215 protein-coding genes, 5 tRNA genes and 2 pseudogenes (2 of these 222 only partly in view) are annotated in these 224,673 nt (G+C 59.7%); 105 read left to right on the forward strand and 117 right to left on the reverse strand.

All coding sequences use genetic code 11. The features are described from left to right. The 4 genes in view from ACFWXH_RS04320 to ACFWXH_RS04335 are tightly spaced (at most 8 nt apart) and all read right to left on the reverse strand, a layout consistent with a single transcriptional unit that may run on beyond the window. Positions 1–599: the 5' portion of a histone deacetylase family protein gene (locus ACFWXH_RS04320; RefSeq protein ID WP_379117818.1), read on the reverse strand. 439 nt of this gene lie to the left of the window's left edge; only the first 599 of its 1,038 coding nucleotides appear in the window; it begins with the start codon at positions 597–599; its stop codon lies beyond the left edge, outside the window. Next, positions 596–1,114, reverse strand: coding sequence for a GNAT family N-acetyltransferase (locus ACFWXH_RS04325; protein ID WP_379117820.1), 519 nt, complete (start codon positions 1,112–1,114; stop codon positions 596–598). The genes ACFWXH_RS04320 and ACFWXH_RS04325 overlap by 4 nt, the downstream gene beginning before the upstream one ends. Further along, on the reverse strand, positions 1,114–2,043 hold the full coding sequence (locus ACFWXH_RS04330; protein ID WP_379117822.1) for a 3-keto-5-aminohexanoate cleavage protein: 930 nt from the start codon (positions 2,041–2,043) through the stop codon (positions 1,114–1,116). The genes ACFWXH_RS04325 and ACFWXH_RS04330 overlap by 1 nt, the downstream gene beginning before the upstream one ends. Before the next feature lie 8 nt (positions 2,044–2,051). Then, complete coding sequence (locus tag ACFWXH_RS04335) at positions 2,052–3,392, reverse strand: aspartate aminotransferase family protein (protein ID WP_379117824.1); 1,341 nt, start codon at positions 3,390–3,392, stop codon at positions 2,052–2,054. A gap of 141 nt (positions 3,393–3,533) precedes the next feature. On the opposite strand from ACFWXH_RS04335, the gene ACFWXH_RS04340 reads away from it, so the two are divergent. The 4 genes from ACFWXH_RS04340 to ACFWXH_RS04355 all read left to right on the forward strand — a co-directional run bounded on the left by ACFWXH_RS04340 (position 3,534) and on the right by ACFWXH_RS04355 (position 5,378). Then, complete coding sequence (locus ACFWXH_RS04340) at positions 3,534–3,782, forward strand: ParB N-terminal domain-containing protein (protein ID WP_379117826.1); 249 nt, start codon at positions 3,534–3,536, stop codon at positions 3,780–3,782. Between the two features lie 147 nt (positions 3,783–3,929). Further along, positions 3,930–4,427: an SRPBCC family protein gene (locus tag ACFWXH_RS04345; RefSeq protein WP_054314060.1), complete on the forward strand. Its 498-nt coding sequence runs from the start codon at positions 3,930–3,932 to the stop codon at positions 4,425–4,427. Between the two features lie 189 nt (positions 4,428–4,616). Further along, entirely contained in the window at positions 4,617–5,012 is a 396-nt protein-coding gene (locus ACFWXH_RS04350) for a GFA family protein (protein WP_379117828.1), read from the forward strand. Between the two features lie 168 nt (positions 5,013–5,180). Further along, positions 5,181–5,378 carry a hypothetical protein gene (locus tag ACFWXH_RS04355; protein WP_054314062.1) on the forward strand — a complete coding sequence of 66 codons (198 nt, stop codon included), beginning with the start codon at positions 5,181–5,183 and terminating at the stop codon, positions 5,376–5,378. Between the two features lie 204 nt (positions 5,379–5,582). Here ACFWXH_RS04355 and ACFWXH_RS04360 read toward each other — a convergent pair whose 3' ends face one another. Further along, positions 5,583–5,807 (reverse strand): heavy-metal-associated domain-containing protein, encoded by a 225-nt coding sequence (locus tag ACFWXH_RS04360; protein ID WP_379117830.1) that lies wholly within the window; start codon positions 5,805–5,807, stop codon positions 5,583–5,585. Between the two features lie 267 nt (positions 5,808–6,074). On the opposite strand from ACFWXH_RS04360, the gene cueR reads away from it, so the two are divergent. From cueR to ACFWXH_RS04375, 3 genes are read left to right on the forward strand one after another with little or no spacing between them, the layout of a single operon-like run. Continuing rightward, positions 6,075–6,521, forward strand: coding sequence for a Cu(I)-responsive transcriptional regulator (gene cueR / locus ACFWXH_RS04365; protein WP_379117832.1), 447 nt, complete (start codon positions 6,075–6,077; stop codon positions 6,519–6,521). Positions 6,522–6,560: 39 nt separating this feature from the next. Further along, on the forward strand, positions 6,561–8,078 hold the full coding sequence (locus ACFWXH_RS04370) for a multicopper oxidase family protein (RefSeq protein WP_379117834.1): 1,518 nt from the start codon (positions 6,561–6,563) through the stop codon (positions 8,076–8,078). A 35-nt stretch (positions 8,079–8,113) separates the two neighbouring features. After that, complete coding sequence (locus ACFWXH_RS04375) at positions 8,114–8,554, forward strand: YqaA family protein (RefSeq protein ID WP_379117836.1); 441 nt, start codon at positions 8,114–8,116, stop codon at positions 8,552–8,554. Between the two features lie 34 nt (positions 8,555–8,588). Here ACFWXH_RS04375 and ACFWXH_RS04380 read toward each other — a convergent pair whose 3' ends face one another. Further along, complete coding sequence (locus ACFWXH_RS04380) at positions 8,589–9,359, reverse strand: helix-turn-helix domain-containing protein (RefSeq protein WP_379117838.1); 771 nt, start codon at positions 9,357–9,359, stop codon at positions 8,589–8,591. Positions 9,360–9,566: 207 nt separating this feature from the next. On the opposite strand from ACFWXH_RS04380, the gene ACFWXH_RS04385 reads away from it, so the two are divergent. After that, positions 9,567–9,989, forward strand: a complete 423-nt coding sequence (locus ACFWXH_RS04385; RefSeq protein ID WP_379117840.1) for a VOC family protein — start codon at positions 9,567–9,569, stop codon at positions 9,987–9,989. 122 nt (positions 9,990–10,111) lie between these two features. Here the strand turns inward: ACFWXH_RS04385 and ACFWXH_RS04390 are convergent, their stop codons facing one another. From ACFWXH_RS04390 to ACFWXH_RS04400, 3 genes are all read right to left on the reverse strand, one after another. Further along, positions 10,112–11,182, reverse strand: coding sequence for a DUF2218 domain-containing protein (locus ACFWXH_RS04390; RefSeq protein ID WP_379117842.1), 1,071 nt, complete (start codon positions 11,180–11,182; stop codon positions 10,112–10,114). An 82-nt stretch (positions 11,183–11,264) separates the two neighbouring features. Then, a complete protein-coding gene (locus ACFWXH_RS04395; RefSeq protein WP_379117844.1) occupies positions 11,265–12,371 on the reverse strand; it encodes an ABC transporter substrate-binding protein in 1,107 nt (368 codons plus the stop codon). A 173-nt stretch (positions 12,372–12,544) separates the two neighbouring features. Further along, positions 12,545–14,776, reverse strand: a complete 2,232-nt coding sequence (locus ACFWXH_RS04400) for a TonB-dependent siderophore receptor (RefSeq protein WP_379117846.1) — start codon at positions 14,774–14,776, stop codon at positions 12,545–12,547. A 232-nt stretch (positions 14,777–15,008) separates the two neighbouring features. Between ACFWXH_RS04400 and ACFWXH_RS04405 the strand changes: the two genes are divergently transcribed. Together ACFWXH_RS04405 and ACFWXH_RS04410 are read left to right on the forward strand one after the other, a co-directional pair. After that, positions 15,009–15,971 carry a helix-turn-helix transcriptional regulator gene (locus ACFWXH_RS04405; RefSeq protein ID WP_379117848.1) on the forward strand — a complete coding sequence of 321 codons (963 nt, stop codon included), beginning with the start codon at positions 15,009–15,011 and terminating at the stop codon, positions 15,969–15,971. 97 nt (positions 15,972–16,068) lie between these two features. Then, positions 16,069–17,238 (forward strand): ROK family protein, encoded by a 1,170-nt coding sequence (locus ACFWXH_RS04410; RefSeq protein ID WP_379117850.1) that lies wholly within the window; start codon positions 16,069–16,071, stop codon positions 17,236–17,238. A gap of 30 nt (positions 17,239–17,268) precedes the next feature. Here the strand turns inward: ACFWXH_RS04410 and ACFWXH_RS04415 are convergent, their stop codons facing one another. Both ACFWXH_RS04415 and ACFWXH_RS04420 read right to left on the reverse strand, forming a co-directional pair. Continuing rightward, the gene (locus ACFWXH_RS04415; protein ID WP_379117852.1) at positions 17,269–17,820 is read right to left on the reverse strand and encodes an NADPH-dependent FMN reductase; all 552 of its coding nucleotides are present in this window, start codon (positions 17,818–17,820) and stop codon (positions 17,269–17,271) included. 65 nt (positions 17,821–17,885) lie between these two features. Continuing rightward, a complete protein-coding gene (locus ACFWXH_RS04420; protein WP_379117854.1) occupies positions 17,886–18,380 on the reverse strand; it encodes a DUF2938 domain-containing protein in 495 nt (164 codons plus the stop codon). Between the two features lie 96 nt (positions 18,381–18,476). Between ACFWXH_RS04420 and ACFWXH_RS04425 the strand changes: the two genes are divergently transcribed. After that, positions 18,477–19,157, forward strand: coding sequence for an ArsR/SmtB family transcription factor (locus ACFWXH_RS04425; protein WP_379117856.1), 681 nt, complete (start codon positions 18,477–18,479; stop codon positions 19,155–19,157). 211 nt (positions 19,158–19,368) lie between these two features. Here ACFWXH_RS04425 and ACFWXH_RS04430 read toward each other — a convergent pair whose 3' ends face one another. The 7 genes from ACFWXH_RS04430 to ACFWXH_RS04460 all read right to left on the reverse strand — a co-directional run bounded on the left by ACFWXH_RS04430 (position 19,369) and on the right by ACFWXH_RS04460 (position 26,635). Beyond that, positions 19,369–19,596 (reverse strand): hypothetical protein, encoded by a 228-nt coding sequence (locus ACFWXH_RS04430; RefSeq protein ID WP_379117858.1) that lies wholly within the window; start codon positions 19,594–19,596, stop codon positions 19,369–19,371. Between the two features lie 52 nt (positions 19,597–19,648). After that, on the reverse strand, positions 19,649–21,280 hold the full coding sequence (locus ACFWXH_RS04435; RefSeq protein WP_379117860.1) for a trehalose-6-phosphate synthase: 1,632 nt from the start codon (positions 21,278–21,280) through the stop codon (positions 19,649–19,651). Between the two features lie 265 nt (positions 21,281–21,545). Next, positions 21,546–23,711, reverse strand: coding sequence for a glycogen debranching N-terminal domain-containing protein (locus ACFWXH_RS04440; RefSeq protein ID WP_379117862.1), 2,166 nt, complete (start codon positions 23,709–23,711; stop codon positions 21,546–21,548). Next, positions 23,708–24,805 carry a glycosyltransferase family 4 protein gene (locus ACFWXH_RS04445; RefSeq protein ID WP_379117864.1) on the reverse strand — a complete coding sequence of 366 codons (1,098 nt, stop codon included), beginning with the start codon at positions 24,803–24,805 and terminating at the stop codon, positions 23,708–23,710. The genes ACFWXH_RS04440 and ACFWXH_RS04445 overlap by 4 nt, the downstream gene beginning before the upstream one ends. A gap of 156 nt (positions 24,806–24,961) precedes the next feature. Continuing rightward, positions 24,962–25,684, reverse strand: a complete 723-nt coding sequence (locus ACFWXH_RS04450) for an HAD family hydrolase (protein ID WP_379118962.1) — start codon at positions 25,682–25,684, stop codon at positions 24,962–24,964. A gap of 109 nt (positions 25,685–25,793) precedes the next feature. Next, complete coding sequence (locus ACFWXH_RS04455; protein WP_379117866.1) at positions 25,794–26,171, reverse strand: phospholipid-binding protein; 378 nt, start codon at positions 26,169–26,171, stop codon at positions 25,794–25,796. 116 nt (positions 26,172–26,287) lie between these two features. Then, on the reverse strand, positions 26,288–26,635 hold the full coding sequence (locus ACFWXH_RS04460) for a hypothetical protein (RefSeq protein WP_379117868.1): 348 nt from the start codon (positions 26,633–26,635) through the stop codon (positions 26,288–26,290). Between the two features lie 298 nt (positions 26,636–26,933). Here ACFWXH_RS04460 and yghU point away from each other — a divergent pair, with 298 nt between their 5' ends. Further along, entirely contained in the window at positions 26,934–27,803 is an 870-nt protein-coding gene (gene yghU, locus ACFWXH_RS04465; RefSeq protein WP_379117869.1) for a glutathione-dependent disulfide-bond oxidoreductase, read from the forward strand. A gap of 83 nt (positions 27,804–27,886) precedes the next feature. Here yghU and ACFWXH_RS04470 read toward each other — a convergent pair whose 3' ends face one another. Further along, positions 27,887–28,684, reverse strand: a complete 798-nt coding sequence (locus tag ACFWXH_RS04470) for an AraC family transcriptional regulator (RefSeq protein WP_379117871.1) — start codon at positions 28,682–28,684, stop codon at positions 27,887–27,889. Positions 28,685–28,854: 170 nt separating this feature from the next. Between ACFWXH_RS04470 and ACFWXH_RS04475 the strand changes: the two genes are divergently transcribed. Continuing rightward, on the forward strand, positions 28,855–29,124 hold the full coding sequence (locus tag ACFWXH_RS04475) for a DUF1127 domain-containing protein (protein WP_379117873.1): 270 nt from the start codon (positions 28,855–28,857) through the stop codon (positions 29,122–29,124). A gap of 63 nt (positions 29,125–29,187) precedes the next feature. On the opposite strand, the gene ACFWXH_RS04480 is transcribed toward ACFWXH_RS04475, so the two are convergent. Beyond that, on the reverse strand, positions 29,188–29,631 hold the full coding sequence (locus ACFWXH_RS04480) for a hypothetical protein (RefSeq protein ID WP_379117875.1): 444 nt from the start codon (positions 29,629–29,631) through the stop codon (positions 29,188–29,190). Between the two features lie 583 nt (positions 29,632–30,214). Next, positions 30,215–31,102, reverse strand: a complete 888-nt coding sequence (locus ACFWXH_RS04485) for a LysR substrate-binding domain-containing protein (RefSeq protein ID WP_379117877.1) — start codon at positions 31,100–31,102, stop codon at positions 30,215–30,217. A gap of 108 nt (positions 31,103–31,210) precedes the next feature. Here ACFWXH_RS04485 and metC point away from each other — a divergent pair, with 108 nt between their 5' ends. From metC to ACFWXH_RS04510, 5 genes are all read left to right on the forward strand, one after another. Further along, positions 31,211–32,407: a cystathionine beta-lyase gene (gene metC, locus ACFWXH_RS04490; RefSeq protein WP_379117879.1), complete on the forward strand. Its 1,197-nt coding sequence runs from the start codon at positions 31,211–31,213 to the stop codon at positions 32,405–32,407. A 161-nt stretch (positions 32,408–32,568) separates the two neighbouring features. Then, a complete protein-coding gene (locus ACFWXH_RS04495) occupies positions 32,569–33,474 on the forward strand; it encodes an ABC transporter substrate-binding protein (protein WP_379117881.1) in 906 nt (301 codons plus the stop codon). A gap of 1 nt (position 33,475) precedes the next feature. Beyond that, the gene (locus ACFWXH_RS04500) at positions 33,476–34,402 is read left to right on the forward strand and encodes an amino acid ABC transporter permease (protein WP_379117883.1); all 927 of its coding nucleotides are present in this window, start codon (positions 33,476–33,478) and stop codon (positions 34,400–34,402) included. Beyond that, on the forward strand, positions 34,402–35,178 hold the full coding sequence (locus ACFWXH_RS04505; protein WP_379117885.1) for an amino acid ABC transporter ATP-binding protein: 777 nt from the start codon (positions 34,402–34,404) through the stop codon (positions 35,176–35,178). Before ACFWXH_RS04500 ends, ACFWXH_RS04505 begins: the two co-directional genes overlap by 1 nt. 47 nt (positions 35,179–35,225) lie before the next feature. Beyond that, entirely contained in the window at positions 35,226–36,623 is a 1,398-nt protein-coding gene (locus tag ACFWXH_RS04510) for a M20/M25/M40 family metallo-hydrolase (RefSeq protein WP_379117887.1), read from the forward strand. A 319-nt stretch (positions 36,624–36,942) separates the two neighbouring features. Here ACFWXH_RS04510 and ACFWXH_RS04515 read toward each other — a convergent pair whose 3' ends face one another. The 10 genes and pseudogenes from ACFWXH_RS04515 to ACFWXH_RS04560 all read right to left on the reverse strand — a co-directional run. After that, positions 36,943–38,772: a TniQ family protein gene (locus ACFWXH_RS04515; protein ID WP_379117889.1), complete on the reverse strand. Its 1,830-nt coding sequence runs from the start codon at positions 38,770–38,772 to the stop codon at positions 36,943–36,945. Beyond that, the gene (locus ACFWXH_RS04520; protein ID WP_379117891.1) at positions 38,769–39,842 is read right to left on the reverse strand and encodes a TniB family NTP-binding protein; all 1,074 of its coding nucleotides are present in this window, start codon (positions 39,840–39,842) and stop codon (positions 38,769–38,771) included. Before ACFWXH_RS04520 ends, ACFWXH_RS04515 begins: the two co-directional genes overlap by 4 nt. A 10-nt stretch (positions 39,843–39,852) precedes the next feature. Continuing rightward, the gene (locus tag ACFWXH_RS04525; RefSeq protein ID WP_379117893.1) at positions 39,853–42,090 is read right to left on the reverse strand and encodes a Mu transposase C-terminal domain-containing protein; all 2,238 of its coding nucleotides are present in this window, start codon (positions 42,088–42,090) and stop codon (positions 39,853–39,855) included. Between the two features lie 11 nt (positions 42,091–42,101). After that, positions 42,102–42,704 carry a TnsA endonuclease N-terminal domain-containing protein gene (locus tag ACFWXH_RS04530; protein WP_379117895.1) on the reverse strand — a complete coding sequence of 201 codons (603 nt, stop codon included), beginning with the start codon at positions 42,702–42,704 and terminating at the stop codon, positions 42,102–42,104. An 83-nt stretch (positions 42,705–42,787) separates the two neighbouring features. After that, a complete protein-coding gene (locus ACFWXH_RS04535) occupies positions 42,788–42,949 on the reverse strand; it encodes a hypothetical protein (protein ID WP_379117897.1) in 162 nt (53 codons plus the stop codon). A 1,311-nt stretch (positions 42,950–44,260) separates the two neighbouring features. Then, positions 44,261–44,602 (reverse strand): hypothetical protein, encoded by a 342-nt coding sequence (locus ACFWXH_RS04540; protein WP_379117899.1) that lies wholly within the window; start codon positions 44,600–44,602, stop codon positions 44,261–44,263. A gap of 154 nt (positions 44,603–44,756) precedes the next feature. Then, positions 44,757–46,679 (reverse strand): AAA family ATPase, encoded by a 1,923-nt coding sequence (locus tag ACFWXH_RS04545; protein ID WP_379117901.1) that lies wholly within the window; start codon positions 46,677–46,679, stop codon positions 44,757–44,759. Between the two features lie 50 nt (positions 46,680–46,729). Then, positions 46,730–47,347: a hypothetical protein gene (locus tag ACFWXH_RS04550; protein ID WP_379117903.1), complete on the reverse strand. Its 618-nt coding sequence runs from the start codon at positions 47,345–47,347 to the stop codon at positions 46,730–46,732. A gap of 271 nt (positions 47,348–47,618) precedes the next feature. After that, complete coding sequence (locus ACFWXH_RS04555) at positions 47,619–48,986, reverse strand: SH3 domain-containing protein (RefSeq protein WP_379118964.1); 1,368 nt, start codon at positions 48,984–48,986, stop codon at positions 47,619–47,621. Positions 48,987–49,094: 108 nt separating this feature from the next. Further along, a pseudogene (locus ACFWXH_RS04560) lies at positions 49,095–49,313 on the reverse strand (DUF4236 domain-containing protein); the annotation flags it as partial. Between the two features lie 104 nt (positions 49,314–49,417). On the opposite strand from ACFWXH_RS04560, the gene ACFWXH_RS04565 reads away from it, so the two are divergent. Continuing rightward, positions 49,418–49,651, forward strand: coding sequence for a hypothetical protein (locus ACFWXH_RS04565; RefSeq protein WP_379117905.1), 234 nt, complete (start codon positions 49,418–49,420; stop codon positions 49,649–49,651). A 40-nt stretch (positions 49,652–49,691) separates the two neighbouring features. Here ACFWXH_RS04565 and ACFWXH_RS04570 read toward each other — a convergent pair whose 3' ends face one another. Next, positions 49,692–50,291: a PIN domain-containing protein gene (locus ACFWXH_RS04570; RefSeq protein WP_379117907.1), complete on the reverse strand. Its 600-nt coding sequence runs from the start codon at positions 50,289–50,291 to the stop codon at positions 49,692–49,694. Between the two features lie 77 nt (positions 50,292–50,368). Here ACFWXH_RS04570 and ACFWXH_RS04575 point away from each other — a divergent pair, with 77 nt between their 5' ends. Then, the gene (locus tag ACFWXH_RS04575) at positions 50,369–50,626 is read left to right on the forward strand and encodes a hypothetical protein (RefSeq protein ID WP_379117910.1); all 258 of its coding nucleotides are present in this window, start codon (positions 50,369–50,371) and stop codon (positions 50,624–50,626) included. A gap of 234 nt (positions 50,627–50,860) precedes the next feature. Here ACFWXH_RS04575 and ACFWXH_RS04580 read toward each other — a convergent pair whose 3' ends face one another. From ACFWXH_RS04580 to ACFWXH_RS04600, 5 genes are all read right to left on the reverse strand, one after another. Continuing rightward, the gene (locus ACFWXH_RS04580) at positions 50,861–52,114 is read right to left on the reverse strand and encodes an LGFP repeat-containing protein (RefSeq protein WP_379117912.1); all 1,254 of its coding nucleotides are present in this window, start codon (positions 52,112–52,114) and stop codon (positions 50,861–50,863) included. A gap of 437 nt (positions 52,115–52,551) precedes the next feature. After that, positions 52,552–52,740 (reverse strand): hypothetical protein, encoded by a 189-nt coding sequence (locus ACFWXH_RS04585; protein ID WP_379117914.1) that lies wholly within the window; start codon positions 52,738–52,740, stop codon positions 52,552–52,554. 206 nt (positions 52,741–52,946) lie between these two features. Beyond that, positions 52,947–53,306, reverse strand: coding sequence for a c-type cytochrome (locus ACFWXH_RS04590; RefSeq protein ID WP_379117916.1), 360 nt, complete (start codon positions 53,304–53,306; stop codon positions 52,947–52,949). Beyond that, a complete protein-coding gene (locus tag ACFWXH_RS04595) occupies positions 53,303–55,531 on the reverse strand; it encodes a molybdopterin cofactor-binding domain-containing protein (protein ID WP_379117918.1) in 2,229 nt (742 codons plus the stop codon). The genes ACFWXH_RS04590 and ACFWXH_RS04595 overlap by 4 nt, the downstream gene beginning before the upstream one ends. Positions 55,532–55,542: 11 nt before the next feature. After that, entirely contained in the window at positions 55,543–55,989 is a 447-nt protein-coding gene (locus tag ACFWXH_RS04600) for a (2Fe-2S)-binding protein (RefSeq protein WP_379117920.1), read from the reverse strand. Between the two features lie 164 nt (positions 55,990–56,153). Between ACFWXH_RS04600 and ACFWXH_RS04605 the strand changes: the two genes are divergently transcribed. Continuing rightward, positions 56,154–57,041 (forward strand): LysR family transcriptional regulator, encoded by an 888-nt coding sequence (locus ACFWXH_RS04605; protein WP_379117922.1) that lies wholly within the window; start codon positions 56,154–56,156, stop codon positions 57,039–57,041. Positions 57,042–57,080: 39 nt separating this feature from the next. On the opposite strand, the gene ACFWXH_RS04610 is transcribed toward ACFWXH_RS04605, so the two are convergent. The 4 genes from ACFWXH_RS04610 to ACFWXH_RS04625 form a co-directional block, all read right to left on the reverse strand. Further along, positions 57,081–58,097, reverse strand: coding sequence for a zinc-dependent alcohol dehydrogenase family protein (locus ACFWXH_RS04610; RefSeq protein ID WP_379117927.1), 1,017 nt, complete (start codon positions 58,095–58,097; stop codon positions 57,081–57,083). A 23-nt stretch (positions 58,098–58,120) separates the two neighbouring features. Continuing rightward, a complete protein-coding gene (locus ACFWXH_RS04615; RefSeq protein ID WP_379117929.1) occupies positions 58,121–58,588 on the reverse strand; it encodes a cyclophilin-like fold protein in 468 nt (155 codons plus the stop codon). Continuing rightward, positions 58,585–59,775: an MFS transporter gene (locus tag ACFWXH_RS04620; RefSeq protein ID WP_379117931.1), complete on the reverse strand. Its 1,191-nt coding sequence runs from the start codon at positions 59,773–59,775 to the stop codon at positions 58,585–58,587. Before ACFWXH_RS04620 ends, ACFWXH_RS04615 begins: the two co-directional genes overlap by 4 nt. 183 nt (positions 59,776–59,958) lie before the next feature. Next, positions 59,959–60,864, reverse strand: a complete 906-nt coding sequence (locus tag ACFWXH_RS04625; RefSeq protein ID WP_379117933.1) for a LysR family transcriptional regulator — start codon at positions 60,862–60,864, stop codon at positions 59,959–59,961. Between the two features lie 99 nt (positions 60,865–60,963). Between ACFWXH_RS04625 and ACFWXH_RS04630 the strand changes: the two genes are divergently transcribed. From ACFWXH_RS04630 to ACFWXH_RS04645, 4 genes are all read left to right on the forward strand, one after another. Continuing rightward, positions 60,964–61,962 carry a sterol desaturase family protein gene (locus ACFWXH_RS04630; protein ID WP_379117935.1) on the forward strand — a complete coding sequence of 333 codons (999 nt, stop codon included), beginning with the start codon at positions 60,964–60,966 and terminating at the stop codon, positions 61,960–61,962. 57 nt (positions 61,963–62,019) lie between these two features. Next, on the forward strand, positions 62,020–62,850 hold the full coding sequence (locus ACFWXH_RS04635) for a 3-methyl-2-oxobutanoate hydroxymethyltransferase (RefSeq protein WP_379117937.1): 831 nt from the start codon (positions 62,020–62,022) through the stop codon (positions 62,848–62,850). Positions 62,851–62,967: 117 nt separating this feature from the next. Next, entirely contained in the window at positions 62,968–63,291 is a 324-nt protein-coding gene (locus tag ACFWXH_RS04640) for a 2Fe-2S iron-sulfur cluster-binding protein (RefSeq protein ID WP_379117939.1), read from the forward strand. A gap of 52 nt (positions 63,292–63,343) precedes the next feature. Continuing rightward, positions 63,344–64,600 carry an NAD(P)/FAD-dependent oxidoreductase gene (locus tag ACFWXH_RS04645; protein ID WP_379117941.1) on the forward strand — a complete coding sequence of 419 codons (1,257 nt, stop codon included), beginning with the start codon at positions 63,344–63,346 and terminating at the stop codon, positions 64,598–64,600. A gap of 29 nt (positions 64,601–64,629) precedes the next feature. Here the strand turns inward: ACFWXH_RS04645 and ACFWXH_RS04650 are convergent, their stop codons facing one another. Beyond that, positions 64,630–65,361 carry an SDR family NAD(P)-dependent oxidoreductase gene (locus ACFWXH_RS04650; RefSeq protein WP_379117943.1) on the reverse strand — a complete coding sequence of 244 codons (732 nt, stop codon included), beginning with the start codon at positions 65,359–65,361 and terminating at the stop codon, positions 64,630–64,632. A gap of 140 nt (positions 65,362–65,501) precedes the next feature. On the opposite strand from ACFWXH_RS04650, the gene ACFWXH_RS04655 reads away from it, so the two are divergent. Together ACFWXH_RS04655 and dddP are read left to right on the forward strand one after the other, a co-directional pair. Then, complete coding sequence (locus tag ACFWXH_RS04655) at positions 65,502–66,473, forward strand: LysR family transcriptional regulator (RefSeq protein ID WP_379117945.1); 972 nt, start codon at positions 65,502–65,504, stop codon at positions 66,471–66,473. Positions 66,474–66,741: 268 nt separating this feature from the next. Beyond that, on the forward strand, positions 66,742–68,082 hold the full coding sequence (dddP, locus tag ACFWXH_RS04660; RefSeq protein WP_379117947.1) for a dimethylsulfonioproprionate lyase DddP: 1,341 nt from the start codon (positions 66,742–66,744) through the stop codon (positions 68,080–68,082). Between the two features lie 67 nt (positions 68,083–68,149). Here the strand turns inward: dddP and ACFWXH_RS04665 are convergent, their stop codons facing one another. Both ACFWXH_RS04665 and ACFWXH_RS04670 read right to left on the reverse strand, forming a co-directional pair. Continuing rightward, positions 68,150–69,805, reverse strand: coding sequence for an ABC transporter substrate-binding protein (locus tag ACFWXH_RS04665; protein ID WP_379117949.1), 1,656 nt, complete (start codon positions 69,803–69,805; stop codon positions 68,150–68,152). Positions 69,806–70,035: 230 nt separating this feature from the next. Then, a complete protein-coding gene (locus tag ACFWXH_RS04670; RefSeq protein ID WP_379117951.1) occupies positions 70,036–71,013 on the reverse strand; it encodes a LysR family transcriptional regulator in 978 nt (325 codons plus the stop codon). A 96-nt stretch (positions 71,014–71,109) separates the two neighbouring features. Here ACFWXH_RS04670 and ACFWXH_RS04675 point away from each other — a divergent pair, with 96 nt between their 5' ends. The 4 genes from ACFWXH_RS04675 to ACFWXH_RS04690 all read left to right on the forward strand — a co-directional run bounded on the left by ACFWXH_RS04675 (position 71,110) and on the right by ACFWXH_RS04690 (position 74,667). Beyond that, on the forward strand, positions 71,110–72,366 hold the full coding sequence (locus ACFWXH_RS04675; RefSeq protein ID WP_379117953.1) for a M24 family metallopeptidase: 1,257 nt from the start codon (positions 71,110–71,112) through the stop codon (positions 72,364–72,366). A gap of 51 nt (positions 72,367–72,417) precedes the next feature. Continuing rightward, a complete protein-coding gene (locus ACFWXH_RS04680) occupies positions 72,418–73,338 on the forward strand; it encodes an NAD(P)-dependent oxidoreductase (RefSeq protein WP_379117955.1) in 921 nt (306 codons plus the stop codon). Positions 73,339–73,384: 46 nt separating this feature from the next. Then, positions 73,385–74,311 (forward strand): NAD(P)-dependent oxidoreductase, encoded by a 927-nt coding sequence (locus ACFWXH_RS04685; protein ID WP_379117957.1) that lies wholly within the window; start codon positions 73,385–73,387, stop codon positions 74,309–74,311. 101 nt (positions 74,312–74,412) lie between these two features. Beyond that, a complete protein-coding gene (locus ACFWXH_RS04690) occupies positions 74,413–74,667 on the forward strand; it encodes a DUF2218 domain-containing protein (RefSeq protein WP_379117959.1) in 255 nt (84 codons plus the stop codon). A 23-nt stretch (positions 74,668–74,690) separates the two neighbouring features. On the opposite strand, the gene ACFWXH_RS04695 is transcribed toward ACFWXH_RS04690, so the two are convergent. After that, positions 74,691–75,584 carry a LysR family transcriptional regulator gene (locus ACFWXH_RS04695; protein WP_379117961.1) on the reverse strand — a complete coding sequence of 298 codons (894 nt, stop codon included), beginning with the start codon at positions 75,582–75,584 and terminating at the stop codon, positions 74,691–74,693. 124 nt (positions 75,585–75,708) lie between these two features. Here ACFWXH_RS04695 and ACFWXH_RS04700 point away from each other — a divergent pair, with 124 nt between their 5' ends. The 7 genes from ACFWXH_RS04700 (at position 75,709) to ACFWXH_RS04730 (ending at position 82,394) form a co-directional block, all read left to right on the forward strand. Next, entirely contained in the window at positions 75,709–76,167 is a 459-nt protein-coding gene (locus ACFWXH_RS04700) for a cupin domain-containing protein (protein ID WP_379117963.1), read from the forward strand. 26 nt (positions 76,168–76,193) lie between these two features. Continuing rightward, entirely contained in the window at positions 76,194–76,970 is a 777-nt protein-coding gene (locus ACFWXH_RS04705) for a carboxymuconolactone decarboxylase family protein (protein ID WP_379117965.1), read from the forward strand. Next, positions 76,970–78,172 carry an arabinose transporter gene (locus tag ACFWXH_RS04710; RefSeq protein WP_379117967.1) on the forward strand — a complete coding sequence of 401 codons (1,203 nt, stop codon included), beginning with the start codon at positions 76,970–76,972 and terminating at the stop codon, positions 78,170–78,172. The genes ACFWXH_RS04705 and ACFWXH_RS04710 overlap by 1 nt, the downstream gene beginning before the upstream one ends. 149 nt (positions 78,173–78,321) lie before the next feature. After that, positions 78,322–78,792 (forward strand): hypothetical protein, encoded by a 471-nt coding sequence (locus ACFWXH_RS04715; RefSeq protein WP_379117969.1) that lies wholly within the window; start codon positions 78,322–78,324, stop codon positions 78,790–78,792. Positions 78,793–78,829: 37 nt separating this feature from the next. Beyond that, complete coding sequence (locus ACFWXH_RS04720) at positions 78,830–79,528, forward strand: hypothetical protein (protein ID WP_379117970.1); 699 nt, start codon at positions 78,830–78,832, stop codon at positions 79,526–79,528. A 384-nt stretch (positions 79,529–79,912) separates the two neighbouring features. After that, positions 79,913–80,824, forward strand: coding sequence for a hypothetical protein (locus ACFWXH_RS04725; RefSeq protein ID WP_379117972.1), 912 nt, complete (start codon positions 79,913–79,915; stop codon positions 80,822–80,824). A gap of 283 nt (positions 80,825–81,107) precedes the next feature. Next, positions 81,108–82,394, forward strand: coding sequence for a CHAT domain-containing protein (locus ACFWXH_RS04730; protein WP_379117974.1), 1,287 nt, complete (start codon positions 81,108–81,110; stop codon positions 82,392–82,394). A 52-nt stretch (positions 82,395–82,446) separates the two neighbouring features. Here the strand turns inward: ACFWXH_RS04730 and ACFWXH_RS04735 are convergent, their stop codons facing one another. Continuing rightward, positions 82,447–82,785 carry a hypothetical protein gene (locus ACFWXH_RS04735; RefSeq protein ID WP_379117976.1) on the reverse strand — a complete coding sequence of 113 codons (339 nt, stop codon included), beginning with the start codon at positions 82,783–82,785 and terminating at the stop codon, positions 82,447–82,449. A gap of 447 nt (positions 82,786–83,232) precedes the next feature. Between ACFWXH_RS04735 and hxsB the strand changes: the two genes are divergently transcribed. The 4 genes from hxsB (at position 83,233) to ACFWXH_RS04755 (ending at position 88,217) form a co-directional block, all read left to right on the forward strand. Then, positions 83,233–84,642: a His-Xaa-Ser system radical SAM maturase HxsB gene (gene hxsB / locus ACFWXH_RS04740; RefSeq protein WP_379117978.1), complete on the forward strand. Its 1,410-nt coding sequence runs from the start codon at positions 83,233–83,235 to the stop codon at positions 84,640–84,642. Continuing rightward, a complete protein-coding gene (hxsC, locus tag ACFWXH_RS04745) occupies positions 84,639–85,745 on the forward strand; it encodes a His-Xaa-Ser system radical SAM maturase HxsC (RefSeq protein WP_379117980.1) in 1,107 nt (368 codons plus the stop codon). The genes hxsB and hxsC overlap by 4 nt, the downstream gene beginning before the upstream one ends. Then, positions 85,745–86,305: a His-Xaa-Ser repeat protein HxsA gene (gene hxsA, locus ACFWXH_RS04750; RefSeq protein ID WP_379117982.1), complete on the forward strand. Its 561-nt coding sequence runs from the start codon at positions 85,745–85,747 to the stop codon at positions 86,303–86,305. Before hxsC ends, hxsA begins: the two co-directional genes overlap by 1 nt. Positions 86,306–86,378: 73 nt before the next feature. After that, positions 86,379–88,217: a hypothetical protein gene (locus ACFWXH_RS04755; RefSeq protein WP_379117984.1), complete on the forward strand. Its 1,839-nt coding sequence runs from the start codon at positions 86,379–86,381 to the stop codon at positions 88,215–88,217. 67 nt (positions 88,218–88,284) lie between these two features. Here ACFWXH_RS04755 and ACFWXH_RS04760 read toward each other — a convergent pair whose 3' ends face one another. The 7 genes from ACFWXH_RS04760 to ACFWXH_RS04790 form a co-directional block, all read right to left on the reverse strand. Further along, positions 88,285–89,592 carry a hypothetical protein gene (locus tag ACFWXH_RS04760; protein WP_379117986.1) on the reverse strand — a complete coding sequence of 436 codons (1,308 nt, stop codon included), beginning with the start codon at positions 89,590–89,592 and terminating at the stop codon, positions 88,285–88,287. Positions 89,593–89,820: 228 nt separating this feature from the next. Further along, positions 89,821–90,684 carry a hypothetical protein gene (locus ACFWXH_RS04765; protein ID WP_379117988.1) on the reverse strand — a complete coding sequence of 288 codons (864 nt, stop codon included), beginning with the start codon at positions 90,682–90,684 and terminating at the stop codon, positions 89,821–89,823. A 229-nt stretch (positions 90,685–90,913) separates the two neighbouring features. Continuing rightward, positions 90,914–91,969, reverse strand: coding sequence for a hypothetical protein (locus tag ACFWXH_RS04770; RefSeq protein WP_379117990.1), 1,056 nt, complete (start codon positions 91,967–91,969; stop codon positions 90,914–90,916). A 14-nt stretch (positions 91,970–91,983) separates the two neighbouring features. Continuing rightward, positions 91,984–93,117, reverse strand: a complete 1,134-nt coding sequence (locus ACFWXH_RS04775) for a patatin-like phospholipase family protein (protein ID WP_379117992.1) — start codon at positions 93,115–93,117, stop codon at positions 91,984–91,986. Positions 93,118–93,143: 26 nt separating this feature from the next. Then, positions 93,144–95,372 carry a ThiF family adenylyltransferase gene (locus tag ACFWXH_RS04780; protein WP_379117994.1) on the reverse strand — a complete coding sequence of 743 codons (2,229 nt, stop codon included), beginning with the start codon at positions 95,370–95,372 and terminating at the stop codon, positions 93,144–93,146. Positions 95,373–95,375: 3 nt separating this feature from the next. Beyond that, on the reverse strand, positions 95,376–96,506 hold the full coding sequence (locus ACFWXH_RS04785; protein WP_379117996.1) for a hypothetical protein: 1,131 nt from the start codon (positions 96,504–96,506) through the stop codon (positions 95,376–95,378). A 510-nt stretch (positions 96,507–97,016) separates the two neighbouring features. Continuing rightward, positions 97,017–100,793: a vitamin B12-dependent ribonucleotide reductase gene (locus ACFWXH_RS04790; RefSeq protein WP_379117998.1), complete on the reverse strand. Its 3,777-nt coding sequence runs from the start codon at positions 100,791–100,793 to the stop codon at positions 97,017–97,019. A 690-nt stretch (positions 100,794–101,483) separates the two neighbouring features. On the opposite strand from ACFWXH_RS04790, the gene ACFWXH_RS04795 reads away from it, so the two are divergent. Continuing rightward, positions 101,484–101,891: a hypothetical protein gene (locus ACFWXH_RS04795; RefSeq protein WP_379118001.1), complete on the forward strand. Its 408-nt coding sequence runs from the start codon at positions 101,484–101,486 to the stop codon at positions 101,889–101,891. A gap of 29 nt (positions 101,892–101,920) precedes the next feature. Here the strand turns inward: ACFWXH_RS04795 and ACFWXH_RS04800 are convergent, their stop codons facing one another. From ACFWXH_RS04800 to ACFWXH_RS04820, 5 genes are all read right to left on the reverse strand, one after another. Next, on the reverse strand, positions 101,921–102,604 hold the full coding sequence (locus tag ACFWXH_RS04800) for an aspartyl/asparaginyl beta-hydroxylase domain-containing protein (RefSeq protein WP_379118003.1): 684 nt from the start codon (positions 102,602–102,604) through the stop codon (positions 101,921–101,923). A 112-nt stretch (positions 102,605–102,716) separates the two neighbouring features. Next, entirely contained in the window at positions 102,717–103,208 is a 492-nt protein-coding gene (locus ACFWXH_RS04805; protein WP_054313140.1) for an NUDIX hydrolase, read from the reverse strand. 264 nt (positions 103,209–103,472) lie between these two features. Beyond that, positions 103,473–103,970 carry a xanthine phosphoribosyltransferase gene (gene gpt / locus ACFWXH_RS04810; protein WP_379118005.1) on the reverse strand — a complete coding sequence of 166 codons (498 nt, stop codon included), beginning with the start codon at positions 103,968–103,970 and terminating at the stop codon, positions 103,473–103,475. Between the two features lie 191 nt (positions 103,971–104,161). Further along, positions 104,162–105,046: a universal stress protein gene (locus tag ACFWXH_RS04815; RefSeq protein ID WP_379118007.1), complete on the reverse strand. Its 885-nt coding sequence runs from the start codon at positions 105,044–105,046 to the stop codon at positions 104,162–104,164. 68 nt (positions 105,047–105,114) lie between these two features. Next, on the reverse strand, positions 105,115–105,855 hold the full coding sequence (locus tag ACFWXH_RS04820; protein ID WP_379118009.1) for a competence/damage-inducible protein A: 741 nt from the start codon (positions 105,853–105,855) through the stop codon (positions 105,115–105,117). 278 nt (positions 105,856–106,133) lie between these two features. On the opposite strand from ACFWXH_RS04820, the gene wrbA reads away from it, so the two are divergent. The 3 genes from wrbA to ACFWXH_RS04835 all read left to right on the forward strand — a co-directional run bounded on the left by wrbA (position 106,134) and on the right by ACFWXH_RS04835 (position 108,800). Further along, complete coding sequence (gene wrbA / locus ACFWXH_RS04825; RefSeq protein WP_379118011.1) at positions 106,134–106,733, forward strand: NAD(P)H:quinone oxidoreductase type IV; 600 nt, start codon at positions 106,134–106,136, stop codon at positions 106,731–106,733. 233 nt (positions 106,734–106,966) lie between these two features. Next, positions 106,967–107,458 carry a hypothetical protein gene (locus ACFWXH_RS04830; RefSeq protein WP_379118013.1) on the forward strand — a complete coding sequence of 164 codons (492 nt, stop codon included), beginning with the start codon at positions 106,967–106,969 and terminating at the stop codon, positions 107,456–107,458. A 361-nt stretch (positions 107,459–107,819) separates the two neighbouring features. Continuing rightward, positions 107,820–108,800 (forward strand): alpha/beta fold hydrolase, encoded by a 981-nt coding sequence (locus tag ACFWXH_RS04835; RefSeq protein ID WP_379118015.1) that lies wholly within the window; start codon positions 107,820–107,822, stop codon positions 108,798–108,800. A gap of 25 nt (positions 108,801–108,825) precedes the next feature. Here ACFWXH_RS04835 and ACFWXH_RS04840 read toward each other — a convergent pair whose 3' ends face one another. Further along, positions 108,826–109,077 (reverse strand): DUF2188 domain-containing protein, encoded by a 252-nt coding sequence (locus ACFWXH_RS04840; RefSeq protein WP_054313134.1) that lies wholly within the window; start codon positions 109,075–109,077, stop codon positions 108,826–108,828. Between the two features lie 102 nt (positions 109,078–109,179). After that, positions 109,180–110,283, reverse strand: a complete 1,104-nt coding sequence (locus ACFWXH_RS04845) for an NADH:flavin oxidoreductase/NADH oxidase (protein WP_379118017.1) — start codon at positions 110,281–110,283, stop codon at positions 109,180–109,182. Between the two features lie 149 nt (positions 110,284–110,432). On the opposite strand from ACFWXH_RS04845, the gene ACFWXH_RS04850 reads away from it, so the two are divergent. Beyond that, positions 110,433–111,014 (forward strand): NUDIX domain-containing protein, encoded by a 582-nt coding sequence (locus ACFWXH_RS04850; RefSeq protein WP_379118019.1) that lies wholly within the window; start codon positions 110,433–110,435, stop codon positions 111,012–111,014. Between the two features lie 26 nt (positions 111,015–111,040). Here the strand turns inward: ACFWXH_RS04850 and ACFWXH_RS04855 are convergent, their stop codons facing one another. The 19 genes from ACFWXH_RS04855 to ACFWXH_RS04945 form a co-directional block, all read right to left on the reverse strand. Then, positions 111,041–111,355, reverse strand: coding sequence for a hypothetical protein (locus ACFWXH_RS04855; protein ID WP_379118021.1), 315 nt, complete (start codon positions 111,353–111,355; stop codon positions 111,041–111,043). A gap of 90 nt (positions 111,356–111,445) precedes the next feature. Next, positions 111,446–111,531: transfer RNA gene (locus ACFWXH_RS04860), tRNA-Leu, on the reverse strand. A gap of 123 nt (positions 111,532–111,654) precedes the next feature. Then, complete coding sequence (locus ACFWXH_RS04865) at positions 111,655–111,957, reverse strand: DUF982 domain-containing protein (protein ID WP_379118023.1); 303 nt, start codon at positions 111,955–111,957, stop codon at positions 111,655–111,657. Positions 111,958–112,095: 138 nt separating this feature from the next. Next, entirely contained in the window at positions 112,096–112,719 is a 624-nt protein-coding gene (bioD, locus tag ACFWXH_RS04870; RefSeq protein WP_379118025.1) for a dethiobiotin synthase, read from the reverse strand. Next, positions 112,716–113,789 carry a biotin synthase BioB gene (gene bioB, locus ACFWXH_RS04875; RefSeq protein ID WP_379118027.1) on the reverse strand — a complete coding sequence of 358 codons (1,074 nt, stop codon included), beginning with the start codon at positions 113,787–113,789 and terminating at the stop codon, positions 112,716–112,718. Before bioB ends, bioD begins: the two co-directional genes overlap by 4 nt. Beyond that, positions 113,786–114,352 (reverse strand): biotin transporter BioY, encoded by a 567-nt coding sequence (locus tag ACFWXH_RS04880; RefSeq protein WP_379118029.1) that lies wholly within the window; start codon positions 114,350–114,352, stop codon positions 113,786–113,788. Before ACFWXH_RS04880 ends, bioB begins: the two co-directional genes overlap by 4 nt. Positions 114,353–114,444: 92 nt before the next feature. After that, a complete protein-coding gene (locus ACFWXH_RS04885; RefSeq protein ID WP_379118031.1) occupies positions 114,445–115,113 on the reverse strand; it encodes a GntR family transcriptional regulator in 669 nt (222 codons plus the stop codon). Between the two features lie 152 nt (positions 115,114–115,265). After that, positions 115,266–116,504: a Gfo/Idh/MocA family protein gene (locus tag ACFWXH_RS04890; protein ID WP_379118033.1), complete on the reverse strand. Its 1,239-nt coding sequence runs from the start codon at positions 116,502–116,504 to the stop codon at positions 115,266–115,268. Positions 116,505–116,530: 26 nt separating this feature from the next. Then, complete coding sequence (locus ACFWXH_RS04895; RefSeq protein ID WP_379118035.1) at positions 116,531–117,550, reverse strand: LacI family DNA-binding transcriptional regulator; 1,020 nt, start codon at positions 117,548–117,550, stop codon at positions 116,531–116,533. A gap of 5 nt (positions 117,551–117,555) precedes the next feature. Then, the gene (locus ACFWXH_RS04900; protein WP_379118037.1) at positions 117,556–118,545 is read right to left on the reverse strand and encodes an ABC transporter permease; all 990 of its coding nucleotides are present in this window, start codon (positions 118,543–118,545) and stop codon (positions 117,556–117,558) included. Beyond that, positions 118,542–119,525, reverse strand: coding sequence for an ABC transporter permease (locus ACFWXH_RS04905; protein ID WP_054313123.1), 984 nt, complete (start codon positions 119,523–119,525; stop codon positions 118,542–118,544). Before ACFWXH_RS04905 ends, ACFWXH_RS04900 begins: the two co-directional genes overlap by 4 nt. Continuing rightward, positions 119,525–121,024 carry a sugar ABC transporter ATP-binding protein gene (locus ACFWXH_RS04910; RefSeq protein WP_379118039.1) on the reverse strand — a complete coding sequence of 500 codons (1,500 nt, stop codon included), beginning with the start codon at positions 121,022–121,024 and terminating at the stop codon, positions 119,525–119,527. Before ACFWXH_RS04910 ends, ACFWXH_RS04905 begins: the two co-directional genes overlap by 1 nt. A 110-nt stretch (positions 121,025–121,134) precedes the next feature. Next, positions 121,135–122,160: an ABC transporter substrate-binding protein gene (locus ACFWXH_RS04915; protein ID WP_379118041.1), complete on the reverse strand. Its 1,026-nt coding sequence runs from the start codon at positions 122,158–122,160 to the stop codon at positions 121,135–121,137. A gap of 160 nt (positions 122,161–122,320) precedes the next feature. Further along, positions 122,321–123,169, reverse strand: a complete 849-nt coding sequence (locus ACFWXH_RS04920) for an alpha/beta fold hydrolase (protein ID WP_379118043.1) — start codon at positions 123,167–123,169, stop codon at positions 122,321–122,323. A gap of 93 nt (positions 123,170–123,262) precedes the next feature. Beyond that, positions 123,263–124,774 (reverse strand): tripartite tricarboxylate transporter permease, encoded by a 1,512-nt coding sequence (locus ACFWXH_RS04925; RefSeq protein WP_054313119.1) that lies wholly within the window; start codon positions 124,772–124,774, stop codon positions 123,263–123,265. A gap of 3 nt (positions 124,775–124,777) precedes the next feature. After that, a complete protein-coding gene (locus tag ACFWXH_RS04930; protein ID WP_244483500.1) occupies positions 124,778–125,248 on the reverse strand; it encodes a tripartite tricarboxylate transporter TctB family protein in 471 nt (156 codons plus the stop codon). Positions 125,249–125,380: 132 nt separating this feature from the next. Then, positions 125,381–126,358 carry a tripartite tricarboxylate transporter substrate-binding protein gene (locus ACFWXH_RS04935; RefSeq protein ID WP_054313152.1) on the reverse strand — a complete coding sequence of 326 codons (978 nt, stop codon included), beginning with the start codon at positions 126,356–126,358 and terminating at the stop codon, positions 125,381–125,383. 203 nt (positions 126,359–126,561) lie between these two features. Beyond that, on the reverse strand, positions 126,562–127,920 hold the full coding sequence (locus ACFWXH_RS04940) for a sigma-54-dependent transcriptional regulator (protein ID WP_379118045.1): 1,359 nt from the start codon (positions 127,918–127,920) through the stop codon (positions 126,562–126,564). Beyond that, positions 127,917–129,758, reverse strand: coding sequence for an ATP-binding protein (locus tag ACFWXH_RS04945; protein WP_379118047.1), 1,842 nt, complete (start codon positions 129,756–129,758; stop codon positions 127,917–127,919). The genes ACFWXH_RS04940 and ACFWXH_RS04945 overlap by 4 nt, the downstream gene beginning before the upstream one ends. A gap of 204 nt (positions 129,759–129,962) precedes the next feature. Here ACFWXH_RS04945 and ACFWXH_RS04950 point away from each other — a divergent pair. The 3 genes and pseudogenes from ACFWXH_RS04950 to ACFWXH_RS04960 all read left to right on the forward strand — a co-directional run bounded on the left by ACFWXH_RS04950 (position 129,963) and on the right by ACFWXH_RS04960 (position 133,763). Continuing rightward, a pseudogene (locus ACFWXH_RS04950) lies at positions 129,963–130,756 on the forward strand (MBL fold metallo-hydrolase). 214 nt (positions 130,757–130,970) lie between these two features. Then, the gene (gene ade / locus ACFWXH_RS04955; protein WP_379118966.1) at positions 130,971–132,737 is read left to right on the forward strand and encodes an adenine deaminase; all 1,767 of its coding nucleotides are present in this window, start codon (positions 130,971–130,973) and stop codon (positions 132,735–132,737) included. A 24-nt stretch (positions 132,738–132,761) separates the two neighbouring features. Further along, positions 132,762–133,763 carry a bestrophin family protein gene (locus ACFWXH_RS04960; protein ID WP_379118049.1) on the forward strand — a complete coding sequence of 334 codons (1,002 nt, stop codon included), beginning with the start codon at positions 132,762–132,764 and terminating at the stop codon, positions 133,761–133,763. A 153-nt stretch (positions 133,764–133,916) separates the two neighbouring features. On the opposite strand, the gene ACFWXH_RS04965 is transcribed toward ACFWXH_RS04960, so the two are convergent. Then, on the reverse strand, positions 133,917–135,038 hold the full coding sequence (locus ACFWXH_RS04965) for a Gfo/Idh/MocA family protein (RefSeq protein WP_379118051.1): 1,122 nt from the start codon (positions 135,036–135,038) through the stop codon (positions 133,917–133,919). A 100-nt stretch (positions 135,039–135,138) separates the two neighbouring features. Here ACFWXH_RS04965 and ACFWXH_RS04970 point away from each other — a divergent pair, with 100 nt between their 5' ends. Next, positions 135,139–136,008, forward strand: coding sequence for a LysR family transcriptional regulator (locus ACFWXH_RS04970; protein ID WP_379118054.1), 870 nt, complete (start codon positions 135,139–135,141; stop codon positions 136,006–136,008). 19 nt (positions 136,009–136,027) lie between these two features. On the opposite strand, the gene ACFWXH_RS04975 is transcribed toward ACFWXH_RS04970, so the two are convergent. Both ACFWXH_RS04975 and ACFWXH_RS04980 read right to left on the reverse strand, forming a co-directional pair. Next, positions 136,028–137,191, reverse strand: a complete 1,164-nt coding sequence (locus ACFWXH_RS04975; RefSeq protein ID WP_054313111.1) for an alpha/beta hydrolase — start codon at positions 137,189–137,191, stop codon at positions 136,028–136,030. A 94-nt stretch (positions 137,192–137,285) separates the two neighbouring features. Then, complete coding sequence (locus tag ACFWXH_RS04980) at positions 137,286–138,332, reverse strand: alpha/beta hydrolase (protein ID WP_082407576.1); 1,047 nt, start codon at positions 138,330–138,332, stop codon at positions 137,286–137,288. A gap of 228 nt (positions 138,333–138,560) precedes the next feature. Here ACFWXH_RS04980 and ilvA point away from each other — a divergent pair, with 228 nt between their 5' ends. Then, entirely contained in the window at positions 138,561–139,817 is a 1,257-nt protein-coding gene (gene ilvA, locus ACFWXH_RS04985; protein ID WP_054313109.1) for a threonine ammonia-lyase IlvA, read from the forward strand. Next, complete coding sequence (locus ACFWXH_RS04990; protein ID WP_379118056.1) at positions 139,814–140,359, forward strand: DUF1697 domain-containing protein; 546 nt, start codon at positions 139,814–139,816, stop codon at positions 140,357–140,359. Before ilvA ends, ACFWXH_RS04990 begins: the two co-directional genes overlap by 4 nt. 1 nt (position 140,360) lies before the next feature. On the opposite strand, the gene ACFWXH_RS04995 is transcribed toward ACFWXH_RS04990, so the two are convergent. Continuing rightward, positions 140,361–140,651 carry a DUF2218 domain-containing protein gene (locus tag ACFWXH_RS04995; RefSeq protein ID WP_379118058.1) on the reverse strand — a complete coding sequence of 97 codons (291 nt, stop codon included), beginning with the start codon at positions 140,649–140,651 and terminating at the stop codon, positions 140,361–140,363. Positions 140,652–140,766: 115 nt separating this feature from the next. Then, on the reverse strand, positions 140,767–141,207 hold the full coding sequence (gene gloA, locus ACFWXH_RS05000; RefSeq protein WP_379118060.1) for a lactoylglutathione lyase: 441 nt from the start codon (positions 141,205–141,207) through the stop codon (positions 140,767–140,769). Between the two features lie 338 nt (positions 141,208–141,545). On the opposite strand from gloA, the gene ACFWXH_RS05005 reads away from it, so the two are divergent. The 4 genes from ACFWXH_RS05005 (at position 141,546) to ACFWXH_RS05020 (ending at position 144,251) form a co-directional block, all read left to right on the forward strand. After that, positions 141,546–142,142, forward strand: a complete 597-nt coding sequence (locus ACFWXH_RS05005) for a cold-shock protein (RefSeq protein ID WP_054313105.1) — start codon at positions 141,546–141,548, stop codon at positions 142,140–142,142. Positions 142,143–142,449: 307 nt separating this feature from the next. After that, positions 142,450–142,959, forward strand: coding sequence for a DUF192 domain-containing protein (locus ACFWXH_RS05010; RefSeq protein ID WP_054313104.1), 510 nt, complete (start codon positions 142,450–142,452; stop codon positions 142,957–142,959). A 15-nt stretch (positions 142,960–142,974) separates the two neighbouring features. After that, positions 142,975–143,742: an alpha/beta fold hydrolase gene (locus ACFWXH_RS05015; protein ID WP_379118063.1), complete on the forward strand. Its 768-nt coding sequence runs from the start codon at positions 142,975–142,977 to the stop codon at positions 143,740–143,742. An 8-nt stretch (positions 143,743–143,750) separates the two neighbouring features. Then, positions 143,751–144,251 carry a GNAT family N-acetyltransferase gene (locus ACFWXH_RS05020; protein ID WP_379118065.1) on the forward strand — a complete coding sequence of 167 codons (501 nt, stop codon included), beginning with the start codon at positions 143,751–143,753 and terminating at the stop codon, positions 144,249–144,251. Here ACFWXH_RS05020 and ACFWXH_RS05025 read toward each other — a convergent pair. Together ACFWXH_RS05025 and ACFWXH_RS05030 are read right to left on the reverse strand one after the other, a co-directional pair. Next, the gene (locus tag ACFWXH_RS05025; protein WP_379118067.1) at positions 144,248–144,856 is read right to left on the reverse strand and encodes a hypothetical protein; all 609 of its coding nucleotides are present in this window, start codon (positions 144,854–144,856) and stop codon (positions 144,248–144,250) included. The two genes, ACFWXH_RS05020 and ACFWXH_RS05025, sit on opposite strands and share 4 nt — an antisense overlap. Beyond that, a complete protein-coding gene (locus tag ACFWXH_RS05030) occupies positions 144,853–145,632 on the reverse strand; it encodes an enoyl-CoA hydratase-related protein (RefSeq protein ID WP_379118069.1) in 780 nt (259 codons plus the stop codon). The genes ACFWXH_RS05025 and ACFWXH_RS05030 overlap by 4 nt, the downstream gene beginning before the upstream one ends. Before the next feature lie 124 nt (positions 145,633–145,756). Between ACFWXH_RS05030 and cysE the strand changes: the two genes are divergently transcribed. Next, positions 145,757–146,605: a serine O-acetyltransferase gene (cysE, locus tag ACFWXH_RS05035; RefSeq protein WP_379118071.1), complete on the forward strand. Its 849-nt coding sequence runs from the start codon at positions 145,757–145,759 to the stop codon at positions 146,603–146,605. A 161-nt stretch (positions 146,606–146,766) separates the two neighbouring features. Next, positions 146,767–146,970 (forward strand): DUF3126 family protein, encoded by a 204-nt coding sequence (locus ACFWXH_RS05040; RefSeq protein WP_054313098.1) that lies wholly within the window; start codon positions 146,767–146,769, stop codon positions 146,968–146,970. A 30-nt stretch (positions 146,971–147,000) separates the two neighbouring features. On the opposite strand, the gene ACFWXH_RS05045 is transcribed toward ACFWXH_RS05040, so the two are convergent. Beyond that, entirely contained in the window at positions 147,001–147,741 is a 741-nt protein-coding gene (locus tag ACFWXH_RS05045) for a hypothetical protein (protein WP_379118073.1), read from the reverse strand. Between the two features lie 183 nt (positions 147,742–147,924). Between ACFWXH_RS05045 and ACFWXH_RS05050 the strand changes: the two genes are divergently transcribed. Continuing rightward, positions 147,925–148,452, forward strand: coding sequence for a gamma carbonic anhydrase family protein (locus ACFWXH_RS05050; RefSeq protein WP_379118075.1), 528 nt, complete (start codon positions 147,925–147,927; stop codon positions 148,450–148,452). Between the two features lie 174 nt (positions 148,453–148,626). Here ACFWXH_RS05050 and ACFWXH_RS05055 read toward each other — a convergent pair whose 3' ends face one another. Then, complete coding sequence (locus tag ACFWXH_RS05055; protein WP_379118077.1) at positions 148,627–149,229, reverse strand: transglutaminase-like cysteine peptidase; 603 nt, start codon at positions 149,227–149,229, stop codon at positions 148,627–148,629. A gap of 365 nt (positions 149,230–149,594) precedes the next feature. Here ACFWXH_RS05055 and ACFWXH_RS05060 point away from each other — a divergent pair, with 365 nt between their 5' ends. Further along, positions 149,595–154,010, forward strand: coding sequence for a PAS domain-containing protein (locus ACFWXH_RS05060; protein WP_379118079.1), 4,416 nt, complete (start codon positions 149,595–149,597; stop codon positions 154,008–154,010). 56 nt (positions 154,011–154,066) lie between these two features. Here ACFWXH_RS05060 and ACFWXH_RS05065 read toward each other — a convergent pair whose 3' ends face one another. Together ACFWXH_RS05065 and ACFWXH_RS05070 are read right to left on the reverse strand one after the other, a co-directional pair. Next, positions 154,067–154,684, reverse strand: a complete 618-nt coding sequence (locus ACFWXH_RS05065; RefSeq protein WP_054313093.1) for a PilZ domain-containing protein — start codon at positions 154,682–154,684, stop codon at positions 154,067–154,069. Positions 154,685–154,794: 110 nt separating this feature from the next. Next, positions 154,795–155,436, reverse strand: a complete 642-nt coding sequence (locus ACFWXH_RS05070) for a PAS domain-containing protein (protein WP_379118081.1) — start codon at positions 155,434–155,436, stop codon at positions 154,795–154,797. Positions 155,437–155,944: 508 nt separating this feature from the next. On the opposite strand from ACFWXH_RS05070, the gene ACFWXH_RS05075 reads away from it, so the two are divergent. After that, a complete protein-coding gene (locus ACFWXH_RS05075; RefSeq protein WP_379118083.1) occupies positions 155,945–156,670 on the forward strand; it encodes a rhomboid family intramembrane serine protease in 726 nt (241 codons plus the stop codon). A gap of 101 nt (positions 156,671–156,771) precedes the next feature. Next, positions 156,772–157,203 carry a CBS domain-containing protein gene (locus ACFWXH_RS05080; protein ID WP_054313090.1) on the forward strand — a complete coding sequence of 144 codons (432 nt, stop codon included), beginning with the start codon at positions 156,772–156,774 and terminating at the stop codon, positions 157,201–157,203. Positions 157,204–157,300: 97 nt separating this feature from the next. On the opposite strand, the gene ACFWXH_RS05085 is transcribed toward ACFWXH_RS05080, so the two are convergent. The 4 genes from ACFWXH_RS05085 to ACFWXH_RS05100 form a co-directional block, all read right to left on the reverse strand. Then, entirely contained in the window at positions 157,301–157,558 is a 258-nt protein-coding gene (locus ACFWXH_RS05085; protein ID WP_054313089.1) for a YjhX family toxin, read from the reverse strand. Positions 157,559–157,773: 215 nt separating this feature from the next. Next, positions 157,774–158,430, reverse strand: a complete 657-nt coding sequence (locus ACFWXH_RS05090; RefSeq protein ID WP_379118086.1) for a methionine ABC transporter permease — start codon at positions 158,428–158,430, stop codon at positions 157,774–157,776. Then, on the reverse strand, positions 158,423–159,490 hold the full coding sequence (locus tag ACFWXH_RS05095; protein WP_379118968.1) for a methionine ABC transporter ATP-binding protein: 1,068 nt from the start codon (positions 159,488–159,490) through the stop codon (positions 158,423–158,425). The genes ACFWXH_RS05090 and ACFWXH_RS05095 overlap by 8 nt, the downstream gene beginning before the upstream one ends. Positions 159,491–159,651: 161 nt before the next feature. Next, positions 159,652–160,485 (reverse strand): MetQ/NlpA family lipoprotein, encoded by an 834-nt coding sequence (locus ACFWXH_RS05100; RefSeq protein ID WP_379118088.1) that lies wholly within the window; start codon positions 160,483–160,485, stop codon positions 159,652–159,654. 321 nt (positions 160,486–160,806) lie between these two features. Between ACFWXH_RS05100 and gatB the strand changes: the two genes are divergently transcribed. Both gatB and ACFWXH_RS05110 read left to right on the forward strand, forming a co-directional pair. Next, a complete protein-coding gene (gene gatB / locus ACFWXH_RS05105; protein ID WP_379118090.1) occupies positions 160,807–162,309 on the forward strand; it encodes an Asp-tRNA(Asn)/Glu-tRNA(Gln) amidotransferase subunit GatB in 1,503 nt (500 codons plus the stop codon). Between the two features lie 5 nt (positions 162,310–162,314). Continuing rightward, the gene (locus ACFWXH_RS05110; protein ID WP_379118092.1) at positions 162,315–162,806 is read left to right on the forward strand and encodes a GNAT family N-acetyltransferase; all 492 of its coding nucleotides are present in this window, start codon (positions 162,315–162,317) and stop codon (positions 162,804–162,806) included. Positions 162,807–162,829: 23 nt separating this feature from the next. Here ACFWXH_RS05110 and ACFWXH_RS05115 read toward each other — a convergent pair whose 3' ends face one another. Further along, complete coding sequence (locus tag ACFWXH_RS05115) at positions 162,830–163,432, reverse strand: TetR/AcrR family transcriptional regulator (protein WP_379118094.1); 603 nt, start codon at positions 163,430–163,432, stop codon at positions 162,830–162,832. A 139-nt stretch (positions 163,433–163,571) separates the two neighbouring features. On the opposite strand from ACFWXH_RS05115, the gene ACFWXH_RS05120 reads away from it, so the two are divergent. After that, a complete protein-coding gene (locus tag ACFWXH_RS05120; protein WP_379118970.1) occupies positions 163,572–164,093 on the forward strand; it encodes a hypothetical protein in 522 nt (173 codons plus the stop codon). A 22-nt stretch (positions 164,094–164,115) separates the two neighbouring features. Here ACFWXH_RS05120 and panC read toward each other — a convergent pair whose 3' ends face one another. Both panC and panB read right to left on the reverse strand, forming a co-directional pair. Continuing rightward, positions 164,116–164,967, reverse strand: coding sequence for a pantoate--beta-alanine ligase (gene panC, locus ACFWXH_RS05125; RefSeq protein ID WP_379118096.1), 852 nt, complete (start codon positions 164,965–164,967; stop codon positions 164,116–164,118). After that, on the reverse strand, positions 164,964–165,803 hold the full coding sequence (gene panB / locus ACFWXH_RS05130) for a 3-methyl-2-oxobutanoate hydroxymethyltransferase (RefSeq protein WP_379118097.1): 840 nt from the start codon (positions 165,801–165,803) through the stop codon (positions 164,964–164,966). Before panB ends, panC begins: the two co-directional genes overlap by 4 nt. A gap of 253 nt (positions 165,804–166,056) precedes the next feature. Here panB and ACFWXH_RS05135 point away from each other — a divergent pair, with 253 nt between their 5' ends. Together ACFWXH_RS05135 and ACFWXH_RS05140 are read left to right on the forward strand one after the other, a co-directional pair. Then, a complete protein-coding gene (locus ACFWXH_RS05135; protein WP_054313081.1) occupies positions 166,057–166,455 on the forward strand; it encodes an NADH:ubiquinone oxidoreductase subunit NDUFA12 in 399 nt (132 codons plus the stop codon). A 233-nt stretch (positions 166,456–166,688) separates the two neighbouring features. After that, complete coding sequence (locus ACFWXH_RS05140) at positions 166,689–167,258, forward strand: DUF2155 domain-containing protein (protein WP_379118099.1); 570 nt, start codon at positions 166,689–166,691, stop codon at positions 167,256–167,258. 16 nt (positions 167,259–167,274) lie between these two features. Here the strand turns inward: ACFWXH_RS05140 and aat are convergent, their stop codons facing one another. The 6 genes from aat to ACFWXH_RS05170 form a co-directional block, all read right to left on the reverse strand. Continuing rightward, positions 167,275–167,901, reverse strand: a complete 627-nt coding sequence (gene aat / locus ACFWXH_RS05145; RefSeq protein WP_379118101.1) for a leucyl/phenylalanyl-tRNA--protein transferase — start codon at positions 167,899–167,901, stop codon at positions 167,275–167,277. A 152-nt stretch (positions 167,902–168,053) separates the two neighbouring features. Continuing rightward, a complete protein-coding gene (accC, locus tag ACFWXH_RS05150) occupies positions 168,054–169,397 on the reverse strand; it encodes an acetyl-CoA carboxylase biotin carboxylase subunit (protein WP_054313079.1) in 1,344 nt (447 codons plus the stop codon). Positions 169,398–169,415: 18 nt separating this feature from the next. Beyond that, positions 169,416–169,880, reverse strand: coding sequence for an acetyl-CoA carboxylase biotin carboxyl carrier protein (gene accB / locus ACFWXH_RS05155; protein ID WP_379118104.1), 465 nt, complete (start codon positions 169,878–169,880; stop codon positions 169,416–169,418). A 28-nt stretch (positions 169,881–169,908) separates the two neighbouring features. Further along, positions 169,909–170,343, reverse strand: coding sequence for a type II 3-dehydroquinate dehydratase (gene aroQ, locus ACFWXH_RS05160; protein ID WP_379118106.1), 435 nt, complete (start codon positions 170,341–170,343; stop codon positions 169,909–169,911). Positions 170,344–170,505: 162 nt separating this feature from the next. Beyond that, positions 170,506–171,276, reverse strand: a complete 771-nt coding sequence (locus ACFWXH_RS05165) for a DsbA family protein (RefSeq protein ID WP_379118108.1) — start codon at positions 171,274–171,276, stop codon at positions 170,506–170,508. Between the two features lie 61 nt (positions 171,277–171,337). Beyond that, positions 171,338–172,741: a M48 family metalloprotease gene (locus ACFWXH_RS05170; protein ID WP_379118111.1), complete on the reverse strand. Its 1,404-nt coding sequence runs from the start codon at positions 172,739–172,741 to the stop codon at positions 171,338–171,340. A gap of 153 nt (positions 172,742–172,894) precedes the next feature. Between ACFWXH_RS05170 and ACFWXH_RS05175 the strand changes: the two genes are divergently transcribed. Further along, positions 172,895–174,043 carry a pyridoxal phosphate-dependent aminotransferase gene (locus ACFWXH_RS05175; protein ID WP_379118113.1) on the forward strand — a complete coding sequence of 383 codons (1,149 nt, stop codon included), beginning with the start codon at positions 172,895–172,897 and terminating at the stop codon, positions 174,041–174,043. Positions 174,044–174,146: 103 nt separating this feature from the next. Continuing rightward, the gene (locus ACFWXH_RS05180) at positions 174,147–174,383 is read left to right on the forward strand and encodes a DUF378 domain-containing protein (RefSeq protein ID WP_054313073.1); all 237 of its coding nucleotides are present in this window, start codon (positions 174,147–174,149) and stop codon (positions 174,381–174,383) included. 98 nt (positions 174,384–174,481) lie between these two features. Here the strand turns inward: ACFWXH_RS05180 and ACFWXH_RS05185 are convergent, their stop codons facing one another. Next, positions 174,482–177,316: a ribonuclease E/G gene (locus ACFWXH_RS05185; RefSeq protein ID WP_379118115.1), complete on the reverse strand. Its 2,835-nt coding sequence runs from the start codon at positions 177,314–177,316 to the stop codon at positions 174,482–174,484. Between the two features lie 641 nt (positions 177,317–177,957). On the opposite strand from ACFWXH_RS05185, the gene ACFWXH_RS05190 reads away from it, so the two are divergent. The 5 genes from ACFWXH_RS05190 to ACFWXH_RS05210 all read left to right on the forward strand — a co-directional run bounded on the left by ACFWXH_RS05190 (position 177,958) and on the right by ACFWXH_RS05210 (position 184,608). Beyond that, the gene (locus ACFWXH_RS05190; RefSeq protein WP_379118117.1) at positions 177,958–179,208 is read left to right on the forward strand and encodes an N-acetylmuramoyl-L-alanine amidase; all 1,251 of its coding nucleotides are present in this window, start codon (positions 177,958–177,960) and stop codon (positions 179,206–179,208) included. Between the two features lie 326 nt (positions 179,209–179,534). After that, positions 179,535–181,988 carry a penicillin-binding protein 1A gene (locus ACFWXH_RS05195; protein ID WP_379118119.1) on the forward strand — a complete coding sequence of 818 codons (2,454 nt, stop codon included), beginning with the start codon at positions 179,535–179,537 and terminating at the stop codon, positions 181,986–181,988. 204 nt (positions 181,989–182,192) lie between these two features. Continuing rightward, positions 182,193–183,324, forward strand: a protein-coding gene (gene prfB / locus ACFWXH_RS05200; protein WP_379118121.1) for a peptide chain release factor 2 whose coding sequence is annotated in 2 segments (ribosomal slippage) — positions 182,193–182,258 and positions 182,260–183,324 — 1,131 coding nt in all. Because the reading frame shifts where the segments join, the coding sequence is not laid out codon by codon here. 100 nt (positions 183,325–183,424) lie between these two features. Next, positions 183,425–183,793, forward strand: a complete 369-nt coding sequence (locus ACFWXH_RS05205) for a GFA family protein (RefSeq protein ID WP_379118123.1) — start codon at positions 183,425–183,427, stop codon at positions 183,791–183,793. A 167-nt stretch (positions 183,794–183,960) separates the two neighbouring features. Beyond that, the gene (locus ACFWXH_RS05210; RefSeq protein WP_054313067.1) at positions 183,961–184,608 is read left to right on the forward strand and encodes an OmpA family protein; all 648 of its coding nucleotides are present in this window, start codon (positions 183,961–183,963) and stop codon (positions 184,606–184,608) included. 109 nt (positions 184,609–184,717) lie between these two features. Here the strand turns inward: ACFWXH_RS05210 and ACFWXH_RS05215 are convergent, their stop codons facing one another. Both ACFWXH_RS05215 and ACFWXH_RS05220 read right to left on the reverse strand, forming a co-directional pair. Continuing rightward, the gene (locus ACFWXH_RS05215; RefSeq protein WP_379118125.1) at positions 184,718–186,226 is read right to left on the reverse strand and encodes a DEAD/DEAH box helicase; all 1,509 of its coding nucleotides are present in this window, start codon (positions 186,224–186,226) and stop codon (positions 184,718–184,720) included. A gap of 193 nt (positions 186,227–186,419) precedes the next feature. Next, positions 186,420–187,193 (reverse strand): NAD kinase, encoded by a 774-nt coding sequence (locus ACFWXH_RS05220; RefSeq protein ID WP_379118127.1) that lies wholly within the window; start codon positions 187,191–187,193, stop codon positions 186,420–186,422. A gap of 163 nt (positions 187,194–187,356) precedes the next feature. Between ACFWXH_RS05220 and ACFWXH_RS05225 the strand changes: the two genes are divergently transcribed. Beyond that, positions 187,357–187,602: a hypothetical protein gene (locus tag ACFWXH_RS05225; RefSeq protein ID WP_379118128.1), complete on the forward strand. Its 246-nt coding sequence runs from the start codon at positions 187,357–187,359 to the stop codon at positions 187,600–187,602. Positions 187,603–187,677: 75 nt separating this feature from the next. Here the strand turns inward: ACFWXH_RS05225 and ACFWXH_RS05230 are convergent. Next, positions 187,678–187,752 (reverse strand) — tRNA-Thr (locus tag ACFWXH_RS05230). A gap of 239 nt (positions 187,753–187,991) precedes the next feature. Between ACFWXH_RS05230 and ACFWXH_RS05235 the strand changes: the two genes are divergently transcribed. Further along, positions 187,992–188,159, forward strand: coding sequence for a hypothetical protein (locus ACFWXH_RS05235; RefSeq protein ID WP_379118130.1), 168 nt, complete (start codon positions 187,992–187,994; stop codon positions 188,157–188,159). Positions 188,160–188,168: 9 nt separating this feature from the next. Here ACFWXH_RS05235 and bhcR read toward each other — a convergent pair whose 3' ends face one another. Further along, a complete protein-coding gene (bhcR, locus tag ACFWXH_RS05240) occupies positions 188,169–188,990 on the reverse strand; it encodes an HTH-type transcriptional regulator BhcR (RefSeq protein ID WP_379118132.1) in 822 nt (273 codons plus the stop codon). A 210-nt stretch (positions 188,991–189,200) separates the two neighbouring features. Here bhcR and gcl point away from each other — a divergent pair, with 210 nt between their 5' ends. The 3 genes from gcl to ACFWXH_RS05255 all read left to right on the forward strand — a co-directional run bounded on the left by gcl (position 189,201) and on the right by ACFWXH_RS05255 (position 192,882). Continuing rightward, positions 189,201–190,982, forward strand: coding sequence for a glyoxylate carboligase (gene gcl / locus ACFWXH_RS05245; protein ID WP_379118134.1), 1,782 nt, complete (start codon positions 189,201–189,203; stop codon positions 190,980–190,982). Between the two features lie 133 nt (positions 190,983–191,115). Beyond that, positions 191,116–191,913: a 2-oxo-tetronate isomerase gene (gene otnI, locus ACFWXH_RS05250; protein ID WP_379118136.1), complete on the forward strand. Its 798-nt coding sequence runs from the start codon at positions 191,116–191,118 to the stop codon at positions 191,911–191,913. Between the two features lie 84 nt (positions 191,914–191,997). Next, positions 191,998–192,882, forward strand: a complete 885-nt coding sequence (locus ACFWXH_RS05255; protein ID WP_379118138.1) for a 2-hydroxy-3-oxopropionate reductase — start codon at positions 191,998–192,000, stop codon at positions 192,880–192,882. A 332-nt stretch (positions 192,883–193,214) separates the two neighbouring features. Here ACFWXH_RS05255 and ACFWXH_RS05260 read toward each other — a convergent pair whose 3' ends face one another. Beyond that, a complete protein-coding gene (locus ACFWXH_RS05260) occupies positions 193,215–194,063 on the reverse strand; it encodes a TrmH family RNA methyltransferase (RefSeq protein WP_379118140.1) in 849 nt (282 codons plus the stop codon). A gap of 224 nt (positions 194,064–194,287) precedes the next feature. Here ACFWXH_RS05260 and ACFWXH_RS05265 point away from each other — a divergent pair, with 224 nt between their 5' ends. The 3 genes from ACFWXH_RS05265 to ACFWXH_RS05275 all read left to right on the forward strand — a co-directional run bounded on the left by ACFWXH_RS05265 (position 194,288) and on the right by ACFWXH_RS05275 (position 196,098). Next, positions 194,288–195,601: an amidohydrolase family protein gene (locus tag ACFWXH_RS05265; RefSeq protein WP_379118142.1), complete on the forward strand. Its 1,314-nt coding sequence runs from the start codon at positions 194,288–194,290 to the stop codon at positions 195,599–195,601. Between the two features lie 222 nt (positions 195,602–195,823). After that, positions 195,824–195,908: transfer RNA gene (locus ACFWXH_RS05270), tRNA-Tyr, on the forward strand. Between the two features lie 116 nt (positions 195,909–196,024). After that, positions 196,025–196,098: transfer RNA gene (locus ACFWXH_RS05275), tRNA-Gly, on the forward strand. Positions 196,099–196,210: 112 nt separating this feature from the next. On the opposite strand, the gene ACFWXH_RS05280 is transcribed toward ACFWXH_RS05275, so the two are convergent. From ACFWXH_RS05280 to ACFWXH_RS05295, 4 genes are all read right to left on the reverse strand, one after another. Continuing rightward, on the reverse strand, positions 196,211–196,378 hold the full coding sequence (locus tag ACFWXH_RS05280) for a Thivi_2564 family membrane protein (protein WP_239363757.1): 168 nt from the start codon (positions 196,376–196,378) through the stop codon (positions 196,211–196,213). Between the two features lie 44 nt (positions 196,379–196,422). After that, positions 196,423–196,776 (reverse strand): hypothetical protein, encoded by a 354-nt coding sequence (locus tag ACFWXH_RS05285; protein WP_379118145.1) that lies wholly within the window; start codon positions 196,774–196,776, stop codon positions 196,423–196,425. A 212-nt stretch (positions 196,777–196,988) separates the two neighbouring features. Continuing rightward, positions 196,989–197,285, reverse strand: coding sequence for a DUF982 domain-containing protein (locus tag ACFWXH_RS05290; protein WP_054313059.1), 297 nt, complete (start codon positions 197,283–197,285; stop codon positions 196,989–196,991). Between the two features lie 237 nt (positions 197,286–197,522). After that, entirely contained in the window at positions 197,523–197,972 is a 450-nt protein-coding gene (locus ACFWXH_RS05295) for a YidB family protein (protein ID WP_054313058.1), read from the reverse strand. Between the two features lie 147 nt (positions 197,973–198,119). Here ACFWXH_RS05295 and ACFWXH_RS05300 point away from each other — a divergent pair, with 147 nt between their 5' ends. Beyond that, positions 198,120–198,374, forward strand: coding sequence for a GlsB/YeaQ/YmgE family stress response membrane protein (locus tag ACFWXH_RS05300; protein WP_054313057.1), 255 nt, complete (start codon positions 198,120–198,122; stop codon positions 198,372–198,374). A gap of 91 nt (positions 198,375–198,465) precedes the next feature. Here the strand turns inward: ACFWXH_RS05300 and ACFWXH_RS05305 are convergent, their stop codons facing one another. Next, the gene (locus ACFWXH_RS05305) at positions 198,466–198,699 is read right to left on the reverse strand and encodes a DUF680 domain-containing protein (RefSeq protein WP_152979978.1); all 234 of its coding nucleotides are present in this window, start codon (positions 198,697–198,699) and stop codon (positions 198,466–198,468) included. 338 nt (positions 198,700–199,037) lie between these two features. Here ACFWXH_RS05305 and tuf (ACFWXH_RS05310) point away from each other — a divergent pair, with 338 nt between their 5' ends. The 14 genes from tuf (ACFWXH_RS05310) (at position 199,038) to ACFWXH_RS05375 (ending at position 214,829) form a co-directional block, all read left to right on the forward strand. Further along, positions 199,038–200,213 carry an elongation factor Tu gene (tuf, locus tag ACFWXH_RS05310; protein WP_054311475.1) on the forward strand — a complete coding sequence of 392 codons (1,176 nt, stop codon included), beginning with the start codon at positions 199,038–199,040 and terminating at the stop codon, positions 200,211–200,213. 266 nt (positions 200,214–200,479) lie between these two features. Beyond that, a complete protein-coding gene (locus ACFWXH_RS05315; protein WP_379118148.1) occupies positions 200,480–200,959 on the forward strand; it encodes a group II truncated hemoglobin in 480 nt (159 codons plus the stop codon). A gap of 42 nt (positions 200,960–201,001) precedes the next feature. Then, a complete protein-coding gene (locus ACFWXH_RS05320) occupies positions 201,002–201,553 on the forward strand; it encodes a putative glycolipid-binding domain-containing protein (protein ID WP_379118150.1) in 552 nt (183 codons plus the stop codon). Between the two features lie 109 nt (positions 201,554–201,662). Beyond that, positions 201,663–201,738, forward strand: a tRNA-Trp gene (locus tag ACFWXH_RS05325). 359 nt (positions 201,739–202,097) lie between these two features. Beyond that, a complete protein-coding gene (gene secE / locus ACFWXH_RS05330; protein ID WP_054314107.1) occupies positions 202,098–202,301 on the forward strand; it encodes a preprotein translocase subunit SecE in 204 nt (67 codons plus the stop codon). Positions 202,302–202,328: 27 nt separating this feature from the next. Further along, positions 202,329–202,868 (forward strand): transcription termination/antitermination protein NusG, encoded by a 540-nt coding sequence (gene nusG, locus ACFWXH_RS05335; RefSeq protein ID WP_054314106.1) that lies wholly within the window; start codon positions 202,329–202,331, stop codon positions 202,866–202,868. Between the two features lie 171 nt (positions 202,869–203,039). Further along, positions 203,040–203,468, forward strand: a complete 429-nt coding sequence (rplK, locus tag ACFWXH_RS05340) for a 50S ribosomal protein L11 (protein WP_024927083.1) — start codon at positions 203,040–203,042, stop codon at positions 203,466–203,468. 4 nt (positions 203,469–203,472) lie between these two features. Further along, entirely contained in the window at positions 203,473–204,171 is a 699-nt protein-coding gene (rplA, locus tag ACFWXH_RS05345) for a 50S ribosomal protein L1 (protein WP_054314105.1), read from the forward strand. Between the two features lie 391 nt (positions 204,172–204,562). Next, the gene (rplJ, locus tag ACFWXH_RS05350) at positions 204,563–205,081 is read left to right on the forward strand and encodes a 50S ribosomal protein L10 (protein WP_379118153.1); all 519 of its coding nucleotides are present in this window, start codon (positions 204,563–204,565) and stop codon (positions 205,079–205,081) included. Positions 205,082–205,132: 51 nt separating this feature from the next. Continuing rightward, positions 205,133–205,510, forward strand: coding sequence for a 50S ribosomal protein L7/L12 (gene rplL / locus ACFWXH_RS05355; RefSeq protein ID WP_379118155.1), 378 nt, complete (start codon positions 205,133–205,135; stop codon positions 205,508–205,510). A gap of 228 nt (positions 205,511–205,738) precedes the next feature. Then, complete coding sequence (gene rpoB, locus ACFWXH_RS05360) at positions 205,739–209,875, forward strand: DNA-directed RNA polymerase subunit beta (protein ID WP_379118157.1); 4,137 nt, start codon at positions 205,739–205,741, stop codon at positions 209,873–209,875. Between the two features lie 127 nt (positions 209,876–210,002). Next, on the forward strand, positions 210,003–214,199 hold the full coding sequence (rpoC, locus tag ACFWXH_RS05365; protein ID WP_054314101.1) for a DNA-directed RNA polymerase subunit beta': 4,197 nt from the start codon (positions 210,003–210,005) through the stop codon (positions 214,197–214,199). A gap of 154 nt (positions 214,200–214,353) precedes the next feature. Beyond that, on the forward strand, positions 214,354–214,593 hold the full coding sequence (locus ACFWXH_RS05370; protein ID WP_379118159.1) for a hypothetical protein: 240 nt from the start codon (positions 214,354–214,356) through the stop codon (positions 214,591–214,593). Continuing rightward, entirely contained in the window at positions 214,590–214,829 is a 240-nt protein-coding gene (locus tag ACFWXH_RS05375) for a hypothetical protein (protein ID WP_379118161.1), read from the forward strand. The genes ACFWXH_RS05370 and ACFWXH_RS05375 overlap by 4 nt, the downstream gene beginning before the upstream one ends. Here the strand turns inward: ACFWXH_RS05375 and ACFWXH_RS05380 are convergent. Next, the gene (locus tag ACFWXH_RS05380) at positions 214,826–215,875 is read right to left on the reverse strand and encodes a glycosyltransferase family 2 protein (RefSeq protein WP_379118163.1); all 1,050 of its coding nucleotides are present in this window, start codon (positions 215,873–215,875) and stop codon (positions 214,826–214,828) included. The two genes, ACFWXH_RS05375 and ACFWXH_RS05380, sit on opposite strands and share 4 nt — an antisense overlap. A gap of 301 nt (positions 215,876–216,176) precedes the next feature. Here ACFWXH_RS05380 and ACFWXH_RS05385 point away from each other — a divergent pair, with 301 nt between their 5' ends. The 3 genes from ACFWXH_RS05385 (at position 216,177) to ACFWXH_RS05395 (ending at position 219,227) form a co-directional block, all read left to right on the forward strand. After that, complete coding sequence (locus ACFWXH_RS05385; protein ID WP_379118165.1) at positions 216,177–216,920, forward strand: 2OG-Fe(II) oxygenase; 744 nt, start codon at positions 216,177–216,179, stop codon at positions 216,918–216,920. A gap of 118 nt (positions 216,921–217,038) precedes the next feature. After that, the gene (locus ACFWXH_RS05390; RefSeq protein WP_379118167.1) at positions 217,039–217,578 is read left to right on the forward strand and encodes a methylated-DNA--[protein]-cysteine S-methyltransferase; all 540 of its coding nucleotides are present in this window, start codon (positions 217,039–217,041) and stop codon (positions 217,576–217,578) included. A 230-nt stretch (positions 217,579–217,808) separates the two neighbouring features. After that, on the forward strand, positions 217,809–219,227 hold the full coding sequence (locus tag ACFWXH_RS05395; RefSeq protein WP_379118169.1) for an APC family permease: 1,419 nt from the start codon (positions 217,809–217,811) through the stop codon (positions 219,225–219,227). Between the two features lie 82 nt (positions 219,228–219,309). Here the strand turns inward: ACFWXH_RS05395 and ACFWXH_RS05400 are convergent, their stop codons facing one another. After that, positions 219,310–220,236, reverse strand: a complete 927-nt coding sequence (locus ACFWXH_RS05400) for a Gfo/Idh/MocA family protein (RefSeq protein ID WP_379118170.1) — start codon at positions 220,234–220,236, stop codon at positions 219,310–219,312. A gap of 83 nt (positions 220,237–220,319) precedes the next feature. Then, a complete protein-coding gene (locus ACFWXH_RS05405; protein ID WP_054310844.1) occupies positions 220,320–220,604 on the reverse strand; it encodes a hypothetical protein in 285 nt (94 codons plus the stop codon). 476 nt (positions 220,605–221,080) lie between these two features. Between ACFWXH_RS05405 and rpsL the strand changes: the two genes are divergently transcribed. From rpsL to tuf (ACFWXH_RS05425), 4 genes are all read left to right on the forward strand, one after another. After that, on the forward strand, positions 221,081–221,452 hold the full coding sequence (gene rpsL, locus ACFWXH_RS05410; protein ID WP_024927095.1) for a 30S ribosomal protein S12: 372 nt from the start codon (positions 221,081–221,083) through the stop codon (positions 221,450–221,452). A gap of 64 nt (positions 221,453–221,516) precedes the next feature. After that, on the forward strand, positions 221,517–221,987 hold the full coding sequence (rpsG, locus tag ACFWXH_RS05415) for a 30S ribosomal protein S7 (protein WP_054310841.1): 471 nt from the start codon (positions 221,517–221,519) through the stop codon (positions 221,985–221,987). A gap of 29 nt (positions 221,988–222,016) precedes the next feature. Then, positions 222,017–224,107, forward strand: coding sequence for an elongation factor G (gene fusA, locus ACFWXH_RS05420; protein ID WP_054310842.1), 2,091 nt, complete (start codon positions 222,017–222,019; stop codon positions 224,105–224,107). Between the two features lie 67 nt (positions 224,108–224,174). Next, positions 224,175–224,673 carry the start of an elongation factor Tu gene (tuf, locus tag ACFWXH_RS05425; RefSeq protein WP_054311475.1) on the forward strand. 677 nt of this gene lie beyond the right edge of the window, so 499 of the gene's 1,176 nt are visible here — the first part of the coding sequence; its start codon is at positions 224,175–224,177; the stop codon falls past the right edge of the window.

Below are 224,673 nucleotides of genomic sequence, written 5' to 3' on the forward strand. Positions count from 1 at the left end.
GTGCCGTTGCCGTGATGCAGGTCGACATCGAGGATCGCCACGCGCGCCGCTCGGCCGCGGAGCACTTGCGCGGCGACGGCAGAATTGTTGATGAAGCAGAAACCGCCGGCCACATCGGCGAAGGCGTGGTGGCCGGGCGGACGGCAGAGCGCATAGGCGGCAGGTTCGGCTGAAAGCACGGCTTCAGCTGCGTCCACGGCGCTCCAGGCGCTCCACAATGCGCTGTTCCAGGTGTCCGCTGAGATCGGGCAGGCGGTGTCGGCCATATGGTAACCGGCCTGGCCGACGGCGGATGCAGGGTAGGAGCCGGTGCGCGCAAGCGGGTGGATGTTCGGAATGACTTCCTTGGAGGCGCCTTCGATGCGTTGCCAGCGTTCGAAGATATGTTCGAGGAAATCGAGATATTCCGGCGTGTGCACGGCAGCTATCGGTCCAAGCCCAAGGTCGCGCGGCCGCTCGATCGAACAGCCGGCGGCAAGCGCGCCAGCCTTCAGCCGTTCGACACGTTCCGGCTGCTCCGGATTGGGCTGCGGCGCGCCGCTGGAAAGAAAAGCCTTGGGATCGTGGCGCTTCTGTTCGTCGGCATAATAAGCTTTCACGTGTCGTCCCCGAAATCCTTGGCCGCAGCGAAGGCGAAGAGCGCATCGCCGATGATCCTGTGGACCTGGTCGTCGGCCTGATGGGCGATGCCGATGCGTTCGTAGAAACGTTGCGCACCGATATTGCCGGTGTCGACCGCGAGTTCCAGGTAAACACCGCCTTCGCCGCTGACCTGCCGCGCCAGATGCCGCAGCAGCTTTTCACCGATTTTCCTGCCGCGGAAATTTTCCGCGACAAAAAGGTCCTGAACAAAGGCGCCAGGCCGTCCTCTCCAGGTGGAATAGATAGGGAAATACAGGCACATGCCGGCAAACTCTGAATCGATTTCTGCGATCAGGACCTGGAAATGCGGCTTGTCGCTGAAACCGTCGCGGCGGATGTCTTCGGGCGTGGACTGCATCTTGTGGAGCTCGCCGACCGTCTCGGCGATGCCCAGCAATGCCACGTGGATGTTCGCCACGTCTTCCACCCCCGCCGGGCGGATATGAACAGTCGCCTGTTTCAGGCCGGTCATCAGAATGCCACCCGGTCGCCACCCTTGAGCGCCAGCATCTGGCGCGCTTCGGCGGGCGTTGCGACCTCCAGTGACAGGCCTTCGAGTATTCCGCGGATGCGCTTGACCTGATCGGCATTGGACTTCGCCAGCGCGCGACCGTCATAGAGACTGTCTTCCAATCCGACCCGGACATTGCCGCCCATGGCCGCCGCCATCGAGATCAGCGGCATCTGCTGGCGGCCGGCGGCGAGTACGGAGAACCTGTAGTCGCTACCGAACAGCTTGTCGGCGATCCGCCTCATGTGGAGGAGGTTTTCCGGATCGGCACCGATGCCGCCCAGAATGCCCAGAACGAACTGGATGAAGAGGGGGCCTTGCACAAGTCCGCGGTCGCGGAAATGCGCGAGCGAATAGAGGTGGCCGACATCGTAGCATTCGAACTCGAAACGCGTACCGCAACCCTTGCCGAGCTTGTCCAGGATGGTCTCCATGTCGGCGAAGGTGTTCTTGAAGATGGTGTGGCGCGTTGCTTCCAGGAGCTTCGGCTCCCATTCGTGTTGCCAGTCGCGAGGCTTATCCAGCATCGGGAACAGCGCAAAATTCATCGACCCCATGTTGAGCGAGCACATTTCCGGTTCGGCCTGCAAAGGTGCGGCCAGGCGCTCTTCTAAAGTCATCAGCGAAGAGCCGCCCGTGGTGATGTTCACCACGGCGTCGGTTGCCTGCTTGATGCGTGGCAGGAACTGCATGAACACGGTGGGATCTGCTGTCGGTCGGCCATCCTGCGGATCGCGCGCATGCAGATGCAGGATCGAGGCGCCGGCCTCGGCGGCTGCTATGGCATCCGCGGCGATCTGGTCGGGCGTGACCGGCAGATGGGGCGACATCGACGGTGTATGCACCGAACCGGTGATTGCGCAGGTGATGATGACTTTATTCGGCGCCATGGCGATCCTCAGGAATTGACCGGCAGGCCGAGTTCGTCGGCCAGAGCTTGCAGGCTGTCGCCCAGCACGTCGATGATTTCGCCTATCTGTCCGCGCGTGACGATCAGCGGTGGGCAGACCATGAAATTGTCGCTCTCCGGGCCGCCGCGCACACGCCTTGAATAGATGATCAGTCCACGCTCGAAGGCAAGATCGATGAGTCGCACATTGGCATCGCGGTCGCGCGGTAAAGGCGTTTTGGCGACCGGGTCGGCATAAAGCTCGGCACCGAGCAGCAGTCCCCTGCCGCGTATATCGGCCACGAAAGGAAACCGCCCCGTCAAGGCCTGCAGTTCTGCTTTCAGCACTTCGCCCATGGCAGCGGCGTTCTCGATGAGTCCAAGCCTGTCGATCTCGCCAAGCACGGCAAGGCCCGCAGCCGTGGCGACGGGATTGCCACCATAGGTGTGGCCATGCAGGAAGCCGCCCATGGCAAGCACCGGGCCGACGACCGCCTCGGTCGCCGCAATCGCTCCCAGCGGCGCGTATCCGGAGGACAGCCCCTTGGAGAGCACGACGATGTCCGGCCGGCAGTTCCAGTGATCGCCGCCCAGGAACCTGCCGGTTCGGCCGACGCCGGTCATGACCTCGTCGTGGATGAGTAGGATGCCGTAGCGGTCGCAGATTTCGCGGACGCGGGTGAAATAGCTGTCAGGCGGTACCAGGGCCGCGGTCGCGGCGCCCCCGATCGGTTCCATGATGAAGGCGAGCACGCTATCGGCGCCTTCCTCGACGATCTTGTCGTCGAGCATGTCGGCATAGCGCAGCCCCCGTTCTTCGAGGGAGAGATTGTCCCTGTCTCGATACACGAAGGGTGCCGGAACCAGGGGCATCGGTTTACCGATGGGCATGAAGGCGGGGGTCAGGACTTCGTCACCAGTTACGCCGAGCGAGCCGACCGTGATGCCGTGATAGGACGGCATGCGCCCGATGATTTTCCAGCGCTTGGGCTGGTCTGTGGCGACGGCCCATTGCCGTGCGAGCTTCAGGCTGGCCTCGACCGCCTCAGAACCGCCGGAGACGAAATAGACGCGATCCAGCCCCGCCGGCAGGCGCTCCGCCAGTTCGCGCCCGAGTGCCAGCGCCGGCTCGCTCTCGAAATGAATGGTGTAGGCAAAGCTGACACGGTCCATCTGCCGCTTCATCGCGTCGATCACAGCATGGTTGCCATGGCCGATGTTGACGTTCACCGCCCCGCTGGAGCCGTCGATGTAACGGCGGCCTTCCTTGTCCCAAAGGTAGATGCCGTCGGCGCGGTCGACCGTGGGGCGCGGCAAGCGGGTGAAATGAAAGAGATTGGATTTTGTCACAGGATTGATGGCGCTGGATGACTACTCCCGCTCATTTCGGTCATCGGCTTGCCGGGCGTCAAATGGAAAGCATCGGGCCAGCTTGGTGCCGGCGCGTAAGTCGACTATCTAGGATGCACGGATGCTTTCCTGGGAGCGGCTATGCTGAGAGTGCACAGGGTCAAGATCGACGACATCTACGTGCCGACGGCACGGCGCAAGACTTTGCATCCCGAAACCGTTCGCCACCTTGCCGAGGATATCCTGGAAAACGGCATGAAGATGCCGATCCAGGTTCGGCATGACGGCAAACGCCATGTGCTGGTCGAAGGGCTGCATCGGCTGGAAGCCGCGAAATGGCTGGGTGAGGAGACCATCGACGCCTATCTGGTCCAGGCGAGAAAGCATTGAAGCTTTCGCTTTCGCTCGCAAATGCCTGAAATGAATCCTGTTTTCACATCGCCCGCTGAAAATTTTCGAGGAGGATGTCGGGTCGCTGCAACATGATCCGTCCTTGGTGCGAAGACCGCAAATCAACGTATCAAGGAGAGGATTACCATGCCAACCAAGCTCGACATCGCACCTTCGTCGGAGAACGAACTGGTTCTTGCCCGCATCATCGATGCACCGCGTGAAGCCGTTTATCGCTGCTGGACCGACCCCAAGCTGATGACGCAGTGGTTCGCGCCGAAACCGTGGACGACACCGCGTGCCGAAGTGGATCTGCGCGCCGGCGGCGCGTCCTTGGTCGTAATGGCGGGGCCGGACGGCAGCGAATTCCCCAACGCTGGCCAATATCTGGAAGTGGTTCCCGGTCGAAAGCTGGTTTTCACTGATGCCTATGTCGGTGACTGGCAGCCTTCTCAGAAACCCTTCATGACCGTCGTGCTGACCTTCGAGGACGAAGGCACCGACAAGACCCGCTACATTGCCCGCGTGCGGCACTGGACAGCCGCCGACCGCGAGCAGCACGAACAGATGGGTTTCCACGAGGGTTGGGGTATCTGTGCCGATCAGCTCGAGGCGTTGGCTAGCGCATCGGCCCGAAAATCGTAATCGATTTTCGGAAAGCACGATGCGTAGATTCAAAAGTGTTAGAGCGTCCTTTGCGTGTCCGAACGGACACGCGGCGCTCTAAGACACTTTGATCGACGGCTCGAATGAGCCGCATCACGGCTTTTGATTTGACGGCATGGAGCGGCAAGCTACCGTGCCGTTTCCCTTTTCGAGGATGCTGGAACGACGATGAAATACCAAGGTGGTTGCCTGTGCGGCGCGGTGCGCTATTCCGCCGAGGGCGAGCCGATCAACCAGCGCATATGCCATTGCCGCCTTTGCCAGAAGGCGATCGGCGCGGCATTCAATGCGCGGCTCCTGTTTCGTATTGATGCGGTGGCTGTCGAAGGGCCGCTGGCCATGGTCAATTCTTCGACGGAAATCAGACGCGGCTTCTGTCCGCATTGCGGCACGACCATGCTATCGCAGCGCGATAAAGCCGGCATCGTGGGCGTGACTTCGGGGTCGCTCGACGATCCGACAACCTTCGCGCCCGAGATGCACATATTTGTATCTTCGAAGCAGCCCTGGCTCGCCATCAACGACGGTTTGCCGCAATTCGAGGGTGCACCGCCTCCGGCATGAACAGCTGCCGTGCTACGGCGTGCCGCCCGTCGAGCGTGTGTGAAATACATCACTGACGCTGCCGCATTTTTTTCTTCAAATTCCTCGAAATAGCCGACGAACCATCATTGGGCTGCCATGTTTGGGGCCCTATCTATGCATCGCGGGTGGCTTTCGAAGAGGCGAGACATGAGTGAGCGCAGAGAGACCCTGGAAGAGCTGTTAGGCGACCAGATCGTGCAACTCGTGATGGAGCGCGACGGTTGGCGGCCGGAACACGTACGCCTGCTTCTCGAAAGGGCCCGAATGCGTTCCGGCATCGAGCCGACGATCCCACCGGCGCATATCATCGCCAAGGCTTGCCTGCCGCAATGGATGGGCGGCTGAGAGTGAGATTTGCTGGCTAGCCATTTCCGAATGGCGTGACGACGCGGTCTCTTCGCAGGAACCTCGTCAGAAGTTTTAAACGGCCCCGTCAAAAAGCGGGGCCGTTTTCGTAGGAGCGTTTCCGTTTTTTCACAGAAACGCTCCAACTGTTTGTTTTACGCAATTCCGGACGGAAAACCGCTACACACTTTTCCTGGAATTGCTCTAGTGACAGCTGCCGCAGCAGGTGACGACAAGCTTTTCGTTGGCGTAGCCTGCCTCCAGGATCGCAGCTGAAATCGCCTCGTCGTCCGTGGCGCCTTCAACCGATACGGTCGATGTGCCGAGATCGACGGTGACCTTGGCTTTGGGATCAATACCCTTCACCGCTTTCTCGACTGTGCTGGCGCAATGGCCGCAGGTCATCTCCGGTATTTTCAGGTTCAGCATCGCAACACTCCTTTCGTGGCTGATGAGGGGGGTGTGGGGCTTGCCACGCTGGGAAGGTCAAGCGCTTCGATGCGACATGCTTGCGACGCCCGGCGAGCGATCCAGGCGGCGATGAAATTCTTGAAAACAGTCGCTTGACCTTCCAGTCACTGGAAACTCTATCTGTTTTGGCAACAACCGGAAGGGAGTTGCGAAAACCATGAAAAACTCTGCCTCGTCTGTCCGCAGCAGGGATGCGGCCCGATCCTGCCAAAAGGAGGCGGGTCGATGAACATCGGACAAGCATCCAACGCCTCGGGCGTGTCGGCCAAGATGATTCGCTACTACGAGCAGGTCGGTTTGATCGCCAGCCCGGCGCGCACTGAAGCCGGCTACAGGGACTATTCACCCGATGAGGTGCACATGCTGCGCTTTATCCGCCGGGCGCGCGATCTCGGCTTTTCGGTTGAACAGATGACGAACCTGCTGGCGCTGTGGAGCGACCGCTCGCGCGCCAGCGGCGACGTCAAGCGTTTTGCGATGGCACATGTCGTGGAGCTCGAGCGCAAGATGCGTGAGCTGCATGCCATGGCGGAAACGCTGCGGCATTTGGCCAAGACCTGCCACGGTGATGAGCGGCCGAACTGCCCCATCATAGAGGAACTTTCGAGCGGCCATGAAGCAGCTCCGCCGAAGCCCCGGCGTTCCGCCTCGAGACGTTACGGCGCCCACTGAACCACAATTGATCAAGACCATCGCACGAGGAGTTCTCCAATGCATCGGCGCACCTTTCTGACGGCAAGTCTCGCCACGCTCGCCACCGGCGGCCACGCGCTGGCACAAATGAAAATGGACGACATGAAGGCGATGCCGGGCATGGACCATTCCGGCCATGGCATGGCAACCGAACCAGCCAAGCCGGCAGCATCACTCGTCCTGAAGGAAGGCGAGGCGTTGCGTGAAGTGTCCAGATTGGCCAACCAATCCGACAAGGCTGGCCTTTTCCGCGCCAAGCTGACGGCCGCGCCGGCGACGGTCCGTTTCGCCGAAGGCGTCGAAACGCCGGTGCTTGCCTATAACGGCATGACGCCTGGTCCGCTGATAGAAGTCTTCGAAGACGATCGCGTCGAGATCGACTTCACCAACGATATCCCCGGCGAGGATAGCACCATCCACTGGCACGGCATGCCGGTACCGGCCGATCAGGATGGCAATCCGATGGATCCCGTCGCTTCGGGCACCAACCGCCGCTATGCATTCGATCTGCCGGCGGGGAGTGCTGCCTCCTACTGGTTCCACCCGCATCCGCACGGCAAGACGGCCGAACAGGTCTACCGTGGGCTGGCTGGTGTCTTCGTGGTCAAGACGAGAGCCGATCCGGTTCCGGCGGTCTATGGCGATACCGTGCTCGTCTTCACCGATCTCCGTCTTGGTGCGGACGGCACCATCCCCGAAAATTCGATGGTCGACCTGATGAATGGCCGCGTCGGCGATCATGTCCTGGTCAACGGCCAGAAGAACCCGACGCTCGACGTGCCGCTTGGCGCCAAACGCCGCTTCCGCCTCTACAACGCCACCAATGCGCGCTTCCTGAAGCTCTCCTTCGGCGCGGCGGTCATGACGGTGATTGGAACGGATGGCGGTTTGCTGGAGGCCCCGGTCGTGGTGGACGATGTGTTGCTGGCGCCGGCGGAGCGCCTCGAACTGGTGGTGTCATTCGACAAGCCGGGCGCGGCACGGCTGGAAACGCTCGCTTACGAGCGCGGCTGGATGGGGCCGGGCAAGCCGGATGATGCCGGGCTTGCGCTGCTGACCGTCAACGTCTCCGAGACGGCAAGGGAGCCGATGCCGCCGCTGCCCGAGAAGCTGCGCACCATCGCAACCCTTGGTTCCCCCAAAATCAACCGCCGCTTTGTCTTCACCGAAAAGATGGGCATGGGTGCTGGTGGCATGGAGATGGGTTTCTTCATCAACGACGTGGCCTTTGACATGCAACGCGTCGACGTCACTGCCAAGGTCGGCGAAATCGAACTCTGGGAAGTGATCAACAAGGCCGACATGGACCATCCGTTCCATGTCCATGGCACGCAGTTCCAGGTTGTCGAGCACGAACGCGACGGCAAGGTGACGCCGCCTGCCTATCGAGCGTGGAAGGACACCGTCAACGTTGCGCAGGGCGAAACCGTGCGGCTGTTGTTGAAGCAGGACCAGCCGGGACAACGCATGTACCATTGCCATATTCTCGAGCACGAGCAGCTTGGCATGATGGGCATTGTCGACGTAACGGTCTGACTGGCACCAAAGACGGAAGATGGGGTGTGGTTCTGGTGGAAGTACTCGCACCCTATGGCGCGTTGTTCGCAAGCGCCTTTCTAGCCGCAACGCTGCTGCCGGCGTCATCCGAGCTGGTTCTGCTCGGATTGCTCGCCGCCGGCCGTGGCGATCCCGTTCTTCTGATCATCGCGGCGACCGTCGGCAATACGGCTGGGTCCCTGGTGAACTGGGCGATCGGCCGTGGCGTCGAAGTGTTGCACGGCCGTCGCTGGTTCCCGGTTTCGCGCGAGCGCTATGAGCAGGCGGTGAGCCTGTTCAGGCGCTATGGTGTTTGGACATTGCTTTTCGCCTGGTTGCCGATCATCGGCGATGCACTGACCGTTGCAGCAGGGGCGGCCCGCGTCGGCTTGTGGTGGTTCGTTGCGCTGGTCGGGCTTGGCAAAGCTGCTCGCTACGTGGCTATCGCGGCTGGCCAGGCATGGGCGACGGGCTGAGAGACGCACGCAAGTAGAGACGGAAAGGTTCGACTTACCGTTCGCCGGCCAGGATGCGCTCCAGCTGTGCCGGTGTGCTGCCGGTCAGGCGGCGGCTCTCCCGCACCAGATGCGCCTGATCCGCATAGCCGGCCTCAGCCGCCAGCATTGCTGTGGTTGTTTCCGAGTTTCGTGACAAGCGCCTGAAGCGCTGATAGCGCAGGATCCGGTCGAGCGTTTTCGGACCATAGCCGAAACTTTCATCGAAACGGCGCCTGAGCGTACGCTCGCTCATCGCCAGCGCTCGTCCCAGCCAGGGAATGAGCGGCGCAGCCGCAGGTGGGCCGCCTCCGATCAGCCGGAACGCGGCCTGCATGGTGTGGTCTGCAGCATCGCAGTGGGCATGATCCGCGATGCTCTTCTCGAGGGAGGCGATGAGTTCGGCGAGATTGGGCCGATGCCGGATATCGGCGTCCAGCAACCGACCTTTTCGGCCGAGCACGGTCTCGATCGTCAGCCGCTGTCCAAGCAGCTCATTCGCAGGAACGCCGAGCCAAGCAGCGGCAGCGGCTGGCTGGAAGCGAAAACCGATGACGGCCGTGCCGGCTGTGATCATTTCGGTTTGCGGATCTTTGTCGGGGCCGGCGACACGGAAGTGACCGTCGATCCATTGCAAATCGATTGTTCCGTCTGGCGCCACCACCACAGGCGGCGCCGCGGCTTCCGGCAACTGGTGGACCCACACGGCAGAGAACCAGTCGCGCAGGAAAGGCGCGACCGGACGCTCATGATAATGGCCGGTTGCCTGTGCCGGCACCGCCTGCATGATAATCTCCCTGACCCTCGAATGTTTGGCCGGTTTCGTCTTCAACAGGTACGTCCGATAGGGCCGGGGTTCAACCGGCCAGCCATTCCAGCCGGCGAGATTGGCCGAAATGTTCAAGCAACGCCCTTCGTTTGGGTGCAGAGAGGACAAAGAGCCGGTGTTGCTCTCGCTGGCGACAACCGACGTCCTTTAGGAAAGGCCATCATTATGAAACCCAGGATCAGCGTTATCACGCTTGGTGTCGACGATCTCGAGGCGTCGCTGAAATTCTACCGCGACGGTCTGGGGCTGCAGACGGAAGGCATCATCGGAACCGAGTTCGAGCATGGCGCCGTCGTCTTCTTCGATCTGCCAGGCGGGTTGAAGTTCGCCCTTTTCCCGCGTTCAAGCATCGCCCATGATGCGGGGATCGGGAAGACCGGTCGCAGCCCGACCGAGCTCACGCTCGGCCATAATGTGGCAACGGAGGCGGAAGTCGATGCCGTCATGGAAAAGGCAATCGCGGCCGGGGCACGGCTGGTGAAGCCGGCACAGAAAACGTTCTGGGGCGGTTATGCCGGCTATTTCCAGGATCCGGACGACCATCTTTGGGAAGTCGTCTACAATTCGGCGTTCATCCCTGAGGAATGACCTTGTCTATCATCCCTAGAGCGTTTCCGTTTTTCACGGAAACGCTCTAACTCTTTGTTTTTACGCAATTCCGGACGGAAAACCGTTACACACTTTTCCTGGAATTGCTTTTGCGTATGTGCTTATTCCGCACTGTTGCAGCGATTCCAATAGGATACCACCAGATGCTCGTCTTTCTTGAGACCGAGTTCGGTACGGCAATAGCTGCGGATCTGACGGAATGCAGCGAATTCGCAGCCGGCCCAGACATAGACGGATGATCCGTCGCGCGGCAGCACGCTGCTTCGCACGGCGTCGGCCAGCAGCGACGTCGTGCCCGCGGCCGCACCATTGCGACAGAGCCATGTCACTTCGATGTCGGCCTGAAAGGTGAGGTGCTGGACTTCGTCCTTGTCAGCAACTTCGATGAATGCTTTGCCGCGTGCCTGCGCGGGAAGGTGCTCCAGCATGCGAGCAATCGCGGGCAGGGCCGTTTCGTCTCCGGCGAAGAGATACCAATCAGCTTCGACGAGGCCACCACCACCCGGACCGATGACGCCGACCTCGGCTCCGACTTGCGCAATCTCGGCCACCGCCGATCCCGGTCCGGCGTCGGCATGAAGCACGAAATCGATGTCGAGCCTGCCAGCGGCGACATCGAGTGAGCGTACCGTGTATTTCCGCAAGGTCGGGCGTCTTGCCGGATCTTCCCATTGGGCGAGCCCGTTGCTGCCGACTGTCGGCCATTGCGGCGCCGCGAGATCGGGATGCTGGCACAGGACATTGAGATGCAGCGCGTTCATTCCCGCGAAGCGGGCAACATTGTCGCCACGAAATGAGATGCGGCGCATGTGGGGTGTGATGTCTTGTACATCGACGATGTGCAAGATCTGGAAATTTGGCGGACGCGCCAGTTCCCCTCCGTCGCCACTCCAGACGATGGTGGGGGCGGCAGGCTCGGAGAATTCCAGGATGTGCGAGGCAACGGCAACCCGCACGAAATAGAGGTTTTCCAGGCTGTTGGCCTCGACATCCACCAATGTGCCGTCGTCGGTCAGGCGAAACCGCGCACGGGCACCGGAAAATTCGAGGATGCGGACGCCACCTTCCATGCGTGCGACGCCGCCATGTTCGAGCATATGTTCGCAGACCGGTGCGATGATCGCCTCGGGATCGGACAGCGCCACACGGGTCCGGGCAGAAAATGTCATCATGATCAAAGCCTTGCGTTCAAGCTTGGATTCTGTCGCACACTAGAAATGTCGTACTGCTGGATGCTTTCGAAAGCTGGACATCTCATTGCGGAGTTGCCGCAGCATCGTCCTTCAAACTGATCCAGAACGTGCCTTCGAGCGGTACGGCCATGAAGCGTTCGTTGATCTCGGCCAGGGTATGGTTGGGATCGAGGTCGCTGAAAAGCTCCGGATGCAGCCATTTGGCGAAGCATTCGAAAACGAGGAAATTCAGGGCAGAGATTGAGAGCTGGTGTGACACGGCATAGGCGCGACCGCTGCGTATCGCGGTCAGTTCGCCGCGGAAATCACGACCGATCGCCGCCTGCAACGAAGCGCGGGCCGATTGCGCGCTCACGCCGCCTCCCACCACCAGGCCACCTTGCGCGGCAAGGTGCGGGCCGCCAGTCGCGATATAGACCTTGGGATCGACGCCGAGGACAAACTCCGCGCTGAGCTGCCCATCATAGCCGGGGATATCGGCGCCAATGCTGTGTCCACCGGCCATCTCTATGGCCTCGGTCATGCGGTTGCTCGCGCCCGGCGATGCGCAGCAGACGGCGCCGGCGTGGGCGTCGATCAGCACGTTCGGCCGATCCTTTGCGCCTTTGAGCCGTTCTTCGATCTGACGGTAGCGCTCCTTGACGAAGCCGGCGTATTCACTGGCCTTCGCATCCCGGCCGATCGCCTTGCCGAGCAATTTCATGGAGAAGGCGGTCACTTCAGCGGGGCTGAGCGTGCTGTTCTTGGGGCTGTCCAGGAAGATCGTCTGGACACCGGCGGACTTCAGAATCTCGACAATGTCGTTCCAGCCGGGGTCCCAGATGCTGACGACGAAGATATCGGGACGCGCGCTCAGGATCGCTTCGGCGGAGCTCTTGCTGGGCAGCACGCCGCCGACCTCTGGAATATCCATCGCCTTCGGGAACTGTTTGCGGAACGCGGTATGGACACCGCTATCGAGGCGTCTGGGCGCGGCCCATCCGACGATTTTCGTCGCAGGGTCGGGATCGATCAGCGCCAGCGAAAGCAGGAGCAGGCTTTCGTTCGTCACGATCCTTGTTGCCGGTTTTTCCAGCCGGATCTCACGGCCGGCCGCGTCGGTCAAAAGGATCTCGGCACGTGCCGGCTGCCAGCCGACGTTGCTGAACAGAAAAGCCAGGCCAAGCACCAGAGCAATTCCAGCAAAAGTGCGCAGCGGTTTTGCGTCCGGAATTGCGTAGAAACAAAGGGCTGGAGCGTTTCCGCGTTTCCGTGAAAAACGGAAACGCTCTGCGAGCGTCGACCGCAGCAAGAACGGCGCCAGGGCGGCGCGTGGTCTTGCGGTCCAGCAGCTCGACACCGTCACCATGTGTAATTGATGCCTGCGGTGATCGTGCGCCCTGCGCCGTAGTTGCAGCTGCCGCCGGTCAGGTTCAGGCAGTGCGAGACGTATTTCTTGTCGAACAGATTGCTCACATTGACCTGCAGTTTGGTGCCTTCGAACGTCTTGTCGACAGCCCCGAAGTCATATTCTGCACCGATATCCACGAGTGTGCGTGCCGGAATACGCAGTTGCGCCAGATAGGTGCTGTCAGTCTGGTAAGACGACATGGCGCGCACGCCGGCGCTGAGGGCGAGGCCAGGCATATAGCTCGGCCGGTAGATTGCCCAAAGGCTGGCCTGATGCTCGGGCAGCCTGAGCATCTCGCGACCCAGTTCCACGGCCCTGTTCGACCGCAGCACTTCCGAATGCGAGTAGGCATAGGCGCCGAGCACGTCGAGTTCAGGGGTGAGCTCTACCTTGGCTTCCAGTTCGACGCCGCGGACGCGCTGCTTGCCTGCCTGGACGGAGAAGCGCGTGTCGGTAGGGTCGGGGGTCAGCGCATTTTCGAGCGTCAGGTCGAACACTGAAAGGCCAACCATGCCGCGCGCGCCGACCGGTTCATATTTGACGCCCACTTCGAATTGCTGCGCGGTCTGGGCACGGAAGGGATTGTTCGATTTATCCGTTCCCAGGGTCGGCAGGAACGAAGTCGTGTAGCTGGCATAAGGCGCGAGGCCGTTGTCGAAAAGATAGGTGACGCCCGCGCGCCAGGTCAGTCGGCTATCGTCTGTTTCCACAGGCCGCGCGCCTGCCAGCATGCGGTTCGTGCTTTCGATGTTGGACCGATCGTATCGCAATCCAAACGTGCCGACCCATCGGTCGTAGCGGATCTGGTCCTGCGCGTAGAAGCCGATCTGATCCTGTTTCTGAAGGCCGGAACGCTGTATCGGCGCGTTCGGAATCGGTAGCCCATAGATAGGATTGAGGAAATCGAGCGGCGGCACGCTCACGCCCGCACCGGTATTGCCGAAGTTGGTATCCGTGACGCTGTGAATGTAGTCGAGGCCGAAAAGGACTGTGTGGTTGAGGGCGCCGGTGTCGAACACCGCCTCGGCCTGGGTGTCGACCGCAAAAGTAGACAGCTTGTCGTTCGAAACGCCGGTAACCCTGTTCAACTGGCTGGACGGCGCGCCGGGTGTGTAGGCGAAAGCTGGATTGACGAGGGCCAGGAACATGTCCTGCTCAGCGCGGGCGTAGCGGAGGTTCTGGCGCACCGTCCAGGTTTCGCTGAAGCGATGTGAAAACTCGTAACCGGCGGCAAAGAAGTCGCGGTTGAACTGGTTCGCGTTGGGGTCGGCCAGGAAGACGTCGCGCGGGATCTGCCCTGCGGGATTGGGCAGCAGCGTTCCGATTGCCGGGTAGAAACGCGGGCTGAAGATGTCGCGGTCACGCTGGTAATAGCCATAGAGCGTGAGCGAGGTATCGGTGGAAGGGTTCCAGGTCAGGCTGGGCGCCAGCAGGATCTTGCGATCGCGCTCCATGTCGATCTGCGTGTGCATATTCTTGGCCAGGCCGGTGAAGCGATAGAGCCATTCTCCATCCGGCGTGAGCGGTCCGGTCGCATCGATGGCACCTTCGATGCCGCCGAAGGCGCTCGTCTTGATCGAGGCTTCGCGGTGCGCCGTTTCCTGCGGCCGCTTGCTCACCAGATTGACAAGCCCGCCCGGCACCGTGCGCCCGTAGAGCACGGATGCCGGCCCCTTGATCACTTCAACGCGCTCGAGCGCAAAGGGATGGATGGTCGGTGTTGCATAGCCTGTCGGATCACCCGGCAGGATCAGGCCATCCAGCCAGCTCGTGCCGAACGTGTTGAAGCCGCGAATGTAGAGCCAGTCGTAGCGCACATCCATGCCGTTCGGGTCGGGCAGGACGCCAGGCGTGTAACGCAGGGCGTCGGCAACGCTGTCTACGCCCTGAGCCTTCATCTGATCGCGCGTGACGATGCTGATGGCTTGCGGCGTCTCCTTGAGAGGCGTGTTGGTCTTTGACGCGCTGACGCTTTGTTTGACGACGATACCCTTGTCGGGACCGCGAGCGCTTTCCCCTTCGAGAGTGATCTTTTCGAGTTGGGTGGGCTCTGTCGCATCCTGGGCGTTTGCCGGCAGAGGCAGTGCCAACATGGCACCAAAGGCGAGAATCGAGTCGCGCAACAGACGACTGCGATAGGTGCCCCACCATGCTCTGCCAACCGGATACGCCGTGACGCCCATTCGAACCATTCCAAGCCCCAAATAAATTTGACTACATTTGTCAAGTTAAAGTAGTGGATAGGGCAGCAAAGCATATGTGACAACGCCGGGACCTTTGCCGGACGTTCAGACACCTTTGCGCGGGAATGATTCTTCAGCCTTGCAGCACCGCTGAATGGAATGCGGGCGGAAAGAGATGTCGACGGTGGCGCAAACCGATAGGGAAACAAGCTCTTCAGCGCTGGGCAAGCGGATGCGCGTTCGCGATTTCATGGCCAGGGACGGGGTCGTGCTCGACAGTCCCGACGATCGCCTTGCTGCCGAAGACACGCTGATCGAGGGCAGGCTGCTGCATCAGGAGCTGAGAAGCGGCCTTTTTCTCCATGGCGGCGATGTCGTGGAAGAGCGCATGTTCACAGTAACGTCCCATCTCAAGGAAGGCTTGTCCTGCATCATCTTCCTCGACGGGCAGGTCGATCTCGACATTGGTGACCGGCATTTCGAGTTCAAGGGAGATCCAAAAAGCGCCATGCGGGGTAGCGCCATCATGAGCGTCAATTCCGAAAGTTTCCGGCGTGTCTCTCGTGGCCGCCAGCATGTGCGTCATCTTGTTGTTTCGGCTACCCCTGAATGGTTCGACCGCGACGGGCTTGAGGAGATGCAGGACGCCCGGCTGGCGGGCCGGTTCCTGAAGGATCATCTGGCGCATCACGCCTGGACATTGACGCCGCGTGTCATCGATCTCGTTCAGCAGGTCATGGCGCCTTCGGGTCTCTCGCCCGCGCTGCATAAGTTGTATCTGGAGGGGCGTGCGATCGAGATCATCCTCGAGACGCTCGCTGCTGTTACACAGTCGGGACGCAAGCTCTCGTCCGGCGACGGTATGGCTCGCCAGGATATTGTTCGGCTGCAGCGTGCAAAGGAGCTTATCGACAGCCGCCCGGGCGGTTCACTGAGTGTGGAGGTGATCGCCCGGGCCGCCGGCATCAGCGCCAGCGGCCTGCAGCGCCTTTTCCGCCTGGCGGAGGGAGCCAGTGTGTTCGAATACATCCGCGACCGCCGCCTGGAACGTGCCTTCCTCGCCTTGCAGGCTGGCGAGGTGACCGTACAAGGGGCAAGCGACATTGCCGGTTACACAAGTCCCGCCAATTTCGCGACGGCGTTCAAGCGCCGTTTCGGTGTGACGCCTCGTGGGATTGTGCCATCGCGGCAATAATCGTCTCTGACAGACTGCGATGGGACTTGATCTGGTTTGTCGGCATGCGCATCATGCGCCAACTTCAGATTAAGTAATTGAATTAAAGAAGCTGGCCGTGACTCTCAAGGGCGATCAAAGCACGACACGGGCATTGAACCGGCGGCTGATTCTCAATTGCCTGCGCCGCGAGGGTGGGCTCAGCCGCGTTGAAATCTCCGCCATGACTGGGCTCAGCCCTGCGGCGGTGACCGGAGTCACCGCAGAACTCATCAACGAAGGTATGCTCGTTGAGGGGAAGGGGATGCAAAGCACCGGCGGGCGCAAGCCGATCCCCCTCAATATCGATTATCGGCAACACTGGTCAGTCGGCTTCAAGCTTACGCCCGACGGGGTAGAAGGTACACTGACGGATCTATCCACTCAGCCGATCGGCACATGCAAGGTGCCGTTATCCAGCTACGATCCCGCAACCGTCGCTGCTGCGGTGGAGAACGGCGTGGCAGCGCTGCTGCAAAAGCAGAACAGCAATTCGAATAAGCTTGTCGGCATCGGTGTCGCGATGCCGGGGCTGATCGATGTGAACCAGGGGCTTTGCCTTGAATTTCATGACTTCGGCTGGGACCATGTGCCGATTGCTGAACTGATAGCGGCACGCACCAGCGTCCCGGTGTGGGTGGACAATGACGTCAACGCTTTTGCGATCGCCCAGCAACTGTTCGGGTACGGGCGCACGCGTGGATCAGCACTGGTGCTTGTCATAAGCTCTGGTGTCGGGGCTGCGCTGATCTTCAATGGTCAGATTCATCGCGGCGCCCGCTTTGCGGCGGGTGAGATCGGCTTCCTGCGCCACGACAAGGGTAATTGGGTGACGAACGATCGGCTGAGCTGGAATCAGCGCCTTTCGGAGCCCGGGATCATAAGGGGATGGCAGGAGCTGCGAGGCAAAGGGCCGGGCAACGATTTGCAGGAAGCGGCCGCCAATGGCGATCCGCTGGCGGTAGTCTATCTCGGCAAGGTCGGACACGAAATCGGCGAGCGGCTGGTGAGTATGATCGACCTTGTCGATCCAGAAGTCGTCATCGTGGGTGGTGAAGCGGTCCGTTTCGGCAAGGCGCTGATCGATCCTCTCGCCAGGGCGATAAAGGAGAACTCCTTCGGAACGCCGCCGCCATTGGAAGTGGATTGGGACAATGATGTCTGGTTGCGTGGAGCGTCCGCGCTTGCCATCCAGAAGTTCTTCGATTTTGAAAGCGCCGCTGGGTATCAGCGAAAACTGGTCGGTTGATTGCCCGAGTGCCGACAAACCCACGCGGCTTCATTCCGACCGCAGCTCGTCGGCTGAGCGGATGACGAAGCGCTCCATATGGTGAAGCGCCATTCGCAGTTGAGATGAAAGCTCCGGATCTTGGGCAATTCCGGCCGCATCGAGACCACGCCCCAGCAAGGCCAAGGTGATCGACGCTTCTTCGATCAGGCGTGCCGACATCGTCTCCAGCGTTAGCCGCAAGGCCGCGTCAGCATGCGTCGACCTCTGCGAGGCGTTGATGACGGCAACGGGCTTGTCCGGAAATTCGAAGCAGCTGACCAGCCAGTCCAGCGCATTCTTCATGACGCCGGCGACGCCGCGCGCATATTCGGGGCTGCATATGAGCAGACCGTCGGCGCTGCCCACCGCTTCACGCAGCTTCAGCACTGGCGGAGGAGGCGTTTCCGTATCCAGGTCCGGATTGAAATACGGCAGCGCCTCCAGTCCGTCGAAGAGAATGATCTCCGTCATTTGCGGCGCGAGCAGTTTTGCTGCCTGGAGGACGGCAAGGTTGGAAGAGTTTGCGCGCAGGCTGCCGCAGATTGCCAGAATTTTCATCATTCCTCTCGCCCGCACGTGACATCCGCCCAGCGGATCGCCGGCGGGGGAATCGACGCAGCTTAGGCTTAAACCGAAGCCAGCAGCAGAGCAGAAAGGTAAAGCCCGACCCCGAAGGAGAAATGCGCCATCAGGCTGCGCAGGCGCGCGACGGCCGGCTTGGGCGTGCGCGAAGCCGCGATGCCAAAGCCGAAGGCCGGTTGCATCACGAAGAAAGGTGCGACGACTGTGACAAGACCGACTGCCAATGCCGGCAAGGGCGTCGGGTTTTGAATCCAGCCGGTTCCCGAAAGCGTCATCAGCAGGGCGGCGAAGACAATGCCGATGGCATAGTGCGCGCCCCATCCCACGACAGCTTCACCCCGAACAGTGGCAGCCTGTCCAATGTTCGCATGCACAAAGCGCCCCTGCTGGAAATATCCGATCCAACGCCCGACCCAGGCATAGTCAAGGGAAGGAATGCCGAAGACACGTTTCAGGAACAGCGCCCACAAATCCATCACCGCTGTCGCGCCCACGCCGATCGCGATGGCTCGCATGGCAAAATCCAAACCACTGCTCATTGTCCGCTCCCGGTACCGTGCTGTCGGCTACATAAAGCAGGATGGATTACCATTCAATAGATTGATTGAATGATTGAGCGATGGTAAGAGGTAATCATGACAGATAGTGACACCCATCATCCCATCTTCGACCTGTCGGCCGACATCGCCCGTACACTCGGGCATGCTCATCGCCTCATCCTGCTCAATCACATTGCCGAGGGCGAGAAAGCGGTCGAGCGGCTGACGGAATTGACCGGACTTGGCGTTGCCAATACCTCCCAGCATTTGCAGCACTTGAAACGCGCCGGACTTGTGCAGACCAGGCGGGACGGCAAGCGGGTGCTCTACCGCCTGGCAAGCGGACCGATCGAGATGGTGCTGGCCGCCTTGCGTAGCGTCGCGGAACACAACAACGCACAGCTGCGTGACTTGATTGAGGGCGGTTCAGCCAGTTCGTCCGATCGGCTGGAGAAAATTTCGCGCGAAGAACTCCTGCGCCGCATGCGCGAAGATTCCATTGTGCTGCTCGATGTGCGGCCGGTGGATGAGTTCGCAGCGGGTCGCCTGCCAGGTGCGATCAACATTCCGGTCGAGGAACTCGAACCGCGACTTGCCGAGCTACCGCGTGACAAGCTTGTCGTTGCCTATTGTGGAGGTGCCCGCTGCGTACTGTCGGCCGACGCACTGGCGATCCTGCACGCCCATGGCTGGGTTGCACGCCGTTTGGAGCATGGTTTTCCTGATTGGCTCGATGCCGGATTGGACGTTGAAGATGGGCACCACAGCTGTGCCTGACGATCGGCCTGCCTGAGCGATCGAACCGCCTTTTCCAGGAGATGGACTGCAGGTTCGCGAACGGACCTGAGGACTTTTGCATGGTTATGGCTAGGCTTTCGGTGTCTGTCGTCCTTGCCCGATCCAGCAGGCAGGGCGCATGTGCTGCCATGGCGGCGCAGACGGCTCGCGGTTGATTGGCTGTCACCTGGCAATCAACCCCGCAACGCGGCTATTGGCTCGGCTTCGGGCTGACGGGATGATCGCTCCGCGCGCTTTCCTTGGGTACGTGGGTATAGTCCGGCGTATTCGCGCCGTAGAGGTCGTTTTCGGCCATCTCGCGCCATTGGGCATCGGCGTCTTCCGGCGTCGATGCTTTTCGTCGTTGTCTCCTGTAACGCGTTTTGAGATGTCGTACCCAACGGGTCATCTGTGCGAACCGGCTGGCTGTATGTGACATTGGATCGCTCCTTTGATCTGCAGCATCTCTCCTGATGGATCACGCGGGAAGGTCATGTCATTGCCCGCCATCGCTCCGGCAGGCTGACGACATTGCTGGTTTCGATCGAGCTGGTTTCGACGGGTTCGGCGATTCCGCCGAGTTCGACTTCGGCGCGCTTGCGCAGCCGTGCAGCGTCCAGGAGCATGCTGCCGGCCCAGCGGTAGACATTGTTGTCGCGCACGATCTCGCGCATGCGTTGCATCCGATATTGCTGTTCGTCGGAACCCATCGTCAGCGCATAGAGCAGCGTTTCTCCCATCGTCGCAGCGTCGAACGGGTTGACGATCAGTGCCTCCAGCAATTCCTTTGAGGCGCCAGCGAACATGGAAAGTATCAACACGCCCTGTTCGTCGTCGCGTGCCGCGACGAACTCCTTGGCGACAAGGTTCATGCCATCGTGGAGACTCGTGACCATGCAGACATCGGCCGCGCGGTAGATTTCATAGACCTGCCGCTGCGTATGATGTTCCGCCACGAACAGCACGGGTGTGTAGCCGTCGTGACCGTAGCGCTGATTGATTTCTTCGGCGCAACGCTCGCATTCGCGATGCAGCCTTTCATAGTCCGGCAAGGTGCCGCGGCTCGGCGCCGCGATCTGCAGGAAGGTTACCTTGCCGATCCATTCGGGATGCCGGCTGAACAGCTCGCCCAATGCGCGGAAGCGATCGATGATCCCCTTCGTGTAGTCGAGCCTCTCCACGCCCACGCACAGCTTTACCCCGTCGGCAATGCCAAGCTGTCCACGGATGCGGTCGCGGCACTGCGCGACGGCCGGGACCTTACCCAATTGCGCCGGTGGCCATTCGATCGAAATCGGATAGGCGTGAACCAGGCTGGTTTGTCCCTGGTAGGAAATTGCGGCGTCCTCGCGTTCGATGCGGGTTTCCAGGAAACGGTCGACGCTCTCTATGAAATTGTTGCAGTGGAACTGGGTGTGGAAGCCGATGATGGAGCTGCCGAGCAACCCGTCCAGAATGCGTTCACGCCAGGGACAGATGCTGAAGACCTCGGAGTTCGGCCACGGAATGTGCCAGAAGGTGATGATGATCGCCTCCGGCAGTTGTTCCCGCAGCATGCGGGGCAGGAGCGCGAAATGGTAATCCTGGACAAGCACGATCGGCCGTTCGTTGCGGGCTTCGGCAACGACGGCATCGGCGAACTTACGGTTGACGGTCTCGTAGGTCTCCCAGTCCGCCGTCCGGAAGTTCGGACGTGTGAAGGCGATGTGGCAGAGCGGCCAGAGTCCCTCATTGGCAAAGCCCAGATAATAGCCCGCATGTTCTTCTTCGCTCAGCCAGACACGGCGAAGCGTGTAGGTTGGGTCATCAGGCGGTACCGCCACACGATCGTGTTCGTCCACGGTGAGGTGGTCTGCCGAGCCGCCGCCATAGGCGATCCAGGTGCCCGTGCAGGCGCGCGTGATCGGCTCAAGCGCCGAGACCAGCCCGCTGGCCGGGACAACCAACTCGACCTCATCGTCCTTGAGGTTGTGGATGTAAGGCTCGCGGTTGGAAACGACGATCACTTGTGCGTCAGGTAACTCGGTGGCGAGAATTTTGCGCAGCGTGTCCGGTGACCATTTGACCAGGGCCGCATCGGCCGAATGGCCGTTTTTTTCGAACTCCCGCAGCAGCGTTCGCATCGCGTCGGGGTTTGTTTCAGGGACAGGAGAGGCCGGTCTGGACCTCCAGGGTCGTATCAAGGCCGCCGCAAGGGCCACTCCCGCCAGACAAAAGGTCGCTAGAACCGCAAGCCACAGGGCTGGAAGCGAATGAACAAAATCGCTTGGTGTCATCAATGGTTCAGCTTCCGACCCGTCAGTCGGTTGCACCTCCAATGCTTCGAGAAAAAATTGCCTGCCTGGCAGGTACGGTGCCAACGCGGCTCTGGCACGTTGGTTCCGATTTTCAACTGCGCACGACCAGTGGCACGAGCCCTTCATGCTGATCGGCGAGGAATGCGCCAATGCGGTCGCCGACGCGTTGAAAGGTCAAATCCACCGCGACTGTTCCAACCTGGATATGACGAACCATCAGGTTGTCGATGCCGATGGGCAGGCGAGGACTGGTCACTTCGATTGAACCCGTCCATCCATCCACACGCAGGCCGAGACAGGCCTGCATCAGCATGAAAGCCGCTCCCGCCGACCACGCCTGCGGCAGGCAGGCAACCGGATAGGCGATCGGGGCTTCGCCAGGGGCGCGCGTAAAGCCGCAGAAAAGCTCGGGCAGCCGCATGTTGAAATGCACCGCTGCCTCGAACGTGCCGCTGGTGAGCCGCACCACGTCATCCCGGACGCCGTAGCGGGCAAGCCCCGCGGTGCAGATCGCGGTATCATGCGGCCAGATCGATCCGTTATGATAGGACATCGGATTGAAAAACACCGCATCGTCGGCCAGCGTTCGCAGACCCCAACCGGAATGGAAGGAAGCCGACAGCAGTTGGTCGGCCACCTTTGCAGCTCGTTCCGCACTCGGAAGCCCGACATAGAGCAGGTGTCCTGCGTTGGACGTGCGCACCCGGCATGGCTCGCCATCGCCATCCAGGGCAAGGGCATAGTAATCGAGGTCGTCCATCCAGAACCGCTCCTCCACCCGTTCGCGGAGGGCCTGTGCGAGATGGTTCCATTCCGCCGCCTGTTCCTGTTCATCGCGACGCTCGGCAAGCCCCGCCAATCCTTGCAGCGCCGCAAAGACGTATCCTTGCACCTCCACCAAGGCGATCGGGCCCTTGGGAATACGCCCGTCCGCATGGAAGACCGAATCGAAACTGTCCTTCCACCCCTGATTGGCGAGGCCGGAGGCGGCGGCCCGCTGATAGGTCACGAAACCCGAGGTCTGGGACGCTTCGATCATCCAGTCGGCGGCGGCGCGCAGCGAGGGCCACAGCCGGTCTATGAAGTCCATGTCGCCGGTTCTGTCGGCATATGAGCAGGCGAGCAGGATATAGAGCGGTGTCGTGTCGACGCCGCCATAGTAGCGGCCGAAGGGCAACTCGCTGAGTGCCACCATTTCGCCCTTGCGGGTCTCGTGCATGATCTTGCCCGGCTGGGCATCGCTGAATGGCGATGTCTCCGTGGCCTGGTGCTGAGCAAGAAAGGCCAGCACACCGCGGGCCAAGCCAGGATTGAGCCAAAGCATCTGCAATGCCGACACCACGCCGTCGCGGCCGAAGGCCGTCGAGAACCACGGGATGCCGGCATAAGGATAGGGCCCGGTTTCGAGTTCCGTGGTCAGAAGCGCGACGTCGGCGCGCGCACGGCTGGTCCAGTCGTTGAACACCCGGCCTGAACTGTGAACCGTCGCGCCATGGCGGCGTTTGGCGCGCATGGCGAAACGGGCGCGGGCAGCGGCCGCCCGAAACCGTTCGCGGTCCGGTGCCGCAACATCGGTCCCGACTTCCACGTACAGTGTCTGCTTGCCGCGCTTCGCGATCGTCAGGAAGAAATCTGCCTGATCCGGCATCAACTGGTCCGGCATCTGCGAGAACGAGATCGCCGAGACGCGCTCGACATCGTCGAGACCCTGATAGCGCAGAACGATGGAATTCTGCCCGGCCTCAGCGAGATGCGCGGTGCCGCGCTTTTGCCGGATCGATCCCCGAACTTCGAACATGTCGCGAAAATCGGCGGCAAACCTGAGCGACAACATGACAGCGGACTGTTCCTGACCATAGTTGGAAAGCGTCAGTCGCTCGTAGAGCCTGTCTTCCCAGATCAGCCGTACCCGTTCGATATGGATCGCTCCTTGACGGATCTCCTTGCCGTCAATGGCTTTCATCGGCAGATTCGTCAGGTTGGTGGAAAAGAGCACGTTATCCTGGCTGAGCGAGGCTCCAAGCAGGGAGGTCGAGCGTCCGCCCACTGTCAGGCGAAACTCCGACAGCATGCGCATGTCGTCGCGGAAGAACCCGTCACCGACACCACGTATGTCGCCATAGGCGTCGGCAACGGCAAAACTGTCGCCATGCTTCAAGGCGTACAGGCGGTGCGGCTCTCTCGGCGCCGCCTCATCCAGCGAAGCCAGGGCAATGGCCGGATCGAGCTTGTGCTCGTCGAGCGGTACTGTGTTCAATGGAACGCTCCGAGGAGGTTTTCTTGATTGGAAGCGCGGCGTGCGGTCGCTGCCGGAGAGCCGAGCAACCGCCGATAGGCGGCCACGTAGTCTCGCGCCATGCGTGATGCTGAAAAGCGCTCCTCGAAGGTGGCGCGGACGCGACGCCGGTCAAGCGACAACAAATCCGGCATGGTGGTGATCGCATCCTCCATGCTCTCCACCAGAATCCCGGTGACGCCATAATCGATGACTTCCGGCATGGCACCGCAGCTCCACGCCATCACCGGCGTGCCACAGGCCATTGCTTCGATGACCGCCAGCCCGAACGGCTCGGGCCAATCGATGGGAAACAGCAAGCCTGCTGCATTGCCGAGAAATTCGTTTTTGCTGCGCTCCGGGATTTCACCGACATATTCGATCTGATCGCCGTCGATCAGCGGCTCGACAACTTCATGGAAGTAGGCACGATCGCCGTCGCCGATCTTGGCCGCCAGCTTCAGCTTGAGCCCGGTGCGGCGGGCGATCTCGATGGCCCGATCCGGTCGTTTGTCCCGCGAGAGCCTGCCGAGGAAAGCCAGATAGGTCCCATTCGCGCCGGCCTCTGAATCGAGCGTATAGAGTTGCGGCGGGATGCCGTGATGGATGGTGGCGAGCCAGTTGGCATCGGGCAGGGCGGTTTTCTGGCTTTGCGAGATCGAGATCATCGGGAACTGCGAAAAACGCGCATAGGCGGGAGCCAGATCCGCATAGTCCAGCCTGCCGTGCGGCGTCGTCACGGTGCGCTCCGGCATGTCGTTGAAGAACGGAAAATGCTGGAAGTGGCTGATGTGGAAATGGATGACGTCGAACTCGTCGGCTCGCGCCCTGACATCGTGCAGCATGGACAGATGGGCGGCGATTTCCGATTTGAGCGGCTGAGGATCGAGCCTCAGTGCCCGCTCACGTCCCGGCACGAGTGTTGCCGAGGTTTTCGCATCGCCGGCCGCAAACAGGGTCACCTCGTGGCCGAGTTCGACAAGCGCTTCGGTGAGGTAGGAAATGATGCGCTCGGTACCGCCGTAGAGCTGTGGGGGAACGGACTCGAAAAGCGGTGCGACATGGGCAATTTTCATGGCCCGGCAGTCCTCCTATGGGTCGGTGATGAAAATCCAAATGCATCAGCGCGGGGATCGTTCCGACAGAAATGCAGCGCCGGGATGCCAGGATTTGCGCCGCAGGCGCTGATGCCGGCTTGTTGGACGTCGCAAAGCGGCCCCGCCGAGTGGCAATCAGCCTCTGGCTATTTTTCCAATCGCGACATCGTTTTTCGATGCATCCGCGATCGCGATATCGCCACGCAGGATATCGTCGATGATTTCCGCGACACCGTCCCCCGCGGGGGCGAGGGTTACTCGATCCGCTGTTTTCTTGAGGCTGGGCAGTGCGTTGGCAACTGCAGCACCGAAGCCTGCCCTGCGCAGGAAATCATGGTCGTTTTCGGCATCGCCGATCGCCACGACGCCGTCGACCGGCAGACCGAGCTCGTCCAACGCTGCCATCAGGCCGGTCGCCTTGTTGATGCCACTTGGCAGCACCATGACCGCACCCTTGTTGAAGATGATTTCGAGTTCGAGGCCTTGGCGCCGGATTTCATCGAGGACGATCATTTCGTTCGGAACCAGCGTGCCGATCACGGATCGGCCGACAAGCAGCGGATCGACGCCGCGCTTCCGCAAGCTTTCGACGAAGGCCGGCGGAGGAGCGGGAGCAAGCAGCCGCTGCTCTTCTGTCGCCGGATCATGCAGGACAGCGCCGTTCTCCGCCACGACCCTGTCGAAAATGCCGAGCTTGGGGAAAACCTGCTTGAGATCGGGCAATTGCCGGCCGGACACCAGGATGAGTTTGCGGTGGCTTTCTTTCAGTTTCTGCAGCGAGGCAAAAGTTGTCGCCGAGACCAGGCCTTCTTCTGCAAGGGTTTCATCATAGTCAGTGGCAAGCGCCGTCACATCCATCAAGAGACCTCTCCTTTCGGTTCGGTTTCTCAACTATGCCGGCGCGGTATTGTTCCCTGTGTCGTGAGAGAACGGGGACGGGCCGGCAGCGCCCCGGCGAATTGCGGCTTCAGGGAAAGCTTCTTTCGGCCTTGGCAGTGCTCAGAAGCGTGCCGCTGGCATCGAGCGCCTGCAACGAGAGCTGATAGTGATGCGGTTGAGACGGATCGGGCGGGCAGGGGCCTTTATAGGTGAAGGCGCCATAAGGCAGCGTTTCCTGACCGTTGAACGCGACATCGCCGCCACCGTGGTTGAAATCGGCCGCATCGAGGTCCGTCAGCTTGAAGCGCAGCGTCACTGTCCCCTGGGGGACGTCGGCAACGGTTATCGGCGGCGAGTTGGGGTCGAAGCATTGCTTCGTCGGTCCCCAGCCAAATCCAAGTCCCATATTCGCGAATGCAGGCGAGACCGTCGTCAGCAGCAATCCGAATACCAACGCAGCACGCATCCTGGCCTCCCGCGCGTCACCAGCCCTTGTCGAGCCAAGGCGGCGACGATCATCGGCAAAACTGCTGGGGGCGTGCGCAGGTTCCCCCCTGTTCGTGCACATAAGCGTGAGTGGATTCAGGCGCGGAGGGCCAGCGGTTCTTCCAGTGTGTAGATCAAACCTGGTTGGACGATCCATTCGCCGGGGCGAAGATTTTCCACGGCGAATCTGCCGGCGCGGGTGCGTGGCATGACACCGGTGAATCGATAGCGTTTTCCATCCTGATCGATGACGGCCTCGCGGATCGGCTTGCCCGCAAGATGCCCAACCACCGGACCGTCCGACCGCAGATTGGCGAGGATGAAATACTCGGTCGGTATGGCGTTTGTTCTGGTCAGAAACCGGAACTGGGAGACGGGTTTGAGCATGGGCAAGGTCACGGCATTCTGGCCGGGGCCGCAGCGATCCAATGCTGCGTCGGCCATCTGGAGATCTTTGCTCAATAGGCCTCGCCGGCATCAAAATTCGATTGGGGATTTGTCCGGTGCAGGTCAAGAAAACATCAGGGTCGGTGGTTCGACTGTCCCTGACAGGAGAAGCCAGGCGATGTAACCGAAACGCTGCAACTGCATAGGCTGCCCAATGAAGAAAACCGTTGCGCAGACCGGCTTGGTTTTGGAACAAAGTCTGCCTGTCAAAGGTCTTCTTCGGCGCTTATGTAACTGATCCGCGAGGATGGCTGCTCATCGGTCTGCCATCCGCCGATCCGATGGGAGCCCGACGATGTCAGAACAATCCGCATACACGCCGCCGAAAGTCTGGACCTGGAACAAGGCCAATGGCGGTGCCTTCGCAAGCACCAACCGGCCGATCGCCGGACCGACGCACGACAAGGAACTGCCCATCGGCAAGCATCCGCTGCAGCTTTATTCGCTAGGCACCCCCAACGGGGTAAAAGTAACGGTGATGCTCGAGGAGTTGCTGGCAGCCGGCCACGGCGGCGCCGAGTACGATGCCTGGCTGATCAAGATCGACGGCGAACAGTTCGGTTCCGGTTTCGTCGACGTCAATCCCAATTCAAAGATCCCGGCGCTGGTGGACCGCAGCGGCAAGGAGCCGATTCGGGTGTTCGAGTCCGGCGCCATCCTCGTCTACCTGGCCGAGAAGTTCGGCGCGTTCCTGCCGACCGAACAGCCCGCGCGCGCCGAGACATTGTCCTGGCTGTTCTGGCAGATGGGGGCAACGCCTTTCGTCGGTGGCGGTTTCGGTCATTTCTACGCCTATGCGCCGGAGAAGATCGAATATGCGATCGACCGCTACGCCATGGAGACGAAGCGGCAACTGCACGTGCTCGAACGACAACTGGCTGAAACCGAATATGTGGCGGGCAGCGAATACACTATCGCCGACATGGCGATCTGGCCGTGGTACGGCGGCATGGTGAAGGGCTGGAACTATGGCGCAGCCGAATTCCTTGCCGTGCATGAATACAAGAATGTGCTGCGCTGGGCCGACCAGCTCTATGCGCGACCGGCTGTGAAGCGGGGGCGCATGGTCAACCGCGTTTCCGGCGATCCGGCCGGCCAACTGCGCGAGCGCCACGATGCCAGCGACTTCGAGACGAACACGCAGGACAAGGTGGCGGCGGAATAAGGGCATCGTATTTTGGCCGCCCAGAACCGATTTCCTGATGCCGCGCGGCGGAGAGGCCGGAATCTGGGTGCATGAATCTCGATTTATGACCCGTCATCGAAATAGCGTCCGGGCGTAACGCCGAAGGCCTTGCGGAAACCAGCGACAAAAGCGCTCGGCTGCTCATAACCCAACCGCTCCGCGATCTCGCCGACAGGCAGGCCGAGCGACAGCCATTCCACGGCTTTCATGAGCCTGGCCTGCTGTCGCCAGGCGCGAAAGCTCATGTCTGTTTCGGCGCGGAAATGGCGTTCGAAAGACCGCTCGGAGAGTGCGGCCTTCCTCGCGATCTCGGTGAGGCTCTCTGTCAATGATGGGTCGGCGGCAAGCGCGCCGACAGCGCGGCGCAGGCGGGTGGAAACAGGCATCGGCAAATGCAGTGGTGCCGCAGGCTCCGTTGCCAGCTGGTCGAGGATGACGGCGCCGATGCGCGCCGCCGGGCCTTTAATTGCTGCCTCTCGGTCATATCCCAGGAAGGCCACGATCAACTCACGCAGCAATGGCGACAGGCGGATGACCGCGGGCACGATTGGCAGATGTTCCACCGCTTCCGGGCGGAAGAACAAGAAACGCTGCGCGGTGTCCTGCAGGTAGGTCACAGCGTGGTCGACATCGCATGGTATCCAGACCGCCCGCTCCGGCGGCGCCACGAAGGTGCCACGCTCGGTTTCCACGGTGACCGCACCCGAGACGATGTGGAAGAGCTGCGCGCGGCGATGATGATGCCGGTCGTAATGCGTGCCTTTCTGGATCGCGCCGTCATAGCCGACGATTGCTGCCGGATAGTCCTGATCTGCCGTCAGGCTGAGATCGGGATGGATGTGGTTGTCCGGATGGATCATCTGGCGGTTCGCAAACATAAGTCGGCGATATGACGATAACACGAAAATGCCGATCGCGGTAACATCGGTATGAAATCGATCACGCGCGGCAAGAAACCAGCCGCCGAACCCTGGTTCGGCGGAAAGGTCGGCCTTTGCGCAACGATCGATGCTCTACAAAAGAGGCGATCATGAATTTCGCGAGCACACAGAACAGGGGCCTGTTCAGATGGACCCTTCGAGCGCAGGGCAGACTGAAAGGACAAGGCGCCTGGGCTGCCGGGCTGGTCGCTGTTGGCGCCGGCTTCGCAGCCTCGATACGGCGCTGGCGCGCGGTGCACCGCACCCGCAAGAGCCTTTCCGGACTTGACGACAAGGCGCTGGCCGATCTTGGCCTCTATCGCGACCAGATCGGGCTGGTGGCGCGCCGCGGGCGCTTACCGCAATGGGATGAGATGTAGCGCAGTTTTAGATCGACTATGCGGACCGGCCGCAAGGCCGGTCCGCTGGTCTTGTCGTCACGTTCAGATATTCGCGGTCTCGATCACGCCCAGGGATCGGTCGATCGCCTTGTTGAGGGATTGGCCAAGGGATGTGTCACCGAATTCCGAAACACTGACCGCGATCCGGGCAGCAAAGCCGAGGTGGAACTCGACGAGCCATTCGGGATGCGGTTCCGGCTCCGGGACAGGGCCCAGCCACGGAGGAAGCTTGATCTTTTTCGGCCGCGTCGGGCACCAGTCGTCGAGATCATCGAAAACCTGTTTCAGATCGAGGGCCCCTCTGTCGGCCAGCCAGGCAGACCGGATGAACTCGGCTGCCACGGCTGCGCCCAGATGCCCCGGCGGTAATGGTTGCGGGTTGAGCGCGACATGCGACAGCCAGCCCTGCGGTCCTCGCGGGATGACGTCATAAATGGCGGGAAAGCGTTTGCCGATAATGGCGAGCAGTTTGGCATTCAGTTTCATCGGAACCTCCTACCGCGAGCGGCATACGCGCTGACTTGGTGTTGGGGGCGGGGACCGTGGTCCACGTCTGGCCGCGCGGGGGACAATGCAGGGCAGCAAAAGCGTCATCTATGAACGGCATTACACAGCGCGGATGAAATTCGGCGCTGACCTTGCCGGCGGATCGACGCCTGTCAGGGGAGGGCGATCAGGAAATTGAGGTCGAGGGTGCGCCGGTTGTTCGCCACACCCTTGAAACGAAAACCCCGCCGATGGCGGGGTTCCGATTGAGACGGGCTCTTATTGCACCGGTGCCGGTTGTGGCGTCGCCGTTGGTGCTGGCGTAGTCATCGTGCTCGGCGGAGGTGCGACTGTGGCGGATGGCGTCTGCGTGGTTTGCGAATCCGTCTGGCTGCATGCGGCAAGCGCAAATGTCACGATTCCTAGCGCTGCAAGAAGGCGGGGTTTGGAGGTCATTATCATCCCTTCGACTACGCCCCCACGGGTGCGCATCATCGGGACTGAGCCCCCGAGGTCAACATTTGCGCGATCAAAGGTTCTTACGGAGTGTAAGACGGGAGCTTCGACAGGGGCAACTCTCTCGCTAATTTCGACGCGCGTCGGCGAGTTTTGACCGTTCTTTCGTCAACGCGTCGGCCATTTCGGCGACGATTCTCGACCTTTTCTGGTTGGGAAACAGCATAAGTGTTCGAAAGCTGACGGATGGCACCAAAGGCCGCAACGTGACGCCACGTTCGATGTAACCCGTGGCCGTCACGGGATCGACGATGCCGCAGCCCAGCCCAGCCAGAACCAATGCACAGACGGTGGACGAATAAGCGGTCTCCACGACCACCTGGGGTGCCACGCCATACTTCGCGAATATGGCTTCGGCTTCGTGGCGGGTCGTGTCCTCGGGTGCCAGTGCGACAAAGGGCAGGCGATCAAGATCGGCGGGATGCACGACGTCCTTCTGTGCCAGCGGATGCCCAGGAGGAATGGCCAGAGTCGCAGGGATTTCCGCAAACGGGATCGCTTCCAGGCCGTTGGTGTCGATCTCGTCCGCGGTGATCGCGATGTCGAGCTGATTCGCAGCGATCATGTCACGGATGGAGGACGACCCGCTCACATAGAACGAGACCGCAACCTTGGGATTCCGCTGGCGGAACCTGGCTATGGCGCTCGGCAGCAAATTCGTGCTGAAGGCCGACAGGCAAGCCACACGGATGTCGCCCGAGCCATAGTCGCGAATGCGGGCCGCGGCACTTCGCAGCTTGGCCAGGCCTGCCAGCGATATCTGAACCTCGCGGAAGAAAAGCTGGCCCTCGGCCGAAGGGATCATTCGCCCTTTTTCCCTGTCGAAAAGCCTGAACCCGATGGAGCGCTCCAGCGCCATGATCGCCTTGCTGACCGCAGGTTGGGACATGCCGAGAATCTCAGCGGCCCGAGAGGTGGTGCCGTAGGTCATGACGGCCTGATAGGTTTCGATCAACCGAACATCCATGGAGTCTATAACCAAACAGAATTGAATACCGATACTTTGATATTGGACAGAATACACCCATGCGTGTCAACTCTGGCTCAACAGGAGACGAGTGGCATGCATGATGAGACAAGGTCGGTATCGAAGGTCTCTGTCAGCCTGACTGGCTATGACAGCCTGACCGTGCCGATTCACCGTGCCTCGACGATCCGCTATCCGAACGCGGCATCCTTTGCCGCTCGCTTCGAGCGCGACGCGGACGGATATGTCTATGGGCTCTATGGCACGCCCACGCACCGCTATCTCGAGAAGAAGATCACGGAACTCGAAGAAGGCGCCCGCACCGTGCTGGCACCTTCCGGGCAGGCCGCGGTCACCTGTGCCATGCTCGCTCTCGTAGAGTCGGGCGAAAGGATCCTGATACCCGATACCGTCTATGGCCCCGTACGCGATTTTGCCACGCATGAGCTCTCGGCGCTTGGGATAGAGGCGGTCTTCTATGATCCCCTCGACCTGCAGGAGCTTGAGGGACTCATCAATTCCCGGACGCGGCTGGTCTGGACCGAGTCTCCAGGCTCCGTCACCCTGGAAATGCAGGACATCCCGGCGATCGTCAGAATGGCGCATGCCAGGGGAGCTCTCGTTGGCTGCGACAACACCTGGGCTTCGCCGCTCAACTTCAAGCCATTGCGCCATGGCGTGGATGTCGTGGTGGAAGCCCTCAGCAAACATTTTTCGGGCCACTCCGATCTCATCCTGGGTTCGGTGACGGCCAGGGACGATACCCTGGGCTTGAAGCTCAAGGCTGCCTTCGGACGGTTGGGGGTCGGCACTTCACCCGACGACTGCGCGCTCGCTGCTCGCGGCATCGAAACGCTGGCGCTTCGTCTCCAGCGTTCCAGCGTTTCCGGGCTGCAGATCGCTGCGTGGCTCGCGGAACATCCCTGCGTGGAGACCGTGATCCATCCGGCGCTGCCCGACAATCCTGGCCACGGGATCTGGAAACGCGATTTCAGCGGCGCTTGCGGCGTGTTCACGTTCACGCTCAGGGAGCAACATGCGGATCGGGCCTTTTCTGCGCTCGATGCCCTGGAATTGATCTCCATCGGAGCCTCGTGGGGAGGAACCAAAAGCCTGATTGCTCCGACCTCGGTGAAGGCATTGCGCACCGTGCGACCCTGGATAGGACCGGACTACCTGTTCCGCCTGAATATCGGCGTCGAACATCCGGCCGATCTCAAGGCTGATCTCGAACGCTTCTTCACAGCGTTGACCTTGGAACCTGCGGCTGTCCCGCACAAGGCCGCCGGCTGACGTGCTCGATAACTTCGACGAATAGAATCGATGAAAGGCAATATTGGACGGAATGCAAGATGCCTTCTTATATGGCGCTGCCGGATGGAGAGCGGGCCGTCCTCGGTAATCTTCAAGGTCACGGAAAAGAGTGACCGGGATAGAACAATGGGAGAGTTTACATGTTTGGAAAGTCTAGCTGGACTGTAGCGACGCCGGGGACAACGCTTCTCGCCCTGTTGGCGCTGGGTTGCGCCGCTTCGGCGCAGGCGTTCGATGTATCGCGTATCGAGGTCGACAAGGAACTCGCGGCAAGAGTGCCTGACAAGGTCCGTCAGGCCGGCGTGCTCGTCGGCGGATCGGACAACGACTATGCGCCATGGGAGTACCTGGCGGGTGCCGACGGTCAGACCCCGGAAGGCATCGACATCGACATCGGCAACGCCATCGCCGCCAGGCTGGGCCTGAAGTACGAATCCCGGACCGCGCAGTTCACCACCATCCTGCCGGCGCTGGGCACCAACTACGACATCGGCATGTCGGCTTTCTCGATCACCGAAGAACGCAAGAAGGTCGTCAATTTCGTTTCCTATGCCGAGACGGGCAATGAGTGGGTGATCAAGGCGGGCAACCCGACCGGTTTCGATCCGAAGAACGTCTGCGGTCGCCAGATCGCGGTACAAAGCGGCAGCCGACACGAGGAGAAACTCATGGAGGTCAACAAGGCATGCACCGACGGGGGCGGCAAGGAGATGGCCATTCTGCCTTTCAAGACGCAGACAGAAGCCGTCACCCGTGTGGCCACCGGCGGTGCCGACGCGACGATCACAGGCAGTGCCACGGCGCTTTATGCGGCATTCAAATCCAACAAGACGCTGGAAACCATCCGGCCGGTCGGCGACGAGCTCAATGTGCGCGGTCTCAATGGCATCGCGATAGCCAAGAAGGACACGGCGCTGACCGAAGTCATATCCGACACGTTGACGACCTTGATCAAGGACGGCACCTACAACGCCATCCTGGACTCCTGGGGCATGGGCGCGGTCGGTGTTCAGAAAGCCGAGATCAATCCGGCATCGGATCACTGAGGTGGGTGGCAACGACGTCAAACTGGTGGCGGACCGCCGCCAGTCGGATCCGGCCAGCGGTCGGAAGGAAGACGTGGTTCGCAACCAGGTGGTGCCAAGGCGCCATCCGGGGCGCTGGGTGGCCGTCATTCTTATCCTGATCTTCGCGGTGCAGGCTGCGCATGGCGTGGCAACGAATCCCAATTTCCATTGGGGTACCTATTACGAGTACATCTTCTCGCCCTTCGTGATGCGCGGCGTCGGCTGGACGCTGCTGCTGACCGTCGTCGCCATGGCGGTCGCGATACCGCTGGCCCTGGCTCTTGTTGTGATGCGCGAGAGCGGAAATCCCATCCTCAGAAGCGCTGCCTGGTGTTGGGTGTGGTTCTTTCGGGGAACGCCGGTCTACACGCAGCTCGCATTCTGGGGCCTGTTCGCGGTGCTGTTTCCGCGCATTACGCTTTCCGTGCCCTTCGGCCCGGAACTGATCAGTGTCGACAGCCGCTGGATCGTCACTCCGGCGGTCGCCGCCATTGTCGGACTGGGCTTCAACGAGAGCGCATATCTCGCCGAGATATTCAGGGCCGGCTTCCGCGCCATAGACCGCGGGCAGACGGAGGCAGCGCAGGCCATCGGCATGTCGCAGGCCAAGATCTGGACCCGGATCCTGATCCCTCAGGCCATGCGGACCATCATCCCCCCGACGGGCAACGAAACCATCGGCATGCTGAAGATGACGTCGCTGGTGCTGGCCGTGCCATTCACCCTTGACCTGATGTTCGCGACCAACGCCATCGCCAACCGCACCTATCTGCCGGTGCCGCTGCTTCTGGTCGCCGCCTCGTGGTATCTGGTCATTACCTCTGTGCTGATGGTCGGGCAGTATTATCTCGAGCGCTATTATGGCCGCGGCCACGACGTGGTCGTCGTCAAGGGAGGGCCGAACTGATGCATGGGATATCAGTCGCACCCGCCGTTGAACTTCTTGGCATCCACAAGTTCTACGGAGATTTTCACGCCTTGCGTGGCGTGGACCTCAGCATCGCCAGAGGCGAGGTCTGCGTCGCCATCGGCCCGTCCGGATCGGGGAAATCCACCTTGCTGCGTTGCATAAACCAGCTCGAGATGATTTCGGCCGGTCAGGTCCGCCTGAGTGGTGTTCTTCAGGGATACCGGGAGCTCGATGGCAGGTTGCATGAACTGTCGCAGCGCCAGATTTCCGAACAGCGCCGTCGTACAGGCATGGTCTTCCAGCGCTTCAATCTGTTTCCGCACATGACCGCGCTTCAGAACGTGATCGAGGGACCGGTGCAAGTGAGACGTCAGCCCGGAAGGCAGGCGAGGGAGCGCGGGATGGCCCTGCTGGAGCGCGTGGGCCTGGCTGGCCTCGGAGATCGTTATCCAAACCAGCTTTCCGGTGGCCAGCAGCAGCGCGTGGCCATCGCCCGCGCCCTGGCAATGGACCCGGAGGTCATGCTGTTCGACGAGCCCACCTCCGCGCTCGATCCGGAACTGGTTGGCGAGGTGCTCGACGTCATCAAAGATCTGGCGCGCGCCGGCATGACGATGATGCTGGTGACGCATGAGATCGGGTTCGCCAGGGAAGTCGCCGATCATCTCATCTTCATGGACAACGGCGTGGTGGTCGAGAGCGGCAAGCCGCAGGACATCCTCACCAACGCGCGGGAGGCCCGCACTCAAGCCTTCCTCTCCAAGGTCCTCTAATCGGCACGCCGTCCATTTCCGTCATGCCCGTCAATCGGGGAGCCACAATGAAAAGCATCGACGCGGTCCTCGATCAGGTGGACGCCAACCTCTCTGCCTCTGTCGACAAATTCGTGCGGTTCCTTGCCTTCCCGTCCGTCTCCAGCCAGCCGGACGGCAAGGACGGAATTGAAGCATGCGCAGAGTGGCTCAGGTTCGAGTTGGAGGGCCTGGGCCTCGAGGCGCGGATTGTCAGGACAAGCGGCCATCCGGTGGTCATGGGGACGTCGCGGCCGGCAAGCGGGAGCCTTAGGGTCCTGCTCTACGGTCACTACGATGTGCAGCCGGCGGAGCCGCTCGATGCCTGGACAACACCGCCTTTCGAGCCGGAGTTCACGGACGAGGATGGCTTGAAGCGAATCTATGCGCGCGGCGCGTCAGACAGCAAAAGCCAGGTCTGGTCTGTCATCGAAGCCCTTCGTGCGTGGAAGGAGACGGAGGGCGCGATACCGGTCGATGTGACCGTCCTGTTGGAGGGAGAGGAGGAGACCGGTTCGCCGAGCCTTCCCGCCTTTGTCGACGCATATCGCGACGAACTTGCATGTGACGTGGCCTATATCAGTGACAGCGACATGTGGTCCCCGACCAGGCCCGCCATAACGACGCGCCTCAAGGGACTGCTGCACGAAAAGATCACCATCGTTGCGCCGAACAGCGACCTCCATTCCGGCCAGTTCGGCAACGTGGCAGTCAATCCCTTGCGTGTTCTCGCCAAGGTTCTCGCCTCCATCCATGACGATCAGGGCCGGGTGACCATCGATGGCTTCTACGATGGCGTCAGCCCTTTGCCGACGACATTGCGAGAGCAATGGGGAGCCCTTGATCTCGGCGAGGCCCTTGCCGGCGTTTCAGTCGCAGGTGGTCCCGACGAGGGTGGACATGGCACAGTCGAGTTGATGTGGGGGCGTCCGGGTATAGACTTCAATGGCATTGTGGCCGGCAATACGGGCCCTGGGGAACGGTCCGTTCTCCCGTCATCTGCTTCGGCGCGCCTGTCGTTTCGCCTCGTCGGTGAGCAAAGGCCGGAACACATCCGAACGATCTTCAGGAAATTCGTCGAGAACCGCCTGCCACCCGGTTGCAGCGTCGAGTTCGAGGGAATCGGCGGCAACGCGGCCGTGTCCGTGAACGAGGCCAGTCCCTACCTGATGGCCACCGCGCGGGCGCTTGACGCCGAATGGACGGAGCGGACCCTGATCAAGGGGACCGGCGGGACCGTTCCGCTGGTCGGACTGCTCACCGATCGTCTTGGCGTCGATTGCATCGTCACCGGCTTCATCCTGGCCGACGACGCCATTCATGCTCCCAACGAGCGCTACGACGTGGAGCGCCTCCGCAAAGGGATACGCAGCTGGGCGCGCATCCTGTCGGAACTGAGGGACGAGAAACCATCGCCGTTACGGTGACCGGATCGGCGGCCGGCCGATATGTTGGCGTCGTTTCTGACATCGCACTTTCCTTCAGCGGCCGAGCCAAATTGTCCGTAGTCAAACACAAACGGCCCGATCTTGCGACCGGGCCGTTTTCTAACATTATTGTCACGAGTAATCTTATTTGTCCCAAAAATCGTATAACTAGTTGATTTTATTGAAATGATTGAGAATCTAAGAAAACGAGTTGTCGGCAAAGCGTAGATCGGTTTGGCCAGGATTATTGATTTCAGACAACGCAACAAAAAGCCCCCGGTTTTTAACCGAGGGCCGAACGTTGTGCGGTAGGGAGGAACTAATTTGGTGGCAATTCGGAGCGACGGAAAAATCGAGCCCGGACCTTTTCCGGATTGAACGCGGGCTTTACTCCGAAGGTACTCAACCACCTTGTGGTTCGTGTGAAATGTTCGCCACGTTCTTTTGCCAGGTTGGTCAAGGATACGAATTCCAACATGAACGCGTTGAGATCGTCCGGCATAACGACAGTTTGTGGGCACCGGTTAGTTGGATTCGCCACTGTACTGGCTCGGAGATAGCCACATTCGATCAGATTGGTCAGCACGTAGGTCGTGGTGCTGAGCTTTTTCATCACGAGCTGCAACGAGAGCCCTCCATGATCGGCAAGCCTGGTCTTCTCTTTGCATTCATCTAGGTCTACCCGAACAGCCATAAAGCCTCGTTCGGTTGGATCCCAAGCAACGCGCTTCAGCTTCGCGTTCAGAAGAAGGTCAAGAATCTCTATCGCTTTGCAGTTCGCCCGCCGGGTGGCGATTGGGATCGAAACCATTGTCGCCGAAATGTCCATCTGATAGGTGACGGCATCTCTCAATCTTTTCAGAAAATGATCGAGTTCGGACTTCGCGAATTGGACGTAGAAGCCAGCGTCCTGGGCCCCTGAACAGTGTCCTTTCACGTATCCATTTTCGACGAGGATCGCAAACTGGATTCGGGGTGCATTCACGTAATCCTGGGCATCCTTGGCTGGAATCGTTTCACGGGTCGTTTTGATAAAGTCGGCGATCGTATCTGCGGGCAGCAGGATCCGATTGTCGCTGGCATCTGCCGATTTAACTGTAGCTAGTCCAGCGTCGAGAACGAGTTTCCGAAGTCGTCTAGGATGAAGCTTGTATTCGACCGAAGCCGATTGGACTGAATGCCAGCGACGATGAGTGATCGGTCCGAACATATCATCACCCGGGCCGAGCGGCAGATTGTTGATGGCGTGATCGCGGATCAGGGCACGTACAGGATCGTAGACGGCGTCAGCTGTCTCATACGCAAGCCATTGATAAATCCGTCCATAGGTAGCGTTCCCTTTCATGGCGCAACGTCTTTTAAAGAAGTTGCAATGAAGCGATGACAGGAACTCGCGAATTTCGTCCTCTCCGCGTGAGGTGACAGCAAAACCTGCTTCGGCATTCGCCCACCATTGCCCGTCGGTATACGTCTTGGATGCGAAATTAATACCGTGGTTAGCCGTCGCGCCGATCATCTCCGTGATACGCAAGGCTGCATAGAGCGGCAATCCATCCAACCAGGAATACTCTGTTTCGATCCCGGCCAAGCGATCGCTGACGTAGCGCTCAAACTGCGAAAATGGCCGTTCAACACTGCGTTCCGACAACTCACGCAAATTAGGTTCTTCGTTGCGCAGCATAGCTGAAAAGTCATGGTACAAACCCGCTGATGACTGATCGGATTCAACCAGTGAGCTTTGATGCTTCTCGCAAGTGCGGATGAACGATACGAGCCAGTTCCTCCGTCCATATCTTCGGGCTTCCGGTCGCCCTTCGTTGCGGGCGTAGTCTTCCTCAATGCAATGAGGACAGAACCGCAAACGATTCCGAACCAGAGACTGGTTGGTGAGAACCTGACTATTGATATCGTGGCCCTCAGCAGTTTTCTTGATCACACCTGGAGCCAAGACTGCTTCATCAAGCTCAACGAGAGCGGACAGTTGCGAAATCTCTCGGTCCGAGCCATCCACAATCTTCTGGAAGCTAAAGCCCATGTGTCTGGAGAATTCGCGGGCGGTCGCGATACCGTTGACTGCAGCAAGACACGAACAAAAGCTGGTAACCGATTGGTCGGCGTGGAATGGGACGGTCAGGGAGAGCGTACTCATGGACGCTCTCCATATCTGAATGCAGACTTCCTAGGCGGTCGTGCTTTCAACGTTGTTGGCTGAGATCCGCGCATGATTGCCGTAGCTGGGTCCAGGAGCTCCCAATCGGCTTTGGTAAAGATGTTTTCGCTAGCGACGCATCCAGAAAATGCCTGATATGCCTTAGCAAAGTCGCCGAGTTTTAGGCGCTTACGCCCGTTCCCTTCTACGAAGACCATTTCCACCGCCGCGCGGATCGTTTGAATAATCGATCCGAAGCTGCCGTTGCAGGAATGAACGAGGCGACGCACGAAATCGGAATCGACGAAATCATCGAGATCAAGCTGCGCGTGCGTCTTCGTGATGGTTTCAACGATCGTCTTAACTAACTCCAGATCCCGGGTGGCTTCAATGCTTGCTAAAGTGATGGGCATTGATCTGGAACGGATTTGCTTATCATCTAAAACTGTCCGCTCGAGCGGAGAAACGCCGGAAAGAATGAGGCGCACTGGCCATTCCGGCATCTGCACAAGATCCTTAAATGAATCGGAGACCTTCTGGACGACAGATAGGTCATTGTTCATCACGGCATGCTGGGCTTCATCGATGTGTACGAAAATCACTTTGCGTAGCCGCAATTGGTGGCGAAACAGGTCCCAGGCTTTGGTTTCCTTGATTTCCGACGCGATAGGATACCCAAGCGTTTGTAGGCCCCTAATCGCGATCATCTTCGGCGTGCAGGGAGAGGGCGCGTTAAATTGAATCAGAGGTTTGGTGAGGATACCGTGACCGTCGAGATATGGCTGGAATTCGGTCCTTCTTTTGCAATTGTGCTCGATCATCGTGGTCTTACCCGCTCCGGATTCACCGATAACGACAACAATGCGACGTTTCTCTCGCGAGTCCTGCTCGGCAACACTTTTGACAAGTTTATCCAGCCGATCGTTCAGGATGGCGTCACGCGCTGTTTCCACGTACTTTCTGTTGATTTCAGCCATGACGCTGGCACGCGTCAGTGATTGCGCAGACATGGAAGTGCGGATGCGATTGATCGCCTCCAGCAGGTTTTCGTTTGTGTGGTTGGTTTCCATCAGTACTCCTTCAGTTGTTGAACTTGAGATTCGCTACGTCGCCGAATCCTTCATCGATGTCAGGCAGGTCATCGCCTGTGTCCTCGACGGGATTCTTTGCCTCCAGAGACGTGGTTTCCTTCGTCCCGGAGTGTGCGTTCGAAGCTAATGAAGATCCTGTTCCCGCGAGTTCGGTGAACTCATCGGAGGGCATCCATGTGCCGAGGGCATCGAAATCGACTTCGTCGCCCACTTCTTCCAGATTGATGTCGAGGTGGCGGGTAAGTCGCTTTTCGACTCTTCGGAAATGTTCATCCGTGAGGACAGGTGATGCGAGTTCCGCTTCCGCCTGAGCAATTTCCGCTTGATCGCCCAACCAGCGGACAGCGCTTAAGACAGTCCGTTCTGACAGCTTTGCATTGGCGTTGTGAATCGAGCGCAATTTTTCGGCGGCAGCCATCCATTTCCAAACACTGACTCCCTCCAGCCCAGTCCAACGCGCTGGGACATCAAGCCAATTTCCACCCTGCCAGACTGAGATCCTGGAGAGGTCAAAACGGTCGACGCGAATGAGTACGCTCCGGTTGTGCACCTTGCGCCGGAGTTGTTGGAGTTCCGGGGACTGGTAGAAGATCCCAAGAAGCCGGACACCTTCGGCCGTGATGGTCCGTTCAACATTCGTCCCGAAGATGTTTCGGCGCAGAAATCCGGTTGGCTCCGGAGCAACACCATATTTCCCAGAAAGTCGAAGCCACGCATTCCTAGGGGTCTCCCCGCCAAGGCCGCTATGGGGCGTGTTGTGGTAAACGTCGACGATGAGCCGGACGAGCACCTTGTTGAGGGTGTCCATGCAAAGCGATGCATTGGCCTCTGCGTCATAGTCGCCCTTCTTGGCAATCGAACCGAACGTTCGGCCGGAGAAAAAGGCCATTCCCATAGAGTCGAGAGTTTGGAAGAAACGTTCGATATTTCCGCGCAGATAGGCTTCGCCAGAGGGCGGCAATAAAGGAGCGCTGCTCAGATCGTTGACTGTGACCTGAAACGCATTCGAAGCGTAGGCCGCACCGGAGTCGGTGACGACAGTCTCGGGCGTGCCTTTCATGTCCCAAGGAGTTTCGCAACCGGCAGCCGCTGCAATTCTCGACTTGTCGGTAACAGCCATTTCCAGCGCAACAATCGAAGATTCGCTCGAGGGTTCCTTGGCGGTCAATCGAAAACCCAGAATACATTTACTGGCGACATCCATCACAGCTGAGAGCCATAGGCGGCTACGTTCGACTGCAGCCTTTTCTTCGGTTGAAAGCGTCGACCAAATCCTGGCTTGGGCCAACAGTGCTTGAAGGTTTACCCGCCATTCGTCCGCTTCTACGCGTTCAAGCGGGTACACCGCCTCGACACCTTGGGTGACGATGGCAAATTTCGCCCGGGCTGCCTTCTCACCTTCGCGGCCGGCACAGACATAGAATGCGGGCAGGCTGTTGATCCTGTTTTGGAACGTCTTGAGCGTGGGCGCGCGCAATTGCGGCTGTCCATGCTTGACCCGCTCTTCATTGCGTGTCGCAATCTGCTCTCTCAGCCTGTTATAGACGGCCACCATCGATGGCTGGGTCCTGCTCGCATATTGCAAGGCGAATTGCTGCTGCAGTTCCCATTCTTCCGGCGTGAAATGATCCCGCCTACGAACCTTGCCGTACTTGTCCTTGAGGGCCACTGGATTGTATCCGGCATTTTCGTAGAGTTTCAGCCAGCGTCTGAAATTACGAGGCGAGGGAAGAGCAATAGATGGGGAGCTGACGGTCCAGCGCTTCTTGCGATCAAAGCCCAGTTCTCGATCCGCAATGATATCGTTTCGGATGCGCATAAGCCCCGCCGCCATGCTTTTATCCGAGCGGCGGAGTGTTGGGTCTTCGGCCTCAAGTTTGATCCAGCGACGGCAAAACTCCTGCTTCACCAGAACTTTGATTTGCTGGACTTCTGGAAGTTGGGAGACGAGCCCACTGCCTCCGTTCCGGGCCGCAGCATCGCTCGGTGCGAAGAAATTCCGCTGGACGACCATGGGTTTGCGTTCGTCGCTCAAGAGTTCATCGACTTGAGCATCGGTGAACCCTTCAGCAATATTGGAGCCGTCCATTCGACGGAAAACGTGGCCGTTTCCGTCAGTGGCGACGAACGAATAGTCAACAGAGCCAATCATGATCTTGTCTAATGACCCGAACCGATATCGGGTCACGACCTTTCGTCTCTCAAGATCACTAACAGTTCTCAACATCACGCTCCCCTTCAGTCTCTCGGCACGATCAGCATGGACGTGTCCGTGATGCGCTTTCCCTCGTCGAGCGCCCTAAGTGCGCCCTCGTAGATCAGGCACCACATTGCGTTGTAACCGTAGGCAGGCGCGGTGAATCCGGAGATAATGTCGGCCACTGTGACCGCCCCCCGGAATTCCGCCGCAAACTGCCTAAGCTGATCGCAATGCCCATCATTTCTCATTCGCAACGCACGTAGGATGCGCATTGCGTTCCACGCCCGGTCAGGCGTGATCACTCGCTCCGTCAGGACCAGCGCTTCATCCGCGAAAGCGTGCAAACTGTGCTTGCGGATGCGTTCCACGACATCACGGATGCCGCTTTTGATGACTTGCCCGGATGGCTTAACAGCGATGGCCCACCTCACGTCGTTCGCAAACGTCACGCGAAAATCGAACGTGTGCTGACGAGTCTTGCCTTCCGCATCGATGTAACTGAGCGATTCCGGCTGATCCTCGAGACGGCGAACATCACGGCGTGCCCTGAGGATCGCCGCCAAGTTGCGCTCAAGAATGCTCTCGAACACGATTTCCCGATTTGAGACCGGATCGACAATCGAGCCCCGGAACGAGCGCATGGTTCGTTTCGGCGGACGGCGTGATGCAGTCGATCGGGTTGGCGGTTCCCATGCGAGAGGACCAGATTTGTCCCCTACCGAATTCAGATCGCCGTTATGTCACAACCCCCGCCTTCGGCATTCACCACACGCCCCGTGAAGATACGGGTCGGAACAAGGAATGTGGTTGCCGCGGGAACAGCATAGTTGCGGTCGATACCGGTATCGGAATCGCGGAGAAATTGCAGGATATGTCTTGCGTTCATGTAAACCCCTTCATCAATTTTGATCTGTTTGAAGGGGACAACCGGAGCCGATGCCAAGCATCGGTGGACTCGTACCGATGCCTGTCAGACGGCTGCGCGGATGTCCCGCTCGGATATCGATACAAGCTTCGTCATTTCGGTCCTTTCCTGCCGACGCAGGTGCATCGGGGAGGCGGCTTATGTCAGGAGAGGGCGGGCGGATCAAGATCTTTAATTCGTAGCTTACTAAGATGGTTAATTCAGCGGGCTTGGCCATTGCGCCGGCCGTCCTGACACGTGAACATCGTAAGAAACGCGAGAGAACAATAATGTCGGATGTGGGCTCCGTGCGTGACGACCTGACTTCTATGCAGCCGTCGTTTACGAATTTCGATTTCGAAGAGATGTTGGAGACCATCTCAACGTTGCGCGAAATCGGAATTGTAAGCTCTGTGAACCACTACGTAGTGCGGGCGCAGGAGCAGTTGTCCAGTATAGGAAACTGTGATCTTGCGCGCGTACTTAAAGAACACCAAACTTGGCTAACTTGGGCTGTAGAATATGAAAGGCAGAATGGCCTCGGAAGCCTCATCAACCGCGACCACCCAGTCTATGCAAAAGCTTTGAAGATGGAAAAGGAAGCTGAAAAAACTTTGGCTAAGGTGTGCGGGGACTTTCTAGTCCGATATCCGTGTGTGCTATAGGTTTTTCTGATGAACCTGTGCGTGCGAGACGACCGGTCCCTGGATTACTAGCCACTAAGACAGATTGGCCGTTCAATTCGAAATGAAGGATGGCCCGATCGTTTAGATCTTGTATCGTTTCCAATTCGGCAAGTTTTTCATTGTCGGCTTCTGCCGCACTGAGAGCCTCATTTTCGGTCGTGAAGAGTCCTCTCAAAATTCCGCGTCGCGATCTTGCAATCCAGTAAACCCGACCATCCACGACTAACGGGCCCGCATATGGGCCAGGAACACGATAATCAATGAACGTCGACATGAAACTTCCTTCTGTTGTTCGGAGGTCACGAAAGGGTTTTGATAGCAGTCGCAATGTCATCGAGAATTGGGAGACATCTTCTTTCGATAGTGACTGACTCAAAACCAACGGGATTTGAACAATAGCAAATCGCCAAATCTGCTTTCCAACAAATGGCTGTCACGCTGAATCAGCACGCCTTACACACCCAAATCCTACTAGCCTAATTTGCGGTTAGGAAAGCGTAATGCCTTGTCGAAAATCGACGCTATGCAACGGTATCAGGTTGCGCTTTGCTATCGATACCGTTGCAATGCAATAGATCTCTTACGTTTGCCATTCACGAGGCAGGACTTACTGAGCCAAGTCCGAAGAACCGCCCTCGGGCTGACCAAGTTTGTAGAACCGAGTGACAGTCCGCGCGTATCCGAGGGTCGGTGCAAATGCCATCATCTCGGTCGTGACGCCGAGATCGCCTTCTTCGATTCCCGGATGGCCGAAAAACAGTCCGGTCAGACAAGGCACTGGTCTCACAACGATTTTCCAGCCTTCGATGCATGGTGCGCTCGAAAGCATGGATTTGTCAGGATGATTGCCTTTGGAAATCCGTTCGAGATCATTGGCAAGCCGACGTAGGCGATCGACTTCAAAGTTGCAGTCGTGAAGGGGAATGTCGTGTCTGGATACTGTGATCATAAAAAGCTCCATCCAGCACCGCGTGGATGCCGCGGCGCAGTGATATGTTGAGGCGAATTGTTCGGGTGTCGAATGCGCGGATCAGCGTATGAGAGGTCCGAACAGCGAAAGGCGACCGATTGCGGGCGGGAGGATATCTCGCATGGGAATCCCCCTAGGCGGTCGTCGTTTCTTGAGGGGCAGACAATGCCAATCCGCTCAAGACCTCCTGGACCTCGCTTCCAGAAAGCTTCCGCCTTCGCAGTAGCTCCCTCGCGATGTTGTCGAGCGCCCGTTGATGGTTGGAGATGATGCCTTTGGCGCGGTAGAATTGTTCTCGTAATACGGCGTCTACACGGCGGCGGAGTTCAGAGTTCAGATGAAGCAACGACAGCGTGTCTTGGTCTGCTCCCGAGAGATACGCCAGGCTTTCACCCAGGCCGAGTGAAGCTTCCATTTGCAAGGCTCTGGCCGTTGCTTGATGGATGTCGCTACCCAGTGTTCCGCCACCCCCTGCCGACCGCTCGCCCAAGACCAACTCCTCTGCCGCCATGCCGCCGAGGTTCAATGCGATCCGATCAAGAAAGTATGATTTCGTCCGTTCCGGAATGCTGACACTTTTGAAGGAAACGCCCCCTGCGTTTTGAAGCGTTTCCCGGTCGACCTCCGTCATGTCGGTGATGGACACCTCCCTAATCTGATCGACCGCGAGCACGTGACTGACAATTACGTGTCCGGCCTCATGAACAGCGATCCGCCAACGCATGGGTTCGGGTAAGGGGACCCGTTGTGGGAGACAGTCCGTCAGGTCCGCTGCTGCCACTGGACGTCGGGCGCGGCGTGCACGCCTGCGCGCGTCCCTTACGAGCTGTTCAAGCTTTGCCCCTGTCCATCCAGCGCTTCGTTCAGCCACTTCAACGAGATCAGAGTCCTCAAAAGCGCCATTCAGATGATGCTTCAGGATGCCAATGCGGCTTTCCCGGTCTGGTGGCAGCATGCGGATGTGGCGGTCGAGCCTCCCAGGCCTTGTAAGTGCGGGATCGAGATCTTCAGGAAGGTTGGTCGCTCCCACAACTACGACGCCGTCACGCCCGCCAGCGCCATCAAGACATTCCAGTAGTCCGTTGACCACTTCGGTGGCGTAATGCGCGGAGGTTCCGGTAAACTTCGCTCGGTTGCCCACGGCGTCAATTTCGTCAATGAACAGGATGGAAGGCGCGCTTCGCTTGGCCTTGTCGAAAGCTGTCCGCATTGCTTTCAGAAGATCGCCCAAGTGGCCCATGGCCTGCCACTGCGCCAGAGATTCTGCGAAAAAAGGGACACTGCATGTTCGGGCTAAGGCTTGAGCGAACATGGTCTTGCCGCATCCCGGGGGGCCACTGACCAAAACGCCGCGATCAACGTCGTTCCATGAAATTCTGTCGTGTCGCCAGTCTGCCAAGTCTCGGGCGAGTTCTTTTCCCCAGATGGCCGCTTCACCGAGACCGGAAAGATCATCAAGCGTCGGACCGGAAGGTGGATTTTTTTTGGGACGCTCGGTGCTCGTCATGAGCTCGATGGCTTTGGTTGGGCTTCTCCCTTTCCGCCATCCAGCGGCGATGACACTAAGCGGAAACGTGGTAATGCGTGCCGCTTGTTCATCCGAAATCTGCTGCTTGAAGAGAAAGCGGGCCGTGGCCCGAACATGCCTCATGCTGGGCGGTTCGAGCTCGATGATCGCATCCGCCATGTGCTCGATGCCTACCGGCAAGGAATCTCGAGACGCTGCAAGAACAACGACCTTTTCGTATTGGGCGGCCGCTCCCAGCAGATCAAACTGCCGCTTGCTCTTGCTCGGTTGGACTTGGACGGTTTCGATGCGGATATCATCGAGCGTCATCGAAGGATCCGGATCGGGGCTCCGGTGGCGGACCTTCATAACTGCTTCAGAGTAGAATTCGATGTCCTGAGGTTCTGGAACAACCACGCCTAGAATGAAGGGACCGTTGTTCCAGAACGCATAGTGATACCTCACTCCACGCATCATGGAGCAATAGGCTAGGAAATCCACAGGCTGGATGGCACGCCTCGGCGTGCGCCGGGTGACGAAAGTTTTCATGGAAATACCTCTGGTCCGTAAGGTTCGGACTTGGTCTCGGGAGGAATTAGTCAGCCGGCGACGCGTCTGACGGTGGTGTCTGGACCGATGATCGCATCGAGGTCGACCTCAACGAAACGGTGCAGAAGGAGCGAAGAAAGCCCGGCTATAGGTGGCGTCTCGCGGAAGGCGCTCATGGCTTCGGCGACCGTCATCGACCCGTGTTCATCCAACCCGGCGAGCAGACGGATTCTGTCACCGAGGGGACAGCGCCAATGCGCATATCGCAGAAGATCCTGCGAGTTCTGGAGACGAATGGTGTATTCTGGCGCAGCAGGCGATACGGCGAGATACGGGTGCCCCGATGCCAGGGCCTGCACGCTGATCCATTCGGGTACAACGTCGCCGGGTGTTTCAAGTGCGTCCATAAGCACTTTGCAATCGGCACGCTCAACGAGAAAATCGGGCACGTGAGTTTGGTCGCCGTCGTTGAGTGCGAATGGCATGCATCGCCAAGAAGTTACTTCATGATCCACATCCAGCAGGCATGCAAGGTCACGGGCTGATTGGCTCCGGAAAACGGGGATGCCGTCGCAGCGAACGGTACCAGACGGATAATAGACCTGTCGAACCGCATCGACTTGAGACAACACGAGGGTAGTTTGGTTTTGGGTGGAGACGAGGGACACTGAACACTCCCGCACGCATAGCTGACACTGAACGCCCTTGGGTAGGCGTCGGCAAAGAGGTCAGCGTATGAGGTGCGCGAAGGTTCTAGTCATGATCGGAACGAATAGGGAACATCGGCAACGATGTCAACTCGAAACAAGGATCTTTGTGGAAATTGTCCCCTATGCACAAAAGATGCGTGAAATGGAGTTGGTGGACGGCGGAATGCCAGCCATTTTAGCGCGAGGCTGCGAAGCTGTTTGGAACGAAGCCAAATCTCAGAATGGCGGTTCAACGTTCGGCGATCGTGGAATTCGCCATCCATCCAGTCGTATTCTCGTCCACCTTGACGCGACACCATACCCCCTTGGATTCCAAAACCGCGACATTGACGCCTTTCGGTACGACGGTGATCACGGCGAATTTGGTCCCAGGTCCTTCACGTAGATTCACCATGGTCTTCGTGTAGCGGATAGCGGGTTCTCCGACCTCTCTCTTAGCGACTGGCTCGGTTTGAGCCGGATCGGTTGCAGCTACCGCCGTTACTTGGTGCGCGGGAGCGGGGTCGATTTCTTCGGTGGGGGCAGCACGGTTCTCTGCTGCGGATGCAGTGTCGGATCTCTCCACGCTTAAAGGCGGTGGCAATCCTGTGTCCGCCTCTTTTCTGCCAGATCCAAAGACGACGGCAAGCACAGGAATGCCCACAAGGACGCCAAGAACTGTCAATAGCGCCACTTTGAGGGGGCTGCGCTTCCTCTCCGTCGTGGTGATGGGAACAACGTCAACGGCATTGTTCGCAGGTTCCAATGGCAACGCAACCGTACGTTCCCGCGGCAGCGCTGCCAGCTTCCGGCAACCGTCTACAAAAGCGGCCACCAATCCGGTCCTGGAAAACTCCACGAGCTCGTTCACGCCGCTGTTGCTTGTGAGGTGCATCGTCTCATACAGGCAGATCGGAATTTGTCTGTTGTCCCTGAAGCGTCGGTCCGGCCCGCCGTTCTTGTTGGGATGTTTCCAAGTATGGTCCACGATCTGAGCGTCGCGTGGTACACGTTCGGTCTCGATGAACCTAGAATTCTGCCACCGCACATTTAGGTCGATGTAGTTCACCGCTCCTACGCGGCTGCCGTCCTGCATGAGCACAATGTCGGGCATAAAGAACATTACCTGCCTGCCCACATGCAGGGCAGGAGGGGTCACATTGCTCTTGATTATCGCCGGGAGATTATAAGCAAGGGTGGTCCCCTTTCTGTTTACGAGGTGCGAAGCTCCCGCATTACGTTTCCATGCCGTTAGGCTCTGGACTGCACCTCCAGCTTCGATATGCCACTTGGCGGCACATCCAACGAGACCGTCGAATCCCTCGACGAGGCGGGCATAAGCTGTCTCTGCATCCCCTTCGAGGTCGTAATACAGCACCGTTGTCCTGCGATAGGAGTCCAGCCAACTACCGATCGCCCCCGCTGGGAGCGCTGCGACGCAGAGAAATAACCCAGGTCCGCCTGTCGCGAGGCCCGCAATCACGCCAACTACGAGTGCAATCCAGAAAAATGCCGCAGACATGCGCGTCTGTCTGGCTTTGGAGTTTATTTCGTCGAGCAGCTCCGAAAACGACGCGTCGCGCATATGCATGACGTCGCCGGATTCGATCTCGGTCATCGTGACATCATCGTTGTCGAACGTTGTTCGCGGAATTGGTGATTGTTGCAGTGAAGCTGCCGACTGCCGACTTCGCCCCGCATTGCCAAGTGTCGCTCGATAGTAAAGGCCTCCATGCCCCGCATGGATGTAGTGTCCACGAGGGCCAGTCCCTATTCGCAGGCCTTTCACACCAACGGAAACCCCGACTCCAGATTTTGAAAAATTGAATCGGAACGGGCCCGCCGAGACCGACTTCTTAAGATATAGTGGCAAACGCGCCCCCCGGCACCACGCCCTTTTCTTACTCCCTGAGCACCTGCGTCTCTTTTGGCGACAAGGATGCACTGGAATATTGGATAGGATGCTAGGGTAAGCAAGTGTATTCGTGCGCTGTGCCTGATGGTTACTGAAACATAATCACCTTCACCGGTGCGCTACGCCTGAAAGGCATGAATTCCGCCTTCGTCTACGACGGAGCAATGATTGAAAATCTGGTCCTGGCGCTGGTTCCAGCACTGGTAGCAGGCGACATCGTCGTGGTGGAAATCTTGCCTTTGCACGGCCTCGCAGTTGCCTGTCTGCTTCCTGCTGTCGTGGATGGAAAGGACGTCAAGTTTCAGGCGATGCGTGGACCTGCCGAAACGGCGAGAATGAGGTCGTTTCCGGCCGCTAGCCTTACATGACCCTTGAAACTCAGGAAGCTTCCCCAGTGGTAGGAACCTCCTATGCGAAAACCAGCGAGGTCTTGCGAGACGTCAAGGTCATAAATGCTTCAATAGGGCCTGCGTTCTTGGAGCCGGCCCCGCCACATTTATCCGGTCGTCCTGCAAGTTCTTGCTCCCTGTGGGGCACGATTATCCAGGAGGACGTGACAGGATTGAACAGTCCGGGAAGCGGAAAATGACGGTCGATCCTGACAAAATCGCGAACGTTTATGGTTACAACCACTGCACCGCAAGCGATTGCGGTTGCGGCGATGAGAAGATCTTGGCCCGGAGCCTGCTTCTTGCTGTCTTTTCGCGGCATCCAAAGGTCCGATAGTGACGGCACGGAGGTCATAGCAGCGTATAGGCGTGCTGTCCGTGCGTCGGCATCTACGTAGTGAATATCTGTTTCCAGCAATTCATCGAGCCACTGAGACAATTCTGACGCACGGCACGAATCTCGCTGTGCCAGGGATTCAATGCCGCGTTGAACTTCGAAAACGGCGCTGAACGAAATGGCTAAGCTTCTTGCAGGAGCTGCCGCAAGCCAAGACAGCACTTGAGGATTCGGCTTCTGCCTTTGGAATTCACTGACAATATTGGTGTCAAGAATGTACATGTTCGGGGTGGGCTCCGTCCCCCCGAGCCTCTATAATGGGCGGTAAACGAGAATGACCGGCAAAAGGTAAATGGCAGATGCCGAAACCTGACAGCGGCAGATCACAAAGAGGTAAAAGACTGAAACCTAGCAGTTCCTTCGGGATGAAGCCTTGGAGTGTGGAGGAGGCGCAACTGCGTTTCCGTGACCTGCTGCAAGCCGCGAGGTCAAAGCCGCAGGAGATTCGTGACGGTGCTGTCGTCTATCGGATCGAAGAGATTGCCCGGAAGAAGCCTGTACAGGAATTCTTGGTCCAGGGCGGCCCTCTTACGGACGATGACCTGAGCGAACGTTGACGCCGTTCCGGGCTAGGCGGCATATATTATGCTGCCCGATCGGCGGCGACTTGGCTAAGGGCGCTCACGGCGACGTTCATGTCGTCGTCGACGACAAGGGCTCAAGCCGGCCGTAGATACATTCTCGCCACATAGTGCCGTTACGCGCGCGCCGCGCCTGTCTGTTGGCTGGCGTATCTCGGGTGACGCCCGCTCAGCTTCGGCTGGGCGGGTTCGACACGATCATTTGAGTGCTTATCTGGACGGGAGGACGACACCACCACCGGACCCGTCTGGTTCGACGTACGGCTCAGCCTTTACACCTTTCTCAGATGCTTTGGCGGCAAATATTGCTCCCACCACCACACCAAAGGCGACAATCGCAGCTTCAAAGATACCGGAAATAACATCTGCAGGTGCAACCGAGGCTCGTAGTTTAAAGTAGCCCTCGGCATTTCGAATTTGCTTCCAGTTGGCCGCGATCCGATCATCCTTGCCACCTATGGAAAAGTCCTCGTCGCGGCTGTCGGGCGAGGTAGTACCGCCAACGTGCCCCTCGGTCTTGAAGTAGATGATATCGGCTTTGTTGGGGCCCTCTTTGGACGGTAACGTTATCCAGGCAAGGTTCGTGAAATTGTCACCGAAGAAGCCGGACGTATGGGTATGGGTTTTGAAACTCCAGTATCCATCGGCCTGTATTATGAGCTCCATGTTCGAACCGACATGGCCAGCGATCAACCGCTTTCCCATCGTATGATTTTGATACAGAATCTTGGTCGAGTTTCCTTGTCCGACTATGGTCCCGTTTTCAAAGTCCTGAGACGAATTTAGCGTCTCGGACAGTTCGACTTGGGTGGTCGGATAGCCCAAAGGTCCGCGCTCGTAATTCTGTTCGCCCCAGGCAGTGAATTGGCGTCCATGAACAGAAAATGCCTGTTGCGACGAACCATCAAGCACGATGGCAGCACCATCGCCACATTGGAGCCACCAGCCATCATTGCCAGCGGTACTACCGATATCGGAGGTCGGGTAGCCGATGAATTTCCCCGCCGCTTGATTCTTTAGAAGATCTACCCATCGATAGAGTATGGGCCCGTGTAGCGCACGCGCTTCCGTAAGCTTTTGCCAGACGATAACGTTTTTCTGAAATTCAACGTATCTACCTTCATAAAAGTCGTTGAAGCCCTTCTCGTCCGTGACAGGGATATCCCATTCCCTTCCACCAAGAGACTTCCACTTTTCGAGTATCGCGCCATAGAGAAGGCACACGCGCTTCCCGACGATTATAGTTCCTGCAGGACGCGGATTCATGATGTCGTAAACTGGCGATCCGTAGCCCAGCACCAGCGAACCACCCTCATAGTCTTGCTGCACCGGGCCATGATCGTCTCTCAGTTCTCGAACAAGAGAGCCGAGCCCGAACCCCGCTGCGAGGACCTCATCGCGTTTTCCCGCGAAGGCTTTGGTTTGGTCAAAGCGCTTTACTACGATACGCGGCTTCCTTGTCATCGAAGTCTCCCATCGATCGATGTTTGCGGTGCTGTGGCTCAATCTCCTTTTGCGCCATTGCTGTCTGTGAAGGGCGTCACAGACGTGGACGACCAGCGCACTGCGTTGAAGATTTTCGGGTGGGATCGATAGGCGCGTCTTGCGCCCGGTTTGCCGGGCTGGGCCTTTTGCATTTGTGGAAAGGAAAAGCGGCCGGCGTGATGAGGAGGTGACACAACGCGCCGGCCTAGACGCTGTCCGGAATCTTCAGCGCTGGGTACACGCTACGCTCTTCTTGGCCGGGCGAGCATCCCCGTTTGGGTGTACGCCTTTCGGCGATAGGCAGAAACGAAAACCTCGGCCGGAGCCGGGGGCGGTGTTGAGTTCCGGACATATACAAAAAACATGGAGGGGCGTCGGAGGTGGCTAACCTGAGCGTCACTGCTCGGCTTGGTGCATCAATGCACGTTCTCTCCCATGCAAACACGAAACACCATCATGGCGACATCCGGATCGGCTGCTATGCGTTCTTCGACCTCAACGCACATCGCCTGGCGAACGCGATCGGTGGCAGCTTCCCATCTTAGGCCCGACTGCTCGTAAAATGTCTGAGCCAGATGTTCGACCAATGCATCAAATTCGACCACAGGGAACTCCTCGGCCTTGCTGGTGCCAGGAATGAAAGCGGTCGGCTGGGTGTATTACTCACCCAGGAGGGGAAGAACCAGCCGACCGCCGCGCGCGAGGTGCGAACCCACGATAGCAGTTTTGGTCAACGCGAAAAGATGCACTCCAAGCATCGTGCTGTGGTGCTTACCCCGATTTGACCGATTACGCAGCCAGGCAAAACACCCTACCGAGTGAGGAGAAATTCGATAATGGCTGCGCGCTCTTCGGAATTTGCGAAGCGTTGGGCCATTTTTGTTCCCCGGACCATGGCAGTCGGATTAGTTAGGAAGGTGTCGAGCGTCTCTCTCGACCATACGATTCCAGATGACTTCAACGCTGGAGAATAATTGTAACCTTGAACAGCTCCTGCAGTGCGTCCTTGAAATTTCTGTAGGTGGGGACCCATGCCATTACGCGTCGTATCAAGCTGATGACAGATCCCACACCGTTGCTTGAAGAGGCGCTCGCCGTTTTCCTGGCCAAGAGCGGGGGCACTTGGCCAGGCTATGACAGCCAAGAGGATAGACAGACCGAGCCGTTTCATCCCTCAATGCCCTTCAGATCGTGCTTTGAGAGCGGCAAACTGCGGATACGCTTGCCCGTCAGAACCGAGACGGCGTTGACGACCGCAGGTGGCACGCCTGGTACCCCTGGCTCGCCGATTCCGCCCATTGGAGCGCCGCTTTCAACGATCCGAACATGGACGCGTGGCATGCGGTCCGGTGGCAAGATTGGATAGCCATCGAAGTTCCGAGCCTGTGGAATTCCGTCGACATAAACGACTTCTTCGAGCAGTGCCGAGGAGAGGCCGAGCGCTACCGCCGAATTCACCTGAGCCTCGATGATGCCCGGATTGACAATGCTGCCGGGATCTATTGCGACCCAAACGTCATGCACTACGACAGCGCCATCCGCGAGCGACACCTCGGCGATAGTCGCCACCTCACTGCCGAAGGGGGACGCCATGGCGACACCCCGCGCACGACGGCCACCGTCGGCTGTAAAGGGCCCCCGCTTCCAGCCACCAGATAGATCGGCAACCGCTTGCAATAGGTTCGAATGGCGGGAGCTATCTTCGAGAAGTTTCAACCGGAGTTCGTATGGGTCCCGCTTGCCAGCATCCGCTAGCTCGTCGAGGAAGGTTTCATAGAAGAAGTCGTTCATCGAATGACCGACCGAACGCCAATAGCCGATTATAGCCGGGTCATCGACTGGAAGGTGTGCCACCCGACGATTAGGAATGGCGTAGACTTTTCCGGCCATACCCTCGACGGCGGAACTGTCGGCCTGATCCGGGGTCCGACCATACCATCGCCCGGTCGGTCCTTCTCCAACCGCGAGCGCCTCAAGTGCGACTGGCAGTCCATCCTGGCCGATGCCGCCGCGCAGCCGAGCTACACCGAGTGGCCGTACCGTATCGCGCAGGAACTCCTCTTCGCGGCTCCAGATCAGCTTGATGGGTCGCCCCACTGCCTTGGCCAGCAGGATAGCCTGCGGATAGGGATTGGCAGATTGGTATAGGAAATGGCGACCGAAGAAGCCGCCCAGCATTGGCGAATGGAGAGTGATTTTGCTCTGGTCTATGCCCGCGACCTTGGCGGCATCGGCCAGGAACATCTCAGGAGCCTGATTAGGTGCCCAAAGGTCGAGCGTCCCGTCAGCGTTCCAGCGCGCAGTGGCTGAAGGTGGTTCCAACTGGCCGTGCAGCAGATAGGGGGCGTCGTAGGTTGCCTCGATGACCGATGCAGCAGTGGAGAAAGCGGCAGTTACGTCGCCCTCGTTCTCCGCCGCAAAACTATTTCCTTGAGCCGACATAAGAGCCTGCCGACGAGCTTCTGAAGAGAAATCAGCAGGCATCGCGTGCGGCGTATCCTGGTTCGCCTTGACCCAATTCACCTGCAGTGTCTCGACCGCGCGACGTGCGCGCCACCAACTGTCAGCTACGACTGCGACTGCCCCAGGGAGCCGATGGATCGAGTGAACGCCAGGCATTCCTTTAACTTCGGCCTCGTTGGTAAGGCCCGATGGCTCCTCGCCGAAACGTGGACTGTGTTGAACTGCCGCGTGCAGCATCCCCTCGACCTTAACGTCGATGGAATACGCTGCCTTGCCCGTTGATTTTGCTCGTACGTCGAGCCTTGGTATGGCCTTGCCGATCCAACGGAAGTCTGTCGACGAACGGAGTGTCACGTTCTCGGGAACAGCTAACCCAGCTGCTTCGGCAGCGAGTTCACCATAGGCGATCGAACGTCCGGAAGCCTTGTGTAGAACCCCCCCTGGTTCGGTCACAAGTTCGGATGCCGGAACATTGAGCCGCGTTGCCGCAGCCGCAAGCAACATCTGCCTTGCACTGGCACCAAGTCGACGCATGGTCTCGAAACTGGAGCGCACAGACATGCTACCGCCAGTAAAACGACCACCACCGATCAGACCGTAGTCAGGTCCGGGCGGAGCGCCCTCAACGAAAAACTTGGCTGGATCTACGTCGAGCTCCTCGCCGACAATCTGCGCCATCGCCGTGAACACCCCCTGGCCACCTTCAATGAAGGGACTGCGAAGGTGAACGGTCGAGTCCTGCTGGATTTCCAGGAATGCCGACACGCGGGTGCCGGGAACGATCTCTGCATCGTTTGCGCGGACGCGTCCGTTTGGCAAAGACACCGAAAGCACCAGCGCACCGACACCGGCGAGGAAGGTTCGGCGTGAGACGTTAAGAGGCCTATCAGCAAGCTGCTCTTGCGATGGTTTGAGAGAAACGATCTGGTTCATCTTTGCACCTTTCACGCTTGCGTAGCTTGCTTCACTGCAGCGGAGATCGCGTTGTAGGTGCCGCAACGGCAAAGATTGACCATGGCGGCTGCGATATCATCTTCGGAAGGCGCAGAGTTTTGTTTGATGAGTGCTGTTGCCGCCATCACCTGACCTGATTGGCAATAGCCACATTGCGGCACCTGATTTGCCACCCAGGCCTCGACGACCTTGCGGCCTACCGGATCATTCTCGATTGCTTCAATCGTTGTGATGGCCATGCCCGCGACACTGTCGACCGGAGTCACGCATGAGCGGGTCGCCTGGCCGTCAACCAGCACTGTGCATGCGCCACATTGCGCAACGCCGCAGCCATATTTCGTCCCGGTCATGCCGAGAGTGTCACGTATGACCCACAACAAAGGTGTTTCGGGTTCCACGTCGACGTCATGCTTGGTGCCGTTAATGGTGACTTGCATGGCCTACTCCTCGTTTCGAGAGAGCCAAAGCGACTGGCTTGACTGGCTTCTGGCTCGTCCAGCCAAATAGTAGTCCGCATTCGGCATCACGATAAGGGCAGTCAATGCACTTGCGTTTATCGATGGGAGCCATAAATCTCTGTGAATTCCTGAAGAGGGCGGTCATGGCGAGAGAAGATTTCAACGACCTGCTCTGGTTCCTTGCCGTGGCGGAGGAAAGGAGCTTCACGCGGGCTGCGGCAAAGATCGGTATCACCCAATCGACGCTTTCTCACACGATCAAACGGCTCGAAACTCGTATGGGCATCAGGTTGCTCACGCGGACGACACGAAGCGTGTCTACAACCGAAGCGGGTGAACGCCTTAGGAAATCTCTCGGTCCACGCGTGGCGGAGATCGAGGCGGAAATCGATGCGTTGATGGAGCTAAGAGACAAGCCAGCTGGAACGATCCGGTTGACCTTGTCGGATCATGCTTATCACACCGTGGTATGGCCGAAGTTGAGCACCGTTCTTAGCGATTTCCCCGACATAAAGGTCGAATTCAGTCTGGATAATGGCTTTCGTAACATCGTCGAAGAAGGGTTCGATGCCGGAATCCGCCTCGGTGAGAGTGTCGAAAAGGATATGATTGCGGTCCGTATCGGGCCGGATTGGCGGCAGGTGGCTGTCGCCTCACCAGCATACCTCGAAAAGCAACCGCTGCCTGGCCACCCCCAGAACCTCATCGGCTACAACTGCCTCAACATGCGTCAGGAACGCAGCGGTGGTTTGTATGCCTGGGAGTTCGAAAAAGGCGGTCAGGAGATACGCGTGCGCGTCGACGGCCAACTCACCTACGGCTCAAGCTTCCCGATGATCGATGCGGCGATCAAGGGGTACGGCATCGCCTACGTGCCCGAAGACCTGGCTGAGAAACACCTCGCTTCAGGTGAGTTGGTGCAGATACTCGATGACTGGTGTCAGCCATTTCCGGGGTACTACATTTACTACCCTAGCCGCAGGCAAAGTTTGCCCTCGTTTAAAGTCATCGTTGATGCTCTGAGGCATTGAGGAACAGCCAAGTTCCCGTCGTGCTGATGGCAACCGCATTCACACCCTAAGCATCACTTTAACAGCCCGACGCTCGTCCATTGCCTTGTATCCCTCGGCCACCTGGGCGAGTGGAAGCTCCAGATCAAACACCTTTCCCGGCTGAATGAGGCCTTTCAGGACACGATCCATCAGGTCGGGCAGGAAGCGGCGAACTGGTGCAGGTCCGCCAAGCATTCGCCGTTGACCGAAGAACAGCCGCTGTCCCTCGAATGACACGTCATGAGGAACGCCGACGTAGCCAATAGTCCCACCTGGTCGCGACACGGCAAGCGCCTGGTCCATCGATTCCATGGTCCCCACGCATTCGAGCACGGAATCCGCTCCGACGCCGTCAGTCATGTCAAGAATTCGCCTCACGCCTTCTTCGGCACGCTCTGAGACGATGTCAGTTGCGCCAAATTCCCTCGCGAGTTTCTGCCTGGTCTCGTGACGGCTCATCGCGATGATGCGGCCTGCGCCCATTTCCCTCGCCGCGAGCACTCCCATGAGACCGACCGCGCCGTCTCCCACCACAACCACGGTTGATCCAGGCTTCACCTGAGCTGCATCGGCGGCATACCATCCGGTTCCGAGTACGTCTGAAACCGCCAGCATATGCGGCACAAGGTCATCGGACGGCATCTCCTCCGTTGCGACCAGTGTGCCATCGGCAAGTGGAACGCGCGCATAAGGTGCCTGTGCACCGAGCATGAATTCGCGTTGCACGCAGGATGACTGGAAACCGTATCGGCAGTGCGGGCAGGTGTTGTCAGACAAGCAGAACGATCCGACAACGAATTGGCCGGGGCGTATTGTTCGAACCTCGCTGCCGACTTCTACAACGACACCGCAATATTCGTGGCCCATATGCGTCGGTTCGCCCAGGGGCTGCAGACCACGATAGGGCCATAGATCCGACCCGCAAATACAGCTCGCTGACAGCTTGATGATGGCGTCTGTCGGTTTCAGTATCTTCGGGTCATCCACCTGTTCACAGCGGATATCGCCAGCCTTGTGAAGGACTGCTCCGAGCATTGGTTTGTTCCTTTTGTTCAGGGCTAGGAGATACGTTCGATGCGCAGGGGGAACTCTCCCTGCAGGTGTAGGGCCTCGTAGCCTTCATCGAAGCGACCGAGCCGAATTAGACCGGGATATCGATAATCGTCATAGAACATCGCGAGGTTGCCCCAAGGGACGTAATAACAAAGGTCATAAGGGCGTTCATTGCCGAAACGGCCGCTTCCCTCTTCGGTGAGCTTGCGCGGCAGGTAGGCTATCTTTTCGTTGCTGCTGAAATCCTCGATCTTCAAGTCGAGTGGCAGCATTGCGTAAAAGTCGCGCGCAGACGGGTTGTCATAGAGCGTGGCTGTCATCTTCCGACCGTCAAATGTCATCTGGATGCGCATATCCGTTGGATCCTGATTGTTCGGGTCGCGCTCTTGCTGGGTGAAGGCAACGCGCGGCATCAAAGCTGCCGCAATCGCTGAACTCAGGAGAAGGCGACGGTTCATGGTGCTGACGCTCATGACGACGTACCCTGCGCGTTACGCCAGGCCGCTATCGCGACGACTGACGAGGCCAACAGAAGGGCAGCACCCAGCCACAGCGGAGCCCACCATCCGACCGTATCGAAAAGTGTACCTCCAAGAGCGGCTCCCCCTGTAATTGCGAGTTGGATAACGGCGACCTGCAAGCCACCCCCGCCTTCGGCGTCTTCGGGCAGCGTTCGACTTAGCCAGGTTCCCCAACCGACGGGAGCAGCGGTTCCGAAGAAACCCCAAGCAAGTAGCAGCATTGAGACTGGTATCGGCTTTGTGCCGCATGCGACCAAGGCAACGGCAACGATTGCCATTATCAGTGGGATGCCAACGAGGATGCTGAACGATCGCCCATTGAGTAGCTGTCCGATGCACCATGTTCCGGCGACACCAGCCAGCCCCATGGCCAGCAAGACAAGCGAGAGCGTCTCCACTGCAAGTCCTGTGACACCTTCCAGGAATGGACGCAGGTAAGTGAAAAGTGCGAACTGCCCCATAAAGAAGAACAGGATTGCTCCCATGCCGAGCGTCACCTGCTTCCGGCCAAGCAACTGCAATGCACTGGCGCGCTGTCTGTTACGAGAGGGAAGCGCAGGCAGGCTGATCCATTGCCAAATGAACGCGAGCAATCCCAGCGGCACTACGACGAAAAAGGCCCCTCGCCAGCCAACATAGGCTCCGAGAAAACTGCCAAGAGGGGCTGCGATGGTGGCAGCGACAGCATTTCCCGCATTCAACATGGCCAATCCATTGGGCACGTCGTTTTCGGGTACAAGGCGCATTATGATCGAAGTCGACATCGACCAAAAACCGCCGATTGCCACGCCGAGCAATGATCTGCCCACCATCAGGAATGCGTAGTTCGGTGCAAATGTAACGGCGAGTCCCGAAGTGATCAGGAGTAATGTGAATCCCAGCACAACTCGCTTGCGGTCGATGAGACGAGTTAGGTCTACAACGAAGAGGCTGGTGATCACGGCGAATATGCCCGAAATGGAAATCGCCTGACCTGTCTGTCCTGCCGTTATGGCGAGATCCGCGGCAATCGGCGACAGCAGACTGACAGGCATAAACTCCGACGCAATGAGCACCGCTACACACAGCGCCAGGGAGACAACGGCACCCCACTGGGCACGTTCGTTCAAGGCAGTCCTGTCGTAGGTTAGCGTGTCCATCGTCAAACATCCTGATGCGTCGCCGACAGCGAAGTCAGCGCTCGATTTCGCAGTAAGTTATCGAGAAAGGAGTTTTTCGATTAGTCGGCCCAATGCTCTTGGACTTATCGACTGAGGACATAAATCGAATAGGGGCTGAACGGGTCGTCCGCCATTTAATCAGGAGTGCGACAGAAGCTACTGTCACGGCAGCCTAAGGAACTCAAACAACGCTAGTGCAGACGGCGACAGTTCCTTGCTCGATTTGTAGCACAGGTAGTAGGATTCTTTGGGGCTCAGCTGCATTTGACCGATCCGCACCAATCTTCCGCTCGCCAGTTCGGGTTTTTGTAATTCTAGATTGGCAAGCAGAATGCCATGGCCAGCGAGCCCCCGTCCAACTGACTGCGCATATCCCGCGCATTTCGTGACCTTAAGCAATCCTATTTCTGGAAGTTTCATTCGCTTAAGCCACACCGCCCAGTTGATCCAATCCGGTGTGAGATTGGAATATTCAAGAATGGGGGGACTATTCTTAGTATCCCAGCCATCGGTGAAGGCTCCGGCAGCATCTGCTTGCCGCGCGACTTCTGGCGTAGCCGCAGGCGCTAGTTCGCCAGCAACGATTTTAACGCCAGTCCAGCCCGGCATGGGGTTTTCATTGTAGATGATGGTTAGGTCATGGCTGTCGTCCGTCAATTTTGCCAATTCATCGGACGTCGTTACACTTACGTGGCAGGCATTTTCGCTCAAGGAGAACTGCTTAAGCCGTTCGTAGAGCCAAAACATCGAAATGGATCCGCTGGCAGCTATGTGAACTGTTGGCTGCTCGGGCGTTTTTGCCATGGCAACTGATCGCTCAAGGAAATCAAGAGCAAGCTCGACATCCCTAGCGAGCGTGCGCCCTGAACTATTTAGGCTAATGCCACGTCCGACTCTGTCGAAAAGCGGCGTTCCAAGCCATTCCTCCAAGCGCTGAACCCGCTTGCTTGCAGCTGCCTGTGTGACGAAAAGCGCGCTGGCGGCTGCGGTAAAACTTCCGTGCTTGGCCACGCTCAAGAAAAAGATCAGCGAATCCAAGGGCGGCAGATTCTTGCGAATACTTTTCATTCCAAAAAGTTATCGTCGATGTGGACATTTAACAAGGTTTTCTGAGCGCTCAATCTCCGTACTGTTTCCTTCATGTCATATCCTGAACGAGAGCGAGCCGTGTCCGACCAAGATAATCCCCTTAAGGCTGGCAGTAGCCGGGAATGGAACTGGCACCCCGATCTTCCGGTCGCAGTTACGCCAGTCTTTTCCTGGCCGCCTCGACCGATTGCGACCGTGAAATGGTTCGTGGGTAACTGGCTGCCAGTCACCGAATATCTGGTTTATGCGCTCATGGCCGTCGCCACTTGGTACTGGCTACAGCCCTCGCTGGAGGAGACGCAGACCCTTCATTGGGGATGGGTTCTGCAGGTCTGGCTTCGCAATCTCGTTCTCATGACCCTGTTTGCGCAGGGACTGCATGTCTGGCTCTACGGCTGGAAGAAACAGGGCGAAGACTACAAATACGACCGCCGGGGAATAGCGACGAACAATCGTAACTTCAAGTTCAATGACCAGTATTGGGATAACGTGTTCCATTCACTGGTTTCTGGTGTAACCATTTGGACTGGCTACGAAGTTCTGATGTGGGCGGCCTTCGCAAATGGCTGGACCCCGATGATCACGTTCGAAGGCAGCCCCATCTGGTTTGTGGCCCTCTTCCTGCTGATACCAGTAATACAGTCTTTCCATTTTTACTGGCTACACAGGGCACTCCATATTCCGTTTATTTATAGGCGCGTTCATTCCGTGCACCACCGCAGTGTGTCGATTGCGCCCTGGTCCGGCTTTTCGATGCACCCCATTGAGCATCTGGGGTACATGAGCCTCCTTTTGATGTTCTTCATTGTACCCGCCCATCCGGTACATCTGATCTTCATGGGGTATTGGTTGGCGCTCGCTACCGCGACATCTCATGCAGGATTCGAAAACCTGGTGTTAGGCGAGTCGTCGAAACTCAAGATCGGTTCGTTTCACCACCAGCTGCATCATCGCTATTTCGAGTGCAACTACGGCAATCCCGAAATGCCCTGGGACAATTGGTTCGGCTCCTATCACGATGGCAGTCCGGAAGCGACGGCTGCTACGCGAGAACGCAAGAAGAAAATGTACTCCTGAACGGATCGTCCACGTCGTGCCTTCAGCCACAGTGACCACCCGTCTGGGATCAATGCCTTGAGAAACATTTACACTTATGGACGCCAGCCTGCGCAGCGGAACTACACCATCCCCGATTTGAGAGCACTGAAATATGCAGACGCACCCCTGACTATGTGTTTCCCTGGGGACGCCACCGAATTGGCCGCCTGCGTAGAAGCGGGTATCGAAACCTTGACCGTCTTAGATAGCAATCTGGTTGAGTTTCGCCGCTTGGCACCGACCACTTTCATGGCAACTTCAATGGCATGGGGTCAGAACAAAACCCCGGATGATATCCTTCGGCACGCAATCGGATGCATGGAGTTGGGTGCCGATATGTACCTGACCAATCGTAGCTTCGGTGTTGTTGAGATGCTGGCCAAAGAGAAGATTCCGGTTCAGGTCCATGTCGGCCTGGTACCCTCGTTCAGCGTCTTGGGTGGCGGTTTAAGGGCCTACGGCCGAACAGCCGATGAGGCCATGGAAATATATCGCACGTTCAAGCGCTACGAAGATGCCGGTGCGGTCGCTGCCGAAGTCGAGTGTGTCGCGGAGGAAGCCATGAAGCACCTGAATGCCAACACGTCGCTGGTTACAATTTCCCTGGGGTCGGGAAGAGCAGGTGATATCATCTTTCAGTTCATGAGCGATCTGTGCGGCGAAACCGAAGCTCCCCCAAAGCATGCGTATGCGTTTTGCGATTTAAAGCCTCTGCACGCTGAAATTTACAAGCAACGCGTGACCGCCCTGACCGAATTCCGCAAATCATCGATCAGGCGTCAATTCCCGTTTGAAGGTCAGAATGTCCGGATGCACGCGAACGAGGAGCAAGCGCTCATCGAGGTGCTGTCTCAAATGAAAAAGTGACTATTCAGCGCCGCGATTTGTGGCGCGGCTGGCTGGGGTCTCATCCGACCTAACACGACCCGCACCTAGAAGATAGCTTGAGCGGCTGATGCGCAAGCAAAAGCAAGGACATGGAGCATGGCGAAAATTACCTACATTGAACACGGCGGCATGGTCCACGTGGTGGACGTTCCGGTCGACAAGACAGTGATGGAAGGTGCACGTGATAATAGTATTCCTGGCATAGAAGCCGATTGCGGGGGCGCTTGCGCGTGCGCCACCTGCCATGTCTACGTCGATCCCAACTGGGTTGAGAGGCTTCCCCCCAAGGATCCAATGGAGGAAGACATGCTCGATTTCGCCTACGAGCCCGACCCGATACGCTCGCGACTGACTTGTCAGATCCGGATTGATGACAGACTGGACGGCTTAGTCGTGAAGATGCCGGAAAAACAGATCTGAGAACTCCGGCCATCCCGAGGCCATCCTGTCTACCGGAAATCGAGCACGGACGATGTCGGCTTCTTCAGGCAATGGAATAATCGTCGTTGGAGGCGGTCAGGCGAGCGTATCCCTCGTGGCCAAGCTCAGAGGGCTTGGATACTGCGGCCCTCTCACACTCATCGGCGCGGAACCGATACTGCCCTATCAGCGCCCACCGCTGTCCAAAGCCTATCTTCTCGGCGAGATGGGTGTCGAACGTTTACTTCTGAAACCTGCGAGCTTCTACGCTGACCACGATATCGATCTTCGCCTTGGCCAATTCGCAACTAGGATCGATCGCGGAGCCAGAACGCTTCAAGTCGGCGATGAGACGTTTGTGTATAGTCAACTCGCGCTCGCAACCGGGTCGACTGCCAGACGCTTGCCCCTATCGATTGGCGGTGGTTTGCGGGGCGTCCATACCATCCGCAATTTCGCGGATGTCGATGCGATGGCAGAGGACCTCGTACCCGGCAAACGGCTGATAATCGTCGGCGGAGGCTATATCGGCCTGGAGGCGGCTGCCGTAGCAGCAAAGCTCAAGCTCGACGTCACGGTTATAGAAACGGCAACGCGTATCCTGCAACGCGTCGCCTCGACGGATACGGCGACTTACTTTCGTAACCTCCATGCCGCTCATGGGGTGAAGATAATAGAAGGCATCGGAGTGGATCGCCTGACAGGTAACCGTAGAGTCCGTAGTGCGGTCTTGACCGATGGACGTGAACTGCCTGCTGATCTTGTCATCGTTGGCGTTGGGATTGTGCCGGCGATTGCCTTGGCTGAAACTGCAGGTCTCCACATCGATAATGGGATATCGACGGATGAATTCGGTCGTACAACCGACCCTTCGATTTGGGCCGCTGGCGATTGTGCTTCGTTCCCCTCATCAAGGCGTCAGGTAAGGCTGGAAAGCGTCGGTCATGCGATCGACCATGCAGAATGTGTCGCTGCCAACATGCTTGGCGCTGAGAAGCGCTATGTAGCCAAGCCGTGGTTCTGGTCCGATCAATACGATGTGAAGCTGCAGATCGCTGGATTGAACTCCAGCCACGACCGGGTCGTCGCGCGCGGCAGCGAAGGCGTTTCCCGGTCGTTTTGGTACTATAGAGGTGACAAACTACTCGCGCTCGACGCGATCAACGATCCACGCGCTTATATGGTTGGCAAACGGCTCATTGAAACAGGACAGACTGTCGCTGCCGATTCCGTTGCCGACACATCGAGAGACATTAAGTCGATTTTGGCTGAAGCCACTGAGTTTCATCACCCCCAAGGGGGGCCCTGAGCTTGCTGCTATCGACCCGAAGCGCAGTGTCAATAAAACCCGGGGATGGCGTACAGACGGTCGATGTCACCGATAATGACTTCGCTATCGCGTCGTTCCGCATGCAGACGCCAGTGAAGGTCAGCAATTTCTTCGGATTTGATCCGGGGAACTTCCGACGGGAAGAATTGCGCGTTTTCGGCGTCGTCTTTGCCCGTTGGCACAACGATGCCTGCGATCGCCACAAACCCTGCAAAGACCCCGTCGACCGACACGTCGCGATTTAGGATGCGCACGTAGTTCAAAAGGGCACCCGCGGCCACACCAAAGGGAGCGGTCATGATAAGCGGCCGTTGTGCCGAAGCGGCACCGGTGAAAAGGATGCTTCCGGATTTTCTCGCCAGCATATCCGGGAGAACGGCCTGGACCGCTGCGATCGGCCCCAACACATTCAATTCCAGATGATATTCCTGCTCATCGACGCTTAACACGCGCGGTGGGGGCATCTGGCCACTCGGCAGTGGGCTGTATTCGAGAACGTCGATCGGGCCGAGGCTCTGTTTGACGTCGCCGAGTGCAGCCGCCAGTCCCGGTCGATCCAGAACGTTCGCCTTGAAGGCTTGCGCCTTAATTCCGTGTCCAGCCAGGCGATTTGCAAGGGACTTCGTCTTCTCAGCGTCGCGAGCAAGCAGTGCGACCTGGAAACCTTCTCGTCCGAAACGCTCGGCAACTGCAAGGCCCACGCCTTCTCCTGCACCCACGATGGCAATCGTTTTACCCACTTCAAGCTCCATAGATTACTGTGTCAGATGAACGTGACCTTTCATGGGAGGCGTCCATCCAATGCTGGCAACTTATGTTGCTGAAAGTGAGCTGCTAGAGCATCATATTGCGACTTCATGTTGCAGAAATGGAAACGCCCATGCTCGACTTGGACGATCTTATCGTCTTCGCGGAAGTTAGCGATGCAGGTGGTCTCACGCGGGCAGGTCGACGGCTCGGGATGTCGAAATCGATCCTAAGCCGTCGCCTGTCGCGCCTTGAGCAGGCACTTGGCGTCACACTCCTCGTGCGGACCCCGCGGGGGGTGCATCTCACGGAGGAGGGGGCAAACTTCAAACCGTTCGCGGACAGGATGATCGGTGAGATCTCAGCCGCACGCGACGCTCTGTCACGGAAGGAAGAACCTTCAGGGACATTGAGAGTGGCGGCACCACTCTCGTTTGGTCAATCGCACATCGCGCCACTCTTGACGGAACTTGGTCAACGGTATCCTCAATTGCGGATACACGCATTCTATAGCGACCGACTGATTGATCTGGTGGGCGAACGTTTCGATGCAGGCATCCGAATCGGGGCGATGCCGGATTCAACGCTGTTGGCCACACGGATTGCGCCTGTCAGGAGCGGGGTCGTCGCCAGTCCGGATTATGTCGCCAGGTGTGGCGCTCCGCAAACGTTGGATGATATCGGTCAGCACTACACGCTTGTGCATGCAGATCATCCATGGCGATTTCAGGTTGGGCCAGAAATCGTCACTTTTCGTCCAAAGAGCCATTTCATGGCCGATAACAGCCATGCGCTCCTGACTGCCGCGAAGGCGGGGCTCGGAATTGCAATGCTGCCGTCTTTCCTGATCGGCCCTGGGCTCCTATCGGGCGACTTGCTTCCGCTTCTTGAGGAATATCCCTGCCCAGTGACTGGCCTCTTCCTCGTCAGACCGCCAGCAACCGGCGCGATGACCACCAAGGTCAAGGTGCTGTTCGATCTGCTGAGGGAACGTTTTGGGGAAAGTCTCGAATGGGATGTCTGTCAGCGATACATGAAATCCGTAGATGGAGAGTTTCATCTGCCAGCGATAGAAGGGGCCGGGTCGCCAAGCAGCGGCCAATGAGGCAAGCAGCTAGGCAGTCGCGTGGTAAGATATTGCAGAGTTGGTCGTCGATCTCCGGGCCCGCCTTCCAAGTGAGGTAGGTAGCCAAGATCATTGTGTCCAGCTTCCGCACGCTCGCTGAACGCGTGTCAGCGCGTAAACTGCAGCGCTTCGCGCCGCTGAAGCTACACAACTCGTAGTTATCAAAATCCCAGAAAATTTCAGATGTGTGAGGCTTTTGCGCTTTCTGCAACTATCGGAACTTGGCTTGGGAGGAGACGAATTTCGAATGGATCTGCACTATCGCGATGTTCGCAAAATAGACCCAACCCGCGGCGAAGCGCTGGCGGACGGTTCTCGTAACGACATGAACAGAATGGAGATCGGGCCAACTGTACTGGCCTACGACGAGTGGGCCGCAGTTGGTCTGCAATTGCCGGACCTGGTCCGTATGCGGGAGCACCGCTGGAGGCGTCTTGTGCAGTTTCTTCAAGAACGAGACTACGGCGGACTGCTGCTTTTCGATCCACTCAACATCCGATACGCAACTGACAGCACCAATATGCAGCTATGGAATACCCATAACCCGTTTCGTGCCGTCCTGATCTGCGCCGACGGCTATATGGTGATTTGGGATTATAAGAACGCGATTTTCCTCAGCGAGACCAATCCGCTGATAAAGGAAAGAAGAAGCGGTGCCAGCATGTTCTACTTCGATCGTGGCGACAAGCTCGACGAAGCGGCGGATACGTTCGCTGGTGAGATCCGTGAGCTAATGACGAGCCATTCAGGTGCGAACAAGCGCTTGGCGGTCGATAAGATCATGATCCACGGGTTGAGAAGTCTTGAAGTCCAGGGTTTCGAGGTATTTCCGGGGGAAGAGCTCACCGAAAAGGCTCGTGCCGTAAAAGGCCCAGATGAAATATTGGCCATGCGATGCGCTGTGCATGCTTGTGAGCGCGCGGTTGGCGAAATGGAAATTGCTGCTCGAAGCGGAATTCCGTTCGGGCGCATGTCCGAAGACGATATCTGGGCGGTTCTACATGCCGAAAATATAAGGCGGGGCGGTGAATGGATCGAAACCCGTCTCCTGGCATCGGGTCCCCGCACCAATCCGTGGTTCCAGGAATGTGGGCCTCGAATCGTGCAGGAAAACGAGATCGTTGCCTTCGACACTGACTTGATCGGATCCTACGGCATGTGTGTCGATATTTCTCGCACATGGTGGATCGGCCCTGACAAACCCTCAAACGAAATGGTCTATGCAATGCGCCATGCGCATGAGCACATCATGACGAACATGGAACTGTTAGCGCCGGGGGTGAGCTTCAAGGACCTGGCATTCGGTGGGCACCATCTGGACGCGCCGTTCCAGAAGCAAAAATACGGTGCGAAAATGCATGGCGCAGGTTTGTGTGACGAATGGCCCCTTATCACGTATCCCGACCGATTTGAGGACGGTGCATTTGACTATGTTCTCGAGCCCGGCATGATCATTTGCGTGGAGGCTCTGGTCTCGGCAGAGAGAGGCAACTTTTCGATCAAACTCGAGGATCAGGTTCTTATTACCGAAACCGGTTATGAAAACCTGACGTCTTATCCATTCGATACCGCTTTGATGGGCGGGTGAGACGGCTCCTCTGGGGCGGCCCGGTCTTGGTGGGCCGCCCCAGTCGTCTTGGGAGATTGTCGGAACATCAGGCGTCGTTGTTGAGCCAGACCTTGCCGTAGTCGCGCTCGAAGGTGGGGTGCATCCGGTCGTTCTGCACGGCCTTCGAGAAGTGGCAATAGAGCTTGCGCCAGTATGGCTGGATGATGATTCCGGAATCCTGCAGGATATGCTCGATATCCTTCATCAGTTCCTTGCGCTTGGCGGGATCAAGAACAGCTAGCGCCGCGTTGATTTTGTCATCCCATTCCGGATTCGACCAAGCAGCCTCGTTCCATGCCTCGCCGGTGCGATAGGCCACAGCCAACACCTGAACGCCGAGTGGTCTCATGTTCCAGTTTGTCATGGACAGTGGATACTTGGTCCAGTCGTTCCAGAAGGTTGAGCCCGGCAGAACCGTGCGTTTGACCTTGATGCCAGCATCGCGCCACTGAGCGGCAATGGCATCACCGGTGTTCTTGTGCCAATCCTCATCTACCGTGATCAGCTCGTGCTCGAAATCGGCCTGTCCGGCTTCCTGAAGCAAAGCCTTAGCTTTTGCCGGGTCGCGCTGAACCTTGGCCAGTTCGTAGTATTCGGGATGAATCGGTGAAACGTGGTGATTGTCGGCAACCGTGCCTGCACCGCCGTATCCCAGCTGCAAAACCGCGGTGTTGTCGCAAGCCAGTTGAAGAGCCTGTCGGACCTTCTGGTCATCGTAAGGTTTGTTGGTGACGTGTGTCCGGCATACGATCGTGGAAGCCGTGACAATCTCCGACTTCACCAGATCCATGCCGTCCAAGATGGCGACATAGTCGGCAGTCGTCTCGAAATTGACGTGCACCTCACCAGCTTCGAATGCGCTGACCATCGCCGAAGGGTCGGTGCCATAATCGATGAATTCGATGCCGTCGAGAAACACCTCGCCGTCCCACCACTTGTTGTCGGTACGACGCTTGAAGACCACCTTTTCTCCTACATCATAAGAGACAAGTTCGAATGGTCCCGTACCGATAGGGCACGATTTGAAATTCGCGCCCTTCTCGTCGAAGGTCCTGTGTACGACGAGACCCGGATAGTCGCAGAGGTTTGGAATTAGAGCGATATCCGGCTTCGCGAGCTTAAGCTTCACTGTCAGGTCATCGACCTTGGTAATTGCGCTTTCGTCTAGCTTGTCATCCTTGACCAACGAGCCGAGCCGTCCTGGCATCGAATTGCCGCTCGCTTTCTTATCGGCCCATCGTCCGAAATTGAAAATCACGTCGTCAGCCGTGAACGGGTCCCCATTTGACCAAGTGACACCCTTGCGGACATGCAGCGTATATTCGGTCGCGTCTTCATTCACGTCCCAGCTTTCCAAAAGGTACGGACGAAACGTGTAATCCGAGGTGTATTTCACCAGTGGTTCCAGTGCCTGGCGTTCGGCATTTGAAATTTCATTCCAGTCCGCCGTTCTCGGATCCTTGGGATCTTTGATGGACATGGCGACTTTCAGGACGCCCCCTGCCTTCGCCTGAGTGTCCTCTGCGTGCGCCGCCACCGGAGCCGCTAGGCCGAGCAGGCCGTATGCCATTGCCGTTGACGCGCCAAACACGCTGGCTAAGGCCAAAAACTCGCGCCGATCTACTTTGCCCGCCCGTACGTCAGCCGCCGAGGCGAGAATGTGATCCGGAACCCTATCCCCATTGCTGCTATAGACGCTCATCCATAACTCCTCCCTTTTTTAGACAGCCTCGCTCCATCAGCCGCTGTTGCGGATGATCAGATGATTTTTGAAAGTCTGTTCTGGCTAAAGCGCACGTTTTCGTGCTCTGCCGGGCACGTTAGCACTCGTGGCGGCAGGTCTAAACGCTATAAAACTTCGGTTTATCCAATAACCGTCGGTTATATTAATCCGTGTCGGATGCACGGTTTACGCTGGTCCTTGTCAGTCCCTCAGACCTTTTGGGCAGCTTTGTCGAACATGATATCCCGAAGGTGTCCTGTCCCAGTCCTTTGTGCATTGGCCGCAACGACAAGGAATTCCGCGAGCCGTTGAGCGTCACCGGAAAGAGGTAAGTTTTCATTGTGGCAGAGGTAATAGCCTTTTTGGGTTCGCAGGACGTCTCTCGATAGAGGCACCAGCCGATGCGCTTCCAGTTCTGAATGGAGAAGTGCGACGCTCCCCAAGGCAATGCCGTTACCACGGATCGCTTCGCCAATGGTTTGAGAGTAGGTGCTCATCGTCTTTACAGGCCAGCCATCTGGTCCTTTCATGGCCAGAGCCTTGAACCACACGCGCCAGTCTACCCAGTCTGGGGCAGACCGCAGGTAGTTAAGCAAAGGTGGACAATCGGCGTTGCGGTACTGAGAGAATGAACCTTCTGGGTCGCCCGCCAGCATCGCAGCCAGGGAAGGCGAAGCCATTGGCACCATCTCTTCATCGAGCAGGCGAGCAGCATGCCAACCAGGGATCGATCCATCGCTATAAATTACCAGCAAGTCGTTCTGGGTATCTAGCAGCCCGTTGGTATTGTCCGAGGTCGTAAGCCGGGTTGGGCATGCATCTCCCGATAAACCAAAGGATTGTAGCTGCGAGGTGAGCCAAAACATTCCAACGACGGTGTTTGCTGCAATCGAGAGTGGTCTTGCCGCGTTCTCTCGTAGATTGCCCAGACCCTGCCGGAGAAACTCCAGAGCCATCCCAACTGTCTGGTAAAGCCTATCACCGCTTTCGGTGACCAGAAGCCGTTTTCCGTTGCGGACGAACAGTGGCTCTCCCACCCACTCTTCCAGCTGTCGTATGCGTTTGCTGACGGCTGCCTGCGAGACATGCAATTCGCTCGCGCAACCTGTGAAGCTGCCCACGCGATGCGCTGCTTCGAAAAAGATAAGCAAGTCCAGCGGAGGCAGCGAGGCTCGATATTTTCTCATAACTCGTGGTTATTATAATCCCAGAGTTTTTTCAACGTTTTCAACGGAAGCGATGGTGGGCATCCTGCTGAAGAACCAGCACTGAGGAGCACGCCCGTGGCAGATTTCGATTGGCACGCTGAACGCAGCGACCTTTCTGGAATTGCGCTGCTTGACCGCGCGCCGGAGAGTGAGGGCATCGATCTTAGACAAGTCCGCCTGTACCGCCAGGGACGCGTGCGACAGCAGATGGCTCAATACGGCGTCGATGCCGTGATCCTGTCTGACCCCGTGAACATACGTTATGCAACTGGCACCCGAAACATGCAGGTGTTTTCGCAACGGAATGCTCCTTCGCGTTACTTGCTTTTGACGGCTGAGCGTTCAATCCTCTTCGAGTTCACCGGTTGTCTCCACCTGGCTGACGGATACGAAACGATTGATGAGGTTAGGCCGTCCAGGACTGCTAGCTTCGTCGCAGCCGGACCTCGCATCGACGAGCGCGAGCGCGCCTGGGCCGCCGAGATGAACGACCTGATTACCGAATTAGTCGGGAAAAATGCCACGCTCGGGCTAGAGCGTCTTAATGCGGGTACCTCAATCGCCTTGAGAGAGCTCGGCTTGAAGATCGTCGATGCCCAGCAGCCAGTTGAAATGGCGCGTGCCATAAAGTCAGCCGAGGAAATGAAGTGCATCAACGCTTCGCTTCGTGCCACCGAAATCGCGGTTGGCAAGCTGCGTGACGCAATCCGCCCGGGCATAACCGAAAACGAACTGTGGTCGGTTCTTCACAAGTCGGTCATCGAGCAGAACGGAGACTATTGCGAAACCAGGCTGTTGAGCGCGGGGCAGCGCACCAACCCTTGGTTCCAGGAAACTGCCACCTATGAGATCGGCGAGGACGAATTGATCGCCCTCGATACCGACGTCGTAGGTTGTCACGGCTACTATTCAGACTTCTCGCGGACGTTCCATTCCGGCCCAGGAAAGCCGAGTGAAACACAAAGGGAACTCTACAAAGTTGCCCATGAGCAGGTCCATCACAATATGGATATCCTCAAACCCGGCATGACTTTCCGCGATTATGCGGAGCAGGCATGGGACATTCCCGAAAGATATTATGCCAACCGCTATTATCTGTCCGCGCACGGCTGCGGCATGACGGGCGAGTATCCATACCTTTACCACCGTGGTGACTTTCCTGACGCAGGCTACGACGGGCTCATCGAGCCAGGCATGACCATCTGTGTCGAAAGTTACATTGGTGAAAAAAACGGTGCGGAGGGGGTCAAGCTTGAGCAGCAGATTTTGATAACCGAAACGGGGAATGAGTTGCTGTCGCGATTTCCATTCGAGGAAGCGCTTCTTCGATAAATCGATGAATACCACGCAGATCTGTCACGCACGCGGCATCGGAGAAACAAAATGACAGCCCTTCCTCAAATCGGCTTTGTTGGTCTCGGCAACATGGGAGGCCCCATGTGCCAAAGACTGGTGAAGGCCGGTTACCCAGTCGTTGCTTTCGACCTCAATCCGGCTGCTCTTGAGAAAGCCATAGCTGCCGGGGCCAAGCCTGGCAGAACCGCCCAGGATGCTGCAGCTCAGGCCGACATCTTCATGACCTCACTTCCGCGACCAGATCACGTCGAGCAGGTCATGGTCGGCGAGAATGGAGCATTGAAGAGCTTAAGGAGAGGCAGCCTCTGGATCGACTTGACGACTAACCGAAACGAACTGGTCTTTCGGCTCGCTGCTGAGGCACCTGAAGGCGTGGCCGTAGTAGACTCTCCGGTCACGGGAGCCGTCGATGGTGCGCGGAACGGTAAACTGACGCTGTTTGCAGGAGGGGATAAGGCTTCTTTCGAACGGGCGGCACATGTGCTCGGTCATCTTGGAATGGTCATCCACTGCGGTGCGCTCGGCACTGGCAACGTGGTAAAGCTGGTGACCAACCAGCTATGGTTTATCGCAGCGGCGGCGATTGGCGAAGGTTTTGCCACTGGCATCGCGAACGGTGTCGAACTCGGTACATTGTGGAATGCGATCCGCAATAGCGTCGGTGACAGTTTCGTCGCGCAGCACGACGCGCCCTCGATCTTTGCCGGGCACTACGATCCGTCGTTTTCACTTGATCTCTGCCTCAAGGACCTGGGTCTGATCCAGGAACTGAACCGCAACGTTCGGGCGGCCCTTCCTATGACCACAGCCGCTGAGGGCGCGTTCGCTGTCGCCGCCAGCCGCTACGGTCGAGGCTCGGCCGAGCTCCATGTGGCGAAACGCATTGAGGATGACGCGGGCATCTCCATGCGTCTCGAAGGTGATTGGGTGCCTCATTGGGAAGCGTGACCGGGCAAGTCCGGCTGCGGCGTTAGCGTTGGAAGGAAACGCCAGAATGAAAGTAGGATTCATAGGCCTGGGGATGATGGGGCGCAACGCGGCGCTCAACATACTTCGTAAGGGTTTCGACATGGTCGTCTACGACGTTCGGTCGGATGCTATGAAGCCATTGGCGGACCGTGGCGCTAACACGGCAGGCAGCCCAGCCGAGGTGCTGGATCGTGTCGACGTCGTTGTGACCATGGTGTTCGGACCCAACGAAATCGAAGCAGTCGTTCGCGGTCAGAACGGGTTCCTTTCAACAAGCTGCCAGGGCAAATACTGGATCGATCTCACCACGAGCAGTCCACACCTGATGCGATCTCTTGGTGCGGAGTTCGCGGCAGCGGGCGGCCATCCTGTTGATGCGCCAGTCACCGGGTCAGTGGATTCGGCGATCCGTGGTGACATGATCATGTTCGTGGGTGGGGAAGATCACGACATTGAACATGTTCGCCAAGTGATCGAGGCCATGGGCGAGGTGCGTAAGGTTGGGAGGCATGGAAATGGCTACGTCGCGAAATTGGTGAACAACCAACTCTGGAAAATCCATGCCGCCGCGATTGGCGAAGCCATGGTCGCAGCCAAACTGGCTGGACTGGATCCCGAAGTGTGGTGGACTGCCATGAAGGGTGGTGCCGCCGACAGCTTTGTCATGCAGCACGACGTGCCCTCCATCTTCGCGGGCCACTACGATCCCTCTTTTCCGTTGGCTCTTTGTCTCAAGGATCTCGGCCTCATTGAGCAATTGATGAACGAGACCGGTACTCGCAACGAACTTACCCGCGCGACACACGACCGCTTCAAAGAGGCGGCCGCGCGATACGGCAAGGAGGCGGGCGAGATGACCGTGTGCAAGGTCATCGAGGACGATGCGGGCGTGGAACTTCGGGTGTCGGGAGATTGGATTGCACCGTGGGAAGTCGAGGCTCCGGGCGAGTAGACTGAAAGGAGTGCGCGCCTTTGAACGATTGCTCTGCCGCATCAGTCAGCACTCTGGAATTGACCTTCCGGTCCCACACTCGCATAGGCGGCCCTGATGATGTGATCCAGAAGCTGTGCTCATCGTTTGTTGAATACGCCAGCACGTTTGGCGGCCAGCGCGGCCAGATTCGTCTCCCGTTTGGATGGTGCCAATTGCAAGCCAAGGGAGCGAAGCTGCATATCACGCTAGGAGCCGAAAACCCGGCGGATCTGGCACGCGTGGACGCCATTGTTGTTGGTCGACTAAAGCGGGTTTCGCACCGCCATGGACGCGACCTGATTTGGGCTCACGTGGAGCGTAGGCATTATACCTGACCGTTGCTCTATGTCCGAACTTCCTAGTTACGATACCGAAGCCTTTCAACCAAAAGCGCGAAAGCTGGGGTCGGCTGACGGCGGCTCGGATAGTAAAGGTGATAACCTGAGAACGGCTCGCACCACTCCGAAAGAACTCGGACAAGCCGACCATCGGCAAGGTAGGTCGCGACCTGACCCTCTGTCAGGTAGACCAGCCCGTGTCCATCCAGCGCCGCTTTCAACATCAGACTCGATGTGTTGAATATCAGTTGGCCGTCTACCCGGACGTTGAGTGCGCGACCCTTCCGTTCGAACTCCCATGCATAGAGGCCGCCATGAACTGGCAGCCGTAAGTTGATGCAGTTGTGAGTGGTGAGATCTTGCGGTGTCTTAGGCCCAGGCCGTCGTTCAAAATAGGACGGCGCGCCTGTGACAGCCATTCGCAGATCCGGTCCGATGGGTACGGCGATCATGTCTTTGGCAATCGTCTCTCCCGGCCGTACGCCTGCATCGAAGCGTTCCTCGACGATGTCGGTTAGACCATAGTCGATCACGATCTCCACCTTGATGTCGGGGTAAGCGCTTACAAGTTCTGCGACCGCAGGCCAAAGGATGGCTTCTGCGGCATGTTCCGAAGCTGTCAGGCGGATCGTGCCCGAGGGTTTCTCGCGAAGATCGCTCAAGCCGTCTAACTCTCTTCGGATTTCGGCGATGCGCGGACCGATGGATTGAACAAGCCTTTCACCAGCCTCCGTTGGTGCTACCCGCCGTGTCGTGCGTGTGAGCAGGCGCAACCCAAGGCGCGCTTCCAAAGTTCGGATGGTCTGGCTCAACGCTGACTGCGAAACGCCGAGGCGCTTGGCTGCCCTGGTAAAATTCCGCTCCTGAGCCACCACGAGGAAAGCGGCCAGATCGTTCAGATTGTCGCCGGACATTCAGAAGTTTTCCTTATTGGTGCATGCGCAACTTAGCATCTAATCGCACATTGTGCCGCGTTCTACATTGGGCCGGAGACGAACTGCCTCGTCTTGGGACGTGTAGAAACGCAAGGAGATCACGGTGAAAAAGTTGCTCGCAGCCGCTGCAATTGGCACCGCAGGCATCATGCCAGCACAAGCTGAAGGTATCGAAATCCGCGCGAATGGAAGTACTCCGGCAGCCATTGGGACAGCTGAAAACTTCACCGGGCAGGCGGTTATCAGCGCGCTTTATCCCCCGACAGAGATCACGCGTGCCAGCACGGGGCTGGTCAACTTCGCACCGGGTGCGCGCACCGTTTGGCACAGCCATCCCGCGGGTCAGTTGCTCATCGTCACCGCTGGCCAAGGTTGGGTTCAGGAGGAAGGCAAGGACAAACGCACGATCAATCCGGGCGACGTCGTCTGGATTCCGGTCGGCATCAAGCATTGGCACGGAGCAACCGATACCAGCCCGATGGCGCACATCGCACTCAGCTACATGCAGGACGGCAAGAACGTGGACTGGCTGGAACCTGTTTCGGACGAGCAATACCGCTAAGCGAGCGGACGCTGAAAGGACAAATCATGAAAACCTCGACCGTTCTGGCCCTCGCGCTTTCCCTGGGAACCGTCGATGCCGAAGCGCAAACGGGTTCGCAGACCGGAAGCCTGTCCCGTGAAGACATCCGGGCCGTCTCTCCTGCGCTTGAACACTATGCGACGGACAAGCTCGCCAACGACTTGTGGAAGCGTTCTGGCCTGTCGCCACGCGACAGGAGCATCATCACCGTCGCCGCGGTTGTTACGCGTAACCAGGGTATTCTCCTGCCGGAGCAATTGGCGTTAGCCCTCGACAATGGTGTGAAGCCTGCCGAGATATCTGAGATCATCACGCATCTCGCGTTCTATGCTGGATGGGGCAATGCCATGTCTGCAACGGCGATTGCCAAGGATGTGTTCGAAGCACGCGGCATCGGCGCAGATCAGCTCCCTAAGGCCTCCGTCGACCGTTTGCCGTTGGATGAAAAGGTCGAGGCGGATCGCGCGACTCGGGTCGAACAGGGAACGGGACCTGCGTCGCCAGGCCTTGTGCGAGACACAGCCGAGGTACTTTTCCGTGATCTTTGGCTACGTCCCGATCTGGCACCGCGCGACCGGAGTCTGGTGACGGTCAGCGCGCTTATTGCCGCCGGACAGGTCGAGCAGATTCCCTATCACCTCAACAGGGCCATGGATAGTGGACTGACACGTTCGGAAGCTTCCGAGGTCATCAGCCATCTCGCCTACTACGCTGGCTGGCCAAATGCGTTCTCCGCTGCGCCCATCGCCCGCGCCGTCTTCGAGAAGCGATCTGGCAATTGATGACTGACATGGGCGTCTCGGCACCACCGCACCGTAAGACCCAATCGGTCGTCCTCGCGTTGCTGCCGATCATTGCAGCGGTGCTGGCTGGATTTCTCGTTATCGGTGCCGCGCTACCGGTTCTGCCCTTGCACGTCAGTGGGGACCTCGGGTTTGGAACGTTGATGGTGGGGTTGGTTGCGGGCGCGCAATTCGCTGCGTCACTGATCTCGCGCGTCTGGTCCGGTTCCTATTCGGACGCGAAGGGTGGCAAGCGCGCGGTCGTCGTTGGCCTGATCACTGCAGCGATTGCCGGGCTGCTCTATCTCGTGTCACTGGCTTTCGAACTCTCTCCAGTGGTTGCCGTCACGATCCTTTTGCTCGGACGAGCGGTTCTTGGGGGAGCGGAAAGCTTCATCATCACCGGTGGCGTGAGCTGGGGGCTTGCTCTGGTCGATCCCGAACACGCTGGAAAGGTCATAGCCTGGGTTGGAACTGCAATGTTCGCTTCGCTCGCCCTTGGTGGCCCCTTGGGATCAATGCTGTTTGCTTCATTCGGATTTGCCGCAATCGGTCTCGTGACGGCAGTTCTGCCGCTTATGGTCCTCATGCTCTTCCCGAGGGCACGAGGTCCAGTTCCACAGCCGCCCATGAGAAGATCGAACACGGCAAGTGTTATCCGATCAGTTTGGCTTCCTGGCCTAGGGGCAGCATTTGCCAGCGTCGGATATTGTGCGATCCTTGCCTTCAGCTCGCTCCTCTATGCAGACCGTAACTGGCAACCAATCTGGCTGGCGTTCACGGCCTTCGGCGCTGCCTTGATCGTGGCGCGCATCTTCGTTGGTCATCTGCCCGATAGGCACGGTGGGGCCAAGGTCGCCCTGCTGTTCGTGCTGATGCAGTCGGCTGGATTAGCGTTCATGGGATTGGCGAAAGATGTCACGACCGCATCGGCCGGGGCGGCATTCGCAGGACTAGGCTATTCCCTCGTTTACCCCGGCCTCGGCGTGGAAGCGGTTCGCGGTGCCTCACCGGAAAACCGTGGCCTTGCGATGGGGATCTTCACGGCGTTCTTGGATGTCGCGATGGCTGCGGGAAGCCCTGCGTTGGGTTGGATTGCAAGTCGCACAAACTTGAGTACGGTTTTCGTCGTCAGTGCAGTCATCACGTTCTTTGCTGCAGCCGTTTCGTTTCGCCTGATACTGGTCGGACGATCTAGATAACGCGGTCACTTGATGCAGCTCCGTTGCATGACAATAGCTAGATGCAAGCCACGGTAACAGGGTTGATATGACCGGTCCGGAGTGCCTTCAAAAAGAAGAGTAGACTCGGATGAAGTTGTGCCTCAAGACTACGGCTTGGGGGGACTACAATGAAACTTCTGCCGATCACATTGGCAGTCGCGCTATCTGTTGGCGGCTGCACCACGAATACTGCAATCACCAAACAAAACCTAACAGCAGAAAGCACACTCAGCTTGTGTCGGATGCTGACGGCAAACTACGACCAGGCGTATAAGGCCGAGATCGTAAGGTTGCTTGTTAAGCGCGGCGCTTCGGCCGAAAAATGCCAAAGGCTCGTGGCGTCAGACAACTCTGTTGCAACCGGAGTAGCAGTGGCTGGCCTAGGAGCTGCTGCGGCAGCTGTCGCTGCCAACAATGGTGGGTATGGAGGCGGAGGGTATTATCCGCCGTCATATGGCGTGGCTTGGGATCAATTCTACGGTGCAAACTACACATTGATCTGGCGCTGCCGTGACCGGGCGACTGGGCGTTTCGTTTACGACGGCTATTGCGGCGGACTTCCCATGGTCGATTCAACGTGGCCGGGCTGGAGTGCCTAAGAGGCACTGGCTGTACGATAATGTCAGGAGGCCAGATTTGAAACGACTGACGTCAGCACCTGCGTTGGGATCAATGCTCGCGTTCGCACCCTCTATTGTTTATGCAGCTGGAGAGGTAACTGGCGACGTTTCCAGTAGCCCGGCTTGGTGGGAGGGCTGGCAGCTTGTTCTGTTGACGGCGCTAGTGACAACTGTCGGCACCTGGTTCGTTACTCGGTACCAGTTGAAGCTACAGGCAAAGGTTCAGGCTGATATCCGTGAAGAAGAACGGGAACGACACGGTAGCTATGTCGCGATCCGCGTAGTCTGCGCACTCGACAACTTCGTTAACGGATGTATCGACGTGGTGCACGATGACGGCATGAACGGCAATGACGGCTACACAGAGCCCCGAGAAGCGGCCCCGAATCTCATTTTCCCGAATGATGTTGACTGGAAATCGATTGATGCAGAGCAGATGTATCGTGCTCTTTCTCTGCCCAACGAGATCGCCTCAGCCGACCAAGCTATTGCTTGGGTGGCCGATCAGGTCGCTTCTCCCCCCGACTATGATGAATTCTTTACGGAACGCATCCTCCGCTATGGCCAGCTAGGCCTTTCTGCTTTGAAACTCGCTGACGACCTACGGGTCAGATACCGTATGCCCGCTCGGAAGATCGAAGGCTGGGGTCCGCGCGAGGCATTGCAGAAAAAGGTCAATGAGGCCGAGAAGCAAAAGGAGAAGGACGGGGGCTGAATCGGTGCGCATGTGGGCCGAAATCATCGAACGCCTAGAGACAAAGACGCCACCTGGTGTTCCTGAGGCAGATAACTAACGGCCACTGGGCATCCTAAGCTCAGTACGTTGCGCCTCTTCGCGGCAGTCGCCCTGTGTGCGACGCCTCTAGGAAGCCGAGATGTCAAACACCCTGCCGCCAGCTTATTGGATGTCACGTTACTCGAAATTATATCAAGTTACGATTTGATGTATTATCATCCGAATGTTGTAGTTAAGTTATTTGTCTTACTCCCTTTTTGCATGTTGTGATTTCGTTTTCTGGCAATTACGAGCTGTACGACATTTTCGTTGTGCGGGGGCTCGGCCATGGATAGGCGATCGGTACTTCGAAACGCATCCATATTGGCACTCACAACTTTATTTATGTCTTCAAGAGTGGCGTTTGGTGCAAGCCCAACTCCTGATGCAATAAAAGCTGTAGGGGACAAGGTCTCAGCCTTAGAGCAACGTGCGGCGACGCTTGGCATTCCGGACACGTCAAAATTGCCGGACATTGATCACAGCGCGCTTACGCCAGAGAACTGGTATCGCGAATGTGCCGCCAGGCTCCTGCGCTTGATGCAGCGAGAGCTGGAAGCCAATAGACCTGACCTGATTACAGAGGCAGCCGATTTGCTGGCCGAGATTACGGCAATCGAGCGTTCGCCCTCTGAGTACTTTTCCTCAACCCGCGCCAAAGCGCCTTCGTTTTCTTCCACAAAAGCGCGCTACCGCAAGCTATTCGACGATTGCCAGGTTCGCGACAAATATACATCCACCGTCAATTGGTACATCGATCTCATTCGGCTCAATAAGGCTCGTTACGAGGAAGTCGCAATCGCAAGTGGAGTTCCATGGCATTTTTTGGCCGTGATACATGGCCTTGAGGCATCGTTTAATTTTCGAACGCATCTTCACAATGGCGACTTACTGAGCGCCAGGACTGTTCATGTACCCGCAGGAAGGCCAAGCTCAGGTCAGCCGCCATTTACCTGGAATGACAGTGCGGCTGATGCACTTGCCCTGATGAATTATGCAGGGAAAAAAGATTGGAGCCTGGAGCGTACGCTCTACCGTCTGGAGGCATACAACGGCTGGGGATACCGTCCGAAACGGATCGCCATCAACAGCCCATACCTCTGGAGCTTCTCTCAGCATTACACCAAGGGGAAATACGCGAGCGACGGCGCATATGACTCATCGCTCGTATCGCAACAATGCGGTGCAGCGGTGCTGCTGAAAGTTCTTACGACGACAGGCGACATAAGTTGGTAACGTGATGCGACTTGGCGCTCTCGTAGCTGTCGCCCTGGCGTTTTTCGCGTTCCCAGCCGCGGCTGTCGAGCAGGATGTTCCGTCTGCACCCGGGGTGAACGGTGCTCCGAGGTTGCCTCCCAACAATCATCGGGACTTTAGACGGCTACGGCGACCTCCATCAGACCTGCCGCTATCGCCATTAGATCTCTGGGGTTGCCAGAATTGTCTTCCGGGCAGCGGCCGAGATCTATTGCAAGGAACAGATGAGGCCTGGGAGGGGCCCTGCCGTCGAGAGTTTCTCGTGGCTTCGCTCGCTGAGAGTGCGATGTATGAAACAATACTCCAGGTCAAGAAAGCCACGGGCTTCGTTCCTTCTGAGGAAGAACAGGCAATCATTGAGCATCAATACCGGGTTGAGTACCTTCGGAAATTTGAGACAACGCTTAGTGCCCTCAATCTCGCAGAAGATACCTATGTCCTAGCTTTCGGAGAGGCGGAGAACCACGACAACCGATGCGTGTGGCTCATCTCCGACAAGATGTTAGCATCAGAGGAAACGAATAGTTTTGATAGCAAACTCCTCGAGGACCTTCGCTCGGGGATAGGCGTCAGGGTTCGCCTTCCCATTCCACGACCTGAGGATGAAGAGGACTGCCCTTCTCCTCTCGTGACGCAGGCGCAGATGCGAACGGACGAGCAGTTGCAAGGTGCGCGCAAATCTCTATCAGAAGTCGCAAGAAACCTGCTGCCGGATAAGGTTTCTCGGGCGCTAGTAGGCATCAGTACAGTCAGAAAACCAAGCGGTAGAGTCCCTAGGCTGCTAATTCTGGCGGACGATGACATCGCTACTTATCCATTCGCGGCTTTGCCAGTCGGCGATGGTGTGCTTATCGATTTCTTCGACCTCGTAATCTTGCCCAACATCACAGAATTGACACACCGCATCGGACCTCCACCAAAAATTCCGGCGCAGCTCAAGGAACGGGAAGCGTTAGTCGTTGGCGCTCCCGACCTATCTGCTGACAAATCAGCATGCTGGCCCGAACTTCCGCATGCGAAAGTGGAAGCGGAGAATGTTGCCCAGCAGATAGGTTTGAAGAAGGCCATTACGGGCAAAGACGCCACGTTTTCAGCTGTAAGAAGTAAGTTACGAGCAAACGCCAAAACGCTCAGGCTTATCTTTTTCGCCACTCACGGTATCTCGGATGAGGTGAACCCGGCAGATGATGGCTACCTTGCATTGCGACAGCGAAATCTACGAGGTGCCGATCTCAGGAAGATTACGCTCAAGGGTTCGCCACTGGTTGTGCTCAGCGCATGTCAGTCAGGCTTAGGAAAAATTTTTCCTGGCGGCATATTCGGATTGGCACAAGCCTGGCGCTATTCAGGTGCTGAACGGGTGGTGATGAGCCTGTGGAATGTCAGCGATGAGGGGTCAAAGGATCTTATGCAGGCCTTCATTCACGGCCTTGTGGCAGAACAGTTAGAACCGGAAATCGCCCTTAGTCGCGCCATCCGGATCATAAAGAAAAACACACCCGATCCTGCGATTTGGGCAGCTTTTGCCTATTATGGACCGCCATCCTAACTGTCATGACCCGTAAGGACATAAGGAAAAGTCATCATCTCGTGAATTGAGTTCACTCTTCAATTTCGTTTCCGTCGTCATCTTCGTCGGCACCACGGTCGGGATCGTCGACATACGCGTCACAGCCCTCGTTGAACGACTGGCTGTTGGTGGTGCAGTCGGAGGTACTGGTTACATTGTTTTGTTCGGCCCACTCATAGCCAGCTTTGTGACCTGAACAGTCTTCCGTGCAATCATAGCCGCCAAAGGTTTGCTGGGCGAAAGCTGAACCTGCGGATGTAATGGTGCCAAGGGCAAGGAAAAGAGCCGGCTTCAGATGCGGTGGACGCGACGACGCGCGCTCTGAAATTGACAAAGCACCGACGTGTACGTTGGCATCGTTGGATTTCATCTGCGAGCCCCCAAGAGCGCCGAAAGGATCGCCGTGCCCGCTTTGCAATGCAAGGTGAATTTCGCGAATTGGTGTTGAGGCGCTCGCTAGCTACGAATTCGCGGCGTCTGGTCCCATCTAAATCTCTTGATTGCAAGCATAACACGTGCACTATCCCTGTCGGGGAGACTGGGCTGTGGGGATTACTATTGCAGAGTCGGATTCCATTCTGACGGTTGCTATCGCACCGCAGTTCGAAGCCTTTGTCTCGAACGCTTCTGTCAAATTCCAGATTCAATTTCCAAACCTTGAGATTCAAGTCAACGGTTTGGCTATCAGGATTTCAGGTTGCGACCGATCTAAATTCCCTGAGGTGCGGCGTGCATTCCTGCATGCCCTGTACAGGGAGAAGATCTACGCGGAGACGCTACCCCTCAGGGCAAACTTGATTACTGCGGTAACATCGCAATGAACGTGTGGCCTCTCAAGTTCCGCGATCTCGCGGATGGCAGAATTCTATTTGCTGACGACGCCGGCGGCTTCTTCCTGTCGGGCGACCGCTTCCTCGACCGCTACGCTGGAGACGCGTTGAATGAAGGAGATCGAGTGTTTTTGAGAGAAGGCGGCCACGCTTTCGATGGCGAGCTTGATTTGTCTTGGACATCATTCGCTTATCGATGGTCTCAACGACAATCGAAACCACAGCAGCTGAACTACGTCATCTTAGTGCCGACACTCCGGTGCAATCTCGCATGTGGATATTGCCAGGTTTCTCGAGCTCCTGAAAAGGCGCGCGGCTTCGACTGGGCGGAAGAAACCTTGGCCGCAGTGCTTGCTTTCTTGGGGAAGATTGAAAGCTCGGAGATCAAGGTTGAATTCCAGGGCGGCGAGCCGCTGCTTCGTGTCGATTTGCTAGAAGCCGTACGCGAGTTTTGCCGCGGCAAGTTTGCCCGTTCTCAGTTCGTTGTCTGCACCAATCTTCAGGATCTTGATGAACGAGCGTGGGTTTTCCTCGACGCGGACGACACCTTCATCAGCACGTCGCTCGACGGCGACAGAGATACCCACGAGCGTCAGCGGACACACGATACGAACCGCACGCGAGCCTTCTTTTCAAATCTGGAAGCTGCGGTTGCACGCTATCCCGAAGGCAAAATCTCGGCACTGCCGACGATAGATGTCTCTTCGCCGCCGGATTTTGGAGAGCTCCTCGACAGCTACGAACGGTATGGAATCAAGTCCGTCTACTTGCGGCCGATAAACCATCAGGGGTTCGCTCGGAAGATCGATCAGGGCGCGAATGTGCTGGGCCGTTGGAACACGCTTCATTCTCAGTTCATCGACCTCCTGATCGACCGCAATCACTGTACCGGGCGCTTTATGGAGGAATACTACTTCAGCCAGTGTCTGAAACGCGTTCTGCGCTTTGGAGCCGACAACCACGTCGACATCCGCAATCCAGGGTTCTTCGCTTCGGATTACGTCGTCATCGATCACGATGGACGGTTCTATCCGACGGACGAGGCACGCATGTTGTCGAGGATCGGCCGCATAGACCTCAGCATCGGGGATGTCACGACGGGCATAGATAGATCGAAGGTTGAGGTCCTGAACACTGGAGCCCTCAATCACTTCGATCCGGATTGCATTCATTGCGCATACCAGCCGTTCTGCGGCTCCGACGTTATTGATGACATCTCCCGATATGGCCGCATCGACATGCCGCGTCACGATACTTGGTTCTGTGGTCGACATCTCGCGATTTTCGATAAGGTATTCGAGGTGATCTACCGTCGGGACGAGGCGGCTCGAGCTTCCGTTGCCGCCTGGCTTGGTATTGGCAACTGGGATCCAAGCATGGCGGCGGCGCATTCATGATACCGCTCCGTATCAAAGCCGAAGCGCATGCCGCACAGCCATTTGTGGTCCGGCTCCGGTCATTCGAAGGCATCGCCGACATCGAGACCCGGGCAAATGCGGGTGCATTCGACGTCAGCCTGGAGAGCGCGGGAGCCGAAGCTGCTGAATATGTGGGCGAAGGTGGTTCGGTTCGAATCCTTGGTATCGATCCATCGGAAGTCGATGGCGATGTGCTTCTCGTAAATCCGCAGAGGGGAACAGCAGACCGCCTGATCCGTAGCACGTCATCGCACAACACCTTCTTGGTGACGGAACGCTGCGATCAGCTCTGCGTGATGTGCTCGCAGCCTCCAAAGAAACACCATGTCGACCTCTTCGGACATTTTGAACAAGCGGCTATGTTGGCCCCCGAAGGCGCAACGATCGGCATCTCTGGTGGCGAGCCGACGCTCTTCAAAGTAGAGCTTTTCGGATTCCTGCGAACGGTCATGCGGACGCGGGAAGACCTGCGGTTTCACATCCTGACCAATGCGCAGCATTTCGAAGAAAATGATCGCGCGAATTTGCTTGAATTGGACCGCAAGAGGATCGTTTGGGGAATTCCCCTCTATTCAGCTGATCCCGCCATTCATGATGAAATCGTGGGCAAGGATGGGGCTTTTGGAAAGCTGAGATCGGGCTTGGCATTCCTGGGGCGAGCTGGCGCGCAAATCGAGTTGCGGACGGTTCTCATGCAGCCGAATGCCCCGGGCCTAGCCAGGCTCGCCAAGTATCTGACGACAACGGTGCCGTTCATCCAGACCTGGGCGATCATGCAGCTCGAGAACATCGGCTACGCGCGGCAAAACTGGAACCGATTATTCTATGACAGCTTCTCTGGCTTTGAAGCGGTAGGGCAGGCCATCGACATCGCTCGAAGCCGCGGCATCGATGTTCAGCTTTTCAATTTCCCGCTTTGCACTGTCCCTGGATCGTATCGACATCTTGCACCGTCGACGATTTCGGACTGGAAGCGGGCATACATGGATGCCTGTGAGAATTGCAGTCTCAGGGGCGATTGCGGCGGGTTCTTTGAATGGCACCCGCAAGAGCATGGATATGCGGGCTTGGGTGGGGTCTGATGAAAAAGCGCTTGTTCGCGATTCCGTCACTGCTGGCAGCGGGCTTCATGCCCACGGAGGGGCAGGCTCTTCCTTCAAAACCGATGTTGACTGACGGAGGTAAGTCACTGTCCTTGTTTGACATCTTCAAAATGGATCATGTGTACACGCTGGCAGGCCATCGAAGCCACAGTTCCCACCGAAGTCACCGCTCTCACACCAGCCATCGATCGTCGACCGGCGGCTACTCGTATCGGCCACCAGTCTATAGCGCTCCTTCGCCATCGTACGTAGCGCCATCGAACCCGCTCTATTCGGCCCCGTCGACCACATATCAGCCGCCCGCTGCAGCGCCCGCGCCTCTCAGGACGCTGCCTGGCAACGCGAACAAGTTCAAGGAAATCGTCCTCGAGGTGCAGTTCGCGATGCTGGCCTTCGGCTACTACAACGGTGAGCTGAACGGTGTGATGGGACCCGAGATGAGGGCGGGGCTGCAGCGAATGCAGGGGGACTACGGTCTCAAGGTGACGGGGACGATTACGCCCGAGACGCTGAATGCGTTGAAGATCGAGGCGCGCTAGTCGCGAGCGCTATTGTGTTGCCTCCAGAGCCGATATGCATTTGAACTAGCGATATATTTCCGTTGGATACTACATGAGATTGAGAATTGGGTTCGCTGCGGATTGGGCAAATGCATTGAGATCTCTTCCTGCCGCGGTAGTGTTGAGATTGCCGTATATTTCAGTGGCGATTGCTACCTGCTTGATATTGGTAGCTGGACCGCGACTTCAACTTTATAGCCTCGCGCTCCTGAACGGCGACACTCTCTCACCGTACGATGCGGTCTACAAAAGTGGGATAGGCTTCTTTCCGTCGCTTCTGGGTTGGTTTCAAGAGGGACTTATTTCCCCATTGCCTTTAGCTGGTGTCATCGTCGCTTGGATTAGCGTGAAGATAAGTCAGCCTCAAAAGCTGTTTCGCATGGCGGCAGCGGGGAGCGCGATCACCTTAACCATGATTGATATAGTTTTCATGGTTTATAATGATAATTTAAGCTTAAGCGAATTTGTCCAGACATTGTTTGCAAATCTTTTTGGAAGTGTATTTCTGGTGGCAATATTGCTGCTGATTCTTGGATTTTCGGAGGCTGTCGCTAACCATATTTCGGGTTCATTTTCCAAGCAGAGAATAATTGGCTCAATTACCTGCGTTCTGACGGCGCTGGTGGCCTCCATGACGCTCTATTATGCGACAGAGTTTTTCTATCGCCCACTTCCTGTCAGGCTTGAGTTGATTGCAGACCATCCAATCGACGGGTTTGTCGTGGTCGACAAGGAGGACCCGACCCCTTTGCGAGGTGCGGACGGCAAAACGGTCGAAAGACCGCGCTTCTCAATATTTCCAGAAGTGAAACACGGTGGCCACGTTCTCGCGAGAGGGGTCGATAGATCCCTAACAGTAGATTGGGGAGCTGCCGATACGCTGACAAAATTTGATCTCTCGATAGGCCTGTATACGGGGTGCTGGAATGCAAGCGCCTTGCCGAAGGGTGCCTCGATTGACTCGTTCATCGCGAAAGATGTGCGGCGAGTGCGTGCCAAGTTCGACGAGGGGTCTGCAAATCTGGAAATTCTCCCTCCCTCTGACTCGGATGGTAACTTCAAAGTCCGTGGTTCGGAATTATTTTCATTTTCAACAAGTGTATCCGGGGATGCTTCAAAGCTCGTAGAATTTGACCGGCATGACAAAGACAGCGTGCTCTCGTTCGAGAACTCTGATGATGAAACTTCCTTCTTCTTGGTCGCACCTTTGATGAGGATCAGAGACTCTGATTCCAGATTGTCCATGCGATCTCTGGATATATTAATCGACGATAGAAAGTATTCAATAAAATTTACACCTCCTTCTGAAAGTAAGAATGGCGATAAAGTGATCTGTCAATCTCTCGCTGGCGATATTTCGGAGAATTCTACCCTCGTTGCTCCGAGATCTGGAGTAATGGCTGGAGTGCTGTTTAGGCTGAAAGCAAGGGAGATCGACACGAATTACTCAGTGAAAACCAACACGGCCACAGTGACTGATGTTGATGCGTTGAGCCTAAGCGGCTTGAAAAGGGAGCAGTTTGGTCAGGCTCCGGCGGGTCGGTTGGAGGCCTTGTTCGTTCGAGGCACATTGACGGAAGTGAAAGTCAACGGCCAAGCCCGAGCGGTTTCTCCCGTCGACGATTTTTATGCGCTTGGAAACATGTCCGGTAGCTTCGAGGACAGCGGTAAAATTCGTATCGATGGAACTGTGACGTCGTTGTGGCACAGCAGTCATAGGATCAATCCTACCAAGTGGGAAACCTTGGATTGGGAACCTCGTGCCGGAATCGGAGTGATCATTTTAGCCTTGCTCACATGGCTGGTCAGAAGGTTTGTCGCTTTTTTCACGAAAAACGAACAGTTCGAATGGATGAGCCAATATCAGTCAATCGCACGGATCTCGCGTTAATTGGCTGCGCAATGCCAGGCTTAAGTTGACTAAGGCCGCACTTAGCGCGTCGACCCCGACACGATGCCTAAACCTTGAACTGTTTGATCAAACGAGTGATTTCCGCAAAGACGAAAAGCTCGTCCTCCGGCATCAACATGCGGGCATGCATAGTCGCCAGCCGTGACGGGTATAGACGCTGGAGCGATTCCCGCACCAATTCAGGTCGCGGAAAATGCCCACGAAACACCGATTTCCAATTGTCTTCCCGGCAAATCACCAACTCGTAATCGGTAAAATCGGCGTAGTGGATCAGCGGCCAGGCGCGACCAGAGATGTCCTTACGCTGCTTGTCCAGCCATTTGTCATAAAGTCCATTCGGCAACTTATGCCGTGGCCAGTCTTTCCCAAAAATGGCTGTCATTGAGTCATCAATGAACTTTCGGATCTGTGTCTCAAAGCGCTGCAGCCAGTCATGTACGAGGTTGTTGCGAGCGAACGAGGATTCCTGTTCGGGGTCATTGGAAAGCGGCACGGGATCGCCATATGCGGCGACCAGTACGGGCGTGTTATCATGAAGCCCGGATGCTTCGAGTCCCTCACCGAAGGCCTCGACAGGGAATTCAGTCAGAGCTGAATTGAAGCCACGGTCCAAATAAAGGGCCGCGCGGACACCGACATCCGTCCCTAAATTGGTTGGCCACGTGATAGGATCTCGCCAATCACCAAAATCGGAACGCAGGGTAGTCGCGACACCTATATCAAAGGAGGGGACCGAAACTACCAAATGGCCGATACCCTGGAGCTTGGCGAAGCCCATGATGGATGCTGCAGTGTCGTGGATGTCCAGCCATGGCTGTTTTATGGCGGTCAGTGACTCCAGCAGCGACGAGTTGTTTAGGCCATACGTGTCGTTGATATAGGCTTGGAGGTTGCCGCCGATCCTGGATATCTCGTCTAACTCGGGACGGCGGAAGCGATCGCCGAGAACCGCGATAGAACGGAACGTGGTATCGTCAACTCCGATTCCTGCGACCGTTTGGGCTATACGCAGGGGCTCATAGGTAAGGTTCAGTCCAGGCGAATAAGCAGGCAGGGTCAGGGCAGCAACCCTGTCTAGCATCGATCGCGACGATGCGGCGATCTCCGCCATGATCGCCTTGTCGCTGTAGGTAAGACCTAGTGCCGTGTCCCTGAGCGATTGTGATAAGGTACCAAGTCCAGCTGCATGGGCGGCGATGGTCGACCCGTAATCGCCAGGCAGGGCAGAAACGCCGGCCGCCACGCGCGCTATTTCGGAAGCATAGTTCCCAACGCCGTATGTTTTCGCAAGCTGTTCCTGTTCGAGAAGATGCCTCGTGGCGGTGTTAGATGAGCTGAAAGGATCTTTCACCACGCCGTTGTCTCTGATTTAGATTCGTCTCAAACATACAGCGCTCGAGCCCCCAGCGGAAAGAACAAAGTTTCCGGTTCGTTCTCTCGGTTTATAGGAGGCCACCTTGGAAAGACGTCTAAGTCAAACACCTTGACCGTGATACGCTTCAATCACAACGATTCAAAAGTCCGCGACCGGCAGCTACATCCACGAAAAGACGAACGACCGCAATGTGTACCGTGCCAGTCATTAGTTTCGAGGCGGCGGGCTTAGCAACTCGGGATCGATGGGGCAACAAGCCCAGACCATTGGGAAGGTCGAGGTCTGGCGTGCGAAATCGCTGCTCGATCTGCAGAACCATGAAAGGACCTCGAGCGTCCTCCGGAAATTCTGCTCAACTGGTTTGCAGATGATATTCTTGTGGTGCGCTACGTTATTGCGGAAGGCTCGCACGTCATCAACACCATCGTAGAGCGTCTGAAGAGTTGCTCCGCGCGGGATACTCGTGCTGTACGTATGGAGTGGGCGACTCCAAAGCTCGTTCGAGAACCTTGACGTGAAGACGTTCACCCAGAACCCGAATGGCAGTTCGCTGGTGATGAAGTTGGAGAGGTCGCCGCTTCGTCCAGCTGCTACCTCGTCTTGATAGGCTCGGGTCAATAGAGTGCCCATCTGGGAATCCGCACCTCCGATTTTTCGAATCAGTTTCGGACATTCGTACCAACGGGGACTTTTGTAGAACGCCTTGACGCGTTGAAGGGCAAAGTTTCTGATCGCCACTTCGGCAAGCTGAAGCGTTGGAAGCAGGGAAGCGGCGACAGCCGCGTTCCAAGTATGAAGGCGGAGAGCCAGCCTCTTGTCGGTTCCAATGATTGTTGCGTAGCGGGACATCCGTGGAGCGCTTACCGTCGTGTTGATCAAAATGACGGAGTTTTTGGGGAGCGATTTTTCGTCTTGAATTCGACGGTCGGCCGCTATATAGGTATCACATGCGCTGAGGGCCACTTTCCCTGTCTGGTTCGCTCCAGATACATCTGCCTCAGACACCGATATGGGGACTGGGCCTACGGGTGCCGGTCCCTTCTCTTTTTCTACTGCGTCCGCAACTTCCATTCAGCTCAACTCCCCGCCCTTAGTGCATCCGATGACGACTGATCCAGTTCACATTGGATCTGCGTGTTTAACACGCACTGTTAGTTAGCTCTATATGTCATTTTCCCAACCCAGCCTTGGAAGCGCAGCGTGTGGAAAGGCCACCGTCCCGTACCTGAGTAATTCCCAAAGTCGTTGCAATTGGGAAAACATTTTCTAGTCTTCCCAGACGTCGATTGCGCTTTTGTGCTTACTGTGCCGCAAGCCACTCAGCCCCTGCAGGCATGGTGTCTCGCCGATAAGGTAACTTGAAACCAAGTTCTCCGTCGGGCCCGTAGTAGAATGTCATGCCGATCTCAGCGAGGACATCTTCCAATATTGCTCCTACCAACTCGAACCTGGAGTGGTCGGTCCACTTTCCGTATTCGGTCCAAATTCCCTGAAGCGCGCCATGCAACCGTTCGAAAAAGGGGCGAAACCAATGCTCTCGAAGGGCTGCATCGACGGCATGCACATCCGCCAGGCTCCGACCGACGCCGTCGATATGGCCAGCTAGATAGCTGGCATACTTCATCAGATTCCCGTACTGTCCGGTAACCTCAACGATTATCTGCCCGTGATCGCCATGCACACGATAGGCTCGGATCAATTCGTTGGCTCTTTCGCGGATCGAAGTCATCGTCGAGATCAGCATCTCCGCATAACTGTCCAGCGGGTCCTCTCCCCAATCGGCGGAGATACGGCAGGCTGCGTATTCGTCCCAGCACGCCCAGGTGACCTCCCGCTTGGAATGCTGCAGAAGATCTCCGAACTGTTCCGTAAGCAGGAGGTTCGGAAACGCCCTGTCAGTCATCATAGTAACTTCGACGTGGGCACACTCGTGTGCGATTATATGGACTGACCTCTGGAAAAGCTCGTCGTCGACATCTTGGATTGGCCAAATGATGTTGGCATTCAACACTATACGGGACTTGATCATGCCATCCCGGCGAACGGTTGGCGTCATTGCGATACCGATCACGAACTCCGAACTGGGAGCGAGCACGTGAGACGTTTCGTAGCCTCGATCTAGAGAGGCCAAAGCGCCTTCATAATCTGAGGACAAGGTGATCCCGTCGAGTCTTTCGAGATCGATATGTCTGCTGATCGCTCTGGCAGCCCCCAGCACCGCTTGTCCGAGCCGAGTACCGTCTTCTTCGGCGAGGCCGGACACAGTGACACATAGGTTGATCGGCAAAGTTGCGCCTGCGGGCTCGTTGAGTTGAGTTTCTTCTGCGGTCTCGTCAGCTTTGGTGTTGTCAGTCATGGCGACAGTCTAATTCACATCGAAAGGGCGTGTTCAGTTTGCGGCGGCAATTCCTGTGCGAATTCTGGTCGAGTCTTTACGGTCATTTGCGCCACCTCATACCCGTGCCGGGCAAGCTGCTCGAAGTCGCCGCATTCCATTCTTGCGAGATGTGTCGGGTAGTTCAGACAGTACAGACACTCTTCATCCGTAAGTCCGTCGAGCGCTCCCGGCGTTTTCGCGAATGTCCTCGCGGAAGTCCCAAGCCTGAAAAGGAAACCTTTGATTTCGCCTTGGGTGATTGCCCTCATCAACATCCGCGATCGCAACGCCCTGATTTGGTCTCCCGCAACATCAAGTAGGCGAGGGGAGGCCAACCTGCCTTTCAGCATGCTTTTAAACATTCCTGTAGGAGGGCCAAGCGGCGCGGAAGCGTCGCTGACCATAAGGATATCGCAGCCTTGAAGACCATCAGCAGGTTTATACAAACACTCTAGAGCCATGTTTTCATATGCCCCACCGTCCCAGAGATGCACGGTTGAGTGTTTGGGTTCACATTGGCGCAAAGGAGTTTTGGTGGCCGGATCCGTCTGCCACCAACCGTTTTGAGGCAACCGAAGCCGAAGCCCGCCAATTACATAGGGGACCGCCGCTGAGGCCGCCATCGCCTCGGCTACCGAAAAATCAGGGCAATAGTGCCGACCGAACTGCCAGTCGCCCATAGAATCCCTTGTGAAACGCCAGTTCTTTCCTGTTTCCAGGCACGTTGTGTTGATATGCCAGACCGGACTTTCGGGAAGTTCAGAGAGCCGGAGTCTGACCTGCCATCGCTCGCTAATCAGCCAGGCAAGTACGCGCGCACGGTGTCCGAGGACACCGATATGATTGTGTAGAAGTCCACGCGCCCCTAACGCTCGGAAGCTAAAAAGGTCACCCGACAAAAGTAGTTCCCTTACAGCCGGATAGACGGACTGCAAAAACTGCGATGACGAGGGCCATTTCCCTCCAGCGGAAGATAAGATTGCGCCAGTGACGAGACTGCCGCCCGAGACAGTCGAAATCTGGGTCACCTGTTCGAAAAGGTGCTCATCCGCAAGGAACTTGAGCACGCCGAGATGGAATACAGCCGCACGGAATCCTCCTCCAGAAAGAGCGAGGCCGATCCTCATTTTGTCGTCAGTACCCCCGCCACCCATTATACCACCTCGCCGACGAGCATTCCCAACCCCTGCTCCCCTACGATCAACGACAAAGCAGGAAGGCCATCGAGGTCTGCGACAAGTGATAGTTGGCAAATTTGGTCCAGGTCCGTGGCGCTGGGGGCCACCGAGACTCCCTTTGGATGTGAGTGCCACTCACCGATGTATCGCACCTGACCACCGGATTGGTTTTGCGCGTCTTCGATCAGGCGCTGCAGGCCACGTGTGCCGCGGACGAATCCTGTCTTCGTTCCGGCACTGTCCGATGGAGCGGCAAGGGCGTGAACCGCTGCGAGATGCTTTGCTTGGTAGTCGACTACACCGACAAGGGGACCGCCGGTCTCACTCGGCAAGGACTCATCGCGCCTCGCGCTAAGTTCCTCTCGCAATCCACTCGGAATAGTTATGGTCCATCCGGCGATAGTATTCTTGACCGTCGAAGGGGGAGTGTTCACACAATCGATGCTGCCGTCGTCCCGCATCGTCCAGAAACGCAGCGCAGCGGAGTCACTGTTCGATGATTCAGCGATGCCTGCCGCTAGAAGCCCTGACAAAACGGCGATGGACGATGCTGGTATTTTGTTGGTGAGGGCGCGGCACGCTCCTGTGTATCGCAGCTGCTGACCTGGTCTGAGATGATCCTTGAGCCTAGGGTTGGCCAAGATCTCTCGGAGGTAGGTTGCCTCGATGTCTCGCAGGGTCACCGACCTGTCTGCTGCCTCAGCCATTAAAACGGCCGAACGGCCATCGGGGGTGAAGAAGGCGCACATCCGTCGGGCCTGGTACGGGGAGTCTGACAGCTGACGAGAGACCGGGACGGAGGCCGATGCATCTAGGATGATGTCGGCGTGTCGAAACGCCTCAACAAGCTCATCGCTTGGAGCACTGTCCAGGACGTTTTCCCGGATCGCTCGCGGCGTTGCATCGTGGCGAATATGTACCAATCGCACGGCGAGGTTTCCCGCCTTGCCTTGTCCGAAGTGGTCTCGTGTCAACGTATGTCGGGCGACGTTGTGGGGCAGGAAGGCGTCATTGTCGACTACCGTCCAGCGAAACAATCCCTCCCTGGATAGGTACTCGATGAGGTGTGAGCCGAGTGAACCGCCACCGACGATCACCAATTCGCGAAGGTCAGCATGCCTCCCCGAGATGATCGACGCAGCTTTCGCGTCCATCTCCAAGTGAACAGGTGCAACTTCAATGGGAAAACTGTCCAGCCCGTCAGTCTCAATCTTGGGGAACATCAACGGCACATAGCGGACCGCCTTTGCCGCGTCTGACGCGTTCCTGCTCAGAACACCCATCGCTTCGCCAATATTGCCTGGACTGGCGGTGCACAGAAAAGCCATTGGCCGTGCTGCACCGATCTCTCCGGTGCGCGGATGTATTTGGGGTAGGCTTACCAGGATGCAGGTAAGCCATCGTACGTCCTCATCGGTCTTGCCGGCACCAAGCCATTCGATGATCGATTGCTTCAAGGGCGCGACCAGGTCGGCATTTCTTGCTGCCAATAGATTCGCAAGCTGACCTAGCGTTCTAGGTGCCTTGCGCATCCGCTTCATCGTTTCCGGCGCTACGTCCAAGTACAGAACATGCAAGTGTAGCTGTCCTTTCGCATCCTGCCCTTTGCCCGCACTGGTGATTATCAGGAAACGCTGCAGCTGGTCGGCGGTCCAAATGCTAAGCTTGCCGTTGACGCTCATGGCCTTGACCGCGTCCTGGGTAACGATGATCTCGTGGTTCCCGTCATAGAGGAAGAAAGAATCGAAGGGCTGGTCATCTCCATGAAGCTCGCCTTCGCAAGCCTTTATGAACCAGACTTGGATTCGAGCCATGAGTTCGGAGGCTGTGTAGCCGCCACGGATGTCTTGCCACGGCCGGTCGTCCACACATAGGAGACTCGGGAAACCTTCCGGCACAAGATTCTGGTGGGGAGTGTCCGGAAAGTCGGACCGCCCTATGGCGATCAACGGAGGAGCGCTGTTGTCTGGCATGAAGCAGACGGAGACCGCCTCTGTGGCGTTGATCGGGTAGACCGGACGCTGTGGCACCCCAATGTCGATCTCAAAGGTGACGATCTCGACCCCTTTCGTGGGCAACTTGCGGCATTCAATTGGCCGCGCAAAATCCGAGCATGCCTTCGCGACATGGATCGCGAAAGCGCGTGCCAGGGGGATGGCGAGCTCATCTGTTGTAATTGGCTCGCTCGCTTCCGGCCGCCACATGCGTTAACCCGCTCGTGTCGTAGTGGCCGAGGCTACACTTGCAACGGTCGCCGCAGTGGTCATCACCACCGCTACCCCGGTCGCTGAGATTTTCAGCTTGATCGGTTTTGGCTTGAATTCCGTCGGTGTTTCCATCGTGACCTTGAACTGTCCGTTCGAGTCTTTGATGATCTTCTTGTAGTAATTCGCAGCCTGTCGGTGTGGAGGCTGCTTATCCTCGTCCTCAGGCGTTCCCTTCGCGGGAATGGGCCAGCTCGGAGAAACGATGATCTCTTGCTGGCGTGCAAGCTCCTCGAACAGCCATTTCACATCCTCGACGGGTTCCGTGATGTCTTCGCCTTTTTCAGGCGACAGGGACTTGTAAGAGCAATGGTGGAAGAGCTTCAGTATGTCCCAGCGCAGACGGTCTTCATTTCCATGGTTCCTTGATGTGCGGACGATCTGCGACAGTGACTCATGGTCGATGTCAGCTCCCAAAAGGGCATAGCTCTCGCTCAAGCCCTCCCGTGCCGTCATTTGCACAACAATGGAGCATTCATTCCGGTCTTCGAGACCTTCGTCGGTTCGCCAAGCGAATGGACTGTGGACGAAGAACTCTACCTGTCCCGCGTCCCATTTCGAAAACCCTGGAACGAGTTCGCCAGCATTGACGATACAGTCGGCCCGATCCTCTACGGTAAGGTCCCATTCAGCGAGATACGCGGCGAGCCTCTCGGGGCGTGAGAAGACCTTGATGCCGTAGCCTTCTTTCAGACGGTGACGCGCTTCGGCCCGAATAGTCCAGGCATCACCCTCGAGGGAGGTCTCGGTAATCGCGGCCGCGGGCACCCACAGCTCATCGATCTTTACGCGGTCATCTCCTTGAAGGATCCGGGCGTGGTCAAACCAGAAGAAGTCGCGGGCACCGCAGATGTGATCGTCATCGAGGTGAGTGAAGGCGACTCCCCGAAACGATTCACGGCCAGCATCATCCAGCTCTTCGCGGAGTGCCTTTGGTAGGTCAATACGCTTGTCCGTCGAGTCGCTAGCAACTCGCATGTTCGCGTAATCCATCAGGATCAAATCGTCGTTAGCGAGTCGGATCAGCGTCGTGTCGGCATTCCCGAGGGGGAAGAATGTTAGATAGGCGGGCATGGTGTCGTCCTTTGAATGACCCTGAGAAAATCCAGGCCGCACCTCCCCAAGTACGGCATGTTTCTATTTTGTTCCTTTTGCGATTTCCCGGACGCCGATAAAGCGCCCGGGACAGTTCTTAAGACCTCATCTTTGAGGGGAGCGGTTCGGAAGCCGCTCCAGGTTGTCTTGCAGGTTTGTCGTTTCTGACAAGTGCCTGATTTTGCTAGGTTTGGGTTGGAACTTTGGCTCCTAAGTACAGAACTTTGGGTCTCCCACCAATTACGGCATTTGCACTCGTATCTCGCTCATGCGGTCGCAGGTGTCGCACTTAAGTCGCCCGCCCTTTGTCATCATGAGTTTCCGAACTCGAAAGCATTTGTTGTCTTGGGCGTTCCAAATCCGGCCATCAGATCACTCGAATTTGGTTCCTCCAAAGGTGTTGGACAAACCGATCTACCTTTTGCGGACATGTTGATCGCTGCTGGGACAAACCTCGTTACTTGTCACAATTATGATTTTAAACGACTATCAGCTGCACCCGCTGGTCGCGCCGCAGGTGTCGCACTTCTCGCAGGTGCCGTTGCGCACCATCGTGAAGTTCTGGCATTCCGAGCAGCTGTTGCCGGTGTAACCCTGCAGCAGCGACTTGGCGCGGCGGTCGGCGGCGAGCTTCTTCGCCTCGGCGGCTTCCTGTGCGGCTGCGTCGGTGAACAGCGCCGAAGTCGCGGTGTCTTCCGTGACTTCTTCGAAAGCGATGTCCTCGGCCAGTTCCTTCGCGCGCTCCTCATAGTCACGCTTGTAGGCAAGCGCGTCTTCGGCACTCGGCTTCAACGCCAGCACGTTGGAGCCTGCGAAGGCGGTCGATGCCGGGCGGGCAGGGGCGGCGGGTGCCTGGCTGCCGCCGAAGCCCTTGGGCTCGGCTCCGAGGTTCGACACCAGCTTCACCGGCGAGACGCCGCGATAGAGCCCCTTGGAGAACGGCGTCGTCTTGCCTTCAGTGATGCCCTTGCCGAGCGAGGTCTTGTCGAGGTCCGACTGGTCGACATGGGCGAGGTCGTGCCGCGACAGGTAGGAAACCGCCAGTTCGCGGAACACATAGTCGAGGATCGAGGTGGCGTTCTTGATGGCGTCGTTGCCGACGACCATGCCGGCCGGTTCGAACTTGGTGAAGGTGAAGGCCTCGACATATTCATCCAGCGGCACGCCGTACTGGAGACCCAGCGAGATGGCGATGGCGAAGTTGTTCATCATGGCGCGGAAGGCAGCACCTTCCTTGTGCATGTCGATGAAGATCTCGCCGAGGCGGCCGTCATCGAACTCGCCGGTGCGCAGGTAGACCTTGTGACCACCGACGATCGCCTTCTGGGTGTAGCCCTTGCGGCGGTTCGGCAGCTTCTCGCGGTCGCGATAGAGCCGTTCCACCACGCGCTCGACGATCTTCTCCGTCACCTGCACGGCCTTCGCGGCGGCGGGCGCGGCGATCAGCGCTTCGACGGCGTCGTCTTCGTCCTCGTCGTCATCGGCGATGAGCGAAGCGTTGAGCGGCTGCGACAGCTTCGAGCCATCGCGGTAGAGCGCGTTGGCCTTGAGCGCGAGCTTCCACGACAGCATGTAGGCGCTCTTGGCGTCCTCGACCGTCGCTTCATTCGGCATGTTGATGGTCTTGGAGATGGCGCCCGAGATGAAAGGCTGGGCTGCCGCCATCATGCGGATGTGGCTTTCCACCGACAGGTAACGCTTGCCGATCTTGCCGCAGGGATTGGCGCAATCGAACACCGCATAGTGCTCGACCGTCAGGAAGGGAGCACCTTCCAGCGTCATCGCACCGCAGACATGGACGTTGGCAGCCTCGATCTCCTTCCTGGAGAAGCCCAGCGCCGGCAGCATCTCGAAGGAGAAGTCGCCGAGCTGTTCGTCGGTGAAGCCGAAGGTCTCCTTCACCCAGTCGGCGCCGAGCGTCCACTGGTTGAAGACGAACTTGATGTCGAAGGCGCTCTTCAGCGCTGCGTTCACCGCCTCGATCTTCTCGTCGGTGAAGCCCTTGGCCTTCAGCGACGACGGGTTGATGGCGGGCGCCTGGTTGAGGTTGCCGTGGCCGACGGCATAGGCCTCGATCTCGGCGATCTGGCTTTCCGAATAGCCGAGCGTACGCAATGCCTCGGGCACGGCACGGTTGATGATCTTGAAATAACCGCCGCCGGCCAGCTTCTTGAACTTCACCAGCGCGAAATCGGGCTCGATACCGGTGGTGTCGCAATCCATCACCAGGCCGATCGTGCCGGTCGGTGCGATCACGGTTGCCTGCGCGTTGCGGTAGCCGTGCTCTTCGCCGAGCTCGATGGCGCGGTCCCAGGCCGCCTTGGCATGCTGGCCGAGCTCGGCCTGCGCCAGGTCGGCATGGACGAGCGGAACGGGATTGACCGCCAGCTTTTCGTAGCCGTCCTTGTCGCCATAGGCGGCGCGGCGGTGGTTGCGCATGACACGCAGCATGTTGACGGCGTTGCGGTCATAGTCCGGGAAGGCTCCGAGTTCGGAGGCCATCTCGGCCGAGGTGGCATAGGCGACGCCGGTCATGATCGCGGTGAGCGCCGCGCAGATGGCGCGACCCTCTGCCGAGTCGTAGGGAATGCCGGAGGTCATCAGCAAGCCGCCGATATTGGCATAGCCGAGGCCGAGCGTGCGGTAATCGTAGGAGAGCTTGGCGATCTCCTTGGATGGGAACTGCGCCATCATCACCGAGATCTCGAGCACGATGGTCCACAGACGGGTGGTGTGCTCATAGGCTGCGATGTCGATCTCGCCATTTTCCTGGCGATAGGGAAGCAGGTTGATCGAAGCCAGATTGCAGGCGGTATCGTCCAGGAACATGTATTCCGAGCACGGGTTCGACGCGCGGATGGCCCCGGCCGACGCACAGGTGTGCCAGTCGTTCATGGTGGTGTTGAAGTGCAGGCCCGGATCGGCCGAAGCCCAGGCGGCGTAGCCGATCTTTTCCCACAGATCCTGGGCCTTCAGCGTCTTCAAGACCTTGCCGTCCTTGCGGGCGGTCAGGTGCCAGTCGCCGTCGGTCTCGACGGCGCGCAGGAAGTCGTCCTTCAGCGAGACGGAGTTGTTCGAGTTCTGGCCGGAGACGGTGAGATAGGCCTCCGAATCCCAGTCGGTATCGTAGGTCTTGAAGTCGAGCGCGGTGTAGCCCTGGCGCGCGAACTGGATGACGCGCTGGATGTAGTTCTCCGGTACCGCGTTCTTCTTGGCGGCTTTGATCTCGCGCTTCAGCGCGGTGTTGATGGCTGGGTCGAAGCAGTCGTCGTCCTGGCCTTCGCAGTTGACGCAGGCCTTCATGATGGCGTCGAGGTGCTTCTTGACGATCTTGGAGCCGGCGACCAGCGAGGCGACCTTCTGCTCCTCCTTCACCTTCCAGTCGATGAAGGCTTCGATATCGGGGTGGTCGGCGTCGACGATGACCATCTTGGCGGCCCGGCGTGTCGTGCCGCCCGATTTGATGGCGCCGGCGGCGCGGTCGCCGATCTTCAGGAAGCTCATCAGGCCTGACGACTTGCCGCCGCCCGAAAGCTTTTCGCCTTCGCCACGCAGATAGGAGAAGTTCGAGCCGGTGCCGGAGCCGTATTTGAACAGGCGCGCCTCGCGCACCCACAGGTCCATGATGCCGCCTTCGTTGACGAGGTCGTCACCGACGGACTGGATGAAGCAGGCATGCGGCTGCGGATGTTCGTAGGCCGACTTGGATTTGGTCAGCTTGCCGGTGAAGGGGTCAACGTAATAGTGGCCCTGGCCGGGGCCGTCGATGCCGTAGGCCCAGTGCAGGCCGGTGTTGAACCACTGCGGCGAATTGGGCGCCACGCGCTGGGTGGCGAGCATGTAGGCCAGCTCGTCGCGGAAGGCGGAAGCGTCTTCCTCGGAAGCGAAATAGCCGCCCTTCCAGCCCCAGTAGGTCCAGGTGCCTGCGAGACGGTTGAAAACCTGGCGGGCGTCGCGCTCCGAACCATAGCGCTCGTTCTCGGGCAGTTTGGCCAACTCGGCTTCGTCGGCGACCGAACGCCAGAGGAAAGAGGGGACGTCGTTCTCTTCGACCTTCTTCAGACGCGCAGGCACGCCCGCCTTGCGGAAATATTTCTGTGCCAGGATGTCGGCCGCAACCTGCGAGAACTGCGCGGGCACGTCGATGTCGTCGAGGCGGAACACCACGGAGCCATCCGGATTCTTGATCTCGGAAAGCGCCTTGCGGAATTCGATCTCCGCATAAGCCGATTGTCCTGGCTTGGTGAAACGCCGCTCGATGCGCATCGTCGTGGTTCCTTCTTGTCTATATATAGCGCTTTTTGCGGGTGTTTGCCCGATCCCTTTCCAAAAAGCGCACGTCCCAGTTTTCCGGCCGCCTCGCAACAGCCGGGGTTCCTCGCCGCGCCCTGCCGTCGACTTGCCGTTTTCTGCTTCTTGCGAAGCCTTGATCAGCCTGCCGACAGACCCGCGCGGGTCCCTCAAATCTGAAAAATTTCCGATTCCCTCATTGGAGGGGTCTTCACATTATCTAGGGCTGAGCTTGGCTGCAAACACTAAATATAGTGTTAACAGGTCATTTATTCCAGCCGTAAATGTCTCCTTTTCGGTGTTTCGAACCCGACAAACACCACGCCTCCGCCGGCCTAGTGGTTAAGGCGGAAAACGAGCGAAAACGCACAAATTCCTGGGAAAAAGACCGGCCTCGAAACTTTCCGGTCGCGCCCGAAACACGAGCACATGACCTATAAAAGTCGACTCGCCCCAAGGCGTCAAGAGTTCGTTTTTGTAGATTTTGTGACCCCAATATATTGTGTGTCACATATGTGGATAATGGGGAGAAAATCATCTGGAAAAAGTGATTGCCGCCCCCGGTAATTTGCCGGTGACGGCTTGCTTGTTCAGCCCGCGCGCGTAAAAGAGGCGCGGGGGAAATATGGCTGAGAGGGAACGGCCGTCACGCAACTGGGGTGACAGTTGAAAGCCTATTTCGTCCGCAAGTCCGCCGACTGCGAAGTCGTCGGGCTGTTTGTTGCTCCATCACTCGTATTGCTTGCCGCGCTGGTCGATGAATGCTGCGACCCGGCGATCTGCGACTATGCGGCGGCGCCGATGGGCGGTCTGCTGGTTCCCGGCCCGACTCAGACGCAATGGCCGCTGGATGAGGGCGGCTCCGAAACCGGTTTCGAGAACGTGACACTGTCCCAGCAATGGGATGACGAATTGCGCGAAGGCGGCGAACTCGAATGGAAGCCGCTGAAGCCGGCGGCGCTCAAGATGATCCGCGAATGGTCTGGCACGGGCGCCCCGACCGCCGGTGGTTCGCCAAAACGTGCGGCACCACTCGATGAAGCCGCCGGGTCTTCATCGCAGGGCGAGACTTGAGGCTGGTCGGCGATGAACAAGGCTATCGGTCAGGCTGAATAGGATACCCCACGATAACGCATGCCAAGCTGGACGACGCTGACGATCGCGCGCGACAGCACTTCCATGTCGGCTGGCATATGCGGACGCCATACGTCCAGAAGTAGCGCCGTACGCGGCTGATCGGACAGGTTCATGACCTCGTGCGGATAGGTGTCGTCCCACAACAGGCATTCACCATCGGAGATGCGGTGCTCCTCGTCATCGATCATCATGATCGTCGCCGGTCTGCCGCCGGGCAGGCGTGGAATCTGCAGCCCTAGATGAAAACGCATGATGCCGCGGAACGGACCGCGATGGCGCGGGATATGCTTGTGGGGAGCGAGGAAGGAGACCGCCGCCGACTTCACCTCCGGACACTCGGCAAGGATCGAGGCGAGCACCGGCATACGCGCAAGGTTTGCCGCCACCGGGATGTCATAGGCCTTGAGCACGAACATGCGCCAGTCCAGCCCGTCATTGGCAGAGATGTCGGCCTGTTCGGGCATGATCTCGTGAAAGCGCGGCACTTTTTCCGTTCGCACGACAAGCGCCTCGTCGCGGATTGCCTGCCATGCATCGGTGAAACGTGAAGAATTGGGGAAATCGGCCGCGGCACTAAGAATTGGCGGAGTATGGATCCGGCTTTCATAGATCCGCCGCACCGTACCGGAAGCACTGTCATAGAATGACATCGCTCATCTCCAGCTCTGCCCGAGACAAAGACGACAATAAACTCGGCCGAACCGTCTTGGTTCCGGTCGGGCGGCATTGGTGCGGCGGCTGAAATGGCGTCTGCGAAGAGACTCAGGCGGCGAAACGCTTCGGATTTTCACCGAAATACGCAATGATCTGGCCAAGATCCGGCTCGTTGACCATGCGGGCGGCTTGGGCTGGTGTCACCCATTTGCGCTCGCGCTCATGCCGTTCCTTCCACTTGGAGGCCACATCCGTGACCTTGAGCGGAAACACCAGCACCTCGCAAGGCACCTGCTGGCCGGTCGACAAGGCCTTGGCGTAGAAGTAGCGGCCGACTTCGAGCGTCGAAACGGCACCTCTCAGCCCGGCTTCCTCGCCCGCCTCGCGGGCTGCCGCCTCGCACAGCGGTTCGCGTGCTTCCGGCCAACCCTTGGGCAGAACCCAGCGGCCGGTATCGCGGCTGGTGATGAGCATCACTTCGATGGAACGGCCATGCGAGCGCCAGGGCAGGGCGGCGACCTGCAGGCGTAGCGGAACCGTGCCGAAAAGTTTTCTTACCCTTTCGGCCAGATTGGCGTTTGCTAGAGGTCCGTTCAACATTCGAAAGTCACCGCAAGAAACCGAAACTTCTTTGCCGTCTCACGAAATATGGGCGCTATTTTGCGAAACAAAAGTAAAAACCGCACACAACTTCCGAAAAACATGCGTGCAGGCGGGAAAAACTGTGCAAAGCGGGCTGAAAAAGGAACATTTCCGCCTTGCCGATGGCCAACGCCCATCGTTCAGGCGAGGCCCGTGTCCTTGATTCGGATGCGCGCCGCTTGAGCGAAGCCGTTCGGAACGGCAAAGAAACTGTAAGTCAGTCTAGCCGGCGTGGTCGTCGGCGATCGGCTTCTGGTAGGTGAAACCCATATCCCATGGGAAGTAGATCCAGGTATCCTGGCTGACTTCAGTGACAAAGGTATCGACCAGAGGGCGACCCTTCGGCTTGGCGTAGACGGTGGCGAAATGCGCCTTTGGCATCATCGCGCGAACGATGCCGGCTGTCTTGCCGGTGTCGGTGAGGTCGTCGACTATGAGGACGCCGACGCCATCATCAGCGAGCAGCGAAGGCTCGATATGCTTCAGAACCTGCAACTGCCCCTGGGATGTATAGTCGTGGTAGGAAGCGACACACACCGTCTCGATGATGCGGATGCCGAGCTCGCGCGAGATGATTGCCGCGGGCACCAGCCCGCCGCGGGTGATGCAGACGATTGCTTTCCATTGTCCATTGACGCCGGACAGCCGCCAGGCGAGCGCACGCGCATCGCGGTGGAACTGGTCCCAGGAAACGGGAAAGGCCTTTTCGGGTAGGGACATCGCGCACTCCGCAGGCGCGCCGGTCGCGCGCAGGATTTGAGGAATGCGGGCGGAATTAGCCGGAAAGCTGCGCCTTTGGCAAGAGGTGTGCAGTGGGCGCGGTGGCGTGGTGCCAGGATATCCACGGCCATGAAGCGCGTTGCCACGCCATTATGCCTCTGACCGGCCTTCTGAAAGGGATCGCTTCCGCGCTACCGGGATAGGAACGCCGTCACCGGCGAGGAACGCAACACGGTTCTTGTCACGCCGCCATAGAGCAATCGGTGCATCCAGGAGTGGCTGTAGGCGCCGATGACGATCAGATCCGCTCCGGTCTCGACAAGGCGGTTCTGAACGGCATCCTCGACGGTGCCGCCCTTTGCTTGCCGGGTCGCCACGCTGGCTTTCACGCCATGGCGGGTCAGGGCCGCTGCAATTCCAGCGCCTCCCAGTCCTTCCTCGTCGCTGTCTTCGCCGGGATCGACCACGAAGACTTCGACCTTTTCGGCCTCGATCATGAAAGGCAGGGCATCGAAAGCCGCACGCGCCGCCTCGCGGCTGCCGTTCCAGGCCAGCATCACATGGCGGAAGCTGGCGGCGATCGGTCCGCTGTGCGGCACTACAAGCACCGGCCGACCCGCGTCATAGACGAGTGAACCGATATCGGCATTGGTGTCGCTGTCGGCATCACGCTGGGCGGCAACCACAATGTCCGCGGTTCGCACACTGGCGAGGCTGGAGAGCGCGCTGTCGCCCGAGAATGTTTCTTCGGCCCGCCATTCGAAGGAGAGGCCGGAGGGCTGCAGTTTCTTTTGAAAGACGGTACGCAGCTTGGCCGAGCGTTCCTTGTTGAGGTCGGCCGAGACTTGCATGAATTCGGTGTCGGGGAAGCCGGTGGCCGAAGTGTAGGGCATCGGCAGCGCCTCTGCGTGGACACCGATGACATGCGCCTTGAAGCGGGATGCCAGCGCGATGGCGCCATCCAGCACGCGCTCGGCGTCCTGTTCGCTCTGCACGATGGCGACGATGGTCTTGAACGGCATGGAACCCTCCTCCTGCACTCTCCGTCCGTTGCCGGCATCGTCCACAGCGGACATGTCGAGCACTTCCCGGATATGATTAGAACGTCGAGGATATAGGACAGGTTCCCGGTCGGCCAGCAAACTCAGCCTTCCTTGGTGAGCCCTGCCACCATGGCTTCTATCTCAGCGCGAACAGCTTCCAGCACCTCGGGTGAACGCGCGCGTACGACCAGTTCCGTCCAGAATGTTCCGTCTGCATATTTTGGATAGGAGCCGATGATGGTGTCCGGGTGCGCTTTCTGGATTTCGGCAAGTGGACCGCCGATACGGCCTTCGCCATAAGGGCACTGCACCGTGGCGGAAAGCAGCTTCGTTCCGGTCTTCAGCGTCGGCACGACATTGTCCAGCATCGCCTGGAAGATCGAGGGCACACCGGCCATGACATGGACGTTGCCGATGCGGAAACCGGGTGCGACCGAAACGGGATTGTCTATGTGCTCGGCGCCGCGCGGCATGCGTGCCATGCGCTTGCGGGCATCATTGAACTCGATGCCGCGCTTCTCATAGCTGTCAGCAAGCAAAGCGAGTGCCTTGGCATCATATTCGCAAGGCACGCCGAACGCCTTGGCGACAGAGTCGGCGGTGATGTCGTCATGCGTGGGCCCAATGCCGCCGGTGGTGAAGACGTAAGTGTAGCGGGCACGCAGCGCATTCACCGCGGCGACGATCTCGTCTTCTTCGTCGGGTACGACGCGGACTTCCTTCAGGTCGATACCGATCGCCGTCATCATGTCGGCAAGGTGGCCGATGTTCTTGTCCTTGGTGCGCCCCGACAGGATTTCGTCGCCGATGACGATCATGGCGGCTGTAACAATGTCTGGCATGGCGCACTCCGGATTGGACTCAGGCGATTTCGAAGAATTATTGCATCGATTTTGGCCGAAGATCGCGTTTGACGGGCGGTTGGCCACCACCGGTAGCAGCAATAATTCTTCGAAATCGCCTCAGTCGAATAGCGCGGTGGCCGGGCGTGGGCAATGCTCCTGAAACGGTGAACAGTGCGTGTCAGATTTGGCGGCTTCCGGTGAACGGTCCGGACACTAGATTGCGGCGCAACGGAACGACGACGTTCCTTTTGATCCATCATCTGGGAGATGCCGGCATGGCAAAGGTATTGGTGCTTTACTACTCAAGCTGGGGACACATGGAACAGATGGCCAAGGCCGCTGCCGAAGGCGCGCGCGAGGCTGGTGCCGATGTGACCATCAAGCGGGTAGCCGAACTGGTGCCGGAAGCTGTCGCCAAGGCAGCTTATTACAAGCTCGATCAGAACGCGCCGATCGCCGATCCGCTCGAACTGGAAAACTACGATGCCATCATCTTCGGTGTGTCGACACGTTATGGTATGATGGCTGCACAGATGAAGAATTTCCTCGACCAGACCGGCCCGCTCTGGGTCAAGGGTGCCTTGGTCAACAAGGTCGCCTCGGTGATGGCGTCCACCGCCACCCAGCATGGCGGCCAGGAACTCGCGATCATCACCACGCAGGCGTCGCTTCAGCACCATGGCATGATCATCGTGCCGCTTTCTTATGCCTACCAGGCACAGATGGGCAACGATGTCGTCCGTGGCGGCGCGCCCTACGGCATGACCACGACCTCCGATGGCGACGGTTCGCGTCAGCCTTCGGCGCAGGAGCTTGAAGGCGCACGCTTCCAGGGCAAGCGGGTGGCTGAAATCACTGCCAAGCTGCACGGCTGAGCGTCTCACGGCTGGCACAAGGCAGGCGGGCGGCTCGCGAGGGCCGCCCGTTTTTATTGCTGTGGGGCTTGGCCTTTCGGACGTCATCGACCTGGAGCGTCGATCGAGACATGGCGGAGCTCCCTGTTTCATCACGGCGGATGATATTTCCGTGAGGCTGGAACACCCTTCTTGAAACGGCATTTTCGTCGTGCGGATCGGGAACTTCCGGCGAAGAAAACAAATCGCGACAGGTGGAACTGGACGATCCAGCAGCCGAACGGGCTGCGGAGCGGACGTCGCTCGTTCTCAATTGCGGAGGAACAATCATGTCTCCCTTTTCTTCCAGGCTAATTCTTCTTGCTTCTGTTGTTGCTCTGGTTCCGGTCGCCGACGGCGCTCTGGCCGCAGAGCATCATCAAGCCCGCAAATCGGCTCACGCGGTTGCGATGCCTGACAACAGCATGGCACGCGTGATTTTCAATCAGGCCGATGGTGTCGGCCAGGGCATCCTGGATGCCGAGCGGCTCAATCTCATCGACACGTCGAAGGCGCGCGAATTGGCGTCCGAGGCCCGGCAGATTCGCAACGAAGCCGCGCGGGGTAACGGCTCACGCGAGTTGCTTGCCCGTCTCGACGATGTTTCCCAGGACCTTCGCGCCGCCACCGGCGAAGCCGAACCGAACGGCAATGGTGGCGATGGCGGATATTATCCTGACGGATACAGCTCGAGCTTTCCGCGATAGGCAGATTGCTGCGTTGGCCTGAGTGCGACGCCCAGGATCACGGCATGCCCTCTCCAATCGTCTGATCGTCGGGTATTTTCCGATCTACAGATCCGAAATACGGCATTTGCCGTATGCCATCACGTGGCCTGCCTTGATATTCTTTCACGGCAAGGTCCGGTTTTGGGCGGGGTGTTCAAGGACTTGCAGGAAATCCGGACCGGAAACGGTTCGGATTTTCTGCGTTTTGGGGTTGGGAGCCCATATCTGATCCGCATGCGCCCGGAGCTTTCCTCCGTATTCCTTCCTTGGCGCGGTGCTGCCGCCTTGACATGGATGAAGCGGGCACGCCGATATGGCACGGTCTGATTAGAGGTTCCTGATGTTGCTGACCGCGCTTCTCTGGCTGCTTGCGGCTCTCGCTCTGGCCGGTCTCGCCATTGTTGTTTTTTTTGTCTTCAAGACATGGCGCATCGTTGCCTGGGTAGAGCGCACCATGCCGCCGGCAGGCAAATTCATCGACATCAAAGGCAACCGTATCCATTACGTTGACGTGGGCGAGGGTCCTCCTATCGTTTTCCTCCACGGGCTCGGCGCGCAGCTGCACCATTTCACGCACCCATTGTTCAAGGTATTCGGGCCGGGCTACCGGCTGATTGCACTCGATCGGCCGGGCTCCGGCTATTCGACGCGTGCGCGTGGTTCGACCGGGCGTCTGCCGGAGCAGGCCGATATCATCTGCGCCTTCATGGAAAAACTGGGCCTCGAAAAGCCGGTCATCGTCGGCCATTCGTTGGGTGGTTCGGTGGCGCTGGCGATTGCCGTCGAGCACCCGGAAGCGATCTCAGGTCTCGTGCTTCTGGCGGCGCTTACCCATAAGGAGGTCGATCTCAGACCGGAATTCAAGGCGCTGTTCGTATCTTCGCCGCTCAAGCGTTTTGTCCTTGCGCATACGGTCTCCGCGCCGGCGGGGCTGAAATACGGCATGAAGACGATGGGCTTGATCTTTGCCCCGCATCCGCCGCCGGAAAACTACATGACAGAGAATGGTGGCTATATCGGGTTGAGGCCGAGCCACTACTATGCCAGCGCGACCGATTTCGCGGTCATCGAGATGGATTTGCCGCGGCTGTCGGAGCGCTACAGCGAGATCAAAGTGCCATCAGGTCTTCTGTTCGGCGGGGTCGACCCTATCATCAGGCTTGAAGTGCAGGGCACACCGGTCAAGCAGAAGATCGAAGGGCTGGATCTGGAGATCGCGGAAAACCTCGGCCACATGCCGCAATTCATCGGACCCGAGCAGGTAGCCGCTTTTGTTCGTCGCATCGCCGAGCGTGCGTTTGCAGGCCGTGTTTCCGCCTGAAAATGTCAACTCCGAGAGGTCGTGATCAGACAGCCGGGTCGTCCTGCACTTCGGTTTCCGGCCTGTCGCGTCCGTCGGCAAGTTCCGAATGCCACTTGCCGTTGGTGTCCTCATATTCGATGCCGTCGGTCTGGCCGGCGATCTGCTGTTCCGAGGAAGCGATTCTGGCGGCCTGAAGGGCATCGGAATGGCTCGGAAAGGTTTCCGAATAGGTGTCGCCAACCTTGTAGGCCCACCCCCCATCGTGCTCGATGATCTTGTAGGTCAACTTCGCCATGACAGCCTCCGGTGACGGCACTCCTCCTGGCTGAGACTTTCCTGCACTTTGAAACGGATTTCAACCTTTTACCCTGCTTTGCCGGCAAGCGAGCCGGGCCAATCAGTCCTCATCGCGGATCCAATGCTCCATGGTGGTGACCGCGCGGGCGAGCTGCGGCGCCGGCTGGATCTTTTCGCCGAGACTTGCCGCCGCGCGCCAACCCCAGCGCGGGTCAGCCAGGAAAGCCCGTCCAAGTGCCACGATGTCCGCTTTCCCTTCAGCGACGACAGCATTGGCGTGCTCCGGATCGGTGATGAGGCCAACGGTGCGCGTGGTGATGCCGACCGCGTTGCGGACGGCTTCGCCCAGATGCACCTGGTAGCCTGCGCCGGTCGGCAGCTTCTGAAGCGGAGAATTACCGCCGCTGGAGCAGCACAGATAGGCGAGACCAACATCCTTCAGCGCCTTCGCCACTTCGATCGCGTCCGGCACGTCGAAGCCGCCATCCACCCATTCCTTTACCGAAAGCCTCGCGCCCAGTGTCAGCCTCGGCGCTGCCGCCTTTACGGCCCTGGCGACCTCAACCGCAAAACGCATGCGGTTTTCCAGCGAACCGCCCCAGCGGTCCGTGCGCCGGTTGGAGAGTGGCGACAGGAACTGGAAGATCAGGTAGCCATGGGCGGCGTGCAGTTCGATGAAGTCGAAGCCGGCGCGATCGGCGCGTTTTGCGGCGTCCGCAAAGCGCTGGATGACACCAAGGACTTCCTCGTCGCTCAGTTCGTGTGGCACCTGCCAGCCGGTGTCGTAAGCGAGGGCTGAGGCTGAAACGACCGGCCATGGATCCTGCTCCGGCTTCAGCGGGCCACCGCCTTCCCAAGGCCGCTGGCAGGAGGCCTTGCGTCCGGCATGGGCAAGCTGCACGCCGAATTTGGCCCCCGGCAGCGCGACCCGCCTGGCTGCATCCAGTGTGCGCCTGGCTGCTGCTTCATTGTGATCCGAATAGAGGCCGAGACAGCCATGGGAAATGCGGCCCCGTCGCTCGACATCGGTCATCTCCACCGTGACCATGCCGGCGCCCGACATGGCAAGGTTCATCCAGTGGTAGAGATGCCAGTCGGTGGCCGAGCCGTCATCTGCCGAATATTGGCACATCGGCGCCACGGCGATGCGGTTCGGCAATTCGAGGCCATCGAGCGAAATGGGCTGGAAGAGGGCGGCTGTCATGATGGCTCCGGTTTGATGTGATCTTCTTCTAGGCTGCGGCTGCCTTGCGTGCCAGATGGCTGCAAGGCCGCCCGGCCTAGTCCACCAGACGTCATTGCGGTCCGGCTCATCGCACGCTATCCCAGCCCATTCCCCGAAACGAGGCAAGCATGGACGACCGCATCCGCATCCGTACGCAGGAAATCCTTTCCGACGACTGGGCCATCCTGAAAAAGACCACCTTCGACTACCGCCGTCGCGATGGTCTTTGGGAGACTCAGGTGCGCCAGACCTATGATCGTGGTGACGGGGCGGCTATCCTTCCCTTCGATCCCGACCGCGGCACGGTGCTGCTGGTGCGGCAGTTCCGCTGGCCGGCCTTTGTCACCGGTCACAAGGAGCCACTGATCGAAGTCTGCGCTGGCCTGTTGGACAAGAATGATCCTGAGACCTGTATCCGCAAGGAGGCGGAAGAGGAGCTCGGCTATCAGCTGAACGGCGTGAAGTTGCTGTTCACGCCCTATATGAGCCCCGGCAGTGTTACCGAGCGTCTATGGTTGTTCGCGGCGCGTTATTCGCCGGCCGATCGCATTTCGGAAGGCGGTGGCGCTCCGGAAGAGGGCGAGGACATCGAAGTGCTCGAAATGCCGGTCGACGAAGCGATGGCCGCGATTTCCGACGGCCGCATCATCGACGCCAAGACGATTCTTCTGCTGCAGCATTTGAAGCTGAACCCGACGCTGTTCGGCTAGGATGAGGACAAGCCACGTCGGCTATCTTAGAGCTCGCCCCGGCAGCGCTGCTTGCGACTTGCTTCGATGGCTGCCTCCTGCGCCTGCAGGCGTTCGATTTCCGCCGTTCGCCGATCCTTGAGCACGGAGACCGCTTTCTGTCCGCCGGGCAGCCAGAACGGGATGCGGGTGTTCGAGATATTGCCCCGGCTGATCGCCGTGGACGTGACGCCTGTCGCCAACTCGCCCAGCGCTACATTGAGCTCGGTGCAGTTCATCGATGCGTATTGCGCCGGGTCGACCGATTTCATCGAGCCGCAGCCCGCCAGCAAGGGCAGGCCAAGCAGAAACGCGGTTGCCATGGGCCTCGGGGCGATCGCTTTCATGACGACAGGCTAGCAAGATCGTTTGCGAAAGGAAACGGCTGAGAAGAACCTGCGTCGTTGGCGGTATGGTGCGGACGACGGGAATCGAACCCGTACGATCGAGGATCGAGGGATTTTAAGTCCCTTGCGTCTACCAGTTCCGCCACGTCCGCACTTGCCGTCACTTCAATTAGTTAGCGTGCGTAGTCAACACATGTTTTGCGTCGTGGCGAACTGCTGTGCACGTCGAGCAAGTGCGTAGAGGCTATTGGCGCGTAGAGGCTATTGGCGCCGTGCTAGACGGCAAATCCACCGAATCCTGCAACGCTGGGCTTAACAGTGATGTTTTTGGTATCCTCGGGAACGAGGATCTTGGAACGTCGGGCAAAGGCAAGAAACGCGTCCCGCGCGATCTGAGGGTCGAGCTCTCCCGCCCGGGCGGCGTTGCAGGCCTTCATCGCAATTTCCCAGGTCTTGCTTTCGCCGGTCTTGGCCCACTCGGTCAGGAATTCGATCATGTCGCAAATCGAAGAGATTTCGCGCTTATCGCCAACTTCTGCAGTAACGGTGACAGGCGTGAACGCCAGCAAATTGTGCATGGGAAGGCCTTTCTGAAAATGGAAAGGAGGCCAAAACGAACGCCGGCCTCGGCAGGGAACGCACATGAACGTTCCAACGCGGTAGTGGTTCCTTGCCTATACCCATCTTCGATCGAACTCAATTCGCTGATTGAGTTTTCAGAAGTCGTCAGCCGAAAAGGCAGCGGTGAAGACCTGCCGCAACGCTGCGGGCGTCAGCGGGTCGAGCATGGGCAGGCGTCCCAGTTTTCTGGTTCTGCCGATCTCGCAGACTATGCTTTCGGTCTCGGGTTCGGCGCCGCCGATAAAGGCAACTCCCAGGACCGGAACATTGCGGGCGCGCAGTGCTTCCAGTGACAGAAGCGTATGGTTGATGGTGCCGAGCCGGGTGCGCGCGCACAGGACCACGGGCAATTCCCAGCGTGCGAAGATGTCGGCGAAGGTGGCGGTCCGTGTCAGTGGCACCAGCACACCGCCGGAGCCTTCGATAACCAGCGGCCCATCGACTTCCGGTACATTCAACTCTTCGGGGATGATCGTGACGCCGTCGATCGCCGCAGCATGGTGTGGAGAGGCGGGTGTGTTCAGCCGCCATGCCTCGGCCAGGATACGGCCCGGCAAAACGTCGCCGAGCCGCATTACGGTTTCGCTGTCGCTCTCTCCGCCAAGTCCGGCTTGCACCGGCTTCCAGTAAGATGCTCCGAGCAGGCTGGTCAGTCCTGCGGCGAAGACCGTCTTGCCGATGTCGGTATCGGTGCCGGTGACGACGATGCGCGTATTCAAAGCGCGCCAGTCGCGGACAAGGGCGGGGATGGCTGAGAGCGGTATTTCTGATCCGGCCCGGTGCCTGCATGGACCGGTGCTTCGGCGGCACGCATGCCGAGCTTTTTCAGCAGCGCGAAGTCCTTGTTGCGCTCCGGATTGCCGGTGGTCAGAAGCACGTCGCCGGTGAAGATCGAATTGGCGCCGGCCAGGAAGCAGAGTGCCTGCAATTCATCGCTCATGGCATGGCGACCAGCCGAAAGCCGCACCACGCTTTCCGGCATCAGAATGCGCGCCAGCGCGACCAGCCGCACGAAGGCGATCGGCTCCAGCGGCCGGCTCTTCTCCATCACCGGCGTACCCCGGACTTCGTTCCACATGTTGATCGGAACGCTTTCCGGGTGCCTCTCGAGCGTGGCCAGGATGACCAGCATGGCGATGCGGTCCGTCATGGTTTCGCCCATGCCGACAATGCCGCCGGAACAGACCTTGATGCCGCCGGAGCGTACCAGTGCCAGCGTCTCCAGACGGTCATCGATGGTGCGGGTGGTGGCGATCTCGGGATAGTATTCCCGGGAAGTGTCGATGTTGTGGTTGTAGTAATCGAGGCCCGCTTCCCTCAGCCGTTCGACCTGGGACCCCGTCAGCATGCCGAGGGTGATGCAGGTTTCCATGCCCAGCGCCCTGACGCCTTCGATCATGGCGCAAACCCGGTCCATGTCACGGTCTTTCGGGCTGCGCCAGGCAGCACCCATGCAGAACCGTGTTGCCCCGCCGGCCTTGGCGCGCTGTGCCTCCTCGAGCACGCGCTCCACCGCCATCAGTTTGGTCGCCTTGACGCCGGTCTTGTGATGCGCACTCTGCGAGCAGTAACCACAATCTTCCGGACAGCCGCCTGTCTTGACGCTGAGCAGGCTGGCGGTTTCGACCACGGTCGGGTCGAAGCGGCTGCGGTGAACGCTTTGCGCCCGATGGAGCAGGTCGGGCAGCGGCAAGGCGTAGATCGCTTCCGCTTCTGCCTGTGTCCAGTCGGTACGGACATCGCTCGTCTCAGGAAGAGACGAGCGATCCGGCGTTACGGACGCACTCACCGGCCGATCTTTCCCAGCAGACGTGCCGGGATCATGGCCGAACCGACGGCGACCATGGCGATGTTGATGAGGTCGCCCAGAATGAAGGGGGTAAAGCCCAGCGGAATGACATCCTTGGCGAGGATGTACAGGCCGAGCCAGGGCAGGCCGACTGCGTAAGTCACTGCAAGGCCTGCCAGCATGGCCATGATGCGGCCGAACATCTGCCGGCCCTCGGCCAGCCAGCCGGTCAACCAGCTGGCGAAGAGATAGCCCAGCAGGTAGCCGCCCGTCGGGCCCATCATGTAGGCGAGGCCGATACCGCGCTCAGGCGAGCCGGAGAACACCGGCAAGCCGGCTGCCCCTACCGCCAGGAAGGTGAAGAAGGTGGCTGTCGCCATGCGCGGGCCGGTGGCGACCGCAATGCCCATGACCGCCAGCGTGTACAAGGTCAACGGCACCGGCCAGAACGGAATGCGCAGCTTGGCGCAGAGCGTGATCAGGGCGACGCCCGCGATGATGATGCCAACAGTTCTTGCCGCCTCGCGCGGCTTGATGCCGCGCAGCGTGAGGGTCTGGCTCATGGTCTTCCTTTCGTAAATTATAGATAATTTATGATCTATATCTACAGTGAATCCACAAAAGGAAACGAGTCGCAATAGGATTATAGATATTTTTATCCAACGATCGCGAAAGCGTCGCGGACGCCGCCGCTGGCCGATTTCTGGGGTCGACGGCCGATCCATTGAACATGACCGGCCAGCGTGGTGCAGGCCGCATCGATCTGGCCCTTGCGCAAGGCGGAAAGGATAGTGCGATGGTCGTGATCGGTGCGTGCTTCCCAGTCGGATCGCCATGCGGCGAAAAGAAAGCGGGCGCTGGCGGCATGCAGGTCGTCGATGGCCGATAGCAGCCTCGGCATGGAGCAGGGTTCCAGGATGAGACGGTGGAAGCGCCGGTTCGCCTCTTCCCAGGAGCGCACGTCACGCGAATTGTCGCCGGCCTTGGTGGCTTCTTCGGCCGCGTCGAGAATGGCAGGCGTCAGATGTGGCGCGGCGTGGCGCAACGCCAGCACCTCGAGGGCTGCGCGCATTTCCGCCACTTCTTTCACTTCGGCTAGGTCGAAGCTGGCAACACGCACGCCTCGGCGCGGTTCACTGACCGCGAGGCCTTGTGCCTCCAGCCTGCGAAAGGCCTCGCGCACGGGGACATGGCTGGCACCGAATTCCTCGGCGACGTGATCCTGCCGCAGCCGTGAGCCGGGCTCGATCTTACCTGCGATGATGCGATCGGCCAGCGTCTTCGAGATGCGGACCGCGAGAGTGTCTTCTTTTTGTGCGCCCATGTTTCATAGATAATTTGGTGCGCAGGGCTTGTCGATTGGTTGGCCGGATAAGCCACAGCACAAAGGGACGGGACAAGCCCCATTCCCCTTCGTGCCGAAAAGAGAGGCAGGGTGCGAATGGCACCTTGCCCAAGGAATCCGGATCTGCGTTGTCAGCGGCGCGCCACCGGCGGCACATAGTGCTCAAGCTCCGGTGCCGGGAAACGCACCGTCTCGCCGGTTTCCGCCGATTTGTAGAGGCCCATCATCATTTCCACGACGGCAAGCCCGTCATGGAAGGTTTCCAGCGGCGTCTCGCCCTTGCGGAAACACTCGGTCATGTGACGGTTCTCGTCGGTGTAGCCATAGACACCAGCCTCGTCCTCCAGCACCGGCATAAGGCCCTGTTCGGCATTCTGCTTCTCGACAAGATCCTCGCCTTCCGAGCCTTGCACCGCGCGTGACATGAAGATCTTCAAGCCGGTGCCCAGCGAATTGAATTCCATCGCATATTCGGGGCCGAGCAGTTCGAGCTGGATGCGCAGGCCGGCCCCGACATATGCCCAGGACGTCGTGGCTTCGATCATCAGGTCGTTACCGGCTTCGTCTTCCAACGCCACCACGCCGCGCGCGAAATCCTCTGAGGGATGGTTGCGGTAATCGACGCCGGGACCGAAGCGGCGGGCAAGATCGTCAGCATAATGCGGGCGCGTCCATTTGAGGTTGGCGACGGTTCCATTGACCGATTTGACCTTCAGCGAACCCCGCGCCGCTCCCGGCGCCGTGAGCAGATGACGCGCGACTTCGAGGCTGTGGCACATCATGTCCGACAGCACGCCGCCGCCCTGCTTGTCGCCTTGCCAGAACCAGGCTTCATGCGGGCCGGAATGCTCTTCCGCCGCGCGGGCGAGATAGGGACGGCCGGTGGTAGAGGCGGCGCGCCGCCAGATGATCTCCTTGCCGCGGATGACCGGCGTCGCGAACACCTGGTTTTCGAGATAGCCGTGGTTCAGCCCGGCATCTTCGGCGAGCCGCACCATTTCGCGCGCTTCGGCAACGGTGCGCGCCAGGGGCTTCTCGCAGGCGACGGCGAACACCTTGGATCGGCCGGCCTTGATCTCGGCATGCAGCGTGCGCATGACGTCGAGGCGCGTGTAGTTCGGTGACAGGATCCAGACGGCATCGAGCGTCGGGTCGCCAAGCAGGCTTTCCAGGCTGTCGTGGTTTTTGCAGGAACCGAGACCGAGTTCATCGGCCAGCTTGACGAAGTGCTCCCGCTTTTCGTTGCTGCGGCTGTAGACGCCGACGACATCGATGTTGCGCACGCCGACCAGCGATTTCAGGTGAAACTGGGCGATGAAGCCCGTGCCCACGAAACCGACGCGCAATCTCTCCTTCGGCAGCTGTGCCATGGTCGTCCTTTCCTGCTTCTTGTCTTTCAGATTGGTTTTGGCCGGGCGGTCGAGCCACGGATCTGCAGCACCGTCGGCATTTCCAGTGTCTCGACTTCGATCTCTTCTCCGGCGAGCACCCGCAACAACTGCCGCATCGCTTCCTGTCCGATCTCCGCGCGTGGCTGGCGCACGGTTGTCAGCGGCGGATAGAAGGCCTGGCTGAGGAACAGGTCGTCGAACCCGACCACCGAAACGTCACCGGGCACGTCGAGGCCCAGCCGGCGCAATTCGTTGATTGCGCCGAAGGCCATTTCGTCGTTGGCGACGAATAGCGCTGTCGGCCGGTTCGGCCGGTCGAACAGCGCGCGACAGAGCGTTTCCCCCGAAGGCAGCAGATAGTCACCGACCGGTTCGTAACCGTCCGGTATGGCGAGCCCCGCGGCCTGCATCGCCTGGCGAAAACCCTCGCGGCGGCGAACGGCCATGATTTCAGGGACGGGGCCACAGATATGGGCGATGGCGCGATGACCGAGCCCGATCAGGTGCTCGACCGCGGCACGCGAGGCCCCGACATTGTCGATCTGCACATGCGGCAGCCCCATGCCTTCGATCGTTTCCAGCGCCACCACCACCGGCAGGCCCTGCAGATGCGACCGACTTTCCTCGGCCGGCCACGGCAGCTTGCCGGTGATCAGGATCATGCCGTCGGCATGGCCGTCGCGCAGCATGTCGAAATATTCGACCTCGCGCTCGGCGTTGTTTTCGGTATTGCCCATCAGCACTGAATAGCCGGCGGCACGGGCGGTTGCCTCTACCCCCTTCATAATCTCGAGATAGAAGGGGTTGCCGACGTCACGCACCACCATCAGAACGGCCATGGATTTCTGGGTGCGCAGGTTGCGGGCACTGACATTGGGCCGGTAGTTCAGCATCTGCGCCACTTCTCGGATGCGCGACAGTGTCGGCTCAGCCACCAGGCCGGTATCGGAAAGCGCGCGAGAGACCGTGGCGGGCGAGACGCCCGCGCGCGCGGCGATGTCCTTGATCTTGGCAGGGCCGGCCATGCCGATCAGCCCCGCATCGCCTTGGCGCGTCCATAGAACAGCATCAGCGCCACCAGCGTCGCGCCGAACACCATCTGCCGGCCGGCTTCGTCGATGTGCACCGTGGTGAGGATGCTCTGGAGCAGGACAAGCAGCACGGCGCCGGCCATCGTGCCGGTGTAGCCGCCCTTGCCACCGGACAGCGGCGTGCCGCCCAGCACAACGGCGATGATCGAGGGCAGCATGTATTGCTCGCCGACATTGGCGAAGGAGGAGCCCGAATATCCAAGCAGGCACATGCCGGCGATGGCCGCGAAGACACCTGACAGCATGAATAGCGCGACGCGGATCGTCTTCACTGGCACGCCGGCCATGAAAGCGGCCTGCTCGTTGGAGCCGATCGCATAGACGCGGTAACCGAACACGGTGCGGCGCAGCAGGAAGGCCATGGCAAGCCCGATCAGCAGCCAGAGCCAGATGATGCCGGGCAGGCCGAGCAGGAACGGTTTGACGACGAAGTCTGAAAGGCCAGGCGCGGCGCGCCCGGAGGGGATGCCGTTGCGGATAACCACCAGCAGGCCTTGCAGCACGCCGAGCATGCCGAGCGTCATCACCAGCGGCGGGATGCGCAGCAGTGTCACGCCGACACCGTTGATGAGGCCGAACAGGCCTCCAACGACGATGCAGACAAGGATCGCCGGCAGGATGCCGCCATCCGCGCCGTTCATGACATTGCCGGCCAGGATCGCGGCCAGCGAAACGATGCCGCCGACCGAAAGGTCGATGCCTTCACGGCCACCGAGGATGACCAGGTTCTGGCCGGCCGCGACGATGCCGAGCAGGGCAGCGACAATCAGCAGCCTGAGGACCTGTCCCGGCGAGGCGAAGCCCGGGGACAGCCACTCGCCGACGGCAAGCAGCAACACGATCAGGATCAGCGCCACCACGAGCGGCTTCTTAGCGAAAGCCAGCGCGGCGTTCCCGCCTGATTTGGAGGGGAGGGCGTCGGTGCTCATGCCCGTGCTCCGCGGCTGACGAGGATACCGGTCATGAGGGCCAGCAGAATGGCGAGGCCCTGCACGAAGTTCTGCCATTCCGAAGGCGTTCCGACGAAGAAGACCAGGGCATTGATGAGGCCGATGATGAGGGCGCCGATCAGCGAACCCGTCACCGTGCCGAACCCGCCAGCCAGCGCGGAACCACCCAGGACGACGGCGGCGACCGAATAAAGTGTCATCTTGCCGCCGACCAGCGGATCGCCACTTGCGGTGTCGCCGGTGATGCAGAGTGCGGCGAGCGCCGCGAACAGGCCGCAGAAGACGTAGCCCTTGATGCGGATTGCGGTCACCGGCAGCCCGCTCTGGAACGCGGCCTGCTGGTCATCGCCGACTGCCAGCATCTGCGTGGTCAAACGCATGCGCATCAGGATCGCGAGCAGGATTGCCACTGCTGCGACGGCATAAAACACGAAGGGAATGCCGAGGAAGCGGCCGCCATAGGTCGTCCAGTAGGCCTCGGGCGCCGGCGTGCCGGCCACCGGCAAGACGGTGAGGGCCAGGCCGGTGAAGAAAATGGAGGTTGCGAAGGTGGCGACGATCGCCTGCAGTCTCAGACCCGCGACGACGATGCCGTTGATCAACCCACAGGCCAGGCCGATCAGCGCGCCGACCAGGCAGGCCGCGATGACGCTGAACCCGTCGCCGCCCCATTTCTGCATCAGCACGATCACCGAGACATTGACCAGCGATACGATGCTTCCTGCCGACAGGTCGATGTCACCGGAAAAGACGACATAGGTCTGCGCCACCGAGAGCATCATCAGCGCCAGGTAGGTCGAGATGAGCCCGGTCATCGAGCGGAAGCTCAGGCTGCGCGGCTCGAAAATGCCGTTGAGGGCCAGAAGCAGGACGAGAATGATCAGCGCCGGCAGGAAAGGATAGCGGCGGATCAGGCGGCCAAGGCCGCCGGTATTGGTCTGGGTGGCTGCGTTGCTCATCAGGCAGCCTCATATGCGGCGTGATAAAGATTGTAGCGGGTCCGGTCTTCGCCCTGCAGTTCGCGCGTCACCACGCCTGAATTGAAGACCAGGATACGATCGGCATTGGCGAGCAACTCGGCGTCCTCCGAAGAATAAAGCACAATGCCCATGCCCTCGGCCGCCAGGGAACGGATGAGCTGGAAAAGGTCCGACTTCGCGGCCAGGTCGATGCCCTTGGTCGGGTCGTCGAGCAGAAGGATCGCGGGACGATCGATCAACCAGCGCGCGATCACCACCTTCTGCTGGTTGCCGCCGGACAGCGAATTCACCGGCTGGCTGATATCCTGGAACTTGGTCTTCAGTGCCTTCAGCGGTCCATCGGCCAGCGTGGCGAGTGCGCCGGGGCGCGCGAGATGCAACCTGTTGCGCAGGAAATGGATCGGCGTGACGTTTTCCAGGATCGGGCGGCCGGTCAGCGTGCCGTCACGGCCGCGATCGCCGGAGACATAGGCAATGCCGTTGCGGATGGCCTCGGCTGGCGAGCGTGCGGCACAAGCCTTGCCGTTGACCTCGATCGTGCCGGCGTTGTGGGCGAGGGCGCCAAAAATGGCGCGCAGCACCGAAGATTGACCCTGGCCATGCAATCCGCCGAAGCCCAGGATCTCGCCTTTGCCGACCGTGAAGGAAACGTCACGGAAACCGACGCCGTTGAGATTGGCCACGGACAGCATGGGTTCACCTGCCGCGGCTGGTACAGGAGGTTTGCTTTCAGCCGACAGCGCTTCACGTTCACCCACCATCTGCCGGATCACTTCATCGGCGTTCGTCTCGGCAATGGCTGAGGACGCGACAGTCGCGCCATCTCGAATGACGGTGACACGGTCGCCGATCGAAAAGATCTCGTCCATGCGGTGCGAGATGAAGACCATGGCGCGACCCTCCTGTTTCAGGCGGCGCAGGATCTCGAAGAAGCGCTCGACCTGGGCGCGGTCGAGCGCGGAGGTGGGTTCGTCGAAGATGAGAATAGGCGCGTCGGTGGCCAGGGCCTTCATGATTTCGACCAGCTGGCGCTGATCGGCGCGCAGCCTGTCCACGGTCACATCGGCGGCAAAGCCTTCGCCGGCGACGTCCTGGAATTCGGCGATAATCCTGGCTGTCCGTTCCTCGAGCTCGGTCCGGTCGACGAAGATGCCGCCCTTCACCGGCATTGCCGGCAGGAGGATGTTCTCGGCCACCGTGCGACGCGCGGCCAGGCTGAGTTCCTGGTAGAAGATGCCGATGCCGAGTGCCCGTGCTGCGCGCGGACCGTCGATGGTGACAGGCTTGCCGTCCAGCAGAACTTCGCCGGCGTCCGGCTTCACGCTGCCGGCGACGATCTTGCACAGCGTGCTCTTGCCCGACCCGTTCGAGCCGATCAGCACGTGCACTTCGCCAGGTTTGAGATGCAGGTCGCCTCGGCTCAGCGCAACCGTTGCGCCATAGGCCTTGCGTGCGCCGCGAACGATAAGTTCGGACATCGAAGCCGTTCCTCCGGCTGTCGGGGCTCTCCCCGGACTATCAGCTTACTTGAAAAATCGGCCCAGGTCCGCCCGGTGCATAAGCAGCCGGGCGGAGGTCCGGAGACCGGTTATTTGAAGAGCTTTTCAGCGTCTTCGATCGAAAGCTGGCTGGTGAAGGAGTAGTAGCCGGGCTTGCTGTCCACCGCCTTCACCGCTTCGTCGAGGCTCTTGTTGTCGATGAAGGGGATCGGCAGATACATGGCGTTGCCATACTGGCCGGCCGTCGCCGGTTCCTTCAGTTCCTTGCCCTGCAGCATCGGAACAGCGACGTTGAGAGCGCTGGCCATGACGCCGGGCGGGTTCACCGAAGCGCCGGAATTCAGCTTGTCCTTCTTCCACAGATCGATGAAGTCCTTGCGGATTTCACCGGTCGCGGCGATGGAGGACTGCTTGTTGGCGTCGATGATGGATTTCCAGGCGCCGGCAGCCATGCCGTCCTGCACCCAAACGCCCGTGATGTCAGGGTAGGTGGCAAGCAGATTCTGCATGGCCTGTTGGCCCTGCGCCTGGTCCCAATTGGCGTTCACTTCGTTGACGATCTTGATGTCGGGATACTGGCCGAACACTTCCTTGTAGCCGGCAACCCGCATCTCGTTGGCCGGATGGCCGGCGACGCCGTTGATGGCCACGACATTGCCCTTGCCGCCGAGCGTCTCGGCCAGCCACTTGGCGCCGGCAGCTCCCCAGGCCTTCTGGTCGATGCCGACATAGGTGGCATCCTTCGACGACACTTCCGAGTCGGTGGCGATCACCAGGATGCCGGCGTCCTTGGCCTGCTTGAAGATCGGGTCGAAGGCGGTCGGGCTGTTCGGATTGATGATGATGGCGTCGACGCCCTGGCTCATGAAATTGCGTACCTGAGCAATCTGGCCGGGCACGTCGACATTGGCGCTCTGCACCACGACCTCGACATTGACGCCCTTGTCCTTCCAGGCGGCAGCAGCGGCCTGGGCTTCCTCGATCATCTGCGTGCGCCATTCGGAGCCGACCCAGCCATTGGAGAGGCCGATCTTGAAATCCGCTGCGTAGGTGGAAAACGCCGACACGGCCAGTGCCGTGCTGGCCGTCAAAGCTAATACGATCGCTTTCTTCATTTTTTGATCCTCCCTGAGTGCGACGGCGGCGACATTATCAGGAATGAAATCGATTTCAATAGCGGTTTCACGGCTTTTCAGCGCGATTTTCGTTGTGCGGCAGAGGTGACTGGAAGGAGCAGGCTAGGGCGCTGTCCGTGGTCGACGGGACAGCGGCGTCTTATTTGGCATCGATGAAGTCGAGCACGGCCTTGTTGTATTCATCCGGCGCCTGCAGCATCGCGAAGTGACTGGCATTGGGCAGGATGACTTCCGCGGCACCAGGGATCATCTTGGCCATGGCGTCGGTGTGCTCGCGCTTGATCGCCTCATCATGATCGCCTGCAACGACGGCAATCGGCGTGGTGATCTTGGCGATTTGTTCCTTGTTCCAGTTCGGCTGGGTTTCCCACATCTTGCTGATCTGACCGACGAAGGCGTCGTACTGATCGGGCGTCTTGGACAGCTTTTTGTAATCGCGGCCGGAACGCTCGATATAGGCGGCGAAGGTCTTGTTGGTCAGCACGCCTGGATCCACGCCATCCGTGGTGACATTGGCTGCTTGCGCGAACACCCGCGTCAGCCGGTCGGGATGGCTCATGGCAAGGTCGATGCCGATGATGCCGCCGTCGCTCCAGCCGACCAGGGCGGTCTTATCGATCTTGAGGTGGTCGAGCAGGGCAACGTAATCCGAAGCCATCAGGTCGTAGCCGAAGGGCTCTTCCGTGCGGGTCGAGCGGCCATGGCCGCGGCTGTCGGCGACGATCACCTTGTGCGTCTTGGCCAGTTCCGTCACCTGGCTTGACCAGATGTCGGCGTGACCCAGCCCGCCATGGATCAGCAGAACCGGATCGCCCTTGCCGTAAACCGCATAATACATCTGGATGCCGTTGACGGGTGCGTAGCCGCTTTCCTCGGCCTTGGGCATCGGTGCCGGCTCGGGCAGGGTCTGCCAGCGTTCCTCGGCGGTTGCTGCGCCGGCAAACAGCATGAAGGCAGTGACGGTCAGGGCAGTCCACAAACGCGACATCGGGCAATCCTCCGGGAGGGAAGGCGAGATCAACTGCCTTCCCTTCTGGAAAGTCAACAGCGACCGCACTGCGGCCGCTATCCGACAAATGCCTTAGGCATCCTCCTCGACGAACACTTCTTCGCGCTTCTTGCGCACCGAAGGCAGCAGGACCACGACCAGGACGAGAGCCGCCGCCAGGAGCAGGATGGCGCTGATCGGCCGGGTGACGAAGATCGACGGATCGCCGCGCGACAGGATCATGGCGCGGCGCAGGTTTTCCTCGAACAGCGGGCCGAGCACAAAGCCGAGCAGCAGAGGCGCCGGCTCGCAGCGCAGCTTGGCGAGCACGTAACCGAAGAAGCCGAAGAAGGCGACCGAATAGAGGTCCCAGGCGCTCGACTTCACCGAATAGACGCCGATGGCCGAGAACGCCATGATCGCCGGGAACAGCACCTGATACGGCACGGTCAGCAGCCTTACCCACAGCCCGATCAGCGGCAGGTTGAGCACGATCAGCATCAGGTTGCCGATCCACATCGAAGCGATCAGTCCCCAGAACAGCGCCGGCCGTTCGGCGGCGACGTCGGGTCCGGGCACGATGCCCTGGATGATCATGGCGCCGATCATCAGCGCCATGACCGGGTTGGCGGGGATGCCCAGCGTCAGCATGGGGATGAACGAGGTCTGCGCTGCGGCATTGTTGGCCGATTCCGGGCCCGCCACGCCTTCGATCGCGCCTTTGCCGAATTCCTCCGGATTTCTGGCGACGCGTTTTTCCAGCGTGTAGGAAGCGAAGGAGGCCAGAATGGCACCGCCGCCGGGCAGGATGCCAAGCACCGAACCGAGGCCGGTTCCGCGCAGGACGGGAGCCGCCATGCGCCGGAAATCCTCGCGGGTCGGCATCAAGCCGGTCACCTTGCGGATCATCACCGAACGATCGTGTTCGTTCTCGAGGTTGCGCAGGATTTCGGCGACGCCGAATACGCCGACCGCCACGGCGACAAAGTTCAATCCGTCCGCGAACTCGCGGATACCGAGCGTGAAACGTGGCGTGCCCTCGAAAATGTCGGAACCGACGAGGCCGAGCAGCAGGCCGAGCACGACCATGGCGAGCGCCTTGATCACCGAACCATGGGCGAGTGCGATCGAGGAGACCAGTCCCACGACCATCAGCGAAAAATACTCAGCTGAGCCGAACTGCAATGCGATTTTTGTGAGCGGCGGCGCAAACAGCGCGACCAGGAAGGTCGCCACGGTGCCGGCAAAGAAGGAACCGAGGGCGGCAGTGGCCAACGCCGCGCCGGCGCGGCCCTTACGTGCCATCTGGTAGCCGTCGATGGCGGTGACGGCGGAAGAGGATTCACCCGGCATGTTGATCAGGATGGCCGTGGTGGAGCCGCCATATTGCGCGCCGTAATAGATGCCGGCCAGCATGATCAGCGACGAAACCGGATCGCCGATCTGGAAGGTCACTGGCAAGAGCATGGCGATTGTCGCTGTTGCGCCAATGCCGGGTAGAACGCCGATCAGCGTACCGAGCAGCACGCCGACCAGACAAAAGAGCAGGTTCCACAGCGTCGAAGCAGTGACGAAGCCGAGTGCGAGATTGTCGAAAAGCTCCATGGCTCAGGCTCCCACCCAAGACAACCACGGCCCGAACCGCTGGAACGGCAGGCCGAGTGCATAGCTGAACACGATGGTGGAGAAGATGGTTAGGACCAGCGCGACAATCAGCGCGGTGCCGGGCCGCATGCGCTGCGAGGCGAAGGCTGCGATCAGCGCGGTGAAGAACAGCGCAGGCACAAAGCCCAGCCCACGCACCGTGAGCCCGAAAAAGATCGGCGCGGGCAGAATGAAGAACATGCCGCGCCAGGCGATCGCACCGATCGGCTCGCCGGCGACACGGGTCGCCTGGATGGCGATGATGGCGCCGAGCAGGATCAAAATTGCAGCCAAGACAAGCGGGAAATAACCCGGCCCCATGCGAAAGGCGGTGCCGATCTCCTGGCCCAGTGACTGATAGCCGAAGAACAGGCCGGCAGCGACGAAGATCGCCCCGCACGCTCCGTTCGTCGGATCGATGGAAAGTTTGTTCACAGTTCCCTCCTGACGCCGGGACTTCGCTTTATTCATCTCCGGCCGAGAGTCGCTTGCGTTGCCGCGCTACGACCAAGGCAGCCGATAAAGCGAAAGGCCGGGTGATATCCTCACCCGGCCGTCCAGAAAGTGCTAGTCCGCGTACTGGCCGGCGGCCTCGATCACTGGCTTCCAGCGGGCGACTTCGCTTTCCAGCTTGGCCTTGAGTGCTGCGGGTGTGGCATCCGCCTCCGGCGAAGGCTTGGTGCCCAGCTCGGCGAAGCGGGCGACGACGTTTTCGTCCTTCAGCGCCTTCTGCAGCGACTTGCTGAGCTTGTCGAGCACCTCCGGCGGCGTGCCTTTCGGCGCGTAGACGCCGTGCCAGATGCCGACCTGGAAGCCCGGCAGGCCAGCTTCCTCCGTGGTCGGGATGTCGGGCAGCACATCGAGGCGAGCAGGCGAGGTGACGGCATAGGCCTTGATCGTGCCGCCCTGGATCTGCTTGGTCGTGTTGGTGGTCTGGTCGCACATGATGTCGACCTGGCCACCGAGCAGATCGGTCATCGCCGGGCCGGTGCCCTTGTATGGCACCGTCACGAACTGTGTCTGGATCGCATTCATGAACATCATGCCGCACAGATGGGAAGCGGCGCCGATGCCGGCATTGGCAAGCGTCACCTTGTCCTTGTTGGCCTTGACGTATTCGATCATGCCCTTGAGATCGGCGGGCTCGAAGTCCTTGCGCGTGACGATTGTCATCGGCACTTCGGTAACGAGGCCGACATAGTCGAAAGCGTTCAGCGTGTCGTAAGCGAGCTTGCGGTAGAGCGTGGCGCTGGTGGCCATGCCGATATGGTGCAGGAGCAGCGTGTAGCCGTCAGGATCGGCCTCGGCGACGCGAGCCGCGCCCAGCGTACCGCCGGCACCACCGACGTTCTCGACGATCACTTGCTGGCCGAGGTCCTTGGACATCGATTCGGCGACGAGCCGGGTCACGGTGTCGGTCGGGCCACCGGCCGCGAACGGTACGATCATGGTGATCGTTTTGTCGGGATAGGTCTGTGCCACGGCGGAGCTTGCCAACATGGCAAAGGTCGCAGCCGTCGCCAGCGAGGCGATAAGCTTCTTCATGAAATCCTCCCAGGTCTTCGTTCCGGTGCAGGTCTCCTCCAGCACCGCGAACGGATGGCTCATAGGAAGAGCCTTCGTCGTGTTCGGCAATGTCCGATTGCATTAAACCTCGGCATTCTTGATCCGACGCCCCTGCAATGGGTGGAAAGCGTAACATTGTGGCTCAAGCATGTGTGGATTTTCACACATATGACGCGCGCCAACTAGTCTGCGGTTTCCGGCGCGCCCAGTTGTTTCTTGTCGAGCCCATAGCGCTGCATCTTCTCGTAGAGCGTCTTGCGTGAGATCCCGAGCTGCTCGTAGACCGGCTTCAGGCTGCCGCCATGGGCAACGAGCGCGGCGGAGATGACATCCTTTTCGAATTCCGCGACCCGGTCCGCCAGACGCAGATCACCATTGGCAATTTCGGTTGTCTGCGCGCCGGCGTGCGGGCTAAGTCCCAGCACGAAACGGTCCGCCGCATTCCTGAGCTCACGCACGTTGCCGGGCCAGTCCCGGCTGGCAATGTCCGCGATGACGTGTGGCGGCACCTCGGCATCATCCCGGCGATAACGTCCCGCCGCCTCGCGCACCAATTGCAGGAAAAGCAAGGGAACGTCCTCGCGCCGTGCGACAAGCGCCGGCATCCTCAGCGTCACCACGTTGAGATGATAAAGCAGGTCGGCACGGAACCGCCCGGCGGCGACTTCTTCGTCGAGATCGACCTTGCTGGTGGCGATGAAGCGCACATCGAGCGGTATCGGTTCGTTGGACCCCAGCCGGTAGATGACGCGGTCCTGTATGACGCGCAGGAGCTTCGCCTGCAGATCGACTGGCATCGAGCCGATCTCGTCGAGGAGTACGGTGCCGCCCCTCGCGTGCTCGAACTTGCCGAAGCGTGGCCGCAAGGCGCCCGGGAAAGCGCCGGCCTCATGGCCGAACAGTTCGCTTTCGATCAGCGTGGCGGGGAGTGCCGCACAATTGATCGCGATGAAAGGTTTGGTAGCGCGCCCGCTGATGTCGTGCAGCGCGCGCGCCGCTACTTCCTTGCCGGTACCGGTGTCGCCGATCACTAGGATGTCGGCATCGGTGGCCGCGATGGCCCGCAGCTTGTAACGCAGTTCGACCATCACCTGGGTACGGCCGGGCAGACGGGCCTCGAGGTCGTCATTCTTGCCCGCGGCCGCGCGCAACTGGCGATTTTCCAGCACGAGCTTGCGCCGATCGATAGCGCGCCCGGCCATTTCGATCAGGTGCTGCACGACGTAGGGTTTTTCGAGGAAGTCATAAGCACCCTCGCGCATCGCACGAACGGCGAGCTGGACATCGCCGTGACCGGTGACGAGGATGACGGGAATATCAGCGTCGATCTCGCGAATGCGGGAAAGAAGTGTCATGCCATCCATTCCCGGCATGCGGATGTCGGACACGACGACACCATTGAAGCCCTGGGTGATGAAATCGAGCGCGCGTTCCGCCGAGGCGCACTCCTGTAGCGTGAGCCCGGCAAGATCGAGCGATTGGGCAGCTGCCCTGCGGGGTTCTTCCTCATCGTCCACAAGCAGCACGATCGGCGGTTTCATTCCGCCGCCTCGCGCACTGCGTTGCGCATCGCTTCGAGTTCAATCGTGAACAGGGCTCCACCCTCGGAATGATTCAAGACGCCAAGACTTCCGCCGAAGTCCTTGATGATGTTGTAGGAAATCGAAAGTCCAAGGCCCAGCCCCTTGCCAACGCCCTTCGTCGAGAAGAACGGGTCGAATATCCGTTCCGCGATGGCATCGGCAACGCCGGGGCCATGATCGCGAACCGTGATCAGCACTTTACCCGCCTTGCGCCGCGCCTGCAGTTCGATACGCCTGTCCGGCAGGCCTTCGACGGCGTCGGCTGCGTTGGTGATGATATTCACCAGCACCTGCTGAAGCCGGATCGCTCCTGCCTTCACCGTCAGCGGCGTACGGCCGAGATCGACAAGCAGCGTCGCATCGGCTGCCTTGAGACGCCAGGCAACGATTTCCTGCGTGTCACGCACCACATCGGCCAAATCGATCGCGCCGAGTTTTTCGTTCGGCTTGCGCGCGAAATTGCGAAGATGCCGGCTGATCGAGGCCATGCGGTCGGCGAGGCTCGAGATGCGTGCAACGTTGTCGCGCGCCTCGGTGGCCCGTTCGCGATCGATGAGCACGGCGGCATTGTCGGCATAGGTCTTCACAGCGGCCAGCGGCTGGTTGAATTCATGCGATAGAGCCGCCGACATTTGTCCAAGCGCAGCCAGCTTGCCGGCCTGGATAAGATCCGCCTGTGTTTGCCTCAACTGTTGCTCAGCGGTGCGTCGTTCGGCGACTTCCGTCTCAAGGCGTGTGTTGACGAGTGCGAGGTCATGGGTGCGTTCCTCGACGCGACGCTCGAGTTCTTCGCGCGCAAAGCGTTGCATTTCCATGCGCTCCGCCAGCCGCGCCCGCCGTTGCAGCAAGACAAAGCCGGCCAGGGCCGCAAGGCCGAGCATCAGGAGTGCGGCGGTTACCGTGGTCAAAGCCTGCGTACGCGCCGAGCGCGTGTCCAGCAGGACGTTGATCGTCCAACCGGCGTCAGCCATGGCCTCCGACAAGACCAGATACTCACTTTGCTGTCTGTCGAAATTGACCGTCATCAGTGAAAGCCGGTCTTCGAAATTGCCGCGCGTGACCGGCAATTCACGCAACGTAGCGTTCGCATAGCGCCGCGAGGCGGCCGTGCGGGCGCGCCGTTCCGCCGTCAGTGGCAGCAGGCTGGCATAGAGCCACTCCGGCCGCTCCGCCATGAAGATGATGCCTTCCGGATCGGTAACGATGATCTCGTCGTCGCCGCCCAGCCACGATGCTTCGATGGCGTCGACCTCGACCTTGAACACCACGACGCCGCGGATGGCATTGCCGACATGCACGGGAGCCGAGAAATAGTAGCCGCGCTTCAGCGAGGTGGTGCCAAGTGCGAAGAAACGGCCGCGCTTGCCCTTGATCGCGTCCTGGAAGTAAGGACGGTAGGAGAAATTCTCCCCGACGAAGCTGACGGGCCGGTCGAAATTGCTGGCAATGATCGTTTCACCGTCCGGCCCGATCACATAGATGTCGGAAGATTGCAGCAAGGCATTGATTTGCCTGAGATAAGCGTTACCTCGGGCACGAAGTCCCGGGTTGTTTGGGTCCGCCAGAAGGTCCTTGATGCTGTCGTTGTCGGCGATCAGCGACGGGAGGGGTTCGAAGCGGTTCAACTGTCCTTGCAATGCGGCTACAGCCAGCCTCAACGTGGTTTTGCCGCGCGATGCCGCCTGGTCGAGATAGGCACGCGTCGCAAAGCTGCTGCCATAGAAAGCGAGCGCCGCCGTGACTGCGAGCAGAAGTGTAATCCAGAACCAGCGTCGATCGGAAAAAGGCTTGAACATCAGCATCGCCGGTTGACCCGCCTGCAGTATAGCCAGCGCGCCATCTTGTACAACGGACCGGCAACGGCGTGACACGCTACCCATCGCGACGGGAAACCGCTGCGGGCGTATTTCGACACATCCGCTGTTCCCGCAAACGCGTTGGATGACCGATCGGCGATCCCGATATCCGCTCTTCTGGGGTACCAGGATATGGAGAGCGACATGACGAACCGACCTGATCAATTGCCTGCAGACATCACCGCAACGCTGATCGGCGGTCCGACCGCACTGATCAATATCGGTGGTCTCAATCTTCTCACCGATCCGGCATTCGATACGCCGCAAGCCTATGATGGCGGCGTGCGCCTGGTGAAGCTGACCGGTCCGGCTCTCGGCCCTGACGAACTGCCGCCCATCGATGCGGTCCTCCTTAGCCATGACCAGCATTTTGACAATCTCGATCATGCCGGCCGCGCCTTCCTACCTAAAGCAGGCCGCGTTCTGACCACTAAAGTGGGGGCCGAACGCCTGGGAGGTCTCACTGAAGGTCTTGCGCCCTGGCAGAGCGTGGACGTTGTGACGCCGCAGGGTCTGCGTCTGGTGATAACGGCAGCGCCCGCGCGTCACGGCCCGCATGGCTTCGAGCCGATCTCCGGCGATGTCATCGGCTTCATCATATCGCTGGGCGACGAAAAGGGGCCGAGCCTCTATATCTCCGGCGATACGGTCTGGTTCGAGGGTGTTGCCGAGGTCGCGCGGCGTTTCGACGTGCGTCTGGCGGTGCTGTTCACCGGCTCTGCCAAACCGCGGGGCGCCTTCCATGTCACCATGGATGCCAATGACGCGATCGAAGCGGCCGCCGCCTTGCCAATGCCACCATTGTCGCCATCCACAATGAGGGCTGGGAGCATTTCACCGAAACGCAGGAACAGCTTGCCCATGCCTTCGAGGCTTTGAGCATCGCCGACCGGTTGAAGGTCCTCGAAAAAGGTGTCCCGACCAAACTTACGCTTTAAATTCCGTCGTTTGGCGTGGTTTTCTTGCTTCTCTGCTGACCCGATCATTGCCCTTGAAGGGGATGGAGCGGAATCGCAGGCGCAAATGAGCCGTTAGCTTGTCATCATCGAACTGGTTTCCCGCCGGCAGTTTTGCCAGAGTGGGAAATTCAGCGATCGACGGAAGTGAAACGTGATTCCAGCAAAATTCCCCCGACCGAAACCCTGGGCCGAGATGGCGACGTTGCTTGTCGATGTCGCAACGGGGCGCAAGCCAGCCGACCTGGTGGTGCGCAACGGCCGCTGGGTCAACGTCCATTCGGGCGAGATCATCGGCGGCACCGACGTTGCCGTGGTCGGCGGGCGTTTTGCCTATTGTGGGCCTGACGCGTCGCATGCCATCGGGCCGGAGACCGTGGTGGTCGATGCTGGCGGACGCTATCTGGTGCCTGGCCTGTGCGATGCGCACATGCATGTCGAAAGCGGCATGGTCACCGTCACCGAGTTCAGCCGTGCGGTTATCCCGCATGGCACGACGTCGATGTTCATCGATCCGCACGAGATCGCCAACGTGCTCGGATTGCCCGGTGTCCGGCTGATGCATGACGAGGCGCTCGCCATGCCGATCAACGTGCTCGTGCAGATGCCGTCCTGCGTGCCTTCCGCGCCCGGGCTGGAGAATGCTGGCGCGGTGCTCACCGTCGAGGACGTCGCCGAGGCGATGACCTGGGAGAACATCATCGGGCTCGGCGAAGTCATGAATTTCCCCGGCGTCGCCGCCAACAACCCCGTCATGTCCGGTGAGATCGCCGCGACGGTCAGGGCGGGCAAGACGGTGGGCGGCCACTATGCTTCGCCCGACCTGGGTCTGCCGTTCCACGGCTATGTCGCCGGCGGACCGGAGGACGACCATGAGGGCACACGCGCCGAGGACGCGATTGCGCGCGTGCGCCAGGGCATGAAGGCGATGCTGCGGCTTGGCTCTGCCTGGTACGACGTTGCCGAGCAGATAAAAGCCGTGACGGAACAAGGCATCGACCCCCGGAACTTCATCCTCTGCACCGACGACAGCCATTCCGGCACCCTGGTGAATGACGGTCACATGGACCGCGTCGTCAGGCACGCCATCCAGCAGGGCTTGAAGCCGGTGACGGCGATCCAGATGGTGACGATCAACACCGCCCAGCATTTCCGGCTGGAGCGCGAAATCGGCTCGATCGCGCCAGGGCGGCTGGCCGATCTCCTGATCGTGTCGAACCTTGCCGAAATGACCATCGACGAGGTCTATGGCCGCGGCGTTCGCCTCGCGGCGAGCGGACGGCTGGAGGCTGATATCCCGGCCTACGATTATCCCGCGAGTGCCAAGAACACGGTGAAGCTGGGCAAACGGCTCGCAGCAACCGATTTCGACATCAAGGCGCCGGAAGGCGCCAACAAGGTGCGCGCCCGGGTCATCGGCGTCATCGAGAACCAGGCGCCGACCCGCGCGCTGGAGGCGGATCTGGCCGTCGAGGATGGTCTGGTCGCCATCGACCGGGCAGGGGATGTCTGCCAGATCGCGCTGGTCGAGCGCCATCGCGGTACCGGCGGCGTCACCAATGCGTTTGTGTCTGGCTTCGGCTACGGGGAGGACTGTGCGATGGCCTCGTCGGTCGCGCATGACAGCCACCACATCATCGTCGTCGGCACCAACAAACAGGACATGGCGCTGGCCGCCAACCGCTTGGCGGAAGTCGGCGGCGGCGTGGTGCTCTATTCGAAGGGCAAGGAACTGGCGCTGGTCGAAATGCCGATCGCCGGCCTGATGTCCGACGAGCGCGCCGAGATCGTGGCGGCCAAGGCCGAGAAGCTGACCGAGGCGATGGGCAAGATGGGTTGCTCGCTGAACAACGCCTACATGCAGCACTCGCTTCTGGCGCTGGTGGTGATCCCGGAATTGCGCATCTCGGACGTCGGGCTGGTCGACGTGAGGACCTTCGAGAAGGTTGACCTGTTCGTCTGAGCGTCAAGGATTTCGGGACATCCCATGTATGTAGGCCGGTCTTACAGATTGCTGGATTTCGCGCTCTGGTCGCGGCGCAGCGTCATCTACATGGTCGTGGTGAGCGGACTGGCGATCGCGCTTTATCGCCTTCCCGCCACTGCGGGTTTCTCTGTGCCGTGGTCCGTCGTGCTTGTGCTCGGCACCACCGTGTCACTCGTCACCGGCTTCAAGAATTCGCAGGTGTTCACCCGCAGCAATGAGGCCCTGCAGGCTTTTTCCCAGATCACGGCAAGCAGCCGGATGTGGTCCAATTTCTGCAGGGACTTCACCGACGCGACGACCGCGAAGCAGTTGATCTACCGGCACCTGGCCTGGTTGACGGCTCTGCGGTTCTCGTTGCGCCGGCCGATGCCATGGGAGTCGCTGGCGCGCGCCGCCAATATCGAATTCCGCCGACGGCGCTATCACATCCAGGAGGACAAAAGCGCGGTCGCCGATGAATTGCGCGCGCTGCTGGCCGAAGATGCCGAGCGCGTGCTGAAAACACCGCAGCCGGCGGTAACCCTTCTTGAGATGCAGTCTGTCCAGATCAACGGCCTGCTCAAGAACTCCGCCGTTCCGACGCAGGTCTATTCCGAGCTTACCAAGCTGATGCGCGACTTCCATGATCAGCAGGCACGCTGCGATCGTATAAAGAACAACCCTTACCCGCGCCAATACGCGATCATCAGCTCGATGTTCATGGTCATCTTCTGCACCATGCTGCCTTTCGGCATCGTTCCGGTCTTTGCGGAGATGGGCAAGCTGGGCGGCTTGCTCGGTCCTGTCGCGATCTGGCTGACGATCCCGTTCAGCGCGCTTCTGGGTTGGGTCTACATGTCGCTCGACCTGGTCGGCGAGAGCAGCGCAAATCCGTTCGAGGGCGGCGCCAACGACGTCCCGATTTCCCAGATTTGCCGGGACATCGAGATCGAGCTGCGCAGGTCGCTTGGCGAAACCAGTCTTCCGGCTCCATCGCCGGTGATCAATAATATCGCGACCTGAATAGTCGAGTGGAAATCTCCGGGAGTTCGAAGCATCGCGATTGTCGATCCCAAGCGCGGCAAAGTCTATTTTGCCTACGCAGGATAATGCTGTCGCCTGTGACGCACACATAGCGGCCCATGGTATCCATGGGACGACTTCTCGCAATTTTGATCAGGCCAGAAAAACACGATTTCCGCTCTCCGCGGCTTTCTCGATGGCAGCGATGATACGGTGCACAGCAACGGCGTCGTCAAAGCTCGGTGCGGTGTGCGTGCCGTTGCGTAGGTCCTCCGCCATTCTGGCATAGAGCCGGGCAACATTGCCTGCCTCCACTTCCTTCGGCCAGCCGGCACGGTGCGAGGCGGGAACTTCCAGTGGCCGAAACACCTTGTCATCACCGCGCGCGCCCGTGAGCGAGAGCTGAACCATCTGCGTGTGGCCGGAAGCACCCGTGATCCGGATGTCGCCTTCGGTGCCATGGATTTCCCAGAACAGGCCGTCATCATCGCGCGCTGGGCCGCCGCGGTAGTGGATGGAGATTGGCGCACCGCTGGCCATGACGCCGTTGACCAGCACTTGGTCGGGGGCGGATACCGGCAACCACTCCTGTGTGTCGAGCGCGAGCGCAGTGGGTCGCCGCGTCGCCAGCACTGCGGAGACTTCCGCGACTTCGCCGAGCACATCGCGTAGCGCCGCCAGCGTATGCCCTACGGGGATCGTAAGCGCGGTGGCACCGTTGGCGCGATCGAGCAGATAACCGTAGGTTCTTTTATCGGAAATGGTGCCGGCACCGAGTGCGGCCCCGGCGCGGCCAACCAGGGTGGTTGACAGCACCTTGCCGACAAAGCCGTCGGCAATCAGTTGCCTCAAATAGTCAATTTCCGGAGCGAGGCGCGCTTGGGTTCCGACCACGCCCAAGATGCCCTTTTGCCGTGCAAGCTTTGCCATTGCTTCGGCCTCCGCCAAGCCGTTGCCCAGCGGCCATTCGCAATAGACATGCTTGCCGGCAGCGATCGCCGCTTTCACGATCTCGAAATGCGGCGGTACCTTCACCGCGACGGTGATGATGTCGATTTCCGGTGCCGCCACCAGTTCGGCTACGCTGGCGAAGGCGTTCGAGGACAGATCCATGTCGGCCACCGCTGCTTGCGCGCTGGCCAAGCTGGAGTTGGCGACGCCGGCGATTTCGAAGGTGTCGGATAGGGCTCGCAGCGCAGGCACATGCGCTCTCGCAGCCCAACTCCTTCCTGGCTGCAAGCCAACGATGCCAACCTTGAAGCGGCGTTCGGTCATGCGGTGATCCTCGCTGGGGTTTGCTGCGATCGAAAATACCCCAGTGCATTCCATGCGAAAATTCGGCATATCTGCGGATCAACCTTGAGATTTCGCACAGATGATCGATTGGGAAGACATCCGGCATTTCCTCGCCGTCGCGCAGAACGGCACGCTCTCCGGTGCCGCCCGCAGCCTGAAGGTGGATCATGCAACCGTCAGCCGGCGGCTGGCTGCACTGGAGACGGCGCTCGACGTGCGGCTCATCGATCGGCTGCCGCGATCCAGCCGCCTTACCACCCTGGGCAGACAAGTGTTCGAGCGGGCGCGGGAGATGGAAGGCGCGGCAGACGGTATCGCACGCCTGGCCAAGGCCTCTCGAGCTCCGCTTGTTGGACGGATCGCACTCAGTGCGCCGCCGGTTCTCGTCACGCATCTTCTGGCCGAACATCTGCCGCGCTTCAGGGCGGACTACCCTGACATCCGGCTTTCGCTTTCCGCGCAAGCGGAGCGGGTTTCGCTGGCTCGCCGCGAAGCCGATGTCGCGGTGCGGTTCGTAAGGCCGGATGAGCCCGACAGCGTGACGCGTAAGATCGGCACGATGCCGTTCGGTCTCTACGCACATCGGTCCTATGCTCATCTGGCTTCGCAGGAGCGCTGGGAGTTCATCGTTTGGGCGCAAACCTTTGCCGACATGCCTGCACAATCATGGCTGCTCGGCATTGCCGGCGATCGTCCCGTGGTCTGCGAATTGACCTATTCCAGCGAACATCTGGTCGCCGTCAAGGCAGGGGTTGGCGTTGCCGGCCTGCCTTGTTTTATCGGAGAACACGACCGCGATCTGGTCAGGATAGACGATAGCGCTCCGTCCTTCGCGCGTGACATCTGGCTGGTGGTTCACCGCGATCTGCGAAAGACACCGGCGGTCCGGGCGGTCATGGACTTTGTGACGACTGTCGTTTCAGAACAGCAATATCTGTCTGTCCGGTAATCTTGTCTTTCGCCTGCGCCTATTGTCCGCCGGTGACCACAGTCAGAACCTTGAACGGTGTGGTGATGACGATTTCCGCCACGGATCCGACCGCTTGCCCCAGACCGGTCCCAAGTTGTTCGATCGGCTGGTTGCCGGCGGGCTCGGCCTCCGAAAGCGCCGCCGGCGTCTGCAACTGCTTGCCCAGCAACTGAACCAGAAGCGGATTGTCGGCAAATTTGGCATGGTTCAGCCTGTCGCCGCCGGTGGTCTTGGTCAGGTCGACGACCGTGACGCCATATTGGGCGAGATCGGAGGCATTTCCATAGTCACCCACGCGCGGCTTGGCGCCGGAGATGAAGGAGGAGATCTGAAGCGCGCGATCGTCCGCCGACAGAAGGACCGTAAATGGCCGATCCGGTTTGCCGTAACGGATCATCTGCTTCTTGAACACGTCGACATCGATGTCGGGCGAAGCGAGCACGACATAGCCAAGCTTGCCGGAAAGGTCGCGGTCGCCTGTGATGGCCAACTGCCGCAGGGCCTCCATCGCCACCCAATTGCCCATCGAATGCGCGATGATGTCGATGCTTTTGGCTTTGGTCTTGGCCAGGAGCCGCAACGTTGCCTCGAGGTCGTCGCGGGCGGCGTTGGCGCTTTCCTTGTCGTAGATGTAGCCAGTGGTCTTGCCGGCAGAGGCCCAGGAGAACAGCACCGGCGTGCCGGGGTAGTTCGTATCCTGCACGATTTGGGTCAGACGAAAGACGCCGTCGTCGAAGCCGTTGTTGTAGCCGTGCACGAAGACAAGCACACGTCCGTCGCCGCGGGCGATATCGGCGCTTACCGCCTGTTCGAATTCCTTTGTGTTGCCGTAGAGAACAGCGCGGGTTGCGGTGAAGTGCTTGGCAGGGTTGCTCTGCGCGCGCCCCTTCGCCCGCTCGATCTGGCCGACTTGATGGATCTTCGGCACGGAAACATCGATGCGCGCATATTGCGTGCGCAGTGAGCGTTCACTGGCAAATACCTGGCGTGGCTCGGTTTTTGCAGCCTGACGCGTGGTTGCGACATAGATGTCGTGCGTGGCGGCAATCGTTGAAGCAGGCGCTTCGATCGCCGTCTTGTTGAGCAAGTCGTGCGTGTTGGATCCGGCGCAACCGGTGACTGAGAGCGCGACGGCGACGAAGAACAATGCCTTCCAGCGCATGAAGCCGATCCCGATGCCTTGGCGCCCGAGCGTGGCGCCTCCAATCTCGAATAGAGGCAGAAGCAGCCTCAGTCCAGATTAATTGAGCCGCAGCTTACATCATGCCCAACTGCTTCATGCGATCTGTGACCGAACGGTCACTGGCATAGCCATCGTCCTCGCGCAGCCGCTGGCCGAGCAGCTTGACCATCTCGGGATTGTCCGCGAACTTGTTGTGGTTGAACCGGTCCGTACCGGCCTTGGATGACAGGTCGACGACAGTCACGCCATAGTCGGCAAGCTCGGCGGCGTCCTTGTAGTCGCCAAGGCGGGGTCGCGAGCCGGCCAGCATGCCGGACAGACGCAGCGCCCGGTCGTCATCGGAAAGAAGCACGATGAACGGCTTGTCGGGCTTGCCGTAGCGGCGCATCTGGCTCTTGAACACGTCGACGTCGATATCTGGCGAGGCGAGCACCACGTCGCCCAGCTTGCCGTTCAGGTTGCGGTCACCGGTGATGGCCAGCTGGCGCAGCGCCTCCATCGTCACCCACGTACCCATCGAATGCGCGACGATATCGATGCGGCGGGCGCCGGAACGGGCCAGCGTTCGCAAAGTCACTTCGAGCTGGTCACGGGCGACGCTGGCGCTTTCGCGGTCGTAGACATAGCCGGTCGTCGAAGCCCCGGAGGCCCAGGAAAACAGAACCGGCGTGCCGGGATAACCTGAATCGTTGACGACCTGCGCCAGTCTGTAGACACCGTCGTCGAAAGAAGTGTTGTAGCCGTGCACGAACACCATGGCGCGACCGCCGCGAGCGGCGATATCGGCATTGAGCGCTGCCTCGAACTTCGGTTCGGTGTCATAGCCGACCATCTGCGAGGCCATGAAGTATTTCGAGGGATCATCAGACCTGCCGCGGCTCTTCCGCTCGATCTGACCAACCTCGTGTACCTTCGGCACGGTGACGTTGACGCGTGCGTAGTTCAGCGTTGAAGAGCGGCTTCCGTCGAACCCTTGGTTGGGATCGTCGGAGCGCTTGCGCGTTGTGGTGATGAAGATCGCGTGGTTTCCGACGATGTCGGAAACCGAAGCCGTTACGATGGCGCTGCCCAGAACCTCCTGCGGCCCTTGGCTGGCGCAGCCGGCGGCAACAAGCGTCATCGCAACGATCAGGAACCTTCTCAAGCGCACGATACGTCCAGCCCTGCTAAATCCGACTCCGGTCGGTTTTTATCTTTTGAAAGCAGTCTCCGGACAGGCGAAGTACGGCTAAAGTAAGTCCATGGCCGTGAAAATTACGCCACGGAGTGTCCGTCGGGAGCAAGGTGTTGCACCAAAGCCAAAATGACGGCAGGAACGATTGCTGCAATTTCTACAAGGACTTGCCTCATGACCAGCTTTGCCGACCGGGTCGCCAACGCAGCCGCCGCGGTGCGCCAGATCTTTCCCGAGACGCCTCTGCAGGAGAACGATTACCTGTCGCGCAAATATGGCGCGCGCGTGCTTTTGAAACGCGAGGATCTGACGCCCGTGCGCTCCTACAAGATCAGGGGCGCTTTCAATTTTTTCCGCAAGGCCCTGGCGGAAGGCAACGAAGCAGAGCTGTTCGTCTGTGCGTCGGCAGGCAACCATGCGCAAGGTTTTGCTTTCGTGTGCCGGCATTTCGGTCGCAAGGGGGTCGTCTTCATGCCGGTGACGACGCCGCAGCAGAAGATCGACAAGACGCGGCTGTTTGGCGGCGAGTTCGTCGAAATCAAGCTGGTCGGCGACTTCTTTGACGAATGCTACCGCGCCGCCTTCGAATTCACCGAGCAGAGCGGGGCGCATATGGTGCCCCCCTTCGATCATAAGGACATCATCGAGGGCCAGGCGACCGTGGCTTATGAGATCGCCGACCAGATGCCAGGCGCTCGGCTGCCCGACATCATCATGCTGCCGGTTGGCGGCGGCGGACTTTCGGCCGGCGTTTCACACTACTTCACTCAGGCTGGGAGAGCGCCGCGTTTCGTTTTCTGCGAACCCGCCGGCGCGCCAAGCCTCAGGGAAAGCCTTGCCTCGGACAAGCGCGTGAAACTCGCCCGGGTCGACAACTTCGTTGATGGAGCCGCCGTTGCCGAGATCGGCCGCGAGCCATTTCGTCATCTGAAGGATTATTCGCAGGACGACGTGCGGCTGGTGCCGGAAAACCGGCTCTGCGCCACCATGGTCGAGATGCTGAATGTCGAGGGCGTGGTACTGGAGCCTGCGGGGGCGCTGGCGATCGATGCGCTCAAGGATTTTCCGCGCAAGGAAATCAGGGGCAAGACCGTCGTTGCGGTGGTGTCGGGCGGCAATTTCGACTTCGAGCGCCTGCCCGACGTCAAGGAGCGGGCGCTGCGTTTCGAGGGCTTGAAGAAGTATTTCATCATCCGTTTCCCGCAGCGGCCGGGTGCGCTGCGTGATTTCCTCGAGATGCTGGGCCCCGACGACGATATCGCCCGCTTCGAATATCTCAAGAAATCGGCGCGCAATTTCGGTTCGGTGCTGATCGGCATAGAGACGAAGGATCGCCGCAACTTCGATCTGCTGACCGCCAATTTCGCCACGCACGGGGTGCAGTATCAGGACATCACCGATAACGAGACGCTGGCTGGTTTCATCATATGAGCGGGTTCGTCGCGCTGTTTTCCGGCATCAATGTCGGCGGCAACCGCATTGTCAGGATGGCGGAACTGCGTGCCTTCTTCGAGGAACTTGGCTTCGCCGATGTTGCAAGCTACGTGCAGAGCGGCAATGTGGTTTTCAGCTCGACGCAGGCCGACGTCGTGTCGCTGACGAAGACACTGCAGGACGCATTCGAGAAACGCTGGGGCTTTCATTCGCGCATCATGGTGCGTGACGCGACCTGGTTTGCGCGGCTGGTGGCGGACAATCCCTATCCAGAGATAGCGGAGGATCCGACCAAATTGCATGCGATGGCCCTGGAGCGTGAACCCACCCCGGAGGAGATCGGCAGGCTGGCCGAGAAATGCACAGGGCCAGAGCGCTTCGAGGTGAAGGGCGATATCCTCTATCTGCATGCGCCGGATGGTTTGGGAAAATCGAAATTTGCCGAAATCCTGCCGCGCACGCTCAAAGTGCCCGGCACCATGCGCAACTGGCGCAGCGTTCTCGCGCTGGCCGAAATGATCGGTCGGGCATCAGGCTGAGCTATGCCGCCGCGTGTTGCCAGTGGAATGCCAGTTCTTCGCGAAAGGCAAAACGCTTGATATGGTCTTCCACGACGCGTTCGAGCTGTTCGATCTGAGTTGCGTCGCTCGCGGTCAGCGCGATGTGCAGCGTTGTAGCGTTCGCGTCCATCACTGTGCGACCGATGGTCAGTTCGATTTCGCCGTGGTTCGGGTCGAAAGTGACGGGAAACTTGTGCGCCCAATGCTTGCAGAGCTGCTGCAGGTAGCGGCTGGCGTGTTCGGTGGTGACGTCGGCATTGCTGGTCGACATGGAATTCTCCGTTCGGCTGTCTGGCTGGCGTCACGCTGGCTGATGGAGCGGGGCCGGTTCATATCGGCCGGTCCCGCCGGAAGTGATGGAAAGGCGTTTGCTCCCGCTTTGGAAATTACCAGGTTCCGGTATTCGCCATTGAGGCCCAGGGTTCCGCCTTTTCCTTGGCTGCACCCTTTTGCAGGAGTTCGATCGAAATGCCGTCGGGCGATTTGATGAAGGCCATGTAGCCGTCCCGCGGCGGACGGTTGATGGTGACCCCCTGATCCTGCAGGCGTTGGCAGGTGGCATAGATATCGTCAACCTCATAGGCGAGATGGCCGAAATTGCGGCCGCCCTTGTATTCCTCGGGGTCCCAATTGTGGGTCAGTTCGACCAGCGGCGCGCGTGCCTCGGCGCCACTTTTTTCGTCCTCTGACGCGGCCAGGAAGATCAGCGTGAAGCGGCCCTGTTCGTTCTCGATGCGGCGGACTTCCTTGAGGCCCAGCTTGTTGCAATAGAAATCGAGGGATTCTTCGACATCAGTCACGCGGATCATTGTGTGCAGATAGCGCATATTCGTCTCCAGACCTAAGCAGGTTCCGCAAAAGTGTCCCACGGTTTTGCGATGAGAACCTGCAACAAAAGAAAAGAACAAGCTAAGCTGACGAAGCGTTGGCGAAGCTGCGCAAGTCTGCTTAGGATCGCGCGCACCATAGGGGTGGTCGGTGTATGCTGCAACGCGGAAAAGCAACGTAACGGCAGCCAACAAACAGTCTATATGAGGCTGATTGAATATATCTTAGAATGAGCTGGTGAAAAAAGGCACGTCAGGTCTTGCACACCCGGGAAGCCGAAGTGTTAATCTCGTGTAAAGAATCAGTGGCTGCAGTTTCGGAGAAAGGGGGCATTCTGATGGGGGAAAAAGCCTCTCTGGCCGGTCGGGATGCGCCTCTTGGCGACACCGCTGGACATGACGAGATCGGCGAATCCGCGGATCTGCTGGAGGTTTCCGGCGCGATCAAATGGTTCGATGTTGCCAAGGGATACGGCTTTATTCTTCCTGACGACGGTGTCTCCGGCGATATTCTGCTGCATGTAACGTGCTTGCGACGCGACGGCTTCCAGACGGCGCTGGAGGGCGCGCGCGTGGTCTGCCTCGTCAAGCAGGGCGACCGTGGCCTGCAGGCATTTCGCGTTCTCTCGATGGATACCTCGACGGCAGTCCATCCAGCCGAACAGCAGGAGCAGCGCACGCACGTTACAGTCACGCCGGAAAGCGGGCTGGAGCGCGCGCTGGTCAAGTGGTTCAACCGCACCAAGGGCTTTGGTTTCCTGAGCCGGGGTGAGGGCACCGAGGATATCTTCGTGCATATGGAAACGCTGCGCCGCTACGGTGTGACGGAGCTCAGGCCCGGTCAGGTTGTCCTTGTGCGCTACGGTCGCGGTGACAAGGGCCTGATGGCGGCGGAAATCCATCCGGATATGGGAACGCTGCCGGTGGCTCACTAGGCGCCCCTGCAGCATTCTTGAGAACCAGGCCGCTTATGCGGCCTTTTGTTTATCCAGTACTTGCCGCCGATGCATGGATGTGGCCATTGGCCGACGTCACAATTTTATCGGCCATTGCCTGGCTTTGCTGGGGCACCATATTGCAAGGCGCTTGCGCCGGTTCGTGTGCTGTCTAGAGCGCTTCCATTTTTCACGGAAACGCTCCAACTCTTTGTTTTTACGCAATTCCGGACGCAAAACCGCTACACACTTTTGCCGGAATTGCTCTAGGGTGAGGCCTCGGGTTGGTCTCGAGCAAGGATTGGAAATGGTTCGATTTTCGCTTTGGCAATTCCTGCCGCGGTTCAGCCTCGCTGTCATGGCTGTTGTGTTTCTTCTCGCCGGCAGGTCGATGGCGGCGGAAGGACAGGCGATGATGTTACCCGTCGACCCGGTGCCGCTGGTGGCGGTCACCGCCAAGGGCGACCGTCCGTTCCAGATCGAGATCGCCGACGACGATGCGGAGCGCGAAGCTGGGCTGATGTTCCGCCAGACCATGCCGAACGACCGCGGCATGCTGTTCGTCTTCCCGCAAACCGAAGGCGTCGGTTTCTGGATGAAGAACACTCCGATGCAGCTTGATCTGCTGTTCATCGGGCAGGATGGCCGCATCAAGGCGATCCGCCAGGGTGAGCCGCAATCGGAGGCCGTCATTGCGCCCAATGAACCGGTGCGTTTCGTCCTGGAATTGAAAGCCGGCACCGCTGAGCGCGAAAACATCAAGGAAGGCGACCTGGTCAAGCACCCCGCCGTCAACGCTGTTTCTGGCATCAACTGAAGGTCATTCCACGCAATGCAGTTTTTCAGTCATGACGGCTTCGACCTCGCGTTTCTTGATCGTCAACCTGCCACAGGTAGCGGCGATCCGGTATTGATGATCCACGGCTTTGCTTCCAGCCACTATGTCAACTGGGTCTCGCCGGGCTGGTTCAAGACGCTGAACGATGCCGGCTACCGTGCCATCGCCTTCGATCATCGCGGCCATGGCGCATCGACGAAAAGCTATGAAGGCGCGGATTATACGCCAGACAAGATGGCTTCGGATGCGGCGGCATTGCTCGACCATCTCGGCATCGAGCGGGCTCATGTGATGGGCTACTCCATGGGCGCGCGCGTGTCAGCGTTCCTCGCGCTTTCCAACCCCGACAAGGTCGCCACGCTGGTGCTGGGCGGATTGGGCATCGGTATGGTCGACGGCGTTGGCGACTGGGATCCGATCGCCGAAGCACTGATGGCGCCGGATGCCGCCGCCATCACGCACACACGCGGCAAGATGTTCCGCAGCTTTGCCGACCAGACCAGGAGCGACCGTGAGGCGCTTGCCGCCTGCATCGTCACCTCGCGAGAACTGCTTTCCGAGGACGAGGTTTCGCGCATCGCGCAACCAACGCTGGTGGCGGTCGGCACGACCGACGACATCGCCGGTTCGGCCGACGACCTCGCGGCGCTGATGCCCAACGCGGTGGCATTCCACATCGAAGGACGCGATCACATGCTGTCGGTAGGGGACCGCACCTTCAAGAAGCGGGTGCTGGAGTTTTACGCCGAACACCCGCTCTGAACGGCGTGATGGTCGACCTTCTCGTAACATATCTGGATATGACTGCGTCGCCGTCGGGGGCGGCACTGAGCAGTCCAGATAGCGCGGCCTGCCTGAAGCGCGAAAACCTCCCGCTCGTCGACTACCTGGATCTTTATCGCGCGGTCGGCGCGTCGCTGGATTGGGATCAGAGGCTGCGCATGCCGAAGAATGATCTCGCGGTCCTGTTGGCCAGCCCGTCCACATGGCTGAACGTCCTGCGGGTCGATGGCGTCGCCGCTGGCTTCTGCGAATTCAACGGCGTCGGCGAGCCGGTCGTCGAACTGGCCCATTTCGGCTTGGTCGATGCCTTCCGGGGGAAGAGGTTGGGGCCCTATCTGCTGGACGGTTCGTTGCGTGCGGTCTGGGCCAGCCAGCCGGAGCGCGTATGGCTGCACACCGATACCAATGATCATCCCAAGGCGTTGTCCGTCTATCTGCGCGCCGGCTTTGCCATTCGCGAAAGGCGGATGGAGAGGTTTCCGGATTAACTGCCGGAGCGTGCCTCAAGCACATTGACAGAGCGCCTGAGATTCTTCCGCGCCTGCTCCTCGAAGCGGCTGCGAAAAATGTCGGTGTGGAAAATATGTTCGCGCTCAAGAAAGGTCTTCAGCACCGCACCGCGCCCGGCAATCCACAGCGGTTCCTCCACCCATGCATATTCGCGGCGCACTGCCGCCTCGTAGGCATCGAACGTTTCGGGTGCGGTGCCGAGGATCGACAAATCCATGTCCAGTAGAAGCGCCGCGTCTTGCCTTGCCGTCTCAGGTTCTATGTCTGGAACAGTATGCGTGGCGGTAGCCTCGATGGTCAGGGCAATACGGTTGAGCCGTTCTGCATCGGCGATCCCTGCCAGCTTTTCGCGCGCGAGATCGGCACTACGCGCCTCGTTGTCCTTGGCCCGGCTGTCATAAATCGCGTCATGGAACCAGATCGCAGCCTCTATTGCCTCGGGGTCAGAAAAGGAGGGGCGGTATTCGTCGAGCAAGCCGAGGAGTGACTTGATGTGGTTGATGCCGTGATAATGGCGGTCTTCGGCACGATAGAGTGCCGAAAGTTCGGTCCTCAATGCCGGCGTGATCAAGGAAGCTCTCACTGGCCGATGAACTCCGGCTTGCGGCGCGCCTGGAAGGCGGCACGGCCTTCGGAATAGTCGACGCTGGCGAAGGTCAGGTCTCCGGCCGCACGGGCAAGTTCGCTATCGGTGGCGTCGTCGCTGAGCTCCGCATGAATGGCCAGTTTGGACGCGCGCACCGAAAGCGGGGCATTGGCCGCGATGGTCGCCGCGAGTTCGGCAACGCGTCGTTCAAGCTCTTCCCGGGCGACGATTTCAAGCAGGAAACCCGCCTTGAGCGCGGTCTCGGCATCGACGCGATTGCCGGTGAAGGTAAGATAACGCGCCATCTGCGGCCCAACGGCGCCGACGATGTCGCGCATGGCATCCTGAGGATAAGCAAGGTCAAGCTTAGCGGCCGGCACGGCAAACAGTGCATCGGGCGTCGCAATCCTCAGATCCGCTGCAGCAGCGAGGCCGAAACCGCCGCCGAAGCACACGCCATGCAGCGCTGCGATCACCGGCATGCGGGCATTGCGAATGGCGGCGAAAGCGGCGGAATTGGCGGCTTCGTAGACGCGCGCATTGTCGCCGTCACGCAGCGTGTCGAATTCAGCGATGTCTGCACCGGCCGAAAAATCGGCTCCCGCGCCGCTCAATGTGATGACCCGTACAGACGCATCGGCCGACAGAGCTTCGAATGTGGAGAACAGTGCCTGCCACATGGCGAAGGTGATGGCGTTCTTTTTCTGCGGTCGGTTGATGCGAACGGAGGCCACGTTGTTGGCGATCTTGACAATCAAGGGTTCGTTTTCCATGCCCGATTGAAATCCAGCCACCCAAAACCATTTGAACTAGCAATAAGGAAAATTGAGTTCACCCGTGCTATGATATGGCTTATAGGACCGGCCGGATAAGACAAGCCGCCAGCGGAGACTATCCATGAACAGCGTCGGTATCGCCCGTTCCAGCCTGTTGAAGCCGGTCGACCCGATCTGGCGCTCCATTCGCGACGAGGCCACCGAGGCAGTCAATCGCGACCCTCTGCTGGCCGCTTTTCTCTATGCCACCATCCTGAATCAGGAGACGCTGGAAGAGGCTGTGATCCATCGCCTTGCCGAGCGGCTGGCGCATCAGGATGTCGGCGCAGACCTGATCCGCCAGACCTTCAAAGCAATGCTGGACGACCAGGTCGGCTGGTCCGATGTGGTGCGTACCGACATCCAGGCCTATTTCGACCGTGATCCCGCTTGCGACCGCTATCTGATGCCGGTCCTTTACTTCAAGGGTTTCCACGCGATCCAGACGCATCGTCTGGCGCACTGGCTTTGGAACCACGGCCGCCGGGATTTCGCGCTCTACCTGCAGAGCCGCTCGTCTTCCGTCTTCCAGACCGACATCAACCCGGCGGCCCGCATCGGCAAGGGCATCTTCCTCGACCATGCCACCGGCTTCGTCGTCGGCGAGACGGCAGTCATCGAAGACGACGTCTCCATCCTGCATGGCGTAACGCTCGGCGGCACCGGCAAGGCCGGTGGCGACCGTCATCCCAAGATCCGCCACGGTGTCCTGATCGGCGCAGGCGCCAAGATCCTCGGCAACATCGAGATCGGCCATTGCTCGAAGGTAGCGGCGGGTTCCGTCGTACTCTCGGCGGTGCCGCACAACAAAACGGTTGCCGGCGTGCCTGCGCGTGTCGTAGGCGAGACCGGCTGCGACCAGCCGTCCCGTCAGATGGACCAGTTGCTGCCGTCGCAGTCGATGGAGCATGTCGTTTCATTCGACATCTGAAATCCGGCGCCTTGTTGCGGGAGCTGTTCCATTGCGCGGCAGCCCCTTGTCACCATTAGGGCAGTTCGCCTTTACATCGCCATCCTTACCGTGCCAGAAGCGCGGAACGCCGTGAGCGCCGGGACGGTGCCGGGCAGCCATTTCCTAAGCGGAGAAAGCCGTTGAAACCCGACGAAATCAGAAAGCTGGACGCCTATTTCAAGCGTGTCTTCCAGAATCCGAACCTCGAAGTGAAGGCGCGTCCGCGCAAGGAAGATTCGGCCGAGCTCTACATCGGCGACGAGTTCCTCGGTCTGGTCTACAAGGACGAAGAAGAGGGCGATTACAATTTCTCGATGGCGATCCTCGACATCGATCTCGGCTGATACGAGACGGGCGCCGTCTTCCGGCGCCCCTCACTTCTTCAGCGTCGCGCCTGTCTTCAGCGTGCGTGCCGCAAAGCCCAGGACCGCCGCGTCCAGGGCCGGCCAGTCGGCCAGGAATTCTTTCGGAAACCGGTAAGTGAGGCTCAGCCGTTCGCCGACGAGCACGTCGCGTTCGCAGGGAGCGAGCGACTGCTCTGCGCTTGCGCCGGCAAGACAGCGCGCGACGAATGGCGCCTGGCCGGGACGTTCAGCCACCGCCAAGGTCTCGTTGAGATAGCCGGACTTTTCGGCGAAGTCGTAAAGCGTGGTGCTGCCAGGACCAGGTTTGCCGGGCTGTACGATCAGCGACGAATAGATCGGCGCGTAGCGACCGCTCATGTCGCGCGACATCGCCTGTTCTTCGAAGGTCAAAAACAGGACGGTGCGCTTGCCGCGCGCATTGTTGAAATCGTCCCGAGCTGGGACGCTGTAGCCATCCATCTTGGGGTAGCGCAGATAAAGATCGAGCCGATCGGTGACGCCGTCGCGGCGTGCCTTGTCGAAGCGGATGACATTGGCAGGCATGGCCAGCACATTGTTGCCGATGACCACCTCATACACTTTTGTATCGTCGGAATAGCCGCCCATGGCAATGGAACGGCCCAGCCATTTGCCGGCAACGCTGATAGCCACCGAAAGCAGCGCCACCACCGCGAAGGCGTAAAACACTTTCACCATCACTGCCGAATCGACAACCGTGAATTCGGGCGCGTCGGTTGCGGGTTTGTTCATCTGTATCCCGAAGGTTGTGGCCTGTTCCTCATGTCGCACATGGACGATTCCGGCAGGCCGACGGTCAGGTAGGACTGTGAGGATTTATGGTAAATGGACGGTAAAGACCGGGCCGCGCTTGTCACGCCCGCAGGCCGTCCTCTACTGTCCGCGCGACCTAATTTTCGAGGTTTTGAGAGAACAATGCCGCTTTATGCACTGGACGGAAAGGCGCCGCACCTTGTCGACGCCGAGAGCAACTGGATCGCGCCCGACGCGACGCTGATCGGCGATATCACGCTCGGCCGCAATGCCGGCATCTGGTTCGGTGTGGTGATCCGAGGCGACAACGAGCCGATCCTCATCGGCGACGACACCAATGTGCAGGAACACACTATCATGCACACCGATATCGGCTTTCCGTTGACCATTGGCGCTGGCTGCACCGTCGGCCACCGCGCCATGCTGCATGGTTGCACCATCGGCGACAACAGCTTGATCGGCATGGGTGCCATCGTGCTGAATGGCGCGAGGATCGGCAACAATTGCCTTGTCGGCGCCGGTTCGCTGGTCACAGAGGGTAAGGCATTTCCGGATAATTCGCTGATCGTCGGCTCGCCCGCGCGCGTGGTCCGCAGCCTCGACGACAACGCCGTTGCAGGCTTGCGCAATTCGGCTGCCCACTATGTCGCCAACGGCAAGCGCTTCAAAGCCGGATTGATTGAGATCTGACTTCAGCCAGGGCCGCAGAAGCCGATCGAAGCGCAACTTCTTTTGAAAGGCGGAGCCGGCCCGGGGACTGGGCCGGCTCCTTGACCCGGTCGTCGGGGACGGGGAAGGTGGGGACTCGACCGGGTTTCCGTGACGTTCTTGACCGCGTGAAGCTGGGTTCAGCCTCGGCTGATGTCAGCGGACACTGGCGACCGCATCGGCCCCGCCATCGGTGATCGTCACCCAAACGCCGGAGTTCGTCACGGACTGGCGCTTGAGATAGGTGTAGGGCGTCTTGCTCCAGAGCAGGACCTTCGGCTGCAGATTGTCGAGCACGAAGTCGCCCATCGAAGTGCGTACCGTAAGCACGGCGTGGCCGTCACCATTCGGCTGGCGAGCTACCGTGATCAGTAGATCTCCGGCAGGAACGCCTGCCTTCATCAACTGACGGCGCTTTTCCAGCGCATAATCCTCGCAGTCGCCATAACCCTTGTCCGGATAGGCCCAATATTCCTCGACGCCATAGGCTTCGAGATCGGTGACAGGCTTCACCTTGGTGTTCACGCCATTGTTGATCGAAATCATCGTCGCCCACAGCTTGCGGGAAAGCTCGGTCGGCGCGCCCTTCTGTGTGCGCTGATTGCACTCTTCCGGCATTTGCTGGCAGAGCTGGTAGTGACCGACGGGCTGCGTCGTGCGAGCGCCGGTCGGCATATAGTTGCCGCCAGCCTTTGCGGTCCCCACCGCGCCGACCAGCACCGCTACTGCGAACAGCAGCTTGCGTCCAAATCCGTCCATACTGTCGTCTCCCCGTTTGAAGCGACAATGCCACGGTCGGATTTATTTGACGCAAAACCACGCAGTAGATATTGAGTAAAACGTGGAATGAATTATAAACTATCTCAAATTGAATAAGTATAAAATAGTTACGATTTTTGTTAGGGTTTCTTAACCATATCGCTGCCGGGCTTTTATCTGCGCGATGGAGTGCCGATGGTCTACCGATTGCGTTGTAACGCGATCGTCTTGTCGGCGGTGGGACGCTGGAAAGCGCACAGTTTGAAACGGGGGCTTGCGCTCGCCCGGACATGGGTGCAAGCCTTCAACTGCGATCAGCGATTTTTGCCACTTGAAGTTGTTTGAGGGACAGTCAAGAGACGGCAATGGACAAGGAAACCAAGCAAAGGTCCGGCAGCCCCTGGGCTCCGGTTCTTCCGCAAGGTGATGAGTTGCTGCTCGGCATTATCGACAGGGCAGCTGTTGCGATGGCGTTGCTCGGTGAAGAAGGCCATTGCCTCTATGCAAACGAGGCTTTCTGTCGGTTATTCGGCCGTGATCCAGGTGACTGCGCCGGTCTCCATCTTCTGAATATCGTCCACACCGATAACCGCGATGGCTTTGCCGATCCGCTGGTCGCCGAGTACGGGGTAGAGCGCCGCTATCTGCGCGCCGACGGCAGCGTTTTTCATGGGCTGAACAGCCTGTCCGAGGCCATCGCCGGTACACCTTTTCGCTTCATCCTGCAGATCGTTGACATCGAGGCGCGCAAGCAGGCCGAGCAGGCGGTGGAAGAGAATGAGCGCCGTCTGACCGAGGCGTTGCTCAGTTCCGGGCAAGCTGTTTGGGACAACGATATCCTCGCCGGTCAAATGTGGATTTCTGCGCAGATGCGGACCATGCTTGGTCTCGATCCGGGCGAAATGACGATCGATGCTGTAGAATGGCGGGAAAGAGTGCACCCCGATGATCGCGATCGAGTTGGCCTCGCTACGAAGGACGTTATCAAAGGGCTGCTGCCCGCACATGACCAAATCTATCGACTCCGCCACGAAGACGGGCATTGGGTCTGGATCCGGGCGCGTGGAAAAGTCGTCGAGCGCACACCGGACGGACGGGCGCACCGGCTCATCGGTACAATCGCTGACGTTTCGCATCAGAAGGAGATAGAGGAGCAGCTTGCCAGCGCATCGGAACGGCTCGAGATCGCGCTGGAGGCCGGCGGAATCGGCATTTTCTATGTCGACTACCCGTCGGGGTTCCGGCACTGGGACGCCCGCACCCTCGAATTGCACGGTGTGACGGCGAAAACGTTCGATCGCACGGAGGAGGGGTTCAACAGGTTGCTCCACCCTGACGATGCGCAACGGGTCGAGCAGGTTCGCACCGAAGCGCTTGAAGGAAAGCCCCGCTACCAAGTCGACTACCGGGTGAGGTTACCGAAATCCGGCAAATACAGGCACATCCGTGTGTCCGTGCATTTGCAGCGCAATGCCGATGGCTCGGTGCGCCGGGGCATCGGTGCCTGTTGGGACATTACCGGCGATGTTGAGCGGGCGGACGAATTACACGAAACGCTCGAGCAGCTTTCCGGCGTGACCGATCGTCTGCAACTCGCTCTCGAGGCAGGTCGGATCGGTACTTTCGATGTCGACCAATCAACGGGTCTGCGCAAATGGGACGAGCGTGCCTATGCGTTGCACGGCGTGACTCGGGAGACTTTCGACGGGTCGCGTGAGAGCTTTTTCAATCTGCTTCACCCAGAAGATATCCCGCGCGTGCGAGAGCGGACAAATGCCTTCGCGCAGTCGCGGGATACATTCACTTCGATCGAATACAGAGCGATCCATCCGGTTTCGGGCGAGGTCCACCATATCCGCGTTGCTACCAAGGCAATCCGTGACAGCAATGGTGCCGTTCAACGCTTTGTCGGCGTTTGCTGGGACATCACCGAGCAGATCGAGCGTTCGAAGCAACTGCACGACGCACTCGCGCTTTTGGAAGCGGTCATGGGCGGAACGCCCGATCTGATCTACGCCAAGGATATCGAAGGTCGTTACCTGCTCGCCAACGCATCGGTCGAAGAACTTGCCGGGCGGTCAAGCGCTGACATTTTGGGCCGGGTGGATCATCAGGTTTTTCCGAAATCGACGGCGGATGTGGTGGTTGCACACGACAAGCACGTCATGGAGACAGGCAAGGTGCTTACCGTCGAAGAGACGGTGCTGGTCGATGGCATGCTGCACACATATTCGTCGACCAAGGCGCCACGTTTGAATGAGAAAGGCGAAATCACCGGCACTGTCGGTATCTCGCGCAACATCACCGATGCCAAGGCGGCTGAAGCCGCACTGCGCAGGAGCGAGATGCGCTGGCAATTCGCGGTCGACGGTGCCGGCGACGGCATCTGGGACTGGAACCTGGAAACCGGCTATGTTTTCTACTCCCAGCGCTGGAAGAGCATGCTGGGCTATCAGGACGACGAAGTCGGCAACGCCGTGGATGACTGGTCGGAGCGCGTGCATCCCGAAGACCTACCCCGCTGCATGCAAATCATCGAAAAGCATTTTCGCAACGAGACCACCGATTTTGTGCTCGAACACCGCATGCGTGCCAAGGATGGCACGTGGCGCTGGATTTTCGATCGCGGCAAGGTAATCGAACGCAGTGAGGACGGTAAGCCGCTGCGCTGCATCGGTACCCATTCCGATATCACCGCGCGCAAGGAGGCCGAACAGGCGATCCTGGCATTGAACCAGCGTCTGCAACTGGCTGTCGAGGCATCCGAGGCTGGTATTTTCGATCTCGACTTCGCCACCGGGCATTTCACCTGGGACGAACGCATGTATGAGCTGTATGAACTGTCGCGTGACGGTTTCGACGGTACGCTCGACCACTGGATGACCTTCATTCACCCCGACGACGTGCCGGAAGTGCTGCGTCGCTATGAACTCGGGGTTCTGGAAACATCGATCTTTTCCATGGATTTGCGTATCCGGCGCCAACGTTCCGGAACGATGCGTCACATCCGCTCGCTCGCCAAGTTGACACGAGACGAAAACGGGGCGCCCTTGCGCGCCGTCGGCATGAACTGGGACATCACCGATCATGTCGAGTTGGTCCAAGCTGTGTTCGAGGAAAAGGAGCGGTTGCGCATCACGCTGCACTCGATCGGCGATTCGGTGATTTCGACCGACGCGCAGGCGCGTATCACCTTCATGAACCCGATCGCCGAGGAAATGACGGGGTGGCCGGCCAGCGAGGCGGCTGGCATGGCGTTGCGCGATGTCTTCCGGATCGTCGACGAGCAGACCGGCGATGCGATCCCGGACCCTGTCGAAACCTGCCTCAACCGTTTGCAGCCTTTCTATCTGAACGAGGGGGCAATCCTGATCGGTCGCGATGGCGAGCGCCGCAGCGTCCGCGATTCCGCCGCTCCGGTGCGCACGGCTTCCGGCGAGGTCATCGGTGCCGTTCTGGTGTTCCAGGATGTGACGAAGGCGCGCAGCCTGCAGCAGGCACTGGAGCACTCGGCCAACCATGACAGCCTGACCGGCTTGCCCAACCGAGCCGCGTTCGAACGAGAGCTCAGGATTGCCGGCGAGCAGGCTCGTTCACGCGGGCAAGAGCATGTCATGTGCTTCATCGACCTCGACCGTTTCAAGCTTGTCAATGACACGGCCGGCCATGCCGCCGGTGATGCATTGCTGCGGGACGTTGCCAATGTGATGCGACGGGCCTGCCGCGAAGAGGATATCGTCGCTCGCCTGGGGGGCGATGAGTTTGGTCTGCTGCTCTACGATTGCAGCGCGCCCGATGGCGAAAAGATCACCCAGCAATTGCTGCGCCAACTCGCGGCGCTCAAATTCGTCTGGGATGATCGAACCTACCAGATCGGCGCCAGCATTGGCTTGACCATCATCGGGCCAGAGGCTCTGGGCATCGACGAATTGATGAGCCAGGCCGATATTGCCTGCTACACGGCCAAGACGGCAGGCCGCAACCAGGTCTCCGTCTACGGTGGCGCCGGCAGCGAGGCGCATCGCAACCATCGCCAGGTTCAGGTGGCGGCAGGCATCCGCCACGCCATCGAAGCCAATCGCTTCAGGCTCTTTGCCCAGGAAGTGCGCGATCTGAGGGGACGCTCGGATGGTTCCCACTATGAAATCCTGCTCAGAATGCTCGGCGACGATGGCGACATCGTCGAGCCATCGGCCTTCATTCCGGCGTCCGAGCACTATGACTTGATGGGCAACATCGACCGTTGGGTCATCCACACCACATTCCGCGACTATGGCGAGCGGCTGGCTTCAGCCGAACAACTGTCTTTTGCCATCAACTTGTCAGCCAATTCACTCAACGACCCGTTCCTGTGGCCGTTCCTGCAGGAGGAACTGGGCCGGTCCGGCTTGTCGCCGGGGCGGTTGCATTTCGAGATCACCGAAACGGCGGTCATGAACAATCTGTCGGCGGCGAAACAATTCCTGTCCAAGGCTCGCACGGCCGGCTGCGGTGTCGTTCTGGACGATTTCGGCACGGGCCTGAGTTCGTTCAGTTATCTCAGACAGTTCCCCGTCAGCGGTCTGAAGATCGATGGCAGCTTCATCCGGCAGGTCACGGAAAACGATCTCGACCGCGCCATTGTGGAATCGATCAACGCCGTCGGTCATCGCCTGGGGGCGATCACTGTTGCCGAACAGGTCGAGGACGAAAAGACGCTCGAACTGGTGACAGTCATGGGGCTCGACAAGGCGCAGGGTTACGCCATCGCGATGCCGCTGCCGCTGGAAAGGATCTTCTGACCAGGCGCTGTCGCAGGCACCGATCCGCGTTGGACGCGGGCGGATCGGGGTAGGGGTCACGCCCGTGATCGGTTGAATTCGGAATCGAGGGTTTCCGGCCGCTGCACGACCGCGAATTCGATCGCAATGCCTTCCTCGAAATGGCGCACGACCTGGCCTCGCATGGTGCCCAGTACAACCTGGACGCCCTTCGCCGGCTTGACGTCGATTTCTATTGCCGCGCCCGACAGCGACAGATCGATGATGCGGCACTGATATTGGCGTCCATCCGAAAGATGCAGCACGCTCATCGGGTTGCGTGGTGCGACGCGTTCGTGGCGGCGATCTTCCGGCAGGTCGAGTTCATGCTTGTTGGCGAGCCAGGTCAGTTGCGCCGCCAGCTTGTCGCGCTTGCGGTCCGAGGCCACCACGGTCATGGCGAAGCCATCCTGCAGGCGGCGCGTCACCACCCCTTCGATGCGGCCGATATGGTCGAGATAAGCGATCACCTTCTCGCCGGGATCGCCGACCCGATCGGCGCGAAGGGCCACATTGCCGGGTGACATGTCGATGACCTGGCAGGGGTGCTCGGTGCGGTCCTCGAGCATGAAGCGGCCATAGATCTTCACGCGGACACGCTGAAAGTTGCGCCTTTCAGCCGCCGCCGGCGCCTGCTCGATCGCCGCTGACCTCATCACCGCTTGATACCTCGTTGGCATTCCTGCGCCGTTGCGAGGAATTTCAGCGGAACGCTACATGATGAGAAGTTAAAAAAGCTGAAAATGTTAACGTCGGCTTAGAGCATTTACTCTTCTTCCCGCCCGCCTTCGAGCACGACCAGATGACGCACGCGCCGCGCTCCGCCGAATGCACCGCTCGGGTTGGCGTGCTCAAGTTCCGTTGGCGCCAAAGATGGTGCGGCAATAGGCGTTCTGTTGTTCAACGCAGCCATTTCCTTGTCCGGATCGATGACGCGGACCGATTCAATGGCTGCGTCCGTCATTGGGTCGGCACCTAGCCAGAACGGCTTTTCGGCGGAATTGACGACACCCAGACAGCGTGGGTGCTCCGCACCGCCGTTGAGCGGCAATGCCAGGAGCTCGAACCTGCATGAATAGCCGCCGCGGCTTATCCCTTCGTAGTTGACCAGGACGGCGGATTGCTGGTCGAACACCCCCTGCATCAGGCGCGATACCAGCCGCTGGTCCTTTTCCCGCCAGAGCGACGGAAAGGAGAATCCTTTCAACTCGCGACCATAGGTGGCGCACAGCCGTGTGCCGGCCAACCGGAAGACGGCCTCGCCACGCGTGTCCTTCTCCAGAATAAAGGTGTCGGCCAGCAGTGCCTTGATATCGGCCGGCTCTACCTCGGTTCGCCGGGGTGCCGGGCGACCGTGGCGCAGCCGGTTCCAATATTGGAACAGTGCGATCGATCCATTCAGGTTCATAGTCTATATGCTCCGCGCCATCCTTCCGTCAGATGTGCCATCGGGGAACAGTTGGGTGTTTTCCGATGACCTACATGGGACGCGGAGCATGATGCGTGCCAGCCTGGATGGCATTTGTTAACCGGCCGGGGTCATTAAGGTTAACGAACGGTTTACATTGCTGCTCAAACTTGTCTGTGCGAGATTGAAATCACTCCAGTTTTCGTCGTTGTCCGATTTGGGTGGCGACATTCCGGTCAAAGGCTTTCAGGGGAGCAAGGGGGCTCGACCAGCCGTCCGAGGGAAACCTCGGACGGTTTTTTCTTTGTTTCCTGGACTTTGATTCGTTTCCGGAGCGTTTTCCGTTTTTGCGGAAACGCGGAAACGCTCCAGCCTTTTTTACGCAATTCCGGACGCAAAACCGCAGCACACTTTTCTGGAATTGCTCCGACGACTCCCGTTTGTGTAATGCACCGCCTTGGCTTACATGCTCGCGGACCGAGATTGGGCCAAGAGCGGGAATGATACGATGAACGAGGCGAGAGAGACGGAGATGCCGGAAGACAGCGAAACTCCGTCGCGCGAGCCGATCTTCAATTTGCCGGCCATTGTCCTGGCGATCATCCTGCTGTGCGCGGGCGTTCATCTGCTGCGCCTCTATGTGCTGACACCGCAGCAGGATGTCGAATTGCTCATTCGGGCAGCGTTCATTCCGGTTCGCTATTCTGGTCAGTACGACCTTGATTTTTATGCTTTTTCCAGTCCGTTTACCTACACTTTCCTGCATGGCGGCTGGGCACATCTGATCGTGAATATGATCTGGTTGGCGGCCTTCGGTTCGCCGCTCGCAAACCGCATCGGCGCTTTGCGCTTTGCCCTGTTCTTCGCGGTGACCGGCTTCGCCGCAGCCTTTTTCTTTTTCGTCATCCATCCGACAATGCAGGCACCGCTGGTCGGCGCGTCGGGCTCGATTTCCGGTATGATGGGCGCTGCCGCCCGCTTTGCCTTCCATGTCGACCGTTCGTCCGGCAAAGGCGCGTTCGCCGGGCCATTGCTGCCCTTCGGCGCAGTCTTCCGCTCGCGCGCTGCGCTGACCTTCCTGGCGGTGTGGATGGTCATCAACATCGTCACTGGCGTCGTTGGCTTCGTGCCGGGGGAGGATAGCCAGATCGCCTGGGAAGCCCATATAGGTGGCTTTCTCGCCGGCTTCCTGGGATTGCGTTTCTTCGACCGCAGGCAAGCTTATGGTCGCTGATCGGAATACTTGAAAAGCAACCCATCACGGCGCACCATATCCTTGCTTGACGTCGATGTCCGTCCGCTTGAGGCTGACGGACGGTTGCAGAGGAGGACGCCATGACTGTTAAGGCAATTCTTGAGGCGAAGGGCCACGCTGTGGTCACGCTTGGCCCCAACGCGACACTGACCGAAGCGGTCGGATTGCTAGCCGATCGGCGGATTGGTGCGCTGGTCATCACCAATGGAGATCGCAAGATCGTTGGCATTCTCTCGGAACGCGATGTGGTGCGTGTCATCGCCAAGGAAGGCGCTGGCGCGCTCGATCTTCAAGTGCGCGCCGTCATGACGCCTAAGGTCAAGATCTGCAACGCCAGCCACACGGTCAACGAGGTCATGGAGATCATGACCAACGGCCGCTTCCGCCATTTGCCGGTGGAAAAGGATGGCCTGCTCGACGGCATCATCTCGATCGGCGACGTGGTCAAACGGCGCATCGAGACGGTCGAGCGCGAGGCCGAGCAGATCAAAGCCTATATCGCGACGGCTTGAATTCGTTCCTCCCAAGGGAGGGCGTGAAAAAGCAACGCCTCCCCATGCCGTTGATGGATCGGCGCGGGGAGGCGTTTTTCTTGGGTCGTGCGTCTGCTCAACGGTTGTCGAGCTGTGACCGCACCAGCTTCAGCCCTTCGCGCGTGATGCGATAGGGGCCACCATTGCTGGAAGCGACCGCTTTTCTCCGCTTCAGTTTCTTGAAGAGCGGGATGCTGAAATCCGGATAGCGCCACCCGTCGCGGGTAAGGCAATGCACGGCTTCGATCTTCTGATTGTCGTCTTTTTCGATTTCGATGCGTCCACCCTGCGCGAGCAGGTGCAGGATGCGCTGTTCCAAGCGCGAAATATTCATTGTGGAATGGTCCCGGGAAAACCTGGCCGAAAACGGCCAACAACAAAAACCGCAGCCACGCGAACGCGGCACGGGGTTTCAGGTTTTCACGCCCCGCCTTCAGGAGAAGGTCGGGGCCTCAGCGGGACTCAGACGAAGTAAACATCCACACTCCATGGGATGATCGCCATATAGGCAAAATCATCGGACAATGCCAGCTGGATGTGAGGGCGACCTCAGGCGCGATGATCCAGCCGGATAACCAGCCGGTCGCCAAGCCACTGGATACCGCAGACCAAGACGATCAGCACGGCCACCACGGCGATCATGACAGTCGTTTCGAAGCGCTGGTAGCCATAGCGGATGGCAAGGTCGCCGAGCCCGCCGGCACCGATCGCGCCCGCCATGGCGGACGCGCCGACCAGTGTCACCAGCGTCACGGTGAAGCCGGCGACGATGCCGGGCAGGGCCTCGGGCACGAGCACTTCCCGGATGATCGTCCAGCGGTTGCCGCCCATGGCGCGTGCTGCTTCGATCAGGCCGCGGTCGACTTCGCGCAATGAGACCTCTGCGATCCGCGCGTAATAGGGCGTCGCCGCGATCGACAGCGGCACGATCGCTGCCCAGGTGCCGATGGATGTGCCGACGATCAGCCTTGTCACCGGGATCAGTGCCACGAGCAGGATGATGAACGGCACCGAACGGAAGCCGTTGATGATGGCGGCAAGGATGCGGTTCACCCAAAGGTTCTCCGCTATGCCGCCGCGCTCGGTGGCGATCAACGCAAGCCCTAGCGGCAAACCCGCGACCAGCGAGATCAAACCTGACGCCGCCGTCATCAAGACGGTCTCCCAAAGCGACCGCAGCAGGAGTTGGAGCATGACTTCAGACATAACCAAGCACCTTTGCCCTGGCATTTCGAGCGATCAGGAAATCGAGCGTTTTGGCGACCTGGCCATCCTTGGCGGCGACGCCAAGGAAAAGGCTGCCGACAGGTTCGCCCTGGACATGGTCGACGCCGCCGTGGATCAGCCGGAAGCGGCCGGGTACGGCAACTGCCAGTTCCGAAAGCAGGGGACGTCTCGCGGCATCGCCCGCGACATCCACGCGCAGGATCGCTTCCTTGCCTGGAACGGATGAGAGTTTTTCGGCGATCTCGGCCGGCAATTGGGGGCGGATGCCGCCAAGCAGGCTTTGCGTGATCTCTGATTGCGGATCGGCGAAGACCGACCAGACCGGACCTTCTTCGACGATACGGCCGGCATCGATTACCGCCACGCGGTCGGCGATGGAGCGGATGACTTCCATTTCGTGGGTGATAAGCAGGATGGTCAGGCCGAAACGTCGATTGATATCCTTGAGCAGCGCCAGGATCGATCGCGTCGTCTCCGGATCGAGCGCCGAAGTGGCTTCATCCGACAACAACAGCGCGGGCTCAGCCGCCAGCGCGCGGGCAATGCCGACACGCTGCTTCTGGCCGCCGGACAGGGAGGATGGATAGGCCTTCGCCTTGGCGGAAAGGCCGACCAGTTCGAGCAGTTCGGCCGCGCGTGCCCGGCGCGCGGCCTTCGGTTGTCCCGCGATTTTCAGCGGCAGCGCGACATTGTCCTCGACCGTCTTCGCGGACAACAGGTTGAAATGCTGGAAGATCATGCCGATACGCCGTCGCAGCGGCTGCAACTCGCTTTCGCCAAGCCGGCCGATCTCGCGACCTTCGATATGGACCTGGCCGGAATCCGGTCGCTCCAGCCCGTTCAGGCAGCGGATCAGTGTCGACTTGCCAGCGCCGCTGCGGCCGATGATGCCGAGGATCTCGCCCCTGCGTACTGTCAGCGACACGCCCTCCAGTGCCGGCGTCTCTCCGAAGCGGCGCTTCAGGTCGACGAGGCGCACGATCTCCTCGCCGTCTGCGAGAGCGGGACGGCTTGGCTGAGGAGGTGTGTCGTCGCCCACTATGTCGGCCAAAAACGGTATCTCTGCTAGGACGTGCTGGTTCACGGAATATCCTTTCCGCACCGCCTCTCGTGGCGGTGCATCGAACGGTTGCAAGCCAAACAGCTCGCCGACCCAAGGGTCGCGAGCTGCTCGCCGTTCGAGATAGGGCTGCATCGGCCTTAGTAGGCGACGACGCCTGTGCCTTTGTAGACACGGTCGAATTCAGCTTTCACCGTCGGGTTCTGATAGGCCGCGACCAGCGCCTTCACCCAGGGCTCCTTCTCATTGTCCTGCTTGACGGCGATGAAGTTGCGGTAGGGGTTGTCGTTCACCGCCTCCTGGGCAATGCGATTTTCCGGCGTCAGCCCGCTCTTCAGCGCCCAGTCGGTGTTGACGACGGCCGCGTCGAGGTCTTCCACCGAGCGGCCGACGATGCCGGCGTCGAGTTCCTTGATCTCGATGCCGCTCGGGTTCTCGGCGATGTCCGCGGTGGTGGCGAGAATGCCGGTGCCGTCCTTCAGCTTGATCAGCTTCTGGCTCTCCAGCACGCGCAATGCGCGCCCTTCATTCGACGGATCGTTCGGCACGCCAACCACTGAGCCCTTGGTCAACTCGGCTACCTTGGTGTGCTTCTTCGAATAGAGGCCGATCGGCCACAAACCCGTATAGCCCACCGCTACGATGTGGTAGCCCTGTGTCTTGATCTGGTTGTCGAGATAAGGCTGGTGCTGGAAGGCGTTGGCGTCGACCTCGCCGCGCTCCAGCGCCTCGTTGGGCTGGGTATAGTCGTTGAAGACCACGGTCTCGATGGTCAGACCCGACTTGGCCGCTTCGGCGGTGACGACACGCCAGACATCCTCGTCTTCGCCGGAAATGATGCCGACCTTCACCGTTTTCTTGTCCTCGGCATAGCTGGAGGACGGTGCGGCGAGGCTGACAAGCGTGACGGCGGAAGCCAGCAAGGCGGCGAGACCGGCGCGGCGGGTAATCGGGCTTCTAAGGGCGGTGATCATAACAGTCCTCGATCAGAAATAGCCTTGGGAGGCGAAAAGGGTTGGCGGCGCGGAATGCGAAGCCTGTCCTTATCGTCCACAAAGCCGGCTTTCGGTTCAAAGGACCGCTTTGCCCGACTGGTCGCGACGGCAGGAATTTCGTCTTAAAGATTCCGCGTTGCGGAGCAGAACAAACCTCGCCTTCGCAGGTGCGAGATGACGGTGCGCAAAGTTTTTCCTACACAGGGCGATGCGCGCTGGCGTTTTCGGTGTCTTGCCTCGCGCCGCCCGTTGCGCTAGCCCAATTCGACGATTTTCTCAGCTTCCCGAATGCAGGCCTCCATGACCCTCATCGACACCCGCACGCCCGATCCCAAACGATTGATTCCCGGCGCCACCGGCGACTGGGAAGTCATCATCGGCATGGAAGTCCATGCGCAGGTGACCTCGGAGGCCAAGCTGTTCTCCGGTGCCTCGACTGCTTTCGGCGCCGAGCCCAATGCCAATGTGTCGCTTGTCGACGCCGCCATGCCCGGCATGCTGCCCGTGATCAACGAGGAGTGCGTGCGTCAGGCCATCCGCACCGGGCTCGGTCTGAAAGCCCAGATCAACCACAAGTCGGTTTTTGACCGGAAGAACTACTTCTATCCGGACCTGCCGCAGGGCTACCAGATTTCGCAGTTCAAGCAGCCGATCGTCGGCGAGGGCACGGTGATTGTCTCCGTCGGGCCCGACAAGAAGGGCGAGTTCGAGGACATTGAGGTCGGCATCGAACGCCTGCACCTGGAGCAGGACGCCGGTAAGTCTATGCACGACCAGCATCCGACCATGTCCTATGTCGATCTCAACCGCTCCGGCGTGGCACTGATGGAGATTGTGTCGAAGCCCGACATCCGCTCGTCCGACGAGGCCAAGGCATACGTCACCAAGCTGCGCACCATCGTGCGTTATCTTGGCACCTGCGATGGGAACATGGATGAAGGCTCACTGCGCGCCGACGTCAACGTTTCGGTACGCCGGCCGGGCGAAGGTTTTGGCACGCGCTGCGAGATCAAGAACATGAACTCGATCCGCTTCATCGGCCAGGCCATCGAATATGAGGCGCGCCGCCAGATCGCCATCCTGGAGGATGGCGGCAAGATCGATCAGGAAACCCGCCTGTACGATCCGGTGAAGGGCGAGACGCGATCCATGCGTTCTAAGGAAGAAGCGCACGACTATCGCTACTTCCCAGACCCGGACCTTCTGCCGCTGGAGTTCGACCAGGCCTATGTCGAGGAACTCGCCGAGCATCTGCCGGAACTGCCGGACGACAAGAAGACCCGTCTTGTCGAAAAGCTCGGCCTTTCAGCATACGACGCCTCGATCCTGGTGTCGGAAAAGGCGATCGCCGATTATTTCGAACAGGTGGCAGCGGGCCGCGACGGCAAGATGGTGGCGAACTGGGTCATCAACGACCTGCTGGGAGCCTTGAACAAGTCCGGCAAAGTCATTGAAGAGACTCCGGTTTCGCCTGCGCAGCTCGGCGGCATCGTTGATCTCATCAAGGAAGGCACCATCTCCGGCAAGATCGCGAAGGACCTGTTCGAGATCGTTTGGAACGAGGGTGGCGATCCGAAGGAACTCGTCGAGACGCGCGGCATGAAACAGGTCACGGACACCGGTGCCATCGAAAAGGCAGTGGACGAGGTGATCGCAGCCAATCCGGACAAGGTCGAGCAGGCCAAGGCCAAGCCGTCGATGGCTGGCTGGTTCGTCGGCCAGGTCATGAAGGCAACCGGCGGCAAGGCCAATCCGCAGGCGGTCAACGACCTCGTCAAGGCCAAGCTCGGCATCACGGAATAGTCGCCATGTTCGTGCGCACGGCGAGCGAGCGTGACCTCGAGGCGGTCAAGGCGCTGCTCGCCGAGACCTGGCATGCCACCTATGATGCGATTTATGGCGTGGAGCGCGTGAACGAGATCACCAGCCAGTGGCATACGCCGGCCTCGCTCAAAGCGCGCCTGACCCAGCCAAACTCCGAGTTCCTGGTCGCCGATGACGGCAAGACCATCGCCGGTGTGGCCTTTGCTGCTGCCACGGATGATCCCAAGGTGGTCAAGTTGCGCCAGCTTTATGTACTGCCGGCATTCCAGCACAAAGGCATCGGCAGCATGCTGCTGGAAGAGATCGAAGACAGCTTTCCGGAAGCCCACACGCTGCGGCTGGAGGTGGAGGGGGCCAACGCGCCAGCAATCAGCTTCTACAAGGCCAAAGGTTTCGTGGAGGCCGGCCAGACCGGCGATTGCGGTACTGCCGGGTCTGGCATCCCGGCGCTGGTGTTCGAGAAACGGTTGGGGTGAAGTCGCCTTGCCGGGAAGCGCGCTTAGACGCTTGCCTGTTGCAGTCGCAAGAAATTTAAGACCGCGTCATGTGCGCGGTGCCTGGCCGCTTCGGGGGTAGGCGGCTCGGCAAGGCGAAGCAGCAGTCTCATCAACAGATCCCCCCACAACAACGCCAGGAAGCGCTCCGTCATTTCAGCGGTGTCACCGATTAGCAGGCCGCGCGACTGCGCCTGCTCCATGATCGCTGCCAGATCCTCGCGCGCGGCGGCCCGGCCAATCGAATCCAACGCCTGTGCAATCTCCGGCGCTCGTTCAGCTTCAGCGATCGCCAGCCGAAAAACGCCAAGGACAACCGGATCGCTGACTTCGCGAAGCAGTCGATCACCGAATGCCAAGAGAACTTCGGCGAGGCTTTCGCGATTATGAGGCTTGGGCATCTCGGCCGGTGGTCGCATGCGGCCGGCCCGCTCCGTGATGCAGGCGACGAGCATGTCGTGCTTGTTGCCGACCAGTGCGTAGAGCTCGCGCTTGGAGACTTTGGCACGGGTTGCGATCTCCAGCATGCTCGTCTGAGCATAGCCGTGCACGCCGAAGGCCGCGAAGGCGGCGTCGATGATGCGTGCCCGGGCGGGCTTCTGGTCCACGTCGTCCGGCCGTGAGGTCTTCGACATTGTCGTCAAATCGTCCTCCTTGACTTTGGTACCAATGGGTACCATCATAATGGCCGAAGTTGTCGCATTCCATCATTCATGCTGGTCGGGAGAGTCCCGACGGGAGATGCATATGTCGCCGGCGACTATTTTCACAGTCCAACTCGTTCTTGGCTATGTGCCTTGGCTGCTGGTGCTTGGCACCTATGTGTTGCCTGGACTGAAGTCCATGGAGCCCTGGCAGGTTCAGCGCGCCATTGCTGTGCTGCACAGTTTTCGCTTTTTCGGTTTGGTCTTCATACTCCCTGGTGTCGTCGGTCCGGGACTGCCCGCCGATTTTGCTCCATCCGCAGCCTATGGCGATTTCATCACAGGGGGGCTTGCCATGATTGCGTTGCTGACGGTTCGGATGCGTCCGCTGTTCTGGCTGTTCGTTGTCGCCTTCAACGTGGTGGGAACGGTCGATCTTCTGATCAACTATTATCATGGGGTGCAACTCGGGCTTCCGGAACGGGCGGGCGAGCTGGTCGCGGCCTACTGGATTCCGATCCTGTATGTGCCGGCTTTGATGATTACCCACATTCTGGCGTTCTATATGCTGGCACGGCCGTGGTCCAAGACGGGACAGGCCACTACCGGCGAGCTGACATCCTGATGGCCTGGATTGGGTAACGCACTCAGCTGCGTACGATTTCCACATTGTCGATCAGCCGGGTGGCACCGAGACGAGCGGCCACCAGGATGCGACCTTCTTGGTCGCGTCGCCAGGATGCAAGCGTATCGCTCTCGCGCGCCTCGACATAGTCTACGCTGCCAAAGCCGGCTGCGAGGATTTGCCGGCGGGCTTCGTCCAGCGTCTGTTGCGCATCGGCGCCGAGATGAAGGGCCTGCGCGGCATGACGGAGAATTTTGTTGAGCTCTCGTGCCTGAGCAAGTTCGCCCGGCGAGAGATAGGCGTTGCGTGAGGACATGGCGAGGCCTTCGGCGTCGCGCACCGTCGGTGCGCCGACAATCTCGACAGGAATATCCAGATCGCGGCAGAGCTTTTTCACCACGCAGAGCTGCTGGTAGTCTTTCTCGCCGAAGATCGCCAAGTCGGGGAGGGTCTGCAGGAAAAGCTTGGCCACCACGGTGGCCACGCCCTCGAAGAAGGTCGGGCGGAAATCGGTCTCTAACCCTGCCGAGGGGCCACCGATCGTCACCTTGGCAGCGAAGCCTTCCGGGTACATTTCCGCCGCTGTTGGTGTGAAGGCAAGCTGTACGCCGGCTTGCGCCAGCCGGTCGAGGTCAGCTGCGAGCTGACGCGGATATTTGTCGAGGTCCTCGGTTGGCGCGAACTGCGTTGGGTTGACGAAGATCGACACCACGCAGCGGTCGGCACGCTCGAGCCCAATGCGCATAAGCGAGACGTGACCATCATGCAGGGCGCCCATGGTTGGTACCATGGCGACGCTCAGGCCCTGCTTGCGCCACTCCCGCACGACGGCGCGAAGATCGGAAACGGTTTCAACAACTTGTGGGCGTTTCATGATTCTTTTGTGCCCTTCGGTTGAAAGACATGTTCGGGACCGGGGAAGCTACGCGCGTGCACTTCTGCGGCATAGCGGGCGGCTGCTTCGGCCACAATGTCGCGCAGGCCGGCATATTCCTTGACGAATTTCGGCACCCGGTCGACGGTCAGGCCGATCGCGTCGTCGATGACGAGGATCTGCCCGTCGCAGGCTGCACTGGCACCGATGCCGATGGTCGGGATCGCTGCCCTTCGAGTGATCTCCGCTGCCACCGGTTCCATTGTGCCTTCGATAACCATCGAAAAGGCGCCAGCCCGTTCGACAGCCTCGGCATCGGCCAGGAGTGCCGCGGTTGCGGCATCGGTACCGCCCTTGATCTTATAGCCGCCGTCCTTCTCAACCGATTGCGGCTGCAGCCCGATATGGCCCATGACCGGGATGCCGGCACTGACAATGGCGGCGATCTGCGCTTCGACGTCGACACCGCCTTCCAGCTTCACGGCGTCGCAGCCGGTTTCATCGATCAGGCGACGGGCGGAGGAGAGGGCAATGGCAGGCGATTCTTCATACCTGCCAGCCGGCATGTCCAGCACCACGCAGGCGTGGCGCGAACCGCGCATCACTGCTTGCCCATGCAGGATCATCATGTCCATGGTCGCGCCGAGCGTTGTCTTGTGACCGTGCAAAACCATGGCAACGCTGTCGCCGACCAGCAGAAGGTCGACATGGGGGTCAAGCAAGCGAGCGATGGGATAGGTGTAGGCGGTCAGGCAGACGATGGGCGTGCCGCCCTTGCGGGCCGACAGCACGGCAGGCGTAATGCGGGGTGCAGCCGCAGTCGCATCGGAAGCCATCTTTTCCTCCCTCGACAGACAAGCAGGGCCTGTTCGATAGCCCGGTGGACGCCGGGCATCTCAAGGGATACGGAGCGGCTAATTATTTTGCAAGTGCGAGATGAATTTGAGCAGTTGCGAAATGGAGGCGAGCTTTCCCTGTCTCCCCGGGAGAGGAAGGGGGAGTTCCGCTTCATCGCGACGATCTAAACCCTTGCCTTCCGCCCGACAGGGCGCCATAAGCAGGCAACGGCAAACGCCCGCGAGGACCAGCATGGCAGGCTTTCTGACGCAGTTTTTCACCTGGTGGAACGGCCAGACGCTGGGCACGCGTTTCCATACCTGGCGCCATGGCAAGAAGGTCGGCCAGGACGAATTCGGCAACATCTATTACGAAGGTGGCATCAATTCCGACGGGCAAACACGCCGTTGGGTGATCTATGCCGGAAAGTCGGAAGCTTCGGCCATTCCCCCTGGCTGGCACGGTTGGATTCATCATCGAGTCGACGTCGCACCGGCGAACGAAACCTACAAGCCACGCGAGTGGCAGAAGCCGCATCTGCCTAACTTGACCGGCAGCGCCGCGGCGTACCGCCCGAAGGGCTCGATCCTGGGCAGCCAGCACCGCCCACAGGTGACAGGCGATTACGACGCCTGGACGCCGGGCTCCTGAGTCTGGAACAGTTCGGGTTCTCGCCACATTTGCCGTTTAGCTGGTTCGCTTCGCTGGAACGCTCTACCTTTGGGCGTTGAGAATCACCTGCCCAAAGACGGATCGTCCGTATGAGATCTTTCAGCTGCCTTTCGACCGGCGCCTTGGCAGCGATGCTGGCGGTTGCTTACCCGCTTCATGCTAACGCGCAGCAGATGCCATGGGATCCGCCCTCTGGCGAGACTCCGTCCCAGATGCCGTTCGAGATCCAGCCGGACGATAACCAGGGCCAGCCTATCCAGGAACAACCGGCCCAGGAGCCGGCTCAGCAGGACCCGGCCCAGCAGGACCCGGCCCAGCAGCAACCGGCTCAAAGTGACCAGCCTGCTCAGAAGCAACCTCCTCAGGACAAGCCTGCCCCCGAGACGAAGGTTGAACGCGTCGCCAACCCGGTCGCCGAGTTTTCCGGTATCGACAAGATCACGGGCCGCATCATCAATTTCGATGTCTATATCGACGAAACGGTGCAGTTCGGCGCGCTGCAGGTGACGCCGCGCGTGTGTTATTCGCGGCCCGGCGCCGAGGCGCCGAAGACGGACTCTTTCGTCGAAGTCGACGAAATCACGCTCGACCGCAAGATTCGCCGCATTTTCACCGGATGGATGTTCGCCGAAAGCCCCGGCATTAACGCCGTCGAACACGCCGTCTACGACGTGTGGCTGAAGGGCTGCAAGCAGAAGTCCGACGTGCCGGCGCCTGTGGCGGCAAAGCCGTCGTCCAGCGGCGCGCCCGCAAAGGTCGACAGCAAACAACCAACCAACTGAACGGCGCGTCCGCCTCTCAGTCTGCTTCGGGGTTGAATGTCGCCCCACCTTGCAGGGCGGCGGCGAGCATCTTTTCATAACGGCCGCGCGGTACGTCGACGGCACCGAAACGCTTCAGATGTTCGGTAGTGAACTGGGTGTCGAGCAGGGCAAAGCCCCGCTCCTTGAGCCTCTCGACCAGATGGACGAGGCAGACCTTGGAGGCATCGGTCTCGCGCGAAAACATGCTTTCGCCGAAGAAGACACGGCCGAGTGACACGCCATAGAGCCCACCGACGAGGCGTCCTTCCTGCCAGGCTTCGACCGAATGGCAATGGCTCATCCGGGCTAGTTGCAGATAAGCTTCGCGGATCGGCGCGTTGATCCAGGTCGACTGGCGCTCTTGCCTCTGTTCGGCGCAGCCGTCGATGGTCGCCGCGATATCATGGTCGAAACGAATGTCGAAGGAGGCCTTGCGGATCGTCTTGGCAAGGCTTTTCGGAACATGGAAGCCATCGAGCGGGATGATGCCGCGCTTTTCCGGCCGCACCCAGAATACTTCCGGATCGTCCGCGCTCTCGGCCATCGGAAAGACTCCCGAGGCGTAGGCCTTGAGCAGAAGGTCGGTCGGGATGCGATAGCCGGGTGCGAAAGGGCGGGTCATCTCAATGTTATGCTCAGGCACGATCCCGAAAAGTTGCAGGCTTTTCGAATAAGATCATGCGACAAAACAAAGGGATAGAGCCAGGATTCATCTCAACTGCAGCCGCTCTATCGGTGCGTCCCCGGAGCGAGCCTCGAAGGACGCACTGCCTTTCACTCCGTCTTGGCCAGATATTTTTCCAGCCAGTGGATGTCGTAGTCGCCATTGGCGATGTCGGGGTTGCCGACGAGGTCGCGGAACAGCGGCAGTGTGGTGTTGATGCCATCGACGACGAATTCGTCGAGCGCCCGACGCAGGCGCATCATGCATTCCACGCGGTTGCGCCCGTGCACGATCAGCTTGCCGATCAAGCTGTCGTAATAGGGTGGGATGCGATAGCCCGAATAAACGCCGGAATCGACACGGATGCCAAGCCCGCCGGGCGTGTGGAAATGCGTGATCGTGCCCGGCGAAGGTGTGAAGTTACGTGGGTCCTCGGCATTGATGCGGCATTCAATGGCATGGCCGTTGAACTTGATGTCTTCCTGCCGCACCGAAAGTCCGCCGCCCGACGCGACGCGGATCTGCTCGTGCACAAGGTCGATGCCGGTGATGGCTTCTGTTACCGGATGCTCCACCTGGAGGCGCGTGTTCATCTCGATGAAATAGAATTCGCCGTTCTCGTAGAGGAATTCGATCGTGCCGGCACCCGAATAGCCTAGATCGGCGACAGCGTTGGCGCAGATGCCGCCAATGCGGGCACGTTCTTCCTCGTTAAGAGCAGGGGAGTTGGCCTCTTCCCATACCTTCTGGTGGCGGCGCTGCAGCGAACAGTCGCGTTCGCCGAAATGCACGCCCCTGCCGGCGCCGTCGCCGAACACCTGCAGTTCGATGTGGCGCGGCTTTTCGAGATACTTCTCGATATAGACCGCGTCGTCGCCGAAGGCCGCTCCCGCTTCCGACCTAGCGGTGGCGAGCGCCACCTCGAGATCGTCTTCGGTGCGTGCTACCTTCATGCCGCGGCCGCCGCCGCCGGCGGACGCTTTTATGATGACCGGATAGCCGATCTCGGTGGCGATGCGCTTGGCTTCCTTCTCGTCGGAGACCGCGCCGTCCGAGCCTGGCACGACCGGAATGCCAAGGCGCTTGGCGGTACGCTTGGCCTCGATCTTGTCGCCCATGATGCGGATATGGTCGCCCGAGGGACCGATGAAGGTGATGTTGTGGGCAGCGAGGATGTCGGCGAACTTGGCGTTCTCCGACAGGAAGCCGTAGCCTGGATGTACAGCGTCCGCGCCGGTAATCTCGCAGGCCGCGACGATCTGGTGGATGTTGAGGTAGCTGTCACGCGACGGCGGCGGGCCGATGCACACGCTCTCATCGGCGAGGCGCACATGCATGGCGTCCGCGTCGGCGGTGGAGTGCACGACAACGGTCTTGATACCCAGCTCTTTACAGGCGCGCAGCACCCGAAGCGCGATTTCGCCGCGATTGGCGATGAGGATCTTCTGGAACATTCCGTCCGCTCCCGCGCCTTATTCGATCACGACGAGCGGCATTCCGTATTCGACCGGCTGCGCGTCCTCGACCAGGATCGCTGTCACGGTGCCGGCGCGGGGCGAGGGAATCTGGTTCATCGTCTTCATGGCTTCGATGATCAGCAGCGTCTGGCCTTCCTTCACCTTCTGACCGATTTCCACGAACTGCTTGGCGTCCGGCGAGGGGGCGAGATAGGCGGTGCCGACCATCGGTGACGGCACGGCATTCTTGGCCGCTTCCGCTGCGCTCGGTGCGGCCGGCGCTGTCGCTGCGGCGGCCTGCGGCGCGGCAGCGATGATCGGAGCGGGCGCCGCTACAGCATGCACAGTCGGCGCATGGCGCGAAACACGCAGCTTCAGATCGCCGAGTTCGACCTCGATTTCGGTCAGGTTGGTGTCGTTCAGGATGCCCGCGAGATCGCGGATCAGCTGCTGGTCAACACCGTTTTTTTTCGTCGTCATGTCCGACCCTTCTTGTTGTCCGCCCATTTCAGATGCGGGCGGCGAGCGCCTGCAGCGCCAGCGTGTAGCCAAGCGGCCCGAAGCCGCAGATCATGCCCACGGCGTGCGGTGCGATCCGGGACACATGTCGGAACGGCTCGCGCGCGTGGATGTTGGAAAGATGCACTTCCACGACCGGCAACGGGGCGACACCCCGGATTGCGTCGTGGATGGCGATTGAGGTGTGGGTGTAGGCGCCGGCATTGATGATGACGCCAGCAGCGGCCTCGCTCGCTTCCTGGATCCAGTCGACCAGATGGCCCTCATGGTTCGACTGACGGAAATCGACAGTCAGCCCCAGATCCTTGCCTGCCTTCACGCAGTCGGCCGCGATGTCGTCCAGCGTCTTGTCGCCATAGATCGACGGCTCGCGCTTGCCGAGCATGTTGAGATTGGGACCGTTGAGGACGAAAACCGTTTTCAAAAATGGCTACCTTTATCCCCGCGCCGAACATTGCCGGCGCGCCGGACCTCTATAATGGGCATAACCGGCCGCGAAAAGAGCGCAAGTGCGTTCTTGGCCTGTCCACAGTGCCGGTTTGCCGGGCTTGACCTGGTCAAGTCCGGCATTCGGTTCCCGGGAAGCTTAAAGCGTGGGCTTCGCGGCTTTGATCTTTTCGGTCAGAACATCCGCGCCAAGAGCACCGAACACCACTTCATTGCCGATGACGTAGGAGGGGGTGCCGGTAATGGCGAGCTTGTTGGCGAGGTCGTAGGTCTTGGCGAAGCGCTCCATGATTGCCGGATCCTTCATCGCCTCGCGCAGCTTCGCCTCGTCGGCGCCGAGCTGCAGCGCGATCTTGATGGCGGTATCCTCGGTAGCGCGGGTCTGACCGCCCAGCAGTTCGAGATGGAACTCGCCCGCCTTCTCGGGCATCAGCTTCTGGAATGCCTGCGAGACGACATGCGCCTTCTGGGAGTCCGGCCCAAGGATCGGGAATTCCTTCAAAACGAAGCGCAGATCGGGATTGGCCTTTGTGAGTTCCGCCATGTCCGTCATGGCGCGTTTGCAGAAGCCGCAATTGTAATCATAGAACTCGACGATCGTGATCTTGCCCTTGGGATTGCCGACGACGGTGTCGTAGGAGGCGTTGAAGATCTCGTCCTTGTTTTCCTTGATGACGCCGGTAGCAGAGAGTTTCTGCTCCTCCTTCTGCTTGGTCTCCAAGGCATCCTGCACCTCGAGCAGGATTTCCGGGTTCTTCAGAAGATAGTCGCGCACGATCTCCTCGACCTGGGCACGGTCGAGCTTGGTATCGGCAAGCGCCGGACGGGTATCGCCAGCCGTGAAGCCGAAGGTGACGGCGGCGAAGGCGATGGCCGCTCCGGCGGTGCTGAGCAGATAGGCCTTGTTCATGGTCGTCTTCCTTTGCCTGTCATGGGCTGCGGCTGGGATGATCTCCGCCGTCTTGCCGTTTTCAGTTCGATTTCTTGGTTGGCGCCTTGGCGCCGATGATGTCCTGAGCGCGCACCCAGGCCGGTTCGCCGGGTTTCAGCAGTTTCTGCGCACGCATGGCGAAGATCTTGGCATCCTTGGTGGCGCCTTGGTAATAATAACCTTCGGCGGTCGCCAGCTCGGCCTTGCCGATGTCGCCAAGCTCGCCATAAGCCTGCGCCAGGAAGCGGTAGCCGCCCGCATTCTCGCGGTCGCGCTCGAGGCCGTTGGAGATTTGGGTGATAGCCTGTTTCAAGGTTTCCGGCGTGCGCTGGGCAAGCAGTGCCTGGCCATAGGAGACGGAAAGAAGTCCCGATTTTGCTGGATCGAGCTTGACTGCTTTGGCGTAAGCGGAGGCCGCTTCCTTTGGTTTGTTGACCTTCATCAGGATGTCGCCGCGCAACTCCTGGAGATAGGGGTTCTTGGGCTGGGATTTGATCATCGCGTCGGTCTTGGCAAGCGCCGAGCTCGGATTGCCGTTGAGATAATTCGAGATGGCTTCGCCATACTGCACGGCAACCGGATCGGGATTCTTGCGCAGAAGTCGTGACGTCGCCGCCTGACCTTGCGTGAAGGCGGCTATCTTGACGCGCATCATATTGTGGCGCTGCTGCAAAGAAGGTGGGTCCTTGGCGTCGAGATAGGGGCTCTTGCTGACAAGGTCCTGCAGGTTCGAGATACGTTCCTGCGGCATCGGGTGGCTGACACGGTAAGGGTCGACGCGTGCGCCTGACAGCGACAGCGCGCTCTGGAACCGCTGGAAGGTCTTCAGCATGCCGGCACCCGACTGGCCGGTGGCGTTGAGATAGGTGATGGCCGAACGGTCCGCCGTCATTTCCTCGCCGCGTTGATAGGCGAGCAGCGAACGCTGCGCCAGCTCGGTGCCGCCGGTGGCGAGCCCCATGCCGGCGCCCGCAAGCCCCTTGCTGTTGCTGGCTGCACCCGCCACAAGGGCGCCGGCGCCGAGCAGGCCGGCGACGATCGCCATAGTCTTGGCGCGTTCCAACTGCTCTCGCAGCCTTTGCTGGTGGCCACCTGCGATGTGTCCGGTTTCGTGCGCCAGAACGCCGATTACCTCGTTCGGCGTCTCGGCCTGCATCAGCGTGCCGGTGTTGATGAAAACACGGCGGCCGGCGACAAAGGCGTTGAAACTCGGGTCGTTGACCAGCACGATCTGGATGCGGGCATTGGAAAGGCCGGCCGCCTTGAAGATCGGCATGGCATAGTCGCGCACCAGCGCTTCGATCTCGGCATCGCGCACGACCGGCACGTTCTGGGCGAGGGCGCCGACAGTGCCGGTGACAGCGATGGCAGCGCCGAGCGCCAGTGTCGCCAGCGTACGCGCGGTCCTTGCGATCGTCTGTCCGGGGCGTGAAAAGCTCAACATGATGCGTACACTGGTAGACGAGGCGGTTGACGATGAAAAGCCGGCGCGCGAAAACTTGCTGAACTTGTGATCCCCATCAATCGGGCAATTGTGCGGCGCAGTCCGGCAGCCGGACGCGGATGGCGGGCGTGGTTAACAGGAGTTTCGCCAAGAATGGTTGTTTCAGTGTCACGGCGCGGAGACGTCGAGCCGTTCCATGCCATGGATGTTCTGGCCGGCGCCAACAGACTGAAGGCCGAAGGCGTGCCGGTGATTTCCATGGCAGTCGGCCAGCCATCGGACCCGGCGCCTGTCATCGTGCGCGCGGCCGCTGCCGCGGCGTTGAAGGCCGGCCGCATTGGCTATACCGACGCACTTGGGCTTGCCGAGTTGCGCCGTGCGATTGCGGCCCACTACAGCGACCATTATCAAATCGAAGTCGCGCCGGAGCGCATCGCCGTCGCGACGGGTTCTTCCGCCGCTTTCAATCTGGCCTTCCTCGCCATGTTCGATGCCGGCGACCGCGTCGCCATCGCTGCCCCCGGCTATCCGGCCTACCGCAACATCATGGCAGCCCTCGGCATCGAGGTGGTGGAGATCGAACTGGAGGGTGCTGCCTATCTGCACGCCGAACATCTGGCCAGCGCCCATACCGAGAAACCACTGAAGGGCGTGTTGTTCGCCAGCCCTGCCAATCCGACTGGAGCGGTTATTCCCGTCGAAGCGCTAAAGGCGCTGATCGAAACGGCGGATAGGCTCGGCATAGCGGTGATCTCCGATGAGATTTACCATCGGCTGGCCTATGGCGCGCCCGACACCACTGCGCTGGCCTTCGGTCGCGACGTCACGGTGATCAACTCGTTCTCCAAATATTATTGCATGACCGGCTGGCGCATCGGCTGGATGGTGTTGCCGGAAGAACTGGTGAGACCTGTCGAGCGCATTGCACAGAGCCTCTACATTTCGGCGCCGGAACTCTCCCAGGTGGCGGCCATCGAGGCGTTCAAGGCGACCAAGGAACTGGACGCGGTGAAGGCGCGTTATGCCTGGAACCGCGAATTGCTGATGAAGCGCCTGCCAGAACTCGGTTTTGCACTGGCCGCCCCGATGGATGGCGCATTCTATGCCTTCTGCGATGTCTCGCGCCTTACCAACGACAGCATGGCATTCGCTGGCAAGATGCTGGCGGAAGCTCATGTCGCGGCCACACCGGGTCGCGACTTCGATCCGTTGCAGGGTCATCGTTATATGCGCTTTTCGTACGCTGGCGGCCATGACGATATGGTCGAGGCAATGTTGCGACTGGAGCGCTGGCTGAAATAGGCAAGGGTAGCAACACCCTCATGCTCTTCACGATTTCGCGATTGCGGGAACCGGCTGGGTCAGATCGCGTTTTTAACGTCAGACACAACCCATGGAGGCACCAATGCGCGCCATGAACCTTGTCACCCTCGTCCTGATCATCATCGGCGGCCTGAACTGGCTGGTCATGGGCGCTGTGGGCTACGACGTCCTCGGAACGCTGTTCGGAGGCACCGGCACCCCGCTCGCCCGGCTGGTCTCTGTCATCATCGGCCTTTCGGCCGTATGGCAGCTCATGCCGTTTGTGCAGGCCTTCAGCGAAGGTGAGGTTTCGGCGGAACGTCATATCCGCCATCACTAAAGTCCTCCAGGACGAAAAAGCGGCGGCACAAGTGCCGCCGCTTTTTTCATGCGAAACTTACGGGTCCGACGGTTTTCCGCCAGCGCCGACTTGCTGCCTCAGAAGAAACCCTTGCGCTGCCACCAGCCGGCACGCTTCGGCTTTTCTTCACTGACTTCTTCAGCTTCCGCTGTGGCCGTGGAGGAAACGACTGGTGCTGTGGAAGTTTCCGCGCTGGCGGCCTTGCGGCGTGAAGCGCGTGGTTTCTTCCCTGCCGGGGCATCCTTCGCGACTACCGGCGCCGCCTCGACGACGATGTCGGCCGGTGCTTCGGTTGCAACCTCAACCGCGGCTGCTTCGGCAGCAGCAGCCTCAGCCTTCTTCGACTTTGCGGTGCGGCGCGGTTTCTTCGGCTTCTCGGCCGGAGCCTCTTCTGGAGCAGGCGCCGCTTGCGGCTCGGCCGACGGCACTTCGGCAATGGCTTCGGCGATTACGGTCTCGCTATCGATCGCGACAGCGTCGACCGTATCCTCGGCGGTTTCGCCGTCTTCCTTGCGGCTGCGCTTGCCGCCGCGCTTGCCCCGTCGGCGCTTCTTGGCAGGCTCGTCATCGCTCTCGTCTGCAGCAACGGTCTCGCCTGCAGCAGTGGTCTCCACTGCAGCGGCCTCAGCGACGGCATCATCCGCATCGCTCTCTTCGCCAGCCTCGTCATCGGCTGCCGCGACACCATCGTCGCCCTCGGCTTCCGGGGCGGCCTGGTCACGATCACGGCCGCCGCGACGGCGTCTACGCCGGCGGCGCTTGCGGTCGCGCTGGCTGTCGCCCTCGCGCGCCTGCTGTTCCTGACGAGGCTGTTCCTCTTCGGTCTCTTCCTCGTCCTCGACGATGATCTCGTCTTCCGGCTCTTCGGGTTCGACCGGGATCGGCTGCGGCTTCATTTCGACGAAGCCTTCCGGTTTCTCGGCGATCGCGCCGCGCACGATGGAATAGTGCTGAGAGCCGACTGTTTCGTCAGCCTCGACGGTGATCGTCAGGCCAAAGCGGGTTTCCAGTTCGACCAGCGTGGAACGCTTGTGGTTGAGCACGTAGAGCGCGGTTGCCGCTGGCGTGCGCACTGTGATGTGGCTGCGCGAATCCTTGAGCAGGAATTCCTCGATGGCGCGCACGACAAGCAGCGCGACGGAGGAATCGGAGCGGACATGACCGGTGCCGCCGCAATGCGGGCAAGGTTTCATGGTCGATTCCAGCACGCTGGCGCGGATGCGCTGGCGGCTCATCTCCATGAGACCGAAATGCGAGATGCGGCCGACCTGGATGCGGGCGCGATCGTTCTTCAGGCAATCCTTCAGCTTCTTCTCGACCGCCCGGTTGTTCCGATTCTCTTCCATGTCGATGAAGTCGATGACGATCAGGCCAGCGAGATCGCGTAGCCTCAACTGGCGGGCGACTTCCTCGGCTGCCTCCAGATTGGTCTGCAGCGCGGTGTCTTCGATCGAATGCTCGCGCGTCGAACGGCCCGAGTTCACGTCGATGGAAACCAGCGCCTCGGTCTGGTTGATGATCAGATAGCCACCGCTCTTCAACGTCACCTGCGGCTGCAACATCTTGTCGAGCTGTGCCTCGATGCCGTTGCGCGCGAAGATTGGCGACGTGTCGCGGTAAGGCTGGACCATCTTGGCATGGCTGGGCATCAGCATGCGCATGAAGTCCTTGGCCTCGCGATAACCGTCTTCGCCCGCCACCAGGATCTCGTCGATTTCCTTATTGTAGAGATCCCGCACCGAACGCTTGATCAGTGAGCCTTCCTCGTAGACCAGCGCCGGCGCAGTGGATTTGAGCGTCAGGTTGCGGACATTCTCCCACAGTCGCATGAGATATTCGTAGTCGCGCTTGATCTCGGCCTTGGTACGGCTTTCACCGGCGGTGCGGAGGATCACGCCCATGCCCTGCGGCACTTCGAGGTCAGCAACCACTTCCTTCAGCCGCTTGCGGTCCTGTGCGTTGGTGATCTTGCGTGAGATACCTCCACCACGGGCGGTGTTGGGCATCAGAACGGAATAGCGGCCGGCGAGCGACAGATATGTGGTCAGTGCCGCGCCCTTGTTGCCACGCTCTTCCTTGACGACCTGGACCAGCAGGATCTGGCGGCGCTTGATGACTTCCTGGATCTTGTACTGCTTGCGCACCGGTCTGCGACGATCGCGGATTTCCTCCAGCGCGTCCTCTGCGCCGACCGACTCGATCTCGTGGTCGTCGGAATGGGAGGAGGGGACTTCCTCCAGCGTGCCGCGGTCGGCATCTGCCGGAGGTGCGGTCTCGTCGCTGTTGTTGTCTCGGGCGGTATGGGGCTGTTCTTCACCGCTTTCCCGTGCGATTTCGATCTCTTCCGAGATCACGTCGACCTCGACGCTGGCCGCGATCGAGCCACCGCTGGAACCTTCGTCAGCATCGCTGTCGTCGTTTGATTCGACGCTTTCAACAGCTTCGGCGCCTTCGTCGGCTGCTACTGCCTCGTCACCCGTTTCACCGTCCTCGCTGGCAGCAGCATCACGCTTGCGTTCGCCACGATCGCGATTGCGGCCACGACGGCGGCCGCGCCGCCCGCGATTGCGTTCCTGACGTTCTTCGCCGCCATCACCGTTCTCGTCATCCTCGTCGTCTTCGGCTTCCTGGGCCTCGGCGCGCAGCAGCGCCTGACGGTCGGCGACCGGGATCTGGTAGTAGTCGGGATGGATTTCGCTGAAGGCCAGGAAGCCGTGGCGGTTGCCACCATATTCCACGAAGGCCGCTTGCAGCGACGGCTCAACCCTCGTGACGCGAGCGAGATAGATGTTGCCTTTTAGCTGTTTCTTGTCTTGCGATTCGAAGTCGAATTCTTCGATGCGGTTACCGCGAACAACGACTACGCGTGTTTCCTCCTGGTGGGAGGCGTCGATTAGCATCTTGTTGGGCATTATTATGTTTCCTCCCGGCAGCCGCCAGTCGCGGCCGACGGGGCAATGCCCGCTGCCGTGATGCTGTTTGTGCGTGAGTGCCGGACATTTGTGCGTCCGCCGTGGGCCGCTTCAGGGCGATGGCGGTGCCGCCCGCAGCCATGTTGGCGCGGTTGAATGCGGACCTTTCCATTATAATTCCTGAAACCGTCAAAACCGAACGGACCTTTTTGAACCTAAGCCCGGAAGAAAAACCGGACCAGCTTGTTTTGCTCCTGTAGAGCCGGCGCGGTGCAACCCTTGCCGTTTTCCTGCCGCAGTCATTTCCCCCGCCTCGGGTAAGCGACTGCGAAAATCGTCGCGATCACCTGCATTCCCGCCGCCTTGGCGAAACCTTTACCTCTCACCCGGGCCCAGCACAAAGCTGAGGGGAAAGGTGGTCCTAGGATTGCAGTGACCCACCATCGCTTTTATGATTTGACGCGTAGGAAGGCAACCCCGATTTCCATGCCGGCAAAGGGCCGTTCCGTCAGCGAAATCGCACTTGAAAAGGCTTGGTTAACCTTCTCTGGATACCAATCGTTAATCGAGTTTACCGCTTAAGCGCGTCTTCGATCAAACAACCGGGCCGGTTCGATGAATCGGCAGCGACTGGAACTGAGATGGGGCTGAAGGCAACCACGAACAAGAGGCTCGGCGGCTGGGTAGGCGTATTGTGTTGCGCACTGTTCGTCGTGTTTGCGAGCCTGATCTTGCCAGCAATAGCGCACGCTGCCGAAGTCCCGCTGGCGGCGACCGGCTACAAAATGGCGGGCGACGCCACCAAAATGCGCGTCGTTGTCGATTTCGACCGTGAGCCCGATCCGCGCTGGTTCCTGCTGCGCGGCCCGCATCGTCTGGTCATTGACGTGCCGAACTCCAAACTGGCTTTCAGCGCCAAGGACCTGAAGGCGCGCGGGCTGGTCAAAAGCGTGCGCTACGGCCAGATCGAGGCAGGGGCTTCCCGGCTGATCCTGATCAGCAAAGGGCCGTTCCGTGTCGACAAGCTGGATGTCCTTAAAAATGAAGACGGTTCCGGTTATCGCATGGCGCTCGATATTTCGGCTGTTTCAGATCGCGAGTTCGACGCTGCTCTCGCCGACCAGGCAGTCACCACGGCCTCGACGGTTTCTCCAGACAAGCGCGAGCGTCTGGCCAAGCCGGTGCCGGCGGTAACCTCCCACAAATTTACCATCGTCATCGATCCCGGCCATGGCGGTGTAGACGGCGGAGCGGAGGGGCTGAACGGCACGGTCGAAAAGAACGTCACGCTCGCCTTCGCAAAGGAACTGCGCGACAGGCTTTCCGCCGAAGGCAAATACGAGATCTCGCTCACTCGCGAGGATGACACGTTCCTGCGCCTGGACGATCGCGTACGCATCGCCAGGCAGCGCGGCGCCAATCTGTTCATTTCGATCCATGCCGACACCATTCGCCTGAAGGGCATTCGTGGCGCCACGGTCTACACGGTATCCGACAAGGCCTCGGATCCGGAGGCGCAGGCGCTGGCCGATCGCGAGAACCTGTCCGATCAGTTCGCGGGCATGGAGATCAAGGAAGACAGCCAGGAAGTCACCGACATCCTGATCGACTTGATCCGCCGCGAGACCCATTCCTTCTCGATGAGCTTTGCGCAGACGCTGGTCGGCGAGCTCGCGACAAGCGTCGGCCTGATCAACAATCCCCACCGTTTCGCTGGATTTCGCGTGCTGAAGGCACCGGATGTTCCTTCGGTTCTGGTCGAACTGGGCTATCTGTCCAACGCCAAGGACGAGGCCCAACTCACCAATCCGGAATGGCGTGGCAAGGCGGCTGAAAGCATCAGCAAGGCGGTTTCGGCTTTCGCGGCATCGCGGATGAACGCGGGAGGGTAGGCCTGCCCGCGCAGGCGCGCGCTTCCGTTCACCTTTGGCTTGGCGGCGTTGCGCCCCGACAACATCGGGTGCTAATGTTTTGGCCAATTGGCCAGGAAATTTGCGGTTGCCGCAATTTGTCCACATCGCCACGACAAAGGGTGGCGAACGGCCGGGTGGTTCCCGAGCCTTGCGTGGCAGGCAGTATCGTTTATGGCGTTCTCATGCGCGGCAGTACGCCAGGATCGCCGTAGCGTGTGTAAAGAAGCGCAGGAGCACCGGCGAAATCGATTCCGATTTCCGGGGTCATGCGCTAGGGAAATCCCGGGCCACGGACTGGAGTGGGCATGATTCGTCTTATCGGCTATTTTTTCGGCATCGGCACGATGCTGGCTTTGCTGGCCGCTGCGGTCGTCGCAATCTATGTCGGTAATCTGGCCAAGGAACTGCCGGACTACGAGGTCCTGGCCAAATACGAGCCGCCGGTCACCACCCGCATCCATGCTTCCGATGGTGCGCTGATGGCCGAGTATGCCCGCGAGCGTCGCCTCTATCTGCCGATCCAGGCTGTACCTGACCGCGTCAAGGCAGCCTTCCTGTCGGCCGAAGACAAGAATTTCTATTCGCATCCCGGCATCGACATCACCGGCCTTGGCCGCGCCATCATCGTCAACGTGCAGAACTGGGGTTCGCGTCGCCCGGTCGGCGCTTCCACCATCACCCAGCAGGTGGCAAAGAACTTCCTGCTCTCCGCCGACCAGACGATCGACCGCAAGATCAAGGAAGCGATCCTCGCCTTCCGCATCGAGCAGGCCTATTCCAAGGATCGTATCCTTGAACTCTATCTCAACGAAATCTTCTTCGGCCTGAACGCCTATGGCGTCGCGGGCGCCGCGCTTACCTATTTCGACAAGTCGGTCAACGAACTGACGGTGGCGGAGGCTGCCTATCTCGCAGCGCTGCCGCGCGGCCCGTCCAACTACCACCCTTTCCGCCACACCGAGCGCGCCATCGAGCGCCGCAACTGGGTGATCGACCAGATGGTCGACAATGGCTACGTGACCAGGGAAGAGGGCGTGAAGGCCAAGGCAGAGCCTCTCGGCGTCAAGCCGCGCCGCAACGGCACTTACCTTTTCGCCGGCGAATATTTCACCGAGGAAGTCCGCCGCCAGATCATCTCCCGCTATGGCGAGAATGCGCTGTATGAAGGTGGCCTTTCCGTCCGCACCACGCTCGACCCCAAGCTGCAGCTGTTCGCCCGCAAGGCGATGCAGAGCGGCTTGATGAAATTCGATACGCTGCGCGGCTATCGCGGTCCTATCACGCATATCGACGTGTCCGGCGATTGGGGGCCGGCCCTGGGCGCCGTCAAAGGACTGGGCGATGTACCGGAATGGACGCTCGCCGTTGTGCTCGACAGCTCCAGCGAGGGCCTGTCGATCGGCCTGCAGCCGGATCGCGAAGCTTCCGGCGACATCGTCAAGGATCGTGTCGAGGGCACGGTATCGCGCGAGGATATGAGCTGGGCGATGCGCTACAAGCAGGATGACAAGACCCTGAAGGCGAAGTCCCCGGCAGAAGTCCTGAAGGCTGGCGATGTCATCTTCGTCCAAAGGAAGGGGGACAGCGGTTCCGACTATCTGCTGCGCCAGGTGCCACAGGTCGAGGGCGGCCTCGTTGCCATGGACCCGCACACCGGCCGCGTGCTTGCGATGGTCGGAGGCTTCTCTTACGCGGCCTCCGAATTCAATCGCGCCACCCAGGCGATGCGCCAGCCCGGTTCGTCGTTCAAGCCAATCGTTTATGCAGCAGCGTTGGATAACGGCTATACGCCTGCCTCCGTCATTATGGACGGCCCGATCACCATCCAGTCCGGCAACACCACCTGGACGCCGAAGAACTATGACGGCAACTCGGCCGGCCCGTCGACACTGCGCAACGGTATCGAGCGTTCGCGCAACCTGATGACCGTCCGTCTGGCCAATGACATGGGCATGAAGCTGGTGGCGGAATACGCCGAGCGCTTCGGCGTCTATGACAAACTGGCGCCGTACTTGCCGATGGCGCTCGGCTCGGGCGAAACCACCGTCATGCGCATGGTCTCTGCCTATGCGATCATGGCCAACGGCGGCAAGTCGATCAAACCGTCGGTCATCGACCGCATCCAGGATCGTTACGGCAAAACGGTATTCCGTCAGGACGAACGCACCTGCGAGAACTGCAATGCAACCGAATGGAAGAACCAGCCCGAGCCGGAACTGACCGACAATTCCGAGCAGGTGCTGGACCCGATGACGGCGTACCAGATCACTTCCATGATGGAGGGCGTGATCAAGCGCGGCACCGGCGCCACCGTCGCCGAGCTCGGCTACCCGATGGCTGGCAAGACCGGCACGACCAACGACGAGAAGGACGCCTGGTTCATCGGCTTCACGCCGAACCTGCTGGTCGGTCTCTATCTCGGTTATGACCAGCCCAAGCCGCTCGGCAAGGGTATTACCGGTGGTGGTCTCGCGGCACCGATCTTCAAGGACATGATGCGCGAGGCGCTGGTCGGCCAGCCGAAGATCGAATTCAAGGTGCCGGAAGGCATGACCCTGGTCGCGATCAACCGCAAGACAGGCATGCGCGCCAACGAGGGCGACTCCAACACGATCATGGAAGCTTTCAAGCCCGGCACTGGCCCGGCCGACAGCTACTGGGTCATCGGTATGGGGTCGGACGGTTCGAACGGTCCCGGGACTGGGCTTTCGCCACAGGCTTCGCAAGCGATCCAATCGGGCGGCGGCGGCCTCTACTGATCAGATTAGAGTTGCAAATGGGCCGGCCTTGCGTCGGCCCATTTCGCTTTACAGGCAGCAGAGCGATGCCTATGTATCGCGCCAACTTGGGCGTTTGAGATTCATGCCGGAGTGAGCCGTCATCTGCAGGCCGACATCGCTTGAATCTCAACACGCCCTAAACGGCGCACTGTCGTCACGTTGCAAATCGGAAAAGAAGAGATCATGCGCGCGGAAACGCAGAATATTGTCGACGAGATCAGGCAGGCGATAACCCTGCTGAGGAGGCATCTTTGACTGGGATCAAGCGCTAAAACGGCTTGAATACCTGAACGTTCGCGCCGAGGACGCCAGCCTCTGGAACGATCCGCAGGAAGCGCAGAAACTGATGCGCGAGCGCCAGAGCCTCGAAGAAGGCATCGGCACGGTGAAGGGTGTCACCCAGGCGCTCGAAGACAATATCGGCCTGATCGAACTCGGTGAGGAAGAGGGCGATGAAAGCATCGTCCAGGAAGCCGAGACCGCGATCCGCTCGTTGGCTGGCGAAGTCAGGGCGCGCCAGATCGAGACCATGCTTTCGGGTGAAGCCGACGCCAACGACACCTATCTGGAAGTCCATGCCGGCGCCGGCGGTACTGAAAGCCAGGACTGGGCGAATATGCTTCTGCGCATGTATACACGCTGGGCGGAACGTCGCAAATTCAAAGTCGAGGTGCTGGAAGTCCACGATGGCGAAGAAGCCGGCATCAAGTCGGCGACGGTGCTCATCAAGGGCCACAACGCTTATGGCTGGCTGAAGACGGAATCGGGCGTGCATCGCCTGGTGCGCATCTCTCCTTATGATTCCAACGCGCGCCGTCACACCTCGTTCTCGTCGATCTGGGTTTACCCGGTGATCGACGACAACATCCAGATCGAGGTCAACGAATCCGACGTGCGCATCGATACCTATCGGTCGTCTGGTGCCGGCGGCCAGCATGTCAACACCACGGATTCCGCCGTGCGCATCACGCACATTCCGACTGGCATCGCGGTCGCTTGCCAGGCCGGCCGTTCGCAGCACCAGAACCGCGCCAAGGCGTGGGAGATGCTGCGTTCGCGCCTCTACGAGGAAGAGCTGAAGAAGCGCGAGGCGGCAGCCAGCGCAACGGAGGCGGCCAAGACCGATATCGGCTGGGGTCACCAGATCCGATCCTATGTGTTGCAGCCCTACCAGCTCGTGAAGGATCTGCGCACTGGCGTTGAATCCACCAGTCCCTCGGACGTGCTTGACGGCGACCTCGACGATTTCATGGAAGCCTCGCTGTCGCAACGCATCGAGGGCGGTGTGTCGCAGCCGGTCACGGACATCGACTAGGAACGGTCTATTCATTCTCGACGCCTCCTGACGTTAAGTTGTCAGGGGGCGCTCTCTATGGTGTGTTGCGATTTCAACCAGCACACCGAGGAGAGGCGTGATGATCATCAAGGGAAGCTGTCACTGCAAGGCCACGACATTCGAAGTGTCGGAAGCGCCGCAGACGGTGACGCAGTGCACCTGCTCCTTCTGCTCCAAACGCGGCTCGCTCTGGGCTTACTACACACCGGACAAGTTCAAGCTGACGAGTCCGGCTGAGAATGTGAGCTTCTACCGCTGGGGTTCCAAGACGATCAAGCATGGCTTCTGCGCCACCTGCGGCTGTGGCACCTTCACCGAGACGCCGGACTGGTCGACCGGTGAGCCGGATTTCGACAATCCCAAGATCAGCATCAACTCGCGTCTGTTCGACGATTTTGAGTTGGATAAGGTCGAGGTGGTGGTCATCGATGGCAAGAACCTCTGGTAGGGACGTTTGACCTTTCTTCCTGCTTGGTGCGGTGATCTCGAACGGCGCGGGAAAACCGCTGGGCTCTGCCATTTCGTGTTCCGGTTTTCGCCGCAATTCGTGCTAGAAGGCCCGCTAAGCACGCTCGGCGCGCCGAGTCGCGGTCGCAGTTTGGAGAGGGATATCCCATGAAGAAGATTGTGCTCAGCGTGGTGGCTACGGCAGTGTTGGCCAGTGCCTGCACGACCGACCCCTACACGGGTGAGCAGAAGGTTTCGAACACCGCGGGCGGCGCCGTTCTCGGCGGCCTGGCAGGTGCGGCGCTTGGCACCCTCGCGGGTGGCAATGACCGCCGCAACGCGCTGATCGGCGCCGGCATCGGCGCGCTGGCCGGTGGCGCCGTCGGCTCGGTGATGGACCAGAATGAAAATGCGCTGCGCCAGCAACTGCAGGGCACCGGCGTCAGCGTTACGCGCGTCGGCAACCAGATCATTCTCAACATGCCATCCGACATCACCTTCGCCACAGACCAGGATTCGGTGAAGGCGGGCTTCTATCCGGTGTTGAACTCCGTTGCGCTGGTCCTGAAGAAATACAACCAGACCACCGTCGACGTTTACGGCCACACCGACTCGACAGGTTCGGATCAGCACAATTTCGACCTGTCACAGCGCCGAGCACTTTCCGTGGCGAACTATCTGTCGTCGCAGGGGGTGGATTCACGCCGGTTCGCGGTTACCGGTTTCGGCAAGACCCGTCCGGTTGCACCGAACAACACTGCCGAAGGTCGCGCACAGAACCGCCGCGTCGAAATCCAGCTTTCGCCGCTTACCTGAACCCGGCTTCCACGGATACGAAAACGGCCCCGTTCGGGGCCGTTTTTATTTAAGCGTTCTTTCTTGAAGTCTCGGTCTGGATTGGGGTGGCAACTACCCTGGAAAACACTCAGACCTTGGCGACGATCTTCATGAATGCCGGCACGTCGTCCCCGAAGCCGACCGTCTTTTCGTCTGGTTCTTCACGGTGACGGGCGGGACGCTGATCACGATGCGGGCGCTGATCCTTGCGGTCGGCATTGTCGGCGCGGATTGCTTCCTTGCGTTGCCGGCGGTCGTCACCTGCTGGAGCGGTGGTTTCGGCCGGGGCAGCTTCGCCATTTTCGTTCGCGGCGTGCCTGTCGTCGCGCTTGCCCTTGTTGCGGCGATCATCGCCGTCCTTGCGACCGCCACGACGCTTGTCTCCGCGGCCACGACGCGGCGCCTCGTCGGCATCGTCGCTGACCACCAGTGTGGACAAATCCCCATCGAACCATTCGATCTGCTTGCCGATCAGCTTTTCGATCGCGTCGACATATTTGGTGTCGCCCTTGGTGGCGATGGTGAAGGATTTGCCGGAGCGTCCAGCGCGGCCGGTGCGCCCGATACGATGGACATAGTCCTCGGCGTGGATCGGCACGTCGTAGTTGAAGACGTGGCTGACATCTGGAATGTCCAGTCCGCGAGCGGCGACGTCCGAGGCAACCAGCAGCTTCAGCTTGCCGTCGCGGAAGTTGGACAGCATGGTCATGCGCGCGCGCTGGTCCATGTCGCCATGCAGCGCGCCGGCGTTGAAGTCATGCTTCAGCAGCGAGCGGAACAGTTCCGAAACTTCGACCTTCCGGTTGCAGAAGATGATCGCGTTCTTCAGCCCGTCTTCTTCGGCGTGGATCAGGTCGCGCAGCACAGCGCGCTTGTCCCATGGCTTCGAGCCGGCCTTGACCAGGCGCTGCGTCACCGTCGAAGCGGTCGTCGCGGCCTTGGCAACCTCGATGCGTACCGGTGCGTGCAGGAACTGCTCTGTGAGCTTGGTGATCTCCGGCGGCATGGTCGCCGAGAAGAACAGTGTCTGCCGGGTGAACGGGATGAGCTTGCAGATGCGCTCGATGTCGGGAATGAAGCCCATGTCGAGCATGCGATCGGCCTCGTCGATGACAAGGATTTCCACGCCGGTCAAAAGCAGCTTGCCGCGCTCAAAATGATCGAGAAGGCGACCGGGCGTGGCGATCAGCACGTCGGCGCCGCGTTCCAGCTTCTTTTCCTGATCCTCGAAGGAGACACCGCCGATGAGCAGCGCCACGGTGAGGCGGTGGTTCTTGCCGTATTTGACGAAATTCTCTTCGACCTGGGCGGCGAGTTCGCGGGTCGGCTCCAGGATCAGCGTGCGCGGCATGCGCGCACGTGCCCGACCTTTTTCCAGTCGCGTCAGCATCGGCAGCACGAAGGAGGCTGTCTTGCCGGTACCGGTCTGGGCAATGCCGAGAACATCCTTGCCCTGCAAGGCGTGTGGGATCGCACCGGCCTGGATCGGCGTCGGCTGCGTGTAGCCGGCGTCGGTCACAGCTGAAAGCACCTTGGGCGAGAGGCCCAGGTCGGAAAAAAGCAACGCTTCTTGAGCGGTCTGAGTGTCTGAGGACAAGTTCTGCTGTCTTTGGCTTGTATTGGGAGCGCGGCGGCTTCCGTCGCGGCAGACGCCCCGCGTCTGCGATATCGTGAACGCCGATAGGCGCAAGCCCGCGTTTTGTCAACACAAACGGGCTTGAAAGCCGGCAATCGCGCTATGTTTGGCCTAAGGTAGTGTCGGATATGGCCCCGTCAAGCCGGGCAGGGGCTCAATATCGAAACTGTTCGGCGAGAATGCGTTCGTCCCAGGAATGGTTGGGATCGAACAATACTGTCGCGGTCGCCGTCGACGATTCCCGCACCGTCACCGATGTCACAGCCTTCACCTCGGTATGGTCGGCAGCGGCGTTCACCGGGCGCTTTCCGGCCTCGAGTATGTCGAAACGGACGGTCGCCCGGTTGGACAGGAGCGCGCCGCGCCAGCGCCGTGGCCGGAACGGACTTACCGGCGTCAGCGCCAAAAGCGGCGCATCGAGAGGCAGGATCGGGCCATGGGCGGAAAGGTTGTAGGCGGTAGAACCGGCCGGCGTGGCGATCATGACACCGTCGCAGCTCAATTCCTCCAGCCGAACATGGTCGTCGACGGTAATGCGGATCTTGGCCGTCTGGTAAGACTGGCGCCACAACGCCACCTCGTTGATGGCAAGCGCCTCGACGGTTTCGCCCTCAGCGTTGGTTGCCGACATTTCCAGCGGACGGATGGTTTCCGGCACCGCCTTGGTAATGCGCTCGATCAGGCCTTTTTCCCGGAATTCGTTCATCAGGAAGCCGATCGTGCCGCGATTCATGCCGTAGACGCGTTTGCTGCGGCTCATCGTGTCGCGCAGCGTCTGAAGCAGGAAACCGTCGCCGCCGAGGGCGACAATGGTGTCTGCCTCGTCAATCGGAACCTGCCCATAGCGGGCGCTCAGCCGCTCCAGCGCGGCCCGGGCGTCGGCGGTATCGGAAGAAACGAAGGCGAGGCGGCTTGCGGTATTCGTCATGGCTCCCGGCTGGCGATGGTCCACCGAAACGCGACCGTTCGGGTTTCGCCGTTGTGGGAGGTAGCATGCGTCTATGTGGAAGCAAAGGGCGTCATGGCGCCAGCCTTGTGCCGCTGTCCCCAGGGGTTATCGAATCACTGAGGCCAGCCCGGTAAGCCAGAACATGGTTAAAATCCGTCTTAATTTTTCTGAAATTTGCTTTGGTCATGCTTGGGGCTGCAATCGGTGGGCGGGGGCCAAGTCGAGAGCTTTCCCTGTGTCGATGTCACGTTTGATGATCCTTTTCCTGATGCTCGGTTCCTTCGCCCTGATGTTCTCCATCGTGGTGCGGGCCTCTGATCAGATGAACCAGCGGATCGTGTCGTCGAAATGCACGGGCGTGCTGATGCCGTGCCTGAGCAAACGCTGATAGGGGATCTGAGGAGGCGGGAAGGGCGAGGGCGGGCCCGAGCGCAGAACATCAGAACTTCGAGATGGATCGAAATGGTGCCGGCGGAGAGGATCGAACTCCCGACCTTCGGTTTACAAAACCGCTGCACTACCGCTGTGCTACGCCGGCTCCAGGGCACGGTATTCGATGCCCAATCGGTACTTCATGCCCTCCGATCCCGTTTCCAGCTGCCGGGTCAGAAGAGCACGGCGCACCGGTTAGCATATTTGCCGCGCCAGTAAAGATAATTGTCGGCAAGATGCGCGCTGGAATGGTCGCCTTACCGGGCGCAGAGCATGAAATCGGCCGATTTCATGCTTATATCCCTGGCAACGCCCTTTGATGGGCATGGCTGATGGGGATTGTCCATGATCCGAATCGTTGCTGTCGGTTTGATCGTGTTCGCCGTCTGGATACTGGCAGTGAAATTGCTGCGCGCTCTCAAGGGGGCCGACGTCGACTGGACCGGCATCAGCTTTGCCATCGGCTTCATCGTGCTGGCCTTCTGGCTGCGCCATGTCACCGGCATGGGCTGATGGCCAGCTTCAGCGTTTCGTGCTGCCTCCGATCATCTTGGTGATCTCCACCGCTGCGTCCCGCACCAGCGGCCCAATCTCGGCCAGGCGTTCAGGTGTTACGCGCGCCGTTGGTCCCGACACCGAAACGCCGCCGATCGGTTCGCCGAATTCGTTGAAAATGGCGGCTGCAATGCAGCGCATTCCGAGATTTCTTTCTTCGTCGTCGACGGACCAGCCACGTTCTCGAATATCCTTCAGATCGAGCGCCAGGGCGGGCAGGGTGGCCAGCGTTTTTCCGGTAAAGGCTTCGAGTCCGGTCTTGCGGCTGATGGCGGCAACACGATCGCCGTCGAGATGTGCCAGCACCGCCTTGCCGATGCCGGAGGCATGAAATGGGCTGCGCGTGCCCGGACGGAAGAAGGCGCGGATCGCCTGATGTGTCTCGACCTGGCTGACGAACACGACACAGTCATCCTCGGCCAGGCCGAGGTTTGCGGTCTCGCCGGTTTTTTCCATCAGTTCCTGCATGACGATGCGGGCACGATCGACCAGCTTGCGGCGGCGCAGGAAGGCGGCACCCATGCGGTAGGTTTCCACGCCGATCGACCAGAGCTGGTCGGTCTTGTCGAACTCGACCATGCCGTGTGTTTCGAGCGTCGTCAGCATTCGGTATGCGGTCGAGGCGGCGATGCCGGAGGCGTTGGCAATCTCTGAGAGCGACAGGCCGCTGCCTTCCGCGACAATGGCGAGGATTCGCAGTGCCCGGTCCAAAGACTGCACCTGGGCAGCATCGGCGGGAGCATTGAAGGCGCGTGGGCGCCCGCGCTGACGTTTTTCCGTTTGTTCCATATCCGCATTGTCGCCAAAACCGGCGGGTCGGCAATAAAAAAATTTTTCGAATTATCCATTGGGGTTTCTTTGGAAAACGAAATTTCATTGAAAAACAAAGGATAAGAGAAAAAATACAAAAATGAAAAATTATTCTGGAAAAATTGAAAAATGCGTGAGCCACTGGCAGAGTCCGACCATTCGAACATCACCGTTTTGGAGGGCTCAGATATGGCCAGGATGCGCGCAGTCGATGCGGCGGTTCTCGTTCTCGAGAAAGAGGGGATCAAGTGCGGCTTCGGCGTGCCCGGTGCCGCCATCAACCCGTTCTATTCGGCGCTGAAGGCGCGCGGCACCATCGGTCACGTGCTCGCACGCCACGTCGAGGGTGCTTCTCACATGGCGGAAGGCTACACCCGCGCCAAGGCGGGCAACATCGGCCTTTGCATCGGCACCTCGGGTCCGGCCGGCACCGACATGATCACCGGCCTCTATTCGGCTGCGGCCGATTCGATCCCGATCCTCTGCATCACCGGCCAGGCGCCGCGTGCCCGTCTCACCAAGGAGGATTTCCAGGCCGTCGACATCGCTGCGATCGCTGGTCCAGTCGCCAAATGGGCTGTCACCGTCATGGAGCCGTATCTTGTCCCGATGACGCTGCAGAAGGCTTTCCACCTGATGCGCTCGGGTCGTCCGGGCCCGGTTCTGGTCGACCTGCCGATCGATGTTCAACTGGCCGAAATCGAATTCGACATCGACGCCTACGAGCCGATGCCGCTGGCCAAGCCTGCGCTGACCCGCGCCCAGGCTGAAAAGGCATTGGCCATGCTGAACCAGGCCGAGAAACCGCTGATCGTTGCCGGTGGCGGTATCATCAATGCCGACGCTTCCGATCTGCTCATCGAATTCGCCGAGATCACCGGCGTTCCGGTTGTGCCGACACTGATGGGCTGGGGAGCGATCCCGGACGATCATGCTTTGATGGCCGGCATGTGTGGCCTGCAGACGTCGCACCGCTACGGCAATGCGACCATGCTGGAAGCCGACTTCGTTTTCGGCATCGGCAACCGCTGGGCCAACCGCCACACCGGCTCGGTCGATGTCTACACCAAGGGCAAGAAGTTCATTCACATCGACATCGAACCGACCCAGATCGGCCGCGTCTTCGCGCCGGATCTCGGTTTGGTTTCGGATGCCGGTGCGGCGCTGAAGGCATTGCTCGACGTTGCGACCGAGTGGAAGACCGCCGGCAAGCTGCGTGACTGGTCCGGCTGGGCCAGGGAATGCCAGGCGCGCAAGAAGACCCTGAAGCGCAAGACGCATTTCGAACAGGTTCCGCTGAAGCCGCAGCGGGTCTACGAGGAGATGAACAAGGCGTTCCCGCGCGACACCACCTATGTCACCACGATCGGCCTCAGCCAGATCGCCGGCGCGCAGTTCCTGCATGTCTACAAGCCACGCAACTGGATCAATTGCGGCCAGGCCGGTCCTCTCGGCTGGACGCTGCCAGCGGCACTCGGTGTCCGTGCCGCCAATCCGGATGCCTATATCGTCGCGCTCTCGGGGGATTATGATTTCCAGTTCATGATCGAGGAACTGGCGGTCGGTGCCCAGCACAAGCTGCCTTACATCCACGTCGTCGTGAACAACGCCTATCTCGGCCTGATCCGTCAGGCACAGCGCGGCTTCCAGATGGACTACGAGGTCAGCCTTGCCTTCGAAAACCAGAACAGGAAGGATGATCCCGAGGCAGGCTATGGCGTCGATCACGTCGCAGTTGCCGAAGCGATGGGCTGCAAGGCGGTTCGCGTCCGCAAGCCGGAAGAGTTCGCGGGCGCCTTCAAGGAAGCCGAGCGGCTGATGAAGGAACATCAGGTTCCGGTCGTTCTGGAATTCATCCTGGAGCGTGTCACCAACATCTCCATGGGCACCGAGATCAACAACATCACCGAGTTCGAGGAACTGGCCGAGAAGAACGAAGACGCTCCTACGGCGATCGTGCTGCTCGATTGAATCTGTTTCTTAGAGCGCCGCGCGTCCGTTCGGACGCGCAAAGGACGCTCTAAAACTTTGAATTGACGCATCGTGCTTTCCGATTTTCAGGCCGATGCGTGGTCGTTGACTCAATTTCCAAGGAAGTTCCGCTATGCCACGGTTTTCAGCCAACCTTTCGATGCTCTTCAACGAGCATGAATTCCTCGATCGCTTCGATGCGGCCGCCCGTGCCGGTTTCAAGGGGGTCGAATATATCGGTCCCTACGACCACGCCCCGGAGGTGGTCGCGGCCCGGTTGAAGAAGAACGGCCTCAGCCAAGTCCTGTTCAACCTTCCGGTTGGCGATTGGGGCAAAGGCGAGCGCGGTATCGCCGTGCTGCCGGACCGCATCCACGAGTTCCGCCAGGGCGTCGCCAAGGCCATCACCTATGCCCATGCTCTGGGGTGTGACCAGGTCAATTGCCTGGCCGGCATCGCGCCGAGCGGCGTGTCGCCCCAGGCGTTGGAGAATGTCTTCGTCGAGAACCTCGGTTTTGCCGCTGAAAAGCTGGAACAGGCCGGCATCAAGCTGCTGATCGAGCCGATCAACACCCGCGACATTCCGGGCTTCTTCCTGACCAACACGAAGCAGGCGCTGGATATCATCGAGCGCGTCGGCTCAAAGAACCTCTATCTGCAGTACGACATCTACCACATGCAGGTCATGGAGGGGGATCTCGCCCGTACCATCGAGGCCAATCTCAGCCGCATCGCGCATATCCAGCTTGCGGACAATCCCGGACGCAACGAACCGGGGACGGGCGAGATCAACTATCCGTTCCTGTACGAGCACATCGATCGCATCGGCTATTCGGGCTGGATTGGTGCCGAATACAAGCCGAAGGCCGGCACCGAGGCTGGACTGGGCTGGTTCCAGGCCCTGACGGGCAAGGGCAGCGCCGCAGCCTGACTGCCTGCCCGACAACTACTATACCTCGTCCAGCGGTGCGAGCCGACTGGCCGGAGGACGACTGACATCGAAAGGACAATCACAATGGAAAAGATCGGTTTCATCGGCCTGGGCATCATGGGTACGCCGATGGCGGGGCATCTGCTCGACGCCGGCTATGAGGTGGTGACCACGGATCATTTCGCGAAGCCGGCGCCGGAGCTTTCAGCCAAGGGCATCAAGGTCGTTACCGGCAACGACGCGGTGGCGCGTGCAGCCGACATCATCATCCTGATGGTTCCGGACACGCCGCAGGTCGATGAGGTGCTGTTCGGTGCCAAGGGCGTCTCCGAAGGTCTGTCGAAGGGCAAGCTGGTCGTCGACATGAGCTCGATCTCGCCGATCTTCACCAAGGAGTTCGCCGCCAAGGTCAAAGCGACGGGGGCGGATTATCTCGACGCTCCGGTTTCAGGTGGCGAAGTCGGCGCCAAGGCCGCATCGCTCGCCATCATGGTCGGCGGCGAGGAAATCTCGTTCGATCGCGCCAAGCCGATCTTTGACAAGCTCGGCAAGAACATCACCCTTGTCGGGCCGAGCGGCTCCGGCCAGACAGCCAAGGTGGCCAACCAGATCATCGTTGCGCTTACCATCGAAGCCGTTGCCGAGGCGCTTGTGTTCGCTTCGAAGGCGGGTGCCGATCCGGCCAAGGTGCGCCAGGCACTGATGGGCGGTCTCGCCAATTCGCGTATCCTGGAAGTTCACGGCGAGCGCATGATCAAGCGCACCTTCGCCCCGGGTTTCCGCATCGAATTGCACCAGAAAGATCTGAACCTTGCTTTGGAAGGCGCGAAATCGCTGGGTGTTGCCTTGCCCAACACCTCGACCACACAGCAGCTCTTCAACACCTGCGCAGCCAATGGCGGGGCCAAGGACGATCACTCTGGCGTGGTCAAGGCGCTGGAGCTGATGGCCGGGCATCCGGTGGCCTGATCTTTAGGGAACCTCTCCCTGGGCGCATCCCCCGGGATGCGCCCTTTTTTGAAGCCTGCTTTGAAGCGTCTTCTGGCACGACGTGCCCCAGGAGGAGATGACGCCCGGCGGCTCCGAAGGAGTGAGGTTCCCGATTGCGGTTCAGCTGGGAGCGGCGGACCGCCTTTAGATCCACCTCGCCGAGGCCTCGCGTCACGGCGAGGTGGATCGATCCATCACAACCCGGTTTGGCGGATGCTCGGAAATGCCCGCTTGAACGAGGGTTTCATGTTCAGGCGCAAGCCCTTGCCCTCGGCCCCAACGCGAGGGCATTCTTTTTTGGTGGGTGTGCCTCAGCCCAGAAACCGGCGTACTGCGTAAAGAGCCACCGCGGCAGCATTGGAGACGTTGAGCGAGCGGATGGCGCCCGGCATGTCGAGCCTGGCCAGTGCGGTCACCGTTTCGCGAGTCTTCTGGCGCAGGCCCTTGCCTTCGGCACCCAGCACCAGGGCGATCCTGTCGCCCGAGAAGGTTTTTTCGAGCTCCGCCGAGCCGTCCGAATCGAGGCCGATCGTTTGAAATCCCGCCTCGTGCAGTTCACCGAGTGCGTCCGCGAGGTTCTTCACCTCGATATGATCGATATGTTCCAGCGCGCCGGATGCCGATTTCGCCAGCACGCCGCTTTCCTGCGGGCTGTGGCGCGCGGTGGTGATCAGCGCGCCGGCACCGAAGGCCACGGCCGAGCGCAGGATGGCGCCGACATTGTGCGGATCGGTGACCTGATCGAGCACCAGCACAAGGTTGCTGTCGCCAAGCGCGTCGAGCCGTTTTGGCTTCAGCGGTTCCGCCTCGACCAGAACACCTTGATGCACGGCGTCCGATCCAGTCAGCTTGTCGATGTCACGCGGCTCGACCAGTTCCGCCTTGAAGGGCATGCCGGCTATGTCGGAAATGCCGAGCCGCTCCAGTGCATTGCGCGTAACCAGCATGGAGCGGATGCGGCGGCCCGGATTGTCGAGGGCTGCACGCACTGTGTGCAGCCCATAGAGCCGCACCAGCCCGTCTGCCGGTCCTTCGCCCGGCGCGACCTTTGGGCGGGGGCGAAAACCAGGAGCCCCACCGCTCTTGTCCTCGCGGTGCGCGCGCCGCAGCCGCGCGTAGTGGCTGTCCTTCGGCGTTCCCTTCTTGGTGTCGTTGCTCATCGAGGCGGCTCCGATTGCGCAGGCGCGGTTTATCGGAGATGTCGCGGCTGCGTTCAAAAGTAAACCGGTGCAGCGGCTTTTCTTTTGAGGCAGTCGCAAAGATAGCCAGCTTGGAACGGGAAGAGATCGTTTTGGACCAAGCGTTTCGGCTTGTCCGCCGATGAGCTGCGGCTACGTTGATGCAGCGGGAGGCACTGCGACTTTCATTTCATGGGAGGACTACAGTGTATTTGAACCGTGGATTGCTGGCTCTGGCGTTGACGACGGTTTCCGTCCCCGCTGCGCACGCTGCCGAAACCGTCTCCGTACTGCATTGTGGCAAGCTGTTCGATTCGCGCGCAGGCACGATGCTGGATGCACGTTCGATCGTCGTGCGTGACGGCAAGATCGACGAAGTGCTACCGGGCAAGGCTGAGGTGAAGGATGCAGCTGTCGTTGATTTGAGCGGGCGCACCTGTCTCCCGGGCTGGACCGACCTGCACGTCCACATCACCGACCAGTCCAATCCGAAGAGCTATGAGGAAGAATTCCGGCTGGACGACGTCGATTTTGGATTCCGCAGCGTTCACTATGCCGAGAAGACGTTGCAAGCCGGCTTCACCAGCGTACGCGACCTTGGAGGCGAAGTCGCGCCGCATCTGCGCGATGCCATCAGCCAAAAGCTGGTTCGTGGTCCGCGCATCTTTGCGGCAGGTAAGAGCATCGCCACAACGGGCGGCCATGCCGACCCCACCAATGGCTACAATTCCGAGCTGTCGCACCTGATCGGTCCACCCGGTCCGACGGAGGGCGTGGTCAATTCGGTTGAGGACGCTCGCCAGGCGGTACGTCAGCGCTACAAGGATCGCAGCGATGTTATCAAGATTACCGCGACGGGGGGCGTGCTTTCCGTTGCCAAATCGGGTGACGCACCACAGTTCACGGTCGATGAGGTGAAGTCGATTGTGGAAGCCGCGAAGGACTACGGCTTCAAAGTCGCGGCGCATGCTCACGGCACCGAAGGCATGAAGCGGGCCGTCGAAGCCGGTGTGACCAGTATCGAGCATGGAACCTACATGACCGACGAAATCATGGGCATGATGAAGGAGAAGGGCACCTGGTATGTGCCGACCATCTATGCAGGGCGGTTCGTGGCCGACAAGGCCAAGACGCCGGGTTATTTCCCTGAGGTCGTGCGGGTGAAGGCCGAAAGGATCGGCGCCCTTATCCAGCAGACGGCTGGCAAGGCTTACAAGGCCGGCGTGAAGATCGGGTTCGGTACCGACATGGGCGTCGGCCCGCATGGCGACAATGCGCGCGAGTTCATTTACCTCGTCGAAGCCGGTATGCCGCCAGCCGAGGCGTTGAAGGCGGCGACGATCTCGGCGGCCGAGGTACTAGGCGTCGAGGATCAGGGGGTGATCGAGCCCGGCAAACGCGCGGATATCATTGCACTGCCGGCCGATCCTGTAGCGGATATCAATGCGGTGATGACCGTTGATTTTGTCATGAAGGATGGCGAGATTTACCGTCAGGACGGCCGTCCGGTGATGAACTGAGGGCTTTGGCTCGGCGTGATGCGGCGTCGACAAGACGTCGCATTTTGCCCCCGTCATCTTAGCCGCGACAGGTTTGTACACCCTGGTTTGACGCAGCTGCCGCTCCATATGAAGAAAATCATCCTGGCGGTTGTCGGCCGTGGTTGACAGGCCGAACCTCAACCGCCATAAGGCACCCGGTTTCCGGCCGGCCGATCCCGTAACAGGGCAGGTCACGGTTCAGGGAGAATGTCCCGAGCGGCAAAGGGGGCGGACTGTAAATCCGCTGGCTAAGCCTTCGTAGGTTCGAGTCCTACTTCTCCCACCACTTCTTCTTCACAAGAATATGGTCCGGCAAGGCAGATGCCCTTGCTCAGTCGGCCAAATTTCTTGCGGAACGGGCTTCCGGATCGCCGCCATCTCATCTATGGATGCGGACGCGAAGCGGGTGTAGCTCAATGGTAGAGCAGCAGCCTTCCAAGCTGAATACCCGGGTTCGATTCCCGGTACCCGCTCCAGTTACCTCTGCCAATTTCCAGAAAGACCGCTGCGAAGTGCGCGGCTGATATTTGTCTCCATCAGGAGTTGGCGCCTCCGCTGGAGGAGACGCCAACTGTCAGCGTCGGTTGACTAGAACACCGCCAGATATTTGAGCAGCGAGACGATGCCGATCAGAATCACGATGATCTGCACGATCTGCCGGATGCGGCCGTCGAGCGGTAAACGCTGTACGAGATAAAGCACCAGCACGATCACCAGGAAGGTGATCAGGATGCTGATCAGCATGGAAGCAGCCATATCAATCTCCTCACGCGGTCAGGACAGACAAGGGCTAAAGCTGCCTACCAATAGCTATCCCTGCCGTTGTGGGATCTGGCCAAAGCCATTCCTGCAAGCAGAGCCAGCACGCCGACGACTGCGACAACAGCCGTTGTTGCACGCGGGTTTTCCCTTGCTGTCTCCGAAACCGAATGCGCCTGGCTGCGCAGATGACGCATGGCCCTTGCAGCGGTTGCCGATGCGGCGCGATAGCTGTTGTCGGCGTGATCCAAGGCGTCGTCGACTGCTTCGGTGCCGCGAGCGGCCAGCGACTTGTTGAGCTTTGCGACCTCGCGGCGCAGTTCCGCGAGCTGCCCCTCAAGCGCTGCCTGGATGTCGGTTCCGTTCGTGTGCGTTTGTTTGGATGTAGCAACCATTCCACACTCCTCTGATCGTGATACACAGTCGAAACGGAGGAGATGAGCGGTTCGTTCCTAAATTGAACGAGGTGAGAAATAATTTTATCTGACAACATGTTACAAGGCTGGCGGATGTTTCGGTCCGCTGCAGGCCACAAAAAACGCCGCCACTGGCTGACCAGATGGCGGCGTTATGTGATGGTTTCAGATTTCAGCGAACGTTCGAGGACCTAGGCGCTCAACCGCCCCCATTCCTGTGCCACCGTGAGCGCGGCGCGATCGAGCGCCTCCTCGGTCAGGATGCCTTTGTTGTGTGCAAAGCGCTCGAAGGCATCGCGAGCCTCTGCAGCAGGCTGCACGCGGGCGATGGCGTCGCGACAGGAGGCGATTGCCGCTGCATGGTCGTCGTCGCGTGTGCCGTTCCATTCAAGCAGCACGTCATAAGCTTCGAGCACGTTCTCGACATCGCGCGGAAAGCCGAGGCCCATGAAAATCGAAACAGGATTGTCGAAACGAAGGTCGGTCATGGATATCCGTCTCCTTGATGATGGCGCCTTTTGACTGCCCAAAAGGGGCAAGGAAATGGTCGGCCTCGTCACAAATGGAGACGGGATCGTGTGGATGTGTGATGGAACCGATTTAGTCGCTGCGCTGGCTGGGTGGCAGAGGTCCCAGCGATTAGGAACCAGGCTGCAGGCAGGTCGATCGTTCAAATAAAAACGGGCGCCGAGCGCCCGTCTTCATGCCAAGGAAGAGTTCGAAACTCAGTTGCCGAACAGCGATTCGAGCTGGTTGCGCGAGGGCACCTGACCGTTCGGCGTCAGCTTGTCGACGACACCCGGCAGTGCGCTGGAGAGCTGCTTCAGAAGTTCCTGCTCATCGAGACCAGTACGGGCAGCGATCTCGCGGATCACCTGCGGCCCCAACGCCTTGCCGAGCGTGCCGGGCTCGATCGATTGGTTCTGGCCGGTGCCAACCCAGGAATCCGCGACCTGACCGTGACCGGCATTCTTCAGCTTGTCGAGCAGGCCGCCAAGACCGCCGCCCAGCAGGCCGCCGTCTGCGCCGGTATCGCCGGGTGCTGCGGGTTCAGGCGCCTGCTGCTGTGCCGAACCGCCTCCGCCGAGCATTTTGCCCACCAGCAAGGCGCCCAGCGCGATCATCAGAGGTTTCGTGATGTTGCCGCCTGGAACGGCGTTGTCGAACAGTCCCATCGTGGATCTCCATTGTGAACAGCCCTGGCCCACTCAGTCCGGCCCAATCCGACAATTGCCCCTCTGCACGACAATTTCAAGACGAGCTTGAGCTTTGCGACGTCCTATGGAAGTCTCCGCCTGCCTGGGGGCGAACGGAGCAGCACAATGGGAATCATCAGCTGGATTATCCTCGGCGTCATCGCCGGCTTCATCGGCAGTAAAATCGTCAACAAGAGTGGTCAGGGTTTCCTGATGGATATCGTGCTCGGCATCGTCGGCGCGATTGTCGGTGGTGTGATCTTCAGCGCCTTTGGCGCTTCGGGCGTCACGGGGCTCAATATCTACAGCCTGATCGTCGCCGTGATCGGTGCGATCGTGGTTCTGTGGGGCTATCACGCCATCAATGGGCGACGCGCCTAGCATCTCGCCGTCTCCCCGATGGGACAAGGCGAGGACAACAAGAAGGGCCGCGGACGATAGTCGCGCGGCCCTTCTTCGATCCTGACAAAGCTTATTGGCCCCAGATGCCCTGGCCATAGCCGGGGTCCGGCATGGTGAATGGATCCTGGTCGGTCGGCGAGACGCGTGGCGCGGCCATCGGTGATGCGATTGAAGAGGTGCGCGTATGATCGACCTGTTCGACGACATGGCGGCTGGTCTTCTGCACATGCGTCGTATTGGCGGCGAAGGCACTGCCCGAAGCGGCAACCAGCAGGGCGGCTGCGGTGAGAACGATCTTGTTCATGGACGAAAACTCCTTGATTTCCAACCGGCAGCCGGTTTCTGAAAGCACCGTCCGCAGGCATGACGGATATGTGCCGGAGCTTGGCCGGCTTCCAATCACGACCTGATCGCGCGCCGTCACGAGATCGTTGGTTGTCTGTGAACGGTTCACCTTGCCGAGCGGCTCTTGCGAACTAGGTTTGAATTCCTACATTCCAGGTAAATCCACAGCACTGATCCTGCTCCATCCGGGCGTGCGGTTCCGGCGCCGGCCACAAGAGGCTTGTGTTTTGCGGCCTTTGTCGCTAATCGCCGCGCATCCGACTGAACGTAGGTCCAGGACGTCCAAGGAAAGAGACTATGGCAAAAGGTAAATTCGAGCGTACGAAGCCTCATGTGAACATTGGCACGATTGGTCACGTTGACCACGGCAAGACGTCGCTGACGGCGGCGATCACGAAGTATTTCGGCGAATTCAAGGCCTACGACCAGATTGACGCAGCGCCTGAAGAGAAGGCGCGCGGCATCACGATTTCGACGGCGCACGTCGAGTATGAGACGCCGACCCGTCACTATGCGCACGTCGACTGCCCCGGCCACGCCGACTATGTGAAGAACATGATCACCGGTGCTGCCCAGATGGACGGCGCGATCCTGGTTGTTTCGGCTGCCGACGGCCCGATGCCGCAGACGCGCGAGCACATCCTTCTGGCGCGCCAGGTCGGCGTTCCTGCGATCGTTGTGTTCCTGAACAAGGTCGACCAGGTCGACGACGCCGAGCTTCTGGAGCTGGTGGAGCTGGAAGTTCGCGAGCTTCTGTCGAAGTACGAGTTCCCGGGCGACGACATTCCGATCGTCAAGGGTTCGGCGCTGGCGGCTCTCGAAGACTCCAACAAGGAGATTGGCGAGAACGCGGTTCGCAAGCTGATGGAAGAGGTTGACGCCTACATCCCGACGCCGGAGCGTCCGATCGACAAGCCGTTCCTGATGCCGATCGAAGACGTGTTCTCGATCTCGGGCCGCGGCACGGTCGTGACGGGGCGCGTCGAGCGCGGCATCGTCAAGGTCGGCGAGGAACTGGAAATCGTCGGCATCCGTCCGACGGCCAAGACGACTTGCACGGGCGTTGAGATGTTCCGCAAGCTGCTCGACCAGGGCCAGGCCGGCGACAACATCGGCGCGCTGCTGCGCGGCGTTGACCGTGAGGGCGTTGAGCGCGGCCAGGTTCTGGCCAAGCCGGGTTCGGTGAAGCCGCACAAGAAGTTCAAGGCGGAAGCCTACATCCTGACGAAGGAAGAGGGTGGCCGTCATACGCCGTTCTTCACGAACTACCGTCCGCAGTTCTACTTCCGCACGACGGACGTGACGGGCATCGTTTCGCTGCCGGCCGGCACCGAGATGGTGATGCCAGGCGACAACATCACCGTTGACGTCGAGCTGATCGTGCCGATCGCCATGGAAGAGAAGCTGCGCTTCGCTATCCGCGAAGGCGGCCGCACGGTTGGTGCAGGGATTGTTGCTTCGATCGTTGAATGATCGAAGCGAACAATACCGTCGCTACCAACCGAAATTAACAACTGGCGAGGCGCGAATGCGCCTCGCGGCAGGCGCCGGCATCGTCGAGTAATCGGCGCTCTGGCCGAATAAACAAAAAGGGCGGTCCTCGGACCGCCCTTTTTGTTTTGGCGAGGATATCGAAGCGCTTGGCGGGCCGAAGCCAAATCTGCCCGTACGGCCAGCTTGCGTCCTGGCTCACGTTTCGTGACATTGCGCTTCTTCACATCGGCAAGGGAACGACGGCGATGACCGCGGATGTACCCACGCTTTACGATTGGGCCGGTGGCTCCGAGCGGCTCAATCGGCTAACCGCGACCTTCTATGACAAGGTCGCGAAGGATCCCATTGTCGGACCCGTGTTCCGGCACATGTCGCCGGAGCATCCCGCCCATGTCGCGGCCTTCATCGGCGAAGTCTTCGGCGGACCCAAGACTTATTCCGAGAAGCATGGCGGGCACCGCGAGATGGTGATGCACCATCTCGACAAACATCTGACCGAGGAGCAGCGCCGTCGCTGGATCAGCCTTCTGATGGATGCGGCGGACGAGGTCGGTCTGCCGGACGATCCGGAATTCCGCTCAGCTTTCGCGGCCTATATCGAGTGGGGCTCACGACTTGCGAAGATGAATTCGAACCTCGGGGCAACTTGTGATCCCGAGGAGGAGCCGATGCCGCAATGGGGCTGGGGTGTGCCGGGCGGGCCCTACAAACCACCGGTCGGCTAAGGCATACTCGGCCGGCATTACAGTCAGGGAGCGGCTCGGCCGATGGATAGGACAATCGTCGCGCGATGGCAGGAATGGGACGGCGACGGCACGCAGTATCTGGTGCTGAGCGGCCAGCGCGATGGAATGTCCGTCGATGCTGTCGCGATTTCGTCGGATCCATACCTCTTCGCCGCGCGCTACAGGATCGCGATCGATGTTGACTGGCTGACGCGCCGCCTGGAGGTCTCGTTGGTCGGTCGCGAAGACGTTTTGATCCTGGAGGCGGACGGCAAGGGACACTGGACGATGGACGGCCAGCCGATGCCGACACTGGACGGCGTATTGGAGCCGGACCTGTCGGTAAGCCCGTTCACCAACACACTCCCGATAAAGCGGCTTCGCCTTGCCAAGGGTGAGAGCGCGGAAATCCGCACCGCCTATATCTCTGTGCCGGCGCTCGAGGTCTTTCCGGACCCTCAGCGCTACACTTGCCTGGAAGAGGGCAGTCGCTATCTCTATGAATCGCTGGACAGCGATTTCCGCCGAGAGATCACGTTTGACGAGCACGGCCTTGTGACGGATTACCCTGGGCTGTTTCGCAGGCTTTTCTGATTTGAGCCGGCTTGCCGCTCGCCGTGTGATTTGCACGAAAGCTGCTCTTTACAGACGGCACGGAAGCTTCTAGGAAGCGCCTGCCGCGCAGATGATGCGTCGCGACCTTAGGGGTATAGCTCAGTTGGTAGAGCGGCGGTCTCCAAAACCGCAGGTCGCGGGTTCGAGCCCTGCTGCCCCTGCCAGTTTCCAAATTCCCAGTTTTGCAGATTCCGTGAGAGCGCAGGTCTTGAAATGGGCGCAACCCTTGCCATATGAGCGCTTTTCGGGCATAAGGGCGCCCATAGCCGGGACGGAACGACTGGATGGTTCCGATGCGGCGTTTGGCCATAAAGCGGAAGCTTGCCACTTGCGTGGATCAAGAATCGGTTTTATGTAGACACGACAGACACGCGGCGCGTGGAGCTGGGAACCCAGCTTTGCGCGTCTGATTTGCATGGATCGAAGGCTTGCTGATTCGGCTGGATCTTCGGTTTTGCGGCACGTCCCGGCCAGCGGGATCATCCAGGAGGCCCGGTCAACGGGTCTTGAAAGCAGAGCGGACATGGCGTCGAAGACAACCAATCCTTTCGTCTTCCTTCAGCAGGTGAGGGCGGAGACCGCCAAGGTCACCTGGCCTTCCAGGCGGGAAACGATGATTTCGACGGTCATGGTCCTGGCCTTCGCGGCGATCGCCATGATTTTCTTCTTTGCTGCCGACCAGATCATGGGTCTGGCGGTCGAGATGATCCTCGGCATCGGCAAGTAAGACCACCACGACGGGGATAATTGATAGATGACTGCGCGGTGGTACATCGTTCACGCTTATTCGAACTTCGAAAAGAAGGTCGCTGAGGACATCGAGAACAAGGCCAAGCAGAAGGGCCTATCGGAGCGCATCGAGCAGATCGTGGTTCCGACCGAGAAGGTTGTCGAGGTGCGTCGCGGCAAGAAAGTTGACGCCGAGCGCAAGTTCTTCCCCGGCTATGTGCTGATGAAGGCGGATTTGAACGATGCCGTTATCTCGCTGGTGAAGAACACGCCGCGCGTTACTGGCTTCCTCGGCGAAGACAAGCATACGGCCAAGCCGATGTTCATCACCGAAAAGGAAGCCGAGCGCATCCTGCATCAGGTGCAGGAGGGTGTGGAGCGGCCGAAGCCGTCGGTCACCTTCGAGATCGGCGAGCAGGTGCGGGTTTCGGACGGGCCTTTTGCCTCGTTCAACGGTTTCGTCCAGGAAGTGGATGAAGAGCGCGCCCGCCTCAAGGTGGAAGTTTCGATCTTCGGGCGCGCTGTGCCTGTCGATCTCGAATTCGGTCAGGTCGAAAAGGGCTGACCGGGTTTCTGCCCTCTCTCGAGGGTGGAAGGGGTGGCGCTGGTAGTGCTGCCGTGAACGGGTGGGAGGTGAGGGCGGCTTAGCCGGCCGAACGAGCCGAACCACCAGACTGCAACCGCCGGCGTCGTCCTTGAACCAAGGGAGCCGGCATGACTGAAGGCAGGAAAGAGTATGGCTAAGAAAGTAGCGGGCCAGCTCAAGCTCCAGGTTGCCGCGGGTTCTGCGACTCCGTCGCCCCCGATCGGCCCGGCGCTTGGTCAGCGTGGCATCAACATCATGGAATTCTGCAAGGCGTTCAACGCGCAGACGCAGGAACTGGAGAAGGGTTCGCCCATCCCCGTCGTCATCACCTACTATCAGGACAAGTCGTTCACCTTCGTCATGAAGACGCCGCCGGTGAGCTATTTCCTGAAGAAGGCCGCCAACCTGAAGTCGGGCTCGAAGGAGCCGGGCAAGGTGAAGGCCGGCACGATCGCCCGCGACAAGGTGCGCGAGATCGCCGAGAAAAAGATGAAGGACCTGAACGCCAACGACGTGGAAGCAGCAATGCGCATGGTCGAAGGCTCTGCCCGTTCGATGGGCCTGGAAGTGGTGGGCTAAGACGATGGCAAAGATTGCAAAGCGTGTAGCCAAGACCCGCGAAGGCATCGACCCGAACAAGGCTTATGGCCTGGGTGAGGCCCTGCAGATCCTCAAGGATCGCTCGAAGGTGAAGTTCGACGAGACTGTCGAGATCGCCATGAACCTCGGCGTCGATCCGCGCCATGCAGACCAGATGGTCCGCGGCGTGGTCAACCTGCCGAATGGTACGGGCAAGAATGTGCGTGTTGCCGTGTTCGCACGCGGTGACAAGGCCGATGAGGCCAAGGCTGCTGGCGCCGACATCGTGGGTGCCGAGGAACTGGTCGATATCGTCCAGAAAGGCACGATCGATTTCGATCGCTGCATCGCCACCCCGGACATGATGCCGCTGGTCGGCCGTCTGGGTAAGGTGCTCGGCCCGCGCGGCATGATGCCGAACCCGAAGGTTGGCACCGTGACTGCCGACGTCGCCGCCGCCGTCAAGGCGTCGAAGGGTGGCGCGGTCGAGTTCCGCGTCGAGAAGGCCGGTATCGTGCATGCTGGCATTGGCAAGGTTTCGTTCGAGGTCAAGGCGTTGGAAGAAAACATCCGCGCCTTCGCCGATGCGGTCACCAAGGCCAAGCCCACGGGCGCCAAGGGCAACTACGTCAAGAAGGTGTCGGTCACCTCGACGATGGGTCCTGGCCTCAAGCTGGACGTCGCCACCTTGGTCGTGGCCTGAGATATTTAATGCAGGTCGGCGCCTAAAGCGCTGGTCTGCCTGAAGAATTCCGGTTCCCACGCAAGTGGGGACCGGATGCCGGAAATCGAAAGAGATCCGGCATCCTGTCCGAGATTGCAGGCGGCCTAGTCCCGAAAGGGCGGACCTTAATTGAACGGCCTGCATGAGACGGGGTAGGACCCGACACCGGAGCTTCGGCTCCATGGAAGGTTCGAACCGTGTTTGCCTTTTGTCTGCGCACCGCGCCGGGGAAACCTGTCGGGTGTGGCGAAAGGGGGCAGGATCCTCGAGCGCCGTTCGGGAGATCTGGATTTCTGGATAGCCCGCCCGGCAAAAGGCAACCCGACCATCGTTCCCGCAAATGGGAAAAGTGGTCAACTGGAGATAGGCAGTGGACAGAGCGGAAAAACGCGAACTCGTCACGGACCTGAACGACGCCTTCAAGGGCGCCGGCTCAGTGGTCGTGGCCCACTATGCCGGTATCACCGTCGCGCAAATGAACGATCTTCGCACGAAGATGCGTCAGGCCGGCGGCACCGTCAAAGTCGCGAAGAACCGCCTCGCCAAGATCGCTCTTCAGGGCACGGAATCCGAAAGCATCATCGAGCTGTTCAAGGGACAGACGCTGGTCGCCTATTCGGATGATCCGGTTACAGCGCCGAAGGTCGCGTCCGATTTCGCCAAGGGAAATGACAAGCTGGTCATTCTCGGCGGCGCAATGGGCACGACCGCGCTCAATGCCGACGGTGTGAAGGCGCTTGCCTCGCTGCCGTCGCTCGACGAGCTGCGCGCAAGGCTGGTTGGCATGATCGCCACTCCGGCAACCCGGATCGCCCAGATTGTCAATGCGCCGGCGGCTTCGGTCGCGCGCGTCATTGGCGCTTATGCCCGGAAGGACGAGGCGGCGTGAGGCCGTTCCTCATCACAACAACACGTTCGAACCTTATAAAGGAATATCAAAATGGCTGATCTCGCAAAGATCGTAGACGACCTCTCGAGCCTGACCGTCCTCGAGGCGGCTGAACTCTCGAAGCTCCTGGAAGAGAAGTGGGGCGTTTCGGCCGCCGCTCCGGTGGCTGTTGCTGCTGCTGGCGGTGCTGCCGCTGCTGCTGCTCCTGCCGAGGAGAAGACCGAGTTCGACGTCATTCTTGCTGCCTCGGGCGACAAGAAGATCGAAGTCATCAAGGAAGTGCGCGCCATCACCGGCCTGGGCCTCAAGGAAGCCAAGGATCTGGTCGAGGCCGCTCCGAAGCCGGTCAAGGAAGGCGTGGCCAAGGCCGACGCCGAGAAGATCAAGGCCCAGCTGGAAGCAGCCGGCGCCAAGGTCGAGCTGAAGTAATTCAGGGTTTCGGTGGACGGCATATGCCGTCCACCGGTCCTGAAGGGACGTTCTGGAAACCTCTTTCCTGAGGGCCGAAATACGGCTTTCAGGAAACGGGTTTTCAACCGTTCTGGCCCGGCGCCGCGAGGCGAAGGGCAGCCGAAGGGACCGCCGGGCGGAGGCGGTTGAGAATTGCAAGGCAGGTCGAGGCGAATGCCTGCCCCAAGAGCTAGCCAAGGAGCGACGATGGCCCAGACGCAGACTTTCAATGGCCGCAGACGCGTACGCAAGTTCTTCGGAAAGATCCCGGAAGTTGCGGAGATGCCGAACCTGATCGAGGTTCAGAAGGCATCTTATGATCAGTTCCTGATGGTGGACGAGCCGAAGGGTGGCCGTCCGGACGAAGGGCTGCAGGCCGTTTTCAAGTCGGTGTTCCCGATTTCCGACTTTTCCGGCTCTTCGATGCTGGAATTCGTCAAGTACGAGTTCGAAGCACCGAAGTTCGACGTTGACGAGTGCCGTCAGCGAGACCTGACCTATGCCGCGCCGCTCAAGGTGACGCTGCGCCTGATCGTGTTCGATATCGATGAGGATACCGGCTCGAAGTCCATCAAGGACATCAAGGAGCAGGACGTCTACATGGGCGACATGCCGCTCATGACCATGAACGGCACCTTCATCGTCAACGGCACCGAGCGCGTCATCGTCTCGCAGATGCATCGCTCGCCGGGCGTCTTCTTCGATCACGACAAGGGCAAGTCGCATTCGTCGGGCAAACTTCTGTTCGCCGCGCGCGTCATCCCGTATCGCGGCTCGTGGCTCGACATCGAGTTCGACTCGAAGGACGTCGTGCACGCCCGTATCGACCGTCGTCGCAAGATCCCTGTGACGTCGCTGTTGATGGCGCTCGGCATGGACAGCGAGGAGATCCTGTCGACCTTCTACAACAAGATCACCTACAAGCGTACCGGCGACCACTGGCGCATCCCGTTCAGTGTCGACCGTTTCCGCGGCCTGAAGGCCGTGAACGATCTGGTCGACGCTGACACCGGTGAGATCGTCGTCGAGCAGGGCAAGAAGATCACCGCCCGCCAGGCGCGCCAGTTGGCCGACAAGGGCCTGAAGGCGATCAAGGCGGTCGACGAGGATTTGCTTGGCAGCTATCTGGCCGAGGACATCGTCAACTATGCCACCGGCGAGATCTTCCTCGAAGCCGGCGACGAAATCGATGACAAGACCCTGAAAGTGCTGCTGGGTACGGGTGAGACCGAGATCCAGATCCTCGACATCGACCACATCAATGTCGGTGGCTACATCCGCAACACGCTCAACATCGACAAGAACGAAAGCCGCCAGGACGCGCTGTTCGATATCTACCGCGTCATGCGCCCGGGCGAGCCGCCCACGCTCGAAACGGCTGAAGCCATGTTCAATTCGCTGTTCTTCGACAGCGAGCGTTACGACCTGTCGGCCGTCGGCCGCGTGAAGATGAACATGCGTCTGGAGCTCGACGCCGAGGACACCGTGCGCGTGCTGCGCAAGGATGACATCCTCGCCGTCGTCAAGACGCTGGTCGAGCTGCGCGACGGCAAGGGCGAGATCGACGACATCGACAATCTCGGCAACCGCCGCGTGCGTTCGGTCGGCGAGCTGATGGAGAACCAGTACCGCGTCGGCCTGCTGCGCATGGAGCGCGCGATCAAGGAACGTATGTCCTCGATCGAGATCGATACGGTCATGCCGCAGGACCTGATCAACGCCAAGCCCGCTGCTGCCGCGGTGCGCGAGTTCTTCGGCTCCTCGCAGCTGTCGCAGTTCATGGACCAGACCAACCCGCTCTCCGAGATCACGCACAAGCGTCGTCTCTCGGCGCTCGGACCTGGTGGTCTGACCCGCGAGCGCGCCGGCTTCGAAGTCCGCGACGTTCATCCGACGCACTACGGCCGTATCTGCCCGATCGAAACGCCGGAAGGCCCGAACATCGGTCTGATCAACTCGCTGGCCACCTTTGCCCGCGTCAACAAGTACGGCTTCATCGAAAGCCCGTACCGCAAGATCGTCGAGGGCAAGCTGACCGACGAGGTCGTCTATCTATCCGCCATGGAAGAGGCCAAGCACTATGTTGCCCAGGCCAACGCCGAGCTCGACAAGGAAGGCCGTTTCGTCGACGAATTCGTCATCTGCCGTAACGCTGGCGAAGTGATGATGGCGCCGCGCGAAAACGTCGACCTGATGGACGTGTCGCCGAAGCAGATGGTGTCGGTAGCCGCCGCGCTCATCCCGTTCCTTGAGAACGATGACGCCAACCGTGCGCTGATGGGTTCGAACATGCAGCGTCAGGCCGTGCCGCTGGTGCGCGCCGAGGCTCCGTTCGTCGGCACCGGCATGGAACCGATCGTTGCCCGTGACTCCGGCGCTGCCATCGCGGCTCGCCGCACTGGTATCGTCGACCAGGTGGATGCGACCCGTATCGTTATCCGCGCTACCGAAGATCTCGATCCGGGCAAGTCTGGCGTCGATATCTATCGCCTGATGAAGTTCCAGCGCTCGAACCAGTCGACCTGCATCAATCAGCGTCCGCTGGTGAAGGTGGGTGACCCTATCGAGAAGGGTGACATCATCGCCGACGGTCCTTCGACTGATCTCGGCGATCTGGCGCTCGGCCGCAACGTGCTCGTCGCGTTCATGCCGTGGAACGGCTACAACTATGAGGACTCGATCCTCCTGTCCGAACGTATCGTCGCCGACGACGTCTTCACCTCGATCCATATCGAGGAGTTCGAGGTCATGGCGCGCGACACCAAGCTCGGGCCTGAGGAAATCACGCGTGACATTCCGAACGTTTCGGAAGAAGCGCTGAAGAACCTCGACGAAGCCGGCATCGTCTACATCGGTGCGGAAGTGCAGCCGGGCGACATCCTGGTCGGCAAGATCACGCCGAAGGGCGAGAGCCCGATGACGCCGGAAGAGAAGCTCCTGCGCGCCATCTTCGGTGAAAAGGCGTCCGACGTCCGCGACACCTCCATGCGCATGCCGCCCGGAACCTTCGGCACCGTCGTCGAAGTGCGCGTCTTCAACCGCCACGGCGTGGAGAAGGACGAGCGCGCGATGGCGATCGAGCGCGAGGAGATCGAGCGTCTGGCCAAGGACCGCGACGACGAACAGGCGATCCTTGATCGCAACGTCTACGCGCGTCTGTCCGATGTGCTCATCGGCAAGGAGGCTATCGCCGGGCCGAAGGGCTTCAAGAAGGGCTCGACGCTGGCCAAGGAAACGCTGGACGACTATCCGCGTTCGCAGTGGTGGCAGTTCGCCGTGGAGAACGAAAAGCTCCAGAGCGAGTTGGAAGCCCTGCGCGGCCAGTACGACGACTCCAAGAAGGCGCTCGAGCAGCGCTTCATGGACAAGGTCGAGAAGGTGCAGCGCGGTGACGAGATGCCTCCGGGCGTCATGAAGATGGTCAAGGTCTTCGTGGCCGTGAAGCGCAAGATGCAGCCGGGCGACAAGATGGCCGGCCGTCACGGTAACAAGGGCGTGGTCTCGCGCATCGTTCCGGTCGAGGACATGCCGTTCCTCGAGGACGGCACGCATGCCGATATCGTGCTCAACCCGCTGGGCGTGCCTTCGCGCATGAACGTCGGCCAGATCCTGGAGACACACCTGGGCTGGGCTTGCGCTGGCATGGGCAGGAAGATCGGCGAGCTGATCGAAGCCTACAAGGGCGGTGGCGATATCAAGCCGCTGCGCCAGACGATCGAGCAGATCATCCCGGCCAACGACCGCAACGAGCCGGTCCGCGAATATGACGACGAATCCATCGTTCGCCTCGGTGAACAGATGAAACGCGGCGTCTCCATCGCGACCCCGGTGTTCGACGGTGCGCATGAGGTCAACATCAACGAGATGCTGGAGCAGGCTGGCCTGCACACTTCCGGCCAGTCTCAGTTGTATGATGGCCGCACGGGTGAGCCGTTCGACCGCAAGGTGACCATGGGCTATATCTACATGCTCAAGCTTCACCACCTGGTCGACGACAAGATCCACGCCCGTTCGATCGGCCCGTACTCGCTCGTTACCCAGCAGCCGCTGGGCGGCAAGGCGCAGTTCGGCGGTCAGCGCTTCGGCGAAATGGAGGTCTGGGCTCTGGAAGCCTACGGCGCCGCCTACACGCTGCAGGAAATGCTGACCGTGAAGTCGGACGACGTGGCTGGCCGTACCAAGGTCTACGAAGCGATCGTCCGTGGCGACGACACCTTCGAAGCGGGCATCCCCGAGAGCTTCAACGTTCTAGTCAAGGAAATGCGCTCGCTGGGCCTCAACGTCGAGCTCGAGAACACCAAGGTCGAGAACGCTCCGCAGAGCCTACCGGACGCGGCCGAGTAAGACGGCAATCGCGGGCGCGGACATATCCGCGCCCGCCTGAGATTTTCCGGCTCAGGCCGGGTTTCGCGAGCGGTGGCTCGCAGTCACATGCAAAGGGGTTTTCGAGGACCCCGAAAAGGAGAATGGCATGAACCAAGAGGTCATGAATCTCTTCAATCCGCAGGCGCCCGCGCAGGTGTTCGATTCCATTCGCATCTCGCTGGCATCGCCTGACAAGATTCTGTCCTGGTCGTTCGGCGAGATCAAGAAGCCGGAGACGATCAACTACCGCACGTTCAAGCCCGAACGTGACGGCCTGTTCTGCGCGCGCATCTTCGGTCCGATCAAGGACTACGAATGCCTGTGCGGCAAGTACAAGCGCATGAAGTACAAGGGCGTCATCTGCGAGAAGTGCGGCGTGGAAGTCACGCTGTCGCGCGTTCGCCGCGAGCGCATGGGCCACATCGAGCTCGCCGCTCCGGTCGCTCACATCTGGTTCCTGAAGTCGCTTCCGTCGCGCATCGGCACGCTGCTCGACATGACGCTGAAGGATATCGAGCGCGTCCTCTACTTCGAAAACTACATCGTTACCGAGCCGGGCCTCACCGCGCTGAAGGAGCACCAGCTGCTCAGCGAGGAAGAGTACATGCTGGCCGTCGACGAGTACGGCGAAGACTCCTTCACCGCCATGATCGGCGCCGAGGCCATCCATGACCTGCTCGCAGGCATGGAACTGGAGAAGATCGCGGGCGACCTGCGTTCGGAACTTGCTTCCACCACCTCGGAGCTGAAGCAGAAGAAGCTCTTGAAGCGCCTCAAGGTGGTCGAGAACTTCATGGAATCCGGCAATCGTCCGGAATGGATGATCATGAAGGTCGTCCCGGTCATCCCGCCGGACCTGCGCCCGCTGGTTCCGCTGGACGGCGGCCGTTTCGCGACGTCGGATCTGAACGATCTCTATCGCCGCGTCATCAACCGTAATAACCGTCTGAAGCGCCTCATCGAGCTGCGTGCGCCCGGCATCATCGTGCGCAACGAAAAGCGCATGCTGCAGGAAGCCGTCGACGCTCTGTTCGACAACGGCCGCCGCGGCCGCGTCATCACCGGCGCCAACAAGCGTCCGCTGAAGTCGCTGTCCGACATGCTGAAAGGCAAGCAGGGGCGCTTCCGCCAGAACCTGCTCGGCAAGCGCGTCGACTATTCGGGCCGTTCGGTCATCGTGACCGGTCCGGAGCTGAAGCTGCATCAGTGCGGCCTGCCGAAGAAGATGGCGCTGGAGCTGTTCAAACCCTTCATCTACGCCCGTCTCGACGCCAAGGGCTATTCCTCGACCGTCAAGCAGGCGAAGAAGCTGGTCGAGAAGGAGCGCCCGGAAGTCTGGGATATCCTGGACGAGGTCATCCGCGAGCATCCGGTGCTGCTCAACCGCGCACCGACGCTGCACCGCCTCGGCATCCAGGCATTCGAGCCTACCCTGATCGAAGGCAAGGCGATCCAGCTGCATCCGCTGGTCTGCACGGCCTTCAACGCCGACTTCGACGGTGACCAGATGGCGGTCCACGTGCCGCTGTCGCTGGAAGCACAGCTCGAAGCTCGCGTGCTGATGATGTCGACCAACAACATCCTGCACCCGGCTTCCGGCGCACCGATCATCGTGCCGTCGCAGGACATGGTTCTGGGTCTCTACTATCTCTCGATCGTCAACCAGAACGAGCCGGGAGAGGGCATGGCATTCGCCGACATGGGCGAACTGCAGCATGCGCTGGAGACCAAGGCCGTCACCCTGCACGCCAAGATCAAGGGCCGCTTCCGGACCGTTGATGCGGAAGGCAACGTCGTGTCGAAGATCTACGACACCACGCCCGGCCGCATGATCCTCGGCGAACTGCTGCCGAAGAACGTCAACGTGCCGTTCGAGACCGCCAACCAGGAGATGACCAAGAAGAACATCTCCAAGATGATCGACACCGTCTACCGCCACTGCGGTCAGAAAGAGACGGTCATCTTCTGCGATCGCATCATGGCCCTCGGCTTCGCTCATGCGTGCCGCGCCGGCATTTCGTTCGGCAAGGACGATATGCTGATCCCGGACACCAAGGAGAAGCTGGTCGCCGAGACCGAGGCTTTGGCCAAGGAATACGAGCAGCAGTACAATGACGGTCTGATCACTCAGGGCGAGAAGTACAACAAGGTCGTCGACGCCTGGGCCAAGTGCTCGGAAAAGGTCGCGGACGAGATGATGGGCCGCATCAAGGCGGTCGAGTTCGACCCCAATGGCCGTCAGAAGCCGATGAACTCGATCTACATGATGTCGCATTCGGGTGCGCGTGGTTCGCCCACCCAGATGCGTCAGCTCGCCGGCATGCGCGGCCTGATGGCCAAGCCGTCGGGTGAAATCATCGAGACGCCGATCATCTCGAACTTCAAGGAAGGCCTCACCGTTCTGGAGTACTTCAACTCCACGCACGGCGCCCGCAAGGGTCTGGCCGACACCGCCCTGAAGACCGCGAACTCGGGTTACCTGACCCGCCGTCTGGTCGACGTGGCGCAGGACTGCATCGTCAACTCCGTCGACTGCGGCACCGACAAGGGCCTCACCATGCAGCCGATCGTCGATGCCGGCCAGATCGTCGCCTCCATCGGCCAGCGTGTGCTGGGCCGTACGGCACTCGACGATATCAACCATCCGGTCAGCGGCGATCTGCTGGTCAAGGCCGGCAGGCTGATGGACGAGCGCGACGTCGAGCTGATCGAGAAGGCTGGCGTGCAGTCCGTCCGCATCCGTTCGGCGCTGACCTGCGAGGTCCGCACCGGCGTCTGCGCAGTCTGCTACGGTCGCGATCTTGCACGCGGTACCCCGGTCAACCAGGGTGAAGCTGTCGGCGTTATCGCCGCGCAGTCGATCGGCGAGCCGGGCACGCAGCTCACCATGCGTACCTTCCACATGGGCGGTACCGCGCAGGTGGTGGACTCCTCCTATCTCGAGGCGTCCTATGAAGGCACGGTGTCGGTCCGCAACCGCAGCGTGGTTCGCAATTCCGACGGTCACCTCGTGGTGATGGGCCGCAACATGGCGATCCTGATCCTCGACGAGACGGGCAAGGAACGCGCCACGCACCGCGTCACTTACGGTTCGCGCATCTACGTGGACGACGGTGACAAGGTGAAGCGCGGCCAGCGTATCGCCGAGTGGGACCCGTATACCCGTCCGATCCTCACCGAAATCGAGGGTCGCGTGGCGTTCGAGGACCTGGTCGACGGCATTTCCGTTCAGGAAACGGCCGACGAGTCGACTGGCATCACCAAGCGCGAGGTCATCGACTGGCGGTCCACGCCGCGCGGTTCGGACCTCAAGCCGGCGATGGTTGTTCAGGATGCCAAGGGCAAGGTCGGCAAGCTGTCGAAGGGCGGCGATGCCCGCTTCCTGCTCTCGGTCGAGGCGATCCTGTCGGTCGAGCCGGGTGCCACGGTCAAGCCGGGCGACGTGCTCGCTCGTATCCCGATGGAAAGCGCCAAGACCAAGGACATCACCGGTGGTCTGCCGCGCGTGGCCGAACTGTTCGAGGCTCGCCGTCCGAAGGATCACGCCATCATCGCCGAGATCGATGGTACGGTTCGCTTCGGCCGCGACTACAAGAACAAGCGCCGCATCATCATCGAACCGCATGACTCGACGCTGGAGCCGGTCGAATACCTGATCCCGAAGGGCAAGCCGTTCCATCTCCAGGACGGCGACGTTATCGAGAAGGGCGACTACATCCTCGACGGCAATCCGGCGCCGCACGACATCCTGGCGATCAAGGGTGTGGAAGCTCTGGCTTCTTACCTCGTCAATGAAATCCAGGAAGTCTACCGGTTGCAGGGCGTGTCGATCAACGACAAGCACATCGAGGTGATCGTCCGTCAAATGCTGCAGAAGGTGGAGATCACCGAGCAGGGCGACTCGACCTACATCCCGGGTGACCATGTCGACGTGATCGAGCTGGACGAGATCAACGAGCGCTTGATCGAGGAAGGCAAGAAGCCTGCGGCCGGCCAGCCGGTGCTGCTCGGCATCACCAAGGCTTCGTTGCAGACGCCGTCCTTCATCTCGGCCGCCTCCTTCCAGGAGACGACCCGCGTGCTGACGGAAGCTGCCGTTGCCGGCAAGACCGACATGCTGCAGGGACTGAAGGAAAACGTCATCGTCGGCCGTCTAATCCCCGCCGGCACCGGTGGCCAGATGAGCGCGATCCGTCGCATCGCGACGCATCGCGACGAACTCATCCTCGACGAGCGTCGCAAGACGTCCGGCGCGGAAGTGGCCGAGCCGATGCTGACCGAGATGGTCAGCGCCGCGCAGTAAGCGGTGATCGAAGACTACAAAAAAGGGGCCTTTCGGCCCCTTTTTCTTTGGCGGTTGGGGAAAGGTTCCGACCTGAAGCATGGTGCCGGTGCTCCGCGTCGGATATTGATCACAAGCTCGGTTTCATTGCGAGATGGCCATGAGATACGTTGCCATGAGATACATTGCGTTCGCCGTCGCTCTCTCACCTGCGGCGACTGCCCAGGCCGTGGCTGGCGACTGGAAGCCATACGGAAACGCCCGCTACAACTACTGGATCGATGTTCCGGGAGATTTCTCGGCCATCGAGGAATCCGCAAATGGCGATGGCGGCACCGCGCAATCGCCCGACGGAAACGCCAAACTTGCCGTTTGGGGCAGCTATCCAAGCGAGGGCCGTTTTGCGAAGAAGTGAAATGGCGCATTGGCCAGGAAGAGGCTGAAGGTTGGTCGGTTGCCTACCAGCGACGCAAGTCCAACTGGGCGGTATGGTCGGGTTCGAAGGGTGATCGTGTCTACTACGAACGCGCGATCCCGGTCTGCAACGACGCGGTCGCATACTTCCGCCTCGAATATGACAAGGCACGAGCGAAAGCATTCGATCCTGTTATCGGCCGCCTGGTGAAATCGTTGCGCGGCGGAGACTGCTAACCCATCGCGCGTCTGATGCCTTTCGACAGCCGGGCGAGAAATTTCGGTCGGGACGCGGCGACCAGCTTCCAGGATAGGACCGTCCTTGCCTGTTGTCTCGGCAGCAGGCCGACTGCCATGAACCACGCTGCCTGGGCGGCGCGCCGGCGCAGCGAATACTGCATGTCGAAGCTGGCGGTGGCGCCTGCCGTGGCCAGGCCAAGGCGTGAATCTCCAGGCATCGGATGCAGGGCTTCGTCGAAGCAGAGCGAGGCCAGTCGTTCCTCGAGATGAAACGGATCGCGCAACGCGGGATTGCCCTTGAGTTTGAGACCGACAGCCTTCGTCTCGGCTGAAAGTGCGTTCAGCCGGTGAAGGTCATGCTCGACGCGCCAGCGCGCGCGCTTGGCGAGTTTGCCTCCGAATACCGAGTGGTTGGAGCCATGAATACGATAGGCTCCAAGCGGGCTTTCGAGCGCCTGCACGTCTCCGCGAAGCGGCGCGAGTGTGGCGAGGTAGCCGTCCGCTCCCTGGCGAAATTCCTCTTCCGGTATCGGCATGATCGGCTCCAGCGCCGAGCGGGAAAAGGCAAGTCCACTGGTGACGGTTGTCTGATAGCGGCCACGATGGAGGAGTTTCGCGGTTACGTCGCCGGTGTCGAAAGGCCATTCAGGTGGCGGAAAGACGTCCTTCACCTGCTCCTGCTCATCGACCAGATGCAGCCTGAACTGCAACTGAGCGGTCGACGCTCGCCATGCTTCGACGACCTTGGAGACGGCATCGGGGTAAAGATAATCGTCGGCATCGAGGAAGAAGACGATGCTGCCGTTGCTGATGGCGAAACCGGTGTTGAAGGCCGCGGCGTGCCCGCCATTGCTTGTTTTCAGATGCGGGCGGATCCTGTCTCCATAAGACTTGATGATCGCAGGTGAATGATCGGTCGAAGCGTCGTCCACGACGATTGCCTCGACATGCGGATAATCCTGCTGCAGCACGCTGCCGATACTGCGATCGAGAAAGCGCGAATAGTTGTAGTTGGAGATGACGATCGATACTGGGTCCGGCAACGATACCTCGTTCCGCCCGCCCGACTTCGGTTGTCGTTGCGGGGAACCGTTCCTCCGCCGCTGCCTGGCGATCAGATGTCCCCACAACGGGCCTGTCTGACGCAGGGTGACCTTAAAGGTCCAGTCAGCGATTCCGCAACCTCTGCAATATGATCATTCCATGATCATTTGGTGACGCAGCCATTTGGAGCGGCTTCGCAAGAAACGGAATGCGGCAGGTTTGCGCGAGGCCTAATCTCTGGCGAGATCGTATCGCTCCAGCCATCTGAAGGCGGGAACGCTCCAACGCAAGGAGGCCGCTATGAATGCCAATATCCGCATCCGCCAACGGGCCAGTCAAGTCGCCGATGAGCGGGTGGTCAGCTATGATTGGAAGGCACTCGGTGCCGATCTGGATACTTATGGCTGCGCTGTGCTGGAGAACCTGATCTCACCTGAGGAGTGCAAGGCCACCGCCGATCTCTATCCTCATGAAGAGCACTTCCGCAGTCACATTGTCATGGCGCGCCATGGTTTTGGCAAAGGCGAGTACCGCTATTTCAAATATCCGCTGCCGGGCCTGATCGGCGGGTTGCGCACCGCGCTTTATCCTCACCTGGCTACTGTCGCCAACGCTTGGAACGGGCGTATGGGTATCGATCAACGCTATCCGGCGGCCCATCAAGATTATCTCCATCTCTGTCACGACGCCGGTCAGAAGCGGCCGACACCGCTGCTGCTGCAATATAAGACAGGCGATTTCAACTGCCTGCACCAGGACCTCTATGGTGATCTCACTTTTCCGATCCAGGTTGCCGTGCTGCTTTCCGAACCTGGCCGCGACTTCATCGGCGGTGAGTTCGTGCTGACCGAGCAGCGTCCGCGCATGCAAAGCCGTGCGGAAGTCGTGCCGTTGCGCCAGGGTGATGCCGTCGCTTTCGCTGTTCACAATCGACCGGTGCAAGGCACCAAGGGTAACTATCGCGTCAACCTGCGTCATGGCGTGAGCAGGATCCGCTCAGGACACCGCCATACGGTGGGCATCATCTTTCACGACGCCCGGTGAAAATCTGCGCTCTTTTCTGTGATGTTCCCGTTGCTCCTGACAGGAAACGAAGCGTGAAACGGCTAAGCTCCGCGAAGATGGCGGTCGGCATCGGCGGTTGAAAATGCAGAGGGCTTCTATGACGCGGAAGGGCACGGAGCAGATCGGTTTGATCTCCGGAACGGTTGCGACGCCGATCGGACCGCTCGTCGTGATCGAGGACGAGGCTGACGCACTGTTCATGGTCGAGTTTGCCGACTGCGACGACCGCATGGATCGCTGGCTGAGCCATCGTTTGGCGTCGGGCCGCTATCAACTGAGGGCGGGGACTGTCTCGACCAAGTCGCGGCAAGCTTTCGCGACATACTTCGATGGTGAGGTTGGTTTTCTCCGCACCTTGCCGGTCAGGCTGGACGGTACATCGTTCCAGAACGAGATGTGGACGACCCTGCGCGAGATCGCACCCGGCGAAACGCTTGCCTATGGCGCTTTCGCTGAAAGGCTCGGCCGGCCGAATGCGGCTCGCGCGGTCGGCCATGCCAACGGCTCCAATCCGCTTTCGATCGTCGTGCCCTGTCATCGCCTGGTCGGCGCCAACGGTGCGCTCACCAACTATGGCGGTGGGTTGGAACGCAAGCGCTGGCTGCTCGATCATGAGGCACGCTACGCCGGTCGGTGAGGTCGGCTGGATATCGCCAAACTCGTGGCAACACGGCCGTCGTTCGGGCAGCCAGTGCTGGTCAGGTGCGTCAGTTTGACATCCCTTGTCGCTGCTCCATACTCAACCAGGGGATGAAGGGTGGGTCCAAAGTTTGATCCGTGACCGGAGCGCCGGCCGGCTCATGCGCGAAACGTGGATGCCGTGTCCTGTTCGACCGATGGTCGCGGCACGGCAACGAGGAGGGACCTATGACCGATGCAACCTTGAATCCAGGCCACAAAGACGCGGCGGAGCCCAGTCTCCATCGCGTCATGGGCCCATGGCTGCTGCTGCTGTTCATTGTCGGTGATATTCTAGGCACCGGCATCTACGCCTTGACCGGGCAGGTCGCCAAGCAGGTCGGTGGCGTGGTGTGGCTGCCATTCCTGGTCGCCTTTGTCGTCGCCGTCATCACCGCTTTCAGCTATCTGGAACTGGTCACGAAATACCCTCGCGCAGCAGGTGCGGCGCTCTACACCCACAAGGCCTTCGGCATCCATTTCGTCACATTCATCGTGGCCTTCGCGGTGATGTGTTCGGGTATCACTTCGGCCTCGACTGCTTCGCGCGCTTTCGCGGTCAATTTCTCCTCCGCCTTTGGCCTCGGATTGGAAAGCGGCACCGGAGTCATTCTGCTTGGCCTCGCTTTCATGGCGATCGTCGCGGCGGTGAATTTCCGCGGTGTCGGCGAGAGCGTGAAACTCAACGTGGTTCTGACCTGCGTCGAACTGACCGGCCTGCTCATTGTCATCGCCATTGGTCTCTGGGCGATCGGCATGGGGCAGGGCGATGTCTCGCGAGTCACCGAGTTCCACACTCCGGAGGGTGTCAGCTCATTCTGGCCGGTGATTGCCGCCACCACGCTTGCCTTCTTCGCCATGGTTGGTTTCGAGGATTCGGTGAACATGGCCGAGGAGACCAAGGAGCCGACCAAGATCTTCCCGAAGATACTGCTTGCCGGCCTGCTCATCACCGGCGTGATCTATGTGCTGGTCTCGGTTTCGTCGGTCACGCTCGTCGATCCGGCCGAACTCGGCGAGGGCGAAGCGCCGCTGCTCAAAGTGGTGTCGACCGGCGCGCCAGGTTTCCCGATTTGGATCTTCGCCTTCATCACCATGTTTGCCGTGGCGAATTCCGCGCTCATCAACATGCTGATGGCGAGTCGCCTGGTTTACGGCATGAGCCGTGAGCACGTGCTGCCGCCGGTGCTCGGCAAGGTTCATGCGAGCCGCAAGACGCCTTACATCGCCATCATCTTCACGACGTTGCTGGCCTTTGGCCTCATCACATTCGTCGGTTCGGTGCCGCAGCTTGGCGGAACCACGGCTCTGCTGCTGCTTTGCGTGTTTACCGTCGTCAATATCGCTGTGCTGGTGTTGCGCAAGGACAAGGTCGATCACGCCCATTTCACTGCGCCGACCATCCTGCCGGTGATTGGTGCGATTGCCTGCGGTTTTCTGACGGGCCCATGGACTGGCCGCAATCCAGATCAGTACAAGATCGCCGGCGTGCTTCTGGCGATCGGCGTGGTGCTGTGGGTGGTCACCGTTTTCATCAATCGCGCCACCGGCGTGAAGCCGGAAGCGCCGACGGTGGGCGAGGGCGGTATGCCTGGCCCCGTCAACTAAGGGATCAGCATGGGCAGATGAAAAAACCGGCAGGCGGAAACGCCTGCCGGTTTTTTTGTTTGTGCTGCGTGCCTTCTGTCTGTCAGTCGAAGAAAGCCTCGACCACGTTGCGCCTGCCAAGCATGAAGGCGTCCGCCACATGCTGCAGGGGCGCGAGATCGACATCAGATTTCTGACCGCGCACCAGTTCGGCGAAGCGGCGGTAGAGCATCGGATATTCCATGTCCGGGCCTTCCTGCAGGATTTTGCCATCGACAACAAGCTTGGCGCCGCCGCTGGATAGGACCATCGAACCCTTGTCGGTCTCGGCCAGGATGTCCCAGCTCTGCGGTCCGGTCTGGCGCCAGTCGAAATCGGCGGCGACCGGGATGCCGTTATCGGTGCGGAAGGTTACCTGTGCCGCGATCGGCGCACCACGGTTTTCCGGAAAGTCGAGCGTCGCCTGAGTGATGAACATCGGCGGCAGGATATGGGTGGCGATCGATAAGGCGTTGATACCGGGGTCGAACACGCCGAAGCCGCCGGGTTGCCAGATCCAGTCCTGGTTCGGATGCCAGCGACGGACGTCCTCCTTCCAGTTGATGGCGGCCGCCTTGATCTGCGTCGAAGCGAGGAGGGCTCGCGCTGCCTCCACGGCCGGCGCATAGCGCGAATGCCAGGAAGCAAACAGCGTCACGCCTTTTTCAGCCGCAAGCGTCTTCAACTGCTCGACTTCGCTTACTGTCGCGCCCGGCGGTTTTTCCATGAAGACATGCTTGCCGGCAAGGATTGCCGCACGCGCCGCGTCGTGACGAAACTGCGGTGGCATGCACAGCGACACCGCTTCCATCTCGGGTGCGGATTCCAGGAGTGTTTCAATGTCGTGGAAGTTCGGGATGCCGTCCACCGTTCCGTGCCGACTCGCCGCCGCGACAAGCTGGAAGTCCTCGTCTCCGGCAAGTGCCGGTAGATGCTGGTCACGGGCGATCTTGCCGACGCCGACGACGGCGATGCGAATGGGTTGCGGCATGAAGAGCGCTTTCTCCCTGATAATGATGGTACTTCGGATCCCGCCGCGAGCGAACGGTTGCGATCCGGTTGCTCTGTTGACGGCTAGATCGGCTCGTCGAAAGTGACGATCGAGACTTCGCCCTCGAGTGCGCCCTGGTAGGCCGAAAGATGCGGCTCCTCGTCAGGTTCTTCCTGCATCTCGCCGATCTGGTCGAGCTCAGCCTCGGCATAACCTTCGGCCGCGAGTGATTCCAGGGCACGGCGCACGGCGGAATCATCATCGGGCGCCATCAGCATGACGTGGACACCTTCCGGCTTGCCGCCCTTCTTCTTCCAGATTCGGCCGGTGATGATCATGACCGGCCGCGGTTCGTCATTGTCGTTCAGGGGATCCTGCAAAGACTGATTCCTTCGTATATACCTGTCCAAAGGGACGTTTCGCTCCTTTTTGCACGAAGCTTGGCCGGGTGACAGTCGCAACCCGGTCACTTTCTTCCCTGCATGCGCAAAAAGACGCAACAATATTACATGCATTGCGCGCATGGCAGCCAAGCCTCGGCACTAGCGGAATTTCTGGGGTTGCGGGGTTGACGGTTTGCGATGTTGCGAGTAGAAGCCGCGACGTCTGAACCGATGTGAGGTCAGCTTTTCCGGGGCGTCGCGCCTTGGAGTTTGCCTCAAACAGGGTTCGTTTTACGAGCGAATGACATTTCCGTCACGCATGAAGCGGCAACGCTTCCTCTGCTTTTTGTTCGGGCAAGACCGCAAACGCGCGGTTTCGGCCCGAATTTGCGTATGGAAAGCCGCTTGAAACGGCCCTAACGGGTTTGCGACACGAGATTGAGACACAGAAGGAAGGTTTAATGCCTACCGTAAACCAGCTGATCCGCAAGCCGCGCCAGGTGCCGGCAACGCGAAACAAGGTCCCGGCCATGCAGCAGAACCCGCAGAAGCGGGGCGTCTGCACGCGCGTTTACACCACCACGCCGAAGAAGCCGAACTCGGCTCTGCGCAAGGTGGCCAAGATCCGTCTGACCAATGGTTTCGAGGTGATCGGCTACATCCCGGGTGAAGGCCATAACCTTCAAGAGCACTCGGTCGTCATGATCCGTGGCGGTCGCGTGAAAGACCTTCCGGGTGTGCGCTATCACGTCATTCGCGGCGTGCTCGACACCCAGGGCGTCAAGAACCGCAAGCAGCGCCGTTCGAAGTACGGCGCGAAGCGTCCGAAGTAAGGTTTTCCGGCTTCGGCGCTTTTTTATTTGTGCGCCAAGCCTGCGAGATTGAGAGACAAGAGCCATGTCCCGTCGCCACAGTGCAGATAAGCGTGAGATCAATCCGGATCCGAAGTTCGGCGATCTTGTGATCACCAAGTTCATGAATGCCGTCATGTATGATGGCAAGAAGTCGATTGCGGAGACGATCGTCTACGGCGCGCTCGACCAGGTGCAGTCCAAGACCAAGCAGGAGCCGGTCGCCGTCTTCCATCAGGCGCTCGACAACGTCGCTCCGCACGTCGAAGTGCGCTCGCGTCGCGTCGGTGGTGCCACCTATCAGGTCCCGGTCGATGTTCGTCCGGAGCGCCGCCAGGCTCTCGCCATTCGCTGGCTGATCACCGCTGCGCGCAACCGCAACGAGACCACGATGGTCGACCGCCTCTCCGGCGAATTGATGGACGCGGCCAACAACCGCGGCACCGCCGTGAAGAAGCGTGAAGACACCCACAAGATGGCGGAAGCCAACCGCGCTTTCGCGCACTACCGCTGGTAAGCGCGAACGAGACTTGAGAGGCACCTCCCATGGCCCGCGAATATAAAATCGAAGACTACCGCAATTTCGGTATCATGGCGCACATCGACGCCGGCAAGACGACGACGACCGAGCGCGTCCTGTATTACACGGGCAAGTCGCACAAGATCGGCGAAGTCCACGACGGCGCTGCAACCATGGATTGGATGGAGCAGGAGCAGGAGCGCGGTATCACCATCACGTCCGCTGCGACCACGACCTTCTGGCAGGGCCGTGACGGCAAGATGCGCCGCTTCAACATCATCGATACCCCTGGCCACGTCGACTTCACCATCGAAGTCGAGCGTTCGCTGCGCGTGCTCGACGGCGCCATCGCGCTGCTCGACGCCAATGCCGGTGTCGAGCCGCAGACCGAGACTGTCTGGCGCCAGGCCGACAAGTATCGCGTTCCGCGCATGATCTTCTGTAACAAGATGGACAAGATCGGCGCTGATTTTTACCGCTCGGTCGAGATGATTGGTTCGCGCCTTGGTGCGCAGGCCGTCGTCATGCAGCTGCCGATCGGCGCCGAGAGTGAATTCAAGGGCGTCGTCGACCTGGTCGAGATGAATGCGCTGGTCTGGCGCGATGAATCGCTCGGTGCCGCCTGGGATGTCGTTGAGATCCCGGCCGACCTGAAGGAAAAGGCCGAAGAATATCGCGAGAAGCTCATCGAAGCCGCCGTCGAGATGGACGACGACGCGATGAACAACTATCTTGAAGGCAATCTTCCCGACAACGACACCATCCGCAAGCTGATCCGCAAGGGCACCATTGCGGTCAAGTTCTACCCGATGTTCTGTGGCTCTGCCTTCAAGAACAAGGGTGTGCAGCCGTTGCTCGACGCCGTTGTCGAATACCTGCCGTCGCCGATCGACGTTCCGGCCATCAAGGGCGTCGATGCCAAGACCGATGCCGAGATCGAGCGTCACGCGGACGACAACGAGCCGCTGTCCATGCTCGCCTTCAAGATCATGAACGACCCGTTCGTCGGTTCGCTCACTTTCGCACGCATTTATTCGGGCAAGCTCACCAAGGGTGCGTCGCTCGACAACACCGTGAAGGGCAAGAAGGAGCGCATCGGCCGCATGCTGCAGATGCATGCGAATTCGCGCGCTGATATCGATGAGGCCTATGCCGGCGACATCGTCGCTCTGGCCGGTCTCAAGGAAACGACCACCGGCGACACGCTGTGCGATCCGCTGCACCCGGTCATCCTGGAGCGCATGGAATTCCCGGATCCGGTCATCCAGATCGCCATCGAGCCGAAGACCAAGGGTGACCAGGAAAAGATGGGCCTCGCGCTGCATCGTCTGGCGGCTGAAGATCCGTCCTTCCGCGTCAAGACCGACGAGGAATCGGGTCAGACCATCATCGCCGGCATGGGCGAGCTTCACCTCGACATCATCGTTGACCGCATGCGTCGCGAGTTCAAGGTCGAGGCGAATGTCGGCGCCCCGCAGGTGGCCTATCGTGAGACGATCACCCGTACCCACGAACAGGACTACACCCACAAGAAGCAGACCGGCGGTACCGGCCAGTTCGCCCGCGTCAAGCTGGTGTTCGAGCCGAATCCGGAAGGCGAGGACTACGTGTTCGAGTCCAAGATCGTCGGCGGTTCGGTTCCGAAGGAATACATCCCGGGTGTCGAGAAGGGCATCGGTTCGGTCATGTCGTCCGGTCCGTTCGCAGGCTTCCCGATGATCGGCGTCAAGGCGACGCTCATCGACGGCGCCTTCCACGACGTCGACTCCTCGGTCCTGGCCTTCGAAATCGCTTCGCGCGCTGCTTTCAGGGAAGCTGCTCCGAAGCTCGGCGTCCAGCTGCTTGAGCCGATCATGAAGGTCGAGGTCGTTACGCCGGAGGATTATGTCGGCAACGTCATCGGCGATCTGAACAGCCGCCGCGGCCAGATCCAGGGTCAGGAAACCCGTGGCGTGGCCGTCGTCGTCAACGCGATGGTGCCGCTGGCCAACATGTTCAAGTACGTCGACTCGCTGCGTTCGATGTCGCAGGGCCGCGCCCAGTACACGATGCAGTTCGACCACTATGAGCCGGTTCCGACCGCGGTCGCTCAGGAAGTTCAGAAGAAATACGCGTAATTCCGAGGAATTGCGTCCGTAACTAGGATCAACGCCCTCACGGGCAGGCAGGAAATGGAGACCTCACATGGCAAAAGGTAAATTCGAGCGTACGAAGCCTCATGTGAACATTGGCACGATTGGTCACGTTGACCACGGCAAGACGTCGCTGACGGCGGCGATCACGAAGTATTTCGGCGAATTCAAGGCCTACGACCAGATTGACGCAGCGCCTGAAGAGAAGGCGCGCGGCATCACGATTTCGACGGCGCACGTCGAGTATGAGACGCCGACCCGTCACTATGCGCACGTCGACTGCCCCGGCCACGCCGACTATGTGAAGAACATGATCACCGGTGCTGCCCAGATGGACGGCGCGATCCTGGTTGTTTCGGCTGCCGACGGCCCGATGCCGCAGACGCGCGAGCACATCCTTCTGGCGCGCCAGGTCGGCGTTCCTGCGATCGTTGTGTTCCTGAACAAGGTCGACCAGGTCGACGACGCCGAGCTTCTGGAGCTGGTGGAGCTGGAAGTTCGCGAGCTTCTGTCGAAGTACGAGTTCCCGGGCGACGACATTCCGATCGTCA

It is taken from the genome of Mesorhizobium sp. NPDC059054, from assembly GCF_042739215.1.
Classification (GTDB): Bacteria; Pseudomonadota; Alphaproteobacteria; order Rhizobiales; family Rhizobiaceae; genus Mesorhizobium.

What these genes read in the sequence shown, in the direction of transcription:
- ACFWXH_RS04495 (WP_379117881.1), top strand. Translation starts at nt 32,569, where the DNA reads ATGTTTGGAAAGTCTAGCTGGACTGTAGCGACGCCGGGGACAACGCTT.
- ACFWXH_RS04765 (WP_379117988.1), bottom strand. Translation starts at nt 90,684, where the DNA reads ATGGAAGTTGCGGACGCAGTAGAAAAAGAGAAGGGACCGGCACCCGTA.
- cueR (WP_379117832.1), top strand. Translation starts at nt 6,075, where the DNA reads ATGAACATCGGACAAGCATCCAACGCCTCGGGCGTGTCGGCCAAGATG.
- ACFWXH_RS04470 (WP_379117871.1), bottom strand. Translation starts at nt 28,684, where the DNA reads ATGATCCATCCGGACAACCACATCCATCCCGATCTCAGCCTGACGGCA.
- ACFWXH_RS04905 (WP_054313123.1), bottom strand. Translation starts at nt 119,525, where the DNA reads ATGAGCAACGCAGCCACCCAGACCAATACCGGCGGCCTTGGCCGCCTG.
- ACFWXH_RS04815 (WP_379118007.1), bottom strand. Translation starts at nt 105,046, where the DNA reads ATGTCCGCTGTGGACGATGCCGGCAACGGACGGAGAGTGCAGGAGGAG.
- ACFWXH_RS05225 (WP_379118128.1), top strand. Translation starts at nt 187,357, where the DNA reads ATGGTTAAAATCCGTCTTAATTTTTCTGAAATTTGCTTTGGTCATGCT.
- ACFWXH_RS04360 (WP_379117830.1), bottom strand. Translation starts at nt 5,807, where the DNA reads ATGCTGAACCTGAAAATACCGGAGATGACCTGCGGCCATTGCGCCAGC.
- ACFWXH_RS04695 (WP_379117961.1), bottom strand. Translation starts at nt 75,584, where the DNA reads ATGTCCGGCGACAATCTGAACGATCTGGCCGCTTTCCTCGTGGTGGCT.
- ACFWXH_RS04910 (WP_379118039.1), bottom strand. Translation starts at nt 121,024, where the DNA reads ATGTCCGAACTTATCGTTCGCGGCGCACGCAAGGCCTATGGCGCAACG.
- ACFWXH_RS05140 (WP_379118099.1), top strand. Translation starts at nt 166,689, where the DNA reads ATGCCGTTCGAGATCCAGCCGGACGATAACCAGGGCCAGCCTATCCAG.
- ACFWXH_RS05070 (WP_379118081.1), bottom strand. Translation starts at nt 155,436, where the DNA reads ATGAACCTGAATGGATCGATCGCACTGTTCCAATATTGGAACCGGCTG.
- ACFWXH_RS04605 (WP_379117922.1), top strand. Translation starts at nt 56,154, where the DNA reads ATGGCGAGAGAAGATTTCAACGACCTGCTCTGGTTCCTTGCCGTGGCG.
- ACFWXH_RS04895 (WP_379118035.1), bottom strand. Translation starts at nt 117,550, where the DNA reads ATGGCCGGCCCTGCCAAGATCAAGGACATCGCCGCGCGCGCGGGCGTC.
- ACFWXH_RS05065 (WP_054313093.1), bottom strand. Translation starts at nt 154,684, where the DNA reads ATGAGGTCAGCGGCGATCGAGCAGGCGCCGGCGGCGGCTGAAAGGCGC.
- ACFWXH_RS04685 (WP_379117957.1), top strand. Translation starts at nt 73,385, where the DNA reads ATGAAAGTAGGATTCATAGGCCTGGGGATGATGGGGCGCAACGCGGCG.
- rplA (WP_054314105.1), top strand. Translation starts at nt 203,473, where the DNA reads ATGGCAAAGATTGCAAAGCGTGTAGCCAAGACCCGCGAAGGCATCGAC.
- rpsL (WP_024927095.1), top strand. Translation starts at nt 221,081, where the DNA reads ATGCCTACCGTAAACCAGCTGATCCGCAAGCCGCGCCAGGTGCCGGCA.
- ACFWXH_RS04435 (WP_379117860.1), bottom strand. Translation starts at nt 21,280, where the DNA reads ATGCGAACGCTGCTGCGGGAGTTCGAAAAAAACGGCCATTCGGCCGAT.
- ACFWXH_RS04845 (WP_379118017.1), bottom strand. Translation starts at nt 110,283, where the DNA reads ATGACAGCCGCCCTCTTCCAGCCCATTTCGCTCGATGGCCTCGAATTG.
- ACFWXH_RS04455 (WP_379117866.1), bottom strand. Translation starts at nt 26,171, where the DNA reads ATGCGTGCTGCGTTGGTATTCGGATTGCTGCTGACGACGGTCTCGCCT.
- ACFWXH_RS04510 (WP_379117887.1), top strand. Translation starts at nt 35,226, where the DNA reads ATGAAAAGCATCGACGCGGTCCTCGATCAGGTGGACGCCAACCTCTCT.
- aat (WP_379118101.1), bottom strand. Translation starts at nt 167,901, where the DNA reads ATGACCCGCCCTTTCGCACCCGGCTATCGCATCCCGACCGACCTTCTG.
- ACFWXH_RS04570 (WP_379117907.1), bottom strand. Translation starts at nt 50,291, where the DNA reads ATGTACATTCTTGACACCAATATTGTCAGTGAATTCCAAAGGCAGAAG.
- ACFWXH_RS04900 (WP_379118037.1), bottom strand. Translation starts at nt 118,545, where the DNA reads ATGAGCACCGACGCCCTCCCCTCCAAATCAGGCGGGAACGCCGCGCTG.
- ACFWXH_RS04415 (WP_379117852.1), bottom strand. Translation starts at nt 17,820, where the DNA reads ATGATGAAAATTCTGGCAATCTGCGGCAGCCTGCGCGCAAACTCTTCC.
- ACFWXH_RS04960 (WP_379118049.1), top strand. Translation starts at nt 132,762, where the DNA reads ATGTATGTAGGCCGGTCTTACAGATTGCTGGATTTCGCGCTCTGGTCG.
- fusA (WP_054310842.1), top strand. Translation starts at nt 222,017, where the DNA reads ATGGCCCGCGAATATAAAATCGAAGACTACCGCAATTTCGGTATCATG.
- ACFWXH_RS05010 (WP_054313104.1), top strand. Translation starts at nt 142,450, where the DNA reads ATGGTTCGATTTTCGCTTTGGCAATTCCTGCCGCGGTTCAGCCTCGCT.
- ACFWXH_RS04980 (WP_082407576.1), bottom strand. Translation starts at nt 138,332, where the DNA reads ATGACGCTTGTTGCCGCCGGCTGCGCCAGCCAAGGGCCGCAGGAGGTT.
- ilvA (WP_054313109.1), top strand. Translation starts at nt 138,561, where the DNA reads ATGACCAGCTTTGCCGACCGGGTCGCCAACGCAGCCGCCGCGGTGCGC.
- ACFWXH_RS04840 (WP_054313134.1), bottom strand. Translation starts at nt 109,077, where the DNA reads ATGGCGAAGTTGACCTACAAGATCATCGAGCACGATGGGGGGTGGGCC.
- ACFWXH_RS04890 (WP_379118033.1), bottom strand. Translation starts at nt 116,504, where the DNA reads ATGGCACAGCTGCCGAAGGAGAGATTGCGCGTCGGTTTCGTGGGCACG.
- ACFWXH_RS04370 (WP_379117834.1), top strand. Translation starts at nt 6,561, where the DNA reads ATGCATCGGCGCACCTTTCTGACGGCAAGTCTCGCCACGCTCGCCACC.
- ACFWXH_RS05315 (WP_379118148.1), top strand. Translation starts at nt 200,480, where the DNA reads ATGACCGCGGATGTACCCACGCTTTACGATTGGGCCGGTGGCTCCGAG.
- ACFWXH_RS04925 (WP_054313119.1), bottom strand. Translation starts at nt 124,774, where the DNA reads ATGGAGCTTTTCGACAATCTCGCACTCGGCTTCGTCACTGCTTCGACG.
- rplK (WP_024927083.1), top strand. Translation starts at nt 203,040, where the DNA reads ATGGCTAAGAAAGTAGCGGGCCAGCTCAAGCTCCAGGTTGCCGCGGGT.
- ACFWXH_RS04780 (WP_379117994.1), bottom strand. Translation starts at nt 95,372, where the DNA reads ATGTGGCGGCCGGAAGCGAGCGAGCCAATTACAACAGATGAGCTCGCC.
- ACFWXH_RS04595 (WP_379117918.1), bottom strand. Translation starts at nt 55,531, where the DNA reads ATGAACCAGATCGTTTCTCTCAAACCATCGCAAGAGCAGCTTGCTGAT.
- ACFWXH_RS04525 (WP_379117893.1), bottom strand. Translation starts at nt 42,090, where the DNA reads ATGTTGAGAACTGTTAGTGATCTTGAGAGACGAAAGGTCGTGACCCGA.
- ACFWXH_RS04390 (WP_379117842.1), bottom strand. Translation starts at nt 11,182, where the DNA reads ATGATGACATTTTCTGCCCGGACCCGTGTGGCGCTGTCCGATCCCGAG.
- ACFWXH_RS05305 (WP_152979978.1), bottom strand. Translation starts at nt 198,699, where the DNA reads ATGAACAAGATCGTTCTCACCGCAGCCGCCCTGCTGGTTGCCGCTTCG.
- ACFWXH_RS05030 (WP_379118069.1), bottom strand. Translation starts at nt 145,632, where the DNA reads ATGGAAAACGAACCCTTGATTGTCAAGATCGCCAACAACGTGGCCTCC.
- ACFWXH_RS05075 (WP_379118083.1), top strand. Translation starts at nt 155,945, where the DNA reads ATGAACGAGGCGAGAGAGACGGAGATGCCGGAAGACAGCGAAACTCCG.
- ACFWXH_RS05285 (WP_379118145.1), bottom strand. Translation starts at nt 196,776, where the DNA reads ATGGTTGCTACATCCAAACAAACGCACACGAACGGAACCGACATCCAG.
- ACFWXH_RS04865 (WP_379118023.1), bottom strand. Translation starts at nt 111,957, where the DNA reads ATGCACAATTTGCTGGCGTTCACGCCTGTCACCGTTACTGCAGAAGTT.
- ACFWXH_RS04850 (WP_379118019.1), top strand. Translation starts at nt 110,433, where the DNA reads ATGGACGACCGCATCCGCATCCGTACGCAGGAAATCCTTTCCGACGAC.
- ACFWXH_RS04670 (WP_379117951.1), bottom strand. Translation starts at nt 71,013, where the DNA reads ATGAGAAAATATCGAGCCTCGCTGCCTCCGCTGGACTTGCTTATCTTT.
- ACFWXH_RS05235 (WP_379118130.1), top strand. Translation starts at nt 187,992, where the DNA reads ATGATCCGAATCGTTGCTGTCGGTTTGATCGTGTTCGCCGTCTGGATA.
- ACFWXH_RS04405 (WP_379117848.1), top strand. Translation starts at nt 15,009, where the DNA reads ATGCGCGTTCGCGATTTCATGGCCAGGGACGGGGTCGTGCTCGACAGT.
- rpoC (WP_054314101.1), top strand. Translation starts at nt 210,003, where the DNA reads ATGAACCAAGAGGTCATGAATCTCTTCAATCCGCAGGCGCCCGCGCAG.
- ACFWXH_RS04460 (WP_379117868.1), bottom strand. Translation starts at nt 26,635, where the DNA reads ATGGCCGACGCAGCATTGGATCGCTGCGGCCCCGGCCAGAATGCCGTG.
- yghU (WP_379117869.1), top strand. Translation starts at nt 26,934, where the DNA reads ATGTCAGAACAATCCGCATACACGCCGCCGAAAGTCTGGACCTGGAAC.
- ACFWXH_RS05055 (WP_379118077.1), bottom strand. Translation starts at nt 149,229, where the DNA reads ATGGACGGATTTGGACGCAAGCTGCTGTTCGCAGTAGCGGTGCTGGTC.
- ACFWXH_RS04620 (WP_379117931.1), bottom strand. Translation starts at nt 59,775, where the DNA reads ATGGACACGCTAACCTACGACAGGACTGCCTTGAACGAACGTGCCCAG.
- ACFWXH_RS05170 (WP_379118111.1), bottom strand. Translation starts at nt 172,741, where the DNA reads ATGTTGAGCTTTTCACGCCCCGGACAGACGATCGCAAGGACCGCGCGT.
- otnI (WP_379118136.1), top strand. Translation starts at nt 191,116, where the DNA reads ATGCCACGGTTTTCAGCCAACCTTTCGATGCTCTTCAACGAGCATGAA.
- ACFWXH_RS05060 (WP_379118079.1), top strand. Translation starts at nt 149,595, where the DNA reads ATGGACAAGGAAACCAAGCAAAGGTCCGGCAGCCCCTGGGCTCCGGTT.
- hxsC (WP_379117980.1), top strand. Translation starts at nt 84,639, where the DNA reads ATGATACCGCTCCGTATCAAAGCCGAAGCGCATGCCGCACAGCCATTT.
- ACFWXH_RS05050 (WP_379118075.1), top strand. Translation starts at nt 147,925, where the DNA reads ATGCCGCTTTATGCACTGGACGGAAAGGCGCCGCACCTTGTCGACGCC.
- ACFWXH_RS04935 (WP_054313152.1), bottom strand. Translation starts at nt 126,358, where the DNA reads ATGAAGAAGCTTATCGCCTCGCTGGCGACGGCTGCGACCTTTGCCATG.
- cysE (WP_379118071.1), top strand. Translation starts at nt 145,757, where the DNA reads ATGAACAGCGTCGGTATCGCCCGTTCCAGCCTGTTGAAGCCGGTCGAC.
- panB (WP_379118097.1), bottom strand. Translation starts at nt 165,803, where the DNA reads ATGGCTTCCGATGCGACTGCGGCTGCACCCCGCATTACGCCTGCCGTG.
- ACFWXH_RS04790 (WP_379117998.1), bottom strand. Translation starts at nt 100,793, where the DNA reads ATGCGCATCGAGCGGCGTTTCACCAAGCCAGGACAATCGGCTTATGCG.
- ACFWXH_RS04965 (WP_379118051.1), bottom strand. Translation starts at nt 135,038, where the DNA reads ATGACCGAACGCCGCTTCAAGGTTGGCATCGTTGGCTTGCAGCCAGGA.
- ACFWXH_RS04755 (WP_379117984.1), top strand. Translation starts at nt 86,379, where the DNA reads ATGAGATTGAGAATTGGGTTCGCTGCGGATTGGGCAAATGCATTGAGA.
- ACFWXH_RS04855 (WP_379118021.1), bottom strand. Translation starts at nt 111,355, where the DNA reads ATGGCAACCGCGTTTCTGCTTGGCCTGCCCTTGCTGGCGGGCTGCGGC.
- ACFWXH_RS04385 (WP_379117840.1), top strand. Translation starts at nt 9,567, where the DNA reads ATGAAACCCAGGATCAGCGTTATCACGCTTGGTGTCGACGATCTCGAG.
- ACFWXH_RS04600 (WP_379117920.1), bottom strand. Translation starts at nt 55,989, where the DNA reads ATGCAAGTCACCATTAACGGCACCAAGCATGACGTCGACGTGGAACCC.
- rpoB (WP_379118157.1), top strand. Translation starts at nt 205,739, where the DNA reads ATGGCCCAGACGCAGACTTTCAATGGCCGCAGACGCGTACGCAAGTTC.
- ACFWXH_RS04535 (WP_379117897.1), bottom strand. Translation starts at nt 42,949, where the DNA reads ATGAACGCAAGACATATCCTGCAATTTCTCCGCGATTCCGATACCGGT.
- rpsG (WP_054310841.1), top strand. Translation starts at nt 221,517, where the DNA reads ATGTCCCGTCGCCACAGTGCAGATAAGCGTGAGATCAATCCGGATCCG.
- ACFWXH_RS04420 (WP_379117854.1), bottom strand. Translation starts at nt 18,380, where the DNA reads ATGAGCAGTGGTTTGGATTTTGCCATGCGAGCCATCGCGATCGGCGTG.
- ACFWXH_RS05005 (WP_054313105.1), top strand. Translation starts at nt 141,546, where the DNA reads ATGGGGGAAAAAGCCTCTCTGGCCGGTCGGGATGCGCCTCTTGGCGAC.
- ACFWXH_RS05370 (WP_379118159.1), top strand. Translation starts at nt 214,354, where the DNA reads ATGAGATACATTGCGTTCGCCGTCGCTCTCTCACCTGCGGCGACTGCC.
- gcl (WP_379118134.1), top strand. Translation starts at nt 189,201, where the DNA reads ATGGCCAGGATGCGCGCAGTCGATGCGGCGGTTCTCGTTCTCGAGAAA.
- ACFWXH_RS05110 (WP_379118092.1), top strand. Translation starts at nt 162,315, where the DNA reads ATGTTCGTGCGCACGGCGAGCGAGCGTGACCTCGAGGCGGTCAAGGCG.
- ACFWXH_RS04480 (WP_379117875.1), bottom strand. Translation starts at nt 29,631, where the DNA reads ATGAAACTGAATGCCAAACTGCTCGCCATTATCGGCAAACGCTTTCCC.
- ACFWXH_RS04920 (WP_379118043.1), bottom strand. Translation starts at nt 123,169, where the DNA reads ATGTCGCGTTTGTGGACTGCCCTGACCGTCACTGCCTTCATGCTGTTT.
- ACFWXH_RS04885 (WP_379118031.1), bottom strand. Translation starts at nt 115,113, where the DNA reads ATGGGCGCACAAAAAGAAGACACTCTCGCGGTCCGCATCTCGAAGACG.
- dddP (WP_379117947.1), top strand. Translation starts at nt 66,742, where the DNA reads ATGGATCTGCACTATCGCGATGTTCGCAAAATAGACCCAACCCGCGGC.
- ACFWXH_RS05090 (WP_379118086.1), bottom strand. Translation starts at nt 158,430, where the DNA reads ATGTCTGAAGTCATGCTCCAACTCCTGCTGCGGTCGCTTTGGGAGACC.
- ACFWXH_RS05135 (WP_054313081.1), top strand. Translation starts at nt 166,057, where the DNA reads ATGGCAGGCTTTCTGACGCAGTTTTTCACCTGGTGGAACGGCCAGACG.
- ACFWXH_RS04475 (WP_379117873.1), top strand. Translation starts at nt 28,855, where the DNA reads ATGAATTTCGCGAGCACACAGAACAGGGGCCTGTTCAGATGGACCCTT.
- ACFWXH_RS05190 (WP_379118117.1), top strand. Translation starts at nt 177,958, where the DNA reads ATGGGGCTGAAGGCAACCACGAACAAGAGGCTCGGCGGCTGGGTAGGC.
- metC (WP_379117879.1), top strand. Translation starts at nt 31,211, where the DNA reads ATGCATGATGAGACAAGGTCGGTATCGAAGGTCTCTGTCAGCCTGACT.
- ACFWXH_RS04615 (WP_379117929.1), bottom strand. Translation starts at nt 58,588, where the DNA reads ATGAGCGTCAGCACCATGAACCGTCGCCTTCTCCTGAGTTCAGCGATT.
- ACFWXH_RS05100 (WP_379118088.1), bottom strand. Translation starts at nt 160,485, where the DNA reads ATGATCACCGCCCTTAGAAGCCCGATTACCCGCCGCGCCGGTCTCGCC.
- hxsA (WP_379117982.1), top strand. Translation starts at nt 85,745, where the DNA reads ATGAAAAAGCGCTTGTTCGCGATTCCGTCACTGCTGGCAGCGGGCTTC.
- ACFWXH_RS04970 (WP_379118054.1), top strand. Translation starts at nt 135,139, where the DNA reads ATGATCGATTGGGAAGACATCCGGCATTTCCTCGCCGTCGCGCAGAAC.
- ACFWXH_RS04945 (WP_379118047.1), bottom strand. Translation starts at nt 129,758, where the DNA reads ATGTTCAAGCCTTTTTCCGATCGACGCTGGTTCTGGATTACACTTCTG.
- ade (WP_379118966.1), top strand. Translation starts at nt 130,971, where the DNA reads ATGGCGACGTTGCTTGTCGATGTCGCAACGGGGCGCAAGCCAGCCGAC.
- ACFWXH_RS04785 (WP_379117996.1), bottom strand. Translation starts at nt 96,506, where the DNA reads ATGCCCGCCTATCTAACATTCTTCCCCCTCGGGAATGCCGACACGACG.
- ACFWXH_RS05205 (WP_379118123.1), top strand. Translation starts at nt 183,425, where the DNA reads ATGATCATCAAGGGAAGCTGTCACTGCAAGGCCACGACATTCGAAGTG.
- ACFWXH_RS05180 (WP_054313073.1), top strand. Translation starts at nt 174,147, where the DNA reads ATGCGCGCCATGAACCTTGTCACCCTCGTCCTGATCATCATCGGCGGC.
- ACFWXH_RS04355 (WP_054314062.1), top strand. Translation starts at nt 5,181, where the DNA reads ATGAGTGAGCGCAGAGAGACCCTGGAAGAGCTGTTAGGCGACCAGATC.
- ACFWXH_RS04505 (WP_379117885.1), top strand. Translation starts at nt 34,402, where the DNA reads ATGCATGGGATATCAGTCGCACCCGCCGTTGAACTTCTTGGCATCCAC.
- ACFWXH_RS04580 (WP_379117912.1), bottom strand. Translation starts at nt 52,114, where the DNA reads ATGACAAGGAAGCCGCGTATCGTAGTAAAGCGCTTTGACCAAACCAAA.
- ACFWXH_RS04915 (WP_379118041.1), bottom strand. Translation starts at nt 122,160, where the DNA reads ATGAAGAAAGCGATCGTATTAGCTTTGACGGCCAGCACGGCACTGGCC.
- ACFWXH_RS04345 (WP_054314060.1), top strand. Translation starts at nt 3,930, where the DNA reads ATGCCAACCAAGCTCGACATCGCACCTTCGTCGGAGAACGAACTGGTT.
- ACFWXH_RS04975 (WP_054313111.1), bottom strand. Translation starts at nt 137,191, where the DNA reads ATGCGCTGGAAGGCATTGTTCTTCGTCGCCGTCGCGCTCTCAGTCACC.
- ACFWXH_RS04445 (WP_379117864.1), bottom strand. Translation starts at nt 24,805, where the DNA reads ATGAAAATTGCCCATGTCGCACCGCTTTTCGAGTCCGTTCCCCCACAG.
- gpt (WP_379118005.1), bottom strand. Translation starts at nt 103,970, where the DNA reads ATGTCCCTACCCGAAAAGGCCTTTCCCGTTTCCTGGGACCAGTTCCAC.
- ACFWXH_RS05290 (WP_054313059.1), bottom strand. Translation starts at nt 197,285, where the DNA reads ATGACCGACCTTCGTTTCGACAATCCTGTTTCGATTTTCATGGGCCTC.
- ACFWXH_RS04555 (WP_379118964.1), bottom strand. Translation starts at nt 48,986, where the DNA reads ATGACCGAGATCGAATCCGGCGACGTCATGCATATGCGCGACGCGTCG.
- ACFWXH_RS04835 (WP_379118015.1), top strand. Translation starts at nt 107,820, where the DNA reads ATGTTGCTGACCGCGCTTCTCTGGCTGCTTGCGGCTCTCGCTCTGGCC.
- ACFWXH_RS04805 (WP_054313140.1), bottom strand. Translation starts at nt 103,208, where the DNA reads ATGTTGAACGGACCTCTAGCAAACGCCAATCTGGCCGAAAGGGTAAGA.
- wrbA (WP_379118011.1), top strand. Translation starts at nt 106,134, where the DNA reads ATGGCAAAGGTATTGGTGCTTTACTACTCAAGCTGGGGACACATGGAA.
- ACFWXH_RS04540 (WP_379117899.1), bottom strand. Translation starts at nt 44,602, where the DNA reads ATGATCACAGTATCCAGACACGACATTCCCCTTCACGACTGCAACTTT.
- ACFWXH_RS04715 (WP_379117969.1), top strand. Translation starts at nt 78,322, where the DNA reads ATGAAACTTCTGCCGATCACATTGGCAGTCGCGCTATCTGTTGGCGGC.
- ACFWXH_RS05210 (WP_054313067.1), top strand. Translation starts at nt 183,961, where the DNA reads ATGAAGAAGATTGTGCTCAGCGTGGTGGCTACGGCAGTGTTGGCCAGT.
- nusG (WP_054314106.1), top strand. Translation starts at nt 202,329, where the DNA reads ATGACTGCGCGGTGGTACATCGTTCACGCTTATTCGAACTTCGAAAAG.
- ACFWXH_RS04425 (WP_379117856.1), top strand. Translation starts at nt 18,477, where the DNA reads ATGACAGATAGTGACACCCATCATCCCATCTTCGACCTGTCGGCCGAC.
- ACFWXH_RS04430 (WP_379117858.1), bottom strand. Translation starts at nt 19,596, where the DNA reads ATGTCACATACAGCCAGCCGGTTCGCACAGATGACCCGTTGGGTACGA.
- accC (WP_054313079.1), bottom strand. Translation starts at nt 169,397, where the DNA reads ATGTTCCAGAAGATCCTCATCGCCAATCGCGGCGAAATCGCGCTTCGG.
- ACFWXH_RS04655 (WP_379117945.1), top strand. Translation starts at nt 65,502, where the DNA reads ATGCTCGACTTGGACGATCTTATCGTCTTCGCGGAAGTTAGCGATGCA.
- ACFWXH_RS04340 (WP_379117826.1), top strand. Translation starts at nt 3,534, where the DNA reads ATGCTGAGAGTGCACAGGGTCAAGATCGACGACATCTACGTGCCGACG.
- ACFWXH_RS05080 (WP_054313090.1), top strand. Translation starts at nt 156,772, where the DNA reads ATGACTGTTAAGGCAATTCTTGAGGCGAAGGGCCACGCTGTGGTCACG.
- ACFWXH_RS05320 (WP_379118150.1), top strand. Translation starts at nt 201,002, where the DNA reads ATGGATAGGACAATCGTCGCGCGATGGCAGGAATGGGACGGCGACGGC.
- ACFWXH_RS04800 (WP_379118003.1), bottom strand. Translation starts at nt 102,604, where the DNA reads ATGTCATTCTATGACAGTGCTTCCGGTACGGTGCGGCGGATCTATGAA.
- gatB (WP_379118090.1), top strand. Translation starts at nt 160,807, where the DNA reads ATGACCCTCATCGACACCCGCACGCCCGATCCCAAACGATTGATTCCC.
- ACFWXH_RS04820 (WP_379118009.1), bottom strand. Translation starts at nt 105,855, where the DNA reads ATGCCAGACATTGTTACAGCCGCCATGATCGTCATCGGCGACGAAATC.
- ACFWXH_RS04545 (WP_379117901.1), bottom strand. Translation starts at nt 46,679, where the DNA reads ATGAAAACTTTCGTCACCCGGCGCACGCCGAGGCGTGCCATCCAGCCT.
- ACFWXH_RS04625 (WP_379117933.1), bottom strand. Translation starts at nt 60,864, where the DNA reads ATGAAAAGTATTCGCAAGAATCTGCCGCCCTTGGATTCGCTGATCTTT.
- ACFWXH_RS05295 (WP_054313058.1), bottom strand. Translation starts at nt 197,972, where the DNA reads ATGGGACTGTTCGACAACGCCGTTCCAGGCGGCAACATCACGAAACCT.
- ACFWXH_RS04640 (WP_379117939.1), top strand. Translation starts at nt 62,968, where the DNA reads ATGGCGAAAATTACCTACATTGAACACGGCGGCATGGTCCACGTGGTG.
- ACFWXH_RS05045 (WP_379118073.1), bottom strand. Translation starts at nt 147,741, where the DNA reads ATGAACAAACCCGCAACCGACGCGCCCGAATTCACGGTTGTCGATTCG.
- ACFWXH_RS05390 (WP_379118167.1), top strand. Translation starts at nt 217,039, where the DNA reads ATGACGCGGAAGGGCACGGAGCAGATCGGTTTGATCTCCGGAACGGTT.
- gloA (WP_379118060.1), bottom strand. Translation starts at nt 141,207, where the DNA reads ATGCGCTATCTGCACACAATGATCCGCGTGACTGATGTCGAAGAATCC.
- ACFWXH_RS05260 (WP_379118140.1), bottom strand. Translation starts at nt 194,063, where the DNA reads ATGAGCAACGACACCAAGAAGGGAACGCCGAAGGACAGCCACTACGCG.
- ACFWXH_RS05255 (WP_379118138.1), top strand. Translation starts at nt 191,998, where the DNA reads ATGGAAAAGATCGGTTTCATCGGCCTGGGCATCATGGGTACGCCGATG.
- ACFWXH_RS04775 (WP_379117992.1), bottom strand. Translation starts at nt 93,117, where the DNA reads ATGAGGATCGGCCTCGCTCTTTCTGGAGGAGGATTCCGTGCGGCTGTA.
- ACFWXH_RS04995 (WP_379118058.1), bottom strand. Translation starts at nt 140,651, where the DNA reads ATGTCGACCAGCAATGCCGACGTCACCACCGAACACGCCAGCCGCTAC.
- ACFWXH_RS05175 (WP_379118113.1), top strand. Translation starts at nt 172,895, where the DNA reads ATGGTTGTTTCAGTGTCACGGCGCGGAGACGTCGAGCCGTTCCATGCC.
- bhcR (WP_379118132.1), bottom strand. Translation starts at nt 188,990, where the DNA reads ATGGAACAAACGGAAAAACGTCAGCGCGGGCGCCCACGCGCCTTCAAT.
- ACFWXH_RS04705 (WP_379117965.1), top strand. Translation starts at nt 76,194, where the DNA reads ATGAAAACCTCGACCGTTCTGGCCCTCGCGCTTTCCCTGGGAACCGTC.
- ACFWXH_RS05020 (WP_379118065.1), top strand. Translation starts at nt 143,751, where the DNA reads ATGGTCGACCTTCTCGTAACATATCTGGATATGACTGCGTCGCCGTCG.
- ACFWXH_RS04565 (WP_379117905.1), top strand. Translation starts at nt 49,418, where the DNA reads ATGAATTCCGCCTTCGTCTACGACGGAGCAATGATTGAAAATCTGGTC.
- panC (WP_379118096.1), bottom strand. Translation starts at nt 164,967, where the DNA reads ATGAAACGCCCACAAGTTGTTGAAACCGTTTCCGATCTTCGCGCCGTC.
- ACFWXH_RS04515 (WP_379117889.1), bottom strand. Translation starts at nt 38,772, where the DNA reads ATGAGTACGCTCTCCCTGACCGTCCCATTCCACGCCGACCAATCGGTT.
- ACFWXH_RS05195 (WP_379118119.1), top strand. Translation starts at nt 179,535, where the DNA reads ATGATTCGTCTTATCGGCTATTTTTTCGGCATCGGCACGATGCTGGCT.
- ACFWXH_RS05120 (WP_379118970.1), top strand. Translation starts at nt 163,572, where the DNA reads ATGTCGCCGGCGACTATTTTCACAGTCCAACTCGTTCTTGGCTATGTG.
- secE (WP_054314107.1), top strand. Translation starts at nt 202,098, where the DNA reads ATGGCGTCGAAGACAACCAATCCTTTCGTCTTCCTTCAGCAGGTGAGG.
- ACFWXH_RS04990 (WP_379118056.1), top strand. Translation starts at nt 139,814, where the DNA reads ATGAGCGGGTTCGTCGCGCTGTTTTCCGGCATCAATGTCGGCGGCAAC.
- ACFWXH_RS04880 (WP_379118029.1), bottom strand. Translation starts at nt 114,352, where the DNA reads ATGAGCCAGACCCTCACGCTGCGCGGCATCAAGCCGCGCGAGGCGGCA.
- ACFWXH_RS05165 (WP_379118108.1), bottom strand. Translation starts at nt 171,276, where the DNA reads ATGAACAAGGCCTATCTGCTCAGCACCGCCGGAGCGGCCATCGCCTTC.
- ACFWXH_RS05400 (WP_379118170.1), bottom strand. Translation starts at nt 220,236, where the DNA reads ATGCCGCAACCCATTCGCATCGCCGTCGTCGGCGTCGGCAAGATCGCC.
- ACFWXH_RS04735 (WP_379117976.1), bottom strand. Translation starts at nt 82,785, where the DNA reads ATGAAATCCAACGATGCCAACGTACACGTCGGTGCTTTGTCAATTTCA.
- ACFWXH_RS05015 (WP_379118063.1), top strand. Translation starts at nt 142,975, where the DNA reads ATGCAGTTTTTCAGTCATGACGGCTTCGACCTCGCGTTTCTTGATCGT.
- ACFWXH_RS05300 (WP_054313057.1), top strand. Translation starts at nt 198,120, where the DNA reads ATGGGAATCATCAGCTGGATTATCCTCGGCGTCATCGCCGGCTTCATC.
- ACFWXH_RS05185 (WP_379118115.1), bottom strand. Translation starts at nt 177,316, where the DNA reads ATGCCCAACAAGATGCTAATCGACGCCTCCCACCAGGAGGAAACACGC.
- ACFWXH_RS05385 (WP_379118165.1), top strand. Translation starts at nt 216,177, where the DNA reads ATGAATGCCAATATCCGCATCCGCCAACGGGCCAGTCAAGTCGCCGAT.
- ACFWXH_RS04325 (WP_379117820.1), bottom strand. Translation starts at nt 1,114, where the DNA reads ATGACCGGCCTGAAACAGGCGACTGTTCATATCCGCCCGGCGGGGGTG.
- ACFWXH_RS05395 (WP_379118169.1), top strand. Translation starts at nt 217,809, where the DNA reads ATGACCGATGCAACCTTGAATCCAGGCCACAAAGACGCGGCGGAGCCC.
- ACFWXH_RS04680 (WP_379117955.1), top strand. Translation starts at nt 72,418, where the DNA reads ATGACAGCCCTTCCTCAAATCGGCTTTGTTGGTCTCGGCAACATGGGA.
- ACFWXH_RS04530 (WP_379117895.1), bottom strand. Translation starts at nt 42,704, where the DNA reads ATGCGCTCGTTCCGGGGCTCGATTGTCGATCCGGTCTCAAATCGGGAA.
- rplL (WP_379118155.1), top strand. Translation starts at nt 205,133, where the DNA reads ATGGCTGATCTCGCAAAGATCGTAGACGACCTCTCGAGCCTGACCGTC.
- ACFWXH_RS04520 (WP_379117891.1), bottom strand. Translation starts at nt 39,842, where the DNA reads ATGGAAACCAACCACACAAACGAAAACCTGCTGGAGGCGATCAATCGC.
- ACFWXH_RS04575 (WP_379117910.1), top strand. Translation starts at nt 50,369, where the DNA reads ATGCCGAAACCTGACAGCGGCAGATCACAAAGAGGTAAAAGACTGAAA.
- ACFWXH_RS05085 (WP_054313089.1), bottom strand. Translation starts at nt 157,558, where the DNA reads ATGAATATTTCGCGCTTGGAACAGCGCATCCTGCACCTGCTCGCGCAG.
- ACFWXH_RS04645 (WP_379117941.1), top strand. Translation starts at nt 63,344, where the DNA reads ATGTCGGCTTCTTCAGGCAATGGAATAATCGTCGTTGGAGGCGGTCAG.
- ACFWXH_RS04770 (WP_379117990.1), bottom strand. Translation starts at nt 91,969, where the DNA reads ATGACTGACAACACCAAAGCTGACGAGACCGCAGAAGAAACTCAACTC.
- ACFWXH_RS05220 (WP_379118127.1), bottom strand. Translation starts at nt 187,193, where the DNA reads ATGACGAATACCGCAAGCCGCCTCGCCTTCGTTTCTTCCGATACCGCC.
- ACFWXH_RS05280 (WP_239363757.1), bottom strand. Translation starts at nt 196,378, where the DNA reads ATGGCTGCTTCCATGCTGATCAGCATCCTGATCACCTTCCTGGTGATC.
- ACFWXH_RS04330 (WP_379117822.1), bottom strand. Translation starts at nt 2,043, where the DNA reads ATGGCGCCGAATAAAGTCATCATCACCTGCGCAATCACCGGTTCGGTG.
- ACFWXH_RS04940 (WP_379118045.1), bottom strand. Translation starts at nt 127,920, where the DNA reads ATGAAACCGCCGATCGTGCTGCTTGTGGACGATGAGGAAGAACCCCGC.
- ACFWXH_RS04665 (WP_379117949.1), bottom strand. Translation starts at nt 69,805, where the DNA reads ATGAGCGTCTATAGCAGCAATGGGGATAGGGTTCCGGATCACATTCTC.
- hxsB (WP_379117978.1), top strand. Translation starts at nt 83,233, where the DNA reads ATGAACGTGTGGCCTCTCAAGTTCCGCGATCTCGCGGATGGCAGAATT.
- ACFWXH_RS04350 (WP_379117828.1), top strand. Translation starts at nt 4,617, where the DNA reads ATGAAATACCAAGGTGGTTGCCTGTGCGGCGCGGTGCGCTATTCCGCC.
- accB (WP_379118104.1), bottom strand. Translation starts at nt 169,880, where the DNA reads ATGACGACGAAAAAAAACGGTGTTGACCAGCAGCTGATCCGCGATCTC.
- tuf (WP_054311475.1), top strand. Translation starts at nt 199,038, where the DNA reads ATGGCAAAAGGTAAATTCGAGCGTACGAAGCCTCATGTGAACATTGGC.
- ACFWXH_RS04380 (WP_379117838.1), bottom strand. Translation starts at nt 9,359, where the DNA reads ATGCAGGCGGTGCCGGCACAGGCAACCGGCCATTATCATGAGCGTCCG.
- ACFWXH_RS04610 (WP_379117927.1), bottom strand. Translation starts at nt 58,097, where the DNA reads ATGCTCGGAGCAGTCCTTCACAAGGCTGGCGATATCCGCTGTGAACAG.
- ACFWXH_RS04400 (WP_379117846.1), bottom strand. Translation starts at nt 14,776, where the DNA reads ATGGGCGTCACGGCGTATCCGGTTGGCAGAGCATGGTGGGGCACCTAT.
- ACFWXH_RS04450 (WP_379118962.1), bottom strand. Translation starts at nt 25,684, where the DNA reads ATGGATGTGACGGCGCTTGCCACTGACTATGATGAAACCCTTGCAGAA.
- ACFWXH_RS04590 (WP_379117916.1), bottom strand. Translation starts at nt 53,306, where the DNA reads ATGAAACGGCTCGGTCTGTCTATCCTCTTGGCTGTCATAGCCTGGCCA.
- ACFWXH_RS04710 (WP_379117967.1), top strand. Translation starts at nt 76,970, where the DNA reads ATGACTGACATGGGCGTCTCGGCACCACCGCACCGTAAGACCCAATCG.